This is a genomic window from Stenotrophomonas sp. YJH_SMC_58, assembly GCF_059369635.1.
In genome coordinates, this window is the sequence record NZ_JCAFSW010000003.1 from 170,341 (window position 1) to 393,958 (window position 223,618).

Genomic DNA, 223,618 nt, shown 5'->3' on the forward strand with positions numbered 1-223,618 from the left:
GGTACGCCAAAATAGCGCTTGGCATTCTTCGGGAAATTGAACTCGCTGCGCAGCTTCTTGCGGATCAGCGCCAGCATGGCGTCGTGCTCGGTGCGCGAGACATCGCGGATGCGCACCAGGGTCGGATCGGTGCGACCACCGGCAGCCCCCACGGTCAGCAGCGGCAGCTTGCGGCGGCGGCACCAGGCGATCGTCTCGACCTTCACCCGGAAGCTGTCGCAGGCATCGATCACCAGGTCGAAGCCACGGTCCAGCAACTCGGCCATGTTCGACACGGTCAGGAATGCCTGCACGGCATCGACCTCGATGTCCGGATTGATCGCACGGCAACGCTCGGCCATCGCCTCGGCCTTGTTGCGTCCGTAGTTGCCTTCCATCGCCGGCAGCTGCCGGTTGGTGTTGGACACGCAGATGTCATCGGCGTCGATCAGGGTCAGGTGGCCGACCGCCGAACGCGCCAGCGCTTCCACCACCCACGAGCCGACCCCGCCCATGCCCACCACCGCCACGCGGCTGCCCTGCAGGCGCTCGAGCGCACCTACGCCATACAGCCGTTCGATGCCGGCGAAGCGTTGTTTGACCTGTTCGTTCATGCGGCTATTTTAACGTGCAGGCGCCAGTGCCTACAGCGCGCCGGCATCGAACCCACCGTTGCACGCCCGGAGAGCCCGCCATGAACGCCAGCCCGCCCCGCCGCCCGTCCACTGCCCAGCGGTACCTGTTCGTGCTGTGCCTGGGCCTGCTGATCGGCCTGGTCGCCACGGTCATGGTCGGCCGCGCCCTGCAGGCCCGCCGCGACCCGTTCCCGGACAGCCTGATGCAGGTGATGCAGCGGCAATCGCAGCTGCTGCAGCAGGCCCAGCAGCAGAACCGCTGCAGCCTGGCCGACAGCGTGCCGCGGCTGCAGGCCCTGCGCCTTCTGTCCAACGACCTCGACCTGGCCTTTCCCGGGCTGAAGGACAACGGCCGGTTCCAGCAGCACGCCAGCCAGCTGCGCGGCAACCTCAACGCCGCATTGGCGGCTCCGCCCAGTGACTGCACCGCCCTGGCCAAGGTCGTGGAAACCGTGCAGGCCGACTGCCGCGCCTGCCACCAGGACTTCCGCTGACGCGCATTCATCCTGTAGCCGGGCAAGGCACGCCTGGTTGGCACCTTGTTCACGTTCGAAAGGAGAGGATTCGTCCACCCTGCTGCATGACGCAGTACCACCCAACACACCCGCCTTCACGGCCAGGAGACGCTCCATGAAGATCCAGCTCATTGCCGCCAGCGCCATCGCTACCCTCGCCCTGGCTGGCTGTGCCACCTCGCCCGGCTACGGTGGCGGTGGTTACAACAACGGCTACAACAATGGTGGCTACGGCAACAACGGCGGTTACAACCAGAGCCGTTGCGCTGACTGTGGCATCGTCACCCGCATCAACACCGTGCCGTCGGGCCGCACCGCGCCCAGCGCGACCGGCGCCATCCTCGGCGGCATCGTCGGTGCCGTGGCCGGCCATGAGATCTCCGATCACACCGGTGGCAGCCGTGGCAACAAGAACATCGCTGCGGCCGCAGGCGCGGTCGGTGGCGCGCTGGCCGGCAACCAGATCCAGAAGAACGTGACCAGTGATACCTACGACATCAGCGTACGCATGGACGATGGCCGCACCATCGTGGTCAACCAGCGCGACCTCGGCGGCATCCGCGAAAACACCTACGTGCGCGTGGTCAACGGCAAGGTCATCCTGCGCTGACCTGCGCCGGGCCGGCGGCAAAGAAAAAGGCCCGCTTGCGCGGGCCTTTTTCATGTGACGGCTTGCAGCGCGATCAGGTCGGCTGCACGGCGTCGGCCTGCAGGCCCTTCTGGCCCTGCACGACGGTGAAGGTGACCTTCTGGCCTTCCTTCAGGCTCTTGAAGCCCTGGGTCTGGATGGCACGGAAGTGCACGAACACGTCTTCGCCGTTTTCACGGCTGATGAAGCCGAAGCCCTTTGCATCGTTGAACCACTTGACGGTACCGGTCTCGCGATCAGACATCTCACTAACTCCCTGGTGACTCTCTCTTGTTGTTGGAAACGCCTGGTGGGCGGCTGACAAGCAAGGGGGAAGCGAGGTGCATCGATGCAGCGGATCGGGAAGATCTTGCTTCATCAGGCCACGATCCACGGTGACCTTGCCAAGCTCAGCGACTGCAACTTAACCCGCCCAAAACGAAAAAGCAACTGGCAAAATCTTTCACTGTCAACCCCAAAACGGCGACCATACGGGACAGCATGGGACTCTCATTCATCTTATATCTGCTAGCGGTCATTTTTGTCCTTGCCGGCATCGCCGGAATCATCCTGCCGGCCCTGCCCGGCATCCCGCTGGTGTTCATTGGACTGCTGCTGGCGGCCTGGGCGGACGGCTTCACCCACGTCGGCTGGCCGACCCTGGTCGCGCTGGGCGTACTGACCGTCCTCTCGCTGCTGGTGGACGTGCTGGCCACGGTGGTGGGTGCGCAGCGGGTCGGTGCCAGCCGCAAGGCGCTGTGGGGTACGTTCGTCGGCAGCATCGTCGGCCTGTTCTTCATGCCGATCGGCCTCTTTGCAGGCCCCCTGATCGGCGCCCTGGCCGGCGAGTACTGGCACACCCGCGAACTGGGGCGCTCGACCAAGGTAGGCCTGGCCACCTGGCTCGGTATCCTGCTCGGCCTGGCGCTGAAACTGGCCGTGGTGATCGCGATGCTCGGCCTGTTCGCCTTCGCCTGGTTCCTGTAACCCGCACTGCCTTCACGCCGCGCGCACGCGGTGCCCGTGCATAAACCGTGGGGGGCTGGCCGTGAACCGGTGCAGCCGCCACACTGTGCGATTCCCGTATTCACCTAAGGGCCTGCTGCAATGACCCTGTCTCCGCTGCTTCCCCGTCTCGCGCCGCTGGCGCTGGCCCTGGCCAGTGCGCCGCTGGCCGCGCAGGAGTTCGCGCCCAGCGCCGAAGCCTCGCCGGCCGCGTGCGCGGCGATTACCACCGATGCTGCCCGCCTGGCCTGTTATGACCGCCAGTTCGGCCGTACCCCGCAGGCCACTGCCGAGGCCGACGCTGCGGCCGAGGCGGCCGCGCAGGCCCGTCGCGAAGAACGCCACCAGACTGCACGCGTGAGCCAGGGCGAAGAGAAGCTGCGCGAGCGGGTCAGCGATCTGTTCCGTCCAGCAGCCCCTGACAGCGCACTGGCCAATGCTGGCCGCGGTTCGCTGCTGGACAGCCGCTGGGAACTGGCCGAGGACTCCAAGCTGGGCCCGTTCCAGCTGCGCGCCTACAAGCCGGTGTACCTGCTGCCGGCGTTCTGGACCAGCGATCGCAACACCACGCCGCATTCGCCGAACCCGGCCAACACGGTCACCACGCCGCAGGTGCTGGACAGTGCCGAGCTGAAGTTCCAGATCAGTTTCAAGACCAAGATCGCCGAGAACCTGTTCGGCGACAACGGCGACATCTGGGCCGGCTACACCCAGAGCTCGCGCTGGCAGGCCTACAACGGCGAGGATTCACGCCCGTTCCGCGAAACCAATTACGAGCCGGAAGTGATGATGGTGTTCCGCAACGGCTACTCGATCGGTGGCTGGCGCGGGCGCATGACCGGCATCGCGCTGAACCACCAATCCAACGGCCGCGCCGACCCGCTTTCGCGCAGCTGGAACCGGGTGATGCTCAACATCGGCCTGGACCGCGAGAACTGGGCGCTGGTGCTGCGCCCCTGGTACCGCATTCCCGAGACCCGCAGCGACGACAACAACCCGGACATCGAGGATTACATGGGCCGCGGTGATGCGACCCTGACCTGGAACCGCAACGGCCACGAAGTCTCGCTGATGGCGCGCCATTCGCTGCGCACCGGCAGCCGCTCGCACGGTGCCCTGCAGCTGGATTACGGCTTCCCGATCAGCAACCTGCTGCGCGGGCATGTGCAGGTGTTCGACGGTTACGGCGAAAGCCTGATCGACTACAACCACAAGGCCACCTACGTGGGCGTGGGCGTGTCGCTGCTGGAGTGGTTCTGATGCCCGTGACGATCTGGCACAACCCGGCCTGCAGCAACTCGCGCGGCGCATTGAAGCTGATACGTGATGCCGGCTTCGAGCCGGTGGTGGTCGACTACCTGGGCAGCCCGCCGGACGTGCCCACGCTGCGCCAGGTGCTGGCCGAATCAGGATTGAGCGCACGTGATCTGGTGCGCAGCAAGGAGGCGCAGTTCGCCGAACTGCGCCTGGAAGGTGCGGACGAGGCCACGCTGCTGGCCGCGATGGCCGAACACCCGCGACTGATCAACCGCCCCGTGGTGCGCACGGACAAGGGCACACGCCTGTGCCGTCCACCGGAAACAGTGCTGGAGATCCTGTAACCCGCCTCGCCGCCGCGTAGCGGAGCGTGTTGGTAGAGTCGACTGTCAGTCGACTTCCTCCCCACCCTTCATATGCATCCGCGGAAAAGCCCGCACTGCGTGCGATAGTCGACTGACAGTCGACTCTACCCCAGCGCCCTCTTCTACCCGGACGCCCTCCTCCCCGGCTGGCTTACAGCCAGTCGGTGATGCCTTCGCGGCGGTACACCTCGGCGAACGCCGGGCGCGCCTTCATCAACGTGGCGTGCGCCTTCAGTACCGGCCAGGTGTCGGTGGGCCTGGGCATGTTGCGCGACCAGCGCATCAGCATCACCAGCATGTAGTCGACCACGCAGGGCGTGGCGCCCAGCAGGCAGGGGCCATGTGCATGCAGGTGCGCGGCCGCATGCTGCCAGGCCGCTTCCAGGCGCTGCCGTGCCATCCCGCGGCTGGCCTCGATGTTCGCCTCGCCCGCCATTTCGTGTGGATAGAACCAGGCTCGATAGGCCGGCTGCAGCGTATTGGCACACCAGAACATCCAGCGGTAGGCATCGGCGCGCTGCGGCGTGCCCAGCGCGGGCAGCAGGTTGGCGTCCGGATGGCGATCAGCCAGGTACAACGCAATGGCCGCCGCTTCGGTCAGTACCAGGCCATCGATCAGCAGTGTCGGCACCACACCGGCCGGATTCAGCGCCAGGTACCCCGCCGACTTGTGCTCGCGCGCGTCGAAATCCAGCAGCACCAGTTCATGCTCGATGCCCAGCTCGATCAGCAGCCAGTGCACCACCAGCGCGGCGGTACTGGTCGAACCATACAGCGTGGTGCTCATGCAGAAGATCCTGTACAGGTGGATCAGCCGATTATGCGCCCGCGCGCACGATCGTTGCTCAGCCGCAGCTGCTCATGCAGGAATCCCGGCGTTCGCCACAGGACATCATCGGCGCGCGCATCGTACAGTCATGCGTCTTCAGTTCGCAGGCATGGCGCAGGTCGGGGTTGTCCACGTCCTTGCAGCGCTTGTCCGGCGCCGGCACCATCCGCTGCTCGCAATTGCTCTGGCGGCTGCCGAGAGAGTCATTCTGCGCCATGCAGCTGCGATAGCCGGCCTGGCACTGCACGCGGCACTGCGCCGATGCAGGGAAATCCGCGCCTTCGTACGACGCTGGGGTGTTGCAGCCGGCCAGCGCCAGCAGCATGCCTACCACGATGAATCGATGCAGGGCCATGGACACGTCCTGTGCGAGGGTGTGCCGACCGTAGCAGAGCAAGGGCTACAGGCGCGTTAATCCTCCCCCCGGATACAACAACGGCGCCACACGGGCGCCGTTGTCTGGACCGGAGCGTGCGGGGAGTTACTCCACCACCACCGGAATCTTGCCGATGCGGGCCTGCCATTCGCGCGGGCCGGTCTTGTGCACCGATTCACCGGTGGAGTCGACTGCCACGGTCACCGGCATGTCCTGCACGGTGAACTCGTAGATCGCCTCCATGCCCAGGTCAGCGAAACCAACCACCTTGGCGGCCTTGATCGCCTTGGACACCAGGTAGGCCGAGCCACCGACGGCCATCAGGTAGGCCGACTTGTGCTTCTTGATCGCCTCGATCGCGGCCGGGCCGCGCTCGGCTTTGCCGACCATGCCCAGCAGGCCGGTCTGTGCCAGCACCTGCTCGGTGAATTTGTCCATGCGGGTGGCGGTGGTCGGGCCGGCCGGGCCCACCACTTCGTCGCGCACCGGATCGACCGGGCCAACGTAGTAGATGAAGCGGCCCTTCAGATCAACCGGCAGTTCCTCGCCCTTGTTGAGCATGTCGACCATGCGCTTGTGCGCGGCATCGCGGCCGGTCAGCAGCTTGCCGTTGAGCAGCAGGGTCTGGCCCGGCTTCCAGCTGGCCACGTCTTCCGGCGTGATCGTGTCCAGGTCCACGCGGGTGCCCTTGGATGCGTCGTAGGTCAGCTTCGGCCAGTCTTCCAGCGACGGCGGGTCCAGCATCACCGGGCCGCTGCCATCGAGGGTGAAGTGCGCATGGCGGGTGGCCGCGCAGTTCGGGATCATCGCCACCGGCAGGTTGGCCGCGTGGGTCGGGTAGTCGTTGATCTTGATGTCGAGCACGGTGGTCAGGCCACCCAGGCCCTGCGCACCGATGCCCAGCGCGTTGACCTTCTCGTACAGCTCCAGGCGCAGCTCTTCGATGCGGTTGGACGCACCACGGGCCTGCAGCTCGGTGATGTCGATCGGCTCCATCAGCGCTTCCTTGGCCAGCAGCATCGCCTTCTCGGCGGTGCCACCGATGCCGATGCCGAGCATGCCCGGCGGGCACCAGCCGGCGCCCATGGTCGGCACGGTCTTCAGCACCCAGTCGACGATCGAGTCGGACGGGTTGAGCATGGCGAACTTGGTCTTCGCTTCCGAACCACCGCCCTTGGCGGCGACGATCACGTCGACCTTGTTGCCCGGCACCACCTTGACGTTGACCACGCCCGGGGTGTTGTCCTTGGTGTTGATGCGCTTGCCGGCCGGATCAGCCAGCACCGAAGCGCGCAGCTTGTTGTCCGGGTGCATGTAGGCACGGCGCACGCCTTCATTGGCCATGTCTTCCACGCCCATGGTGGCGTCGTCCCAGCGCACGTCCATGCCGATTTCCAGGAACACGGTGACGATGCCGGTGTCCTGGCAGATCGGACGGTGGCCTTCGGCGCACATCCGCGAATTGATCAGGATCTGGGCCATCGCTTCCTTCGCGGCCGGCGACTCCTCGCGCTCGTAAGCGGCGGCGAGGTTCTTGATGTAGTCGACCGGGTGGTAGTACGAGATGTACTGCAGCGCGTCGGCGATGGACTGGATGAGGTCTTCCTGCTTGATCGATGTCACGTCTTGCTCGCTTGCTCGAGGCTGGCGGGGGTAATCCGCCCATTTTACCCCCTCCCCCGGCCCCGGGGTGGTAGTGCCGGCCGCTGGCCGGCAAGATTCCCCCGACGCTCTGTCACGCCACGCGCCATTGCGGCGTCCTTGCCCACATGAACGCCGAAACCGCTTTCCAGACCCACCGCCCGCGCCTGATGGCCCTGGCCTACCGCCTGCTTGGCAGCCGCGCCGACGCCGAAGACGTGCTCCAGGATGCCTGGCTGCGCTGGTCCGGCGCCGACCCGGCGGCCGTCCGCGACCCCGAAGCCTGGCTGGTCACCACCACCACCCGGCTCGGCCTGGACCGGCTGCGCGCGGCCAAGCGCGAGCGCGTGCACTACGTCGGCCCATGGCTGGCCGAGCCGCTGGCGGTCACCCTGGAGCCCGACCCGGCGCCCGGCCCGGCGCAGCTGCATGCGCTGGCCGACGACGTCTCGGTCGCCTTCCTGACCCTGCTCGAACAGCTCGGCCCCGAGGAACGCGCCGCGTTCCTGCTGAAGGAGGCCTTTGACCACGACTACCGCGAAATCGCCGAGCTGATCGGCCACAGCGAAGCCAACTGCCGGCAACTGGTACACCGTGCCCGGCAGCGCCTGCACGCCGGACGGCCGCGCTTCAACGCCGATGCCAGCCAGCACCGGCAGCTGCTGGCGCGCTTCATGGACGCCTCGCAGCGCGGCGACAGCGAGGCGATCCAGGCCCTGCTGCACGCCAACGCGCTGCTGGTCTCCGACGGTGGCGGCGTGGTTACCGCCGCGATCCGCCCGCTGCGGGGCGCCGAGCGCATCGGCCGCCTGTTCTGGGCCATCGCCCGCCGCAGCGCGGCGCATCCGGCGCAGCTGGGCTATGTCAACGGCGAACCGGCGATCCTGCGCTTCCACGGCGAGCGCCTGCACTCGGTCACCACCATCGAAGTGGTCGACGGCCGCATCGCCAATGTCTACAGCGTGTTGAATCCGGAAAAGTTGCCGAAGGTTGTCACGCGCGGCGACGCTGCGGCGTCCTGGTAGTGAAAGGCGGCCATCGTGGCCGCCGTGGAGCCCCCGATGTCCAATCACACTTCTCCCCGCGTCCCCTACACCCGCCTGGCCGCCGAGGCCTTCAAGGGCCTGCTGGCCACCAGCCAGGCGGTGCATGACAGCTCGATCGATCCGACCCTGATGGAACTGGTGTTCCTGCGCGTGTCACAGCTCAACGGCTGCGGCTACTGCATGGACATGCACGGCACGGCGCTGCGCAAGGGTGGCATCGAGCCGCGCAAGCTGGACACGCTGCCGGCATGGCACGAGAGCCGCTTCTTCGACGAACGCGAGCGCGCGGTGCTGGGTTGGGCCGAGGCACTGACCCGGCTGACCGACGGCGCGCCGTCGCAGGCGGCGTTCGATGCATTGGCGCCGCACTTCGATGAGAAGGGCATCAGTGACCTGAGCATGGGAATTGCGGTGATCAACGCCTGGAACCGGCTGGGTGCGGGCCTGCTGCCGCCGCTGCCGGCCTGACCCACCCCGCCTTCGACAATTCACTGGAGCTGCTGGTAGGTGTCGACCTTGGTCGACACGGTAGATCCACGCTACGCGTGGATGCGGGAGAGTCAGATCCCTTCGCTTCGCGAAGGGATCTGACCCGCTGTGGGTCGCTGGGGTCAGAGCCCTTTGCCGCGCAAAGGGATCTGACCCCGGCGCCAGCCACACGCCTGCACTGACCCCCTCTGCACGTATCAGGCGCGCACAATACGCGCATGCCTGCCCCCCCCACCGCTGGCGCTGACGCCGCAAAGAAACCCAGCCTGCGCCAGCGCTTCAGGGCGATGCGCAACCTGCCGCCGTTCCTGCGCATGGTCTGGAAGACCAGTCCCGCGCTCACCCTGGCCAGCCTGGGGCTGCGCCTGATCCGCGCGCTGCTGCCGGTGGCGATGCTGTACGTCGGCAAGCTGATCATCGACAGCGCCCTGCACCTGAGCCAGCACGACGCGGGCTTCCCGCCGCTGGGCGAAGCGCTGTCCAGCGGCGTGCTGAATCCGCTGCTGGGCCTGCTGGCGCTGGAATTCGGCTTGGCCATCGCCTCGGACCTGCTCGGCCGGCTGGTCAGCTACGCCGATGCCCTGCTCTCCGAGCTGTTCGCCAACGTCACCAGCATCCGGCTGATGGAACACGCGGCGACGCTGGATCTGGAGGACTTCGAGGACCCGGACCTGCAGGACAAGCTGGACCGTGCGCGGCGCCAGACCATGGGCCGGATGAACCTGATGAGCCAGCTGTTCGGCCAGGTCCAGGACGCGATCACCGTGGCCAGCCTCGCTGTCGGCCTGCTGGTCTACGCGCCGTGGCTGATCCTGCTGCTGGCGCTGGCACTGGTGCCGGCCTTCATCGGCGAATCGCACTTCAACGCGGCCGGCTACAGCCTCAACTTCCAGTGGACGCCCGAGCGCCGCCAGCTCGACTACCTGCGCCAGCTCGGTGCCAGCGTGGAAACGGCCAAGGAAGTGAAGATCTACAACCTGCACCGCTTCCTGGTGGAACGCTACCGGCGGCTGTCGGTGGCGCTGTTCCAGGCCAACCGTGCACTGGCCCGGCGCCGCGCGTTCTGGGGCACGCTGCTGGCCGCGCTGGGCACGCTGGGGTATTACACCGCCTACGCCTACATTGCCTGGCGTACGGTACGCGGCGACTTTTCGATCGGCGACCTGACCTTCCTCGCCGGCAGCTTCCTGCGCCTGCGCCAGCTGCTGGAAGGCCTGCTGATCGGCTTCTCGCAGGTGGCCAGCCAGGCACTGTACCTGGACGACCTGTTCTCGTTCTTCCAGATCGAGCCGGAAATCCACTCGCGCGAAGGTGCGGTGCGCGTGCCGCAGCCGATCCAGCAGGGTTTCGTGTTCGAGAACGTCGGTTTCCGCTATCCCGATGCCGAACAGTGGGCGGTGCGCCACCTCGATTTCCAGCTGCAGGCCGGCGAAGTGCTGGCCCTGGTCGGCGAGAACGGCGCGGGCAAGACCACGCTGGTGAAACTGCTGGCACGGCTGTACGAGCCCGACGAAGGCCGCATCCTGCTCGACGGCCGCGACCTGCGCGACTACGACCTGGACGACCTGCGCGCAAACCTCGGGGTGATCTTCCAGGACTTCGTGCGCTACAACCTCAGCGCCGGCGAGAACATCGGCGTCGGCCAGGTCGAGGCGATGGACGACCAGGCACGCATCGCCGATGCCGCGCGACGAGGCATGGCCGAGGAAGTGATCGACGACCTGCCCGGCGGCTACGACCAGCTGATCGGGCGCCGCTTCAAGCAGGGCGTGGACCTGTCCGGTGGCCAGTGGCAGAAGATCGCCATTGCCCGCGCGTGGATGCGCAATGCGCAGGTGATGATCCTGGATGAGCCAACGGCAGCGCTGGACGCGCGCAGTGAGTTCGAAGTGTTCCAGCGGTTCAGGGAGCTGGCGGATAATCGTACGGCAGTGCTGATTTCCCACCGTTTCTCTTCGGTACGCATGGCCGATCGCATCCTGGTGCTGGCCGATGGCCGCATCGAGGCCAGCGGCACCCATGCGCAGCTGATGGCCCAGGGAGGACGGTACGCCGAGCTGTTCGAGCTGCAGGCGGCGGGTTACCGCTGAGAACGCCTCTCGTTCCGCCCAATGAGAACCCATCTCATTTGAGATAGAATCAACCCCGACGACTTCCGATAGATACGCCCATGTCCTCCGCTTTCGGCGCCGAAACGGTGCTTGAGGTCCGTCACTGGACCGATGCCTACTTCAGTTTCACCACTACCCGCGACAGCGGCTTCCGCTTCGAGAACGGCCAGTTCGTGATGATCGGCCTGGAAACCGAGGCACGGCCGCTGCTGCGCGCCTATTCCATCGCCAGCGCCAACTGGGAAGAGCACCTGGAGTTCTTCAGCATCAAGGTGCAGGACGGCCCGCTGACCTCGCGCCTGCAGCACATCAAGCCGGGCGACAAGGTGCTGGTCGGCAAGAAGCCCACCGGCACCCTGCTGATCAGCGACCTGCACCCGGGCAGGAACCTGTACCTGCTGGGCACGGGCACCGGCATGGCGCCGTGGCTGTCGGTCATCAAGGACCCGGAAACTTACGAGCGTTTCGAGAAGGTGATCCTCTGCCACGGCGTGCGCTACGAGAAGGATCTGGCCTACCGCGATTACTTCGAGAAGGAACTGCGTGAGCAGGAGTTCCTGGGCGAGATGATCGGCGACAAGCTGCTGTACTACCCGGCCGTCACCCGCGAGCCGTTCGCCAACCAGGGCCGCCTGACCCAGCTGATGGAAAGCGGCCAGATGCAGCGCACCCTCGGCCTGCCGGAGCTGAGCCCGGAAAACGACCGCGCGATGATCTGCGGCAGCCCGCAGATGCTGGCTGATCTGCGCAGCGTGCTCGATGCCCGCGGCTTCCAGGTCTCGCCGCGCATCGGCCAGCCGGGTCACTACGTGTTCGAGCGCGCGTTCGTCGAGAAATGATCTGCAACGGCAGTGCCGGCCGCTGGCCGGCTCTCCGTGCGCTCCGGGATTGCCGGCCAGCGGCCGGCACTACCCCCTTCACAGCAGCGCTTCAATCGCGCTGCGCAGCTGTTCCGGCCTGGTGGTTGGCGCAAAGCGCGCAGCCACCCGCCCCTGGCGATCGACCAGGAACTTGCTGAAATTCCACTTGATGCGGGCGCTACCCAGCAGGCCGCGCTTCTCGTGTGAAAGCCATGCCCACAACGGATCAGCCCCCTCGCCGTTGACCTCGATCTTCTCCGAAAGCGGGAAGCTGACCGGATAATCCAGCGAACAGAACTGGCGGATCTGCGCGGCGTCCCCCGGCTCCTGCGCGCCGAACTGGTTGCATGGGAAGCCGATCACCACCAGGCCACGCTCGCGATATTCCTTCCACAGCTGTTCCAGCCCGGTGTACTGCGGGGTGAAGCCACAGCGGCTGGCGACATTGACCAGCAACAGCGGGTGACCCCGGTACCCGGCGAGGGCCTGTGGCTGGCCGTCGAGGTCGCGGAAGCTGAAATCGTAGGCAGTGGTCATGGCGGTGAACCGTGGGCGGTGAATGCATGGTACCCGCGCCCGGCCGCGGCAACATGCCTTTTGACACAAGTGCGGGCGCCGCCGGCCGGGTTACCCTCGGGCCCTTGTTTGCCTTACCGGAGTTCCTGCCTTGACCACCCGCCTTGCCCTTGCCGTGGCCATGTCCCTCGGCCTTGCCCTGCCCGCCTTCTCGGCCGGCGCCGCCACCCCGGCCGCCAGCAGCACCGCCCAGCAGGCCAATCCGTTCTTCGCCGAAAGCCCGCTGCCGCTGCACTTCCCGCAGTTCGACAAGATCAAGGACAGCGACTTCGCCCCGGCCTTCGACGCCGGCATGGCGCAGCAGCTGAAGGAAGTGGAGGCCATCGCCAACAACAAGGCCAAGCCGACCTTCGACAACACCATCATCGCCCTGGAAAAGAGCGGTGATGTCCTCGACCGCGCGACCACCGTGTTCTTCAGCCTGGTCGGTGCCGACACCAACGACACCCGCAAGAAGCTGCAGGCCGACTACTCGGCGAAGTTCGCCGCGCACAGCGATGCGATCGCGCTGAACGGCAAGCTGTTCGCCCGCATCCAGGCGCTGTATGACACCCGCAGCCAGCTGGGCCTGGACGCCGAAGGCGTGCGCCTGGTCGAGAAGTACTACGACAACTACGTGCGCGCAGGCGCCAAGCTGTCCGACGCCGACAAGGCCAAGCTGAAGGAGATGAACGCCGAGCTGGCCAACCTGGGGACCAAGTTCAGCCAGAACGTGCAGTCGGAGGTGAACGCTTCGGCGATCACCGTCGACGACGTCAAGGAACTGGACGGCCTGTCCAAGGAGCAGATCGCCGCCGCCGCCGAAGCCGCCAAGGCCCGCGGCCAGGACGGCAAGTACGTGATCACCCTGCTCAACACCACCGGCCAGCCGCCGCTGACCAACCTGGCCAACCGCGCCCTGCGCCAGAAGATCTACGAAGCATCGGTGAGCCGCGGCAGCCGCGGCGGTGAGTTCGACAACACCGCGCTGGTCTCGCGCATCATGCAGCTGCGCGCCGACAAGGCCAAGCTGATGGGCTTCCCGAACTTCGCCGCCTACAACCTGACCAACCAGACCGCAAAGACCCCCGAAGCGGTCAACGCGATGCTGGGCAAGCTGGCCCCGGCCGCGGTGGCCAACGCCAAGCGTGAAGCCGCCGACCTGCAGGCGATGATCGACCAGGAACAGAAGGCCGCTGGCAAGCCGACGTTCAAGCTGGAACCGTGGGACTGGGCCTTCTACAGCGAGAAGGTGCGCCAGGCCAAGTACAACTTCGACGAGTCGCAGCTGAAGCCGTACTTCGAAATGAAGAACGTGCTGGAGAACGGCGTGTTCTACGCCGCGGGCCAGGAATTCGGCCTGACCTTCAAGCAGCGCACCGACCTGCCGGTCTACCACGATGACGTCACCGTCTACGACGTGTTCGACGCCGACGGCAGCCAGCTGGCGATCTTCATCTTCGACCCGTATGCACGCGCCTCCAAGCGCGGTGGCGCGTGGATGAACTCCTACGTCTCGCAGTCCAAGCTGACCGGCTTCAAGCCGGTGGTCGCCAATCACCTGAACATTCCGAAGCCGCCGGCCGGCCAGCCGACCCTGCTGACCTGGGACGAGGTGAACACCACGTTCCACGAGTTCGGCCACGCCCTGCACGGCATGTTCTCCAACGTGAAGTACCCGTACTTCTCGGGCACCTCGGTGCCGCGTGACTTCGTCGAGTTCCCCTCGCAGGTCAACGAGATGTGGGCCGACAACCCGGTCATCCTGAAGAACTACGCCAAGCACTACCAGAATGGTTCGGCGATGCCGCAGGCACTGCTGGACAAGGTGCTGGCGGCAGCCAAGTTCAACCAGGGCTTCGCTACCACCGAGTACCTGGGTGCGGCCATGCTGGACCAGCGCTGGCACCAGATCGGCGCCGACCAGGTGCCGGCCGCCAAGGACGTGATGGCCTTCGAGCGCGCCGCGCTGGAGAAGGACGGCATCTACTACGCGCCGGTGCCGCCGCGCTACAAGACCCCGTACTTCAGCCACATCATGGGCGGCTATTCGGCCGGTTACTACGCCTATATCTGGTCGGAAGTGCTCGACGCCAACACCCAGAAGTGGTTCAAGGACAACGGCGGCCTGAGCCGCAAGAACGGCGACCACTTCCGCGCCACCCTGCTGTCCAAGGGCGGCAGCGTCGACGCGATGCAGCTGTTCCGCGATTTCGCCGGCCACGAGCCGCAGATCGAACCGCTGCTGGAAAAGCGTGGCCTGACCGGCGCCGGCAACTGATCGCCCGCGCAGTAGCCTGAAACGAAAAACCGCCCGGGAAACCGGGCGGTTTTTTGTTGTGGTTGGGGTCAGAGCCCTTTTCTGAGAAAAGGGATCTGACCCCGGGGTTTCCGCCCCGCGCTGGCTTCAGCGCGGCGCCACGTACCCGCCCGGCACGCCTTCCGGCGACAGCACCAGCTGCCACAGCTGCGCGTGCCGGCAGCGGAAGGTGGCCATCGATCCGGCCAGGTAGAACCGCCACATGCGGCGGAAATGCTCGTCGTAGCGCGCGTCCAGCTGCGGCCACGCCGCTTCCACGTTGCGTCGCCAAGCCTGCAGGGTGAGGTCGTAGTCGGTGCCGAAGTTGTGCCAGTCCTCCAGCACGAAGCGCCCTTCGAACGCCTTGCTGATCTGCACCGCCGACGGCAGCATTGAATTGGGGAAGATGTAGCGCGCGATCCACGGATCGGTGCGATGCCGCGAGATGTTGGTGCCGATGGTGTGCAGCAGCAGCAACCCGCGCGAAGACAGGCAGCGCCTGGCCACCTCGAAGAAACTGGCGTAGTTCTTGTCGCCGACATGCTCGAACATGCCGATCGAGAAGATCGCATCGAACGGCTCATCCAATTCGCGATAGTCCTGCAAGCGGATCTCGATCGGCAGGCCGGCGCACAGTTCGCGTGCGAACCCGGCCTGTTCCTGCGAAATGGTCACGCCGACGCCGCTGACGCCGTAGCGCTCTGCTGCGAACTTCAGGGCTTCACCCCAGCCACATCCGATGTCCAGCACACGCTGCCCGGGGCGCAGCCCCAGCTTGCGGCAGACCAGGTCCAGCTTGGCCTCCTGCGCGGCATCGAGATCACCGGCATTGCGCCAGTAGCCGCAGCTGTACACCAGGCGTTGGCCGAGCATGGCCTGGTAGAGGTCGTTGCCAAGATCGTAGTGGCGGCGGCCCACTTCGTAGCTGCCCTGCCCGACCTGCAGGTTGAACAGGCGCGCCTTCAGCGCATCGGCCACTTCGCGCCAACCGTGCACCCGTTCATCCAGGTGTGCCTGCATCAGGTGGACGAGGAATTCATCGAGGACGTTGGCATCCCACCAACCGTCCATGTAGCTCTCGCCGAGGCCGAGCGAGCCGTGCGCCATGACCCGCGCGAAAAAGCGCGGGTCATGCACCTGGATGTCCTGTGGCTGGGTGCCGCCGATGCGGACCCCGGCTTCCTGCAGCAGGCCGGCGACCCGCTCCTGCAACCCTGTATCCACGCCACCTCCTCGACTGCGGTCAACCGCGTGCGAACAGCTCCACGTAGTCCTTGGCCACGTGCGGCAACAGCACCGCCGCCGGTACGTCGGCGGTCTGGGTGCCGTCCGAGTATGGACCCACCTGGTACGGCGGGAAAACAAAGCGCAGCGCGGTGATCTGCCCCTTGTCGTTGGTCAGCGGCTGGAACTGGCTGAAATTGTCGGCCTGGGGGCCGGTACCGTCGGCAATCATGCGCGATGCGTTACGCAGCGATTCCTGCAGCTGGGCCGGGTCCATGTCCTCGCCACTGAGGCGGGTGGCCACGCGTTCGCGCAGCTGGTCGGCGACGAAATCACTGATCGCCTTCCAGCCCTTGGCATCGGCCACCAGCTTGTCGGCACTGAGCATCTGCTGCTGCGCCGGCAGCCACACGAAACGCGCCACCAGCGGCTCGCCGTGGGCGCCACCGGTATAGCGGCTGCCATCGGCACTGACCACCACCAGCTGCGGCGTTTCCAGCAGCTTTTCGAAGCTCAACGACAGTTCGTAGGGCATGGTCGGCTTGTCATTGCCGAGCCCGTCCAGTGCCTGCTGCAGGTCGCTGCGTGCGCTGGTTGCGTAGTTCTGCAGCGCGCGCGCCAGGCCCGGGTAGCGATCGATGCCGGCCGGGTAGCTGATGCCCACCACTTCGCGCTCGTTGTTCTCGATCACGTCGCGCAGGTCCAGCGGCGCTTCCGGGGCCGGCGTTTCACCTGCGGCAGTGGCCTCGGCGGCGGGGGCCGCGTCGGTCGCCGGTGCCGGCTCGCTTTCACGCTGGCAACCGGCCAGCAACAGCACGCCCACCACGCCGGCCAGCACGCTGCCGTGCAATGGCCGGTTGTTTCCAATCTTCATCGGGATCCCCTGTTCATGTTTGTACATCATCGCCTGCCATGGCTGAAGCGTGGCCCGCTGGCATTCAGCCAGCGAGCAGGTCGTGGTACTCCTCGTGCCGCTGCAGGAAGGCCTCGGCGTAGGAACATGCCGGCACCACCTTGTACTTCTGCTCGCGGGCAAAGCGCAGTGCCACGCGGGTCAGCTCACCTGCGATGCCACGGCCGGCAATCGGCTCGGGTACCTCGGTGTGGGTGATGATCATGCGCCTGCGTTTGATCTGGTAATCGAGCACCGCCAGCTGTCCGCGCACACGGGCGGTGAAGCGATGGTTGGCCAGGTCGTGTTCGACCTCATAGGCCAGACCGGGGGGCGTGACCGAAGCCATGGAACTGTCTCCTGCGGCGACTGCGTGGATGGTGCGCAGCCGGGCGCCATGATCGCGTGAAGCCTGAACAGGGGCAAGTCCAATCCATTCACGTCAGTTTTCGACCCTCAAGCTGGAGCGAGGACGGCCGCTATCGCCTGTGGAGGGGTACGGCCATGCTGGCACGGCCCTTGCGACCGTTGATCATGCGCACCACCGCGGAGGCTCCGATGCACCCCAGCGATTCCCATTCCGACACCGACCGCGCCCTGCTGGAGGGCCTGCTGCAGCTGGCGGTGGAAGGGCAGACCGAAGATCAGGATTTCCAGCGCATCGGCGAAGAGGTATTCGCCCGCCTGCTGGACACCTACGGCCAGCAGACCCGCGCCTGATCAGGAGCGGGTCCCTGCCCCCCGGGGGCGGATCCAGTGGATCCGACCCCAGCCCCCTCAACCGCCGCCCAGGCGGAAGGTCGGGTTGGAGAGTTCGCGCAGGAAGTGGTTGAAGATGCTCGGCTGCATGGCCAGCATGAAGATCACACCGAACGCCGCGCCCGCCAGGTGGGCGCTGTGGTTGATGCGATCACCACCGCGCTTGTCCATCCAGATGCTGTAGCCCACGTAGAACGCGGCATAGACAATGGCCGGTGCCGGGATGAAGAACACCAGGATGATCGACCACGGCTTGATCAGGATGAAGGCGAACAACACCGCCGACACCGCACCGGACGCGCCCAGGCTGAGGTAGTTCGGGTTCTTCTGGTTCTTCAGGTAGCTGGGCAGGATCGAGACCAGCAGCGCACCGATGTAGAACGCCGGATAGGTCAGGTAGCTGCCGGTCAGCTGCACCATCACGCTCTCGATGAATCCCCCGAAGAAGAACAGGGTGATCATGTTGAAGATCAGGTGCGACCAGTCGGCGTGGATGAAGCCATAGGTCACCAGCCGGTCGTACTGGCGGTGACGGTCGATGGCCGGCGGCCACAGGATCAGGCGGTCGGCCAGCTTGCGGTTGTTGAACGCCATCCACGACAGGAGGGCGGTGATGGCGATCAACAGCAGATTGACGGGGGTCATGTCAGGCTCAGGCGCTACGGTAGTTGTCGACCATACGATAGCGTTTCGCGTACCAACCGAAGGCCAACGCCGCAACGAAGGCGAAACCGGCGAAGAAGAACATCAGGAATGCCGCCTCGCTCAGGCCCGTACTGGCGATCTTGTGGGTCACCGCATCGTTGCGCACAGCAGCGTTGGACAGCAGCACCCACAGGTTGCCGATGGTGGTGGTCAGGTTCCAGAAGCTCATCACCACGCCCTTCATCGCCTGCGGCGCCTGGCTGTAGGCGAACTCCAGGCCGGTGGCCGAGACCAGCACCTCACCGAAGGTCAGCAGCGCATACGGCACCATCTGCCAGAAGATCGACATGGCATTGCCACCGTCCATCACCACCTGGATGCCGCCGACCACGATCCAGGCCAGGCCACTGAAGGCGATGCCGGCGGTCATGCGGCGCAGCGCGGTCGGCTCGAAGCCGAAGCGGCGCAGGGCCGGGTACAGCACCAGGTTGTTGAACGGAATCAGGATCATCACCAGCAGCGGGTTCAGCGCCTGCATCTGCGAGGCGGTGAACCAGCTCGGCATCTGCATCTGCTGGCCCTGCAGGACCCAGGTCGAGGCCTTCTGGTCAAACAGCGAGAAGAACGGCGTGGTCAGCGCGAAGATCACCAGCACGCGCAGCACGGAGCGTACACCTTCCACGGCTTCGGTCGGGTGCAGGCCACGGGCGCGATCGAGCTGCATCCAGGTGCCACCGCCAATACCGGCCAGGATCGACACCAGCGCCAGGCACAGGCAGATGACGATGCCCAGCGAGCCAACCAGGCCGAACGAGGCCACTGCCAGGACCAGGCCGAGTACGGCGATCACCAGGCCCGGACGGCCCTGGCCGGCCACGCGCGTGGTCAGCGCGGTACGCACCACGTTGGCGAACGAATGCGGGTCCTTCGGCGGGAGCGGCACCAGCACGTAGCGCTTGCGGCCCAGCCAGAACACGAAGGTGGCGATGAACATCAGGATGCCCGGGATGCCGAACGCCCACTGCGGGCCCCAGTTCTTCAGCACCAGCGGGATCAGCAGCGAGGCGAACAGCGAGCCGAAGTTGATGATCCAGTAGAAGGCGTCGAAAACGATCTTGGCCAGGTGCTTGTTGCTCTGGTCGAACTGGTCGCCCATGAACGAGGCCACCAGCGGCTTGATGCCACCGGCACCCAGCGCGATCAGGCCCAGACCGAGGAAGAAGCCCTCGCGGCTGTTCTCGAACAGCGCCAGGCACAGATGGCCGGCACAGTAGACCAGGCTGAACCAGAGAATGGTGTGGTACTTGCCGAAGAACCTGTCGGCCAGCCAGCCTCCGAGCAGCGGGAAGAAATACACGCCGATCATGAAGCTGTGCATGATGTCCTTGGCTTCACCGGCACGGCCTTCCGCAGTGATTTCCTGCAGCAGCAGCGAGGTGATCAGGAACTGCACCAGGATGTTGCGCATCCCGTAGAAACTGAACCGCTCGCAGGCCTCATTGCCGATGATGTACGGGATCTGGCGCGGCATCTTTCCCTGGCCGGCGATGGGGGCAACTGCGTCGTGGCTCATCCTGTAAGGCAATCCTGCAAAGCGAAAGGCGCAAGGTTACCGGAAGCGGGGCTTGCGAAGCACGCTGCAGGGCTGCATGACAACGGTGCCAATCCATGGCAGGCAACGTCACTACATGCCGGAAGTCACGGCACCTGCACGACAAAAGCGTAAACTTATCGTTATGCGCCCCCTCGCCCACGCCCGTCTCCTGCTCAGCTGTCTCGTGCTGCTGCTGGCGTTGCAGGCACAGGCGCGGCCGCAGGCACCGGCCGCCGCCAGCGGTGAGGCCGAGCCCCGGCAGCTGACCGTGGCCGCGCTGGAACTGCCCAGCCGCGATGATGCGCAGTGGAAGCAGCGCCGCGAACAGGTGGCGCACCTGCTCACCGAGCTGCAGCCGGACGTGATCTCCGTACAGCAGGTGCTGCAGCAGCAGGGCCGCAATCCGGCCTGCTGGCTGGCCAGCCGGCTGCGCTACAGCTGCGACTTCGTTACCGCCGATCCGCCCAGCCAGCCGTTGCGGCACGGCAACGCGATGCTGACCCGGCTGCCGGTCAGCGAGGATGGCGTAACCCTGCTGCACCCACCCGGAACCTTCAGCGCCGCCGGCATGATGCGGCTGAAGCTGGGCCAGGCGCTGGTCAACATCTATGTGGCACGGCTGCGCCCGGACCCGGACGAGGCCACTGCCCGCCAGCACCAGACCAGCGACCTGATGACCTGGATAGGCGCCACCGCCGAGGGCATGCCCAGCCTGATCGCCGGTGATTTCTCGGCAACCACCGTCGAGCTCGTGCGCAGTACCCCGGGGTTCCAGCCGGCCCGGCGCAATCCGGGCGGCCGCCCCGAGCCGCCGGCAGCCAGCGGCGGTGGCGCCAGTGGTCATGGCCTGGACGTGCTGTTCCAGGTCAAGCACTTCGGCGGCATCCGCCAGCAGCCGATCCTGCTGCCGGCCGACGGTGACCTGCCGGGCCTGCGTCTGGGCGTAATGGCCACCCTGCGCCTGCAGGGCGATACGGCCACGGCCGAATAGGTAGTGCCGGCCACTGGCCTGCATTCCAGGGCTGCCGGCCAGCGGCCGGCACTACCAATGCGGAAAACAAAAAGGCCGGGGTCTCCCCCGGCCTTTTCATTTCATCTAGCCAACGAGATCAGGCAATCGCTTCCTGGTAACGGCGCTCGACTTCGTTCCAGTCGATGACGTTGAAGAACGCGCCGATGTATTCCGGGCGGCGGTTCTGGTACTTCAGGTAGTACGCGTGTTCCCACACGTCCAGGCCGAGGATGGGGGTGTTGCCTTCCATCAGCGGGCTGTCCTGGTTGCCGGTGCTCTCGACCACCACCTTCTTGTCCGGAGTCACGCTCAGCCAGGCCCAGCCGCTGCCGAAACGGGTCAGCGCTGCCTTGGTGAAGGCGTCCTTGAACTTGTCGAAGCCGCCCAGGTCCTTGTCGATGGCCTTGGCCACGTCGCCCACCGGGTTACCGCCCGCGTTCGGTGCCATCACGGTCCAGAACAGCGAGTGGTTGGCATGGCCGCCACCGTTGTTGCGCACCGGACCCTGCAGGTTCTCCGGCAGCGACTTGAGCTTCTTCACCAGTTCTTCGACCGGCAGGTCAGCGTACTCGGTGCCTTCCAGCGCCGCGTTGACGTTGTTGATGTAGGTCTGGTGATGCTTGGTGTGATGGATTTCCATCGTCGCCGCATCGATATGCGGTTCCAGCGCGTCGTAGGCGTAGGACAGCTTGGGCAGGGTATAGGCCATGATGCATCTCCTGATTGCGAGGGCACCCGACGGTGTCGGGCGTTGCGCGGTGAATGATGGGGACAGACCGCCAGATTACCAAGGGGGATGTAAAGGAAATTGCGTCCTGCCGGTGAGCACGACGGCAATTGTTACGCAGCGGTGACGCAGCGCCGTCCTCATGCACCGTGCAGCGCGCAGGCGCTACAGTGCGAGCACCACCCTCGCCCGTTTCCTTGCCCATGCGCAACCCCCGGCTGCTGATCACCGCCATCGCCCTGCTGCTGCTCGGCCTGGTCGTCAACCATTTCATGCAGCGCCCGCCGGCGCCGCAGTTCGCGCCGGACCTGCAGGGGGCGCCTGCCGCGCGCGCACCGGCCACGGCCACGCCCGGCAAGGGCAACGGTCTGCCCGCCTTCCTGCCCGCCGAAGCCCTGCAGACGATCGCGCTGATCCAGCGCGGCGGGCCGTTCCCGCACCGCCAGGATGGCAGCACCTTCGGCAACCGCGAACAGCAGCTGCCGCAGCGTCCGCGCGGTTACTACCGCGAATACACCGTGGACACCCCCGGCGCGCGCACCCGTGGCACGCGCCGCATCGTCACCGGCGGCGATCCGCCGGAGGCGTGGTACTACACCGACGACCACTACGCATCGTTCCGCAGCTTCACCGTACCAGCCCAGGGAGCGCAGTGATGAGCCACGATGATTTCGGCCTCGGCCTGCATGACATCAACAATGCCGGCGTCTACGCCATCGACAGCGACGACATCGACGCACTGGCCGCAGCGATGCGCGATGCCGGACTGAAGGTGATCCGCATCGATCTGGAAGGCGTGGCCGACAAGCGCACCCTGCTCGCCCGGCTGGCGGCGCAGCTGGATTTCCCGGCTGGCTTCGGCGGCAACTGGGATGCACTGTCGGACAACCTGCGTGATCTGCAATGGCTGCCGGCCGACGGTTACGCGCTGTTCCTGGCCGACGTGGATACGTTGCGCGCCTCCACACAGAAGGATTTCGACACGTTGCTGGACGTGATCGACGAAGCCAGCCGCGACTGGGTCGGCCGCGACGTGCCGTTCTGGGTGTTCCTGTCGCAGAGCGCGTAGGGCAATGCCCTGGTAGAGGCCGACCTTGGTCGGCATGCGCTGGTGCCTTGGTAGAGGCCGACCTTGGTCGGCGCTTCTGTGCCAATCAACGTCGGCACCTACCAAAGCGCGCGCCGGCCAGGGCGTGGCGCGCCCCTTGCCTACCGGCTCCCGTTATCTTCCTGCAGCTCTTTCTTGAACGGAACTTCCGGCGGCGGCCGTGCCACCGCCGGCTGGTCCTGCATGTTCGGATTGGTGAGGCCGCAGCCGCCACCCGCCTGCAGGATCGAGATCACGCAGGAGATCTTCGTACCGGTGCCCGGCAACGGAATCTCCATCGACTTGATGCCCTTGCGCACCCATTCGGCCAGCAGTGATTCCTGCGGCACCCAGTACTTGTCGAATGAGGTCGGCGTGTAGTCGTACGGCGGTCGCTTCAACCAGGTGCCAGACTGCGCGATGCGCTCCTTGCTCCAGCCATCGTTGGCGCCCCCGGGGGCACCACGTTCGGCGTGACCGCCACCTTCCTGCCCCGGCACGCGCACGCTGCCGTCGGCATTGAACAGGCCATTGCCCTTGCCGGCGGCACTGGCCTGGCTTGCGCCCCTGCTGGCGCCGTCGTGGTTGCGGCTCGACGCGCCCCAGTCGTCGCCCTTGGCAGGCGTAGCCCAGTTGCCCGGGTTGGAAGCCGGACGCGCGCCGGCCTGGGCCGGTGTCGTGCTGGAGGCGGATGGCCGTGGCGTGCTGCTGTTGGCCTGGGTTGCAGTGCTACTGGCCGCAGACGCCGGCGTTGCCGCTGGCGCGCTGCCACTGGACGTTGAAGGCGCCGCCGCGGGTGCCGACGCAACTTCGCGCTCGCGCACCTGCAGGTCACGGCCTGCCGGCGCACGCACGGTCGGCTCGCGCCCGGCCACAGCAGCCATCCGTACCTGCGGATCGACCACGGCCTGCACTTCGCGCTCGCGCACCTGCACATCGCGCTGCGGCACACGGACCTGTACATCGGCCGTGCGCAGCGGCTGCGATATCGCCGGTGCATCGACCGTACTGATTTCACGCTCCTGCACCGGGATGTCACGCAGCTGCGGCGTCCGCACCGCGATCTCCGGCGCACGCAGTGCGGCAGGGGCCGGCGGCGCCTGCAGCGGCTGCACGCTGCGCTCGCGCACCGTCGGTACCGTGTCGCGCGGCACGATGCTGATCTCCGTGCGCGGCACGCTGACAGGCGGCACCACGAAATCCGCACTGGCCTCGGCTACTTCGGTGGCCTGCACCGGAGACGGCGGCGGTGCCGCGACCGGCGCCGGCTCGGATTCGGCGGGCGGCGGTGGCACGCTGGCCACTGCAGCCGGAGCGGGTGCGGACGCAGCTGCCGACGCGGACGCCGGACGCGGCTCAGGCGCCGTTGCGGCCCATGCGTTCTGGCCAGCTGCAACCTGGCCCGGCGGTGCAGCGGCCGCCGCTTCCGCACCTGGCTGATCGCCACCGCCCTCCTGGGTAGCGCGACCGACGAACTCCACCTGCACGCGCTCGCCCTCGGCGCCTTGTTCTTCCGGCGCCGAGGTGCGGATCACTGCCACCCATAGCAGCAGCATGAAGAACAGCAGATGCAGCAGCGCACTGGCCAAGGCCGAGACCCAGCGCATCCAGCGCTGGTCGCGCGGCGCAGCATCCCAGTCCTGCCAGAACAGACGGCGCAACGCTTGCCAGGGTGACAACCGGGGCAACTGCCCGGGTGGCCCCGGCAGCGGACGCGGCAGCAGCACCGCGATCAACTCGCTGGCGTGCAGCGGCCGCGGCAACGGACCGAGCGAGCGCAGCCACAGCGCCCAGCCGTACGGCAGGCGCGTGGTTTTCTCCAGGACGGCCCTGGGCTGCTGGCGGGCCAGCAGCAGGTCGATGAACTGCTCGGCCCGGGTCAGAGGCACGCGTCAGCGATCAGGCGGCGTTGCCGCGAGGGATATACGGCGCGTGGCCACTGTCGTGGTCGGTCGCGTCGCGCACGGCGGTCACGCCCGGCACGCGGCCCATCAGGGTCTTTTCAATGCCCTGCTTGAGGGTCACGTCGGCCATGCCGCAGCCCTGGCAACCGCCACCGAAGCGCAGCAGCACCACGCCTTCGGCCGAAACTTCCTGCACGGCCACCTTGCCGCCATGAGAGGCCAGCTGCGGATTGATTTCGTTTTCCACCACCCAGTGCACGCGCTCGACCAGCGAGGCGGCATCGCCGGGCGCTTCGCCCTTGATGCGCGGCGCCTTGATGGTCAGCTGCTGGGTACCGGCACTGCCGGCGACGATGTCGATCTCGGCGCCATCGAGCCAACCGACGCTGCCGGCATCAACGTAGAGCGTGAAACCATCGCAGTCCACCGCCCACTCGTCGCCGAGCAGGTCGGTCGGTTCGGCGAACTCCAGCCGGGCGTCGGCGCGCGGGGTGCCGGGATCGACCGCGCTCAAGCGCACACCCATGCCGGGCACGCTCTCGCGTTCGATCAGCTTGCGGAAATGGGTCTGGGCAGTGTCGGAGATCTGGATCATCAGGCTATTCTAGCCAAGTAAGCGTCAGCCGCTCATTCGATTTATACACCGTCCGGCGCATTGTTCAGTCAACACGAGGTGGAGATTCCCATGGCCGACCTGATTCCACTGGCCCAGGCCCGTTGCGTGCCGCGCAAAGGCAGCGACCACAAGCTCGGCGAAGCCCGCCTGGCCGAACTGCTGCCGCAGATTCCCGGCTGGGAGCTGAGCGAGGGCGGACAGGCCCTGACGCGCACCTTCCGCTTCAAGGATTACTACGCCACCATGGCCTTCGTGAACGCGCTGGCCTGGATTGCCCACCGCGAGGACCACCATCCGGACCTGGGCGTGCACTACGACCGCGCTGTGGTGCGCTTTTCCACCCACGACGTGGGCGGCCTGAGCGAGAACGACTTCATCTGCGCTGCGAAGACTTCGGCCCTGACGGAGCAACTGCCATGAACGTACGCTTGCTGAGCCTGTCCCTGATTGCTGCGACCGGCCTGGCCGGCTGTGGCCCGTCGGAACCGCCGGCACCACCGCCGCCGCCGCCGACCGAAGTAGCCGCGGTGAAGACGCCGCCACCGCAGTACCCGCTTGAACTGGCCTGCATGGGCGTAGGCGGCACCAGCACCTTCAAGGTGACCATCGGCACCGACGGCAAGCCAAGCGAGGTCGCCCTGTTGACCGGCGCCGGCAACCCGCAGCTGGACGAACTGGCCAAAACGGCCGTTCAGGGCTGGCAGTTCAAGGCTGCCACCCGCAACGGCGCTGCCGTGCCGGCCACCATCCAGGTACCGGTCAGCTTTAACCCGCCGCAGCCGAAGCCCGATCAGTGCTTCGCCATCGAAGAACGCCTGCGCCGCGGCGGCTGATCGCGCGCGCCCCGACGAGGCCAGCCGACGCCCGCCTCGCCCTCCCCGCCCCGGGCTCATCCGGGGCGGCTGTCTGTTGACCAGGACCGCGTCGGTACATGCTGCAGATTCCCCCCGAAAATGTCTGGATCGCACTGGCGGTCACGCTCGCGGCCGGTCTGGCCACTGCCATCGGCAGCCTGCTGGTGCTGTTCTCGCGCCGCCCCAATCCGCGCCTGCTGGCGTTCGGCCTGGCCTTCGCCGGCGGCGCGATGGTCTACGTGTCGCTATCGGAAATCCTCAACAAGTCCATCGCATCGTTCGCCCTGGCCTATGGCGAGCGGACCGGCTTCACCTACGGCACCTTGGCCTTCCTGGCCGGCGTGATCGTGATCGTGCTGATCGATCACTTCATTCCCAATCCGCATGACAGCCTGGACAAACAGGACCCTGCATTCCGCGAAAACAGTCGCGAGTACCTGAAGCGGGTCGCGCTGCTGACCTCGGTGGCGATCACCGCGCACAATTTCCCGGAAGGCCTGGCGACCTTCTTCGCTACGCTGGAAAGCCCGTCGGTGGGCATGCCGCTGGCGTTCGCCATCGCCATCCACAACATTCCCGAGGGCATCGCGATCGCGGTGCCGGTGTACTTCGCCACCCAGAACAAGCTCTACGCGTTCAGTGCCAGCCTGCTGTCCGGCCTGGCTGAGCCGGTGGGCGCGGCGCTGGGCTACTGGCTGTTGTCAGGATCGCTGTCGCACGCCACGTTTGGCTGGGTGTTCGGACTGATCGCCGGCGTGATGGTGTTCCTGGCGCTGGACGAGCTGCTGCCGGCAGCCAAGCGCTATGCCAAGGGCCACGAGACGGTATATGGCCTGGTGGCCGGCATGGGCACCTTGGCGATCAGCCTGGTGCTGTTCAAGTGGTGAACGGCCCAGAAGGGCGCATCCACGCATGGCGTGGATCTACCCGAACAAGGTAGCGGCCGGGCATGCCCCGGCGCTACCCGGCCATTGTCAGCGGAGGCGATCCAGCGCCTCGACCAGCTCATCGGCCAGCGGCGCGTTCAGCACATACGGGCTCTTGCCGTCGTCCAGCGCGAACTCCAGCGAGGCCGCGTGCAGGAACAGACGCTTCAGCCCGATCTGCTCACGAAGCCGCTTGTTGACCGCCGGATCGCCGTATTTGTCGTCGCCGGCCACCGGATGACCCAGGTGCTGGGCATGCACGCGGATCTGGTGGGTACGGCCGGTCTCGATGCGCACCTCGCAATAGGAATGGCCGCCGCGGCGCTCCAGCACCCGAAAGTGGCTGATCGATTCCTTGCCGATCGCGTTGACCTGCACATGGCGCTCGCCGCCCTGGCGCAGGCCGACATGCAGCGGCGCATCGACCGTCATCACCCCGTCGGGCATGCGCCCGGCCAGCAGGGTCAGGTAGCGCTTGCGGATGCCGGCGCCGTGGTCTTCACGCAGCAGCGCCTGCAGTTCGCTCAGCGCCGAGCGCTTCTTGGCCACGATCAGCAGGCCCGAGGTGTCGCGATCCAGCCGGTGGACCAGCTCCAGGGTCTGCCCCGGGCGCAGCGCGCGCAGGGTCTCGATGGCGCCGAAGCTGATGCCGCTGCCGCCGTGGCTGGCCACGCCGGTGGGCTTGTTCAGGGCCAGCAGGCGCGCGTCCTCGAAGACGATGGCCTGCTCCAGCCGGCGCATGAATGCCTCCGGGGGACCCACCTTGTCTCCCTCTTCAGTGAGACGAACCGGCGGCACGCGCACTTCGTCGCCCGCCTCCAGCTTGCGCTCGGCCTTGGCGCGGCCACCGTTGACCCGCACCTGGCCACTGCGCACCAGCTTGTAGACCAGGCTGCGCGGGGCCCCCTTCAGCTGGCCGAGCAGGAAGTTGTCCAGGCGCTGGCCGGCGCGGTCGGCGGGAACGGTGATCATGCGCACGGAAGGCTTGTCGCCAGCGGGCTTGGTGGGGTCTTGGGCGGTCATCAGGCTGTTTATTCTGTTACACTCGGGGGGCGAGATAAGGGATTGATTTCGTTGGAAGTTACTCAGGGCCAGAAGCCCAGCTTCCGACGAATCCGGCACAGTGCGCGACCACCGCCCGCGGGGCGGCCATGTTAGCGGCTCACCGGCCTTCCCGGCCATCGCCGGATGCCTGACACGCAACCGTGCTGAACATGTCCCGCGTGGCGCTCCAGCCTGGCTGACAGCTGCCTGCGGCCCTGCAACACCCAAAAACCATAAGAGTGAAGCGCTCCCGCGGCCTGCCGTGGTGTCGTAGCGCTGGAAACCCAAGCCGCCCTCCCCGCGCTTGCGCGAATGGGCGGCGAGCCGTGTCCAGAGGCGAAACCCCATGGCGTTCCGCGCGGTAGCCGCTTGCGAGGAACGCAACAATGAAGCGAATGCTGATCAACGCCACGCAGGCTGAAGAGCTGCGTGTTGCCATCGTGGATGGCCAGTCGTTGTATGACATCGACATCGAACAGCCGTCGAAGGAACAGAAGAAGTCCAACATCTACAAGGGCCGGATCTTCCGCATCGAGCCCTCGCTGGAAGCGGCCTTCGTCGAGTACGGCGGTGGCCGCCATGGCTTCCTGCCGCTGAAGGAAATCTCCCGCGACTACTTCCAGGCCGGTGTCGACCACAACAAGGCCGGCATCCGCGAGCTGCTGAAGGAAGGCCAGGAGATCGTCGTCCAGGTCGACAAGGAAGAGCGTGGCAACAAGGGCGCCGCCCTGACCACGTTCATTTCGCTGGCCGGCCGCTACATGGTGCTGATGCCGAACTCGCCCAGCGCCGGCGGCGTGTCGCGCCGCATCGAAGGCGAAGACCGGGCCGCACTGAAGGACGCCCTGGACAAGCTGAACATCCCCGACGACATGGGCGTGATCATCCGTACCGCCGGCGTCGGCCGCGATGCGGAAGAGCTGCAGTGGGACCTGGACTACCTGCTCAATGTCTGGCGCGCCATTGCCGAAGCGGCACTGAGCAAGCCCGCCCCGTTCCTGATCTACCAGGAATCGCGCCTGATCGTGCGCGCCCTGCGTGACTACCTGCGCGCCGACATCGGCGAGATCCTGGTGGACACCGAGGAGATGTACGAGCACGCCCGCGAATTCATGCAGCAGGTGATGCCGCAGACCCTGCGCAAGCTCAAGCACTACAAGGACGACATTCCGCTGTTCAACCGCTTCCAGATCGAATCGCAGATCGAAGGCGCCTACGAGCGCAACGTGCGCCTGCCGTCGGGCGGCTCGATCGTGGTCGACCAGACTGAAGCGCTGACCGCGGTCGACGTGAACTCCTCGCGTGCCACCAAGGGCAGCGATATCGAGGACACCGCGTTCCAGACCAACCTGGAAGCGGCCGAGGAAGTGGCCCGCCAGCTGCGCCTGCGTGACCTGGGCGGCCTGGTGGTGATCGACTTCATCGACATGGCCTCCAACAAGCACCAGCGCGAAGTCGAGAACCGCCTCGCCAACGCGCTGAAGTACGACCGCGCGCGCGTGCAGGTCGGCCGCATCTCGCGCTTCGGCCTGCTGGAAATGAGCCGCCAGCGCCTGCGCCCGAGCCTGGGCGAGTCCAGCCAGATCGTCTGCCCGCGTTGTGACGGCCACGGCCGCATGCGCAGTGTCGAGTCGCTGTCGCTGTCGATCATCCGCGTGGCTGAAGAGCATGCGATGAAGGAGAACACCGGGCAGGTGCTGGTGCAGGCCCCGGTGGAGATCGCCAATTACCTGCTGAACGAGAAGCGCAGCGCCCTGCGCGAGATCGAACAGCGCCACGAGGCGCCGATCGTGATCGTCGCCGACGAGCAGCTGCACACCCCGCACTACACCGTGACCCGCCTGCGCGAGAACGAGCTGGGTGAAGAAAGCAGCAAGCCCAGCTACCAGCGCGGCACCCCGCGCAAGCTGCCGGTGCACGCGCTGACCAAGGGCCAGCTGAACATCCCGCCGCCGGCGGTGACCCAGGTCAAGCACACTTCCCCGGCCCCGGTGCGCGAGGAAGTGGAGCCGGCCGCGGCCGCTCCGGCCCCGGTCGCTGCAGCGCCTGTTGCGCCGGCACCGGCGGGCGGCGTGATCGGTTGGCTCAAGCGCGTGTTCGGTGGCGAACCGGCGCCCGCGCCGGCACCGGCCGCCCCGGCTGCACGCCAGCAGCAGGACGGCGGTCGCAAGGACCGCAACAAGGATCGCAACAAGGACCGCAAGGACCGTCGCGACGACAATCGTGGCAATGGCAACGCGCAGCAGCAGAAGGATGGCGGCAACCGCAAGGACCGCGGCGAGCAGCGCAAGGACGGCCGCAACGGCAACAATGGCAATGCGCAGCAGCAGCCGCAGCAGGGCAAGCAGAAGGAGCCGCAGCACAAGGATGGCCAGCAGCCGCCGCAGCAGCAGAACAAGCCGCGCAACGAGCAGCAGGGCCAGAACCAGCAGCAGCCGAAGCTGAAGCAGCCCAAGCAGCCGCGCCCGCAGCAGCAGGACGGTGACAAGCCGGCCGAGAAGCCGCAGCGCAATGCCGCCGAAGCACCTGCCGAAGCCGTGACCGCAGCTGCAGCCGTAGCCGCTACGGCCGTCGCCGCCAATGGGGTGAACGCGCAGGAAGCCACCGCCCCGGTCGCCCCGGTGGAAGCGGCCGCACCGGTCGACACCGCTGCCAATGCGGCCAGTGCGACCGACGTGGTTGCAGTTGCCGGTGAAGAGGCTGCAACCGACGCCAATGGCGAGCAGGCTGGCGAAGGCGCAACCCGCCGTCGCCGTGGCCGTCGTGGTGGCCGTCGTCGTCGCCGCGGTGGCGCCGAGAACGCCGCCGGCAGCGACGCCCTGGGTGATGACCAGGACGAGGGTGATGACGGTGATGACGCCGACAGCGCCGAGCCGAACATCGACAGCACTGCCGGCATTGCGCCGGTCGCGGCTGTGCAGCCCACGCGTTCGCAGCCGGAGTTCGACTTCGATGACGAAGTCGAACCCGCCGCTGTCGACGCCGAGAAGCCGGCCCGTGCTTCCGCCGCCGTTGTCGCCGCGCCGGTCGCGGTGGTGAGCAGCGCCGTGGTCGAAGCCGCCGCCCCGGTCGTGGCTGAAGTGCAGGCACCGGTCGAAGCTGCGAAGACCGAAGCGGTGTCCTCGCCGGTGCAGACCAGCATGCTCGATGCCATCGACGCAGCTACCCCGGCACAGCCGGTGGCCGTTGCCGCACCGGTCGCCGACGTCGCACCGGCGCTGGACGCTGCTGCGCCGGCCATCGAAGCAAAGCCGGTTGTGGCTGAAACGGCCGCGGTGGTTGAAGCCGCTCCGGTGATCGAAGCGAAGCCAGTCGCAGTCGAGGCCGCGCCGGTCGTGGAATCGAAGCCGCAGGTGGTTGAAGCAACCCCGGTGGTTGAAACCAAGCCGGTGGCCAGTGAGAGTGCCCCGGTGGTGGAGGCCGCCCCGGCCGTTGAAGCCACGCCGATCGTCGAGACTGCGCCGATCGTGGAACAGCCGGTCGCTCCGGTGGCGGTCGAAGCCGCACCGATCGAAGCCGCCGCCCCGAGCGCTGATGCGGTGGTGACGCCGTCGATCGATCCGGTCGCCGATGGCCATGCCGACGCTGCAGCCCAGGCTGCAGAAGCCAAGGCTGATGAAGAAGACGAAGAGGCCGCCAAGCGCACGCCGCCGGCGAACTGATCGCTCCTTGATAGCGTGAAAGCGAAACGGCGGGGATCAATGATCCCCGCCGTTTTTGTTTGCGCTTCGGGCCGAACCGTGCCAACCAAGGTTGGCACCCACCTGATGCACGCACAGCGCACTGGTAGAGGCCGACCTTGGTCGGCGCCGTGGGTCGGTCGCCAGCGGACACCTCCGTGCCAACCAAGGTTGGCACCCACCAGGGCACAACCCGCGCACGGCCACCGCTTTGGTAGAGGTCAACCTTGGTTGGCGCCGTTGATCGAGTGCACGCGGACACGCCCGTGCCAACCAAGGTTGGCACCTACCCAAGCGTGTCCCGTCAGGGTTTCGGCGCGAACTGCAGGCGGGTCCACACGCCGTAGTGGTCCGAGGCCCAGCGACCGCTGTCGTCGGGCTGGTCGAACAGGATCTTCGCCTCGCGCGCGACCATCTCGTCCTGCTGGAAGAAGATGTGGTCGATCCGCGACGGCGCCTGGTAATAGTGGCGGTTGAGCGTACTGACCCCGGACAGATCGGTGTTGACGTGCACGCTGCCGTAACTGTCGCCGTAGTGGCTGCGGAGCTCGCTCAGATCGCCGGCATCCACCAGTGCATTGAAGTCACCTGCGATCACCACCGGTGCGCCCGCCGACGTCGCGCTGATGAAGCGCAGCAGGTCCTCGACCTGGCTGCGACGGATGCGTTGTCCGCTCTCATCACTGCGCTCGTTCAGATGCGTGGCGTAGACGTTTACCGGCGTGCCATCGACGTCGATGCGCAGGTGGGCCACGGTGCGGTAGTCGTCCAGGGGCTGCAGCAGATGATCCCCCTGGGCAAGGATCGGCCGCCGGGTCAGAAGCGCATTGCCGTAGCGCTTGGGCGCGCCGACCGCATCGGTGGACACGAACACGTACTTGTAACCAAGTTGGCTGGCCAGCCATTGCGCCTGGTTTCGCACGTTGCGGCGTTGGATCACCTCCTGCAGGGCAACCGCATCCGGCTGCAGGCGCTTGAGTTCGGCCAGGATGGTGCGGCGCCGGCGTGGCCAGTCCTCGCGGTCATGATGCAGATTGAAGGTGACCATGCTCATGCCTGGCGCGGTGGCGACATCAGCCGCTGCCCCGGCGGCTGGATCGGCCGCCATCGCGGCGCCCGGCAGTGCCAATGCAGTGGCCAGCCCCAGGGCGCGCACGATCGTGCGCACTCTTGCCCCCTGCTGCTTCATCGTTACTGCCCCTTGCGCTCGGCGCGGCGCACCGCGCTCGGTACATCGATCTCGACCCGCGCCGGCAGCTGGTGCACGTGCAGTTCCTTGTTGACCCATTCGGCCGCTTCGCCATTGATGGTCGCCTCGCCCGGATCACCGGCGTACGGCCACGGCAACACCACGCCACCGAGCGGTGGCACCAGGCCCGGCTGCACCTCCAGCACCAGCTGCTTGTCGCTGCGCTGCAGGCGGTAGTTGAGCTGGCCCTGCGGCGTGCGCAGGCCCTGCACGGCGATGCCCTCGCCCTGCAGCCAGGCGCTCGGAATGCCGGCGGCCAGCACCAGCGCATCGTCCATGTCACGGCTGTACGCGAACATGTCCAAGGCCGAGCGCACGAAGTCCGAGGCTACCCAGGCGTGCGGCAGGTCACCGACGAAGAACGGCTTGCGCGGCGTGCGCGAGACCACCTCGGCCCACTGGTTCCAGGCCTGCGGCGCACGGTCCCTGAAGAAGAACTCGGTGGCCTGCCAGGCGCGGTCACGCCAGCCCAGGCGTACGAACGCCGCCACGTTGCGCCACTCGTACGGGGTGTAGTCCTTCCACTCACGCTTGCCGTCGCGGCGGGCCACGAACTCCTTCCAGTAGCGCTCGAAGGTCGCCTCCAGCGCCTGTTGGGGCAGTCGGCCCTGCTCGCCGCCCGGCGCCAGCGCGATGGTGGTCGAGGTCGCATCGAAATCGCCCAGCTCGGCCGAGCCCGGCAGGTAGTCGATGTCGTGCTGCTGCATCGCCGACAGCAGCGAGGCCTGCAGGTCATCACGGAACTGGTCACGCGATCCGGCGATCTGCATCGCCTCGACCTTGCCCAGTTGGGCCGCCAGCGATGCCGCGTCCTTGTAGCCGCGCAACGCCCAGAAATTATCCCAGTACGAATGCATCGGCTTGGCCGAATAGCCTTCGTGGCTGATCGAGGCCGGCATCATGCCGTAAAAGGCAGGATTGCGCGCGCGGTTCTCCTCGGTGCGCTCGCTGGCGCGCAGCTGCTCCATGTAGTTGTAGGCGCCCTGCACGTGCGGCCACATCAGCTCGGTGAACGTGCTGTCGCCGGTGTAGCGTCCATACTCGGCAATGCTGTAGATCAGTTCGCCATGGCTGTCGTTCTCCGGTACCGGGTCGCTGCCGCGCGCGTCGACGCAGCACGGCACCTTGCCGTTCTCGAACTGGTACGGCGCATACCAGTTGATGTAGTCACGCACGGCATCGCTGCGCCCCATGCGCAGCAGGCCCTCGGAAATCATCGCGCCATCGCGGATCCAGCTGCGCGCGTACGAGCGCGTGCCCGGCTGCAGGCGTGGGCCAACCCGCGAGATCAGCATGTGCGCGACGGCCGTGCGCAGGGTATCGACCAGTGCCTGGCCCGCAGCCGGCACCTGCAGCGAGACCACGCCCAGCTTCTGCCGCCATTGATCGGCCACCTGCGCCTGCGCCCTGGCCACGTCCAGCGCCTGCGGCGCCCAGCCACCGGTCTGCGGCAGCACCACCGCCACTTCGCGGCTCTGGCCGGGCTCGAGCTTGATCGTGTACATCAGCGCACCCGACGCCATGCCGGTGCTGTCCTTCACTGCGGTCGTGGCCGGGTACTTGCCGCTTTCCAGATGCATCGCATCAAGCTTGCCATCGAACGTACTGGCAAAGCGCGCATCCGGCACCTGCAGCGGATAGATGCGCGGCTCACCGTTGACCCGAACCAGCTGTTCGCCCACATCCAGTGCATCGATGCGGCTGAAACCACCGACGGTGTTGAGGAACTGGGTGGGCGGGTTGACCTGCCACGGACGGATTGCCAGCGCCAGGGTGTACTCGTGGGCGACCTTGTCTGGATTGCTCAGCCGGTAGCGGCCGATCAGCTGCGCGCGCTCGGGCGTGCCCTGCACGAAACTGGTCACCGAAAGCCCGGCCTTCTCATGCACCCAGTCGACGGTGGCGATCGGCAGGTAGTGATCCTGCAGCGACTGGGTGATGGCGACCTTCGACCAGTCCAGCAGCTTGCCGTCCAGGCGGATGAACGGCTCGATGCTGAAGCTGCCCTTGGCCGGCTCCAGCGCGCCATCTTCGCTGATCAGCGCCTGCTCCTGGCCACCATCGAGGCCGAGCAGGGTCCAGTACGGCTGTTCGCCCACATAGGCACGCGGCAACGAGCCACGCGGCAGATCGGCGGCCACCGAGGACAGGAAGGCATTGGGCGTGGCGGCGAACGCCAGCGGCTTGAGTGCGATGTCACGGATGCCATAGCGCCAGTTCGGGCCATCGCGCAGATCGAAACGCACGTAGCGCGCGTCGGTATCCGGCAGCGCCAGCCAATCGCGCCCCCCCGCACCGCCGGTCACCTCGCGCACAGTGCGCCAGTCCCGGCCATCCTCGGACGTCCGCACGGTGTAGCGATTGGCTTCCAGGTTCGGCAGCCAATCGATCACTACACCGCCGATCTCGCGGCTCTTGTGCAGGTCCAGGCTGATGGTCTGCTGCTTGACGCCACCGCTGATCCAGAACGTGTCGCTCTTGCCGTCGATCATACGGTCCTGCAGCGCGGTGGCCGTATCGGCAATCACCGATGGCACCAACGCCGAATCATCCTGCGGCGGCAGGCCCTGCAGGGTCAGCTTGTCGAAGCACACCGTGCCGCGGCCACCGACCTTGCTGTAGATCGTGAACTCGACGGCGGCGCTTCGTGCCATCTCCTTCTCGGGCGAGGGACCCCACGCCTTGTCGATCTGGCGGCGGCGGTACTCGACCGGCGTCCACGCCTTGGGGAAGCTGTAGCCGGGCCGGTTGACCCACCAGACGTTGTCGCCGCTGGCATCGATCAGCTTGAACTGCAGGTCGTTGCCCGGCGATTCGCCACGCAGCTGGAATCCGAAGCGGTAATTGACCGGGTATTCGATGTTCAGCGCGCGGCGGATGCCGACGTAGCCGGAGACATCGTGGAAGTCATAGTCCAGGCACAGCGCGCGGCCACCACCGGCGCCACTGACCGGGCGCAGCGAACCGCTGACCTGATCGGACAGCACCAGCGTCCAGGCTGCGATGTCGTCGAAGTCGTCCAGCACCTTCGGTGCCGGCAGCGCCGGAGGTGCGGCGATCGCCAGGGAAGTCCACAACAGGCCCAGTCCAACGGCGATCGCTCGCTTCATCCCTTGACGCTCCCCAGCAACAGACCTTGGATGTAGTACCGCTGCAGCACCAGGAACAGCGCCAGCACCGGGACCACGGTGACCACCGCGCCAGCCATCATCATTTCCACGTCCATGATGTGCTCGCGCGAGAGGGTGGCCAGCGCCACCGGCAAAGTGTAGTGCTCCTGGTCGGTCAGCACGATCAATGGCCACATGAAATCGTTCCATGCGCCCATGAAGGTGAAGATCGCCAGGGTCACCAGCACCGGCTTGAGCATCGGCAGCACAATCTGGAAGAAGATGCGCAGCTCCCCTGCCCCGTCGATGCGCGCCGCTTCCAGCAGTTCGTCCGGGATGGAACGCGCGTACTGGCGTACCAGGAAGATGCCGAACACGCTGGCCAGCGCTGGCACGATCACGCCACCGAAGCTGTTGACCAGGCCCAGCTGCTTCATCAGCAGGAACAGCGGCAGCATCGCCACCTGCGCCGGAATCACCAGCGCCGCCATCAGTACCTGGAACAGGCGCTCGCGGCCGACGAAGTTGAGCTTGGCGAACGCGTAGCCGGCCATGGTGTTGAGTAGCAGCGAACCGACCGTGATGCCGAGCGACACCAGCAGGCTGTTGGCGAAGTTGCCGCCCATGCCAGTGCGCGCGAACAGCTCATGGTAGTTGTGCGTGGTGATGCTGGAAGGCAGCAGCGGCGGCGGGAAATGGCTGGCCTCGCCCTGCGGCATGAACGAGACCGAGAGCATCCACAACAGCGGTGCCAGGCTGACCAGGGCCAGCACCAGCAACACACCATTGATCAACCACGGGTACCAGCGCGACTGGCCGATTTCACGACTCATACCAACTGCCTCTTGCGGCCGAAACGCAGCATCACGGTGGTCACCGCCAGGATGATCAGGAACAGCAGGAACGCCACGGCGGAGGCGCGTCCCAGGTTCCACCACTTGAAGCCTTCCTCGAACATGAAATACAGCACGCTGACGGTGCTCTGCAGTGGGTCGCCGCGGGTCATCACGTAGGGTTCGGCGAACAGCTGGAAGTAGCCGGACACAGTGATCACGCCGACCACCAGCAGCACCGGGCCGAGCATCGGCAGGGTGATGTGCAGGAACTGCTTCCAGCGCGAGGCACCGTCGATGCGCGCGGCCTCGTACAGGTCATGCGGGATCGCCTGCAGGCCGGCCAGGAAGATCACCATGTTGTAGCCGAAGTTCTTCCACACCGCGAACAGCATGATGGTCGGCATCGCCCAGTTGGGATCACCCAGCCAGTCGATCGGACTGATGCCCAGATGGCCCAGGCCGTAGTTCACCAGGCCGTAGCTGGTATGGAACAGGTAGCGCCAGATCACCGCCACCGCCACCAGCGTGGTCACCACCGGCGCGAACAGCGCGGTGCGGAACAACGCCTTGAAGCGTGCGGCCGGCGCATTCAGCAGCATTGCCGCGCCCAGCGACACGCCGATCGACAAGGGCACGCCGATCAACACGAAGTAAGTGGTATTCCACAGCGACTTCCAGAACATCGGTGTCTGCAGCAGATCGATGTAGTTGCCGAGGCCGACAAAGCGCAGGTTGCTGCTGTCAGCCAGGGCATACAGGTCGAAGTCGGTCACGCTCAGCGCCAGCGCCGAAGCCACCGGCAGGCCGAAGAACACGCCCAGCACGATCAGCGAGGGACCGGCGAAAATCCAGCCGGCGAGTGAAGTACGTTTCATTGCGCGCTCCCGGCGGCCACGGCACTGCTCGATTGCGGCGACGGAACGCGCTGCTGCAGGCGTTGTTGTTCATGCATCCAGCGGCGCTTTGCCAGCACCTTGTCCACGCGCTGGTCGAGTTCTTCGACGGCCTTGTCCTGCGGCAGGCCACCGCGCACCACCTTCTCGGTGACGATGCGCATTTCCTGCACGATGCGCTCCCATTCGAGCACCTTCGGCGTCGGCTTGACCCGCTCCAGCTGGTCACGGAACGCTGCGGCCAGCGGATCGTTGGCCAGCGACGGCGCACTCCACGTGCTGCGGCGCGGCGGCAGGTCGCCGATGATCGAATGGAAACGTGCCTGGATCTGCGGGCGCGACAGGAACTCGATCAGCTTCCACGACGCCTCCTTCTGCTGCGACTTGCGGAAGATCACCAGGCTGGTGCCACCGGCGATGCCCGCGCCCGGACCCTCCGGCCCCGGCAGCGCTGCGGTGCCCCACTGCCCTTCCAGTTCCTTCGGCTGCAGCTTCTTGAACTCGCGGATGTTCCATGGGCCGGAAATGTAGAAGACGTTGAAGCCGCGGAAGAACTCATCCCAGACGTTTGAGATCTGCGTCTCGGACATCTTCGGCGCCCAGCCCTGCTCGAACATGTTGGCGTAGAACGCCAGCGTGCGGCGGAAGCCGGGGCTGCTGAAGTTGCCGCGGGTGTCATCATCGCGCAGCAGCGGATCGGGCTGCTGCAGTGCCAGCGACAGCTGCTGCTCGAACTCGTTGATCGGCATCAGCACCGCATAGCGGTTCGGGCCCTGCATGCGCTTGATCGCTGCCATCTGCTCATCCCACTCCTGCCACGTGCGCGGCGGGTGGTCGTAGCCGGCCTTGGCCAGCAGGTCCTTGCGGTAGTAGATCAGGCGTGTATCGACATACCACGGCACGCCCACCAGCTCGCCGTGGATCACGTTGGTGTCCCAGATGCCCTGGAAATAATCATTCTCATCGACCACGGCAGAGCGATCGACGAACGGCTGCAACGGGGTCAGCGCATCGAGCTCGGCGAACTCCGGCACCCAGGTGTTGCCGAGCTGGCACACGTCCGGCAGGCCGTCGGCGGCGAACGCGGTCAGCAGCTTTTCGTGCGCAGCGGTCCACGGGATGTTCTGCACGTCCACCTTGATGCCCGGGTTCTCGGCTTCGAACTCATGGATCAGTTCGCTGACCACCTCGGCTTCCCGGCCCATTGCCCAGAAGCGCACAGTGGTGGTGCCCGGTTCGGTGCGGGCGCAGCCGGCCACGGCCAGTGCGGCCAGGGCTGGCAGTGTCCAGCGGCGCAGACGGTCGATCCAGTTCGGCATCGGGTTACTTGCCCTGGCCTGTGTTGCGGTTGGCATTGTTCTTCTGTTCCTGCGCGGCAGCCGCGCGTGATTCGGCGATACCCACCGCGCGTGCCGCCGCGGCCTTTTCGTCTTTCTGCAGTTCCAGCGGCTGGAACGAACCTTCCGGCGCCAGCCAGCCACCACTGAACCCCGCCCGCTCCAGGCCCTTGCGGATGTACGGGTTCTTCTTCATCACTTCCCAGACGAAATCATTGCGGTAGTTGGCGATCATGGTCAGGATCGGCCCCTGGTCGATGGCAATGTAGTCGCTGGCGACCCAGCCACGATCCGGCACCACGCGACCGGTCTTGATCGGGATGTCGTAGTTGAAGCTGGGATTGAACGAATCCAGGAAGCCGTAGCTGGAATAGATGTAATCGCCGTAGCGCTTGTGCATCTCCAGCGTGGCCGGGATCACCTGTTCCGGCGCGAACACCACCGACGCGATCGCGGCGGTCGGAGCGATGGTGCCGTCATCGAAGTTCTCGCGCAGGCCAGCGCCGCGCGAAGAGTAATGGCGGAACTGGCGCTGCTCGCCACGGTATTCCTGCGTGGTGTTCTGCGGGCCATCGCTGGCGGTCAGGCCCCAGACGTTCTCGCCGTAATCCTTCCACTGCATCGGGTTGGCGATGGCGTACTCACGCTGGGCAAGTGCGGCCGAGCGGCTGTTGAGGAAGTAGGTACTGCCGCGCTCGCGCATGTAGGCGTCCTGGATGTCGCGGAAGTCGATCCAGACGTGGCTGTACTGGTGGCCGAACAGCGGGCCGAAGGACAGGTATTCCTGGCCCTGGTAGACCCCCCAGTCGTTGTCATAGGTGCGCGTCCACACCGTCCACGCATCCGGGCTGACCGGGTGCGTCGGCGAACCCAGGGCAAGGATGTAGACCATCATCGCCTCGTTGTAGCCCATCCAGTCGTGGTCGATGAAACCGCTCTCGGGGAACCAGCCCATCGAGATCAGCGGCGCACGCTGCTGCAGCCAGGGCCAGTCGACCTTCTTGTACAACGTGTCGGCGATCTGGCGGATTTCCTTCTCGCGCGGATCGTCACCGTCGTAGTACGACTGCGCGAACAGCACCCCCATCATCAGCAGCGCGGTATCCACCGAGGACAGTTCGACCCAGCTGTCGTAGCGACGGCCTTCCTGCATGTCCAGGAAGTGGTAATAGAAGCCCTTGTAACCCGCCTTGCCGGTACGCTGCGGGCCCATCGGCACGTCGCGGAAGAATTTCAGGGTAGTCAGGGTGCGGTCGATCGCCTGGTTGCGGCTGACCCAGCCGTTCTCGATGCCGATCGGATACGCGGTCAGTGCGAAGCCGACCGAGGCGATGCTGGCGAACGGCCGCGACGGATAGCGGTCCGGGGTCAGGCCATTGATCTCGTTGGTGGTATCCCAGAAGAACTGGAAGGTGCGGCGCTCGATGTCATCGAACAGCGGCGGCAGCTCAGGTTTCATCGGCCGCGGCGGTGCATCGGCCTCGATCAGGATCACCGGCGGCCGCGGCTTGGCAGGCTCCTGCTGGGCCGGCTGGCAGGCGGCCATGGCCAGGCTCAACGCTGCGGCGGACAACAGATGACGTGCCTGCATGGCGCGATTTCTCCGGTGGTCTGATCGATGGGAAAGCATACCGTCCAATGATCTGAAATCGTTTACAAGGTGCGTTCTTAAAAAACCACGAAAAACGTGGTTTGACACCGCGATCATTGCCCATGCCGATGCCCCCTGACCGGCAGCGGCATGGGCAATGGACCGGCGCAGGGCCGGCCATTGCCGTTTTCACGCGACCGATGCCGCCGGCGGAGCGGCGGCATCGGGGTCATGCATCCATCCGGGCTTAGAAGCGGAAGCCCACTTCGGCCTTGACCTGGCGCGGCGTACCGACGATGTCGCCGGTCTCGTTGTAGCTCACCAGCAGCTTGCCGTCGCTCTTCACGTAGTTCAGGTTGGAGAAGTTGTCAAAGTTGAGCACGTTGATGATGTCGATACGCGCATACAACTCGGTATCGCCGGCCAGCTTGAAGGTCTTGGTCGCCTGCAGGTCAAGCGACCGGTAGCCGAAGATCTTGCCGCCGAGCAGGAAGCGGCCATTGCCCCCCGGGTAGCCGGCGGCCGGGGTCGGCAGGCAGTTCGGGTTGCCGGCCTGTGCCACGCAGGACCAGTCGTTGCCCGCCACCGGGGTGGCCAAGGTCAGCTTGCCACCGAAGGTGATGCCCCAGAAGCCATCGTAGGAGCCCGTGACCACCAGGCGGTGGCGCGGCGCGCCGTTGGACTTGATGTATGGGTATTCGCCGATGGTGCCGCGATCGAACGAGTAGTGCTCGTCAATGTTGCGGTTGTGGCGCGCAGTGGTCCAGGTATAGGCAATCGAGGTACCCCAGCCGCTTTCCTTGGTGTACGGCTTCTGCGCCGACAGCAGGATCTGGGTAGCGCGGGTCTTGATGCCCTGCTGGCCAATGATCAGGCTGCCGAAGCCCGGGATGTTGCAACCCCACGGTTGGCCGTAGGTTGGCTTTTCGGCACCACACAGCATCTGGTTGTCGAAGAAGTTGCCGTTGCGGAAGCGATTGCCCAAAGTGTAGGCGAAGCCATCATAGGTCAGCGTGCGCGAGATGGTGGCGTCGGTCAGCCACTCCCCGATCTGGTTGCTCATGCCCAGACTGAACTGGTCCGCGTAGGGCACCTTCAAGTTGTTGTTGAGCAGGTCCACTTCCAGGCCTTCGTTGCTGGTACTGCCCAGCAGGGCCTGCACGTTGCCAATGCCATTAAGCAGGTTCGGGTTCCAGTCGAAGCACGGGTTCTGCCCGTACAGGCAGGCTCCGCTGCGCGGGTCGCGGAAGTACACGGTCGGCTGCGGCAGGGCCAGCTTGGTGGTTTCCAACGCCAGGTAATCGAAAAGATCACGGTCGTAGGAACGACCGGCGCCACCATGGATCACATGCTGCTCGTCGGCATTGATGTCATACGAGAAGCCCAGCCGCGGCTGCCAGGCATCCTTGAATGCCTTGCGGTTGTGGCCGTTACTGATGTAGTCGTTGATGTTCAGGCCGCTCAACGCGAGCGTCTGCGCGTAGCTCTGCCCGGCCGGGCCATGCGGATCCTGCGCATTGAGCGCGCTGACCACTTCCGGCGGAGTCACGAAGTCCAGGTAGGTCGGGTTCTTCTCGTAGTCCCAACGCAGGCCCAGGTTCAACTGCAGGTGGTCGTTGACCTGCCAGTCGTCCTGAATGAACAAGCCGATCTGCGTGGTCTTCGAGCGCACTTCCGGCAACACGCCACTGACCCCAGTAATCGGCTTGGTGAATTGCGCCTTGTACGGCGTATCAATGCCGAATTCCGGGTTGCCCACGGTGTAGTAGAACTGCGGGTTGATCTGCTGCGCGTCGGAGGCGTACAGATTGATCTTCTTGTACTTGGCGCCCATCTTGATGGTGTGGTCGCCAGCCCACTCCAAGCCGTCCAGGGTCAGGTTGTCTTCGATCGACCAGCCCTTCTGGCCCTTCACCTGCGAGGCGAAGGCGCTGGCACCACCGATTTCCACAATGGTGCGTTCCTGCGGAGTGTTGCCGTCGATGTCACGGCCGTCCGGCGCGGTGTACACGTAGCCGTTGCCCAGAGTCAGCGGCAGCGGGTTGTTGAACGACTTCTCGTGGGTGACCATCAGCTCGTTGTAGAAGCGCTCACCGCTGTGATTCCAGCGCAGCGCGAAACGACGGTCTGTGTTGTCAGTGACCTTGCCATGTTCCTTGGAGGTCTGGTCACTGAACTGCTGCTGGTTCTCGTCACGATCCTGGACTGTGAACTCGATGCGGTCGTTGTCGGTCGGCTCGACGTCGATCTTGGCGAAGATCAGGTCCTGCTTGAACGGCTGGCTGGCCGGGCCCAGGCCGGCGGCGGCCGCCGCCGGCAGCTGCGAGGCAGCGCTGGTGACCGCGCCATTCGGGGCAATGGTCACTGGCAGATCGAAACGCTTGGCTTCGTAGGTCACGAAGAAGTGGGCCTTGTCCTTGATGATCGGGCCGCCCAGCGCGAAGCCGTATTCCTTCTCCGCCGATTCTTCCTTGCTCTTTCCCGGCTGGCGTTCGGCCGGGGTCATCGCACGCATATTGTCGTTGGTGTAACGATAGAAGGTCTCGCCCTTGAACTCGTTGGTACCCGACTTGGTCGCGGCGGTGATCGCGGCGCTGGACACCTGGCCGTACTCGGCCTTGTAGTTGCCGGTGATGACCTTGTACTCGCCGATGGCCAGCTGCGGGAACGGGTTACCGGCACTGCCGGACTGACCGGCCACGCCGCCGCCCTTGACGTAGCTCTTCTGGCCCACGCCGTCGATGTAGACGTTGGTGCCGTCAGCGTTGGTAGCGCCGCCGCGCAGCGAGGTGTTGCCCTTGGCGTCGCGGGTGAAGATCATGCCCGGCACTGCGTCGGCGAACTCCAGGAAGTTGCGCGAGACCTGCGGGGTGGTCTGGATCTGCTGCAGGCTGACGGTCTTGCCGACTTCGGACGTGCGCACTTCCTGCAGCAGGGTCGGCGCGACGACGTTGACAGTGTCCAGGTTGGTGGCTGCGGTCGTACCCGGGGTGCTGCTGGCAGCGCCGGCAAAGTTCAGGGTAGCGGTCGAGGCCACGGTGACGGTGACCTTCTGCGACTGGCCGTTGGCGACCACGTCATAGGTGCCCGGGTCCAGGCCCATCAGCGAGTAGCTTCCATCGGCACGGACGGTACCGCGACGGACGGTGCCGGTGGCCACGTTGGTGGCGGTCACCTCGGCGCCGGCCTGCGCGCCGGAAACCTGGCCGCGCAGGCTGGCATTGGCCGACTGCGCCATGACGTTCGGAGCAGCAGCCAGCATCAGGCAGCTGACCAGTGCGGTGCTCAGCAGCCGGCGTGCCGGCGTGCGGAAGGTGGTGTGCATCATCAACTCAATCTCCGGGTGGCGGTAACCGCTTGCGCGGTCCCTGCGATCAATCAAAAAAGAAGGAACGCCTCCGGCTTCAACGGCCGGATGGCGGAGTGGTGGAATCGCGAACTATCAAGCGGGGAACCAGGGTCTGCTTGTCCCCTGTCCCATCCGTGGAGGTGCCGTCCATCAACTGCATCAGGCGCGTCATGGCCCGATCGCCGAGTTCGGCGATGCTGACCTGCATGGTGGTCAGCGACGGGTGGACGAAACGCGCCAGTGGAATGTCATCGAAACCGGCCAGGGCGACGTCGGACGGAACGTGGACACCTGCCTGCGTGAACGCATACAGGCAACCCAGCGCCATCATGTCGTTGGCGGCGAACACGGCATCAGGCAGCGCTCCGGCTGCCAACAACTCCTGACCGGCGCGATGGCCGGAAGCTTCGTCGAAATCACCGGGCAGCTCGATGCCTTCGGCGTCACTGCCGAAAGCCGCCAACGCGTCACGGAAGCCACGCAGGCGCTCGCGCGCGTCGAAGTTGAGGTCCGGGCCAGAAATGAAAGCGATACGGCGGTGACCCGCGTCAAGCAGATGGCGGGTCATCGCCATCGCACCGGCATGGTCATCGATGCTCAGCACCGGGTGGTCCTGCCCGGGCAGATAGGTGTTGATCAACACCGTTGGCAATGACTGCGGCAGGTTGTCGGTCAGGAATCCCGGGCTCTCCGCATAGGGCGAGAGCACCAGCAGGCCGTCGACGCGGCCGCGCATGGCGCGCAGGGCAGCGCCCTGCTGCTCCTGGTCACCGTGGTAACTGGACACCAGCAGGTGCTGGCGGCGGTTGCGGGCGACGTTGTCGATGCCGCGCATCAGCTCGGAGAAGAATTCGCCGTACAGGTCAGGCAGTACCACGCCCACCGTATTGGTGCGACGGCTGCTGAGGCTGCGGGCGGCGGCGTGCGGGGTGTAACGCAGCCGTGCGGCCACCTCCAGCACAAGCTGGCGGACCGGTTCGGCGACATTTTCATGCCCGTTGAGCGCGCGGGAAACCGTGGCCACGGAGACCCGGGCTTCGCGAGCGACGTCTTTGATTGTGATAGCTGCCTTGTTCACGAAGCCGCCCTCCACGGCTTGGACCTACCAGCATTGGCGCGGAATGTAAGCGTTTCCATCTGGGCTTGTAAACAGTCCGTTAGGCGAATGTCCTGAAATGGACATGGAAATCTGTCTGTGGCGGGCCCGCAGACGGACCCGCCAGGACAGTGTGGGACAAGGGCTCAGCCCTGTTCTGACGGGGTCAATGCGCGAATGGACAGCGCGTGGATGTCGGTCTCCATCATCGCGCCCAGCGCGGCATAGACCGCGCGATGCCGGGCCAGTGGACCCAGTCCGGCGAAGCGTTCACTGACCACATGCACGTTGAAATGGCCGCGGCCATCGCGCGCACCGGCGTGGCCGGCATGACGATGACTGTCGTCTTCGATTTCCAGCACGCTGGGGGCCAGCGCGTGCTGCAGTGCGTCACGCATCCGCTCGATCCGCTCCGCGTTCACGGCAGGACCTTGCGGAACGGACGCACCTGTACATGGGTGTAGACGCCCGCGGCTACGTAAGGGTCGGCATCAGCCCAGGCCTGGGCCTGCACGAGCGACTCGAACTGCGCGATCACCACCGAACCACTGAAGCCGGCCGGGCCCGGGTCCTCGCTGTCTACTGCCGGGCACGGTCCGGCCAGCAGCAGGCGGCCTTCGTCGCGCAGCGCGTGCAGGCGCGCCAGGTGTTCCGGACGTGCCTGCAGTCGCTGTGCCAGCACGTCCTGGCCGTCATAGCCTTCAATCACATACCACACGGCATTTCCTCGCTTGCGTTGTCGGGTGCGCAGATTCTAGCCAATGCCGCCCTCGCCCCAGCCCGGCTGGACACTGGCGCGACAAAGGCTTACCCTAGACACCATTGCACGTGGCTGGATGCAGCAGCCCGTCGGTTTCTGCGGCCAATGCAGCCCCCGACGACCGTCCCGCTGCTTCGAACCGGACCACCTGGCCGGGCCACGTAGACGACCTCCCCGTAGTTCCGTCGCTGCCGTTTCCTGCGGCGCGTCCTGCTGTTTGATATGTGTGGAATCGCGCCGATCCCGGCGTGTCTGGTGCCGTGGGGCGCCGTGGCGTTGGCCCGGTGAACCCGCTGCCGCGACTGGTCCGATGCAATCCTGATGTCCATTAGATGACTTCCGAACTCGCGCTCGACGCGAACCCGCCAACCCGGCCGCCCGCCCCCCAGCAGCAGGAAATGCCGCTGGCCGTGGTGCATGGGCAACCGGTCCTGCAGATTCCGCAGGACCTGTACATCCCGCCGGACGCGCTGGAAGTCATCCTGGATGCCTTCGAAGGCCCGCTGGACCTGCTGTTGTACCTGATCCGCCGCCAGAACCTGGACGTACTGGACATTCCCGTGGCCGAGATCACCCGGCAGTACGTGGAATACATCACCGTGATGCGCGAGCTGCGCTTCGAGCTGGCCGCCGAGTACCTGGTCATGGCCGCGATCCTGGCCGAGGTGAAGTCGCGCATGCTGCTGCCGCGCCCGGTCAGCGAGGAAGGCGACGAGGCCGACCCGCGCGCCGAACTGGTGCGCCGCCTGCAGGAGTACGAACGCTTCAAGCAGGCCGCCGAGGACATCGACGCCCTGCCCCGCCAGGACCGCGACACCACGGTGGCACACGCCTTCATGCCCGAACGTGCTGCGGTGAAGCTGCCGCCGCCGGTGGACCTGAAGGAAATGCTGCTGGCCCTGCACGACGTGCTCAAGCGCGCCGAGCTGTTCAGTGGCCACGCCATCAAGCGCGAGGCGCTGAGCGTGCGGCAACGCATGGGCGAAGTGCTGGGCCGGCTTGAAGATGGCAAGTTCTACCGTTTTGAAGGGCTGTTCACCGCAGAAGAAGGCAAGCTGGGCGTGCTGGTCACGTTCCTGGCGGTGCTGGAACTGGCCAAGGAACAGCTGCTGGACATCGTCCAGGAAGAGCCGCTGGCGCCGATCTACGTGAAGTCCCTGGCCGCCGGCAACACCAATGCCCCGCTGCAGTTCAGCAGCGAGTTCGACGACAACGACGCCGCCAACGAGAACGAGTGAGCGCTGACTGCCGATGGACCAAACGCTGATCAACCGCATTGTCGAGGGTGCCCTGCTGGCCTCCAGCCAGCCGCTCACCCTGGCCCAGCTGAAAGACCTGTTCCCGGAAGAGGAGCCGGCACCGCCGGGCAGCATCGAACGTGCGCTTGAGCGCCTGCGCGAAGCCTGCGAAGGCCGTGGCGTGGAACTGGTCGAGGTCGCCTCCGGCTTCCGCTACCAGGTGACCGGCGAAGTGCATGGCTGGATCAGCCGGCTGTGGACCGAACGCAAGACCCGCTATACCCGTGCCACCCTGGAAACCCTGGCGCTGATCGCCTACCGGCAGCCGATCACTCGTGGCGAGATCGAGCAGGTGCGCGGCGTGGCGGTCAGCAGCAACATCATCCAGGCGCTGGAGGAACGCGAGTGGATCCGCGTGGTCGGCCACCGCGACGTGCCCGGCAAGCCTGCCCTGTTCGGCACCACCAAGGGCTTCCTGGACTACTTCGGCCTGAAGCGCCTGGACGAGTTGCCGCCGCTGTCGGAACTGAAGGACCTGGGCGAGCTGGAACCCCAGCTGGCCCTGGACCGCGACGCACCGGCCGCCGCCAGTGCCGAGGGTCCTGACATTTCAGCTGGCGCCGATGGCGCTGCTGCCAACGATGACGCCGGTCTGGCCGGCAGCGACACCCCCGATTCCGCCGACGCAGCGTCTGCGTCGGCTTCCGATGAGCAAGCACCTTCGCCCCTTGATGATGGGCACCCCGATTCCGCGCCGGGCGAGCGCGCGGTGCCCCTGAACGAACGCGAAGACAACGCCGTCGCGATGACGACCGTGGCTGTTGACCAAGCCGATTCCGAACCAGAGGCCGACCCCGAAACCGTCGGCCGGAGCAAAACTGATGAGTGACACCCCCCGTAACAAGCTCTCGCTCAAGCGCGAAGCCACCTCCGAACAGTTCAAGCTGGAAGAGCGCCTGCACAAGGTGCTGGCCCAGGCCGGCCTGGGTTCGCGCCGCGCGCTGGAACAGCGCATCGCCGAAGGCCTGGTCAAGGTCAACGGTGAAGTCGCGCAGACCGGCATGTCGGTCAAGAGCGGCGACAAGATCGAGCTGGATGGCCGCGGCTTCGTCGCCACCGCCCTGGCCGAACCGTCGCGCGTGCTGGTCTACAACAAGCCGGAAGGCGAAGTGACCACCCGCGAAGACCCCGAAGGCCGCCCGACCGTGTTCGAATCGCTGCCGCCGCTGAAGGGCGCGCGCTGGATCGCCATCGGCCGCCTGGACATCAACACCACCGGCCTGCTGCTGGCCACCACCGACGGTGAACTGGCCAACGCCATGATGCACCCGTCGTTCGAGGTCGAGCGCGAGTACGTGGTGCGCGTGCGTGCGCCGGAAGGCGAGGAAAAGGTCTCCGACGCCATCGTCGACCGCCTCAGCCGTGGCGTCGCGCTGGAGGACGGTCCGGCCAAGTTCGATGAGATCGAACGCATCGGCGGCACCGATTCGCACGACTGGTTCCGCGTCGTGGTGAAGGAAGGCCGCAACCGCGAAGTGCGCCGCCTGTGGGAATCGCAGGGTTGCCAGGTCAGCCGCCTGAAGCGCACCCGCTACGGCAAGGTTAGCCTGCCGCGCGAACTGGCCCGTGGCCATTCGGTGGAACTGGGTACCGCCCAGGTGGAAGCGCTGCGTGCGCAGCTGAAGCTGGAAGAAGGCGCACCGTCGGCTCTGACCCTGCAGCCGGTGATCGGCCAGCGCCGCGCCGCCAAGACCACCGTGCGCGTGCGCGAAGGTGGCCGCGGCAATGCCTACGTCAATGGCCACAACACCGCTGACGAAGGTCGCGAGCTGCGCCGTTTCGACAACGTCCGCGAAGACCGCGGCCGTGGCCGCGGCGGCAAGGGCGGCGGTTTCAAGGGTGGCCTGACGGTCAGCGGTGAAGCAGCAGCCAAGCAGTCGCAGAGGCCGTTCAAGCAGCGCACCCAGAAGAACGACCGTTCGCTGCCGGAAGGCAACCCGGCCGCGTTCCGCACCTGGTACGTGCCGGATGGCGTGAGCACGGGCCCGAGCGGCCATCGCAATGCCGGTCCGGGCGCGCGCGGCCCGGGTACCCGTGGTCCGGGCGCAGGCGGCCAGGGCCGTCCGTACGGCAAGCCGAAGGGTCCGGGCGCCGGTGGCGGACAGGGCCGTGGCGGTTTCGGCGGTGAAGGCCGTGGCGGCGCAGGCGGCCAGGGTCGTCCGGCCGGTGCCGGCAACCGCTCGCAGGGCCAGGGCAACAAGCACCCGTATGGCCATCCGGGCAATGCCCCGAGCTTCCCGTCCGACCACGCCACGCCGGGCTTCAACCCGTATGGCAGCCCCAAGCCGGCGCAGGGCGCCCGTCCGGGCGGTCGTGGGCCGGGTGGTGGCAACCGTGGTCCGGGCGGCAATCGCGGCCCCGGCGGTCCGGGTGGCAACCGTGGCCCAGGTGGCCCCGGCGGCAACCGCGGTCCGGGCGGCCCGCGCCGCAGCGGCCCGCGCGGCGGCTGATCACCAGCACGCCTGAAATGAAAAACCCCGGCGCAGGCCGGGGTTTTTCGTTGAAAAGGGGACGGAGGGGATTAAGTCGTTTTTGCCACGGCCTGTGTCAAAGGGGCGAGAGCGACTTAATCCCCTCCGTCCCCTTTTGCGTGGCGCTGGAACGCGGCGGGTGTGGTGCCGGTCATGCCGCGGAAGAAGGCGATGAACGGGCTCTCGGCGGAGAAGCCGGTGTCCTGCGCCACGTGCGCCACGCGTTGGCCAAGCAGCAGCAACTCCATGGCCCGCATCAGGCGCCATTGCTGGCGCCAGGCCTGGTAGCTCATGCCGGTATCACGCTGCATCAACCGGCCGACGGTACGCGCGCTCAGGCCCGTGCGCGCGGCCAGCTCCCCCAGTTCGGGCGGCAGCTGTTCGGCCACCGGGAGGCACCGTGCGATCCGCGGATCACGAGGCAGAGGCAGGTCCATCGGCGCCACCGGTGCAGCAGCGATTTCCAGCACGCACAACGCCAGTTGGTGGTGCGCGCGCGGCGACTGCCAGTCATGGTCGAACGGCGCCTGCGCGATCGGCTCCAGCAAGGCCTGCAGCAGCGGCCCCACGCCGATGATCGCAGGCTGCCGGGGCAGCTGGGCCGACAGCGCGGCGTCGAAGTACAACGAACGGTAGTCGACCGCCTGGCGCATCTGCGCGCGATGGAGCAGCCCGCCCGGAATCCACGCGGCACGCGCGGGCGGCAGCAGGCTGATGCGATCACCGTAGGTCAGGCGCGTGCAGCCCTGCCGGGTGTACAGCAGCTGCGCGCGTGCATGCTGGTGCCAACCCGAGTCGTGATCCGCCAGTGAGGCTGCAATCCCCAGCACCGGAGCACTCCAGGCATCGGCGTCGAAGTGCGCGTGCGGCTGCAACCAGGCCATGTCTGATTTCATACATTCGATGACAGGATAGACAGAGTGCGCCATTGCGGACGCGACCACAATGCGCGGCCCTGTTCCTGGAGCGCCCGCATGTCGCGCCGCCTGTTGTTGCTCACCATTGCACTGCTGATGTTCCCGCAGTTGGCACAGACCCTGTACAGCCCGGCCCTGGCCGATCTGGCCGAACGCTTCGCCCTGCCACCGAGTGCCGCCAGCCAGGCCATGAGCCTGTACCTGTTCGGCTTCGCTGCAGGCGTGCTGCTGTGGGGGCGCCTGGCCGATCGTATCGGTCGTCGCCCTGCCCTGCTATGCGGCCTGGCCGTGTTCGCACTGGCCGCCTGCGGCGGCCTGCTGGCCAGCACCTTCGGCCAGGTCCTGCTGGCGCAGGCACTGGCCGCACTGGGTGCGGCGGCAGCCTCGGTGGTAACCCAGACCGTACTACGCGACCACCTGCAGGGACCCGCGTTGGCGCAGGCGTTCTCCTGGATCGGCATGGCCCTGGCCCTGAGTCCGGCCATCGGCCTTGCACTGGGCACGCTGCTGGTCGCCGCCCATGGCTATGTCGGCGTACAGTCCGGCCTGCTGCTGATCGCTGCCCTGCTGGCAGTCGCATGCCTGACGGGCCTGCGCGAAAGCCGCCCTGCACAGATCCCGCACGCGCCCATGCTGCCGCTGCTGCGGGAACTGCTGCGCGATCGCTGGATCTGGTCACACGCGTTGCTGGTGATGGCCTTCAACGTGGCGATGTACAGCTGGTATGTGCTCGGCCCCTTCGTGTTTGCGCGCCTGCACTGGCCAGCCACCTGGTTCGGCGCCAGCGGCGCGGTGCTGGCACTGGGCTCGGCACTGGGCGCGTGGGGCAATGGCCGCCTGCTGCGTGCAGGCGTTGCCGCAACCACGCGCATCCGCATCTCCGCAGGACTGGTCCTGACGGGAGGCCTGCTGGCCGCGCTGCTGCATGATCACCCTGCCCTGATCGCGGCGATGGTGCCGGTGGTGACGGGCTTCGGCCTTGCCATTCCCAATGTGCTCGGCCAGGCCCTGCGCGGCTATCCACACTGTCTCGGCAGCGCAGGCGCGCTGTTCGGCCTGCTCTACTACCTGTTGATCGGTGCGGCGATGGCGCTGGTCGGTGCAGTGCAGATGCTGGCACCGACCGTTATCGCGTGTGGCCTGCTGGCGCTCTGGCTGAAGCGGGGTCGGTCAATTGACGGCGAAAGCCCGGGACGTGCAGCGCCTCGGTGAAGAAACCGCTCCTGCGGCCATGGGGACCCCGGGTCCCTGCCCCGGGGCCAGGATCAGCGGGCAACCGACTACTGGACGTTGATCACTTCGTCCATCGGCGCCAGGAAGTTGCCGGCATTGTTGCGCGACGCCGAGATCACGTAGGTTCCAGGCGTTGCGATGGTCGCGGTGCAATGTCGGATCGGCGTGGTGTTGCCACCGTCGAGATTGTCATTGGTACGGCACAGGAACTGGCCATTGGCATACACCGAGAAATTACTCGTTCCATCCACCTGGCCGCCCCCTGTGATGTAGATTTCCGAGGGCGAGCCCGCCACACGCGGCAAGGTCCCAATCTCGAACCGGGACGTCACGGGATGCGGCAACAGCCTTGGACAGGACACGACGATTCCGCTGTCGGACAGGCAGACTTCGGCGTGGGCGATGGCGGGCGCGGCGATGAGGGCCACGAGCAGCACGGACGTTCTGAGCTCCATTCAGCGTCTCCTATGATCCCAGCAGAATCGCTGGGATGTCCCTGTTATTCACTGCAGGGTTACTGCGGGATCAAGGAAACGTTAATCGCTGCGCGCACACAGCCCCCGGATCACGGCGGGATCCCTTCTGGGCGGGGACATTGCACGCCTGCGCTGGGGCTGCCACCCATCCCTTCCTGATGACTTCACGTCGATGCAGGATGCCCACCATCGCGCAGCACATTTCGTGCCTGTCCCAATGTTCACACCCCGGGTTAGGAATTGCTGCAAACACGAGGTGTTGTGCACCACGCCCGGAATTCACATCCGGTTGCTGGCTATCGTGCGCGCGCTCCCACACAAGGCAGATGCCCATGATCACCATCACCGCCGAACAGGCCCGCGCCAACGTCGATGCCGCCAAGCGCCCGATCGAACTGTTCTACCGCGATCTCGACAACGCTATCCAGATCGGCTCGGAAAATGGCCGCCGCTACATCGTGTTCGGCTTCAGCCAGGTGATGGCCAGCGAGCAGCTCGTCGAAGATGTGGTCGCACAGCTGCTGAAGAATGGTTTCGGTGTCGAACGGTTGTTGAGCGATTCCGAACAGCACTACATCCGCATCAGCTGGGGAACTGCCGCGCCGTCGCGCCTCAGCGCCGGCTGAGGGTGAACGCGGTGCCGTCCACGCCCAGATCCCAGCCCTTGCCGGTACCGGACAGGGCCAGCGAGATGTCGCCCTTGGTCATCACCTGCGCGTTGCTGGACTTCACCGCACCGGCATGCGCGCCCACCGAGGCGTAAGTACCCAGCAGCTCGTTGACGCTGACTGCGCCGGTGAAGCTGCCACGTCCGTTGGTGATCTTCGACTTGCCCACGGTCAGGCCGCCGCCCTTCATCTGGATGCGCACCGGCATGCTGGCGCCATTGCTGCAGGTGACCGTGCCATTGCCGGATGCAGTCTTGTAGATCAGCGACCAGCCAGAGAGGTTGTAGCGCAGCTCGCAGTCGAGGTTGCCAGCGGCGTGCGCGGCCGGGGCCAGCGATGCGGCAGACAGGGCAAGCAGCAGGGCGAAGGGCTTGTTCATGGCAGGACTTCCAGTTCGGTCGGACTGCCGGCGAATCTAGCAGCGCGCGCGTGCACGTTGGATGCAGGCGCACGCGCTGGTGCAGCAGTGTTCAGGCCGTCGCTCAGGCCTGTTCGTCCAGGTGGAAGGCATCGGCATCGAGCATCGCCGGGAAACGCGCGCGGTGTGCGGCCAGCGCCTCGGCCGAGATGGTGGTGGTGACCACCTGTTCGCGTTCGCGGATTTCCACCTGCGGCTGGCCCAGGAAATCCAGCACCGCGCTGTCGCCTGCGTAGTGCAGCTGGTTGCCATCGACGCCGACGCGGTTCACCGCCGCCACGAAGCACAGGTTCTCGATCGCCCGCGCACGCAGCAGGGTCTTCCACGCATAGGCGCGCGCCGACGGCCAGTTGGCGACGAAGATCTGCAGGTCGAAATCCAGCTGCTGCGGACGCTCCACGTTGTAGCGGTTGCGGCAGAACACCGGGAAACGCAGGTCGTAGCAGACCTGCGGATTGATCCGCCAGCCCTTCCATTCCACGCTCAGGCGGTCGCGACCGGCGGCATAGCGCTCGTGCTCGCCGCCGTAACGGAACAGGTGGCGCTTGTCGTAGTACTGCAGGTCGCCATCGGGCGTGGCGAGCAGCAGGCGGTTGTAGACGCCCTCGCCGTCGCGCAGCTGCACGCTGCCGATCACCGCCGCGTTCAAGGTCCTGGCCTGTTCGCGCACCCAGGCCACGGTCGGGCCGTCCATGCCTTCGGCCTGGGCAATGGCGTCGTTGGAGAAACCACTGGTGAAGGTCTCCGGCAGGATCACCAGGTCGGTGGTGCCGGCCAGCGGTGCCAGCAGCGCGCCGTAGTAGGCGCGGTTGCCGGCCGGATCGTGCCAGCGGGTGTCGCCCTGGACGAGGGAAATGCGCAGGTCCTGCATGTTCAAGCCTCGCTCAGAGCAGGCGCAGGCGTTCGATCGCCGCGTCCATCGTTGCTTCATTCTTGGCGAAGCACAGGCGCACCAGGCGCTGGCCGGCCGGCGGGTTTTCGTAGAACGGCGACAGCGGGATCGCGGTCACGCCCTTCTCGATGGTCAGCCACTTCACGAACTCATGGTCCGGCAGGTCGCTGATGGCCGAGTAGTCGACCAGCTGGAAGTAGCCGCCGGGGACCGGCAGCGCCTTCAGGCGGGTGCCGACCAGCTGCTCGCGGAAACGGTCGCGCTTGGCCTGGTAGAACGCGCCCAGCTCCAGGTGGTGTTCGGGTTCGTCGCGGATCATCGCGGCGAAGCCATACTGCGCCGGGCCGAAGCTGGTGAAGGTGTTGTACTGGTGCACCTTGCGGAACTCGGCGGTCAGTGCCGGCGGTGCGATCGCATAGCCGATCTTCCAGCCGGTGCAGTGATAGGTCTTGCCGAAGCTGGAGATGACGAACGCGCGCTCGCGCAGTTCCGGGTAGCGCAGCGCCGATTCATGGCGGCGGCCGTCGTAGATGATGTGTTCGTACACCTCATCGGAGATCAGATAGATCTGCGTGCCACGCAGCAGCTCGGCCAGTGCCTGCATGTCCTGCGCCGACAGCATCGCGCCGGACGGGTTGTGCGGGGTGTTGACGATCAGCATGCGGGTGCGCGGGGTGATCGCCGCACGCACGCGGTCCCAGTCGACCGCGAAGGTCTGCGGATCCAGCGACACATGCACGGCCTTGGCACCGGCCAGGTCGATCGCCGGTTCATAGCAGTCATACGCCGGGTCGAGCACGATCACTTCCTCGCCGGCACGCACCACGGCGTGGATGGCGTTGAAGATGGCCTCGGTACCGCCACTGGTGACGGTGATCTCGCTGTCCGCATCGACCTGCGCGCCGTAGCAGTCCAGCGCCTTCTGCGCGATGGCCTGGCGCAGCGGCGCCACGCCGGTCATCGGCGGGTACTGGTTCAGCCCGGCGGCCATCGCCCTGGCGGTCTCGTCGATCAGGCGCTGCGGCGCCGAAAAGTCCGGGAAACCCTGGCCCAGGTTGACTGCGCCGTGTTCGGCGGCGAGCTGGGACATCACGGTGAAGATCGTGGTACCGACCTTGGGCAGCTTGGTGTTCGGTTGCATCGGCCTGGGCTGTGGGGGAACAGGCCTGCGAGTTTACGCAATCCGCGCGTCGGTAGTGCCGGCCGCTGGCCAGCACCCCTGGGACGATCTGCGACGCCGGGTCGCATCTGCCGGCCAGCGGCCGGCACTACCATCGGCATTCACCGCTACAATTGCCATCGCACTCCGGCATGAAGACCCCTGCCCCTTGAACACCCCTGCATTGCTGGCCGCAAGCGGCCTGAGCTTCTCCCGCAATGACGAGCCGGTGTTCGGCCCGCTGGACTTCCATGTGGACGCCGGCGAAGCCCTGCTGGTGCAGGGCGGCAATGGCGCCGGCAAGACCACCCTGCTGCGCGTGCTGGCCGGCCTGGCCCGGCCCGGCGCCGGCCAGGTGCGGATCGATGGCAAGCCGGCGAGCAATGCCGAACGTGCACGCTACGTGGCCTACCTCAGCCATCTGCCGGCCCTGAAGCCAGACCTGGACACGCTGGAGAACCTGCACTTCCTGTGCGGCCTGCATGGACGGCGTGCGCGGCAGATGCCCGGCAACGCGCTGGCCATCGTGGGCCTGGCCGGTTATGAGGACACCCTCGTTCGGCATCTGTCCGCCGGGCAGAAGCGGCGGCTGGCACTGGCACGCATCTGGCTGTCGCCGGCGCCGCTGTGGCTGCTGGACGAACCCTATGCCAACCTCGACCTGGAGGGCATCACCCTGGTCAACCGGATGATCTCGGCGCACCTGCGTGCCGGCGGCGCTGCGCTGGTCACCACCCATGGCGCCTATGCCGCACCGCCGGTGCGTACCCGCCTGCTCGACCTCGGCGGTGCCGCATGATCGCGCCGGGTACCGAACCAGGCCTGTGGCAGACCGCAGGCGCCCTGCTCAAGCGCGACCTGCGCCTGCTCTGGCGCCGCCGCGGCGATGCGCTGCAACCACTGCTGTTCGCGGTGCTGGTAGTGGTGCTGTTCGCGCTGGCCCAAGGCCGCGAACCACAGCTGCTGGCCGCCACCGCCGGCGCGGTGCTGTGGCTGGCCGTGCTGCTGGCGGGACAGCTGTCGCTGGATTCACTGTTCCGTTCCGACGCCGAAGATGGCTCGCTGGAACAGTGGCTGCTGGCGCCGGTGCCGCTGGCCTGGCTGGTGCTGGTGCGCGTGCTCCTGCACTGGGCGACCACTGCGCTGCCGCTGATCGTGGTCAGCCCGCTGTTGGCCGAAATGCTGCATCTGCCGCATGACCAGCTGCCGATGTTGCTGGCATCGTTGCTGCTGGGAACGCCGTTGCTGAGCCTGATCGGTGGCGTGGTCGCCGCACTGACCGTTGGCATCCGACGCTCTGGTATTCTCGTGGCGCTGCTGTCGCTGCCGCTGTACGTGCCGGTGCTTGTGTTCGGCGCCGGCAGCCTGGCGGCAGCCGGACGCGGGCAGGATCCAGTCGGTGCGCTGCTGATGCTGGGCGCTGGCCTGCTGCTCGCGCTGGTGCTGGCTCCGCTGGCCACTGCCGCTGCAATACGTATTTCTCTAAGTTGACCGAGCTGAGAGCCAATCCACCCCTGCTGGATAGCCGCCACGCATGAATCCGATTGTCCGCTGGTTCCACCAACTCGGTTCGCCTCCCACGTTCGACCGTTTCGCTGCCCGCTGGTCGCGGGTGTTCTACCTCGCGGCGGTGCCGGTGCTGCTGGTCGGCATGTGGCAGGCGCTGCTGGTGGTGCCGCCGGAAGCCAAGCAGCTGGACAGCTTCCGCATCCTCTACATCCACGTGCCCAGTGCCTGGATGAGCCTGTTCGTGTTCGCGCTGATGGCGCTGTATGCCGCCATCGCGCTGATCTGGCGGATCAAGGTCTGCGAGATCCTGGCCATGGCCTGCGCGCCGATGGGCGCCGGCTTCACCCTGATCACCCTGCTGACCGGCAGCATCTGGGGCAAGGGCACCTGGGGCACCTGGTGGGACTGGGACCCGCGCATGACCAGCGAACTGGTACTGCTGTTCCTGTACCTGGGCGTGATCGGCCTGTACCACGCCATCGAGGACCGCCGCAGCGCCGCGCGCGCCGCTGGCCTGCTGGCCATTGTAGGTGTCAGCCTGCTGCCGGTGATCCGCTATTCGGTGGACTGGTGGGGTGGCCTGCACCAGCGCCAGTCGATCAACGTGTTCGGTGAATCGGCAATCAGCAGCGCGATGATCGCGCCGCTGTGGTGGATGGTGATCGGCACCAAGTTCTGGTTCGCCGGTTCGGTGCTGGCCAAGGCCCGCGCCGACAATCTCGACCGCGAGGCCGGCAAGGCCTGGGTCGGCGGCCGTGTCGATGCGGCGCGCGCCTCACGGGAGGCCCAGCCATGACCCACCTGCCCTATGTGATCGGCGCCTACGCCGTATTCGTGCTGGTACTCAGCGCCGATGCCCTCGGTTCGTGGCTGCGCCTGCGCGTGGCACGCCGGCTGGCGCTGGCCCGCCAGCAGCGGCAGCAGACCCGCGCCGGCAGGCCGGACGCAGCTGCGCCGCTGTCGACGGAGCTGGAACGATGACCCCGGTACAGCGTCGCCGCTTGGCATGGGTGCTGCTGGCCCTGCTCGCCTCCGGGCTGGCCACTGCGCTGGTGGCGATGGCACTGGAGCGCAACATCGCCTATCTGTACACGCCTTCGGAAGTGCTGCGCGGCGATGTCGATGCGCAGTCGCGCTTCCGCTTGGGCGGCATGGTGGTGAAGGGCTCCTTCAATCGGCCGGTCGGCTCGCTGGAAGCACGTTTCGAAGTGACCGACGGCGACGCGCAGCTGGCAGTGACCACCTCGCGGATCCTGCCAGACATGTTCGCCGAAGGCACGGCGGTGGTCGCCAGCGGCCGCCTGCAGGACGGCACCTTCGTCGCCGACGAAGTGCTGGCCAAGCACGATGAGAAGTACGTGCCGAAGGAAGTGGCCGACAAGATGGGCGATGCCCACCGCAAGCACGATGTGCCGGTGACGGCCCCCGAGGTGCGCTGAGTGCTGCCCGAACTGGGTCAGATCCTGCTGATGTGCGCATTGCTGGCCTCGCTGCTGCAGGCCGGCCTGCCGCTGGTCGGCGCACATCGCAACAACACGGCATGGATGGCGGTCGCACGGCCAGCCGCGTTCGCGCAGCTGCTGCTGCTCGCCGGCGCGTTCGCGGTGCTGACCGCCGCGTTCGTGCAGCAGGATTTCTCAGTGCGCTACGTGGCCGAGAACTCCAATTCGCTGCTTCCGATGATCTACCGCTATTCGGCGGTCTGGGGCGCGCATGAAGGCTCACTGCTGATGTGGGCGCTGGTGCTGGCATTGTGGACCGGCGCGGTGGCGCTGTTCTCCCGGCACCTGCCGGCACCGGTGCAGGCGCGCGTACTGGCGGTGATGGGCATCGTCAGCGTTGGCTTCCTCGCCTTCCTGATATTCACTTCCAACCCGTTCCTGCGCCTGAACCCGGCGCCGCTGGAAGGGCGCGATCTCAACCCACTGCTGCAGGACCCGGGGCTGATCATCCATCCACCGATGCTGTACATCGGTTACGTGGGTTTCGCCGTTCCGTTCGCATTCGCGGTGGCGGCCCTGCTGGAGGGGCGCATCGATGCGCGCTGGCTGCGCTGGACGCGGCCGTGGACCAACGTCGCCTGGGGCTTCCTGACCCTGGGCATCGCGCTGGGCAGCTGGTGGGCCTACTACGAGCTGGGCTGGGGCGGCTGGTGGTTCTGGGACCCGGTGGAGAATGCCAGCTTCATGCCCTGGCTGGTCGGTGCGGCATTGATCCATTCGCAGGCCGTCACCGAAAAGCGCGGCACGTTCGGCAGCTGGACCCTGCTGCTGGCGATCGCCGCCTTTGCGCTGTCGCTGCTCGGGACCTTCCTGGTGCGCTCCGGTGTGCTGACCAGCGTGCATTCGTTCGCCGCCGATCCCTCGCGCGGCCTGTTCATCCTGGTGTTCCTGTCGGTGCTGGTCGGCGGCAGCCTGCTGCTGTACGCGCTGCGCGCCAGCCAGCTGAGCGTGGACGCCGACGACCCGCGCCGTGGCTTCACCGCAACCTCGCGCGAGACCCTGCTGCTGGCCAACAACCTGCTGCTGGCCACGGCCTGCGCGATGGTGCTGCTCGGCACGCTGTATCCGTTGCTGGCCGATGCGCTGTCGCTGGGCAAGATCTCGGTCGGCCCGCCCTACTTCGGCAGCCTGTTCCTGCTGCTGATGGCGCCGATGATCCTGCTGCTGCCGTTCGGCCCGCTGGTGAAGTGGCAGCGCGACCAACCTTCGCGTGCATTCGCCCTGCTGGCGCCCTGGCTGGGGCTGGCGGTGCTGCTGGGCGCGCTGGCCTGGTGGCAGGCGCCGCAGAACGGCTGGAAGGCCGGTCTCGGTGTCGCCGCCGCGGCCTGGGTCGGATTCGGTACCGCACGCTTCGTCTGGCAGCGCCTGCGTGGCAATGGTCGCTTCACCGCCGAGATGCTCGGCATGATCGTCGCCCACGCCGGCATCGCCGTGTTCCTGGCCGGTGCGTTGCTGGTGGAAGCCCTGAACGTGCAGCGCGAAGTGGCGCTGGCACCTGGCCAGCAACTGGTGGTCGGCCGCTACGAAGTGCGCTTCGAGGGCGTGGACCATCGCGAAGGTCCCAATTTCATCGCCGACCGCGGTCACCTGCGGGTGTTCCGCAACGGCCGCGAACTGGCCCTGCTGCACCCGGAGAAGCGCCAGTACGCCAGCGGCGGCCAGGTGATGACCGAGGCCGGCATCGATGCACGCTTCGACGGCGATGTCTACGTGGCATTGGGCGAGCCGCTGGGCAACAATGCATGGGCGGTACGGGTGCACATCAAGCCGTTCGTGCGCTGGATCTGGCTGGGCGCGCTGTTGATGGCCCTGGGCGGATTCATCGCCGCCGCCGACCGCCGTTTCCGTCGTCCGTAGGAGTTTCCATGTCCGAGTCCCCCGCCCCGCGCCCCTCCCGCCCGCTGCCGCCGGTAGCCATCGTGATCGGCGTGCTGTTTTTCTTCGGCCTGCTCGGGCTGATGATCTACGGGGTTATGAAATCGGGTGATCCGCAGCGCGACGTGCTGCCCTCGGCGCTGATCGACAAGCCGGCGCCAGCGTTCGCGCTGCCGGTGCTGCACGACCCGGAAATGATCGTGCACAGCGACGAACTGCGTGGCGCGCCGTACCTGTTGAACGTGTGGGGCAGCTGGTGCGCGGCCTGCCGCGAGGAACACCCGGTGCTGACCCGTTTCGCCGAGAGCAAGCGCGTGCGCGTGATCGGCTACAACTGGAAGGACGAGCCGACCGATGCCCTGCACTGGCTGGAGCAGCTGGGCAACCCGTTCATGGTCGTGCTCAGTGATGTTGAAGGCCGCACCGCCATCGACTGGGGCGTGACCGCTGCACCGGAGACCTTCCTTGTCGACGGCAGCGGCATCGTGCGCTGGAAGTACAGCGGTGCGATGACCCAGCGCGTGGTCGACGAGAAGCTGATCCCGGCGCTGGAGAAGATCGAGAAGGCCCAGGGCAATGCCGGCAGCACGTTGCACACGGCGCCCTGAGCCCATGCGCTGGCTGCTGGCGCTGCTGCTCCTGATGCTGCCGCTGGCCGCGCTGGCACAGCAGCCGCTGCATGATCCGCAGCCGCTGCAGTTCCGCGATGGCGCCGAAGAACGCCGCTTCCACGACCTGGCTGCGCAGCTGCGCTGCGTGCAGTGCCAGAACCAGTCGCTGGCCGATTCCAACGCGCAGATCGCGCAGGACCTGCGCCGCGAGGTGCTGCAGCTGATGCAGCAGGGCCACGACGACGCGCAGATCAAGCAGTTCCTGGTCGCGCGCTACGGTGAGTTCGTGCTCTATCAGCCACCATTGCAGCCGGGCACCTGGCTGCTGTGGGGCGGTCCCCTGCTGATGCTCGGTGCGGGTGCTCTGGTGGTGCTGGGCATCGTCCGCCGCCGTGGCCGTACGGTCGGCGCCGCAGCGGCCGGCAAGGCCGATGAAGGAGACGGATGGTGAGCCATTGGCTGCCGATGCTGGCCGGTCTGGTTGCTGCGTTGATGGCAGCGCTGGTGCTGTGGCCGCTGCGCCACTCTGGCCGCCGCGGTTTCGTGGTCGGCGTGTTCGCACTGGGCGTGGCCGGTGCCTGCCTGTACCTGCTGGTCGGTGATCCGCGTGCAGCACAGGTGCAACCGACGCCTTCGGTAGCCACCCTGCGCGATGGCGTGCAGGCCCTGCAGGATGCACTGAAGCGTGACCCACAGCGGGCCGATGGCTGGGCGCTGCTGGGCCGGTCGCAAGCCGAACTGGGCAATGCCGCAGCCGCGGCGGACGCGTTCGCGCGGGCCGCCACTCTCGCCCCGGAAGACCCCGGCGTGCTGGTGGAAGCGGCGCAGGCACGTGCCCAGGCCGATGCCGGCAAGCAGTTCGATGACACGGCGATGGCCTGGCTGCAGCAGGCGCGTGCGCTGGCGCCCGATGCCGAGCGTGCCAGCTGGCTGCTGGGTATCGCCCTGCGCCAGCGCGGAAAGAATGCCGAGGCCGCAGATGTGTGGAGCGGCCTGCTGCCACGGCTTGAGCCCGGCGCCGCGCAGGCGCTGCAGGCGCAGATCGCCATCGCCCGTGAAGCCGCCGGTCAGCCGTCCGGTGCAGCCGTTGCGGCGCCACCGGCGCTGTTGCAGGTGCGCGTGCAGTTGCCTGCGTTGAAGGGCACCGAGTGGCCGGCCAGCACCCAGGTATTCGTGCTGGCCCGCGCCGCGGGTGGACCGCCGATGCCGGTGGCCGCACGCAAGCTGCCCTTGGCCGGATTCCCGGCCACGGTCGGGCTGGGTGACGCTGACAGCCCGATGCCAACCGCACCGCTGTCGGCCCATCGCGAAGTGGAAGTGCTGGCACGCATCTCGCGCACCGGCAGCGCCAACCGCAGCGAGGATGACCTGCAGAGCGTACCGGTGAAGGTGAGCCTGCCCCACGACGGTGTTGTGGAGCTGCGCTTCCCGTAACGCGCCGCGGTAGTGCCGGCCGCTGGCCGGCAACCTCATGAATCGTGATGCGCCTGCGAGGTTACCGGCCAGGGGCCGGCACTACCTGCATCGCCGATGGAAACCAGCGTGTCGCCAGCTCCACATGCGGCCCCGCTAGAATGCCTGCATGACCGAATTCATCCCGCCCGGCACCCGCTTCCACGCCCTGCCCTCGCCCTTCCCGTTCAAGCGCGGCGGCGCCCTGCACGGCGCGCGCGTGGCCTATGAGACCTGGGGAACACTGGCGGCCGACGCCAGCAACGCGATCCTGATCGTGACCGGCCTCTCGCCGGATGCACACGCGGCAGCCAACGACGCCAACCCGGCAGCGGGCTGGTGGGAAGGCATGGTCGGACCCGGCAAGGCGATCGATACCGACCGCTGGTTCGTGGTCTGCGTGAACTCGCTGGGCAGCTGCAAGGGCTCGACCGGTCCGGCCTCGCTCAACCCGGCCACCAGCCAACCGTATCGTCTCGACTTCCCCGAGCTGTCGATCGAAGACGGCGCGCGCGCCGCGATCGAAGTCGTGCGCGCCCTGGGCATCGAACAGCTTGCCTGCGTGGTCGGCAATTCGATGGGCGGCATGACCGCGTTGGCCGTGCTGATGCTGCACCCGGGCATTGCGCGCAGCCACGTCAACATTTCCGGCAGTGCGCAGGCGCTGCCGTTCTCCATCGCGATCCGCTCACTGCAGCGCGAGGCGATCCGCCTTGATCCACGCTGGAATGGCGGCCACTACGACGACGACGCATATCCCGAGTCCGGCATGCGCATGGCGCGCAAGCTGGGCGTGATCACCTACCGTTCGGCACTGGAATGGGATGGCCGCTTTGGCCGCGTGCGGCTGGATTCGGACCAGACCGACGACGATCCGTTCGGCCTCGAATTCCAGGTGGAAAGTTACCTGGAAGGCCACGCACGGCGCTTCGTGCGTTTCTTCGACCCCAACTGCTATCTGTACCTGAGCCGCTCGATGGACTGGTTCGACCTGGCCGAGTACGCCGATGGCGATGTGCTGGCTGGGCTGGCGAAGATCCGGGTGGAGAAGGCGCTGGCGATCGGCGCCAACACCGACATCCTGTTCCCGGTGCAGCAGCAGCAACAGGTCGCCGATGGCCTGCGTGCCGGAGGCGCCGACGCCCATTTCATCGGATTGGAGTCACCGCAGGGTCACGACGCCTTCCTGGTCGACTTCGATCGTTTCGGCCCCGCCGTGCGCGGCTTCCTCGACGCGCTGTAGTGGCTTGGCGGCGCAACCTGGCGCTCGCCGCGTTTGGCGCGTTGATCGCGCTGATGGTCAGCGGTGTGCTGCCGCTGTGGCTGGGTGGCTGGTGCATGCTGGCCAGCGCGGTGTCGTTCGCGCTGTACGGCCAGGACAAGCGCGCGGCGCAGCGAAAGCAATGGCGCATTCCCGAACGCACCCTGCAACTGCTGGCCTTTGCCGGTGGCTGGCCGGGCGCGCTGCTGGGCCAGGCGCTGTTCCGACACAAGCACCGCAAGGCCGCATTCCAGGGGGTGTTCTGGTTGTGCGTGCTGGCCAACGTGGCCTCGATCGCGGTGATGCTGCGCGAGTTCTCGCGGTAACCCTCGCAATCGGTAGTGCCGGCCGCTGGCCGGCAATTCCGTGTCCGTATCAAGCGCCATGAGGTTGCCGGCCAGCGGCCGGCACTACCGGTTCACGCTTCGCGTACCAGAGCCCCGTCGCGCAACCGGTACTGCGCATCAACCACGCCTTCGGGCAGGTCGTCGTGGGTGATCATCAACAGGCTGCGCCCGTCCAGCAAACCGGAAAGGTCCTGCAGCAGCGCGCGTGCGGTATCCACGTCGAGGCCTTCGGTCGGTTCGTCCAGCAACAGGATCGGCGCATTGCGCAGCAGTGCACGGGCCAACGCCAACCGCCGCGCCTGCCCGGCCGACATCGTCGCGCCGTTCTCGCCCACCCAGGCCTGCAGGCCGCCGTTGCGCTCGGCCCATTCGCCCAGGCGCACGCGGCGCAGCACCGCCCACAACGCGGCGTCGCTGGCATCGGGATCACCCAACCGCAGGTTCTCGGCCACGCTGCCGGCAAACACCGGCGCGTTCTGCGGCAGCCACGCCAGTTGCCGGTGCCAGTCGGCCTGGGCGAAATCACGCAGGTCGCGGCCACCGTAGGTCAGCCGTCCCTGCTGCGGATCCCACAACCGCAGCAGCAGGCTCGACAGCGTGGTCTTGCCGCTGCCGCTGTCTCCACGGATGGCGATGCGTTCGCCTGGCGCCAGGGTCAGCTGCAGGCCGGACAACACCGGCCGCGCGCCGCCTGGCCATTGGAAATGCACGTCATCCCAATGCACGCGCGCAGCCGGCGGCACCACCTGTGGCGCCTGCGGATCGTCCACCGTCGGCGGTTGCTCGACGATCGCCTGCAGGCGATCGGCGGCAATGCGCCCGGACTGCAGCGACTGCCAGGCCAGGCCCATGCCGGCCCACAGCTCGACCAGCGCCACGGTGAGGAACACCAAACCTGCGGCCATTTCCGGTGCGATGCGCTGCTGCTCGGCCGCGTGCAGGGCCAACGCCAGCATCGCCACCAGGCCCAGCCCCGCCACCAGGCCGTGCAGGGTCGAGGCCGCGATCAGGCGCCAGCGGCGGCGGCGGTCACGCGAGGCCAGCTGCTTGGCTGCCACGCGCACCTTCAGCTGCCACGCTGCATCGGCATGCAGCGCGGCCAGGTCACCCGCACCTTCCAGCCCTTCGAATGCGGCGGTACGCAATGCGGCACGATGCGCGGCACGGTCGGCCTCTTCGTCGTCATGGCCACGCACGCCCAGCCACGGCACGCCGAAGGCTATCAGCAGCGCCAGCACCGCCAGCAGCACCGCAGCCGACGGCAGGATCAGTGCTGCCGAAACGATCGCGACCAGCGACAATCCGCCCAACGCCACCAGCGGCCCGATCGCACGCACCAGCAGGCCGTCCACTTCACCAATGTCGCCGAGCAGGCGCGCCAGAAGGTCGCCGGTGCGCGTAGCCCCCAACCGTGCGGGTGCCAGCGGCAACGCGCGGCGGAAGAACCACACGCGCAGGTCCCGGGCGATGCGCAGCGTGGCGTCGTGGCCGACCAGCTTCTCGAAGTAGCGCGACACGATGCGCGCCATCGTCAGCCCGCGTATACCCGCGGACGGTGAGAAGAAGTTGAAGCCTTGGCCGAGGCCGGCCGCCCCAGCCAACGCGGCGGCGGTGAGGAAGCCACCGGACAGGCCAAGCAATGCGGTGCCGGCCAGCATGGTGGTCCACAGCAGCAGCACGGTCAGCAGCAGGCGCGGCCGATGGCGCAGGAACACCGCACGCAACGAATCAGGTGAACGGCTCATGCGCGCACCGCCTGTGCCGGTTCCACCAGGCGGCCTTCCGGCAGCAGCAGGCAACGATCGGCCCAGGCGATCACCGCCGGGCTGTGGGTGGCGACCACCACGCTGCGGCCACGTGCATATGCGGCCAGGCTGCGCAGCAATGCCGCTTCGGTATCGGCATCCAGGAACGCGGTGGGTTCGTCCAGCAGCAGCACCTGCGGATCACGCAGCAGCAGGCGGGCCAGGCCGATGCGACGCGCCTCACCACCGGACAGGCCGAAGCCACGTTCGCCGATCACCGTGTCCAGGCCCTGTGGCAGGCGCTGCGCGAACTGCAGCACCTGCGCGGCCTCGGCCACCGCACGAAGACGCGCATCGCTGGCACCCGGATCGGCCAGCCGCAGGTTGTCGGCAATGCTGCCGTGGAACAGGTAGGGGCGCTGGCTGGCATAGGCCACCTGCACACCGGGACGCAGCTGCAGCTTGCCGGCGCGCGGCGGCAGCCAGCCGGCCAGCGCTTCCAGCAGAGTGCTTTTACCGGAACCGCTGGGACCAACCAGGGCCAGGCGCTGGCCCGGCTCCAGCCGCAGGTCCAGATCCTGCAGCACATCCTGCGGCGCGCCCAGCGGGCGCAGCACCAGCCCTTGTGCCTGCAGCGGCGGCAAGGCGGCCTCGGCCGGCTCCACCGCCAGCGGTGCAACCTCGTTCTCGACCAGGCCCTGCTCATCGGGCAGCGACTGCAGCAGGCGCTCCACTTCGGCGGCGGCGGCCAGTGCATTGGCGCGATCATGGTAGTGCGCGGCCAGCCGTCGCAGCGGCGCATAGAATTCCGGTGCCAGCAGCAGGCAGAACAGCCCCGCACCCAGCGTCGGCACCGCTGCATGCAGCGACATCATGCCCAGATAGCTCAGGCCCAGGTACAGCGCCACCATCGCCACGCTCACCGAGGCGAAGAATTCCAGCACCGTGGACGACAGGAAGGCAATCCGCAGCACCTTCAGCGTGCGCACGCGCACGCCTTCAGCGGCGGCCTCGATACCCTCCAGCTCGGCGTCACCGCGGCCATACAGGCGCAGCAGGCCCAGGCCCTTGATGCGGTCGGCGAAATGGCCGCTCATGCGTGCCAGCTCATCCAGCTGCGCACGGCCGGCCGCTTCGGCGCCCCAGCCCACCAGCATCATGAAGAACGGCACCAGTGGCGCGGTGAACAGCAGGATCAGCGCCACCACCCAGTCCACCCAGGCCACCGCGGCCAGGATCAGCAGCGGCACCACCACCACTTCAGTGCGCACCGGCAGGAAGCCGCTGTAATAGCTCTCGATCGCATCACCGTGATGCAGCATCAGTTCGCCCAGTTCGCCGGTGCGGCGCTGCCGCAGCCACAGTGGGCCGTGGCCCAGCAGGCGTGCGAACACGCGTTCGCGCAATGCCAGGCGTGCGGCGTCGGCCACGTCACCGGCGGCGGCCTGGGTGGCGCTGCCCAGCAGGGTGCGCAGCACCAGGATCACCGCCAATCCCGCCAGCACCGGCAGGCCAGAGGCCAGCGGCACGCGCTCCACCAGCACCTGCTGCACCAGCCAGGCGATGGCGGCAGCCTGGCCGATCAACAGTGCGCCGGACAGGCTGATGCACAGCGCGGCCAGGCGCTGGCGGCCCCGGGCGGAGCGTGCCAGGTCGGCCAGCCAGGCCGTGCGCACACGCCGCTGGCGGGCGGTTTCAGCTTCCGGGGACAGGCCGTCAGGGGTCGTTTCGGCAGCGCTCAAGAGGTCTTCACGGGCAACGGGGGAGACACGGCATTGTAGGCGCAGGCAATAGCCCGCCCCTGCGGCCGGCGGTCGCAGTCTTCATCAGGTTGGCATACGATCAACCGGGGCACCTGTTCATACATTGATCTGGATCAAGGCTGTTTGAAGTAGTCGGTCACATCATTCACGTCGTAGACCACCCTTCCCGCCACCTGCAACGGCACTATCCAACGAGGTAGCCAGGCCATGATTGATCAGACAGTCGTAGAACTGTCGCGGCTGCAATTCGCGCTGACCGCGATGTACCACTTCCTATTCGTACCGCTCACCCTCGGCCTGTCCTTCATGGTGGCCATCATGGAGAGCGTGTATGTGATGACCGGCAAGGAGATCTGGCGCAGGATGACCCTGTTCTGGGGCGTCCTGTTCGGCATCAACTTCGCCATGGGCGTTGCCACCGGCATCGTCATGGAATTCCAGTTCGGCATGAACTGGTCCTACTACAGCCACTACGTGGGTGACATCTTCGGTGCGCCACTGGCCATCGAAGGCCTGATGGCGTTCTTCCTGGAAGCGACCTTCGTCGGCCTGTTCTTCTTCGGCTGGAACCGCCTGAGCAAGGTCAAGCACCTGATGGTGACCTGGCTGATGGCGCTGGGGACCAACCTGTCGGCGATCTGGATCCTGGTGGCCAATGGCTGGATGCAGAACCCGACCGGTGCGGTGTTCAACCCGGAAACCATGCGCATGGAAGTGGTCGACTTCATGGCGGTGGTGTTCAACCCGGTGGCGCAGGCCAAGTTCGTGCACACCGTCAGCGCCGGCTACGTGACCGGTGCGGTGTTCGTGATGGCGATCAGCGCGCTGTTCCTGCTGCGCAACAAGCACAAGGACCTGGCCCGTCGTTCGTTTGCGGTGGCCGCGGCGTTCGGCCTGCTGTCATCGCTGTCGGTGGTCGTGCTGGGTGACGAGAGCGGTTACGCCGCCAGCGAACACCAGAAGATGAAGCTGGCCGCGATCGAAGCGATGTGGGAGACCGAGCGTGCGCCGGCCGACTTCACCGCCTTCGGCATCCCGAACCAGGAGACTCACCAGAACGACTACGCGGTGAAGATCCCCTACCTGATGGGCCTGATCGCCACCCGCTCGTTGAACCAGCCGATTCCCGGCATCCTGGAACTGGTCGAGCGCGCCGAACACCGCGTGCGTGGCGGCCAGCTGGCCTACGGTGCATTGGAACGCCTGCGCGCCAACAAGAACGACGTTGAAGCGCGCGAGATGTTCGACCGTCACTGGCAGGACCTGGGCCACGGCCTGCTGCTCAAGCGCTATCGCGATGACATCCTCAACGCCACCCCGCAGGAAATCTCGCAGGCGGCGATGGATACGGTGCCGCGCGTGATGCCGTTGTTCTGGACCTTCCGCGTGATGGCCGGCCTCGGCTTCTACCTCATCGCTTTCTTCGCCCTGGCCTTCTACTACTCCTGCCGCAACAATTTCCAGGACAAGCGCTGGTTCCTCAAGCTGGCCCTGTGGACGCTGCCGGCACCGTGGATCGCGATCGAGTGCGGCTGGTTCGTGGCCGAGTATGGTCGCCAGCCGTGGGCGGTCGATGGCGTGCTGCCGACCTTCTATGCAGCATCGGGGCTGGCCCTGCATGAAATCGTGCTGACCCTGGCCGGCTTCACTGCCATCTACACCGCGCTGATCGTGGTCGAGATCAAGCTGATGCTCAAGGCGATCCGCAAGGGTCCGGACGAGGTGCTGCCGTCACTGCAGTCGCCCCAGCCGCATGCTTCCCACAATGCCTCGGCGCCGGCCGCCGGCCAGGCCTGAGGCAGGAGAACCAAGATGGATTTCATTCTTCTGGACTACACCACGCTGCGCGTGATCTGGTGGCTGCTGCTCGGCATCCTGCTGATCGGTTTCGCCGTGATGGATGGTTTCGACCTGGGCGTGGGCACCCTGCTGCCCTTCGTCGCCCGCAACGACGCCGAGCGCCGGCTGGTGATCAATACCATCGGTCCGGTATGGGAAGGCAACCAGGTGTGGCTGATCCTGGGCGGCGGCGCGATCTTCGCCGCATGGCCGCCGCTCTACGCGGTCAGCTTCTCCGGGTTCTACCTGGCGATGTTCGTGATCCTGTTCGCGCTGATCCTGCGACCGGTCGGCTTCAAGTTCCGCAGCAAGATGCCCAGCGAGCGCTGGCGCAACACCTGGGACTGGGCGCTGTTCATCGGTGGCTTCATCCCGGCGCTGATCATGGGCGTGGCGGTGGGCAACGTGGTGCTGGGCGTGCCGTTCCACTTCGATGACAGCATGCGCATCTTCTACACCGGCTCGTTCTTCGGCCTGCTGATGCCCTTCGCGCTGCTGGCCGGCCTGCTCAGCGTGTCGATGCTGGTCGCCCACGGTGCCGCCATGCTGGTGCTGAAGACCGACGGCCCGGTGGCCGAACGTGCGGCCCGTTTCGGCAGCATCGCCGCGATCATCGCCTTCGTGCTGTTCGCGGTGGGCGGTGCCTGGGTGGCCTTCGGCCTGCCGGGTTACCAGATCACCTCGCAGGTGGTCACCGACGGCGCCACCAATCCGCTGCTGAAGACCGCCGAACTCGGCGCCGCCGGTGGCTGGATGCGCAACTACAGCGCCATGCCGGCCACGATCCTGGCGCCGCTGCTGGGCCTGGCCGGCCTGCTGGCCAGTGCGGTACTGCTGCGGGCCCGTCGCGGCGGCTCGGCCTTCATCGCCTCGGGGGCCGCCATCGCCGGCATCATCCTGACCGTCGGCTTTGCGATCTTCCCGTTCCTGCTGCCGTCCTCGAGCCAGCCCACCTCCAGCCTGACCGTGTGGGACGCCTCGTCCAGCCACCTGACCCTGTGGATCATGCTGCTGGCCACGGCGGTGTTCCTGCCGATCATCCTCGCCTACACCACCTGGGTGTACCGCGTGCTGAAGGGCAAGACCACCACCGAAGAGATGGGCAACAACCCGAACGCGTACTGATTGCTTGCACGTGTGCCGACCAACGGTCGGCACCTACCCGGAATGAAGGAGACTGATCATGTGGTATTTCGCCTGGATTCTCGGTGCCGGCCTCGCCTCGACGGTGGCCATCCTCAACGGCATGTGGTTCGAAGCCCGCGAGCAGAACCGCATCGAGAAGGAAAATCGTCGCTGAGCTGTAAAAAAGCCTTGCCGCCTTGGCCTTCACACGGTATCTTAGGCGGCTCCTTCGGGGTGTAGCTCAGTCTGGTAGAGCGCTACGTTCGGGACGTAGAGGTCGCAGGTTCGAATCCTGTCTCCCCGACCACTCACGTGGTCGCATTGAAGCCTGGTGAAGTCGTCCAGGCTTTTTTGTTCCCTGAAGTGGCACTGCTTCGGCAGTGTGAAGAAAACAGCATTCCCCCCCTTGCCGCCATCGGGGTGAATCGCTAGAATAGGCGGCTCCCTTCGGGGTGTAGCTCAGTCTGGTAGAGCGCTACGTTCGGGACGTAGAGGTCGCAGGTTCGAATCCTGTCTCCCCGACCACTTCGGTGGTCACCAAGAAGCCTGGAAGACATCACTGTCCTCCGGGTTTTTTTGTATCAGGCACCTGGCCGCCCGCATGACGGGACCTTGCCGGAGCCCGCACGTACAATGGCCGCGCTGCCGGCCCGCCAGCAGCCCTCCCCCACCTGCCGCTTCGGCGTAGACCGATGCCGGCGCTGCATGCCACTGCCCCGGCGTGCGACACCTGCAAGGACCACCGATGAGTTCCTCCACTTCCGATTCGCCGTCGCTGCTGCACGGCCGCGTCCTCGCATTCGCCGCGATCCTGCTGGCAGCGATCAACCTGCGCACCGCGGTCACCTCGATCACCCCGCTGCTGGACGTGCTCGGCCAGCAGTTCGGTTTCGGTACCACCATGACCGGCGTGCTGGGCATGCTGCCGACCGCGTCGTTCGCACTGTTCGGCGTGGCCACGCCGGCGCTGGCGCGGCGCCTGGGCCTGGAGCGCACCACGCTGCTGGCGATGGTGATGGCGATGGCCGGCCTGCTGCTGCGTTCCAGCGCCGGCAACGTCGGCACGCTGCTGTTGGGTTCGGTGGTGGCACTGGCCGGCATGGGCATCGGCAACGTGGTGGTGCCGCCGCTGGTGAAGCGCTATTTCGCCAACAAGGTCGGCACCATGAGCACGCTCTACATCAGCGTGCTGCAGCTGGGCACAATGCTGCCGGCGCTGCTGGCGGTGCCGGTGGCCAACGCCGCAGGCTGGCGCGTGTCGCTGGGCATGTGGGCACTGCTGGCACTGGCCGCAGCATTGCCGTGGCTGGTTCTGGCCAGGCGCGCACCGAAGCCGCAGGCAGATGCCACCGACCCGGCCGCACAGCCGCATGGGAAAGTCTGGCGCACCTCACTGGGCTGGAGCATGACGCTGATGTTCGGCATGACTTCGCTGATGACCTATTCGATGTTCACCTGGCTGCCACGCATCGTGGTCGAGGCCGGCGGCACACCGGCCTTTGGTGGCGTGATGGTGGCGGTGTTCTCGGCGCTCGGGCTGCTGCCGTCGCTGGTCATTCCGTCCATGGCAGTTCGCATGCAGAACCCGTTCCCGCTGGTGCTGATCGGTTTCTTCTCGTTCGTGATCGCCTTCACCGGCCTGCTGCTGGCACCGATGAAGGCCCCCCTGCTGTGGGCGTGCCTGCTCGGCGTCGGTCCATCCACCTTCCCGCTGGCGCTGACCCTGATCAACCTGCGCACGCGCACCCCCACCGGCTCGGCGGCACTGTCCGGCTTCATGCAGGGCGTGGGTTACAGCTTCAGCTGCCTGGGGCCGTTCCTGGTCGGCTGGCTGCATACGGTCAGCAACGGCTGGACGCTCCCGTTCAGCTTCCTGTTCGGCTGCGCCACCCTGATGCTGTGCGCCTCCTGGGTGGCCTGCAAGCCGCGCAAGCTGGAAGACCTCTGGTAAGCCGCGCAGGGCCTCGCAACCCGCCCTACCTACCGCTCGTCAGCCCGTCTGCGCATTTTGACACCGGGCTGACAATTCCGGGCGGATAGTGCCCACGAATGCCCATCCTTGCCGCGTGCCGGCATCGGGCATGGGGGCGGCAGCGCCGCCCAGGCCGCCATTCGGTGTGCGGGGGACTCTCGTTTCAGACAAGACATTGCAGGTCGCTGTCCGGGTTTGTATCCGTCCTTGCTGGACGGGAATGCACGAAGGGAGTGACGCGGGCCACGGCCACGCCAAAAGCTGGCATGTGATGTGCGTCACATTTCTCAGGTTGTCTGGTTCGGAAGCCAAGGGGGTCCCCAATGGTTGTCCACCGCCGGCTGGCGCTCTGCGTCGGCCTTGCCTGTACCGCCCTGGCCTGGGCCAGCAGCGCTGCCCCGTCTGACCGCGAGGCGGCCCTGGCCGAGATCGGCCGTTACCGCGACCAGGCCCGCTGGCTGGATGCCCTCGGCGCGATCGAGCGCGCCAGCCAAGAGCAACCCAACGACGACCTGCTGTTCAAGCTGCGCGTACTGACCCTGGGCGACATCGGCAACGCCTGGCGCGCCTGGGAGCTGTACCAGCAGCGCCCGCAGCTGTTCGACGCTGCACAGAAGCAGCGCATCGAAGGCGACTACCTGGCCAAGCTGGTGGTGTGGAGCCTGGCCTACAGCAGCAGCGAAGACAGCCGCCTGGAAGAAGCCGAATCGACCCTGGCGCGCATGCAGCGCTACCTGGGCAGCGAAGGCACCCCGCCCGCGCAGGCGCCGCTTCGCGTCCGCATGGACCGGCTGATCCTGCTCAACCGGCTGGGCCGCCATGCGCAGGTGCGCGAGGAAGCCCGCGCACTGCAGGCCGAAGGCCATGCCCTGCCCGACTATGTGCTGCCTGCGGTCGGCGATTCGCTGATGGGCACCCTGCATCCGGAAGAAGCCATACCGGTGCTGCAGGCGGCAGTGGCCGGCGACCCGACACGCGATGCCTCGCATTCGGAACTGGCCTATGCCTACCTGGAGAGCGAGCAGCAGGAAAAGGCGATCGACCTGCTGCAGGCCTGGCGTGACAAGGAGCCGGCGTGGCGCTGGAGCAACGGCAAGTCACCGTACGCGAACTGGTCACGTTACGAGGCCGACCTGAATCTGGCGATGGTACGCGCCTACAGCGGCGACCTGCGCACCGCACAGCACGACCTGGAGTCGATGGTCGACATCGCACCGGGCAACGGCGGCCTGCAGAGCGCGCTGGGCAGCGTGTACATGATGCGCGGATGGCCACGCATGGCACTGCAGCGCCAGCAGATGGCACATGCGCTGGACCCCCGCGACATCGAGCCGCGGCTGGGCATGGAGGAGGCCTACGTCGCCCTGCAGCGCGATGACCTGGCAAGGCCACTGCACGACGATCTTGTCGCACGCTACCCGACCCAACCCGCCGTCGAACGCATGGACCAGGCCTGGCGGGCGCATCGCGGTTGGCAGCTGAAGGCATGGACCGACATTGGTCGCAGCTCCGGCGGTGGCGGCACCTCGCCGCTGGGCAACAACGACCGTCACTACGGGGTCGAAGTGCAGACACCGGTACTCGACGACCGCTGGCGGTTGTTCGCCTTCGCCGACAGGCGCTCGGTCGACTTCCAGGACCAGCGCATCGACCCGCTGTGGCTGGGCGCGGGCGTACGCTACCGCTTTGGCCAGCTGGATGCGGAAGCGGCGGTACTGCGCGCCAACGACCACATTGGCGATACCGGCCTGCGCATCGGCGTGGGTTGGCAGTTCAACGATTACTGGCATGCCGGGCTGGTGGCCGCACGCAATGACCCGGAAGCCTCGATGCAGGCGCGCGTGGCGGGCATCAGCGCTGACAGCGTGAGCGCGCAGGTCGACTACCGGCGCAGCGAGCTGACCCACTGGATGTTCGGCGCCAGCCGCTTCCGCTACGACGACGGCAACCACCGCGAGCTGTTCAGCACCAGCATCGAACAGCGCCTGCTGACCCGCCCGCGCTGGTTGATCGACGGCCTGGCCAGTGCCTACACCAGCCGAGGCAGCCGCGACGACGCGCCCTACTTCAACCCGAAGCGCGACCGCATGGTCGAGATCGGGCTGCGCATCGACCAGCAGCTGTGGCGGCACTACGAGCGCCACTTCCGGCACCGCCTGACGGTCTCGCTGGGTGACTACTGGCAGGACGGCTTCGGCAGCGCTCTGGTCCCTTCGGTGTCCTACATGCACGAATGGCAGCTGGGCCAGGGCCGCGTGTTCGAGTACGGCGTGCGCTGGTCGCGGCCGGTCTACGACGGCCACCGCGAGCGTCATATCGGCTTCGAAGCCGCACTGCGCTGGGGAGAGTGACATGGCCCGCATCCTGCGACTGATCGTGCTCCTGCTGCTGGCCGCCACGCCGCCGGCGTTCGCGCAGCAGGCCCTGCATCTCGATGCCACTGACAACGGCCTGCTGATCCTCAGCTACCACGACATCCGCGACCGGGTCGCGGCCAAGGGCGACGCCGATACCTACGCGGTGAGCACGCAGAACTTCGCTGCGCACCTGGATTGGCTGGGGGCACACGGCTACCACCCGGTGTCGCTGTCGCAGGTGATCGACGCCTCCCAGGGACGCGCCACGCTGCCACCGAAACCGGTACTGCTGACCTTCGATGATGGCCTGCGCAGCGTCTACGACAAGGCGTTCCCGCTGCTGCAGGCGTACCGCTACCCGGCGCTGGTGGCAGTGATCACCGATTACGTGGACATGGCACCCGGGCGCACGATCGACTATGGCTACCGGCCGTTCGGCCACGATGACTTCGTTACCTGGGCGCAGCTGAAGCAGATGCACGACAGCGGCCTGATCGAAGTGGCCAGCCATACCGACGACCTGCACCACGGAGTGCTTGCCAATCCGCAGGGCAATTCGACGCCAGCGGTGGTCACCCGCATCTACCGGCCGGCCACGCGCAGCTACGAGAGCGAGGCGCAGTACGAGCAGCGCCTGCGCGCAGATCTCGGCCGCAGCGTGCAGCGCATCCAGCAGCACCTGGGCGTGCGCCCGCGCGCCATCGTCTGGCCGTACGCCGCCTACAACCAGTTGAGCAACGACATCGCCGAACAGCTGGGCATGCCGGTGTCCTTCGATCTGGAAGGCCGCAGCACGCCAGTGGCCAGCGACCTGCATGGGCTGGCGCGCTTCCTGGTCAGCGACAACCCGACCGTGGAGGGCCTTGCCTACGAGCTGCGGCGCGACGTTGCGCTCGACGGCATCCGCGCGTTGCAGGTCGACCTGGATGATGTGTACGACCCGGACCCGGCGCAGCAGGGGCGCAACCTCGATGCGCTGATCGAGCGGGTCAAGCGCATCTCGCCCACCCACGTCTACCTGCAGGCGTTCGCCGATCCGGACGGCAACAACACCGCCGATGCACTGTACTTCCCCAACCGGCACATGCCGATGCGCGCGGACCTGTTCAGCCGGGTCGCCTGGCAGCTGAAGTCGCGCGCGGGGGTGAAGGTCTACGCATGGCTGCCGGTGCTCGGCTTCGAGCTGCCCGACCCCGTGCAGCGCAAGGCACTGGCGATCCACAACGGCGATGCCGACGGCATGTACCGGCTGGACTTCACCAATCCGAAGGCACGCCAGATCATGCTCGACATCTACGAGGATCTGGCCGTCAACTCGTACTTCGAAGGCCTGCTCTTCCATGATGATGGCTACCTGCGCGACACAGAACTGCCGACGCTGGCGGCCGGCGACGATGGCAGCGCTCGCACCCGGGCGCTGATCGACTTCACCCTGGCCCTGCGCGACAGTGCGCAGCGTTGGCGGCCGAAGCTGGCCACGGTGCGCAACCTGTACGCGGAGCCGGTACTGCGTCCGCAGAGCGAAGCCTGGTTCGCGCAGCGCCTGGACCTGTTCAACAAGGCCTACGACCAGACCGCACTGATGGCGATGCCGTGGATGGAAGGCAGCAGGCATCCGGAACGCTGGCTCGACCAGCTGCTGGCCGCGGTGCGTGCGCACGATCCCCAGTTGCAGCACACCCTGTTCGAACTGCAGACCGTCGATTGGCGCAGCGGGCAACCGATTCCCGCCGAGCGGCTGCGCGCACAGATCCGCCAGCTGCAGGCGCAGGGCGTGCACCACTTCGCCTGGTACCCGGACGACTTCATCGCCGGCCAGCCTTCCACCCATGATGCCCGCGCGGCGATGTCCGCCGGCAACTTCCCGTACCCGGAGAAGTGACATGGACATGCACCCGCTGCTGCAGGTCCTGTTCCAGTTCGCCTTCTACTACCCGATGGTGATGGCGTTCTTCTGGATGTCGGGCGGCCTGTATTACTACTTCCGGCGCGAACGCCATTCGCGCCCACGCAACGACCCGCCGCTGATGGTCGATCCACCGTTCGCGAGCCTGTTGATTCCCTGCCACAACGAGTCCGCGAACCTCGACGACACACTCGGCGCGGCGCTGGCACAGCGCTATCCGGCCGACTACGAGGTGATCGCCATCGACGATGGCAGCAGTGATGACACCGGCGCCCGGCTCGACGTGCTGGCGGCGAAGCATCCGCGGCTGCGCGTGCTGCACCTGGACCGCAACCTCGGCAAGGCCAACGCGCTGCGCATGGGTGCGCTGGCGGCCCGCTCGGAGTACCTGGTGTGCATCGATGGCGATGCCATGCTGGAGGAACACGCCCTGCACTGGATGGTCTGGCACCTGGTCAGCGGCAACCGCGTCGGTGCGGTCACCGGCAACCCGCGCATCCGCAACCGTTCCACCCTGCTTGGACGCCTGCAGGTGGCCGAATTCTCCTCGATCATCGGCATGATCAAGCGCGCGCAGCGCGTGTACGGGCGCATCTTCACCATCTCCGGAGTGATCGCCGGCTTTCGCCGCACCGCCCTGCACCAGGTCGGCTGGTGGTCGGACGACATGGTGACCGAAGACATCGACATCAGCTGGCGCCTGCAGCGTGCGCATTGGGACATCCGCTACGAACCCAACGCGCTGTGCTTCATCCTGATGCCGGAAACGCTGAAGGGTCTGTGGCGGCAACGGCTGCGCTGGGCGCAGGGTGGCGTGGAAGTGATGCTGCGGCATGCGCGTTCACTGCTGCACTGGAAGGAACGGCGCATGTGGGGCGTACTGCTGGAGTACGTGCTGAGCGTGATCTGGGCCTACACCATGTTGTTCATCGTGGTGCTGTGGGTGCTGGGCAAGCTCATCGACATGCCGCCGCAGCTGTACATCGCCAGCCTGCTGCCGCAATGGCATGGCGTGATCCTGGCCCTGGTCTGCCTGATGCAGTTCGCCAGCAGCCTGATCATCGACCGTCGTTACGAAACACAGATTGGACGCAACTACTTCTGGGTCATCTGGTACCCGATGGCGTACTGGCTGATCAGTCTTTCCACCACCCTGGTGGCGTTGCCGAAGACCCTGCTGCGCCGTCGCAGCAAGCGCGCCACCTGGACCAGTCCCGATCGGGGGATCCGATGAACGCACAACGCCCGTCCAACCGCTTCGACTCGCGGATGATCCGCAAGCCGCATCGCCAACCACGCTTCCAGCGCACCGCCTGGGGCTTCGTCACCCTCGCGTTCTGGGGGTTCTACTTCTACCTGTGGGCACCGTTGGTGACCCTGTTCTCGTGGCTGATCGGCGGCCAGCTGGCCTGGCAGCAGCTGTACCAACGGCAAAGCCAGTTCGACCCCTATGTGCTGGTGGCACTGCCGCTGATGCTGCTGTGTGCCAGCGTGCTGCTGATCGGCTGGGCCGAGTACAACCGCGCGCGCTTCCGTGGCCACGAGCGACGCCTGCCGCGACCGCTGGCCAGCCTCAATGAAGTCGCGGCCGATCTGGGTGCCAGCACCGGCCTTGCCGAGCGCCTGCTGGGCTGCAAGGCCGCCACGCTGCACATGGACGATCACGCGCGGCCGATCGGTATCCGCCGCGAGGTGGTGTGACGCCCCGGTAGTCGCCGACCCGGGTCGGCGCTTGGGCCTGGTGGGCGCCGACCTTGGTCGGCACCGGGGTCTAACGCGAAGAGCATCCGCGCATCGCGTGGATCTACTTGCGCGTCTGCCCTTCACCGCGCACGACAAATCGTTCGACGGTGAGTGCTTCCAGGCCCATTGGGCCGTACGCATGCAGGCGCGTGGTGGAAATGCCGATCTCGCTGCCCAGGCCCAGCTGGCCACCGTCGGAGAAGCGCGACGAGGCATTGACCATCACCACCGCCGAGCGCAGCGCAGTGACGAAGCGCTCGGCATGGCCGGCGTCTTCGGTGGCGATCACTTCGGTATGGTCGGAGGTATAGGCACGGATGTGCGCGATGGCCGCCTCGAGGTCATCAACCACGCGCACGGCCAGCACCAGGTCGAGGAACTCGGCAGCGTAGTCGTCTTCGCTGGCGGCGGTGCTGCCCGGCAGCAGCGGCTGCGCGTTCGTGTCGGCGCGCAGCTCCACGCCACGCTCACCGAGCGCCTGCGCCACGCGCGGCAGGAAGGCTTCGGCCACATCACGATGCACCAGCAGGGTTTCCAGCGAGTTGCAGGCCGACGGACGGCTGCACTTGCCGTCCACCAGAAGGTCGATGGCTTTGCCGAGGTCGGCGCTGGCATCCACGAACAGGTGGCAGACACCCTTGTAGTGCTTGATCACCGGCACCCGCGCATGCTCGGCAACGAAGCGGATCAGGCCTTCGCCGCCGCGCGGAATCGCCAGATCGATCAGTTCATGCAGCTGCAGCAGCTCCAGCATTGCTTCGCGGCGCAGGTCGGTCAGCACGGTCACTGCCGCCGCCGGTACACCATTGGCCTGCAGGGCGCCGGCCAGCGCCTGGGCGATGGCGGTGTTGGAGTGGATCGCTTCGGAACCACCGCGCAGGATCACGCCATTGCCCGCCTTCAGGCACAGCGCGGCCGCTTCGGCGGTCACGTTCGGGCGCGCCTCGTAGATCATCGCGATCACGCCCAGCGGCACGCGCACCTTCTGCACGCGGATGCCGTTTGGACGCACATCGTCGCGGGTGATCTGGCCGACGGGATCGGGCAGCGCGGCGATCTCTCGCACGGCTTCGGCCATCGCGAACAGGCGTGCCGGGTCCAGCGCCAGGCGGTCGAGCATGGCACTGCCAATGCCTTTCTCGCGCGCAGCGGCAAGGTCGCGCGCATTACCGGCCAGGATCAGCCCGGCATTCACTTCCAGTGCCTGGGCCATTGCCAGCAGCAGCGTGCGGCGCGCCGCACTGTCGAGGCCGGCAACGATCTGGGCCGCGTCACGGCAGGCACGCGCCTGCGCTTCGATTTCACTCATCGGGGAGTCCTTCAAACCGGTCATGGCAGCACCAGATCGTCGCGATGGACGACGCTGCCACCGTAGTTGTAGCCCAGCACGGCCTCGATGTCGCGCGAATGGCGGCCGGCGATCCGGCGCACATCATCGGCCGCGTACTGGCTGACGCCGCGCGCCACGCAGACGCGGCCCTGTGGCGCGTTCCAGCACACCTGCACCATGTCGCCACGGCGGAACATGCCCTCCGCGCCGGTGATGCCGCCGGGAAGCAGCGAGGCGCCCTTCTCGCGCATCGCCTGCGCCGCGCCGGCATCGATCACGATCGCACCCTCGACCAGCGGCGCGTGCCGCAGCCAGTGCTTGCGGGCCGCCTCACGGCTGCGCGCGGCGTAGATACGGGTACCGAACAGGCGGTCCTGGGCCAGCGCGCGCACCACGTCACCGCTGCGGCCATTGAACAGATAGGTTTCGATGCCGAGACGACCCGCCTTCGCCGCCGCTTCCAGCTTGGTCCGCATGCCGCCGGTACCGGCGCCCGAGCCGGCGCCGCCGGCCATCGCCAGCACCTCGTCACTCAGTTCCGGCACCTCATGCAGCGGCCGCGCATCGGCCACGGCGCGCGGGTCGGCGCTGTACAGGCCATCGATATCGGTGGCGATGAACAGCGCATCGGCATCGACCAGTGCCGCCACCGTCGCCGCCAGGTTGTCGTTGTCGCCAAGCTTGAGCTCGTCCACCGACACGGTGTCGTTCTCGTTGACCACCGGCAACGCGCCCAGCCGCAGCAGTTCGTTGAGCGTGGCGCGTGCGTTGAGGTAGCGGCGGCGGTTGCGCAGGTCGTCATGGGTCAGCAGCACCTGCGCCACCGGGCGCTCGAAGAAGCGCTGCCAGAGCCCGATCAGCTGGGCCTGGCCGAGCGCAGCCAGCGCCTGCCGCGCCGCCATCGCCGCGCCAGGCTCATCGGCCCGCGGCAGGATCGCGCGCCCGGCAGCGACCGCGCCGGAAGACACGATCACCACCTCGCGCCCGGCCAGGACATTGGCCGAGACGAACTGGGCCAGGCCCAGCGCGTGGCGTGGTGACAGGCCGCCGCCATCGGCTGCCAGCAGGCTGCTGCCGACCTTCAGCACCGCACGCCGCCATGGCGGCAGCGCTTGTTCGGGGAACGGCGAGGCGACGTTGGCAGCGTGCTGGATCATCGGTCAGTGTCTCAGCGGGTGTTCCATTCGTGCACGGTCAGCTCGGAGGCCTGCATCGTCACCAGCGGATCGGTGGCGACGATGGCCTGCGCCTGCGCCAGGCTGTCCACGTTGCACAGCACATAGGCGCCACCACTGCCGTCGGCGAAACCACCGGTCAGCTGCAGCTTGCCCTGCGCCTGCAACGCATCGAGGAAATCGCGGTGCGGCTGCACTGCTGCATCGTTGAAGTCCGGCCGGCGCATCGCCATCACCAGGTAGACAGTGCCCGCCATCAGGACAGCGCCTGCCAGCGCGCGCGCAGTTCGTCCAGGCGCAGGTCGGCGGCCGAACCCGGCGACACGCGCGCGGCGAGGCTGCCTTCCGGGGTACGCCCCTGCCCTGCACTGTCGGCACCGGCCGCAGCGGCCTTGTAGGCCTCACGGAACGGCACGCCGGCCACGGCCGCTTCCACCGCCACGTCGGTGGCATACATGCCCGAATCGATGGCCGCACGCAGCTTGTCGTCACGCCATTCCAGATTGGCCAGCAGCGCCGGCAGCAGCTCCAGCGCGGCCAGGCCACGGCCGAAGCCGTGGAAGATGGCACCCTTGGACGACTGCAGGTCGCGGTGGTAGCCCGACGGCAGCGACAGCAGCTGCTCGATCTCGGTGCGCGCTGCGGCGACGCTGGCGTGGGTCGCACGCATCAGCTCGATCACGTCCGGGTTGCGCTTGTTGGGCATGATCGAACTGCCGGTGGTGTACTGCGCCGGCAGCGCGACGAAGCCGAACTCGGCGCTGGTGAACAGCGACAGGTCCCAGGCGATGCGGCGCAGGTCCAGCGTGGCACCGCCGAGCGCTTCCAGCGCGGCCAGCTCGAACTTGCCGCGCGACAGCTGTGCGTAGATCGGCGAGATCTGCATGCGCGCGAAACCGAGCGCGGCCGTGGTGTGTTCGCGGTCCAGCGGCAGGTTCACGCCGTAGCCGGCAGCCGTGCCCAGCGGATTGGCATCGACCAGCGCATGGGTGTCACGCGCGCGGATGGCATTGTCGATGAAGGCCTCGGCCCAGCCCGCCCACCACATGCCGGCCGAGGACACTACGGCGCGCTGGATGTGGGTGTAGCCGGGAATCGGCAGGTCCTTCTCGGCCTGTGCGCGGTCCAGCGCGACCTTGGCCACTTCGGCGCTGAGCTGTGCCACGCGCTGCAGCTTCTCCTTCAGCCAGAGGCGGGTGGCGACCAGGATCTGGTCGTTGCGGCTGCGGCCGGTGTGGATCTTGCGGCCGGCATCGCCGAGGCGTTCGGTCAGGCGCGCTTCGATCGCCGAGTGGCCATCCTCATACTGGGTATCGAGCACGAAGCGGCCTTCGCGGAAGTCCTGCGCCAGCACCTCCAGTTCGCGCAGCAGGCCGTCCAGCTCGTCGGCACTGAGGATGCCGATGTGCTGCAGGCCCTGCGCGTGCGCGGCGCTGGCGGCGATGTCGTGCAGGAAGAACTCGCGGTCGAGGATCACGTCGTCGCCGGCGAGGAAGGTCTGGATCTGGGCGTCGACAGCGACGCCGGGCTTCTGCCAAAGAAGGTCTGCCATGGGGGCTCCGGAAGGCGTGTTCAGTGCGGGATGGACATCAGTTCGTCGATGCCCAGCGCGAGGTTGAGGTTCTGCATGGCCTGGGTGGCCGCGCCCTTGAGCAGGTTGTCCAGGGTCGCCACCACGACGACCCGCTTGCCGCCCGGGGCCAGGGTGAAGCCACCGACCTGGGCACCGTGTCGGCCGGCGATGCGGCTGACCCACGGCGCTTCATCCACCACGTCGATCAGGGGTTCGCCGGCATAGGCCTGCTGGAAGCGCTCGGCGATCTGTTCGCGGGTCTGCACGCGGTTCAGCCACAGGTTGGCGGTAAGCGTGATGCCCCGGAAATGCGGCGCGACATGTGGCATGAATTCAACAGCCACACCCAGCTGCACCGACACCTCGCGCTCGTGCACGTGGTTGGTCAGCGCGTAGGGCATCAGGTTGTCGGCCAGCAGTTCGACGTTGTTCTTGTCCGACGGCGTGGTACCGGCGCCGGAGTAGCCGGAGACACCGAAGCACTGCGGCGGACCGGCCAGCAGGTCCAGCAGCGGATGCACCGCCAGCTGCATCGCCGTGGCATAGCAGCCTGGGTTGCTGATGTGCTTCTGGCCGTTGTAGCGGCCGCGGGTCAGCTCTGGCAGGCCGTAGTACCAGCTGTTGTCGAAGCGATAGTCGGCCGAGAGATCGACGATGACGGTGTCCGGCTTCGCCGCTTCCAGCGCAGCCACGAACGGTGCGGCCAGGCCATTGGGCAGGGCCAGGATCACTGCGTCCACACCCTTGGCCGCCACCGCGTCGGCGTCCAGGTTCTCGTACTGCAGATCGCCCTGGAATTCCGGGTGATGGTCGGACAGGCGCTGCCCGGCGCGCTCGCGCGAGGAGACGAAAGCCAGTTCCAGCCGCGGATGGGCGGCCACCAGCTTGATCAGCTCGGCGCCGGTATGGCCGCGGGCACCGACGATGCCAAGGGTAAAGGTCGAATCGTTCATGCGTGGCTGTCCAGGCGGTACTGCAGGTGGCGCCTCACGCCCTGCCATTCCGCGTCGATGATGGAGAAGATGACGGTGTCGCGCGGCGTGCCGTCGGCATGCCGCTTGTGGTTGCGCAGCACGCCATCCTGCTTGGCGCCGAGGCGGGCGATGGCAGTGCGCGAGGTGGCGTTGAACCAGCTGGTTTCCAGCACCACGCTGATGCAGCCCAGCGTTTCGAAGGCGTGCTGCAGCAGCAACAGCTTGGCTTCGGTGTTGGCACCGGTACGCTGCACGCGCGGCGCATACCAGGTGTAGCCGAGGCTGAGTTTCGGCACACCGGCATCCATGTCATAGAAACGGGTACTGCCAACGATTCCGCCAGCCGCATCACGGATCACGAACGGCAGCACCTTGCCTTCGCTCTGCGCCTGCAGCGCGGCCCGCACATAGGTCTCGGCCTGTTCCGGCGACGGCACCTGGGTGTACCAGAGCTGGTCCAGGCCGCTGCCTTCAAGCGCATCGCGCAGGCCGGGCACGTGTTCCATCTGCAGCGGCTGCAGGGTTACGTGCTGGCCGCGCAGGGTGGGAACCGTGTTCCAGGCATCGAGGTTGCTCATTGCTCAGCCCTGCAGGCTCGGGGTGCGCTGCGCGCAATGATCGACATAGGTCTTGATCCGGTCTATGCCATCGGCACCGAACCAGAATACCTTCCAGTGGTCCTGCTTGTAGCAGCCGTCGGATTCGGCGTAGTAGAAGTGATTGATCGGGTTGCCATGGCGCGAGCGCCAGAACAGCTGCGGCGTCTCTTCCAGCATCACGTTCCAGACCGCACGGCCCAGGCCCTCGCCCTGCGCGTCGTCGAGCACGGCGAACTTGTCCAGGTACACGCCCTCTGCCTCGTCGGTGAGGATGACCGCGGTGCGGTAGTTCTCGCTGACGTAGGCACGCAACAGCTTGGTCTTCTCGAAATAGTCCGGCACCAGCGCGCGGCCGAAGCTGGATTCGATCAGGCCCTTCAGGCGCGGCAGGTCCAGTTCGTTCCAGGCGGTGGCGCGCAGCACCTTTTCACCCTTGCGCACCAGCGTGCCCGAACCCTTGTGGGTGAACAGTTCCTTGGCCAGGTCGGCCGGGCGCGTGATCGACACCGACGATTCCAGCGGCAGGCGGTCGAGCAGATCCTTGATCTGTTCGATCTTCACCTTCATGCCGCCGTGGATCCACGGCTGCGCGATCAGGTGGTCGTACTCGGTGGACAGGTTGATCGAATCGATCACGTTGCCCACCTCGTCCAGCAGGCCGCCCGTGCCGGTCAGGAAGATGATCTTGTACGGCTGCAGTTCCTGTACCAGCTCGTTGGCGGCGAAGTCGGCGTTGACGTTGAGGATCTGGCCGCCGGCGGTCTCGCCCAGGCTGGTGATGACCGGGATCGAGCCGGCGCGCAGGCTGGCCTCGATCGGTGCCAGGTTGACCTTCTTCACCTCGCCGACCAGGCCGTAGGTATCCACATCCAGGTACTCGGCTTCGAACACGCCGCCGGTGATCGAGGTGGCGCGCGCGCCGTTCTGCTGCAGCGCCTCGACCAGCCGCAGGTTGGACTGCTGGAACACCCGGCGCACGATTGCCAGCGCTTCCGGCGAGGTCACGCGCAGGCCGTTCACGGTCTGCTTCTCGATGCCGGCGGCCGACAGTTCGGCATCCAGCTGCGGGCCGGCGCCGTGCAGCACGATCGGGGTCAGCCCGACTTCCTGCAGGAACGACAGCGAAGAGGTCAGCGCGTCGAGGTCGTCGCGCAGCACCGCGCCGCCGACCTTGACCACGGCGAAGCGCTTGGCATCCAGCTGCGAGAAGCGCTTGAGGTACTGGCTGATCTCCTTCGCGCTGGCCATGCTGGAAAGCAGGCGCACGATGGTCTGGCGGGTCTGGCGATGGGGCTGGAGGGCAGGAGACATTTCGGTTTCGTCGGAAAGGGAAGAATCAGGCGCCGGCGGCGATGATGCGATGCACGGCGTCGGTGTAGCGCTGCAACTGCTCCAGCGTCACGAACTCATCGGCGGTGTGGGCCTGGGCGATGTCACCCGGGCCGAACACCAGCGTGGTGTAACCGCCGGCCGAGAACAGCGAGGCCTCGGTCCAGAAGTCCACCGCGTTGCCGATCGGCAGTTCCAGCGCATCGGCCACGTCACGTGCCAGCAGGCGGCGGTTCTCGGCTTCGGCGATGTCGCCGGCCGGCAGGCTGGGGCCACGGAAGGTTTCGGTGAATACCGCCGCTTCCGGCTCGGCGAAACCGGCGAAGGTGGCCAGCAACGCGTCGATGTTCATCGACGGCAGCGGCCGGAAGCCGAAGCGCACTTCGGCAGCGGGCGCGATCATGTTGGCCTTGATCCCGCCTTCGACGCGGCCGATGTTGAAGCGCAGGCCCGTCAGCCCACCGAAGCGCGCCGAAGCCAGCGATTCCACATGGTCCAGCGCGCGGTTGCCCCAGCGCATCGCCTGGTGCAGCGCGCTGGCAGCCGCATCCTGCTTGCCCGAGGCGTGCCCTGCACGACCGGCGAACTGCATCAGCACCGAGCTGATGCCGCGATGCGCCAGCACCGCTTCGCTCATGGTCGGCTCGGCCACCAGCACCGCTTCGTACGGAATGCCGCGGGCCAGGAACGCGGCGATGCAGCGCGGATCGTTGGCTTCTTCATCGCTGGAGAACAGGAACGCGGCATCACCATCGCTGGCATTGGCCGCAGCCACCAGTGCAGCGGCCGCGCCCTTGATGTCACACACGCCCAGGCCGATCACCCGGTCGTCCAGGCGCCGCATCACATGCGGGTCGGCACTCCAGTGCGGCGAGTGCGGCACCGTATCCAGGTGCACGTTGAACAGGTACTTCGGCGTACCACGCACGGCGTACAGGCTGACCGCGCCCGCGCCATGGTCGATCACCTCGACGTTGAAGCCGGGCAGGTTCGCGCGCAGGTAATCGAAGATGCCACCGGTGGTGATCGCACGCGGCGGGTTGCGGGTGTCGAAAGACACCAGGGCCTGCAGGTGATCGAGCGTCTGTTCAAGCATGTGTCTGAATATCCGTAGGGTTCGAAATCGGTAGTGCCGGCCGCTGGCCGGCTCCGCAATGATCCAGCCGTGCCACGAGCCGGCCAGCGGCCGGCACTACCCTCCATCGACGTTGCGAGGCGCCGGCCAGCGGCCGGCACCCCGTCACAGGTCAACCACGATTGACCTGCGCATAGACAGTGGAGCTCATGCCGAACAGCTTGATGAAGCCCTCCGCCTCTTCCACGCCCCAGTCGGCCGACTGCGCGTAGGTGGCACCCTTGGTGTTGAGCAGGTGCGGCGACTTCACCGCCACTGCATCGACGCGGCCACCGCGGGTTTCCAGCACCACTTCACCGTTCACCTTGGCCTGCGAGGACTTCAGGAAGGCTTCGATGTCGGTCTTCAGCGGATCGTGGTAGAAGCCTTCGTACACCAGCTCCACCCACTTGCGCGCCACGTCCGGCTTGAAGCGGTTCTGCTGCTTGGTCAGCACCGCATCTTCCAGCGCGCGGTGTGCGGCCAGCAGCGAAACCAGGCCCGGGGCCTCGAACACGATGCGGCCCTTCAGGCCGATCACGGTGTCGCCGGTGTACACGCCGCGACCGACGCCGTACGGGGCGAACAGCTTGTTGAGCTGGGCCAGGATCTGGTCGCCCGGCAGCGCCTTGCCGTTCAGTTCAACGGCTTCGCCTTCAACGAACTTCAGGGTGACGGTCAGCGCCTGCTCCGGCCACTCGCTGCGCGGTGCGCACCAGCCACGGGCGCCCTCGCCCGGGGCTTCCCAACGGTCGATCTCGCCGCCGGACATGGTCAGGCCCAGCAGGTTCTCGTTGATGGTGTAGGCCTGCTGCTTGGCGCGCACGCCGAAGCCGCGCTCTTCCAGGTACTTCTGCTCGTAGGCGCGGGTCTGGGTGTGTTCCTTCTGGATCTCGCGGATCGGCGCGATGATCTGGTAGTCACCCAGCGCCTTCACGGCCAGGTCGAAGCGGACCTGGTCGTTGCCCATGCCGGTGCAGCCGTGGGCGATGATGTTGGTGCCCAGTTCGGCGGCACGCTTCAGCGCGGCATCGACGATCAGGTAGCGGTCCGAGACCAGCAGCGGGTACTGGCCCTGGTAGCCTTCGCCGGCCCACACGAACGGCTTGACGAAGCCTTCCCAGATGGCCGGGCCACCGTTGACGGTGACGTGGCTGGCCACGCCCAGTTCGGCGGCGCGCTTTTCGATGAAATCGCGCTCTTCATCATCCACGCCGCCGGTGTCGGCGAACACGGTGTGCACGTTGTAGCCGCGCTCCTGCAGGTACGGCACGCAGAAGCTGGTATCCAGGCCGCCGGAGAAGGCGAGAACGACGTCTTTGTTGCTCATGGGAGTCAGGTCCACTTGGGGGATGGGAATTCGGTAGAGCCGACCGTTGGTCGGCTGGAATGATGGGTGCGCCGCTGCGGGAGCAGCCGACCAACGGTCGGCTCTACCCCTTGTTCGATCTAGCGCCCGGCAACGGCCGCCATGATCGCCTTCTGCACGTGCAGGCGGTTCTCGGCTTCGTTGATGGCGATGCACTGCGGCGAATCCATCACCGCGTCGGTGGCCTTCACGTTCCGGCGCAGCGGCAGGCAGTGGCTGAACACACCGTTGTTGGTCAGTGCCATCTTCCGCTCGTCCACGATGAAGTGCTTGAACTGGTCGCGGATCGGCTTCTCCGGCTCCCAGTTGCCGAAGAACGGCAGCGCGCCCCAGCTCTTGGCGTAGACCACGTCGGCGCCGGCGTAGGCGCTGTCGATGTCATGGCTGATCTTCAGCGAACCGCCGCTCTCGGCCACGTTCTGCTCGGCCCAGCCCATGTAGCGATCGTCGAGGATGTAGTCGGCGGTCGGGCACAGCAGGGTCACGTCCATGCCCATGCGGGTGGCGATGGTCAGTGCCGAGTTGGCCACGGCGGTGTTCAGCGGCTTGGGGTGGTAGGTCCAGGTCAGCACATACTTCTTGCCACGCAGATCCTGGGTGCCGAAGTGCTCCTGCAGGGCCATGACGTGGGCCAGCTCCTGGCACGGGTGGGTGATGGTCTCCATGTTGATGACCGGCACCGGCGAATACTTGGCGAAGCTGTTGAGGACGATGTCCTGGCGGTCGTAGGCCCAGTCGATGAACTTGGGGAACGCACGCACGGCGATGATGTCGCAGTAACGGCCCAGCACCTTGGCCACTTCCGCAATGTGTTCTTCGGTATCGCCGTCCATCACCGTGCCGAGGTTGAACTCGATCGGCCACGCATCCTTGCCCGGTTGCAGCACCACCGCGTGGGCGCCGAGCTGGAACGCGCCCAGTTCAAAGCTGGTGCGGGTGCGCATGGAGGGGTTGAAGAACACCAGCGCGATCGACTTGCCCTTGAGCTGGTCGCCGAGCTTGTTGCGCTTGAACAGCGCGGCCTGGGTCAGCAGCGCGTCAAGATCGCTGCGGCTCCAGTCCTGGGTGTTCAGGAAGTGCTTGGGGGACATCATCTTTCCTTGCGTGGCGGCGCCGGGTTCGACGCGGTGGAAGGGAAAAGCAGGAAGCAAAGGTGGATCGAAAAGGTTGCAGTTGCAGCTTTCAGCACATGCATTTTTTAAGCGCGGAAACGAAAAAACCCAGCCGGCGGGCTGGGTTTTTTTCGGACGAACAGCAGAAAGCTCCGGTTACCCAGCGAGGATGTGGGGTTCCGGTCGACGCGCACGCGAGGTCATGCCCGACGCCTGTCGGGCTGCGCTGCTGTCGTGCTGGAAGTCGGTGAGCTTCATGGCCGCCAATCTTTGCATGCGGCCGGGGCCGACGCAAGGGGCCGGGGTCGCAGAATCAGGGATTACCGGCGGCGCCCTGCTCGGGGCCGACCCAAGGGGTGATCGAAACCCGGATCTTCAGCCGGTTGCCGGGGTCTTCCGGCAGGCGCGACCGGTACTTGGTGCCCTTGTAGACGTAATCCACGTCATAGGCGATCGGCCGGCGGAATTCACGCCCGACCGGCACGATGCGGCAGTCGCGGGTCAGCATCGGGCCGTTGTTGGCCGGTGCCGGGGCGGGCGTCTCGGCGGCGGTCTCCTCGGAGACCTCTTCATCGCTGCGCTTGAACATCGAGCGCACCGAGTCCCAGAAGCGGCTGATCCGGCCCTTGTCCTCGACCGGCTCTTCACCGGTGACGTTGACCGGGGCCAGGGTGCGGGTCGAGATCGGCTCGCAATGCTCCTCGGTGCGGGTCGCGCGCAGGGTCTGGAACACCGGCTCGACGTTCAGCACCTGCGCATAGTCGAACTTCACGTTCTCGACGATCACCACCCGGTTGCGCGGCTCGGCTTCCTGCGCCTGGGCCACGGCGGCCGTCGCCGACAGGCAGGCCAGGGTCAGCAACGCGGTGGATTTCAGTGGCGACGGGAGCAAGGACACGGCAATAGTGTAGGCAGTGACGAGCGCAAGGGGCTGAACATTACCCGTCCACGCCGCTCCTGCCCACCCCACCTTGGGGGGAGCCGGCGTCCACCGGTGGCAATCGGCGCCCCAAAGCGGGCCGACACGTTCTAAAATCACGGGCTTGTCCCCCAGCCACAGCCCCATGACCCTGCGCCTGCACAACAACCTGACTCGCCAGCTCGAACCGTTCACCCCGCTCGATCCGGCCTGTCCGACCCTGTATGTGTGCGGCCCCACGGTCTACAACTACGTGCACATCGGCAACGCCCGTGGCCCGGTGGTGTTCGGGGTGCTGGCCGATCTGCTGCGGCGGCGTTTCGGTGGCCTGCGCTACGCGCGCAACATCACCGACGTGGACGACAAGATCAACACCGCTGCACGCGAGCAGGGGGTGCCGATCAGCACCATCACCGACAGGTTCGCCGCCGCCTACCGTGAAGACATGGCCGCGCTGGGCGTGGTGCCGCCGGACATCGAGCCGGAAGTGACTGCGCACATGCCGCAGATCATCACCATGATCGAGCAGCTGATCGCCAATGGTCATGCCTATGCCGCCGAAGGCCACGTGCTGTTCGCGGTGGCCAGCTTCGACGGCTACGGCAAGCTCTCGCGACGCGATCCGGAAGAGATGCTGGCCGGCGCCCGCGTCGATGTCGCCCCCTACAAGCGTGATCCGGGCGATTTCGTGCTGTGGAAGCCGTCCAGCGACGACCTGCCCGGCTGGGAATCGCCCTGGGGCCGCGGCCGCCCCGGCTGGCACATCGAATGCTCGGCGATGGCGGCCGCCCATCTGGGCGAGACCATCGACATCCATGCCGGCGGTGTCGACCTGCAGTTCCCGCACCACGAGAACGAGATCGCGCAGAGCGAATGCGCGCATGGCGGCAGGATCTTTGCCCGCTACTGGCTGCACAACGGCATGCTCAACTTCGGCGGCGCCAAGATGAGCAAGTCGCTGGGCAACATCGAGCGCGTACACGACCTGGTGCGCCAGCATCCGCCGGAAGCGCTGCGTCTGGCCCTGCTGTCGGCCCATTACCGGCAGCCGCTGGACTGGTCCGATGGCCTGATCGAGCAGTCGGTGCGCACCCTGGACCGCCTGTACGGCACGCTGCGCGAGCTGGCGTCGATCGAAGCCAGCGCGGTGATCCCGGCCAGCGTCGAGGCGACCCTGGATGACGACCTGAACACCCCGCAGGCGCTGGCCGAAGTGGCCCGCATCGCCGCCGATGCACGCCGCGCCACCGACCCGGCCGAACAGGCACGGCTGAAGGGCGAGCTGCTCGGCGCCGGCCTGGCGCTGGGCCTGCTGCAGGCCGATCCGGCGCAGTGGTTCGGTACCGCTGCGGGCGATGACGGCGACGATGCCCGCATCCAGGGCCTGATCGACGAGCGTGCTGCGGCCAAGAAGGCGCGTGATTTCGCCCGTTCCGATGCCATCCGCGACCAGCTGGCCGCCGAAGGCATCGTGCTGGAAGACACCCCGCAGGGCGTGCGCTGGTCGCGCAAGCGCGGCTGACCTGCCCTGCCCCGTGGCCGGCCCGCCGGCCACGCCCCCACTGTAGAGACTGTTGTGACCGACTCCCCGTTCCCGCTTGAACCTACCGCCGCCGAGGCCCAGACCGCCATCGCCGAGGAATTCGGCTTCTTCGGCGACTGGTCCGAGCGCTACCAGTACCTGATCGACCTCGGCCGCAAGCTGCCCGCCTTCCCGGACGAATGGAAGACCGAAGAGCACCGCCTGCTCGGCTGCCAGTCGATGGTCTGGATCGTGCCGGAAGGCAACGCGCAGTCGCTGCGCTTCCATGCCATCAGTGATTCGGCCATCGTTTCCGGCCTGATCTTCCTGGCCCTGCGCGTGTACTCCGGGCGCTCGGCACAGGAAATCCTGGACACCGAGCCCAGCTACATCCAGGACATCGGCCTGGCCCGTCACCTCTCCCCCACCCGCAGCAACGGCGTGGCGGCGATGCTGGCCTTCATCCGCGAGACCGCGCAGGCCCAGCTGCAGCGCGACCCGTCGTGAGCGAGCCTGCCACAGCCGAAGACACCGCGCTGGGCCTGCTGTCCCGGCCCGGTTTCGCCAAGCTGCTGGCCTACCGCATCTTCGCGATGCTGTCTTACCAGGTGGTGGCGGTCACCGTCGGCTGGCACATCTACGAAGTCACCCGCAATCCGTTCTCGCTGGGCCTGGTCGGCCTGGCCGAGGTGCTGCCGTTCTTCTGCGTGGCGCCGTTCGCCGGCTATCTGGTCGACCACCTGCCGCGCCGTCGGCTGGGCATGGTCGCCTGTTCCGGGCTGATCGCCACGGCGCTGGTGCTGACCAGCGTTGCGACGGGTTGGCTGCCGTTCGAGGGCGTGTGGCCGATCTATGCGGCCATCGCCCTGACCGGCATGGTCCGCGCCTTCCTGTCGCCAATCTACAACGCACTGTTCGCCCGCGTGCTGGCCCGTGACCAGTTCGCGCGTGGCGCTGGCCTCGGCGCCGTGGTGTTCCAGGCCGGCATGGTGGCCGGCCCGGCGCTGGGCGGCGTGCTGGTCGGCTTCGGCGGCAAGGGCCTGTCCTACGCGGTGGCTACGGCCTTTGCGCTGGTGGCGATGGCCTGCCTGGCCACGCTGAAAGTGGAGGAGCCGGTGCACACCGGTCCGGCCGCGCCGATCTTCAAGAGCATCGCCGAAGGCGCGCGATTCGTGGTCGGCAACCGGATCATGGTCGGCGCGATGGCGCTGGACATGTTCTCGGTGCTGCTGGGCGGCGTGGTGGCGATGCTGCCGGCCTTCCTGCACGAAATCCTGCACCACGGTCCGGAGGGCCTCGGCATCCTGCGCGCGATGCCGGCGCTCGGTTCGGTGTTCGTGGGCCTGTGGCTGGCCCGCCACCCGCTGCACCGCAATGCCGGCCGCGTGTTGCTGTTCGCGGTGGCGGGGTTCGGCCTGTGCGTGATCGGCTTCGGCCTGTCGCAGCACTTCTGGCTGTCGGCGCTGATCCTGCTGTTCTATGGGGCCTTCGATGGCGTCTCGGTGGTGATCCGCTCGACCATCCTGCAGTTGGCCACGCCGGAAGAAATGCGCGGACGGGTGTCGTCGATCAACGGCATCTTCATCAGTTCGTCCAACGAGCTGGGCGCGTTCTATGCCGGCACGATGGCCCGTCTGCTGGGGCTGGTGCCTGCAGTGGTGCTGGGTGGGTTTGCGGTGCTGAGCGTGGCCGGGATCACCGCGTGGAAGAACCCGACGCTGCGGAAACTGAATTTGCGTGATCTGCAGTAGCGTCGGCTCGTCGTTTCCGCGACAGCCGCTTTACGTGCGCCGACGCATTGGTAGCGCCGGGCCATGCCCGGCGGCCCTTTTCCGCGACCGCGGCGGGGTGTTACTTTCTTTTCGCGAAAAGAAAGTAACCAAAGAAACGCTCCGCCATCCGCGAGCCGGCGCTGCGCGCCGGTGCCCCGTGCTCCTCGGTGAATCAGGGGACGGCGCCGAACTCGCTGCGCTCAAACAGCGGCGCCTCTTCGCCCCTGATTCCCCTGCGGTGCTCGGCTCGCTACAAGGCGGACTCAACAGCCGCGAGCGCACGCATGACCGCTCTTGGTAGAGTCAAGCCATGCTTGGCTGCTTTTGCTTTCTGCTTTTGCTTTTCCTCTTCCTTGCCCTCCAGCTTCGGCCTGAGCCGAACGTGGGCTCGGCCCTACATCGGCCGCGCACGCAGGAAACCGTTGAGAGCCTGCGGGTGGGTCCGGGCAGGACCGTCCGCGGCATGGATGCCGCGGCCGAGCTTACAGGGATGTACTTGCAGCGTGTCCTGCCCGGACCCACCCGCAGGCTCCCTCTGATACGCGGAAGGCGCCGTTCTACCCAGTCAACCACCCCAACAAAAAACCCGGCCGAAGCCGGGTTTTCTGCATGACCATACAACGAGCGGGAATCAGTCGCCCTGCTGCTTCTGCAGGTGCTCCCAACGCTCCTGGGCGTCGATGGTGCGTTCGGCGGTGAGGCGCGCTTCCAGGCGTTCCAGGCCGATTTCCTCGCCGGTGTCGACGCAGTAACCGTAGTCGCCCGCTTCCAGGCGCTTCAGGGTGCTGTCGATCTTGCCGATCAGCTTGCGATAGCGGTCGCGGGTACGCAGTTCCAGCGAGTTCTCGGTCTCGCGGGTCGCACGCTCGGCTTCGTCGCCGATGTCACGCACTTCCTCGCGCAGGTTCTCGATGGTCTGCTTGGACTCTTCCACCAGGTCCGCGCGCCAGTTCTGCAGGCGCTGGCGGAAGTATTCCTGCTGCAGCGGGCTCATGTATTCCTCTTCCGAGGACGGCTTGTAGCCAGCCGGCAGGATCGGGCGGCCGGTGGCCTCGTCGGTCTTGTACTCGACCACCTTGTACTTGCTGCGCGGGGCCGGTGCCGCCGAGCGGGCGGCGACGGCCACGGCAACCTTGCCGACAGGGCGCGACACGGTCTTCGGGGCGGAATCGGATTTCACGGCGGTTTTGGCAGGCGATTTCGAAACGGGCACGGGATTCTTGGATTGCGGGGCCTTCGAGGCGGCAGGAGCGGCGGCCGGGGCCGGCTTGGAGGCCGGTTGGGCTGCTGCCACTGCCACGGTCTTGGCCGGGACAGGCTTGGCCGGAGCCGGCTTGGCAGCAGGCTTCGGTGCGGACTTCACTACTGGGGCCGGGGTCGGCTTTACGGCCGGCGCGGCAACATTCTTGGCAACCTTCTTTACAGCGGCAGGTGTGGCGACCGGCTTGGCCGCAGCGACCTTCTTTGCTGCGGGCTTGGCAACCGGCTTGACCGCAGCCTTCTTCACCACCGCCTTCGGCGCCGGCTTGGTTGCTGCCTTCTTCGCCACTGGCTTGGCGGCAGCCTTCTTCACCGGCGCAGCCTTGCTGGCGGCCTTCTTCACCACCGGCGCCTTCTTGCTGGCAGCGGCAGGCTTGGCCTTGGCGGGCGCAGCAGCCTTCTTCGCCACCGGCTTGGTTGCCTTGACCGGCGTTTTCTTTGCGGTGGCCTTCCTGGCCGCCGGTTGCGAGGACGCTGCCTTGGTCGCCGGCTTGCTGGCCGGTTTCCTGGCAACGGGCTTTGCCGCCAACTTCTTCACAACAGGCTTGGCGGTTTTCTTGGCGGCCGTTGCGGCCTTCTTTGCAGTTTTTTTAGCAGCCACGAAACGCTCTTCCTTGGATTCCCCGGGGCCCGGGAAAGCGGGCCTTTATAGCCTACCCGACCCGCAGCAGCAACCTCGGCACCCTGCTCCATTCAGTCCTGGAGTCAAGGCGCCCTTGGAGGCAGTCCGACGAACACGGACCGCCTTGCGCGGTACGGAACCTGGCCAGCACCCGCAGGTGCTGGTACCGGTCGCAGGCCATCGGCGACATGCGACCAACGGCCCATCCTGCACAAATGCGGCCTTCATGCCAACTGGCATAAGATGACTGGGTGATCTCGCGCCTGCTCATTGCCCTGCTGCGCTTCTACAAGCGCTTCATCAGCCCCTTGCTGGGGCCACGCTGCCGTTTCGTGCCGAGCTGTTCTGAATACGCGATGCAAGCCATCTCGCGGCACGGCCCGCTGCGCGGCAGCTGGCTGGCAGCACGCCGGCTCGGTCGCTGCCACCCGTTCCATCCCGGCGGCTTCGACCCCGTGCCCGAGTCTCCCAACGCCCCCTCTTGCCGTTGCACAGGAAAACACTGACATGTCCTCCACCCTCATCACCAACGCCCGGATGGTCAACGAAGGCCGCACCTTCGACGGCGACCTGCGCATCGAGAACGGCCGCATCGCGCAGATCGGCAGCGGGCTGGCGCCGCGCGACGGCGAGCAGGTGGTGGATGCGGCCGGACGCTGGCTGCTGCCCGGCATGATCGATGACCAGGTGCACTTCCGCGAACCGGGCCTGACCCACAAGGGCGACATCGCCAGCGAATCGGCCGCGGCCGTGGCCGGTGGCCTGACCAGCTTCATGGACATGCCCAACACCAACCCGCCGACGCTGGATTCGACCATCCTCGAAGCCAAGTACGAGCTCGCGCGCGGCCGCGCCTGGGCCAACTATGGCTTCTACCACGGCGCCAGCAATGACAACCTCGACGCGATCCGTGCGCTGGACCCGAAGAAGGCCCCGGGCGTGAAGGTGTTCATGGGTGCTTCGACCGGCAACATGCTGGTGGACAACCCGGAAACGCTGGATGCGATCTTCCGCGAATGCCCGACCCCGATCATCACGCACTGCGAAGACACGCCGATGATCGATGCCAACCTGAAGGCCTTCCAGGAAAAGTACGGCGATGCGCTGACCCCTGACATGCATCCGGACATCCGTTCGCGCGAGGCCTGCATCAAGTCGACCCGCCTGGCGATGTCGCTGGCGCGCAAGCACGGCACCCGCCTGCATGTGCTGCACATCTCCACCGCCGATGAGCTGGCGCTGTTCGAGAAGGGCCCGCTGATCCGCGCCGACGGCAGCCGCAAGCAGATCACTGCCGAGACCTGCGTGCACTTCCTGCACTTCGCGCGCCCGGATTACGCGACCAAGGGCAACCTGATCAAGTGCAACCCGGCGATCAAGGAAGTGTCCGACCGCGAGGCGATCACCGCTGCGCTGGCCGACGACGTGCTGGACGTGCTGGCCACCGACCACGCGCCGCACACCTGGGAAGAGAAGCAGAAGCCGTACGCGCAGGCACCGTCGGGCCTGCCGCTGGTGCAGTACGCGCTGGTGGCCGCGCTGGAGCGCGTGCACGAAGGCAAGCTGACCCGCGAGCAGGTGGTGCAGAAATTCGCACACGCGCCGGCACAGTTGTTCGACGTGGAAGAGCGCGGCTTCCTGCGCGAAGGCTACTTCGCCGATCTGGTGCTGGTGGAAGACGTGCCGTTCACCGTCAAGCGCGAGGACGTGCTGTCCAAGTGCGGCTGGTCGCCGTTCGAAGGCACGACCTTCCGTTCGCGCGTGGCCTCCACCTGGGTCAATGGTCAGCTGGTGTGGGACGGCAGCAAACTGGTGGGCGAGCCCGCCGGCCAGCGCATGACCTACGACCGCTGATGCGCGCGGCTCTATTTACCGGGGCGCTGCTGCTGGCGGCGCCCCTGCTCAGCGTACCGTCGGCTCACGCGCAGGATGCCATCGGCAGCCTGATCGACAGCCGCGTGGTGTTCCCGGCCAGCGCGTCGCAGGGCGCACTGGTGATCGGCAAGGTACCCGCCGGCAGCCGCGTGCAGTACGCCGGCCGCCAACTGCGGGTGAGCGGCTATGGCAGCGTGGTGTTCGGCATCGGCCGCGACGAGAAGGGTCCGCTGCGCGTGCAGGTGCAACGCCCTGATGGTGGCAGCGAGACCGCGACCATTGCGGTGACCCCGCGCGACTGGCCCACCGAGCGGGTCAACGGCGTGCCGCCGAAGACGGTGAACCCGCCGCCGGCGATTGCCGAGCGGATCAAGCGCGAACAGGCGCAGGTGACCGCGGCACGTGCCCGCGATGACGACCGCACCGACTTCACCCAGACCTTCATCTGGCCGGTGCAGGGCCGTATCAGTGGCCGCTTCGGCAATGCGCGCGTCTACAACGGGCAGCCCGGTGCCGGTCATTCCGGCATGGACATCGCGGTACCGACCGGCACGCCGGTGAAGGCACCGGCCGCCGGCATCGTCACCTTCGCCGGGCCGGACCTGTACCTGACCGGCGGTACGCTGCTGCTCGACCACGGTTTCGGGGTCAGCTCCAACTTCCTGCACCTGTCGCGCATCGACGTAAAAGTTGGCGACCGTGTGGAACAAGGCCAGGTGATCGCCGCGGTCGGCGCCACCGGCCGCGCCACCGGCCCGCACCTGCACTGGGGCATGAACTGGTTCGATACCCGTATCGATCCGCTACTGGTACTGGAACGCAAGTAACGCGCGCAATGCGCTTTGGTGGGTGCCAACCTTGGTCGGCACAACCTCACAGAGCGTGCGGACCAAGGTCCGCACCCACCAGAAGCAGTCAACAGCGCCGATCGATCAACCGCGCGCGGCCCACCACACGCGCAACAAGGTGCGCACCGGGGTCGCTTCAATCGGCTTGCCTGCGGCCTGCGCGGCAACGCGGGCGCGCGCCAGGCTGGACCACACACGGCGCGGGCGCGGGCCGGGCACGCGGCTGCCCCAACCCTTCAACAGATGCTGCGCCCAGCGCTGTGCAGCCGTGCTGGCATCACCGTCCAGCAGGCTGCGCGGTACACCGGCCACGCCGGCATCCTGCAGGCGCTGGGCCAGGGTCTGCAGCTGCACCGCACGGCCGGCACCGGTGCGCGGCTTGTCCGCGAACAAGGCCGCCTCGACCGCGGCCACGGCTTCAGCGTAGTTGGCCAGCGCACGCTCGGCACTGGCGGCGTCCAGCGCGACGGTGCGTGCTTCAACCAGATCCGGCAGCGCCTCGGCCAACTGCACCCACGGCGCACGCACCGGCTCCAGCAGACGGCCCAGTGGATGGCGCGAACGATGCCCGGCCCAGCTGCGCAGCTCCTCGCCCCACCATGCCAGCTTGGCATCGGCCGGCAGCGGATCGCCGCCGGTATTGAGCATGTCGTCGAACTCCTGCAGCAGCGCAAACCACGCCACGGCAAGCTCGCGTTGCGATTCGGCCACGAACGGGGCGGCCACCGACCATTCCGGCCAACGGCTGCGCCACTTGTCGAGGAAACTGTCCAGCGCGGTACTGCTCACTACGTGATTCCTTACGGCTGGGCCGGGGCTGCCGACCGGGTCGGCCAGAGACTGGCCAGTTGCAGAAGTTCGGCGTTCTCGACCAGCACGTCGGCCTGCCAGGCCAGCGGGTCGTCGCTGTGCAGGCGGTAGCCCCACAGCGCCGCCACCGACGGCATGGCGGCAGCGCGTGCGGCGATGATGTCGCGCTCGTCGTCACCCACGTACACGCAGTCTTCGGCGGCAATGCCAATGGCCTGCGCAGCGTGCAGCAGCGGCAGCGGGTGCGGCTTGCGTTCGGCCAGGCTGTCACCGCCGACCAGCACCGCGCAGCGCTGCTGCCAGCCGTGCTGCGGCAGGATCAGGCGCGCCAGGTACTCGGGTTTGTTGGTGACGATGCCCCACACCGTACCGGCCTCATCCAGCGCGGCGAGCATGCCGGCCACGCCGTCGAACAGCACTGCGTGCTGGCCGATCAACGCTTCATAGCGCTGCAGGAATTCCGGGATCAGTGCATCGCGCGCAGCGGCATCCAGGTCCGGGAACGCGGCCGAGACCATCGCCCGCGAGCCCTTCGACACCACCGGGCGCAGTGCGGCCGGATCGATGGGTGCACGACCACGTTCGGCCAGCATCGCGTTGCAGGTGGCGACGAAGTCCGGCGCGCTGTCCAGCAACGTGCCGTCCAGGTCGAACAGCACCGCACGCGGGAAGCGGGCGGAGGTCATGCCGGCTTGACCGCGTAGGCCAGGTAGTTGATGTCGGTGCGGCTGCTCAGGCGGGCGTGGTTGCGCCACGGCTCGTAGGCCATGCCGCTGACGTCCACCAGCTGCATGTCGGCCTCGCGCAACCAGCGCGCCAGCTCGGCCGGCTTGATGAATTCCTGGTAGTGGTGCGTGCCCTTGGGCAGCAGCCGCGCCACGTACTCGGCACCGACAATCGCCACCGCGAACGCGGCAGCGGTGCGGTTGATGGTCGACAGGAACAGATGGCCGCCGGGCTTCAGCAGGCGCTTGCAGGCCTCGATGATCGCGCCCGGGTCTGGCACGTGCTCCAGCATTTCCATGCAGGTCACCACATCGAAGCTGCCCGGCTGCTCGGCGGCCAGGTCCTCGGCGGCCTGCACCCGGTAATCGACCTTGGCGCCGCTTTCCAGCGCATGCAGGCGCGCGACCTTGACCAGCTCCGGGGCCAGGTCGATGGCGGTGACGTCGGCGCCGGCCTGGGCCAGCGCTTCGCTCAACAGGCCGCCACCGCAACCGATGTCGAGTACGCGTGCGCCGCGCAGCGGCACGCGGTCGGCCACGTATTTCAGGCGCACCGGGTTCAGCGCATGCAGCGGCTTCTGCGGGCCGTCAGCGTCCCACCAGCGGTTGGCCAGCGCGGCGAACTTGTCCAGCTCGGCCTGATCGAAATTGGAGGAAGCGTGGGGGGCAGTCATGAGGGAGTCCTTGCGGCGCCGGGGTTCAGGCGCGGATATGACGGATGCGCTCGCGCCACTGGCGCGCGTTGGCGATGATGCCCGGCAGGTCCATGCCGACCAGCTCGCGCTGCACCAGCTTCGGCTTGCCGGCGATCCAGACGTCGCTGACCTGCTGACGGCCGGTGGCGTACACCAGCTGCGACAGCACGTTGTGCAGCGGCTGGGTTTCCAGTGCGGACAGGTCGACGCAGACCAGGTCCGCCTGCTTGCCAACTTCGATCGAACCGATGCGCTCGCCGAAGCCCAGCGCGCGGGCACCGCCCAGGGTGGACGCGCGCAGCGTGGTCGCCGCGTCCAGCGCGGTGGCGTCATCGGCCACGGCCTTGGCCAGGATCGCCGCGGTGCGGTTCTCGCTGAACATGTCCAGGTCGTTGTTGCTGGCGCAGCCGTCGGTGCCGATCGCCAGGTTCACGCCGGCGCGCTGCAGGGCGCAGGCCGGGCAGAAACCGGAGGCGAGCTTCAGGTTCGATTCCGGGCAATGCACCACGCTGACGCCACGCTCGGCGCACAGGTGGATTTCCGCATCGGTCAGCTGGGTCATGTGCACCGCGATCAGGCGGTCGTTGACCAGGCCGAGGCGATCCAGCCGCGCCAGCGGGCGCTGGCCGTGCAGCTTGATCGAATCGTTGATCTCCTGCGCGGTCTCGTGGGTGTGCAGGTGCACCTGCATGTCGAGCTGGTCGGACAGCATCCGCACCCGCTCGAAGTTGGCATCGTTGACCGTATACGGCGCATGCGGCGCGAACGCGGTGCCGATCAGCGGATCGGTGCGCCACTGGTCATGCAGTTCACCGGCCTTGGCGAAGTACTCGTCGTCGGTCTTGGCCCAGGCGGTGGGGAAATCGATGATGACCGCGCCGACCAGCGCGCGGAAACCATGCTTCTTGTAGACGGCGGCCTGCACATCGCCGAAGAAGTAGTTCTCGTTGGCGCAGGTGGTGCCGCCGCGCAGCATCTCGGCGATGGCCAGGGTGGTGCCGTCGGCGACGAATTCGGGGCCGATCACCGCCGCTTCCACCGGCCAGATATGCTGCTGCAGCCAAGTCATCAGCGGCAGGTCGTCGGCGACGCCGCGCAGCAGGGTCATCGGGTTGTGCGTGTGCGCATTGACCAGGCCCGGCATCAGCGCCGCCTCGGGGCGGCTGACCACCTGGGTGGCGCGGAACCGTGCGCGCGCCTCGGCACGCGGCAGGATGGCCACGATCTCGCTGCCACGCACGGCAACGGCATGGTCTTCCAGCACCACCGCATGCGGCTCGATCGGAACGACGTAACCGGCTTCGATGAGCAGGTCGCAGGCTTCGGGGAGGTGCGGGCTATCGCTCATGCGGGCTCACTGGCTGGGGGGCGGCGAGATACTTCTGGGGACACGCCCCTGAGTCAGGGGCTGCCGCGAAGCGGCGGGGTCTGGAGACCCGTGAAGCGGGGCCCATGATCTGCCGAAGCAGATCATGGGAGCGCCAGCGCGAATGCGATGGCGCGTATCCGGCCAGCGGCCGGCACTACCGTAATCCGGCTGCGCCGGATTACTTGACGCGTGCGGAGTATTCGCCCGAACGGGTGTCGACGCGGATCACTTCGTCCTGGTTCACGAACAGCGGCACGCGGACCACGGCGCCGGTTTCCAGGGTGGCCGGCTTGCCGCCGCCGCCCGAGGTGTCGCCACGGACGCCCGGATCGGTTTCGGTGATCTTCAGCTCGACGAAGTTCGGCGGCTGCACGAAGATCGGCTCACCGTTCCACAGGGTGACCACGCAGGACTCCTCGCCCTTCAGCCACTTCTCGGCGCCGCCCATGCCGGCCTTGGTGGCCTGGACCTGCTCGAAGGATTCCGGGTCCATGAAGTGCCAGTACTCGCCGTCGCTGTACATGAAGTTCATGTCGGTATCGACGACGTCGGCTGCATCCAGCGAGTCGGTCGACTTCATGGTCACTTCCTGGGTACGGCCGTCCTTGATCAGGCGGTACTTCACGCGGGTGAAGGCCTGGCCCTTGCCCGGCTTGACGTATTCGGTGTCGATGATGACGGCCGGTTGGTTGTTGACCAGGATCTTCATCCCGTTCTTGACGTCGTTCATGCCGTAGCTGGCCATGCGTAAACTCCTGAGTGGCAAAAACGCCGCGGGTGCGGCGAGCCGTTAGAATGGAAAGCCCACCGGATGCCGGTGGGCGACTGTTTTTCTGCCCCCATGATAACCGCAGGCCCCCTCTCCATGCAGCTTTCCGCCTTCCCCCGGCCCCAGTCGCCAGGCGCGCCCGCGCGTTGGCAGCAGCTCTGGCGCCAGGCACTGCGCGACCCGCAGGCGCTGCTGGCCCGGCTGGAGCTGGACCCGGCGGCACTGGGCGTCTCCGAAGCGGCCATGGCCCAGTTCGCGCTGCGCGTGCCGGAGGGGTTCGTGGCCCGCATGCGCAAGGGCGATCCGGCCGATCCGCTGCTGCGGCAGGTGCTGCCGATCGACGAGGAAATGCGCCCGGCGCCCGGGTTCAGCTTCGATGCGGTGGGTGATGGTGCGGCCAAGAAGGCCACCGGCGTCATCCAGAAATACCGTGGCCGCGCCCTGCTGGTGGCGACGGGCAGCTGTGCGATCAACTGCCGCTACTGCTTCCGCCGCCACTTCGACTATGGCGCGGAGAACGCCGCCAAGGGTGGCTGGCAGGAGGCCGTAGCCGCCATCGCCGCCGACCCGGACATCGACGAGGTGATCCTGTCCGGCGGTGACCCGCTGTCGCTGGCCACGCACAAGCTGGTCGAGCTGACCGACGCCCTGCGCGCGATCCCGCATATCCGCCGCCTGCGCATCCACAGCCGCCTGCCGATCGTGCTGCCCGAGCGCGTGGACGATGAACTGGTCTCCTGGCTGGGCAGCCTGCCGTGGCCGCTGGCGGTCGTGGTCCACGCCAACCATGCCAATGAATTCGATGCCAGCGTGGACACGGCGATGGCCCGCCTGCGCGGCATCGGCGCCCAGCTGTTGAACCAGGCGGTGCTGCTGCGCGGGGTCAACGACAGCGTGCAGGCCCTGCAGGACCTGAGCGAGCGCAGCTTCGCCGCCGGCGTGCTGCCCTACTACCTGCACCAGCTGGACCGGGTCGAGGGCGTGGCCCACTTCGAAGTGGACGACACCCAGGCCAAGGCATTGATTGCCGGGTTGACCGCGCGCCTGTCCGGCTATCTGGTCCCGAAGCTGGTGCGCGAACTGCCCGGCGACCCGAGCAAGCGCCCGGTGTAATTCCGTAGCGGGGTCAGATCCCTTTTCCTGCGGAAAAGGGATCTGACCCCGCTACAACGTCAATCGGTCAAACGCCCGATTCGATCATCCGCACCACTTCGGTGGCGGTGACCGGGTGGCTCAGCCAGTAGCCCTGCCCCAGATCGCAGCCGCGCTGCGCCAGCAGTTCGAACTGCGCCTGCTGCTCGATGCCCTCGGCCACCACCGTGATGCCCAGCGCGTGGGCCATGGCGATGATCGCCGTGGTCAATGCGAGGTCGTCGGGATCACGCTGCATGTCGGCCACGAAGCTCTTGTCGATCTTCACGCCGTCCACCGGCACCTGGCGCAGATGACTGAGCCCAGAGAAGCCGGTCCCGAAATCATCCAGCCAGACCTTCACGCCGGTGCGGTGCAGCTTGTCCAGCAGCTGCGCCGCGACCATCTCGTCACCGATCACCGCGGTCTCGGTCAGCTCCAGATGCAGGCGCGACGCAGGCAGCCCGGACTCATGCAGGCATTGCGCGACCAGCGCCGGCAGTTCGCCGCCGCGCAGCTGCCGCGGTGACACGTTGACCGATACGAACAGGTCGTCGCCTGCCACGCCACGTGGCCATTGCGAGGCCTCCATGCAGGCCGCACGCAGTACTTTCGGCCCGATGATCTCGATCAGGCCGCTCTGCTCGGCCACCTCGATGAACACCGATGGCGGAATCGTGCCCAGGGTCGGATGCTGCCAGCGCAGCAGCACTTCGACGCCGACCATGCGGCGGTCGCGCATGCGGAAGATCGGCTGGTAGGCCAGGCGCAGTTCGCCGCGCTCCCAGGCCCCGCGCAGCTCCTGTTCCATATGCACGCGACGTTCGACCGCGTGGTCCATCGCCCGGCTGTAGTAGCGATAGCAGTTCTTGCCGGCCATCTTCGCCTGGTACATGGCGATGTCGCCGTTTTTCAACAGGGTGGTCGCATCGGCCGCATCGTCGGGGAACAGGGTCACGCCGATCGAGGTGCCCAGGAACAGCTCCCTGCCCTGCACCACCAGCGGCCTGCCCAGCTCGCGCACCAGCACTTCGGCCAGCAGCCGCGCGTTGGCGGCCACATCACCGTCGCCCACCAGGATCACGAACTCGTCACCGCCGAAGCGGGCCAGCAGGGCCTCGTCGCCGCCTGCCTCCGCAACGGCGCGGCCGATGCGCTGTGCGAACTGCAGCAACGCCTCGTCACCGGCCTCATGGCCAAGCGTGTCGTTGACCCGCTTGAAATCGTCGATGTCGGCGAACAGCAGGCCCAACCGGTGATTGGCGGCACGCGCCGCCATCAGCCGATGGTCCAGCGCTTCGCGGAATGCCAGCCGGTTGGTCAGCCCGGTCAGCGCATCGGTATAGGCCATGCGCCGCACTTCACGGTCATGGCGGGCGATCGCATCGCGCATGCGGGCGAAGCCGCGCACCAGCTCACCCACTTCGTCGTCACGGGTGTTCTCGGCCAGGGGCGTCTGGTAGTCACCGGCCTCGATGCGGCGCGCGGCCGCGGCCAGATCGCGGATCGGCGCGACCAGCGTGCGCTGCACGTACAGGATCACCACCACGCCGATCACCACCAGCAACCCCAGCATCAGCAGCAACCAACCCAGGTGGCGGCTGCCGACCAGTTGCAGGCGCTCGCCAAGGGTGGCGTTGGCCGCCTGTTCGCGTTGCTGCACTTCGTCCAGCGCCATGCCGACGCGGACGCCGCCGATGCGCTGGTTGCCGACCATGATCGGCATCGTGTTGTCCAGCACCTTCGGCGATTCCTGCACCAGCAAGGCCTGCGCCGCCGCAGCCTTGGGCGCCAGGGGATCGGCCATCGGCTGGCCGAATCCCGGGACCTCGACCGAGCCGTCGTGCACCAGCCGGCCGCGCTCGTCGAACACCAGTACATAGCGCACCACCGGCTGTCGCGCCGTGCTGCGCACCAGCACGCCGACCTGGTCCAGGTCGCGGTAATACAGCGGGTTGGCCAGCGCATCGGACAACTCGCGTGCCATCGCCTCGCCGCGGCTGCGCACGCTGCGGTCGAACAATTCATGGATGACGCCACCGCTGAGGGTGCGCACCTCGCTCTGCATCGCCGTCTGGCGCCCCAGCAGCACCGCCAGGATGGCGACCACCACGACCATCGCTCCGCCCATCGCCAGCAGGAACCGGGCCTGCATCCCCGAGCCGAGCCACTTCATTCCACTTCCATCCGCACGCGCGTCAATCCTTGTTTCAATTCATCCAACCGCTGCTGCGCATGCGCATCGACACGGTGGAAACCGGAAGTGCCAAAAAACCGATGCAACGCACCCTGTGCCTGCGGGTCGCTGGCGGCCTGCAGCAGGACTTCCTGCAGGCGGTCGCGCACCCGCGCATCGAGGTCGGCGCGGACCATCTCCACCGCACGCGGGTAGGGTTCGGTGCGCAGCAGTTCGCGGAAATCGCGCCGGAATGCAGCCGGCACCCGCCGCTCGTCGTTCCAGTCCACGCTGCTCACCGCCCCCACATCCGCCATCCCCTTGTGCACGTACGTCGCGATGTTCAACTCGCTGCGCGCGAACACATACCCCACGCTGTCACGCCCTGGCACGTCCCAGACCCCGGCCAGGATCTGCGGCGACAGGCCATGGTTCAGCAGAGTCATCACCGGCACCAGGTAGGCGCTGGTGGATGCCGTGTTCTGCAGGGCCAGGCGATGGCCGCGCAGATCCTGCACCCGCTGGATGGGACTGTCGCTGCGCACGAAGAACACCGTCTGGTATTCGCGCACCCCATTGCGCTCGGTCAACAGCAGCGGCCGCGCGCCACTGCGCTGGCCCAGTGCCACCGCCGTACCGGAGGTTTCCGTGACCCAGTCGACCCGTCCCCGCCGCAGATAGCTGGCCATCTGCTGCGGGTCGCGGGCCATCAGTACCCGCCCCTCCTGGATGCCAACGTCATGCATGCGCGCCACCACGTAGTCCAGCAGGGGTTGCAGCTGCTCGTAGTGAGCCTGGGGGTCATCGCTGATCCGGCCCAGCACCAGCACCGGATCCGGTGCTGCATGCACGGCTCCGGCCAGCAGGACCATGGCCAGGCTCAGCAGTCCCCCCTGCATTGCCTTTCGCAGACCCGACACAGACGTCATCCCCCCCTGGGTATCCAGACAGACTACCCGAAAAAATGAGAACGTCGTCAGCTGTCCTTGCTGCCGGCCTGGGCCAGACGCGCCATGCGCTGGGTGTCGGCGAGGATGCCGCGCAACAGGCGCACTTCCTGCTCGCTCGGCTCGCTGCGCAGGAACAGGCGGCGCAGCTTGCGCATCGCCGATTCGGGCGCGCGGCCCTTGTGGAAATCGATCTCGTCCAGAGTGTCGCCGAGCTGGGCGAAGAAGCTCTCCATCTGCTCATGGCTGGCGGCCTGTTCGCGGAAGCCCGGCTCGGCGTCGGCGGCCGGCTGCGCGCCCAGCAGCTGCATGCGCGTTTCGTACGCCAGCACCTGCACGGCGGCGGCCAGGTTGAGCGAGCTGAACTCCGGGTCTGACGGGATGTGCACTGCGGCGTGGCAGAGCTGCAGCTCCTCGTTGGTCAGGCCGGTGCGCTCGCGGCCGAATACCAGTGCGACCTCGGCACCTTCGCCCGCCTTGGCCACCGCACGGGCGGCAGCGTCGGCCGGCAGGTATTCCTCCAGCTGGACGCGGCGGGCACGGGCCGTGCAACCCAGTACCAGGCGGCAGTCAGCCACGGCCTCGGCCAGGGTGGCCACCACCGGAGCGTCCCCCAGCACGTCTTCGGCACCGGCCGAGCGGCGGAAGGCCTCCTCGTCCAGCGGCTTTTCGGGGGCGACCAGCACCAGGCGGGCCAGGCCCATGGTCTTCAGGGCGCGGGCGGCAGCCCCCATGTTGCCGGGGTGCTGGGTACCGACCAGGACAAATCGGAGGCGGGTGGCGGCGGGAAACTGGGACATGAACAGGGAAAAGGTCGAGCTGGACGATGACCAATGGTAAACTGTGCGGCCGGCCACTGCGCCGGACCCGCTCTTTTCCCCCGCCAGTCCATCTCTTCTGCCTTTCCGGGAGCCCACGCCATGCAGAAACCCGCCGTCACCGTCATGGTCAAGGCCGCCCGCCTCGCCGGCAACGTCCTGTTGCGCAACATCAACAAGCTCGAGGCACTGAACGTGGTGCAGAAGGGCCGGATGGACTACGCCAGCGAAGTGGATGCGGACGCGGAAAAGGTCATCGTCAAGGAACTCAAGCGCGCCTACCCGGATTACGGCATCTTCGGTGAAGAAGGTGGCGTGCAGGGCGAGCGCCGCCAGATGTGGGTCATCGACCCGCTGGATGGCACCAGCAACTACCTGCGCGGCGTGCCGCACTACTGCGTGTCGATCGCCCTGGTCGAGAACGGCGAGCCGACCGATGCCGTCATCTTCGATCCGCTGCGCAATGAACTGTTCACCGCCAGCCGTGGCGCCGGCGCCGTGCTGAACGACCGCCGCATCCGCGTGGCCGACCGCAAGGATCTGGAAGGCACGATGATCCACACCGGCTTCGCCCCGCGCGAACGCAGCCGCGCCAGCGCGCAGCTGAAGTCGGTCGACACCCTGCTGGTCCAGGCTGAGGACATCCGCCGCACCGGTTCGGCTGCGCTGGACCTGGCCTACGTGGCCTGCGGCCGCGCCGACGCCTATTTCGAAGCCGGCGTGAAGGCGTGGGACATCGCTGCCGGGCTGCTGCTGGTCCGCGAGGCGGGTGGCAAGGTCTGCGACTTCAAGGGCGCGACCCTGGGCCGGATGGACAACCGTGGCCCGGAGACCCACCAGATCGTTGCCGGCAACCTGAAGGTGGCCGAGTCGCTGCAGAAGGTGCTGGTGAACACTGGCTACGCGGCGGAGTTCGACGCGAAGTTCTGAGGTTTCGCGTAATGCGGTTCATGGAGACGGCGCCTGCGAGGGTGCCGTTTTCGTTTGTGCGCACGGAGAGTCATTTCCGCGACCGCGGAGGGGTGTCACTTTCTTTGCGCGCAAAGAAAGTGACACCTCCCCGCAGTCGCGGAAACGATCCCCCGGGCACGATCCGGCATCAGCAATGCACCGCGCAAACAAAAACGCCCGGCGCGGGGCCAGGCGTTCCTGCACTACCGTAGAAGTACGGAGACTTACGCCACCGTCGACGCCCGCAGCGCGGCGATGCGCTCTTCCAGCGGCGGATGGCTCATGAACAGCTTCTTCGCCGTCGAACCGGCAATACCGAAGGCGGCAATCTGGGTCGGCAGCGTGCTCTGGCCGTGGTTCAGCTGCAGCCGCTCCAACGCGGCGATCATCTTCTGGCGGCCGGCCAGCGAGGCACCGCCGGCGTCGGCGCGGAACTCGCGGTGGCGCGAGAACCACATCGAGATCATGGTGGCGAACAGGCCGAACACCATCTCCAGCACGAACACGATGATGTAATAGGCGAAGCCACGGCCGCCGCCTTCGCGGTTGCCCGACAGCGCGCTGTCGATGATGCCGCCGACCACGCGGGCCAGCACGATCACGAAGGTGTTCAGCACGCCCTGCAGCAGCGCCATGGTGATCATGTCACCGTTGGCGACGTGGGCGATCTCGTGGCCCAGCACCGCTTCGGCCTCGTCTTCGCTCATGTTGTGCAGCAGGCCGGTGGACACCGCCACCAGCGCGTTGTTGCGGTTGGCACCAGTGGCGAAGGCGTTGATCTCCGGGCCTTCGTACACCGCTACTTCGGGCATGCCGATACCGGCCGCCTTGGCCTGGCGCTCGACGGTGGCCAGCAGCCAGCGCTCGGTCTGGTTGCGCGGCTCAGTGATCACCACCGCACCGGTGGAGCGCTTGGCCATCCACTTGGAGAGCAGCAGCGAGATGAAGGAGCCACCGAAGCCGAAGATCGCGGCCATGACCAGCAGGCCGCTCATCTGGCTTGGATTGACCCCGAGCAACGACATCACGATGCTGGCGAGAATCAGGACCGCGAAGTTGGTCGCCAGGAACAGGGCAATGCGGGTAAACATGGGAAAATCCGGCTCGGAAGGGGTCGATACCGGTCAATTTGCGGTGTGGTCAGCTTGAATTCAAGCGCCAACCTGACCGACGATTCAGCCAGCATGACCTCCCCCATTCCCTGCGGTCGTTTCGCGCCCTCGCCGACCGGCCTGCTCCATCCCGGATCCCTGCTCGCCGCCTTCGGCAGCTGGCTGCTCGCGCGACATAACGGCGGCTTGTGGCGGCTGCGCATCGAAGACGTCGATCCACCACGCACCGTGCCCGGCGCCGCCGAGTCACAGCTGCGGGCGCTGGCCGCGTTCGGCCTGGTCCACGATGGCCCGATCCTCTGGCAGAGCACCCGCGGCGAGGCCTACCAGGCCGCGCTGGACGTGCTGCTGGCCAGCGACCTGGCCTTTGTCTGCCACTGCAGCCGCAGCGACCTGGCCGCCAACGGCGGCATCCACCATCGTTGCGTCGCCCGGCAACCTCGACCGGACCCTGCCGTCCGCTTCCGCGTGCCACCGGGCAGCATCGTGTACTTCGACGATGGCCTGCGCGGCCCGCAGCAGCAGGACGTGCACGCCGAGGTCGGCGACTTCGTGCTGCGCCGCGCCGATGGCTGCTGGGCCTACCAGTTGGCGGTGGTGGTCGATGACGCCGCACAAGGAGTGACCGAAGTGGTGCGCGGCGCCGACCTGCTCGACTCCACCGCGCGGCAGATCCTGCTGCAGCAGGCATTGGGGCTGGCGGTGCCGCGCTACTGGCACCTGCCGCTGCTGCTGGATGCGCCGGGCCACAAACTGTCCAAGTCGCTGGCGGCGCTGCCGGTGGACAGTTCGCACCCGCTGCCCGTGCTGCGCCAGCTCTGGAAGCTGCTCGGCCAGGCACCCGGGGCGCTGGAACCTGCGCACGACCTGGATACGCTGCTGGCCACCGCTCGGCAGGCCTTCGACCCGGCACGACTGCCGCGGACCGACATCCTGTTGCCAGCCGGCGCACTTTCCGCGCCGATGTTGCAGAATCCCCCTTCCCCCACCCGACACCCGGACAACACTCCATGACATCTCGCGTCGCACTGGTCACCGGCGGAACCGGCGGCATCGGCACCGCCATCTGCCAACGCCTGGCCGACCAGGGCCACCGGGTCGCCACCAACTACCGCGACGAGGCCAAGGCCCGCGCCTGGCAGCAGGCAATGACCGAACGCGGCTACAGCGTGTCGATCTTCCCGGGCGATGTCTCCGATCCAGGCAGCGCCGAAGCGCTGGTGCGCGCCGTCGAGGCCGAGCTGGGCCCGGTCGAGATCCTGGTCAACAACGCGGGCATCACCCGCGACACCACGTTCCATCGCATGCGCGCGGACCAGTGGCACGATGTGATCAACACCAACCTCAATTCGGTGTTCAACGTCACCCGCCCGGTCATCGAGGGCATGCGCCGCCGCGGCTGGGGCCGGGTCATCCAGATCAGCTCGATCAACGGCCTGAGGGGCCAGTACGGCCAGGCCAACTACGCGGCGGCCAAGGCCGGCATGCACGGCTTCACCATCTCGCTGGCGCGCGAGAACGCCGGCTTCGGCATTACCGTCAACACCATTTCGCCCGGCTACGTCGCGACCGACATGGTGATGGCGGTGCCGGAGGAAGTGCGCGCCAAGATCGTCGCCGACATTCCCACCGGGCGCCTCGGCAAGCCGGAGGAAATCGCTTACGGGGTGTCCTTCCTGGTGGCGGAGGAAGCCTCGTGGATCACCGGCAGCAACCTGGACATCAATGGCGGCCACCATATGGGTTGGTAAGCCGCGCCGGCGGCCTCGGCGGCGCACACCCGCCGCCCCTGCCGATGGTCATGCTGCGCAGCACGCAAACCCTTGTTGCGCAACATGATCCCCTGTGAAAGCCAAGCCTGGCGGGGGCTGAGGCGGTTGCAACGGCTGCTGCACTGCGCCATGCTTCGCATCTACTGTGACGAGTGACCGCTTCAATGGCTGCGACCCGCATCATCAAGAAGTATCCGAACCGCCGTCTCTACGACACCGAGATCTCCAGCTACATCACCATCGAGGACGTGCGCCAGCTGATCCTGGACGGTGAAGACTTCGAAGTCCGTGACGCCAAGAGCGGCGACGACCTCACCCGTTCGGTCCTGCTGCAGATCATCGCCGACCAGGAACAGGACGGCGAACCGATGCTGTCCACCCAGCTGCTGAGCCAGCTGATCCGCTTCTACGGCGATTCCCTGCAGGGCTTCATGGGCAACTACCTGGAGCGCAGCATGCAGGTCTTCCTCGACCAGCAGCAGCAGTTCCGCCAGCAGATGGGCAACCTGCTGGGCCAGACCCCGTGGGCGATGATGAACCAGCTGACCGAGCGCAACCTGGAGCTGTGGCAGGAATTCCAGCGCAGCATGGGCACCGGTTTCGGTGGTCCGCGACCGGGTGGCACCGGTACCGGCACCGGCAACAAGCCCAACGAACCCGGTACCGGCACCGGCGGCAAGACCCGCCGCTGAGCCGATGTACCGGCGGATACGAAAACGGCGCGCCCAATGGCGCGCCGCTTTGTTTTGTGCCCCGGGGGAGCATCAACGTTTCGCTTTGCACCCCGTGCATACGCGTTCGACCTTGTAGCCCTTCGCCTTCAGCTTCTCGACCACGCCGTCACCGCCCAGAAGGTGCAGCGTACCGACCACCACCAGCGTGCCACCCTGCCCGGCCTGCAGGTACGGCAGCAGCTTCGGTACCCACGCATCGTTGCGCCCGGTGTTGATGCGCTGGTAAAGCTGCGGGTACTGCTGGCGCATTTCCGCGGCCATCTTCGTCCACAACACGCGCTCATCGCCTCGCCGCCAGGCATCATGCAGCTGGCGCGCCTGCTCATCGCCCTTGCCCGCCTGATCCAGCGCCTCGGACAGCATCTGTCGCTGCTCCTGCACGGTCATGCCGTCGAGCATGCCGATCTGGGTATCGATGTCTTCCAACCCAGCGGTCCTGCGGCCGGTCTTCTGCGCGCGCTCCATGAAATGACGGTCCAGGCCCAGCGCCGGGTCCAGGCCCATCTTCTGCATCTGCCCGACCGAAATGCTCAGGCCGACGAACCAGGGCTTCATGCCCTGCATCTGTGCCAACGGAAGCTTGTTCTCGGATGCGAACGCCTGCAGCTTCTGCCAGGTGGCCGCGTCGAGATCGCGCTTGAGCTCGCTGCCATCGGTGCGCACTGCAGCCTGCACCATGCGGCTGGCCAGCTGCGGCGACTGCATGTCCTCCGGCGACAGTTCGAACACGACCCGCTGCGAGGCCTCGAAGGCCTGCTCGACATCGGGCGACAGCGGGTAGTCCTGCGGTTTCAACAGGTGGAATGATCCAAGCAGGTATACGCGTGAATCACCCGGGCCGGTCACCTTCCACAGCAGCGGCACCGGCGGCTTGGCCGCCGCCGTGGCAGCGGCGTCGGTGGCCGGTGCATTGCGCGCCGGTGCCAGCGGTGCGATTGCAAACGCTGCCATCAGCAGCGTTGCACGGAACAGTCCCTTCAACGGCATCTCAGCCCTCTCCTTCAGACAGGTGGTAGGCCTTCTCGCCCGCTTCCATGCGCACGTCCAGCCGGTTTTCCGGCGGCGCCAGCGGGCACGTGGCATACGCGGTGAATGCACACGGCGGGTTGTAGGCATGATTGAAATCGATGCGTAGCGTGCCGTCGGCTGCCGGCGCATCGGTATCCAGATAGCGCCCGGCCGGATAACTGCCGCGGCCACTGGTGCGGTCGGCAAAGATCAGGAACAGCGGCTGCCCGGTGGCTCCGATCGCCTCCAGCCGCCATGTGCGGCCGTCGCGTTCGAATTCGACCGCACCCGCATTGGGCATCTCGGTGGTCAGGCCGGTGATGTCGACAATGGGAAGGGTCTTGCCCGCCGGATGCGGGATGAAGCGTGCCTGCACCTGCCAGTCCGGGCCACCCGGCCAGTACTCCAGCCCGGCGAAATCACGGCGCGCCGGCGCATCGGCATGCTTGACCCGCAGCGCATCGCGCGGACCGCGCCGGATGATGCTGAGCTGGCCCTTGCCACCGTCGAAGGCCAACAGGGTTGGCTGCGGATCCTTGTCGGTGTCGATGCGGATACGGCCGCGCACCGGCTGGCCATCATGGCTGACATCCACACCGGCTTCGGGCGTGAACCACCACTGGCTGCCCTCGCGACGCAGCAGGCCCAGCTTGTCCGGGCCAACCGTCAGGCGGATGCCGTTGGTGGCACCACTGCCGACGAAGTGTGATTTGTTCTGCAGCCAGTGCAGGCCGACCAGGGCCGTCCAGCCATCGGGCCGGGTCAGGTCCTGGTAGCGGGCCACCCGCCATTGCTGCTGCGCGGCCGCATAGGCCGGATCTTCGGTAACCTTCGGCGCCGGCGGTGTTGCCGGACTGCACGCGGCCAACAGCAAGGCGGCCAGCAGGCCGCCCATTCCCCGATAACGCATCGATGCTCCCCTCAACGTCCGCGCAGGAACCAGCGGTCGATCTCCGCCAGCGAAAAACGGGCCCAGGTCGGCCGGCCGTGGTTGCACTGGCCAGACCGTTCGGTGATTTCCATGTCGCGCAGCAGCGCGTTCATTTCCGGCACGGTCAGGCGCCGGTTGGCACGCACCGCACCGTGACAGGCCATGGTCGACAGCAGTTCGTCACGTGCGCTGGCCACGCGGCGGCTCTGGCCGTGCTCGCGCAGGTCGGTCAGCACATCGCGCAGCAGCCCCTCCGGTTCGGCATGCGCCAACAGCGCTGGAATACTGCGCACGTGCAGCGATCCGGGACCGGCACGGGTCACCTCGAAGCCGAGCGCCGCCAACGTTTCGGCTTCACTTTCGGCGGTGTCGGCTTCGCGCTCGCCCACGGCGAGTGTGATCGGCACCAGCAGCGGCTGCGACTGCAGGCCGATACCATCGTGCGCGTTCTTCAGGCGCTCGTAGCCGATGCGCTCGTGCGCGGCATGCATGTCGACCACGATCAGGCCTTCTGCGTTCTCGGCCAGGATGTAGATGCCGTGCAGCTGCGCGATCGCGTAGCCCAGCGGCGGTACGCCGGCGTCGGCACTGGTCACCGGCAGTCCGTTCTCGGTCGGCATCGGCGGCAGCGCAGCACCGCGTTCGGCACCGGCCGGTGCGGCATACAGCGCGGCATAGGCCGCCGGTGCATCGGCCACCTGCAGTCCAAGGGGCTGCTGCGGGCGCCAGCCGGAAAAACCACCACCACCGCCACCCGAGCCGGCACCGGGCGTAGGTCCACGCGCCAGCCCGAAACCCGATGCGCCCGCGCTCGATGCCATCGGTGCAGCAGCGGCGTCCACCGGATGCACCGGACCCGCACCGATCTCCTGCGCCGACATGCCGGCGCGGGTATCAGCCAGCGCGTCCTTCAGCGTGCGGTAGACGAAATCGTGCACCAGCCGCGAATCACGGAAGCGAACCTCGTGCTTGGCCGGGTGCACGTTGACGTCAACGCGGGTCGGGTCGAGCTCGAGGAACAGCACATAGGCTGGCTGGCGGCCGTGGTACAGCACATCGCCGTAGGCCATCTTCACCGCATGGGCGACGCTGCGGTCGCGCACCGAACGGCCGTTGACGTACAGGTACTGCTGGTCGGCGCTGGCGCGCGAATAATGCGGCTGCGCGATCCAGCCGTGCAGGCGCAGGCCGGCACCACTGTGGTCGACGCGCACGGCCTGGTTGGCGAAATCCTCGCCCAGCGTTTCGGCCAGGCGCGCATCGGAATACAGATCGCCCGGCTTGTAGCGGCGCGAGGCCTTGCCGTTGTGCGACACGCGCAGTTCGACATCCGGTCGCGCAAGCGCCAGCGAACGCAACCACTCTTCGATATGGCCCAGTTCGGTACGCTCGGCGCGCAGGAACTTGCGCCGCGCCGGTACGTTGTAGAACAGCTCGCGCACTTCCACGGTGGTGCCCGGTGCATGCGCACGTGGCGTCACTTCGCCGATCTTGCCGCCTTCGATCTGCAGTGCCGAACCGTGTTCGTCATGCGCGCGACGCGAGGACAGGGTAAAGCGGCTGACCGAGGCGATCGACGGCAGCGCTTCGCCACGGAACCCGAGCGTGGCCACCGATTCGAGGTCGTCCAGATCGGCGATCTTGCTGGTGGCGTGGCGCGAGACCGCCAGCGGCAGCTGTTCCGGCGCGATGCCACTGCCATTGTCGCGGATGCGGATCAGGCGGACACCCCCCTCTTCAAGATCGATATCAACGCGGCTGGCACCGGCATCGATCGCGTTCTCGACCAGCTCCTTGACCACCGACGCAGGACGTTCGACCACTTCGCCGGCGGCGATCTGGTTGATCAGGATTTCCGGCAACGGCCGGATCGGGCGCGGTCCGGGCGCGCTCATGGGAGAGGATGGGCAGCAGACTTCATGGGTTGATGATAGCGGAGGCTGCGCATGTAGAGTCGACTGTCAGTCGACTGCCCTCCGCCGGGCGGCGAAAACCCCGCGCTGCGCGCGTAGTCGACTGACAGTCGACTCTACAGAAAGCAGTAACCTGCCTTCGGCAGGTTATTTGCTGCCGCCGGCCATGGTCCCGGCAGCGTCGATCTCGGCCTGGGCACGGGCTGCGTACAGCGTGCCCGGCGGTGGCTGGCGGCTGAAGAAGGTGTGCACGCCATCGAGCACGGCGCCGGCGATCTTGCGCTGGTAGGCCGGGTCGATCAGACGGCGCTCTTCGTCCGGGTTGGAGATGAACGCGGTTTCCACCAGCATCGCCGGCATGTCCGAGGTGCGCAGCACGGCGAAGTTCGCACGTTCGATGTTCGGCTTGTGGTTGTTGCCGATCCGCTTCAGGCCGCCCAGCACGTGGCCGGCGGCATCTTCAGACGCCTTCATGTAACCGCTCTGGGCAAGGTCCAGCAGCACGTTGGCAAGCGTGCCTTCGGTCTGCTGCAGGCGCACGCCACCCACCAGGTCGGCCGCGTTTTCCTTGTCCGCCAGCCAGCGGGCGCGCTGCGAAGAGGCGCCCTTGGTCGACAGCACGTATACCGACGAACCAGTGGCCGAACGGTTTTCGGCCGCGTCGGCATGGATCGAAATGAAGATGTCGGCCTTGTTTGCACGTGCCTTCTGCGCACGCATCGGCAGCGGGATGAACACGTCGCTGTCGCGGGTCAGATAGGCCTTCAGGCCCGGCGTCGCATTGACCTGGCGGGCCAGCTCACGCGCCACCGCCAGGGTGACATCCTTTTCGCGCTTGCCGGTCGGGCCGATCGCGCCGGGATCCTGGCCACCGTGGCCGGGATCGATGGCGACCACCAGATGACGCATGCCGGCCTGCATGCGGATGCGCGAGGCATCGCTGGGCATGGCCGGGCGCGGCGGTTCCACCGGCGTCGGCGCCGGTGCAGGCACGGTAGCCGGCGGCGTGGTCACCACGGCGGCGGTGCGCTGGCCGGCCAGGATCGCGGCCGGCGAGGAAGAAGGTGAGCTGCTGGCCACGGTACCGGCCGCCGCAACCTGGGCCGGCGCGGTGGACGGCGCCGGGGTCGGCGTGGCCGGTGCGGCGGCAGTGGCACTGGCCTGCTGCCGCACCTGCGCGGTCAGCAGCGCGGTCGCACGTGCGGCATCGGAACGCGACTGTGCGCTTTCAGCCGGGGTCGGCCCGGGCGTGGCCACCGGTGCCTGCGGCTGCACCGCCGGTGTCGCTGCCGGACGGCTGGCGGCCATGGCCGGGCCATCGCCCGGCCATTCGATCACCAGCTTGGATTCATTGCCCTCCCGCTGCATCTGCGGGCGGAACGGCGCCACCGATTCAGCGAGGTCGAAAACGACACGGAAGGTGCCCGGCACCGGCTGTCCGGTACGCACCGCCGTGACCACGCCCTGCGCAGCCGGCATCTTCAGGTTGCGTATGGCGCTGGAGTCAGGGAAGTCGACCACCAGACGGTTCGGACTGGCCAGAGAAAGCGTCTTGTAGCCGCCACTGCCGACCAGCGAGATCTCGGCACGGGTGCCGGTGGCGCCGGTATTCAGCAGGACCTGGCGGACTTCACCCGCCCACGCACTGACGCTCGCCAGACCCAGTCCGACGGCGGCACAGATAGCGATGAGACGGTTCCCCGGGCGCATGGCTCAGGATTCAATCATCGCGCTGAACGGAATGCAACACCTTTTTCCTTAATAATCCGTAACCTGCCGGTCTTTGTTCTCGTCAGCCGACAGAAATGGCCTGCAAGTCGCCCCCTTGGGGAAGCCGCTTCAGCCACTCATGTCCGACGTCGCTGGCTCCGGTGAGACGGACGCGGCGCCCCTGCCCCTCGATCTCCAACGCCACCACCAGGTCGGTCGGCGGCAGCGCGCCAGCGCCGCGTTCCGGCCATTCCACCAGCCACAACACCGCGCTGCCCTCGTCCAGGCCCAGGAAATCGAGTTCGCCGGCCTGGCCGATCCGGTACAGGTCCAGGTGCCAGGCTTCGCCGCCACTGGCCAGCGGATAACGCTCGACCAGGGTATAGGTCGGGCTGCGGATCGCGCCCTGCACGCTCAGTGCGCGCAGCAGTGCCCGGGCCGTTGTGGACTTGCCAGCGCCGAGGTCGCCGCGCAGTTCGATCAGCGCCTGGGGCGGTCGGGTCGCCGCCAGCCACTGCCCGAGCAGTTCGGTGGCATCGCTGTCGGCAAGGAAGAATTCAGTCATGAAGAGCGTTCCGGGTTGGCCAGTTGCCGCAGCGGCACCAGCAGATCAGTGGGAAGCATGCCGCGCGAGCCGTCGGCGGCCGCAGCGTCGCCGGCGAGCGCGTGCAGCAGTGCGCCAGCGGCGGCAGCGTCGAAGGCGGCCAGGCCCTGCGCGCGCAGGCTGGCAATGATGCCGGTGAGCAGGTCGCCCATGCCCCCCACGGCCATGCCGGGGTTGCCTGCAGCAATCAGCCGTGGCACCTGCCCGGGCGCCGTCACGATGCTGCCCGCGCCCTTCAGCACCACCACGGCGTGGAAGCGCTCGGCCAACGCCTGCGCACAGCGGTAGCGATCGGCCTGGATGTCAGCGGTACTGCAGTCGAGCAGACGCGCGGCCTCGCCCGGATGTGGCGTAAGGATCGCCTCCGGCAGCGCGCGCGGATCCTGCGCCAGCAGATTCAGCGCATCGGCATCAACCACCAGCGGTTTGTCGCTGTCCAGCACCTGCGCAAACATTGCGCGTGCCCATTCGTCCTGGCCCAGGCCGGGGCCGATCGCCACCACCCTGGCCTTGTCCAGCAGCGCCGGCAGCACATCGCCATCTTCGAGCGCATGGGTCATCGCCTCGGGAAGCCGAGCCAGCAACGGGCCGACGTGATCGCGCCGGGTGGCCAGGCTCAACAGTCCCGCGCCGGCACGCAGTGCCGCTTCGGCCGCCATCGCGATGGCCCCACCGCTGCCATGGTTGCCGCCGACGCACAGCACGTGCCCGGATTCGCCCTTGTGGGTATTGGTACGACGCGGCGGCAGCAGTGCCGGCAAGCGAGCCTGGGTCCAGTGCTCTGCGGCGGGTGACACGCCCTGCCATGCGGCCGTGGGTAGCTGCAGCGGCGCCAACACCTTCCGCCCGCAATGATCCAGCGCATCGCCGGTATACAGCCCGCGATGCGGCACGATGAACTGCAGGGTCAAAGCAGCCTTCACCGCCTCGCCCGGTACGGCGCCCCGGTCGGCATCGACGCCACTGGGGACGTCCAGCGCCAGAACCGGTGCCGTCTGCGCGTTGAGGGCGGTGATCAGCGCCTGCGCCACACCTTCCGGCGCACGGTCGAAGCCCAGACCGAACAGGGCATCAACCCAGATATCGGCCTCGGGCGGCGCGCCGTCGAAATCGGTGATGGTGCCGCCGTCGGACGTGAATTCCGATGCTGCACGCTGTGCCAGCGACGTCGCCGGTGGCTTGCCCGGCAAGGCGATCACCGTCACCGCGCGCCCGGCCTTCCGTGCATGGCGGGCCAGCACCAGGCCGTCGCCACCGTTGTTGCCTGCTCCGACCACCACGCCGATCCGCTGCGCCTGCGGCCAATGCTGCAGCAGGCACTGCCAGGCGGCCTGGCCGGCCTGCGCCATCAGGCCCCAACCACCCTCGGCGGCCAGCGCCGAGGCCTGCGCATCAAGCACACGCGCGGCAGCGGAATCGAAAAGATCGGCAAGGTTGGCCATGCGGGGATTTTATACTGGTGCACATGTCCCCCGCCCCCGTCCCTGTCGATCCGGCCCAGGCCGTGCAGCGCATCCGCGAACTGGCGCGTGCGCATGGCTTCCAGCGCTGCGGTATCGCCGGCATCGAGCTGGGCGAGGATGAGGCGCACCTGGCCGACTGGCTGGGCCAGGGCCTGTACGGCACGATGGACTGGATGGCGCGCCACGGCACCCTGCGCGCGCGCCCGGCCGAGCTGCTGCCCGGCACCGTACGGGTGATCTCGGTGGGCATGGACTACAGCCACAAGGACGACACCGAAGCCTGGGCAACCCTGGCCGACCCGGGCCGCGCCTACGTGGCCCGTTACGCCTTGGGCCGCGACTACCACAAGCTGATGCGCAACCGCCTGCAGAAGCTGGCCACGCAGATCAACGATGAAGTGGCACCGCTGGGCTACCGCGTGTTCGTCGATTCGGCGCCCGTGCTGGAACGCGCACTGGCGCGCAATGCCGGCCTGGGCTGGATCGGCAAGCACACCTGCCTGATCGACCGCCATGGCGGCTCCTGGTTCTTCATCGGCGAGATCTACATCGATATCCCGCTGCCGATCGATGCACCGGCCACGGCACACTGCGGCACCTGCACGCGCTGCATCGATGTCTGCCCGACCCAGGCCATCACCGGCCCGCAGCGGCTGGACGCGCGGCGCTGTATTTCCTACCTGACCATCGAGCACGACGGTGCCATCCCCGAAGACATGCGGCCGTTGATCGGCAACCGCATCTACGGCTGTGACGACTGCCAGCTGGTCTGCCCCTGGAACAAGTTCGCCAAGCGTACCGACGAAGCCGATTTCCGCGCGCGCAACAACCTCGACACTGCCCGTCTGGACCAGCTGTTTGCCTGGGACGAAGCTGAATTCCTGCGCCGTACCGAAGGCAGCCCGATCCGGCGCAGCGGCCATGAACGCTGGCTGCGCAACATCGCCGTGGCACTGGGCAATGCACCGTCCTCGGCCGAAGCGTTGGCCGCGTTGCATACCCGCGTCGATGATCCCTCGCCGCTGGTGCGTGAACACGTGCAGTGGGCGCTGGGCCAGCACACGGTGCGCTGACGTGCGATCCTGAGCCCCCGTTCCGCCCGCAGCACGCCGTTCCCATGCAGCCACGCAACAACGACATCCTCACCCCCAGCCAGCTCAACACCCTGGCCCGCGACCTGCTGGAAGGCAGCTTCCCGGCGATCTGGGTCGAGGCCGAACTGGGCAGCGTGGCGCGTCCTGCCTCCGGGCACCTGTATTTCACCCTGAAGGACGCGCGTGCGCAGCTGCGCGCGGCGATGTTCCGGATGAAGGCGCAGTACCTGAAGTTCGTGCCGCGCGAAGGCATCCGCGTGCTGGTGCGCGGCAAGGTGACCCTGTACGACGCCCGTGGCGAGTACCAGATGGTGCTGGACCACATGGAGGAGGCCGGCGAAGGCGCGCTGCGCCGCGCGTTCGAAGAGCTGAAGGCACGCCTGGAGGCCGAAGGCCTGTTCGACCCGGCACGCAAACGGCCGCTGCCGGCGCACGTGCAGCGCCTGGCGGTGATCACATCACCCACCGGCGCGGCCGTGCGCGACGTGCTGAGCGTACTCGGCCGCCGCTTCCCGCTGCTGGAAGTGGACCTGCTGCCGACCCTGGTGCAGGGCAGCAGCGCCGCTGCACAGATCACCCGCCTGCTGCAGGCCGCCGATGCCAGTGGCCGCTACGACGTGATCCTGCTGACACGTGGCGGCGGCTCACTGGAAGACCTGTGGGCCTTCAACGATGAAGCACTGGCCCGCGCGATCGCCGCCAGCCGCACCCCGGTAGTGTCGGCGGTGGGCCATGAAACCGACTTCAGCCTCAGCGATTTTGCCGCCGACCTGCGCGCACCAACGCCGTCGGTGGCAGCCGAGCTGCTGGTACCGGACCAGCGCGAACTGGCCCTGCGTCTGCGCCGTACGGCCGCGCGCATGGTGCAGCTGCAACGGCATGCGATGCAGCAGGCGATGCAGCGTGCCGACCGCGCCCTGCTGCGCCTGAACGCACAGAGCCCGCAGGCGCGGCTGGACCTGTTGCGCCGTCGCCAGCTCGATCTGGGCCGGCGCCTGCATGCGGTCTTCAACCAGCAGCAGGAGCGCCGTGCCGCACGCCTGCGCCATGCGGCCGCGGTACTGCGCGGGCACCATCCGCAACGTCAGCTCGACGCGATGCAGCGCCGCCTCGCCGCCCTGCGCGGGCGGCCGCAGGCAGCGATGCAGCGCCTGCTGGAGCGCGATGCACTGCGACTGCGCGGACTGGCGCGTTCACTGGAAGCGGTGAGCCCGTTGGCCACCGTGGCCCGTGGCTACAGCATCCTGACCCGCACTGACGATGGCACGCTGGTACGAAAGGTCGACCAGGTGCAGCCCGGTGACGCGCTGCAGGCCCGCGTTGGCGACGGCGTGATCGACGTGCAGGTCAAGTAAAGGGGTGTTCGGCAGGGCTGCGCCCTGCACCTGCAGAGGCTTCAAGCAACGGCCGAAGCAACAGCCAAAGCGGCTCTGGATTGCTGATGGTTTGGCGGGGCGGTGTGGCTGCGCAGGACACGCCGTAAACCCATCTTTGGGGGCTCGATGGCGCCATCCATGGCGCCAACGGTCCTGCACAGCCACACCGCCCCACCCTCGACAGTTTCCCGATGACGGTCGGTAGATCCACGCCATGCGTGGATGAATCTCTGTCAGATATCGAATCAATTCGGGGTCAGATCCGTTTTCCGTAGGAAAACGGATCTGACCCCACGCCATTCCGACAGATCGCGAGAATCTGTCGAAGGCGGGGTGGGTCCGGTTGAGGGGGCGTGAGCCGCATGGATGCGGCGACCGAGCTTACATGGACGTACTTGCAGCGTCCCCCTCAACCGGACCCACCCCGCCATCCCACGGAATGCACGCTGTTGCTGTTGCTGTTGCTTCGGCAGGTGCAGGGCTGCAAGCCCTGCCGCCCCCCCCCCCCCTACTTTGCCTGCTCGCAGAACTTCTGCCGGTACTCGAGCGCCTTTGGCATCAGCGCCTGCAGGTTCTGGATGCGGGTGCCCGGGTTCGGGTGGGTGGAGGCAAACTCCGGTGGCGACTGGCCGCCGCTGGCCTGGCCCATGCGCTGCCACAGCGGCACCGCCTCGCGGGGATCGAAGCACGCCGCTGCGGCCAGCATCAGTCCCACTTCATCCGCCTGTGTCTCGTGGCTGCGCGCATACGGCAGCAGGTAGCCATAGCCCATCGCCGACATCATCATCTGTTGCTGCTGCGCATCCATGCCGCTGGCGGCGCCGGCCACCTGCCCGATCTGGGTCAGCTTCTGCTGGGCCATGCGCTGTGCACCATGGCGCAGCAGCGCATGGGCGATCTCATGCCCCATCACCACCGCCATCGCATCGCGGGTGCGTGCTACCGGCACCAACCCGGTGTAGACCGCCATCTTGCCGCCCGGCAGGCAGAACGCATTGGCCTGGTCGGACGGGATCACATTCACTTCCCACTGGAAATCCCGCGCGAAATGCGCCGGCTGCACGCCGTGCTCCTGGGCCAGCGCGGTCTCCACCACATCGACCTTGGCAATCAGGCGCTGGGCGATATCGCGCACATCGCGCGCGATCGGTGCATTGGGGTCCATCGGCCGTTCCTGCGACAGGATCTGCTGGTAGGCCTGCAGCCCCAGCGCGGTTTCCTGGCGCGCGTCCAGGCTGCTGTCGATCATCACCTTCTCGCCGGTGTACGGATCGACCGTGCGGTTGGAGAACCAGTAGAACAGCGCATAGGCGGCGGCCAGCAGCAGCACCCACCAGCGGATGTTGCCGAACAGGCCACGCCGCTGTGGGCCTTGCGACGAGCGGGAGAAGGGATCGTTGCGCATCAGGGGACTTCCTGCTGGCCCCGCCGGCTGGCGGGCACGGCGCAATCTTAGTGCGCCGCTGCCCGCAGCGGGTGAAGCCGGGTGCCGCTCAGATGCCGCGCACCAGGCGGAAGCCGATGCGGGCGTTGGTGGTATCCGAATCCTGGGACTGCCGCCAGGCCGCGCGGGTCTGCTCGGGGGCATTGGCCCAGTTGCCACCGCGGATCACCCGCGACCGGCAGCCCGGGTTGAACCAGGCGACGCCATCGGACGGTGCGCGGCGGTAGCTGGCATGCCAGCAATCGGCCACCCATTCGCTGAGGTTGCCGCCCATATCGTGCAGACCGAAGGCATTGGCCTGGAAGCTGGCCACCGGCGCCGGCCCCCACCAGCCATCGCCGTACCCGATAAACGCGTTGTGCCAGTGCCGTCCCGAAGGCGAAACGTCCTTGCTGCCGGTGAAGTTGCCGCTGCCTGGCGGCGGCACGCCGGCATCGCCCCACGGATAGCGGCCACTGCTGCCAGCGCGCAGCGCGTACTCGAACTCGGCTTCGCTGGGCAGCCGGTAGCTGCGGCCGGTCTGCTCGGACAGCCACGCCGCATAATTCTCGGCATCACGCACACTGACGTGCATCACCGGCGAGTTGCCCAGCGCGCGACCGCCGTCGTAGTCGGAACGCCAGTCCACGCCGCTGCGGCGGATGAAATTGCCGCTGCGTTCGTCGTAGACCACCGAATGGCCACGCCGGGTCGCGCGCGGGCGCGCATTGGAGGCTTTCACGTAGCGCTCGAAATCGCTGACGGTGATCTCGGTGATCGCCATGGCAAAGCCGCGATCGAAGCGCACGTAGTGCGACGGACGCTCGGCATCACTCGCGCCCGGCTCGGCGTCGCCTGCACCCATCTGGAAGCCACCGTGGGGCACCACCACCATCTGCGGTCCGCGCCCGCCATCGCGCATCGCATCACTGAACACCTGTCCCGGCCGGAAGCTCCCGTAATGGGTGGCCAGGTCGATGCGCTCGCGAAGCTGGCCCACCACTGCATCACCCGGCAGAGCGATGCGAAGCGCCTCGGCCAGCTTCTCGCGCGCCGGCTTCAGGCCTTGTGGCGTGGCAAGGTCACGCAGTCCGTCATCACGCAGCTGCAGCAGCGTGGCGGCGCGGATCTGCTCGATGCGTTCGAAGGCGTCGGCGATCGTCGGCGACGAATCGCGCACTTTGCTGGCTTCGGCCAGCCAGGTACCCGCACTGGCGAAATCGCGCGCCCGAGCAGCCTGTTCGGCACGGCGGATCAACCCGCTCTCGGCTGCGGCCAGGCCCTGCCGTGCGCGGCTGTTGTCTTCATCCAGCGCCAGCGCCTCACGGAAGTTGCCGATGGCACCGTCGCCATCCTCACCGATACGGTCCGAGCGCAGGTCCTCCTCGCCAGCACGGTTGTAGGCCACCACCCGTTGCGCCAGCTCCACCCGCGCCTGCAGCGCACGCACCCGCTCGTCCTTCGGCGACAGGGTCAGCAACACCAGTGCCTGGCGGCTGGCCTCGGCCAGCGCCTCGCGCTGCTTCAGCGGCCGCACCAGCAGCGCATCGGCCAGCTGCTGCAGTCGCTGGCGGGCACGCTGCAGGCCCAGCCGGGCCTGGCGGTCATCCGGGTCTTCTTCCTGCACCGCCAGCCACAGCGGAATGGCGGCATCCGCATCTTCATAGAGCCGGCCTTCAGCGAACGCCTGCTCGGCGGCGTGCCGCAACTGGGCCAGGCTGCGGCCCTGGCGGTCCACCCGTGGCGGCGTCCACTGCTGTACGTCCTCGGCGGCATCTTCACCGGCGATGGTCACGCTGCCCTGCCCGGCCTGCGAACTGGCATTGGCGCCGGTGTCGGCGCCCTCGGCCGCGCGCGCCTCTTCGCTGGCGGCCCGTTCCGCCGGCGCGGACGGCGACGGCGTGCAGCCGGCCAGGGCCACGGCCAGGGCGGTGCACAGCACGGGCGACAACGGAAAACGCAAGCAGAGCCTCCTTCGGCACAGACGCGGACCGACGTTAGGCTATTCTCCCCTGCCTGAGCAAACCCGAGTAGTAGGCCCTGACCCGTGGCAACCTGGATCACCACCCCCGCCGAGCTGGATGCGTACTTCCAGCAGCGCCCGACGCGCATCGGCCTGGACACCGAATTCATCCGTGAACGCACCTTCTGGCCGCAGCTGGCCCTGGTGCAGATGGCGGTCGGGCAGGACATCCTGCTCATCGACCCGCTGATTCCCGGCATGACCGAGGCGCTTGCGCATTGGCTGGCCGATGAATCCATCACCAAGGTAATGCACAGCGCCAGCGAAGACCTGGTTGCCTTCAAGTGGGCCTGCGGCGTGCTGCCGCGACCGCTGTTCGACACCCAGATCGGGGCGTCGCTGGCCGGCATCGGCGGCGGCATGGGCTACCAGAAGCTGGTGGCGGAGATCACCGGAGTGGCGCTGGCCAAGGGCGAGACCCGCTCGGACTGGATGCGCCGCCCGCTGTCCGAGTCGCAGCTGCAGTACGCCGCCGACGATGTCGAGCACCTGTTCGCACTGCACGACGCCATTGATGCCAGGCTGCAGGCGCTGGGCCGCCAGCAGTGGTTGCACGACGATGGCGAGCGCCTGCTGGCCAGCGTCGCCAACGATGAAGATCGCTGGCCGCACCTGGCGATGCGCTCGGCACAGTTCCTTGATGCCGCCGCACAGCACCGCCTGTTGCGCCTGCTGCGCTGGCGTGATGTGCAGGCACGCAGCAGCGACCGCCCGCGAAGCTGGATCCTGGACAACGAACTGGCCGCCACTCTGGCGCGCACGCCTCCGGCCGACGAGGCAGCGCTGGGCAAGCTGTTCGAGCAGTTCCCAAAGGCACCGCGCAAGCTGGCCGGCGCCGTGTGGCAGGCGCTGTCCACGCCGCTGGCCGACGAAGCCGACGCGCCGCTGGCGCTGCCGGCCAACGACAGCAACAAGCAGGCGCTGAAGAAGCTGCAGGATGCCGTGGCCGAACGCAGCCGCGAGCTGGGACTGCCAGATGGCATCCTTGCCTCGCGCAAGCACCTGGAAAGCTATCTGGAACGTCGCCAATGGCCCGCCGCACTGGCCGGCTGGCGCCAGCAGGAACTGGAGTCGCGCCTGCAGGCGCTGCTGCCGGGGAACTAGCAACCCGCATCGGCCGCCTCACGGGGCGGCCCTGCCAATGCTCGACAAGGACATTGCTGCGTGCCTGCATGGCCCTCTTCCTGCATGTCACGATGGATGATCGGCTCGCTGCTGCTGGCCAGCAGCACCCCTGCATGGATCACAGCAGCCAGCTCAACGCCTACGCGGCACTGACGGGCGGGCTGGACCTGGCCCGTTCGGTTCACTACCTCGCGCTTTCGGCACGCCTGATCGAACCGGCCCCCGCTGCCAGCGAGCAGGACAAGTTCGAACCCTGGCTGCATCCGCACGCCCTGATGCTCGGCTATTTCCCGGAATCGAGGCGTAGAGACAGGGCCAGGGCACACTCGCCTACCGGCCCGAGCTGCTGCTTGCCTTTCCGCTGCACATGGACGATCCGCAACGCGAACGCCTGTACCGGGTGACGGGATTCACCTTCAAGCCTCCTGCTGAATGCCATCGACACGGCAGCCGCATGTCCTGCTTGCCGCCGCTAACGACCGCGCTTCTAATGTCCAGCCTCGTACTCGCTGGATTGCAGCAATGACAAACGGATTTGCAAAAGACGGGCTTTCCCCCGAAGACCTTGCCTGGCGCGTGCAGGCGCGCACTGCGCTGCAGGAACGGCGCTATGCCGAACTCGATGCGTTGCTTGCTCCACATGAGCTGGCCTGGCTGCAGGGAGAGAATGCGCTGCCCGGCATCCGCTGGCGGCTGCGCAACCTGCACGACGCCACGCTGACGCTGGAAGCCCGCCTGCAACAGGCCCAGCAGTGGGCCTCGGCCGCCCCCGGCAGCTACTACGCCTGGCTTTGCCTGGGCGCCTGCTGGCAGGACGCTGCCGGCGAACTGCGCAGCGCCGACGTGGCCGCACTGGTCGAAGACAGCCAGTGGCTGGCGGCGCAGCTGGCCCGCGACCATGCCGTGCACGCCTACCTGCAGGCGATGCCGCTGTCGCCACGACCTGCGTTGGCGCTGGATGGCATCAAGCGCATCACCAGCTACCTGCGCGAACCGAACTGGCTGCGTGCGCTGCAGGCCGGGGAACCCGCCGCATCCGATGACGCCACGCTGGCCGAGCACTACCCTCAAGCCTGGCCAAAGGCATTGCAGCTGCTGTCGCGCTTCGGCACGCCGTTGCAGACGCTGCCGGATACGCTGCCCCCGTTGCTGCGCGAGCGCAGCCAGGACGATTTCGACGCACCACTGGCGTACTGGATGCGCCTGGTGCTGGAGCAGCGCCCGGACGATCTGGCCACGCAGGAAGACACCCTGTACTTCCTGTACCCGCGCTGGGGCGGCAGCCATGAGGCGATGGAGAACTTCATCGAGGGCAGCTGGTGCCGTGGCCTGGAACTGGCGCAGAGCAACGCGCTGCGGTGGCACAAGGAGCAGGACTGGATGGGCGATCTGCCCCACCGCGAGGATGCCGACGCCGTGGCCGCGCACGAGCGCGCCTACACGCAGATCCTCGACTGGCACCTGGACCGCCACCTGCGCGCGCAGGTGCTGGCCCAGCGCGCCGGGCTGCGCTACCGTCTTGGCCGCGTTGAAGACAGCGAAGGCGTCGTGCAGTGGGATCCGGACCACATGCAGGCGGTGCTTGAAGATCTGCAGCAGGCATGGACATTGGACCGCGATGTGGTCCTGCATGAGGGGCTCGGCAACCTGGAGGCCTGCGCCTGGTTCGCCAATGTCGACGGCGCCGGAGCACTGTTCGCACAGGTGGTGGACTATGCCGCGCGCGAAGGCGATTCGGCGATCGGCCTGCTGTGGGCCGCCACCGCCATCGAGCATGGCCTGCTCGGCCAGGCCAGCGACCCGACACGCGCCAGTGTCCTGCTGCAGCGCGCGTTGAAGCTTGCGCAGCAGGACGACACCTCGGCGGTGACGTTCGCCGCCAATCTGTTCTGTGATGTTTCGCAAGCCGCAGGCCTGTCGCTGCTGCAGCGCATGGCGGACGATGGCGACGCCGGCGCGATGTCGGCACTGTGCGACCTGTACAAGGGCCGCCTCGGCGGCCGCGACCAACCGCAGTTCGCCGATGCGGAAAAGGCCGCCTTCTGGCAGGAGCGTGCGGTGGAAGGCGGCGACCTGATCGCCACCTACAACCTGGCCGTGCGCCTCGTCGCCGCAGGCGGCGCGGAGAATGAAGCGCGTGCGCGCGAGCTGTACCTGCGCTGCCTGGATGAGGCCGAGGCCGGCGAGCGCGTGTGGGGCCCAACCTGCCGCAACCTGGCCTGCCTGGCATTCGATGGCCGGAACGACGCGCACAAGCGCGAAGCGGTCGAACGCGCCTTGATTCCGCTGTGGTGGCGCGGCGACGACGACGACAAGCTGTGGGCTGCCAGCTATCTGGCCGACATCTACCACTTCGGTAGCGGCGTCCCGGCCAATGCATTCCTCGCCCTGACCTGGCTGCAGCGTGCCAGCGAGATCGATTCGGAGTATGTGGACGTGGTACGCATGGCACCGCTGATCAACGGCGAAGGCCGCTGGTTCGGTGCCAGCCGCGCACGCAAGCAGCAGGAACAGGACCGGCAGCAGGTGGACAGCGCCACCTGGGCCCTGACCTTCGGCCAGCGCAGCCAGGACAGCAACCTCACTGCGGTCTGAAGCAACGAAAAGGGCGGCCCGGTAATCCGGGCCGCCCTTCTCATTCCAGCAGCGCGATGGCGGGATGCCCCGCCACCGCGACAGCGCATTACCAGTTCATGTTCAGCGAGACACCGACGGTACGCGGTTCGTTGTAGACCGCGGCCATGTAGTTCTCGATCACACCCTTGAGGTTCTTCTCATTGGTGATGTTGCGCGCGAACAGCGCCACTTCGTAGGCACCGTAGTTGCCCGAGTAGCCGATCTTCAGGCCACCCTCGAAATCGCCCTTGGAGTTGAACTCCTTGCTGTCGTACAGCACGAAGCTGGTGTAACCCTGCTTGTTCCAGTCGGTGGATACGAACATGGTGCCCGCGTCGCTGACCGGGAAGTCGTAGCGGGCGGCCAGGTTGACGTTGTACTTCGGCGCGTTCGGCAGCGGGTTGCCGTCGATCTGGGCGAAGGTGTTGGCACCGACCTTGATGGTCGGGTCATTCACCGTGCACACCACCTGGCCGTTGAGGCCGCAGACCTGCGCATACACGCGCTTGTCCTTGATCTCGCTGTGCAGCAGGCTGACGCCGGCGCTCAGGGTCAGGTTCGGGATCGGGCGCAGCTCCATGTCGGCTTCAAAGCCGTAAGCCTTGGCCTTGTCGGCGTTGAACAGCACGCCGTTGCCGTCCGAATCGTTGCCGTTGAGCTGGATGTCGTTGACGGTGTAGGTGAACGCGGTGGCGTTCAGGCGCAGGCGGTTGTCCCACAGGCTGCTCTTCACGCCCGCTTCCCAGGACAGGATGGTCTCGGAATCGGCGGTGGTGAAATCGGCGTTGAACACCGCCGAACGCCCCTGGATGGTCGGGCCACGGAAGCCACGCGCGACCTTGGCGTAGACGCTCACGTCCGGCGTGATCTGATACATCGCGCTCAGATCCCAGCTCGGGGTGGTGTCGGACATCCTGACGTCGGTGCGGCCCTTGTAGGTGACCACGCCAGCGGCAGTGTCAGCGGTCTTCAGCAGGCGGGTGTGCTTCTCGTCCTTGGTCTGGCGCAGGCCGGCGGTGACGGTGAACTTGTCGGTGAAGGCGTAGCTGATCTGGCCGAAACCGGCCCACGAGGTGTTCTTGTTGCGCAGGCGCACCCAGTTGTTCGGGTTGCGGGCCGCGCCCTGCAGGAACCACGCGCGCTGGTAGAAGTCGGTGGTGTCGCTGCCGTTGAAGTAGAACGCACCGGCCTGCCACTGCAGGGCGCTGTCATCATGGCTGGCCAGGCGGAATTCCTGGGTCCACTGGTCCAGGTCACGGATGCGGCCCATCGACTGGCCGTAACCGTTCGGCACGCCGTTCACCGGGAAGTTCACCGCGGCGCCGCCGTCGGTGTCGCCGCGGCTGTAGCCGGAGGTGGTTTCGTAGGCGGTGATCGAGGTGAAGTCGATCGCGCCGAAGTCATAACGCGCCTTCACCGAACCGCCGTAGGTCTTGTAGGCCTGCGGGTTGTTGTCGGCTTCGTCGTAGGCGACCTTGTCGCGCGGCACGTCGGTCTTGTTCGAGCCCTTGGTCAGCGCACCGCGCAGGAACAGGGTCGAGGTGCCCTCGTAATCACGGGCGTGGGCCGAGGCCAGGATCGAGAACTGGTCGCTCGGGGTCAGCAGCAGCTGCGCGCGTACGTTGCGGTCATCGAAGCCGCCCATGGCGTTCTTCTTCGGGCTGACCGTGCCGTCGGCGCTCGGGCCGCGGTAGGTGTTGTCGACGTAGTCGTCGCGGTGCTGGTACAGGGCCGACACGCGGAACGAGGCGATGTCGTTGATCGGGCCGCCGAAGCCGCCGTCGATCGACACGCTGTTATAGGTCGCATAGCTGGCACTGACGCGGCCGGTGTAATCCTGGGTCGGCTTCAGGGTGTCGAACTTGACGATGCCGGCGGTGGTGTTGCGGCCGAACAGCGAACCCTGCGGGCCGCGCAGCACTTCCACCTGGTCCACGTCATAGACCGGGTTGGACTTCAGCACCACGTGCTCCAGCACCACGTCGTCCTGGATGATCGACACCGGCTGCGAGGCACCCAGGTAGAAGTCGATGTTGCCCAGGCCGCGGATGTAGAAGCGCGGGAAGATGCGGCCGGTGGTGGTTTCCGCATACAGGCTCGGCACGCGGCCGGACAGCGCCAGCAGGGTGTCATCGCCGCCGGCGGTGAAGTCGCGCATGCGCTCGCCCTGCACCACGCCCACCGAGACCGGCACTTCCTGCAGGTTCTGCTCGCGGTGTTCGGCGGTCACGGTGATGGTGTCCAGCCCGGTTGGGGTCGGCGCGCTGTCCTGCGCGGCGGCACCGAAGCTGCCGACCAGGGCCAGGCCGGCACAGGCCAGAGCCAGCGGGTGGCGGCGGAAGGAAACAAGGGAAGACGACAGACCCGACAGGCGGCGGGAATCGGAATGGGAGGGCATGAAATGCTCTGAGGAGGCGTCCGTGCGGCCTGCGCGGGCCGGGCGGCAAAAAGGAGGAGAACTGCGCAAGCCGCCATTATCCCCCAAATTGTTACGATTTCGTTGCGCGGCGCCCAAACCCGGCGAAACAAGCGGTTTCGGCACAGTCACCCGCTGATGTGCCTCGCGTCTCGACACGAAATTCCTTTGATCGGCTTGGCAAGCGGCAGGCGCTTGGCTAGACTGAAGCCCTGCCGTGGGGCCATAGCTCAGCTGGGAGAGCGCGTCGTTCGCAATGACGAGGTCAGGAGTTCGATCCTCCTTGGCTCCACCACTATTCAGAAGAACCCGTAGATCTTCGTGATCTGCGGGTTTTTCTTTTCAGCGCCGGCAACTCAGGCCGGCTCCTGGTCGCCGTCCTTGCGCTGCGGGCCGCGTGAGTGCGCATCGCGCACCTGTTGGTCGCGCTGCCCGGGCCGCTGCTTGGCCACATCGTCCTGTTTCCTGTCCTGGCGGCTTTCCTGGACGCCCTGCTTCGGGTCCTGATCCTTGTCTCGCTCGTTCATCGAAAACTCCCTCGTCGGCGGCAGGCCAACGCTGTGCACCACGCTAGAGGCTGGCGGGTAATCCACAGGTCAGTCCTGCGCCAACGTCATGTGCAGGCACTGGCTTGCCGCCATTGCCCCCGCGCAGCCAGAATCCGAGGGCCAACGCCCACCGGTACGCCATGCCCTCTTCTGCCCAGCACGCAGCACACGCCGTGCCGATGATCATTGATGCGACCGACGGCAGCATCCAGCTCGGCAATCTGCCGACTCTGATCGGCCCCACCCTGTCACGGGATGAGGCACGTGTCGCCTTCGTCACGCTGATGCATGGCGAGCGCGATGTCGGCACCGGCTACGTCTGGCTCAGCCTGCACCAGCTCAGCCTGGGCGGTGCGCCCGCTGGCATCAGCCTGTGCTTTCACGGGCAACAGCTCGACATGGTGACGATGGGCGTCGATCTACCCGGTGCAACGTTGGAAGACGGCTGGCCGACCCAGGCCGCGATCGATGCCGAAGTCACCTTCATGCGCCGCACGCTGGGTGCGGCGCTGGGTCGCAAGCTGGCCGGCGGCCACGCCCGGTTCGACTGGGGCGAAGCCTGGGCCCGTTTCGATCCGAAGGGCTTCATGGCCAGCAGCGGTATCCGCTACGCGCCACGCTCCTGACCCCGCTCAGGTCCGTGTGATCGACACTCCACCCTCCACGCGCATCGCGGTTCCGGTAACGAAACTGCTTTCATCGCTGGCCAGGAACAGCGCCGCGTTGGCGATCTCCTCCGGCTCGGCCATGCGCTTCAGTGCGTGCAGCGAGCGCACGAAGTCGCGCGCATCGCCGGTCGGTGCCGCCTGCCGGCCCATCTCGGTATCGGTGCCACCGGGCAACAGCACGTTGCTGCGCACGCCGCGCGCACCGTATTCGGCGGCGATAACCTGGCTCAGGCCGATCACCCCGGCCTTGCTCGACGCATAGGCCGCCATGCCGGGGAAGCCCACGGTGTGGCCGACAAAAGTGCCAACGAACACCAGCGAGCCGCCGCCGCGCGCCAACAGTGCCGGCAACTGCGCGCGTGCCGCATGGAAGGCCGCATCCAGATTGGTCGCCATCACCTCGCGCCAGGCGTCCACCGGGAACTCCGCCGCCGGCACGCCCGGGCCGAGCATGCCGGCATTGTTGAGGGCAATGTCCAGGCCGCCGAAGGACTGCTGGGCCAGATCGACCAGCGCTTGTGCCGTGCCCGGGTCAGCCACGTCAGCGGCATGCGCCACGGCTTCGCCACCGGCGGCGCGAATCTGCTCGGCCAGCGCCTGCAGCGGCTCCGGCCGCCGAGCGTTGAGCACCAGCTTCGCCCCTTCGGCGGCGAAGCGCAGCGCGCTGGCGCGGCCGATGCCGGCGCTGGCTCCGGTGATGAGGGCGATCTTGTTGTTCAGGCGCATGGTGGCAGTACCGGTTGTGAAGTGGCCGCCACGATGCCGCGCATCTCCCCTGCCGACACTCCGTTTCCGGGCCTGGCCCGTCGGTGCAGGAAACGGAGTTTCCGCAGCACCGGCACGTGCCAGAATCCGGCCATGGACAGTACCGCCACCACCGCCTTCGATGCCCGCGTCGAACGGGTCTGCCGCCACCTTCAGGCGAGCCTCGACGAGCCTTCGCTGCAGGAGCTGGCCGACATCGCCGGCTGCAGCCCGACCCGCCTGCATCGTCTGTTCAAGCAGGCCACCGGGCTGACCCCCAAGCAGTACGCCGCCGCGCTGCGCGCCGACCGCCTGCGCACCGGACTGGAACAACAGGAGCGCATCACCGATGCCTTCCACGATGCCGGCTTCGGTTCCAGTGGGCGCTTCTACGAGAACGCACCGAAGTTGCTGGGCATGACACCCAAGCAATGGCGCGCAGGTGGTCGCGGCGAAGTCATCCACTTCGCGCTTGCCGAAAGCTCACTGGGCAGCGTGCTCGTGGCCAGCAGTGCCACCGGCGTGGTTGCGATCCTGCTCGGCGACGATCCGGAGACGCTGCTGCAGTCATTGCAGCAACGCTTCCGCCAGGCCGAACTGGTCGGTGCCGACCAGGGCTATGAGCAACTGGTGGCACAGGTGGTAGGCCTGGTCGAGGATCCTTCGCGAGGCGCCACGCTGCCGCTGGATATCCGCGGCACCGCGTTCCAGCAACGGGTGTGGCAGGCACTGCAGCAGATTCCGCGCGGGCAGACCGCGTCGTATGCGGATGTCGCCGCGCGCATCGGCGCCCCGCGCTCGAGCCGTGCGGTGGCCCGCGCATGCGCGAGCAACCCGCTGGCGGTGGCAGTCCCCTGCCACCGCGTGGTGCGCCGCGATGGGGACCTGTCCGGCTATGCGTGGGGCGTAGCGCGCAAGCGCGAACTGCTGCGCCGGGAAAAGGCCTCGACTGCCTGAAATCGGTGCCCACCTTGGTCGGCACGCTTAGCTTCCGGTAGCTGCCGACCTTGGTCGGCACGCCGCCAAGCCCTCAATCCAGCTTCACCACCAGCTTGCCAAAGTTGCGCCCCTGCAGCAGCCCGAAGAACGCCTCCGGCGCATTCTCCAGCCCTTCCACCACATCCTCGCGGTACTGGATGCGACCTTCGCGCAGCCACTGCCGCATCTCGCGTTCGAAGTCCGGCCACAGGTGGTTGAAGTCGTGCACGATGAAACCACGCACGGTCAGGCGCTGGCGCAGGATCTGGCTGAACAGTGCGGGCAACCGGTCCGGGCCGGGCTGCTCGATGCCCCGCTCGTTGTAGGTGGCGATGGTGCCGCACACTGGAATGCGAGCGAAGTCGTTGAGCAGCGGCAGCACTGCATCCAGCACATGGCCACCGACATTTTCGAAGTACACGTCGATGCCGGCGGGCACTGCCGCACGCAGTTGATCGGCAAAATCAGCCGCGCGATGATCCAGCGCCACGTCCACGCCCAGCGTCTGCAGGTAGGCACGCTTGGCTTCGCCACCGGCGATGGCGACCACGCGCGCGCCCTGCAGCTTGGCCAGCTGGGCGACGGTCGCGCCCACCGGCCCGGTCGCGGCAGCCACCACCAGCGACTCACCCGGCTTCAAACGGGCGATTTCGTGCATGCTGGAATAGGCGGTGAAGCCGGGCATGCCATATACCCCCAGCGCGGTACTCAGCGGCAGGCCGGCCGGATCCAGCCGACGCCCCAGCGCCTTGGCCGGCAGCACTGCGTGGGTCTGCCAGCCACCCGGCGCCAGCAGCAGATCTCCGACCGCCACACCTTCGGCGTTGGATCGCAGCACTTCGGCCACGGTCTGGCCCTCCATCACCGCGCCCACCGCCACCGGCGCGGCATACGAGGGGCCCTCGTCCATGCGTCCACGCATGTACGGGTCCAGCGACAGGTAGCGGTTGCGCAGCAGCACTTCGCCATCCCCCAATGCCGGCAGCGCAGCCTGTTCCAGGCGGAAGTTGGCCGCGCCTGGTGCGCCCTGCGGACGCGAGGCCAGCACGATACGGGAGGTGGAGGTAGCGAGGGAATCGGACATGGTGACCGGCTCTGCTGTTGCCAGCATCAGGAAAGGAATGCCGACACTACGCCGCAACGATTGCCGGCGACGGCCATGAAAACAGCGTTCCATGGACCGGCGCGGCGCGGGTCCGGCGCAGCCCTTGCCCTTGCAGCTTTGGCGATCGCGGCGATCTGCTGATTTCCACCGCAGACGATGATCGACTGACCACGCCCCCGCCCCACAACGGAGGATCAAGCACTTGCGAGCCCACAGACGGCAATGTGAAGAAATCTTGGCAAAACGCTTGCCGAAGGCAGCCGACCTCCGTAATATACGCGTCCTTGGCAGCGACCTCGCTGCAACGAAACATGTGGCCGAGTAGCTCAGTTGGTAGAGCAGGGGATTGAAAATCCCCGTGTCGGCGGTTCGATTCCGTCTTCGGCCACCACTTTCGAAGGCCTGCAGAAATGCGGGTCTTTTTTTTCCGGAAACCGGGTTTGATCACGGTTGCCACACAATTTGGCCGAGTAGCTCAGTTGGTAGAGCAGGGGATTGAAAATCCCCGTGTCGGCGGTTCGATTCCGTCTTCGGCCACCATCTTCAGAGACCTGCAGAAATGCAGGTCTTTTTTTTGCGTGCGGCCTGCCATCCACGCATGGCGTGGATCTACCTGGCGCTGGCCCCTTCCATGGCCTCGATCCATGCCGGGCCACCGCCGTCTGGTTGACGAAACATTTACACCGGTACCCGCCGCGGCACCTACGCTGCAGATTCCTGCCGGAGCCTGCCGATGCAATTGCGCCCCACCCTGCTCGCCTGCCTGCTGCTGGCCGCCGCCCCGGTGATCGCCGCCGAACCGGTGCGTGCAGTCGACACGCTGGACATCGACCGCTATGCAGGCCAATGGCACGAGATCGCTCACCTGCCGGTGTCATTCCAGAAGCAGTGCGTCGGCGAGATCACCGCCAACTACGGGCTGCGCCGCGATGGCCGCATCAGTGTCACCAATGCCTGCCGCAACGCCGACGGAGAACGCGTAATCGCCGAAGGCGTTGCACGCCCGGTGGCTGGCCATCCCGGCCAACTGCAGGTGCGCTTCGTTCCGGACTGGCTGAGCTGGGTGCCACTGGTCTGGGCCGACTACTGGGTGCTGGCGCTGGACCCGGACTACCAGTGGGCCCTGGTTGGTGAACCGGACCGGAAATACCTGTGGATCCTCTCGCGCCTGCCGGAAATGGACCGCGCCCGGTTCGAGCAGTTGAAGGAAAAAGCCGAAGCCATGGGCTACGACCTGCGCCCGCTGCGCCTGATGGCCCCGCTTCGCGATACGCCCGCCGATTGAGCCGCAGTTCAATCCGTACGCGCACCGTGCGCCCGAAGATCCAGCGCTGCGCACGCCCCGCCGCCATCTTCACGCGCTACCCTCTGCGACGGCTCGCCACAGGCGATCCAAACGACCATACGCCGTAGTATGCTTATTCCAACGCACCGCCTCCAGAGGACCTGCGCCCATGCTCCACCGTTTCCGTATCGCCTTGATCGTCCTGTGCACCCTCGCCCTTGCCGCCTGTGGCAACGGCATCGTCAAGCGTGTTTCGGAACCGGCGGCCAGCCTGCAGCAGCTGACCGTGCGCGCCGACGGCAACTGGACCGTGGCGCTGCGCCTGCAGAACTTCAGCTCGATGCCGATGACTTTCGATGATGTGTCGCTGGCGCTGAGCGTCGGCGATGCCGAGGCCGGCACCCTGCAGGCCAAGCCCGGTATCTCCATCGGCGGCACCTCCGCGGATGTCATCAATGTCGACCTGGTGCCCAGTTCGGCCGCACGCCTGGTGGTGGCCGATGCACTGGCCGGCAACCGCACCCTGGCCTATGGCCTGAAGGGAACGGTCGCGGCCACGCCGCAGGAAAAGAAGCAGCGCAGCTTCGATATCAGCAGCCGCAGCACCCTCAACCAGGCCCCGGGCCTGCCGGGCGTGCTGCGCTGATTTCCACCTTCCGTCGCGGCGCCTGGCGCCGCTCTCCCCTGCCCTGATCAAATCGAGACGTACCGATGAGCAGCTACACCGCCCCGCTTTCCGACCTCCGTTTCGCCCTGCACGACGTGCTCAAGGTCGAACCCCTGTTCGCCCGCCTGGGCTTCACCGACGCCACCGCCGACGTGGTCGATGCCGTGCTGGAAGAAGCTGGCCGTTTCAGCGCCACCGTGCTGGCCCCGCTCAACAGCGTTGGCGATGAGATCGGCTGCGTGCTCGACCAGGCCACCGGTGAAGTGACCACCCCGCCCGGCTTCAAGCAGGCCTACGACCAGTTCGTCGATGGCGGCTGGACCGGCCTGACCGCCTCGCCGGAACTGGGTGGCCAGGGCCTGCCGCACACCCTTGGCGTGCCGCTCAACGAAATGATCAACGCCGCCAACCTGGCGTGGGGCAACTTCCCGCTGCTCTCGCACGGCGCCATCGAAGCGCTGAAGCAGCACGGCGAGGCCTGGCAGCACGAGGCCTTCCTCAAGCCGCTGATCGAGGGCCGCTGGACCGGCACCATGTGCCTGACCGAGCCGCACTGCGGTACCGACCTGGGCCTGCTGAAGACCAAGGCCGAGCCGAACGCCGATGGCAGCTACTCGATCACCGGCACCAAGATCTTCATCACCGCCGGCGAGCACGACCTGACCGAAAACATCGTGCACCTGGTGCTGGCCAAGCTGCCCGACGCCCCTCCGGGCGCCAAGGGCATCTCGCTGTTCGTCACGCCCAAGTTCAAGGTCGACCGCGAGGGCACTGTCGGCGAGCGCAACGCACTGCGCTGCGGCTCGATCGAGCACAAGATGGGCATCAAGGGTTCGGTCACCTGCGTGATGAACTTCGACGGTGCGCAGGGTTACCTGGTCGGCCAGCCGCACAAGGGCCTGCAGGCCATGTTCACCATGATGAACACCGCGCGCCTGGGCGTCGGCCTGCAGGGCATCGGTCTTTCCGAGCGCGCTTACCAGAACGCACTGAAGTACAGCCGTGAACGCCTGCAGTCGCGCGCCGTGAGCGGTGCGAAATTCCCGGACAAGCCGGCCGACCCGATCCTGGTGCACCCGGATGTGCGCCGCATGCTGCTGACGGTGAAGTCGCTGGTCGAGGGCAGCCGCCTGCTGGCCCTGCACGCCGCCACCCTGATCGACGTTGCCCATCACGCCGAGGACGCCGCCGAGCGCGAGCGCGCCGATACCCTGGTGAGCTTCCTGACCCCGATCTCCAAGGCCTGCCAGACCGAATGGGGCATCGAGAACACCTACAACGCCCTGCAGTGCTTCGGTGGCCACGGCTATATCCGCGAACACGGCATGGAGCAGCTGGCCCGCGATGCGCGCATCACCACGCTGTATGAAGGCACCACCGGCATCCAGGCGCTGGACCTGATCGGCCGCAAGACCGCCTCCAGCCAGGGCGCCGGCCTGAAGCTGATGCTGGCCGAGATCGAAGCCTTCGCCAAGGAGCATGAAGGCAACGAATCGCTGGCCGAGTTCATCGGCCCGCTGCGCGCCAAGGCCGCCGAATGGGGCAAGCTGACCCTGGACGTGCTGCAGCGCGCGGCCGGCAATCCAGACGAACTGGGTGCGGCCAGCTACGACTACCTGTTCTATTCGGGCTACGTGGTACTGGCCTACTGGTGGGCCCGCAGCGTGGCCGCCGCCGACGCCAGCGCGCACGGCGCCGCCTTCGCCCAGGGCAAGCGCGAAACCGCTCGCTTCTACTTCGCCCGCGTGCTACCGCGCACGCTCAGCCACGCCGCCGCGATCCAGTCCGGCGCCGCCCCGCTGATGACGATGGACGACGAGCGCTTCGGCGCCTGAGCCGGCTGCCGCCCGGCACCCGCGGTAGCGCCGGCCGCTGGCCGGCAACCGCAATAGCAACAGCTGGATCCCGGTGGATGGCGGGGCGGTGTGGGCTGGCAGGACACGCCGTAAACCCCGCTCCGCGATCCGGCCCAGCCGCTGGCGACTGTGCGTTCGGGCGCTTGCGAAGCAGTGCTTCGCAAGCAAAGCGCCCTCACCCCTGGGGGCTCGATGGCGCCTTGCTCGTGTGCGCTGTCCTGCGCACACGGCAAGACCGGGGTTGGGGCGTCCTGCCCAACCCGCCCGAGGCATGCCTCGGGCCCATGGCGCCAACGGTCCTGCCAACCCACACCGCCCCGCCTCTGACAGTTCCCCGCGATCTGCGTAGATCCACGCCACGCGTGGATGAGAACCCCCTAAATCCCTCTGGAGAAGAGCCCCCTTTTGTTAAAGGGGGCGCGCCGACAGCGCGCGGGGATTAGGAAGAATGCGCGCGCAACCCAGCGCGCCAACGGCGGGCTGGGTTGCTAAAGGGGGCGCACCGACAGGTGCGGGGGGATAGGAGGAATGCGCGGACCTGAATCGTTGCGATTTGCGTATCGCCGACAGGCGATACACAAATCGTCAACATTCAGGTATAAGCTGTTCTCCCGATGGAGACAGACACTACACGCTTGGGTCTGATCGAAGCCGGAGCTCCGTTTTCTGCTCCGGGCGCCGAAGCATCGCCCAACGCCACGACGCTGCATCGCCCCGGTTCGGTCCGGCTGCTCTCGCTTGATGCCCACGGACGCGTACTGGACTGGATCACCTGGCAGGATGCGGCGTGCCTCTACGCCCGCGAAGCGGTGGCCTGGACGCTGGGCGATCCCTGCCTGCACATCCACGGCGGCACCAATCGCTTCAGCGGCCTGCAGAGCGGCATGGACCTGCACCCGATCATCGCCGCGCGCGGCCATGCCCGCTCCCGCGCGATCGACCCCACGCCGAACCTGACCAACCCGGCCCTGTTCGCCCGCGACGCCCACCTGTGCATGTACTGCGGCCAGCAGTTCAACCGCCCCACGCTCACCCGCGACCACGTCGTGCCACTGTCCAAGGGCGGCCTGGACTGCTGGGAAAACGTGGTCACCGCCTGTTTCCACTGCAACTCGCGCAAGAGCGACCGCACCCCGCAGCAGGCCGGAATGCCGCTGCTGGCCGTGCCCTACCGGCCCAGCTGGATCGAGCACCTGATCCTGTCCAACCGCAACATCCTGGCCGACCAGATGGCCTTCCTGAAGGCGCAATTGCCCAAGCGGTCGAAACTGAGCACCTGAACGCCTGAAAATGCAACCCTCACCGTCCTGTCACGGACGGCGGCGTTTGCTTGCCCCACCCCCGTTTGAGGGCGAAAATGGGCATTCAGAAAAAGTGCGAACATGATGATCGACTCTGCCCGCTATCCCCGCCTCGCGCGCATCCAGACGCCGGATGACCTGCGCACGTTCGACGAATCCGAACTGAGGGCGGTTGCCGACGAACTGCGCGCCTACCTCATCGAATCGGTGGGCAAGAGCGGTGGCCACTTCGCCGCCGGCCTGGGCGTGATCGAACTCACCGTGGCCCTGCACTACCTGTACCAGACTCCGGTCGACCAGCTGGTCTGGGACGTCGGTCACCAGACCTACCCGCACAAGATCCTGACCGGGCGCCGCGACCAGATCCACACCGTCAAGCAGAAGGACGGCGTCGCGCCATTCCCGAAACGCGAGGAGAGCGAATACGACACCTTTGGCGTCGGCCACTCCTCCACCTCGATCTCGGCGGCACTCGGCATGGCCATTGCCCGCCAGTCCGAAGGCGACGACCGCAAGATCGTGGCGGTGATCGGTGACGGTGCGATGACCGCCGGCATGGCCTTCGAAGCGCTGATGCACGCCGGCGGCATGGACCCGGAACCGAACCTGCTGGTGATCCTCAACGACAACAACATGTCGATCTCCGAGGCGGTCGGCGGCCTGACCAAGATGCTCGGCCGTGCCACCGGCAGCCGCACGCTCAATGCGCTGCGCGAAGGCGGCAAGAAGATCCTCGGTGACAAGAAGAACAACCCGGCGCGTTTCGTGAAGCGCTGGGAAGAACACTGGAAGGGCATGTTCGTGCCGTCCACGATGTTCGAGGAGATGGGCTTCCACTACACCGGCCCGATCGACGGCCACGACATGCCCGCCCTGCTGTCCACGCTGAAGACGCTGCGCGCCTCCAAGGGCCCGAAGCTGCTGCACGTGATGACCACCAAGGGCAAGGGCTACGAGCCGGCCGAAGGCGACCAGATCGGTTACCACGCCGTGGGCCCGTTCGATCCGGACAAGGGCCTGGTGGCCAAGGCCGGTGCCAAGAAGCCGACCTATACCGATGTGTTCAGCGACTGGCTGTGCGATGCCGCCGCCGCCGAGCCCCGCCTGTACGGCATCACCCCGGCGATGCGCGAAGGCTCCGGCCTGGTGCGTTTCAGCAAGGAATACCCGCAGCGCTATTTCGACGTGGCGATTGCCGAACAGCATGCGGTCACCCTCGCCGCCGGCATGGCCACCCAGGGTGGCAAGCCGGTGGTGGCGATCTACTCGACCTTCCTGCAGCGCGCGTACGACCAGCTGGTACATGACGTGGCGATCCAGGACCTGGACGTGCTGTTCGCGATCGACCGCGCCGGCGTGGTCGGCCCGGACGGTGCGACCCATGCCGGCAACCTCGACCTGAGCTTCCTGCGCTGCGTGCCCAACCTGGTGGTGATGGCACCGTCCAACGAAGCCGAGTGCCGGCAGATGCTCAGCACCGGCCTGCAGCACCCGGGCCCGGCCGCCGTGCGCTACCCGCGCGGCACCGGCACCGGCGTTGCAGCCGGCAGCGACCTGTCCACCCTGCCGATCGGCAAGGGCGAACTGCGCCTGCAGGGCAGCCGCATTGCCCTGCTCGCCTTCGGCAGCACCGTGGCCGCCGCCGAACAGGTTGGCCGCGAACTGGGCCTGAGCGTGGTCAACATGCGTTTCATCAAGCCGCTGGACCGCGAGCTGGTGCTGGCTGTCGCCGCCCAGCACGAGGGCCTGGTGACGATCGAAGACAACGTGGTGGCCGGTGGCGCCGGTTCAGGCGTCGGCGAGCTGCTCAATGCCGAAGGCGTGCTGCGCCCGATCCTGCACCTGGGCCTGCCCGACAGCTACCAGCACCATGCCAGCCGCGAGGACCTGCTGGCCGAAGCAGGCATCGACGCCGCGGGCATCCGTGCGGCCGTGCTCAAGCGTTGGCCGCAGCTGGCCACAGGTACCCCGCCGCTGAGCGCGGCGGGCTGAGGCCGATTGCCACCCAGTGGATCCGCGCATGGCGTGGATCTACCTTGCGTCTGCATCCACGCATGGCGTGGGTCGACCCCGGTTCCGCGGTAGATCCACGCCATGCGTGGATAGCGGGGCCCGGAAACAGGATCTGGCCTGACACCCCCGCCCTCAGCCGTAGCTGACCGCTTCAACGAAGGCGCCGCTGGCTTCCACGCGCACCGCGGCGCGCTGCCCGGTATCGACAAAGTGCAGGCGCGCCAGGGTTTCAGCGAAGTCGAAGGCGCGGGCACCGTCGCGGAAATCGATCGGCTCCGGCCGGTCCGGATGCAGCACGCGCCATTGGCGCTGTTCGCATTGCAGGCGGATCAACATGCGGCTCACTCCTTGAGGCAGCGTATCGACGGTAGCGGGACATTCCTGCCGATCACGGCAGGCATCGTCGCAACAGATCAGGGACACACAGAGATGCCCTGATCGCAGAAGATACGACAGTTCAAAATGTGAGCTGTATCAGATTTTTCTGATTTTAGAGGGGCACGCTCAGTTCACCTGGAACTGTGCCCGGCAGCCGTCGCTGACCCAGATGCCACGACGATCCCAGCCCCAGGTCTGGCCCTCGATGCAGGCACTGCGCGAATCCTGGCGAACCAGGCGCACGCCGCGGCGGATGCGGGCGTCGCAGTACTCCTGGCGGTGCCCATTGGAATGACAGGTGATCACCTCACCGCCGCCCCAACCGTTGCCGTTGCCCCAGCCACCCCCATTGCCCCAGCCACCCCCATTGCCCCAGCCACCGCCACGACGGTACTCGCCGACGAACTCGGCGCGGCAGCCCTGGGTCACCCAGACGCCATAGCGCGACTGGCCCCAGGTCTCACCTTCCACGCACGGCGAGCCGGACAACTGGCGGATCATCCGCGCGCGGCCCTCCAGACGGCACTCGTTGCTACGGTTCTTGATCGACTCGCAGCGCACGATGCCGCTGCCTTCGCGGCCACCGTAGCGGTCATCGTCATAGCCGTAGCCATAGCTCTGCGCCTGGGCGCCACCCGCCGCCGCCAGCATCGGCAGCAGGGTGCAGGCCAGGGTACGCCAGGTGAGTGCCTTGCCCATCGAGATCTCCAGATGAATACGATGGCGCAAGCATCCGGGATTCCCGGCACGGCGCACAGGGGGGCGCGTGACGCCGGTTTTTCCCCATTCAAACAACGCAACCGTAGCTGACTGCACGCAACGACCGGCGTCAGTCTCCTACGTGCAGGGCATCCACCGCGCTGCCGAGCGCCTCGACCCGCACCGTGCTGCGCTGGCCGGTGCGACGGTGGTGCTCGAGGGCCCGCGCCGCGGCGACATCGAAAGCCTCGGCGCCCCGCGCATATCGGGTTGCGTCATGCACCTGCGGATCCAGCACGGACCAGTGCCGGGCGTTGCGTTGAACGGTAATGACCATGAGGGGCTCCTGTGGATGGAAGGATGCGACGGCAGGCGGACGGTCCACGTGCCGGTACACCTTCAGGCTAGCGATCACCTCAGGGGTGGCCCATCAGATTTGTACGAAAATGCCACGCCCTCTGGTCAGCCCTTGCCTGCCCTCACATCCCTGAGTCCGTTTAGCCTGTTCATTCCGTGATTCTTGTCACGGAGTCAGCCGGGCTTCACACTACCGTCATCAACAGGGGCCCCTTCCACATGCGCACCTTCTTCTCGCAGCAGCGTTGGACGCTGCTGAAGTTCTATTTCGTGGCCAGCTACCTCGTGCTGATCGAGGAACTGATCCGCGCCGCCATGCACTGAGCGCTTGCTGCAGGGCTATTTGCGACAGACACTGTCGCTTTAGGCACGGAGCCCGCCCGATGAAAGCGCTTCTTCTGATTCCAGCCCTGCTGGTGCTGTCCGCCTGTGCCAACCAGCATCAGGCCGCTGCGCGTGCCGATACGGCGGCCACTTCGCCCGCCACGCCGAAGGTCGGTGGCGACCGCGATGCCCACGGTTGCATCGGTTCGGCCGGCTACCAGTGGTGCGAGCACAGCCAGCGTTGCGAACGTCCGTGGGAACTGGCGCAGGCACAGGGCCTGGCCAACACTGCCGAAGCCATCGATGCCTACTGCGCGAAGCCGGCCAGCCCGGCGCGCAAGTGAGTCGCGCCACCCATGGCTGAGCTGAGTCCGCTCCCCACCCTGGCCCCAGGCCGCTACCGCCACTTCAAGGGCGGCGAGTACGAAGTGCTCGACATCGTCCGCAGCAGCGAGACCCTGCAGCCGATGGTGCTGTACCGCGCGCTGTATGGCGAAGGTGGCCTGTGGGTACGCCCGTACGCCATGTTCGTCGAGCAGGTGCCCGGCGAGCACGGACCGCAACCGCGTTTCGCCCGCGTCGACGCATGAGGGTTCCGCTGCCGGCCATGGCCGGCAGCGCGCGGTAACGCGGCGGGCCTGCGTTACAATCGTACCGTCCAGTCGGTTTCTTCCCGCCATGTCCGCATCCCCCTCCCGTTCGCGCCGCAAGGCGCCCGACAGCGTGCGCCAGTCACTGCTGCAGGCCACCATTGAAGTGATCGGCCGTAACGGCCTGGCCGCGCTGACCGTGCAGGACGTCGCGCAGGCCGCCGGTGTCAGCAAGGGTGCGTTGTTCCATCATTTCAGCAGCAAGCAGGTGCTGGTGGATGAAGCCATCGGAGCGCTGATTGGAGAATTCGAAGCGCGCGTGCGCGCCCTGCTGCAGGAAAACCCCGAAGGCCATGGCCGTTTCAGCCGCGCCTATGTGCAGGCCAACTTCGAGCATCTGCTGCAGCAGGAGCAGGACAACGACATCGGCCTGACCTTGGGCAACCTGATGGAACCGGGCCTGCTTGCGCACTGGCGCAACTGGAAGCGCGCGATGCTGGCCGAGTTCCCTGGCGAAGCCGGCGACCCGCGGCTGTACGCGGCGCGCTGCGCTGCCGATGGCTACTGGGCCACGGCCTACGGGCGTCCGCTGGACGAGGAAGAACGTGCCAATGCATTGGCCATGGCCGAACAGGCCCTGAAACTGTGCGACCTGCAGTGAGCTGGAGCGCTCGATGAATCCCTACCTCTACCTTGCCGCCGCCATCGTGCTGGAAGTGATTGCCACGTCACTGCTGAAGGCATCCGACGGCATGAGCCGGCTGGCGCCGACACTGGGCGCACTGGTCGGCTACGGGCTGTGCTTCTACCTGCTGTCGATGACCATGAAGTCGATCCCGACCGGCATCGCCTACGCAATCTGGTCCGGCGTCGGCATCGTGCTGATCTCACTGATCGGGCTGGTGGTGTTCAAGCAGCGCCTGGATGCACAGGCGTTGATCTGCATCGGCCTGATCTGCGCCGGCGTACTGGTGATCAACCTGTTCTCGCGCAGCAGTGCGCACTGAGCACACTGCTGCGCGATCAACGCTAGCTGACCTTCTTCGCTACGGTCATGCCGAGCAGGAACAGCACCACGGCGATGATGATGCCGGCCCAGAACAGGAACTTGGCGATACCGACCGCGGCACCGGCAATGCCACCGAAGCCGAGCACGCCTGCGATCACACCGATGACGGCGAAGATGATGGCCCACTTGATCATGTCAAACCTTTCCCCGCGGGGACTGCGTACTGGATGGTCAGGCTAGGCCGTGGCCGATGCGGCAATCGTGAACAGGCCGCGTGCGCGGCGTGAATCAGCGCGGACGGAAGCGCAGCAGCGCGACGGCAAACGCCAGGAACACGCTGCCCACCAGGCGCTCGAACCAGCGTCGCGCAAACGGCTTGGCCAACCAGCGGCGAAGGCCATGGCCACCGGCCGCATACATCACGTACCAGAACAGTTCGCACGCGGCGAAGGTGGCCACCAGCACGCTGTACTGCAGCGCCTGGCCGCGTGATGGGTCGACGAACTGCGGCAGGAACGCCGCCGCGAACAGCAGCAGCTTGGGATTGCTCAGGCCCACCAGAAGGCCACCACGGAACACCTTCCACGCGCCCAGCGAGGCCGCAACCGGCGGCGTAGCATCGACCGTCACCGGCGGTGCCGGCCGGCAACTGTCACGCCATGCCTTCAGGCCCAGCCAGGCCAGATAGGCCACGCCCAGATAACGCAGCACCTCGAACAGCATCGGCGAGGAATGCAGCAGCGCACTCAGGCCTGCTGCGGAGGCCACCAGCACCAGCAGCATCGCCAGCAGGCAGCCGGCCATCGCCGGCACACTGCCACGGAACCCCAGCCCGACGCTGCGGCCGAGGATATGCAGCATGTTCGGCCCCGGCGTACCACACAGAACGAACACCGTGGCGAGGAACCACCACCAGGTATGCAGGGCCATAGCGCACATCCACTTCAGAAGATCCAACCAGCATAGAGTGCGCCGGGCCTGCCGCGGCACACACAGCGCAGCATGGATGTGGTGGTTACAGAGGCAGGCTCAGGCCGCGAGTGCGTCGCGCCGTACCAGTACCTGGTCGATCAATCCCCATTCGCATGCCTGCTCGGCACTCATGAAACGATCGCGATCCAGGGTCTGCTCGACCTCCACGACACTGCGTCCGCAATGCTGCGCATACAGCCGGGTGATGCGCTGCTTGGTGCGCTGCATTTCCTCGGCGTGGATGAAGATGTCCGAAGCCTGGCCCTGCACCCCGCCCAGCGGCTGGTGCACATGCAGGCTGGCATTGGCCAACGCCGCACGGTGTCCCGGCTCGCCGGCCATCAGCAGAAAAGAACCCATCGACCGCGCAGTGCCCATGCACAGCGTATGCACCGGGGCCGAGATGTACTGCATGGTGTCGTACATCGCCAGGCCGCTGGAGATCACCCCACCCGGCGAGTTGATGTACAGATGGATCGGCTTCTCCGGGTTTTCCGATTCCAGGAACAGCAGCTGCGCGCAGACCAGCGCCGACACAGTGTCATCGACTTCGCCGTTGAGAAAGATGATGCGCTCACGCAGGAGCCGCGAGTAGATGTCATAGGAGCGCTCACCGCGCTCGCTGCGCTCCACCACCATTGGTACCAGCTGCATTCTGTCCCGCATGTGCCTGCTCCCTGTAGCGTTCGACCCTGGCGCCCGTTCAAGCCGCGCGCATCACCGTGCGATGCTCATCGTTGGCGGCCAACGGCAGCAGCGCGCGCAGGTCGCTGAGCCGATGCACAATGGTCAGCACCGTCCCCCCACCGTCATCCGCGCGCAGCCGGAAACACACCAGGCTGTGCAGATGCGGGGGCTGCGCATCTCGCAGGTGGAACCCCAGCTCCCGCCCCTCCTCGCACAAGCAGGGCTGCGAATCGGCAAGATCGGCCGCAGGCAACCAACGCTCACGCAGCGCCGGGTCGAACAGTGCGCGCCAGACCTGTTCCGGTGGCGCTGGCAGCCACTGCTCCATCACCAACGCAGGAGCCGCTTCGTTCAGAACATCGTCCATCAGTCCATCTCCTTCAGCAGATCCTGCAAGGCATCCATACGCGCGGGCCAGTAGGCCCGGTAGCGCTGCAGCCAGTTGCCGATGTTGGCCAGTCCGCGCGGATCGACCTCGTAGTGGACGAAGCGCCCTTGGCGCTGTTCGCTCACCAGCCCAGCATCGCGCAGCACCGCCAGGTGCTGGGACATCGCAGACTGGCTGATCGCCATGCCCTCGCGCAGCGCGCTGGCATGCTGCCCCCCCTGGGCCAGCTTTTCGAAGATATGGCGCCGGGTGGGGTCGGCCAGCGCCTTGAACAGGGCGTTTTCGATCATGATCAACACATTAGCAAACACTAATGTGTAGTGCAACTCACCCGCTGCCTGTGCTGCAATAGCAACTCCTGGCATGGAGCTGTGCATGAAGACTCTCGGCCTGATCGGCGGCATGAGCTGGGAAAGCTCGGCCCAGTACTACCGGCTCATCAACGAGGAGGTACGGCGGCGGCTCGGCGATGCGCACTCGGCACAGCTGCTGCTGTGGTCGGTGGATTTCGCCGGCATCAAGCAGCTGCAGCACGAGGGCGACTGGGACACCCTGGGTGACCACATGGTCGATGGCGCGCGGCGCCTGCAGGCGGGCGGCGCCGACCTGCTGCTGATCTGCACCAATACCATGCACAAGCTGACCGATCGCATCGAGGCGGCCTGCCCACTGCCGCTGCTGCATATCGCCGACCCCACCGCCCAGGCCATCGTGCAGGCAGGCGCACGCAAGGTGGGCCTGCTCGGCACCGCCTTCACCATGGAACAGGACTTCTACCGCGGCCGGCTGCAGGATCGCTTCGGACTGGAGGTGCTGGTACCCGAAGCCGATGATCGTCGCAGCGTGCACGACATCATCTACCAGGAGTTGATCGCTGGTGTGGTCAGCGAGCACTCACGGCAGGTCTATGCCGGCGTGATCGCGCGACTGGTGGCGCGCGGTGCCGAAGCAATCATTCTTGGCTGCACCGAGATCATGCTGCTGGTACGTTCGGAGGACAGTGCAGTGCCGCTGTTCGATACCACCGCCCTGCATGCGCGGGCCGCCGTGGACACGGCCCTGGCTTGAATCAATGCGCGCAGGAGCACGGAATCAGTCCGCGCCCTGCACCTCCAGCGCGGTGATCAGCCACTCGACCACCGCCGGTGAATCGCACAGGAAGAAGATGGCGTCACCGGAGCGTGCTTCGGTAAGCAGCCGATAGATCGTGATCGCCACCGCCGACTGGTTGGCGATGAACACTTCCGGGCTGCGCGGCCCTTCACTATGCCCGGCAACAGCATGCAATGCCTTGCGCGCAGCCACAGTGGCAGCCGGGTCCGCGCTGCGGGTCAGTTCTGGCCCGCGCAGCCCCCAGGCAACGAACACATGCTTGCCCTTGAACGTAGTGTCCAGGACCCGCACCTCGGCGCCACCTGCGTCGGCCGAGCGATGAATGACGGTACTGCTGATCAACGCAACCCCCTGTGGTCGTCGTGGTCCGCGCATCCTCCTCCACAGGCCGCCCGCACACCAGTGACGGCAGCCACAGGCTGCGCCGACAGGCGTGGAAGACATGTAAGAAGGTGTAAACCGATGCGATCGGATGTGCAGCGATGATACGGGATGTAAGCCTCTGCATGGGCTGGTGCGCACTACTAAATCCCTCCTGAGCCGCTTCCGGAACGATGCGTTCCGACGGCCCCGTGCTGGGTCATTCTTGCCGCCCGAATCCCCGCCCGAGGCTCCCCCATGACCCTTCGCCCGCTGCTGCCGATCACCGGCGCCGCCCTTGCCCTGCTGCTGGCCGCCACCGCCGTGGCCGCCCAGGACTACGACACTGATCACATTCCAGCGCTGCGCTGCGAATCCCAGTTCAACAAGACCGAGCAATGCCCCATCGAGGGACCGATGCGCCTGGCCAGGCAGCTGTCGGTGACCCGTTGCGTGGAAGACCAGAACTGGGGCCAGAGCCGGCGCATGCTGTGGGTGACCGACGGCTGCCGCGCCGAGTTCGTTGCCGACGAACACGGCCGCTGGCCGGGACGTGGCCGCAGCCGTGATCGCGACAACGAGGGCGAACGCCTGGTCTGCGAGTCCTACGAGAACAAGGACAAGGAGTGCCGGATTCGCGTGCGCCATGAGGTACGGCTGGTCAGGCAGAAATCGGTGACAGCCTGCATCGAGGACCGCAACTGGGGCTGGGACCGCCGTGGGGTGTGGGTCAGCGACGGCTGCCGCGCCGAGTTCCGGGTGTATTGACTGCCGGCCGCGCGCTGGCTGCATCGAGCAGGCGTGCGTGCCAGGCGGCGTCGATAGACTATGGCCTGCACGGCAGGGAGCACGACATGGAACGATGGTATCTGGCGACGCTGCTGGCGTTGATCCTGCATCAGATCGACGCTGCATTCTGGCAGGAATGGGCCATGTTCCATGTCCCCGGTGGCATCCAGGGCTTCCTGTTGTTCAACCTGTTCGCAGTCGGCGCCGTGCTTTGGGGTTATCGCCAGATCGTGCTGGGCACATCCACGGCGCGCAGCTATGCACTGGCTTGCGGGGGGCTCGGCATTGGCACGGCACTGATCCATCTGGCCTTTGCCCTGTTCGGTCGCAGTGAATTCCACCTGCCGCTGTCGATTGCCGTCCTGCTCGCCGGCTTTGTGTCGGGTGGCGGCCTGTTGCTGAAGCTGCGCCCGCGATGAACCGGACGTCCTCTTCTCCGCACCTGCGCGACGGCATTCCGCAGGACGCAGATGCCTTGATCGCGCTCGACAGCGTGACAGCCACTGATCCACGGCGGATCATGCAGATTGCCGACTGGCTGGCGCACGGCGTCGTGCAGGTCGCCGAGCAGGGCGGCAAGATCGTCGGCTACCTGGTCATCCATCACCACTTCTTTGGCGAAGCCTTCATTGAAATGTTGAGGGTGGCGCGCGAACAGCGCAGCCAGGGTATCGGCGCCATCCTGCTGCGGCACGCGATCACGTGGCGCGGTGGCGGCAAGCTGTTCACCTCGACCAATGCCTCCAACACGGGCATGCAACGCCTGCTCGCCGCCGCCGGCTTCGTGGGCAGCGGCATCGTGCATGGCCTGGATGAAGGCGATCCGGAACTCATCTACCGCTTCGCGGAAGACTGATCAGCATCTGCAGAACGCACAAAAAAGCCCGCGCATTGCTGCGCAGGCTCCTTGATTCATCACAGTGGTCGGGACGGCCGGATTCGAACCGACGACCCTCTGCCCCCCAGGCAGATGCGCTACCAGGCTGCGCTACGCCCCGACTGATGCTGCGATGTGCCCGCCAGTGCGGCGGGCCGTGAAGTATAGCGGATTACGATGGAAATGGGATCAGCGGCGCAACAACTGCAGCACTTCTTCCAGCTCCATGCGCACCTGCTTGATGATCTGGTTGCTCAGCGCCGATTCCTCGCGGGCATCGGGGCCATCCAGGCGCAGGCGTGCACCACCGATGGTGTAGCCCTGTTCGTACAGCAGGCTGCGGATCTGCCGCACCATCAGCACGTCATGGCGCTGGTAGTAGCGGCGATTGCCTCGGCGCTTGGCCGGCTCAAGGCTGGGAAACTCGGTTTCCCAGTAGCGCAGGACGTGCGGCTTGACGTCGCACAGCTCGCTGACCTCACCAATGGTGAAGTAGCGCTTGGCCGGGATCGGCGGTAGTTCGCGGTTACTGCCCGGATCCAGCATAAGCCTCCACCCTCTCCTTGAGCTTCTGGCCCGGACGGAAGGTGACCACCGTACGGGCGGAAATCGGAATTTCCTCGCCGGTCTTGGGGTTGCGACCCGGGCGCTGGTTCTTGCGCCGCAGATCGAAATTACCGAAGCCCGACAGCTTCACCTGACGTCCCTGTTCCAATGCTTCACGCAGCACATCGAAAAACGCGTCGACGAATTCCTTGGCTTCACGCTTGTTCAGACCGACTTCGTCGAACAGCTTTTCCGCCATCTCCGCCTTGGTCAATGCCATTGCCTGCTACCCCCGAGTGCTGCCCGCTCAGCCGCGGATCCGGGCGTGGTGTTCACGCTCGATGGCAGTGACCGCCTCGGCCACCACCGCATCCACGTCGCGGTCCGTCAGAGTGCGCGACTTGTCCTGCAAAATCAAGCCCATAGCGAGACTCTTGAAGCCCGGCTCGACGCCCTGGCCAACATAGCGGTCGAACAGGTTCAGGTCGCGCAGCAGCGGGCCGGCGGCCTGGCGGACGGTCGCCGCCAGGTCGGCCCAGGCCACCTGCTCAGGCACCAGGAACGCCAGGTCGCGGCGCACCGCCGGGAAGCGCGACAGCTCGCCGGCACGCGGCAGGCGACGGGCGGTCAGCGGCTCCAGGTCCAGCTCGAAGGCGTACACGTCGGCTTCGATCTCCATCGCCCGCGCCAGGCGCGGATGGATCTGGCCGATCCAGCCGATGGCCACGCCATCGCGGAACACCTCGGCCGAACGCGCCGGGTGGCCGTAGGCGCGGGCCGACGGACGGAACTCCAGCTGCGCGCCACTGGCAGCCGCCAGCGATTCCAGGTCGCCCTTCAGGTCATGGAAATCGACCTTGCGGGTCGGCAGGCCCCACTGCACCGCCTGCGCCTCACCGCAGACCGCAGCGGCCACGCGCGGCGTTTCCAGCGGCGCCGGTTGGCCGTCTCCGCTCTGCTGGGCAAACACACGGCCGATCTCGAACAGGCGCACGCGGCCCAGCTGGCGCGCGGCATTGCGGCCAAGCGTGGCGACCAGGCCCGGCAGCAGCGACGGACGCATCACCGCCAGTTCCGCCGACAGCGGGTTGGCCAGCGGCACCAGACCGTCGCGCAGCTGCCACTGGGTCAGCAGCGCGTCGTCGACGAAGGCGAAGTTGACGGTTTCCTGCTGGTCACGGGCGATCAGCTGGCGGCGCACGCTCAGTGCGTCCAGCTGGGTCTCGCTCGGCATCGCCACGCGCGAGGCACCGCCCGGCAGCGTGGTCGGGATCTGCTCGTAACCGTGGATGCGGGCCAGCTCTTCGATCAGGTCTTCTTCGATGGCGATGTCGAAGCGGCGGCTCGGCGCCGTGACCTGCCAGCCCTCGGCGGTGGCAACCACGTCCATGCCAAGCGCGCGCAGGATGCGCTCGACTTCGGCATCGTCGATGCTGATGCCGAGCACGCGGGTGATGCGGGCGCGGCGCAGCACGATGGTCGCCGGCTGCGGCAGATCGGCTTCACGCACGGCCTCGGTGACCGGTGCCGGGGTACCGCCGGCCAGGTCCAGCACCAGGCGGGTGGCGTACTCGATCGCGGTGCGCGGCAGCGCCGGATCGACGCCGCGCTCGAAGCGATGGCCAGCATCGGTGTGCAGGCCCAGCTTGCGGCCACGGCCCATGATCGCGGCCGGCGCGAAGTGCGCGGCTTCCAGGAACACGGCGGTGGTCGCGTCGGTGACGCGGGTGTCGAAGCCGCCCATCAGGCCGGCCAGGCCGACCGCACGGTCAGCATCGGTGACCACCAGGAAGCTGTCGTCCAGCGCAGCATCGCGGCCGTCCAGCAGCTTCAGCGTCTCGCCCGCGCGCGAACGGCGCACGGCGATGCTGCCCTGCAGGGTGCCCAGGTCGTACGCGTGCATCGGCTGGCCCAGCTCCAGCATCACGTACTGGGTGATGTCGACCAGCAGCGAGACCGGACGCACGCCGCTGCGGCGCAGGCGCTCGGCCATCCACAGCGGGGTCCTGGCGGCAGCATTGACGCCTTCGATGACACGGCCCAGGTAACGCGGCGCTTCGGCGCCGGCGTCGAGCTGGATGCTCAACTCACGGCTGCCGACTGCCGGAATGGCGTCGGCAGCGAAGTCCAACACTTCACTGCGGGTGGCCGCAGCGACGTCGTAGGCGATGCCGCGCAGGCTGAAGCAGTCGGCGCGGTTCGGGGTCAGCTTGATCTCGATGCTGGCGTCCGGCAGGCCCAGGTACTCGACCAGGGTCTGGCCGATCGGGGCATCGTCCGGCAGTTCCAGCAGGCCGGACGCATCGCTGTCCAGGCCCAGCTCCTTGGCCGAGCACAGCATGCCGTTGGACTCGACGCCACGCAGCTTGGCCGGTTTGATCTTCAGCTCGCCGATCTGCGCACCAACCATCGCCAGCGGCGCGACCAGGCCCGGGCGTGCGTTCGGTGCGCCACACACGATCTGCAGCAGTTCGCCCTGCCCGGCATCGACCCTGCACACCTGCAGGCGGTCGGCTTCCGGATGGCGCACGGCTTCAACGATGCGTGCCACGACCACGTGATCGAGGCCTTCGCCAAGCGCGGTTACTTCTTCCACTTCCAGGCCGATGGCGGTCAGCACCGCGCTCAGCTCATCGCGCGAGGCGGAGGTCGGGACGTGGCTGCGCAGCCAGTTTTCGGAGAATTTCATGGTGTCACCCTGGTGGGAGGCGTGCCTCCCGTTGCGGTTTTTGGGGTCGCCCAGCGCATGCGCAAGCAGGCGTCCATCCAGAAAGCAGCCGAGCAGGGCTCGGCTCTACACGGTTGCGGCTTACGCGAACTGCTTCAGGAACCGCACATCGTTCTCGAAGAACGCGCGCAGGTCGTTGACGCCGTAGCGCAGCATCGCGAAACGCTCCACGCCCATGCCGAAGGCGAAGCCGGTGTAGCGCTCCGGATCGATGCCGACATTGCGCAGCACGTTCGGATGGACCATGCCGCAGCCGAGCACTTCCAGCCAGCGGGTGCTGCCATCGGGCTGCTGCCAGGCGATGTCCACTTCCGCGCCCGGTTCAACGAACGGGAAATAGCTGGGACGGAAACGCATCTCGAAGTCGCGCTCGAAGAACGCGCGCACGAACTCGGCCAACGTGCCCTTCAGGTCGGCGAAGGTCGAATGCTCGTCCACCAGCAGGCCTTCCACCTGGTGGAACATCGGCGAGTGGGTCTGGTCGCTGTCGCTGCGGTAGACCTTGCCGGCGGCGATCATGCGCAGCGGCGGCGCGTGGTCGCCCATGTAGCGCACCTGCACACCGGAGGTATGCGTACGCAGGAGGCGGCCGTCGCCGAAGTAGAAGGTGTCATGCATGGCGCGCGCCGGGTGGTGCGGCGGGAAGTTCAGCGCCTCGAAGTTGTGCCAGTCGTCCTCGATCTCCGGCCCCTCCGACAGCTCGTAGCCCAGCCGGCCGAAGATGCCGGTGATGCGCTCCAGGGTGCGGGTGATCGGGTGCAGGCCGGCACGGTCGCCATTGCGGCCCGGCAGGGTGATGTCGATGGCTTCGGCGGCCAGGCGCGCATCCAGTGCCGCGTCTTCCAGCAGCGCCTTGCGCTCGCCCAGCGCGCGGGTCAGCACGTCGCGGGCTTGGTTGATCGCTTCACCGGCGGCCTTGCGCTCGTCGGCCGGCAGGGCACCGAGCTGCTTGAGCTGCGAGGTGATGCTGCCGCTCTTGCCAAGCAGGGCCACGCGCAGCTGCTCCAGCACGTCGGGGCTCTGTGCGGCGGCCACATCGGCCAGCGCCTGGGTGGTGAGGGATTGGATGTCGCTCATGGGGGGCTGGAACTCCAGTCGATCTGCCATCGCGATGCGCGAAGGGCCGACCCCTGTCGCCACCGCCGTCCCCGCGCTGCCGTCGTGGCCTCGCCGGGACCCAAAAAAGAATGGGGAAGGACTTGCGCCCTTCCCCATGCATTGCCTTGACCTGACACCGTCCGAGTGAACGGTTACGGCATCGGGAAGGACTTATGCCGCCAGCGCGCCCTTGGCCTTTTCGGCCAGCGCAGCAAAACCGGCTGCGTCGTGCACGGCGATGTCAGCCAGGACCTTGCGATCCAGGGTGATGCCGGCCTTCAGCAGACCGTTCATGAAGCGGCTGTAGCTCAGGCCGTTGATGCGGGCAGCCGCATTGATACGGGTGATCCACAGCGAACGGAAGTTGCGCTTCTTCTGCTTACGGCCGATGTAGGCGTACTGCTGTGCCTTGATGACCGCCTGCTTGGCGACGCGGAAGACCTTGCGGCGGGCGTTGTAATAGCCCTTGGCGAGATCCAGGATTTTCTTGTGGCGGCGACGCGCCTGTACGCCACGCTTAACTCGTGCCATTTTTCAGTTCCTCAGAGGTAAGGGAGCATGCGGTCCAGACGGCCTGCGTCTTCTGCACGGACATGGCCCGTCTGACGCAGATTACGCTTACGCTTGGTCGCTTTCTTCGTGAGGATGTGGCTACGGTTGGCGTGGCCGCACTTGTACTTGCCCGAGGCGGTCTTGCGGAAACGCTTGGCCGCTGCCCGGTTGGTCTTGATCTTGGGCATTGCAATGTCCTTGATGGGATATGACCCTGGTTTCTGACTGATCTGGCGGCGGGCTGGGCCGCTCTTTCCGTCCTGCCATGATCGGCGTACGACCCGTCCTGGGTGGGTCGAGCCGGGCATGATACAGGCAAAACCGCCCTGCCACCAGCCCCTGCAACCCTTTACCGGCGATTCACCGGCGTCCTGCAAAAGCAAAGGGACGCCAGCGGCGTCCCCTTACCTGAACCCTTCAGCCAGGCGCCCCGGAAGGCGGCCCGTCAGGCCTCAGGTCTTCTTCTTCGGCGCGATCATCATGACCATCTGACGCCCTTCCAGGCGCGGACGGGATTCAATGACGATGTCCTCGCCCAGATCGGTCTCGATCCGGTTGGCCATTTCGCGGCCCAGTTCCTGGTGGCTCATTTCACGGCCACGGAAACGGATGTTGACCTTGATCTTGTCACCATCTTCGAGGAACCCGCGCATCTTGCGCAGCTTGATCTGGTAGTCGCCCTCGTCCGTGACCGGACGGAACTTCACTTCCTTGATCTCGACCTGCTTGGTCTTCTTCTTGGCCTCGCTGGCCTTCTTCTGCGCTTCGAACTTGAACTTGCCGAAGTCCATGATCTTGCAGACCGGCGGATCGGCCTGCGGCTGGATCTCGACCAGGTCCAGGCCTTCATCTTCGGCCATGGACAGCGCTTCGTCGCGCGACAACACGCCGATCATTTCTCCGTCACTGCCGATCACGCGGACGCGCGGCACACGGATTTCCTGATTCTTGCGGTTCTGTTTGTTGTCAGGGGTGCTGATATTACGTTCTCCCAAGGGTATCGAACCGGTCCGGGTGCCTGTGCGCCCGGACCGGACCTTTGCTTACGCGCCCTCGGCGTGGAGCCGCTCGATGAAGGCCTGCAGGCTCATGCTGCCCAGGTCTTCGCCAGAACGCGTACGCACCGCCACAGCCCCATTTTCCTTCTCGCGGTCACCGATGACCAGCAGGTAGGGCACGCGCTGCAACGTATGCTCGCGGATTTTATAGCCGATCTTCTCGTTACGCAAATCCGAGCTGACGCGGAAGCCTTGCTCCGCAAGGGTTTTGGTCACGCCCGAGACGTAGTCGGCCTGGGCGTCGGTGATGTTGGCCACCACCACCTGGGTCGGCGCCAGCCAGGCCGGGAACTGACCGGCATGGTGCTCGATCAGGATGCCCAGGAAGCGCTCCATCGAGCCGACGATGGCGCGGTGCAGCATGACCGGGTGCTTCTTCTGGCTGTTCTCGTCCACGTACTCGGCGCCCAGGCGGCCCGGCATCATGAAGTCCACCTGCATGGTGCCCAGCTGCCAGGTACGGCCGATGGCATCCTTCAGGTGGTACTCGATCTTCGGGCCGTAGAAGGCGCCCTCGCCCGGCAGCTCCTGCCATTCCACGCCACAGGCGGTCAGCGCCGAGCGCAGCGCGCCTTCGGCCTTGTCCCAGGTGGCGTCGTCACCCAAGCGCGATTCCGGGCGCAGCGCGATCTTGATCTGGATCTCGTCGAAACCGAAGTGCTGGTAGACCGCCAGCGCCTGCTGGTGGAAGGCAGTCACTTCCGACTCGATCTGGTTTTCCGTGCAGAACACGTGGCCGTCGTCCTGGGTGAAGCCACGCACGCGCAGGATGCCGTGCAGCGCGCCGGACGGCTCGTTGCGATGGCAGGAACCGAACTCACCATAGCGGATCGGCAGGTCGCGGTAGCTGTGCAGGCCCTGGTTGAACACCTGGATGTGGCCCGGGCAGTTCATCGGCTTGACCGCGTATGTGCGCTTCTCCGATTCGGTGAAGAACATGTTGTCCTGGTAGTTGTCCCAGTGACCGGACTTCTTCCACAGGCTCACGTCCAGGATCTGCGGGCAGCGCACTTCGCCATAGCCGCTGTTGCGGTAGACCTTGCGCATGTACTGCTCGACCACCTGCCACAGCGCCCAGCCCTTCGGGTGCCAGAACACCAGGCCCGGTGCTTCTTCCTGCAGGTGGAACAGGTCCTGCTGCTTGCCGATGCGGCGGTGGTCGCGCATCTCGGCTTCTTCGATGCGCTTGATGTACGCCTCGAGCTGCTTCTTGTCGGCCCAGGCGGTGCCGTAGATGCGCTGCAGCTGCTCGTTCTGCGCGTCGCCGCGCCAATAGGCGCCGGAGATGCGGGTCAGCTTGAAGGCTTTCAGGAAGCGCGTGTTCGGCACGTGCGGGCCACGGCACATGTCCACGTATTCCTGGTGGTAGTACATGCCCATCGCCTGGATGTCGTCGGACATGTCCTCGATCAGGCGCAGCTTGTAGTCCTCGCCACGGGCCTTGAAGATCTCGATCACTTCGGCGCGCGGGGTCATCTTCTTGATGACGTCGTAGTCCTGGGCGATCAGCTCGCCCATGCGCTTCTCGATCGCGGCCATGTCGTCCGGGGTGAACGGGCGCTCGGAGTAGATGTCGTAATAGAAGCCTTCGGCGATCACCGGGCCGATCACCATCTTCACGTCCGGGTAGAGCTGCTTGACGGCGTGGCCGACCAGGTGGGCGCAGGAGTGGCGGATGATTTCCACGCCCTCCTCGTCCTTGGCGGTGATGATGCGCAGGCTGGCATCGTGGTCGATGACGTCGCTGGCATCGACCAGCACGCCATCCACGGCACCGGCGATGGTGGCCTTGGCCAGGCCGGCGCCGATCGACTGGGCGACCTCCATGACGCTGACGGGGTTTTCAAACTCGCGGCGGCTGCCGTCGGGAAGAGTAATGTTGATCATCGCAGTGGCTTCGTGCGGGGCCCGCTGGGCGGGCTGGAAAGCGTTCCGGGGCGGCGCCCGGGCAATAAAAAAGCGCCGCGAGGGCGCCTGGAACACAGGGCCTTCGGGGGCAGGTCAACAGTGGGCGGTGGTAGTGCTCATGTCGCACGCTCGGCCGGCGCTGGGCGCGGGCCACCTTGTTCCAGTCAGGAGTCTGCGACGATCTTAAACCAGCGCACCGGAAAGCCCAAGGGCTGCCGTGCGGTCCGCTGAATGGCCGGCGCTGGCGGCGTGAAAACGCAATGATTACCATGTCCGCGCAGCCCGCCCCGTGCCAGCCTGCCCGCTTTCCCCCAGGACCCCGTGATGCGCCACCCGCTCCGACCGGCTTCCGCCGGCCCCGCCCGTGCCCCGCGTTCGCCGGCCCGCTGCCGCGCCGGCCGCCCGCAATGATCACCGTCGGCCTTTCCACGCTCGGCTTCTGCAGCCTGGGCATGCTGGCAGCGATGTTCTCGGCGCTGGCCTTCTATGCCGCTTCGCCGCATTGTCGCTGGCCGCGCCTGCGCCGCGCCGGCCGCCTGGGCCGCCAGATCGGCCTGGTCGCCGCTGCCGCCGCGCTGTGGCTGTGGATGGCCGAGCTCGGCTTTGCCGCCGGCCTGGTGGCGATGTTGTGCACCTGGATGCTGGCCGCGATGCTGTTGCCGGCGCTGGCCGCCTGGCACCGTCCCGGCACGGAGTCGCCCTGATGTGGCCGCGCGCCTTCGCTGGCGTCGTGGCCGGCTTCTTCCTGGCCGCGGCCGCGACCGGCCTGCTGGCATGGGTACCGCCCGGCCCCTGGCAGCGGGCGCTGGTGCCGACCCTGATCGCTTTCATCCCGCTGTGGATGCTGGCCGCCCTGTGGGCGTTCAGTTTCCGCAGCGCGCTGCGCGCCTGGCTGGTGCTGGGTGGCAGCGCCGCCGCCGGCTTCGCCATGCTCGGGCTGCTGCGCCTGACCGGCGCGGTGCAATGAGACCTCTCCCATGAAGTTCAGTTCGCAGACCCTGCGCACGTTCACCACCCTGCATACCTGGGTCGGCCTGGTGGCGGGCTTCGGCCTGTTCGTGGCCTTCTACGCAGGTGCGCTGACCCTGTTCCATCACGACCTGCCACTGTGGCAGACCCCGGGAGCCGCCACCGCACTGCCCGCCGGGCTGGACGATGCGCAGTACCTGCTGGAAGACGTGCTGGCTGCGCATCCGGAGGCACGCCGCCACGTCGGCATGACCTTCCCCGGCGCCGAACACCCGCAGCCGCTTGCATACTGGCAGGCCGATGACGGCAGCTGGCGCTATGCCTGGCCCGGCCAGATCGCCGGCAGCCCCACACCACCGCAGACCGGACTGGCCGAACTGGTCAACGAGCTCCATTACAGCCTCGGCCTGCCCGTGGCCGGGATCTACGTGATGGGCATTGTCAGCCTGCTGTACGGCATGGCACTGCTCAGCGGCCTGGTGATCCATCTGCCGAAGCTGCTCGGCGACCTGTTCGCGCTGCGTCCGGGCCGCAACCTGAAGCAGCTGTGGCAGGACGCGCACAACGTGATCGGCGTGCTCAGCCTGCCTTTCCACCTGATGTTCGCGGTCACTGGTGCCCTGCTCTGCCTGGTGTTCGTGCAGATGGCCCTGCTCAACCCGTTGATCTACGACGGCAAGGCGCTGCAGGCGGTGCCGACGGCGATGGACACCGCGCCCGTGCGCGATGCCAGTGGCATTCCGGCACCGCCGGGCAGCCTGCGCGTGCTGCATGCGCGCGCGCTTGAAGTCGCCCGCGCACAGGGCGTGGCCAACTTCGAGCCGGCCTACCTGAAGCTGGCCAATGCCGGCGATGCCAATGCCACCATCGAGATCACCGGCGAATCCACCGGCACGCTCGGCACGCTTGGCGCGGTGGCGCTGGACGTGGCCACCGGCGACGTTCTGGCCTCGCAGCTGCCGGGCCAGCGCGACGCCAACCACGCCACGCTCAGCGCCGCCTACGCGCTGCACTTCGGCGAATTCGGCAACGGCGTGGTGGTCTGGCTGTACTTCCTGCTCGGCCTTGGCGGTGCGTTCCTGTTCTATTCGGGCAACCTGCTGTGGATCGAGTCGCGGCGCAAGCGTCGCCAGCCGCAGCAGCCGCGCGCCGGGGTGAACATGGCGCGGGCGACGGTCGGCGTGTGCATCGGCCTGTGCGTGGCGATCTCGGTCGCGTTCGTCACCGCGCTGGTGCTGGAGCGGCTGGCGCCGACGGCGGTCGATCGCGGCATCCGCTGGGCCTGCTTCGGCAGTTGGGCGGCCTGTGCGCTGTGGGCCGCGCTGCGACGCCCGGCGCAGGCCGCACGCGAGTTGCTGTGGGCGGCGGCGATCAGTACCGCGCTGGTACCGGTGCTGCACGGCGCACTCAATGGTGACTGGCTCTGGCGCGCCGCCGCGCGTGGCCACTGGCCGCTGTTCTGGGTCGACGCCATCGCGCTGGCCATGGCCTTCGGCTTCGCCCGCCTGGCAGTGGCCAGCCAGCGCCGCGCCCGCAACGGCGATCCCAACAGCGTCTGGGCCAACTGAGCCTTCGCCGGGCATGCCCCGGCGCTAACTACCATTGCGCGCAACGCCCCCTGTAGCGTCGAGCTTGCTCGACAGCTGTTGATTTCGCGCCAAGCACCGTCGAGCAAGCTCGACGCTACCCAAGCAGGATCATGCCTCGCCGGGGTAACGACTCACTTCGATCAGGTTGCCATCCGGGTCGCGGAAATACACCGATTCGATCGGCCCCAGCGCGCCGGTGCGTGCAACCGGCCCCTCCTCCACTGCAACGGACTGCGCCTGCAGGTGGGACAGCACATCGACTGTCGCCATGCGCGTGACCAGGCACAGGTCGGCACTGCCCGGCGTGGGCCGCAGCGCATGCGGCTGCAGTGGAGCACTGGCCGCATGCAGATTGATCTTCTGCTGGCCGAACTGCAACGCGGTACGACCCGCGCCGAAGCGCACGACCTGCATGCCGAGCACGCGCTGGTAGAAATCACAGCTGCGGTCGATGTCGGCGACGGTGAGGACCAGGTGGTCCAGGCGTTCAAGATGGATCATGCCCGCAGCGTAACGCTGCGGGCGTGGCGATGCTGTGCGGGGTTGGGCCAGTGGCATTGCGGCATTGCGCCGGGCATCGCCTGATGCAGCTCAATCGCCGATGCGCGCCTTCTGCCAGGGGCCCAGCATGGCGTTGAGCAGGCTGGCCTGTTCGTCGTCGCCGGTCAGCTCCCACATGAACACCCCGGCCAGGCCCTGCTCACGGGCGAACTGCGCACGCAGGCCGATCGAGCGCGGGTCTTCATAGCTGATGAAGATCTTCTGCCCGGCGCTGTACAGCCACGGGCTCTGCGCCTGCGGCTGCCAGTGTTTCGTCCAACCCGGCTGATCGAGATAGCGCGCCTTGATCACCCGCCAGTCGCCGGCATCGGCCGGCGCACTGTAGGACTGGTACAGCCCATCCGCTGCATCGCCGGTGACCTTGAAGCCGCGCCCGTAGAAGGGTACGCCCAGCACCAGCTTCTCGGCCGGCACGCCGTGCTCGCGGTAGTACTGCACCGCGCCGGCCACGTTGTTCCAGCGCCGCAGCTCCGGGGCCAGCGGATCGGCCGGCACTTCATGCAGCGGCGCATTGAAGGTCGACACCGCCGAGAAACCGGTGCCCATGTCGTAGCTCATCAGGTTGATGAAATCGAACACCTTGGCCAACGCCGGCAGGTCGTAGCTCGCTGCTGGATCGTAGGGGCCATCGGTCTGCAGGCGACCGGCGGCCAGCGCGGCGGTCAGCAGCATCGGCTGTCGCTCCTTGCACTCGTGCGCGTCGAGTGCCACGCGGAACGCCTGCGCGAGCCGGGTCAGGTTGGCACGATCCTGCGGGCGGTGCGCCAGCTCGTTCGGTCCGCCACTGACCGGGAACTCCCAGTCGATGTCCACGCCATCGAAGCTGCCGGCATGGCGGTCGAAAAACAGCGCCATGCACGAGTCGACCAGGCGCTTGCGGCTGGCCTCGGTCAGCGCTGCATCGGAGAATCCACCTGCGCCCCATCCACCAATTGAGATCAGCGTGCGCAGATGCGGGTGCGCCTTCTTCAGCTTGGCCAGCGCAGCAAAATTCTTCGGCGCTTCGGCGCCGACCGTGCAGCGGCCGTCCTTGATGGTGGAGAACGCGTAGAACAGGTGGGTGAGGCGCTCGGCCGGAATGCTCGACACCGGGTAGCGCTCGGCCGAGCCGCCGGGGTAGTAGGCACCGAAGATCGGCGGCTGTGCGGGCGCGGCATGCAAGGCAATGGGCAGGGCGCCGGCAATCAGCACGGCAAGGACGGCCACGGTCTGGCGGAACATGGGATCTCCCGGTTCGAAGGCGCAGCCACGTTAGCAAACGGATGGAGCTGCGGGATGGTTGTCGCGGCATGTCGTCCAGTGGACAGGTGCGATCCGCGCAACCGCGACAGAACGATGGCTGCGTAGCGCCTCTCGTGCACCGCGGCAGGACATTCAACGACCTGGGTGCGCGGTTCTTCATAACAGCGAGGCAAAGAAAAAGCGGGCCGAAGCCCGCTTTTTCAATTCAGCGATTCCAGAAGCGTGTCAACCAAGGTTGACACCTACCGTAATTGACCGGAGGTCGATTACTCGGCGCTGGCGGCGCCGCCTTCTTCCACGGCCTTCATCGACAGGCGGATACGGCCCTGCTTGTCGACTTCCAGCACCTTGACCTTGACCACATCGCCTTCCTTCAGCACGTCGCCGACCTTCTCGACGCGATCGCTGGAGATCTGCGACACGTGGACCAGACCGTCCTTGCCCGGCAGGATGGTGACGAACGCACCGAAGTCCATGATCTTGGCGACCTTGCCTTCATAGATGCGGCCCGGTTCGACGTCCGAGGTGATCTGCTCGATGCGGGCCTTGGCGGCCTGCGCAGCGATGGCGTTGACCGAAGCGATGACGATGGTGCCGTCGTCCTGGATGTCGATCTGGGTGCCGGTTTCCTTGGTGATGGCCTGGATGGTCGAACCACCCTTGCCGATCACTTCGCGGATCTTGTCCGGGTGGATCTTGATGGTCAGCAGGCGCGGCGCGTAGTCCGACAGCTCTTCACGCGGAGCGGTCAGGCCGTGGGCCATTTCGCCCAGGATGTGCAGACGGCCAGCCTTGGCCTGCTGCAGGGCCTGCTTCATGATCTCTTCGGTGATGCCTTCGATCTTGATGTCCATCTGCAGGGCGGAAATGCCCTCAGCGGTACCGGCGACCTTGAAGTCCATGTCGCCCAGGTGATCTTCGTCACCCAGGATGTCGGACAGGACGACGAAGCGCTCGCCTTCCTTGACCAGACCCATGGCGATACCGGCCACCGGAGCCTTCACCGGCACGCCGGCGTCCATCAGGGCCAGCGACGAGCCGCAGACCGAGGCCATCGACGAGGAACCGTTCGACTCGGTGATTTCCGAGACGACGCGGATGGTGTACGGGAAGGCTTCCAGCGACGGCATGACAGCCAGCACGCCGCGCTTGGCCAGGCGACCGTGGCCGATTTCGCGGCGCTTCGGGCCCATCATGCGACCGCACTCACCCACCGAGAACGGGGGGAAGTTGTAGTGGAACAGGAAGTTTTCCTTGTACTCACCGGCAACGGCGTCGATGACCTGGCCGTCACGGGCGGTGCCCAGGGTGATGGTCACGATGGCCTGGGTTTCGCCACGGGTGAACAGCGAGGAACCGTGGGTACGCGGCAGCACACCGGTCTTCACGGCGATCGGGCGAACGGTGTCCAGCGCACGGCCGTCGATACGGACCTTGGTGTCCAGCACCGAGTCACGCATGGTGCGGTATTCCAGCTCGCCGAATTCCTTCGACAGCTCGGCCGGGTTCCAGCCTTCGGCGGCCACGCGGCCAGCCAGGGTTTCGAACACGTCCTTCTTGATTGCCGAGATGGCGTCGCGGCGCTGCAGCTTGTCACGCACCTGGAAGGCTTCGCCCAGGCGCGGGCCGATGGCTTCCTTCAGGGCGGAGATCAGCGCGTCGTTCTTGGCCGGGGCTTCCCAGGTCGACGGCTTGGTGCCGGCTTCGACGGTCAGCTCGTTGATCGCGTTGATGACCTTCTGCATTTCGCGGTGACCGAAGGTCACGGCGCCCAGCATCACTTCTTCGGACAGCAGCGCGGCTTCGGATTCAACCATCAGCACGGCGTTGGAGGTACCGGCGACGACCAGTTCCAGCTGCGAGTCAGCCAGTTCGCTGACGGTCGGGTTCAGGATGTACTCGCCGTTCTTGTAACCGACCTTGGCAGCGCCGATCGGACCCATGAACGGGGTGCCGGCCAGGGCCAGGGCAGCGGAGGCACCGATCAGGGCCGGGATGTCGCCGTCCACGTCCGGGTTCAACGACATGACCGTGGCGATGATCTGCACTTCGTTCTTGTAGTCTTCCGGGAACAGCGGACGAATCGGACGGTCGATCAGACGCGAGATCAGGGTTTCCTTCTCGGTCGCACGGCCTTCACGCTTGAAGAAACCACCCGGGATACGGCCGCCGGCGTAGAACTTTTCCTGATAATCGACGGTCAGCGGGAAGAAGTCCTGGCCTTCGCGCGCGCTCTTGGCGGCGACGGCGGTGACCAGCAGTACGGTGTCGTCCATCTTGACGATGACGGCGCCGCTGGCCTGACGGGCGACTTCGCCGGTCTCAAGCGTGACGGTGTGCTTGCCGTACTGGAAGGTTTTGGTGATTTTTGCCACGGAGGGTGTCCTTGGGGATGCTGTCTGCGAATTTGGACCGTCGGCGACCCTTGCCGCCAGCGGGTGGCCGGATCGTTCCGGCCTGAATCGGGGATTGCGGTACTACAAAACAAAACCGCGGCGCATCGCTGCGCCGCGGGGGATTCGTTGCTTAGCGACGCAGGCCAAGCTTCTCGATCAGGGCCTTGTAGCGCTCGACGTCCTTCTTCTTCAGGTAGTCGAGCAGGCTGCGACGGCGGTTGACCATCTGCAGCAGGCCGCGGCGGCTGTGGTGGTCCTTCTTGTGGGTCTTGAAGTGGCCGGTCAGCAGTTCGATGCGGGCGGTCAGCAGCGCAACCTGGACTTCCGGGGAGCCGGTGTCAGCCGAGCTGCGCTTGTTGTCTTCAATGACCTTCTGGGTGTCGATCGACATTTCTTTTTCTCTGTGATGCGTGGCCGGCAGGAACGCGCTTCGCGCACCGCCAGGCTCGCCGTGGACTACGAGGATGAAACCTGCGCCAGGCAGGCTGCCGGAAAACGGCCGCGAAATTGTAACGGTCGGGGGCTTCCGGGACAAGGACCGGGGCTGAACCGCCCGGGCCCGTCAGAGGTTGAAACGACGCTGCGGGGCCAGCAGGCCGCTTTCGTCGACCTGGCCCAGGCCCTGGACAGCGTCGTCCGGACCAAACACCGCCACCAGGCCACGCGGCCAGGACAGATCGCGCTGGCGCTGGCCGACGCAGAAGCGGTGGGCCTGGTCGGCATCCAGGTCGACCCGCGGGTACTCGGCCAGGCCGGCCGCCAGCGGCAGCAGCAGCGCGTCCATGCCCGCCTCGTCACCCGCCTCGACCATCGCCCGCAGCTGGTCCAGGGTGACCATTACCGGCTCACGGAACGGCTCGACCCAGAGCCGGCGCAGTGCGCTGATGTGGGCACCACAGCCCAGCGTCTCGCCCAGGTCGCGGGCCAGGCTGCGGATGTAGGTGCCGGAGCCGCAGGTCACGCGCAGCCGCAACCGTTCCGGCTGCTGCTCCAGCACCTCGATGGCATGTACCTGCACCTCGCGTTCGGGCGCTTCGATGACATCGCCGCGGCGGGCCTTCACATACAGCGGCTCACCGCCCTGCTTCAGCGCCGAATAGATCGGGGCACGCTGGCGGATGTTGCCGGTCAGCCCCGCCAGTGCGGCCTGCAGCGCTTCGGCACTGATGGCCGGCACCGGGCGCTGCAGCAGCACCTGGCCTTCGGCATCGTCAGTATCGGTGGTCTGGCCCAGCACGATCTCGGCGTCGTAGGCCTTGGCCGAGCCGAGCAGCAGGCCGGCGATCTTGGTTGCCTCGCCGAAGCACAGCGGCAGCAGGCCGGTGGCCAGCGGGTCAAGGCTGCCGGTGTGCCCCCCTTTCTCGGCGCGGAACAGGCGGCGGGCTACCTGCAGGGCGGCGTTGGAACTCATGCCGGTCGACTTGTCGAGCAGCAGGATGCCATCCAGGCGGCGGAACTGAATTCGGGTCATGGCAGAATTTTGTAGGGTCGAGCCATGCTCGACTGCCGCAGCGCGGTCTGCATCAGACATCGCGCAGCCGGAATGCAACAACGCCGGGCATGCCCGGCGCCACGCGGTTATTCTTCGTCGCTCTCGCGACGCTTCTCCGCGGCCAGCGTATCGGGCAGGTCGCGCAGGATGTTGTCGATGTGCTCACCACGGTCGACCGAGTCGTCGTAGTGGAAATGCAGCTCCGGCACGTGGCGCAGCTTCATCGCGCGTGCCAGGTCCATGCGCAGGCGGTAGCCCAGCTCCTTCAGGCCGGCCACGGCTTCGGCCGAACGTTCCGGCATCAGCGCGGTGACGAACACCTTGGCATGGGCCATGTCGCGGGTGATTTCCACGTCGGACACGCTCACCGAGGGCAACCCATGCTCGCGCACGGCGTTGTGCACCAGGGTGCCGAGTTCACGGCGCAACTGGGCGGAGACACGGTCGGTTCGATGGAAAGTCTTGGGCACGCGGTCGGGCTCTCGATTTGAATGTGACCCGACCAAGGTCGGGTCCTACCAGGAGGAGCGGCCCGACCAAGGTCGGGCCCCACCAGGGGGCGGACCGACCCGTGAGGGGCGGTCCAGTGCAGCATTACAGGGTGCGCGGCACTTCGATACGCTCGAAGCACTCGATCTGGTCACCCGGCTTGACGTCGTTGTAAGCCTTCACCGCGATACCGCACTCGGTACCGTTGCGGACTTCCTCGACGTTCTCCTTGAAGCGACGCAGCGATTCCAGCTCGCCCTCGAAGATCACCACGCTGTCGCGCAGCACGCGGATCGGCTTGTTGCGCCTGACCACGCCCTCGATGACCATCGAGCCGGCAACGGCGCCCAGCTTGGAGCTGCGGAACACGTCGCGGACCTCGGCGATACCGATGATCTCTTCGCGGATCTCCACGCCCAGCAGACCGGAGGCCACCTGCTTCACCTGATCGATCACGTCATAGATGATCGAGAAGTAGCGCAGGTCCACGCCGTTGGATTCGATGATGCGACGGGCCGAAGCATCCGCACGCACGTTGAAGCCGATGACGGTGGCCTTCGAAGCGGCCGCCGAGTTGGCGTCCGATTCGGTGATGCCGCCCACGCCGGAGTGGATCACGTTGATGCGGATGTCTTCGTTGGACAGCGCCACCAGCGCCTGGCTGAGGGCCTGCACCGAACCCTGCACGTCGGCCTTGATGACCAGGTTGAGGACCTGCTGGCCCTCGCCCTTGCCCAGGGTCGCCATGATGTCTTCCATGCGGCTGCCGGCGGTGGCGACCAGGCGCGATTCACGGCGCTTGGTCTCACGCTGCTGGGCAACGTCCTTGGCCAGGCGCTCGTCCTCGACCACCACGAAGTCGTCACCGGCTTCCGGCACGCCGGACAGGCCCAGGACCTGCACCGGGATGGACGGGCCGGCGAATTCCGGCTGCTTGCCGGTTTCATCGAACAGTGCACGCACGCGGCCGTACTGGATGCCGCACACCAGGTAGTCGCCCTTCTTCAGGCGGCCCTGCTGCACCAGCACCGTAGCGACCGGGCCGCGGCCCTTGTCCAGCGACGATTCGATCACCACGCCCGAGGCGCGGCCTTCGTCGACGGCCTTCAGTTCCAGCAGTTCGGCCTGGATCGAGATGGCGTCCAGCAGATCGTCGATGCCCAGGCCGGTCTTGGCCGAGATCTCCACCATCTGGGTGTCACCACCGAAATCTTCGGCCACGACCTGCTCGGACAGCAGTTCGTTCTTGACCCGCATCGGGTCGGCGTCGGACTTGTCGATCTTGTTGATCGCCACGATCAGCGGCACACCCGCCGAACGGGCGTGCTGGATCGCTTCCTTGGTCTGCGGCATGACGCCGTCATCGGCGGCCACGACCAGCACCACGATATCGGTCAGCTTGGCGCCGCGGGCACGCATCGAGGTGAAGGCAGCATGGCCCGGGGTATCCAGGAAGCTGATCACGCCCTTCGGCGTATCCACGTGGTAGGCACCGATGTGCTGGGTGATGCCGCCGGCTTCGCCGGTGGCGACCTTGGTGCGGCGGATGTAATCCAGCAGCGAGGTCTTGCCGTGATCGACGTGGCCCATGATGGTGACCACCGGTGGACGCTGGGTGGCTTCGCCCTGGTTTTCACCGGTCGAGGCCAGCAGTGCGTCCTCGGCGTCGTTGTCGTTGGCACGGATCGCCTTGTGGCCGAGTTCTTCGGTCACCAGCGCGGCGGTGTCGTGGTCGATGGACTGGGTGATGGTGGCCATCACGCCCATCTTGAACAGCGCCTTGACCACCTCGCCGCCCTTCAGCGCGAGCTTCTGCGCCAGGTCGGCCACGGTGATCGTGTCGCCGATCGCCACTTCACGCACCACCGGCGCGGTCGGACGCTCGAAGGCGTGCGGGCCGGCATTGTTGCCACCGCGCGACATGTCGCGACGGCCACCGGCCTGGTTACGGCCACCCGGCCGACCACGGGTGTTGCTGTTGTTGCTGTTGCCACGACGCGCACGGTCGGCAGCCGACAGGTGCATTTGGCCGGCGAAACGGTCGCCCGGGCCACGCTCGTTGCGCGACGCGCTGCGGTTGTTGCGGTCGTCGTTGCGCGGCGGCGGCGGCGCACTGCGCGGCGCAGCCGGAGCGGCGGCCGGCGTGCGCGGCGGACGCGGCGCGGTTTCATCGATCGGAGCGCGCTTGGGCTTGGTGGCCGCCAGTGCCTCGGCAGCCTTGGCGGCGGCCGCAGCTTCCTCGGCAGCCTTCTTCTCGGCCTCTGCGCGTTCCTTGGCCGCAATCTCTTCCTCACGGGCACGGACGATGGCTTCGTCGCGCAGACGATCCTTCTCGGCCAGGGCCTGCTGTTCGGCGAGGTTGCGGGCGCGCGACTCTTCCAGCTTGCGCAGGATGTCGGCGCGCTCTTCGTCCGGCGTCATGGCGCGCGCACCATCCTTGACGTAGGTGCGCTTCTGGCGCACCTCGACATTCACGGTCGTCTTGCTGCGACCGGAATTGACCGTCACTTCCTGCTGCTTCCGGCGGTTGAGCGTGATCTTCTTTGCAGACTGATCGCTCTCTTCCGGGGCCTGCTCGGGCTTGCCGTGCGAACGACGAAGGAAGCCCAGGAGCTTCACCTTCTCGGAGCTGGTCACGACCTGGTCGGGACCGCTGAACTTCATGCCGGCACCGGCCAGCTGTTCCAGCAGTTTTTCGACCGGCGTGTTGACCAGTTCGGCAAGCTTGCGGATGGTGGTTTGCTGCGACATTCGGATCCTATGATCTTGTGGGCGCCCCCCCGCATCTGGAGGTGGCGCGGATTCTACGCCCTGAGCGGCTCAGGGCCCTGTTCATTGCCGGCTCATTCGCCGCGTTCCAGTCGGGCGATCTCTTCGGCACGGGCGGCCAGGATCAGCGCAGCGGCGCGCGCCTGATCCAGTCCTTCGATGCCGAAGTCCATGACCTCGTCGGCGGCCAGGTCGGACAGGTCCTCGCTGGTACGCACGCCGTGGCCGGCCAGCGCATATGCGGTGGCTTCGTCCATGCCCTTCAGGGACAGCAGGTCCTGCGCCGGCTGGCCGTCTTCAAGGCCTTCTTCGACTGCCAGGGCCTCATTGAGCAGCGCATCGCGGGCACGAGCGCGCAGCTCTTCGACGATGTCTTCGTCGAAACCTTCCACGGCCAGCAGTTCGCCGACCGGGACATATGCGATTTCCTCGACGGTGCCGAAGCCTTCGCTGACCAGGATGCCGGCGATTTCCTCGTCCACTTCCAGCTTGTCCATGAACAGCTGGCGGGCCGAAGCCTGCTCGGCCTCCGACTTGGCGGTGACCTGGTCCTGGGTCATCACGTTGAGCTGCCAGCCGGTCAGGCGGCTGGCCAGGCGCACGTTCTGGCCGCCCTTGCCGATCGCCTGGGCCAGGCGATCTTCGGCAACGGCCAGGTCCATCGAGTGCTTGTCTTCATCGACGATGATCGACTGCACTTCGGCCGGCGCCATCGCGTTGATGACGAAGTTGGCGGGGTTGTCGTTCCACAGCACGATGTCCACTCGCTCGCCATTGAGCTCGTTGGACACGGCCTGCACGCGCGAACCGCGCATGCCGATGCAGGCACCGATCGGATCGGTGCGCTGGTCGTGGGCGAGCACGGCGATCTTGGCGCGGTCGCCCGGATCACGTGCGCAGGCCTTGATTTCCACCAGGCCCTGGCCGACTTCCGGCACTTCCAGCTTGAACAACTCGATCATGAATTCCGGGGCGGCGCGGCTGATGAACAGCTGCGGGCCACGGGGTTCCGAACGGACTTCGGCCAGGTAGCCGCGCACGCGGTCACCGGCGCGCAGCACGTCGCGCGGAATGCCCTTGTCCTTCGGAATGAAGCCTTCGGCATTGCCACCGAGGTCGACATAGATGTTGCCGCGCTCGGCGCGCTTGACCACACCGGTGATCAGTTCGCCGACGCGATCCTTCCACGCATCCACGACCTGCTGGCGCTCGGCTTCGCGCACACGCTGGACGATGACCTGCTTGGCGGCCTGGGCGGCGATGCGGCCGAAGTCCGGGTTCTCGATCTGCTCTTCGATGTAGTCGCCGACGTCCACGCCTTCGGCCTCGTCGACGGCGTCCATCAGGCGGATCTGGCGGTCCGGCGATTCCATGACCACGTCGTCGGCCACCACTTCCCAGCGGCGGAAGGTTTCGTAGCTGCCATCCTTGTGGTCGATGACCACGCGGGTCAGCACTTCCTCGTCGGGATAGCGCTTCTTCGCTGCCGAGGCCAGGGCGGCCTCGATGGCATCGAAGATCACTTCACGCGGCACGCCCTTCTCGTTGGCGACCGCGTCGACTACCAGCAACAGTTCCTTGCTCATTGGCTCACTCCGCGCGCGGCTTCTTTGCCGCCGGCTCGTTGGAAGAAGAATTCGTGTTCGGCTTCGGACGCTTCGGCGCCGGACCGGTCGGCTTGCTCGGGGCCAGCCCCAGCGCCACCCAGTCGGGCATGATCCGTGCCTTGTCGATGTTGTCGGCCGACACCACCACTTCGGTCTTGTCGACGATGAAGGTGATGGTGCCTGCGGCCTCGTCGGTCGCTTCGATACGGCCCTGCAGGCGACGACGGTTGTCCTGCGGCAGCTTCAGCGTGACCTTGGCCGATTCACCCTGGTGGCGAGCGAACTGCTCCAGGTTGAACAGCGGGCGATCCACGCCCGGCGAGGACACTTCCAGCGTGTAATTGCCGCTGATCGGGTCTTCGACGTCCAGCTGCGCCGACACTTCGCGGCTGACCCGCTCGCAGTCGTCGACATTGATGATGCGCTCGGGCTGTTCAGCCAGCGGCACGTCGATGTAAAGGCGCAGGGTCGCACCGCCGGGGGCCGGCAGATACTCAACGCCCAGCAGCTCCAGGCCCAGCGACACAACGGTCGGGGCGAGCAGATTCGCGATGTCGGTTGCCTTGTCGCTCACAGCCTGCCTTGATCTCTTGGTTGGGTGCCGGCCTTGGCCGGCGTGAAAACATGACGCCCCGGAAACGACAAAGGGCCCGCTGGGCCCCTTTTCCGGAAAGACTCCGGTGACTGGATTCCGGTTGCAACCTGCAGTGCCTGCCGGTTGCGGCCCTCCTTCCGGGTCCGGACTCCCGCCGGGAGGCCGCCTTCAGGGGTACTGCTAGGCCGCTGATGATAGCGGCTGCACCGCGCTGGTGCAAGGTGCGGGCCCGGGGTCAGATCCCTTTCCCGCGGAAAAGGGAGCTGACCCCGATCACGCAGAAACGACGCAGCCACCCAAAGAAAAACGCCTTCGAAGCAGGACTTCGAAGGCGATCTCTTTACTTGGTAGCGGGGGCAGGATTTGAACCTGCGACCTTCGGGTTATGAGCCCGACGAGCTGCCAGACTGCTCCACCCCGCATCAGAAGCGGAATTATGAGCGTTGGCTCCAAAAAATGCAAGCTTTCCCTCATTCATCAAACCGGTTGGCGCCGATCTGAAGTTGGTAGCGGGGGCAGGATTTGAACCTGCGACCTTCGGGTTATGAGCCCGACGAGCTGCCAGACTGCTCCACCCCGCACCGGTAGTGTTTGAACTGCTGCCCTGCTCTCTTTCGAGGAGGGCGACCGCAACGATGTTCTGGCTGAACCGCTGCAGTGACAACTCAGGCTGCGCATATTACACGAATCGCGCAGCTTTGTGTCAACTTTTATGCAAGATGCGCAAATGCCTGCTGGCACCAGACCATGATCGGGTTCCAGGCCAGGCCCAGCGCCAGCAGCGCCAGCGCGTTCACGCCCAGCACCAGGCCCAGCACGCGGTCGTTGCTGCGCGGCATGGCCTCGCCCACCGGCTCATCGAAGTACATGACCTTGATGACGCGCAGGTAGTAGAAGCAGCCGACCACGGCACACAGCACGCCGAGGATGGCCAGCCACAGCAGGCCCCCGTTGACGGCCGCGCCCAGCACCGCCAGCTTGGTCCAGAAGCCCAGGAACGGCGGAATGCCGGCCAGCGACGCCATGATGCACAGCACCAGGCCGGCCATCCACGGGTTGCGGGCATTGAGGCCCTTGAAGTCCTCGATGTTCTCGGCTTCGAAACCGGCACGCGACAGCGCGATGATCGCGCCGAAGGCGGCGGTGGACATGATGGCGTAGGCCAGTGCGTAGAACAGCGCGGCGGCATAGCCCTGCGCGCCACCACCGGCGATACCCATCAGCAGGAAGCCGATGTGCGAGACGGTGGAGAACGCCAGCATGCGCTTGAGGTTGCTCTGCGCGATGGCCATCAGGTTGCCGATGACCAGCGAGACCGCGGCCAGGCCGGCGATCAGCAGCTGCAGTTCAGTCGACAGCGGACCCACGCCCATTTCCAGCAGGCGGTAGGCCATGCCGAAGGCGGCCAGCTTCGGCGCCGAGCTGATGAACAGTGCGATCGGTGCCGGGGCACCCTGGTACACGTCCGGCAGCCACATGTGGAACGGTGCGGCGCCCAGCTTGAAGGCGACGCCGGCGATCATGAACACCGCACCGGTGATCAGCAGCACGCGCTCTTCCGAGTGCGGGATGGCGTCACGGATGACGTCCAGGTGCAGGCTGCCGGTGGCGCCGTAGATCAGAGACATGCCGTACAGCAGCAGGCCCGAGGCCAGCGAACCCAGCACGATGTACTTCATCGCTGCTTCCGAGGCCAGACCGTTCTCACGGTTGCTGGCAACCAGTGCGTAGGAGCACAGCGCCAGCAGCTCCAGGCCCAGGTAGACCATCAGCAGGCTGCCGGCCGAGACCAGGATCATCATGCCGGCGGTGCCGAACAGGATCAGCACCGGGATCTCGCCCTGGAACAGGTTGCGGTCACGCAGGTAGCGCCAGCCGTAGACCAGGGTCAGGCCGCTGAGCAGCACGATCCCGGTCTTCATCACGTCCGCGGCAGTATCGCGCACGAACATGCCATGGAAGACCTCGCCCTGCCCGCCCACGCCGGTGGCCAGCATGAACAGCACCACGGCCAGCGCAGCGAGCGAGAACAGGTGGGTGACGATCTTGTTCCGGTTGCTGACGAACAGGTCGAGGATCATCAGGGCGAAGGCGCTGCCGATCAGCACCAGCTCGGGAGCGAGCGGTGGCAGGTCAGCGGCGGTCAATGGCAGCAGCGGCGAGGTGGTCATCATCAAATCCTGGAATTACAGCAGCTTGCTGGATGCGATCTGCATCGCCAGCTTCGCGATCGAGGGCTCCATCAGGTCGGTCAGCGGCTTGGGGTAGATGCCCAGGGCCAGCACGCCGATGGCGAACACGCCCAGCACCAGCCATTCGCGGCCGTTGATGTCCTTCAGTTCGGCCACGTGGCTGTTGGCCACTTCGCCGAAGAAGATGCGCTTGTACAGCCACAGGGTGTAGGCGGCGCCGATGATCAGGGTGGTGGCCGCGCCCAGTGCGATCCACGGATTACGCTGGAAGGCCGACAGGATGACCATGAACTCGCCGACGAAACCGCTGGTGCCCGGCAGGCCCGCATTGGCCATGAAGAACAGCATGGCGAAGGTGGCGAACCACGGCATCACGTTGACCACGCCGCCGTAATCGGCGATGCGGCGGCTGTGCATGCGGTCGTACAGCACGCCGACACAGGAGAACATCGCACCGGACACGAAGCCGTGCGAGATCATCTGCACCATGGCGCCCTGCAGGCCCAGGCGGGCAGCATCGGCGTTGCCGGCTTCACGCACCAGCCACAGGGCGATGAAGGTGCCCAGGGTGACGAAGCCCATGTGCGCGATCGACGAATAGGCGATCAGCTTCTTCATGTCGTCCTGCACCAGGGCGACCAGGCCGACGTAGATCACCGCGATCAGCGACAGCGCGATCACCAGCCAGGCCCATTCCTGCGACGCGTCCGGGACGATCGGCAGGTTGAAGCGCAGGAAGCCGTAGCCACCGATCTTCAGGGCGATGGCGGCCAGGATCACCGAACCGGCGGTCGGCGCTTCCACGTGGGCGTCCGGCAGCCAGGTGTGGACCGGGAACATCGGCACCTTGACCGCGAAGGCGATCAGGAAGGCAAAGAAGATCCAGGTCTGTTCCTTGGCCGACAGCGGCAGCGCGTACAGGTCGGCCAGCTGGAAGCTGCCGCCCTTCATGTACAGGTAGATCAGCGCCACCAGCATCAGCACCGAGCCGAGGAAGGTGTACAGGAAGAACTTCAGTGCTGCGTAGATGCGGCGCGGGCCACCCCAGACACCGATGATCAGGAACATCGGGATCAGCATGGCTTCGAAGAACACGTAGAACAGCATCGCGTCCGTCGCGGCGAAGATGCCGACGGTGACGCCTTCCAGGATCAGGAAGGCCGCCACGTACTGGTTGACGCGCTTGTCGATGGCGCTCCAGGCGCCGATCAGGGCAAGCACGCTGACCAGGGTGGTCAGCAGGATCAGCGCCACGGCAATGCCGTCCACGCCCAGGTTGTAGCCGATCTTGTACGCCGGGATCCAGGCATGGGTCTCGACGAACTGCAGGCCGTCGATGCCCGCGTTGTAGCCGCCCAGCAGCGAGAGGCTTGCAACGAAGGTGAGCACCGCGACGCCCAGCGACGCCCAGCGGGCAGTCTGTGCATCACGGATCGCAAGGATCAGGGCGCCACCGATGATCGGCAGCCAGATGAGGACACTGAGTAGAGGCCAGTTCGACACGTCTTCTTATTCCGTACAGGTCATCAACGCAGGTAATGCATCAGCACGCCCAGCAGGGCAATCAGGCCGATGATCATCGCGAAGGCGTAGTGATAGAGGAAACCGGATTGGGTACGACGCAGCACGCCGGCTGCAACGTCCACAACACGTGCCGAAAGATTGACCACGCCGTCGACGATGTTGCTGTCGATCCAGCGCGAGACCTTGCCCAGCTTGACGCTGCCACCGGCAAAGCCATCGATCCACAGCTTGTCGAAGCCGTACTTGTTTTCCAGCACCGAGACGATCGGGGCGAAGGTCTTGCGCGCCTTGCCCGAGAGGTCCGGCTTCCACAGGTAGAACAGCGCAGCCAGCAGGAAGCCCGCCAGGGTCAGCCAGAACGGCGGCAGCATCATGCCGTGCAGCGCGAACGCCACCGGGCCATGGAACTCTTCACCCAGGAACGCGACGGTGTTCTTGGCCGGATCGTAGAAGTCGACGATGCCGGTGAAGAACGTCTGTGCCTGGCCCTTGATCGCCTCGTGCGCATGGTGGCCGGCCCAGTCGGTGCCGTGCAGCATCGGACCGATGCTGAAGAAACCAATGGCGATCGACGGGATGGCCAGCAGGATCAGCGGCAGGGTCACCACCCACGGGGTTTCATGCGGTTCATGCGGACCGTGGCCGTGGTCGTCATGGGCATCGCCATGGTGGGCATCGGCGGCGTGGTGATCGTCATGGCCGTGGCCATGATCGTCGTGCGCGTCGCGGAAACGCTCCTTGCCGTGGAAGGTCATGAACAGCAGACGGAAGCTGTAGAAGCTGGTCACCAGCACGCCACCCAGCACGGCCCAGTAGCCATAGGTGGCCACCCAGCTGTTCTGCATGTGGGCGTGGATCTCGGCCGCCTCGATGATGGTGTCCTTCGAGTAGAAGCCGGAGAAGAACGGCGTACCAACCAGGGCCAGCGTACCGATCCACATGGTGATGAAGGTGATCGGCATGTACTTGCGCAGGCCGCCCATCTTGCGCATGTCCTGCTCGTGGTGCATCGCGATGATGACCGAGCCGGCGCCCAGGAACAGCAGGGCCTTGAAGAAGGCGTGGGTCATCAGGTGGAACACGGCGGCCGAGTAGGCCGACACGCCCAGGGCGACGGTCATGTAGCCCAGCTGCGACAGCGTGGAGTACGCGACGACGCGCTTGATGTCGTTCTGCACGATGCCGATCAGGCCGGTGAAGAACGCGGTGGTGGCACCGATGAACAGCACGAAGTTCAGCGCCGTCTGCGACAGCTCGAACAGCGGCGACATGCGGGTGACCATGAAGATACCGGCGGTCACCATCGTCGCGGCGTGGATCAGTGCCGAGATCGGGGTCGGGCCTTCCATCGAGTCCGGCAGCCACACGTGCAGCGGGACCTGGGCCGACTTGCCCATGGCGCCGATGAACAGGCAGATGCAGATGACGGTGGCGATCGACCAGATCACCGGCTCGTTCAGCAGCTGCATGCCCAGGATCGTGCCGTCCCAGATCTGCAGCTGGGCGCGCGGGTCAGCCAGCATGCCGGCCTGCGAGAACACCTGCGAGTAGTCCAGGGTGCCGAACACCCACAGCACGCCAGCGATGCCCAGCAGGAAGCCGAAGTCACCGACGCGGTTGACCAGGAACGCCTTCATGTTGGCGAAGATCGCGGTCGGGCGCTTGAACCAGAAGCCGATCAGCAGGTACGACACCAGGCCCACCGCTTCCCAGCCGAAGAACAGCTGCAGGAAGTTGTTGCTCATCACCAGGGTGAGCATCGAGAAGGTGAACAGCGAGATGTAGCTGAAGAACCGCTGGTAGCCCGGATCGTCCTGCATGTAGCCGATCGTGTAGATGTGGACCAGCAGCGACACGAAGGTCACCACCACCATCATCATCGCGGTCAGCTTGTCGACCATGAAGCCGACGTGGGCCGAGTACTGGCCGACTTCGAAGAACGTGTAGATGTTCTGGTTGAACGGCTGTGCGCCACCCCACAGCAGCTGGTAGAGCGTGTACATCGACAGGCCGCAGGCCACCGCGACGCCGAGGATGGTGATGGCCTGCGCGCCGAAGCGCTTGACCTGGCGACCGAACAGGCCGGCGATGATGCTGCCGAACAGCGGCGCAAGCACCACTGCGATCAACAGACTCTTGGAGAGAGTGATTTCCATCTGTGGATCAGCCCTTCAACGAATCGACTTCGCCGACATTGATCGTGCGGCGGGTACGGAACAGGGTCACCAGGATCGCCAGGCCGATGGCGGCTTCCGCGGCGGCGACGGTCAGGATGAAGAACACGAACAGCTGGCCGGACGGGTCGCCCAGCTGGCGCGAGAAGCCGACGAAGTTGATGTTCACCGACAGCAGCATCAGTTCGATCGACATCAGCAGGACGATGACGTTCTTCCGGTTGAGGAAGATGCCGGCCAGGCTGATGGCGAACAGCACCGCGCCAAGCGCAAGGATGTGGCCAAGGGTAATCACGGCAGGGTCTCCTCGCCGGTGGCCGGCTTGCTGTTGCTGTGCACGACCGGTGCTTCGGCACCCATCTTGACCATGCGCAGGCGCTGGCCGGCCTTGACCATGGTCTGCTCGCCCGGGTTCTGGCTCTTGACGCCGGTACGACGGCGCAGGGTCAGCATGACGGCGGCAACCACGGCCACGGTCAGGATGACGGCGGCGAACTCGAACGGCAGCAGGTACTCGGTGAACAGCGTGCGTGCCAGCCAGGTGATGTTGGAACTGTCGGCGGCGACCGCAGCGGCGTTGTCGGCCGGGAACGGCGTAACCGAGCGTGCCTTGACGCCGATCAGGATCAGCATCTGCGCCAGCATCGCCACCGCGACGATGAGGCCGACCGGCAGGTAGCGCACCCAGCCCTCACGCAGCTTGCTGGGGTCGATGTCCAGCATCATCACCACGAACAGGAACAGCACCATCACCGCGCCGACGTAGACCAGCACCAGGGCCACGCCGAGGAACTCGGCCCCCACCAGCAGCCACACGCAGGCAATGGAGAAGAAGGTCAGCACCAGGCAGAGCACGGCGTGAACCGGGTTGCGCACGCTGATCACCGCACCGGCCGAAACCGTTGCCGCGATGGCGAACACCCAGAAAGCGATATTTACCCAATCCATCTCTCGACCTCAGCGGTAAGCGGCATCGGCGGCACGACGCTCGGCGATCTCGGACTCGAGACGGTCGCCAAGGGCCAGCAGCTGCGGCTTGGTAACGATGTTTTCGCCACGGTTCTCGAAGTGGTACTCGAGGATGTGGGTTTCGACGATCGAGTCCACCGGGCAGCTTTCTTCGCAGAAGCCGCAGAAGATGCACTTGAACAGGTCGATGTCGTAGCGGGTGGTGCGGCGGGTGCCGTCCTCGCGCTTGGCCGAGTCGATGGTGATGGCCAGGGCCGGGCACACCGCTTCACACAGCTTGCAGGCAATGCAGCGCTCTTCGCCGTTGGGATAACGGCGCAGGGCGTGCAGGCCACGGAAGCGCGGCGACTGCGGGAACTTCTCCATCGGGTACATCATCGTGTACTTCGGCTTGAAGCTGTACTTCAGCGTCAGCCAGAGGCCGGCCAGCAGTTCGAGCAGCAGCAGGCTCTTGAAGTAATGGGTAATCCTGTTCATCACTTAGACGCCCTTTTGAATCACGCCGAAGAACACCATGACGGCGGTAACCGCGATCCACAGAATGGCCAGCGGGATGAAGACCTTCCAGCCCAGGCGCATGATCTGGTCATAGCGGAAGCGCGGGAAGCTGGCACGGAACCAGATGTAGGCACTGGCGAAGAAGAACACCTTGACGAACAGCCACGGTGCACCGCCCTTCCAGATCCAGTCGACCAGCGGCGAGACATTGCCGAAATCGACCCAGCCCTGGACCGGGCTCAGCCAGCCGCCGAGGAAGAAGATCGAGATCAGGAAGCTGATCAGGATCATGTTCGCGTATTCGGCCAGGAAGAACAGGGCGAACGCGCCGCCGGAGTACTCGACCATGTGGCCGGCGACGATTTCCGATTCGCCTTCCACCACGTCGAACGGCGCGCGGTTGGTTTCAGCCACGCCCGACACCCAGTAGATGACGAACAGCGGGAACAAAGGCAGCAGGAACCAGTCGAAGAAGCCGGAACTGCCGGCCTGCGCCATCACGATGTTGCTCAGGTTCAGGCTGCCCGAGGCGATCATCACGCCAACCAGGGCAAAGCCCATGGCGATTTCGTAGCTGATCATCTGTGCCGAGGCGCGCATCGCACCCAGGAACGCGTACTTCGAGTTGGACGCCCAGCCGGCCAGGATGATGCCGTAGATGCCCAGCGAGGTCATCGCCAGCAGGTACAGCAGGCCGGCGTTCGCGTTGGACAGCACGATCTGCGAATCGAAGGGGACCACCGACCAGGCCGCGAAGGCGGGGGCCAGGGTGATCAGCGGGGCCAGCAGGTAGATCGCCTTGTTGGCGCTGCTCGGCTGGACCACTTCCTTGAACAGCAGCTTGAAGACGTCGGCGAAGGCCTGGAAGATGCCCATGCCCACATACATCGGGCCGTGGCGGACGTGCATCCAGCCGATCAGCTTGCGTTCCCAGACCACGTAGAAGGCCACCGAGATGATCACCGGAACGGCGATCACCAGGATCTTCAGGATGATCCAGATCAGCGCGCCGATGTCACCGAGGCCAAGCAGCCACTGGTGCAGCGGGTCGACCGCGTTCAACAGCAATTCGTTCATGCAGCCACCACCGATACGCGAGCGGCACCCAGCGGCGCGGTCGCGCCGTGGCCCGATTCAATCCAGACCGAACCCGCAGCGACGCGGGCGTCGACCACCACCGGCAGGGTAGCCTTGCCGGCGTCGGTGCCGACCTTGGCCATCTGCCCTTCCTGCAGCTGCAGGCGAGCGGCATCTTCTGCGTTCAGCACGATGCGCGGGGCGTTGTTGAGCGGATGCGACTGCAGTGCCGGCGCGCGACGGACCACCGCATCGGTGCGGTAGATCGCGGCAGTGGAAGCCACTTCCAGGCCTTCACCGGCAACTGCCGGCTGCGCCGAAGCAGCGACGGTGACCGACACGGGGGCCAGGCTGGCACGCAGACCGGCCAGGTCGGTGAAGTCGAAACCGGCCAGCGCCATGTCGCCGCCCAGTGCGCGCAGCACGCGCCAGCCTTCGCGGGCCTCGCCCGGCAGCTTGCCGCCGGCACGGGCCGACTGCTCGCGACCATCGAGGTTGGTCAGGGTGGCGTCGATTTCCGGCAGCGCACCGATCGGCAGGATCACGTCGGCAACGTCGCGGGTCGAGGCGCAGGCGAACTGGCTGAAGGCCACCACCTGCGCACCCGCCAGCGCCTTGCGGGCTGCCGGGGCGTCGGCGAAGTCCAGGCCCGGCTCAAGGCCGTACACCACGTAGGCCTGGCGCGGCTGCGCCAGCATCGCGGCGACGTCCTTGCCGGCCGGCAGCACCCCGGCGCGGGTCAGGCCAACGGCGTTGGCGCCCTGCGGGATGCGGCACAGCTTGGCACCGGTGGCGGCGGCGAAGTCACGCGCGGCAGCGCGGATCGCGGCAGCCTGCGGGTGGTTCTCGGCGATGCCACCGACGATCAGCACGGTGTTGTTGCCGCCCTGCACCGCCGAACGCAGCTCGGCGTTGGCCAGCGCGTCGACGAACTTCGACGGTGCAACGATCTGCTTGCCGGCAATACTGAAGGCGAAGTCGAAGTCGACCGGATTGACGACGTGGATCTTCGCGCCCTTGGTGGTCTGCGCCTTGCGCAGGCGGGCGTGCAGCAGCGGCAGTTCGTGGCGGATGTTGCTGCCCAGAACGACGATGCGATCGGCACCTTCGATTTCGGCCAGCGGCAGGCCGAACACTTCGGCGGTTGCAGCGTCGGAGAAATCACGGTTGTTGATGCGGTGGTCGATATTGCTCGAGCCCAGGCCCTTGGCCAGGCGGGCCAGCAGCGCGCCTTCCTCGTTCGAGGTGGACGGATGCACCAGCACGCCCAGGTTGTCGCCCTGGTTGGCCTTGAGGATCTCGGCGGCCGCGGCCAGGCCTTCGGCCCAGCTCACTTCCTTCCACTCGCCATTGACCTTGCGCAGCGGCTTGACCGCACGGTCTTCGCTGTACAGGCCCTGGTGCGAGTAGCGGTCACGGTCGGACAGCCAGCACTCGTTCACCGCTTCGTTGTCGCGCGGCACGGTGCGCAGCACTTCGCCGCGACGCACGTGCAGGAACAGGTTCGAACCCATCGCGTCGTGGTAGCCCAGCGATTCGCGCGCGGTCAGTTCCCACGGGCGGGCGCGGAACTGGAACACCTTGTTGGTCAGTGCGCCGACCGGGCAGACGTCGACGACATTGCCGGACAGTTCGGTGGTCAGCGGCTTGCCGTCGAAGGTACCGATCTGCAGGTTCTCACCGCGGTACATGCCACCCAGTTCGTAGGTACCGGCGACGTCGGCGGTGAAGCGGACGCAGCGGGTGCACTGGATGCAGCGGGTCATCTCGGTGGCGACCAGCGGGCCCATGTCCTCGTCCGGGACCACGCGCTTGCGCTCGTTGAAGCGGCTGACCGAACGGCCATAGCCCAGCGAGACGTCCTGCAGTTCGCACTCGCCGCCTTGGTCGCAGATCGGGCAGTCCAGCGGGTGGTTGATGAGCAGGAACTCCATCACCGAGCGCTGGAACTTCAGTGCCTTCTCGCTGCGGGTGGCGACCTTCATGCCATCCATCACCGGAGTGGCGCAGGCCGGCGCCGGCTTCGGCGACTTTTCCACGTCCACCAGGCACATGCGGCAGTTGGCGGCGATCGGCAGCTTCTCGTGGTAGCAGAAGCGCGGAATCGAAATGCCGGCCTTGTCGGCCGCCTGGATGATCATCGAACCCTTGGGCACGACCAGGGACTTGCCATCGATTTCGATGGTCACGTGATCCGGTGGCACGTTCGGGTTTACGGGTTGCGCGCTCATGCGGCGGCTGCCTCCACCTTCTTGCCGTCAACCATCGAATGACCGTTGACGATGTAGTACTCGAATTCGTCCCAGAACTGGCGCAGGAAGCCCTGGATGGGCCATGCAGCCGCTTCACCGAACGCACAGATGGTGTGGCCTTCGATCTGGCCGGCCACCGCCTTCAGCTGGTGCAGGTCTTCCATCGTGGCCTTGCCGGCGACGATGCGCTCCAGCACGCGGTGCATCCAGCCGGTGCCCTCGCGGCACGGGGTGCACTGGCCACAGGATTCCTTGTGGAAGAACTGGCTGATACGGCAGGCGAACTTGACGCAGCAGACGCTGTCGTCCAGCACCACGATCGCACCCGAACCCAGGCCGGAGCCCAGCGCGCGGATGGTGTCGTAGTCCATCGGCAGGTCCTTCAGCTCGGCCGCGGTCAGCACCGGCATCGACACGCCGCCCGGGATCGCGCCCTTCAGCGTGCGGCCCGGACGCAGGCCACCGGCCATTTCCAGCAGGTCGTGGAATTTGGTGCCGAGCGGCACTTCGAAGTTGCCGCCATTCTGCACGCAGCCGGACACCGAGAAGCACTTAGGACCGCCGTTGGCGGTCAGGCTCAGGCCCTTGAACCACTCCGGACCGTTGCGGATGATCGCCGGCACCGAACCATAGGTTTCGGTGTTGTTGATCGTCGACGGCTTGCCATACAGGCCGAAATTGGCCGGGAACGGCGGCTTGTAGCGCGGCTGGCCCTTCTTGCCCTCCAGCGATTCCATCAGCGCGGTTTCTTCGCCGCAGATGTACGCGCCGGCGCCCAGCGCGCCGTAGATGTCGATGTCCACGCCACTGCCGAGGATGTTCTTGCCCAGCCAGCCGTTCGCATAGGCGTCGGCCAGGGCCTGCTCGAAGTGCTCGAACGGCTCGTGGTGGAACTCACCGCGCAGGTAGTTGTAACCCACGGTCGAACCGGTGGCGTAGCAGGCGATCGCCATGCCTTCCACCACCGAATGCGGGTTGTAGCGCAGGATGTCGCGGTCCTTGCAGGTGCCCGGCTCGGATTCGTCCGAGTTGCAGAGGATGTACTTCTGCATGTTGCCCTTGGGCATGAAGGACCACTTCAGGCCGGTCGGGAAGCCTGCGCCACCGCGGCCGCGCAGGCCCGAGGCCTTGACCATCTCGATGACCTGCTCCGGCGGGATCTTCTCTTCGAGGATCTTGCGCAGGGCGGCGTAGCCACCGGTCTTCAGGTAGCTTTCGTAGGACCACGGGGTGTCGTAATGCAGGGTGGTGTAGACCACCTGGTGCGGCAGCGGCGCGGGACCGACCGGACCCTTGGATTCGTGGTGATGTGCCATGCCCTTACTCCAGCCCGTCCAGCAGCTCGTCGACCTTTTCCAGGGTCAGACGCTCATGGTAGTGACCGTTGATGACCATCATCGGCGCGCCACCGCAGCCGGCCAGGCACTCTTCCTCGCGCTTGAGGTAGACGCGGCCGTCCGGGGTCGATTCACCGTGCTTGATGCCCAGCTTCTTCTCGCAATGGCGGACGATGTCCTCGGCGCCATTGAGCCAGCAGCTGATGTTGGTGCAGATGGCCACGTTGTTGCGGCCCACCTTCTCGGTCTCGAACATCGAGTAGAAGCTGGCGACCTCGTAGGCCCACACCGGCGGCAGGTCGAGGTACTTGGCCACGCCGGCGATCAGCTCGTCGGTCAGCCAGCCCTGGTTCTGCTCCTGGGCCGCATGCAGGCCCTGCAGCACGGCAGAGCGCTTGCGGTCCGGCGGGAACTTGGACAGCCAGTGATCGATGTGAGCGCGGGTCTTGTCGCTCAGCACCACCATCGGGTCGACGTCGCGCGCCGCCTCGAAATTACCTGTCGCCTTCATCGGCCGACCTCAGCGAAATGCATAACGTGAAATTCCAGAAACTGCGGCGCCGGCTTGCGCCGGCTGCCTGCAGCGGGCGTTGGCGTGGCGGACGGCATTACCGGTCAACCTCGCCGAACACCAGGTCGTAGGTACCGATCATCGCCACCACGTCGGCCAGCATGTGGCCGCGCACGACCGAATCGATCGAGGACAGGTGGGCGAAGCCCGGCGCACGCAGGTGCACGCGGAACGGCTTGTTGGCGCCATCGGAGACCAGGTAGCAGCCGAACTCGCCCTTCGGGGCTTCCACCGCCGAGTAGGTCTCGCCGGCCGGCACGCAGTAGCCTTCGCTGAACAGCTTGAAGTGGTGGATCAGCGCTTCCATGTCGTCCTTCATGTCCTCGCGCCTGGGCGGAGCGACCTTGAAGTTCTTGACCATGACCGGGCCGGGATTGGCCTTCAGCCATGCCACGCATTGCTTGATGATGCGGTTGGACTCGCGCATTTCGGCAACGCGGACCAGGTAGCGGTCGTAGCAGTCGCCTTCCTTGCCCAGCGGGATGTCGAAATCGACGGCATCGTACTTGGCGTACGGGCGCTTCTTGCGCAGGTCCCAGGCGACGCCCGAGCCACGCAGCATCACGCCGGTCATGCCCCACTGGTGCGCCAGTTCCGGCGTCACCACGCCGATGCCGACGGTACGCTGCTTCCAGATACGGTTGTCGGTCAGCAGGGTTTCGTATTCGTCGATGCGCTTGGGGAACTCGACGGTGAAGTTCTCCAGGAAGTCCAGCAGCGAGCCCTCGCGCGAAGCATTGAGCTGCTTCAGCGCCTTGCCCTTGTGCCAGCGCGACTCCTTGTACTTTGGCATGTGGTCCGGCAGGTCGCGGTAGACACCGCCCGGACGGTAGTACGCCGCGTGCATGCGTGCGCCGGAGACTGCTTCATAGCAGTCCATCAGCTCTTCGCGCTCGCGGAAGGCGTACAGCATCACCGCCATCGCACCCAGGTCGAGCGCGTTGGAGCCCAGCCACATCAGGTGGTTGAGGATGCGGGTGATCTCGTCGTACATGGTGCGGATGTACTGCGCACGCTCCGGCGCCTCGATGCCCATCAGGGTCTCGATCGCGCGCACGTAGGCGTGCTCGTTGCACATCATCGACACGTAATCCAGGCGATCCATGTAACCGATCGACTGGTTGAACGGCTTGGACTCGGCCAGCTTTTCGGTACCACGGTGCAGCAGACCCACGTGCGGGTCGGCGCGCATGATGGTTTCGCCGTCCATTTCCAGGATCAGGCGCAACACACCGTGAGCGGCCGGATGCTGCGGGCCGAAGTTCATGGTGTAGTTGCGGATTTCCTGCCGGCTTTCAGCGGCGTTGCTGGCGAATGCTTCGCCGGCCTGGTGTACGTGGCTCACTTCACTGCCTCCTGCGCGCGCTCACCTTCTGCGGTCTGCAGACGGGCGTCGTCGCGGATCACGCGCGGCACGCCGACACGCGGCTCCACCGAGGTGACCGGTTCGTAGATCACGCGCTTCTTTTCTTCGTCGTAGCGGACTTCGACATTGCCGATCAGCGGGAAGTCCTTGCGGAACGGATGGCCGACGAAACCGTAGTCGGTCAGGATCCGGCGCAGGTCCGGGTGGCCTTCGAAGATCACGCCGTACAGGTCGAACGCTTCGCGCTCGAACCAGTTCAGGCCCGGCCAGATGCCGGTCAGCGAGGACACCACCGGCAGTGCTTCGTCAGGGGCGAAGCAGCGCAGGTGCATCATCAGGTTGTGCTGGTATGAGCGCAGCTGGGCGACCACGGCGAAACGCTGGGTCGGCATGTGCTGCGGGCGGGCACCGTCGGCACCGTTCTCCTCGGTGGGGAACTCACCCCACGCGAAACGGCCCTGGGCCTTGCCTTCGACGCCACGGCTGAAGCCCTGCGAGGACACGTCGGCGGTGTCCCATTCGTCGGAGCCATAACCCAGGTAATCGACGCCGCAGAGATCCACGGCCTGCTCGAAACCAAACTCGTCACGCAGCGCCAGGGCGGTGGCGTGCCACTCGGCGGCAGGCACTTCCAGCGTCACTTCGCCGCGGGGTTCGACCACGATGACCTTCGCACCAGCGAAACGTGCGGAGAGTCGGTCGATGAAGGATGCTTGCTCTGCCATGGGGGCTTGGCGCGCTCTTGTCAGGTGAAGGGGTCAGCGGGCGATGGTCTGTGTACGCCAGATCTTCTTCTGCAGCTGCAGGATCCCGTACACCAGCGCCTCGGCGGTCGGCGGGCAACCCGGGACGTAGACGTCCACCGGCACCACGCGATCACAGCCGCGCACGACAGAATAGGAGTAGTGGTAATAGCCGCCACCATTGGCGCAGCTACCCATCGAGATGACCCACTTCGGGTCCGGCATCTGGTCGTAGACCTTGCGCAGCGCCGGGGCCATCTTGTTGACCAGGGTACCGGCCACGATCATCACGTCGGACTGGCGCGGCGACGGGCGGAACACCACGCCGTAGCGGTCAAGGTCCAGGCGCGCGGCGCCGGCGTGCATCATCTCGACCGCGCAGCAGGCCAGACCGAAGGTCATCGGCCACATCGAGCCGGTGCGCGCCCAGTTCAGCAGTGCATCGACGCTGGTGGTGACGAAGCCCTTTTCCAGCAGCGGGTTGTCGCCTTCCGGCCGCAGGATGTCATCAACCCGGCCTTCCGGCGTGGGGTTGTTCATGAGGCCATCGAGAGTCTGAATCACTCCCATTCCAGCGCTCCCTTCTTCCAGACGTAAATGAAACCGAGGAACAGCATGCCGACGAACAGACCCATGGTGACGAGCGAACGCGCGCCCAGCTCCATGAAGACCTGGGTCCACGGCACGATGAAGATGATTTCCAGGTCGAAGACGATGAACTGGATCGCGATCAGGTAGTAGCGCACGTCGAACTTCATGCGCGCGTCTTCGAAGGCCTCGAAGCCGCACTCGTACGGCGACAGCTTTTCCAGATCGGGGCGGCGGGGACCGAGGAATCGACCAACCAGCATCAGCGTAATGCCGATACCGGTGGCAACGATCAGAAACAGCAGAGACGGCAAATATTCGGCCAGCACAGCGATTCTCTCTTGCCTCTGCCGCTGCGCCTGCAGGCGCTTTGGCATGGGGGAGTGGACGGGAATCTACCTGGCGCCTTGCGCGCCAGGTGAACCCGCTTTACTTACAAATGGTGCCCAAGAGGGGACTCGAACCCCTACGACCTAAGTCGCTACCACCTCAAGGTAGTGCGTCTACCAATTCCGCCACCTGGGCAAACGATCACATCAGACTATCTTCCCGATGCGCCGCGTATTGTAACCGGCTTCAGTGTTTCTGGGAGCCTTCCGAAGGCTTTTCTTCACCAGAAACCGAAGATTCCGCCTGAGCCGGCACATTCGCGGCCGGAACCGGGGCGGCCGGGACCGCATCAGCCTTCGGAACGGCCGGCAATTCGCCTGCCGGAGCCGCCGGAGCGACCGCCGCCGGAGCGGACATCAAGCCCAGATCCTGGTCGGCCGCCGGACGACTGCCATGACCGGCATACCAGGCCATGAAGAGGCTGATGCCGAAGAACACGACGGCCAGCCACTTGGTCGACTTGGACAGGAAGTTCGAGGCGCCACGCGCACCGAACACCGTACCCGAGGCGCCGGCACCAAAGCCCGAACCCGCCGCCGCACCCGAGCCACGCTGCATCAGGATCAGCGCGATCATGGCCACAGCGACCAGCACGTAGACGACATTGAGGATCAACATCAGCATTGGAAACCGCCCTCGGACAATACTTCTAGGATTAGTTCGCGGCCGCCGCCCTTGCGATGGCCAGGAAGTCCGCGGCCACCAGGGAGGCGCCGCCGACCAGCCCACCATCGACATCCGGCTGCGCGAACAGTTCCCCGGCATTGTCGGGCTTCACGCTACCGCCGTAAACAATGGGCAGTGAATCAGCGATTCTAGCATCGATACGCGCGACTTGGCCACGGATGAACGCGTGCACCTGCTGTGCCTGCTCCTTGGTGGCGGTACGGCCGGTACCGATGGCCCAGACCGGCTCATAGGCGACCACGGCCCGGGCGAAACCGGCCGCGCCGACCAGCTCCAGCACCGGTGCCAGCTGGCTGGCGATGACCGCTTCGGTCTGCCCGGCCTCGCGCTGTTCCAGGGTCTCGCCCACGCACAGCACCGGCACCAGGCCGGCGTGCTGGGCGGCGGCGAACTTGCGCGCGACCAGCTCGCTGCTCTCGTGGTGGTACTGGCGGCGCTCGGAATGGCCGACCAGGCCATAGCGGGCCCCGACCTCGACCAGCATGGCCGCGCAGACCTCGCCGGTGTAGGCGCCCTTCTCGTTGCTGCTCACGTCCTGCGCGCCAAAGGCCAGGCCGGTCTCGCCGAAGTCCTCGACCAGCTCCCCCAGGTACGGCAGCGGCGGCAGGATCACCACGTCCACCCCCTCCAGCGGCAGCCCGGCAGCCACCTGCCCCAGCAGTTCATTGGCGAATTGACGGCTGCCATGCAGCTTCCAGTTTCCGGCGACGATCTTGCGGCGCATGAGCGGGTGGCTCCTGTATGAAGTCAGCCGGTCATGATACCTGCTGCGGCAAAAATCCGTTTCCTTGTAAGCGGTTACATGGATTTTCAGCCAACGGCGCAGCCCCTCGTGACGGGGGGCGGGTTCGGTCGCGTATCACCGGTTGGATTGGTGAGCTTGGCCGGGCGGGTGGGGATGCCGGGGGTCGCCGTAAACCCGTCCCTGAGGGCTTGGCCGCGGCATCCATGCCGCGGACACCCCCGCCATCCCCACCCGCCCGGCCTCTGACACAGTCCGGCGGTTCCGCCCGCCACGGAAAGAAAAAAGAAGAGCAAGAGCAAAGGCAAAAGCTGCATTCCGGGTTGCTGCTGGCTGGACCAACCCCTACCCCACTTCGAACAGAGATATCTCATCCACGCATGGCGTGGATCTACCGCGTCGACCAAGGTCGACACCCACCGGGAATCGCGATTTACCCACCGTCACCGGGAAACTGTCGAAGGCGGGGAGGTGTGGGTTGGCAGGACCGTTGGCGCCATGGATGGCGCCATCGAGCCCCCAGGGGTGAGGGCGCTTTGCTTGCGAAGCACTGCTTCGCAAGCGCCCGAACGCACAGCCGCCAGCGGCTGGGCCGGTCTGGGGGTTCACGGCGTGTCCTGCCAACCCACACCGCCCCGCCCAACACGCAGAAACCCAGAGCCGCTTTGGCTTTGGACTTGCCGGCCAGCGGCCGGCACTACCGCGGGTGCAGGGTGCAACCCTGCAAAGACAAAGGCCGCCTTTCGGCGGCCTCACTTTTCTTTACTTCAGCTTGATCTCGCGCAGGCGCTCCTCGAGGAAGCCGTGGGCGGTGATCGGCTCCGGGTACCGGCTCGGATTCTCCGGGGTGATGCACGAGGGCAGCACGTCGATCAGGAAATCCGGGTTCGGGTGCAGGAAGAACGGCACCGAGTAACGCGGCTGGCGGGCCAGCTCGCCCGGGGGGTTGACCACGCGATGGATCGTCGACGGGTACACATGGTTGGTCAGGCGCTGCAGCATGTCGCCGATGTTGACCACGATGGTGTCCGCGTCCGAGGTGAACGGCACCCACTCGCCCTCATGCGACTGCACCTCCAGGCCCGCGGCGCTGGCGCCGACCAGCAGGGTGATGAAGTTGATGTCGCCATGCGCGCCGGCACGCACGTTCGGGATGTCGTCGGTGGTGATCGGCGGGTAGTGGATCGGGCGCAGGATCGAGTTGCCGAAGTTGGTCTTGTCGGCGAAGAAGTCTTCCGGCAGGCCGATGTGCAGGGCCAGCGCGGACAGCACGCGCGAACCCAGGTTGTCCAGCGCCTGGTACAGGCCGTAGCCGCGCTCACGGAAGCCCTCGACCTCGGTCGGCCACAGGTTCGGTGCCATCACGTCGCGGTACTTGGAGTCGTCGGCGATTTCACGACCGATGTGCCAGAACTCCTTCAGGTCGAAGTGCTTGGAGCCCTTCGCGGTTTCCACGCCGAACGGGGTATAGCCGCGGGCGCCGCCGCTGCCGGCCACGTGGTACTTGCGCTTGACCTCTTCCGGCAGGGCGAAGAAGGCCTTGAAGGCATCGTAGGCCGCGTCGATGTCGGCCTGCGGAATGCCGTGGTTGCGGATGCCCGCGAATCCCCATTGGCGGTAGGCCGCGCCCAGCTCGGCCACGAAGGCCTCGCGGTCGCTGTCGAAACGGGTGATGTCGAGGGTGGGGATCTGGCTCACAGCAATTCCTGGCTTGTCATTGGGTCTGGGGGGCCTGCGCATTCATGGCCCGCCTGAACATTGTGACAGATCACCCGGCGGACGCTACTCGATCCTCGGAAACAAATCGATACAATGCGCGACCTGCGCATAATTTAACGAATCCATCACGTTGGCAGCGCAAGCCCCGACCGCGCCTCCCCGACCCGACGCACCATGCCCGACGCCCCAGCCGCCATCGCCCTTCCCTCTGCGGGCCCTGCCCTTCGCTGGCGCCGGCTTGCGTGGTGGTCCCTGTTCGTCCTGGGCAATGCGCTGCTGGCGACGATGATCACCCTCGGCAACGTGCCGCTGTACGACAACCCGGGCGGCCACCAGGGCCTGGCCTATCTCGCGATTGCCCTGCCCGGGCACCTGCTCGCCTTCGGCGCGCTGGCCGGCGCGCTGCCACTGCTGCTGGGCCTGTGGCCGCGCAGCGCGCGCACGCTGAGCATCAGTGCGGTACTGCTGCAGGGCTTGTGGTTGTGCCTGCTGCTGGTCGACGCCAAGGTGTTCACTCTGTACCGCTTCCACCTCAATGCCATGGTCCTGAACATGGTGTTCGGCGGCGCCCTGCAGGACCAGGTTGCGTTGTCGTGGAAGACCTGGGTGCAGGTCGGCCTGCTGGTGGCGGCCATTTTCACCGCCGAGGGCATCCTGGCCTGGGCGTGCTGGAAGCTGCTGCCGGCCGCGCCCCGCCGGCGCAGGGTGCTGCAGGCCTGGGCGGTGGTCGCCCTGCTGATGGCGAGCGGCCAGGTGGCCACCGCCTACTACGACGCACGCGGCGACCGTGACGTGATTGCCCAGTGGAACTACCTGCCCTGGGCCCAGCCGATCACCGCCAAGAGCTTCATGCGCAGGCTGGGCGTGGTCAGTGAACAGCAGGTCGGCCTGCCCGATCCTCGCCATGCGCAGCTGCTGTATCCGCTGCAGCCACTGCGCTGCCAGAGCCCACAGCGGCCCAATGTACTGATGGTCGTGCTGGAATCGCTGCGCCACGATGCGCTTACTCCGCAGATCATGCCGAACACCTCGGCACTGGCGGCCTCCGCTCGTGTCTACGACCGCCATTTCAGCACGGGCAACGCCACCCGCTATGGCCTGTTCGGCCTGCTCTACGGCCTGCCGGGCGGCTACTGGCAAAGCATGCTTGACGAACAGCGCGGCTCACAGCTGTTCAAGGTGCTGGGCCAGCAGGGGTACGACCTGCATCTGTACGGCAGCGCGCCGATGTACAGCCCGGAATTCGACCGCACTGCATTTGCGGACGTCCGCGACCAGCTGCACCAGGGCCCGCCCGGTCTGGGTTCGGAAGGCCGTGACAGCAGCATCGTGGCCTCGCTTCAGAAGGACATCCGTGCAAGCCAGGCAGCGCACACGCCGTGGTTCGGCTTCGTCTTCCTCGATTCCACCCATGCGCCCTACCACATGCCCGCAGGCTACCCGCCGCTGGCGACCCCGATGGCGCAGGAAATCGACTTCCTCAGGTTCGGTCCGGACCACGACCCGGCCCCGGAACTGAACCGTTACCGGACCGCCGTGCATTACGCCGACAGCCTCGTCGGCACCCTGCTGGACGATCTGCGCGCGCAGGGCCTGGATCAGAACACCATCGTCCTGGTCACCGGCGACCACGCCGAGGAGTTCAACGACCTGAAGCTGAACTACTGGGGCCACAACGGCAACTTCTCCGACTACCAGCTGCAGGTACCGTTCGTGCTGCACTGGCCCGGCCAGCCCAGAGGCCATGAGACACGCACCAGTTCACATGAGGACTGGGTGCCGACGTTGATGCGCCACGCCCTGGGCTGCGAGAACGCACTGAGCGACTTCAGCACCGGCCAGGATCTGCTGGCCGAACCCGCAGGCGAGCGCGCACTGGTGGTGGAAAGCTGGTCACAACGCGCCGTCCGCCATGGCGATGCCATCTACGTGTTCGACAAGTTCGGCAACGCCACCGCGCTCGACCGGCACTACCGCCCGCTGCCGCGCCAGGCACCGGATGCCGGCGCCGTCCGTACCGCATGGGAAGCGCTGACCCGCTTCCGCAACCGCTGACCACAGAGGATGGATTCCATGAAACGCTCGCTGCGGATCCTGCATACCGAAGCTGCCCGGGGAATGGGCGGCCAGGAGATCTACATCTTCCGCCACATGCAGGTGATGCGTGCGCGTGGGCACCAGGTGTCGCTGCTGTGCCAGCCCGATGCCCGCCTGGCCCAGCTCGCGCGCGACGATGGCTTCACCGTGCATACCCTGCGCATGGGCGGCCTGGCACGGCTGCTGCGCGGCATCTGGTCGGTGTCACGCCTGGTACGCCGCGAACGCTACGACGTGGTCAACACCACCAGCCGCCGCGACGCACTGATCGCCGCGGCCGGCGCACGCCTGGGCGGCACGCCACTGGTGGTGCGCTCGCGCCACCTGATGAGTCCGGTCAATTCGTTGCTGACCTATACCGGTCTTCCGCACCGGATCATCACCGTCAGCGATTTCGTCAAGCGGCTGCTGGTCGACCGCGGCATTGCCGCCGAGCACATCGGCATCGTGCCCCCCATGGCGACGCCACCGCGCTGGGGCATGACCGAGCAGGGCGATCCCTGGGAGAACCTGCAGGCCACCCGCGCACAGGTCCGCGCCGAACTCGGTTTCGCCGAGCGCGACATCGTGGTCGGCTGCGTGGCCGTGCTGCGCGGGCCCAAGGGCCATGCCGAGCTGCTGCGCGCCATGGCGCCACTATGCAAGACCAATCCCGACCTGCACCTGGCCGTGGTCGGCGACGGCGAGCCGGTCATGGGCCGCCTGCAGGCCCTGCGCAGCGAACTCGGGCTGGAGCGCCAGGTGCACCTGCTCGGCTTCCGCAGCGACGCACACCGGCTGATGGCCGGTTTCGACATCTTCGCCCTGGCCACCCACAAGGAAGCCTCGGGGACCGTGTTCCTCGAGGCGGCGCAGGCGGCACTGCCGATCGTCTCGCATCGCGTTGGCGGCGTGCCTGAAATGCTGGTGGAAGGCAGCAATGCCATCCTCACCCGGCTGGGTGATGACGCCGCCCTCACTGGTGCGTTGCGGCTGCTGGTGGATGATCAGGAACGTCGCCGGCAGATGGGCCGCGCCGGTTGGGACTGGATCCGCAGCGCCAAGCAGTTCAGCGCGGCAGGCCACGGAGAGGCCACTGAAAACTACTACCTCCAATGGTTGAAGGAGCTGGGTCATGGCTAACGCCAGAACCGTACCGGTGCTGATGCACCACCATGTCAGCAACTCGCCGGGAATGATCACCGTATCCCCGGAGAACTTCGAGAGCCAGATCGCCTGGCTCGCACGGACCGGCTGGACCTCGCTGACGCTGGACCAGTACGCCGGCTTTCTCGCCGGGAAGCCGGTGCCGCGCAAATCGATCGTGATCACGTTCGACGACGGCTACCTGGACAACTGGGTCTACGCCCATCCGATCCTGCAGAAATACGGCATGCATGCGGTGGTGTTCGTGGTCACCGGCTGGATGCACGAAGGTCCGATCCGCCCGCATGCAGGCATCGAAGGCGCCGAGCTGCCGGCCACGCCGGAACATCGCGCCTGCGAGGACCTGATCTACAAGCAGGGCCGCAGCGACGAAGTGATGATGCGCTGGAGCGAAGCGCGTGCGGCAATCGAAGCCGGCACGTTCGAGGTCCACTGCCATACCCACAGCCACACCCGTTGGCTCAAGCGCGATGACCTGGACCGTGCGCAGCGCCGCGAAGGCATCAGCGGCGACCTGGCCATGGCGAAGCAGACGCTGCTGGAGAAGCTCGGCGAAGTCTCCGATACGCTGTGCTGGCCCTATGGTGACTTCGACGATGACTACATCGAAGTGGCACGCGAACAGGGCTTCCGCTACCTGCACACCACCCATCCCTTCGGCCGCAACGTGATTGGCGGCGATCCGGAGCGGATCTATCGCTTCGCGATCCGCAACCGGCCGGCCAGCTGGCTGCGCAAGCGCATCGCATGGAGCTACAACCCGTTGATCGCGCCGATCTTCAACGGCTTCAAGGCGCGGCAGAAGAAGATGGTGCCTGGCCCGTAGGAGGCCACGTTCATCTTGATCGCGGCAACACCCGGTTTTCGAATGGACTCCAAGGAACAGTGAAGGCAATGAACGTACTGGTGACCGGCGGTGCTGGCTACATCGGCTCGCATGCATGCGTGGAGCTGCAGCAGCAGGGGCACGGCGTGGTCATCGTGGACTCGCTGTGCAACAGCGACGCCAGCGTGGTCGAGCGCATCGGACGGATCACCGGCACGGCACCGGTGTTCGTGCAGGCTGACATCCGGGACCGGCCGCGCATGGCCGCCTTGATGCAGGAGCACGCGATCGATGCCGTATTGCACTTCGCAGCGCTCAAGTCCGTGGGCGAGTCCCAGAAGATTCCACTGCAGTACTTCGACAGCAACATCAGCGGTTCGATTGCCCTGCTCGGTGCCATGCAGGATGCAGGCGTGCAGTTGCTGGTCTTCAGCTCTTCGGCAACGGTGTACGGCAACCAGGACCACTGCCCGGTGGCCGAGACCGCTTCAACCTGTGCGATGACGCCCTATGGGCGCACCAAGCTGGTGGTCGAGCAGCTGCTTGCCGACCTGGCAGCAACGGGCCAGGACCTGCATATCGCGACGCTGCGCTACTTCAACCCGGTCGGCGCCCACGCCAGCGCGCTGATCGGCGAGCTTCCGCATGGCACGCCGAGCAACCTGATGCCCTACATCGCGCAGGTCGCCGCCGGGCTGCTGCCGGAGGTCCAGGTCTTCGGGGACGACTATCCGACCCATGATGGTACCGGCGTGCGCGACTACATCCATGTGCAGGACGTCGCCAGCGCCCACGTGCTGGCCCTGCAGTTCCTTCGCGACCAGCGGCGCAGCATCACCCTCAACCTTGGCACCGGCCAGGGCCACAGCGTGCTGGAACTGATCCAGGCCTTCGAACTCACCACCGGCGTGCGGGTTCCGTTCCGCATCGTACCGCGGCGCGATGGCGACATCGCGGTCAGCTTCGCCGATGCCTCGCTGGCGCTGCGCGAGCTGGGCTGGAAGGCGCGTCACGATCTCACCGACATGTGCCGGGACACCTGGAAGTGGCAGCGGGCGATGTCACGCGCCGCACAAGGTGCAATGCCAGAGCACCTGCCCGCGCGCTGATGCGGGCAGGACCCAGCGGTCGGAAACGCCCGTACACGACGCGTCACAAGGTGCGCAGCCGCAGCTGAACGCGATCGCGGGTCGCGCACGGTTGAGTCCCCCTCCCAGAAAAAAACATGGCCGCATACGCGGCCATGTCGGGTGCAACACGCGGGATTGCCACGCTGCTCAGGCAGCGGCTTCGCGCACCGCAGCGGACAAGCGATCGAGAGTCTCCTGCATCAGCGTGGCGTCATCGGCTTCGACGGTAACCCGCACCACCGGCTCGGTACCCGACGGGCGCAGGAACGCGCGACCGCGGCCGGCCACCGACTGCTGCGCGGCCGCCAGCGCGGCCTGCACACTGGCGGCCTGCACCGTGGCCTTGGCCGAGACATTGCCCAACCGCACGTTGACCGTTTTCTGCGGCACCCGCTCCAAACCCTTCAGCGCCTGGCGCAGGGTCTGGCCGCCGTTGCGCAGTGCCACCAGTACCTGCAGGGCACTGACAATACCGTCGCCGGTGGTCGCCCGGTCCAGGCACAGCAGGTGGCCTGAGGCCTCACCGCCAAGCACGCCCCCGCCTTCGACCAGCGCCTGGTGCACGTATCGATCACCAACGTTGCTGCGCACGAACGGGATCTGCAGATCGGCGAAAGCTCTCTCCACGCCGTAGTTGCTCATCAGCGTGCCGACCACCGGGCCGTGCAGGCGGCCTTCGTCCTTCCAGGCGCGGGCCAGGATGTACAGCAGGTCATCGCCGTCGACCGGGTTGCCCTGGTCGTCGGCCATCAGCACTCGGTCGCCATCACCATCGAAGGCGATGCCGAGATCGGCGCGGGTCTCGCGGACTTTGGCCGCCAGGTTGTCGATATGGGTGGAACCCACACCGGCGTTGATGTTGACGCCGTTGGGCTCGGCACCGATGCCGATCACCTCGGCGCCAAGTTCGCGGAACAGCAGCGGTGCGATCTGGTAGGTGGCACCGTGCGCGCAATCCAGCACCAGGCGCACGCCACGCAGGTCGAACGCGCGCGGCACGCTGGCCTTGCAGAACTCGATGTAGCGGCCGACCGCTTCGCGCGCGCGCGAAGCCTTGCCCAGCTTCTCCGATTCGGCGGTGGTGAACGGAACGTCCAGCGCCGCTTCCAGGGCCAGTTCGGTGGCGTCGTCGAGCTTCTCGCCCTGGGCGGAGAAGAACTTGATGCCGTTGTCGTAATGCGGGTTGTGCGAAGCGCTGATGACGATGCCGGCGTCCACGCCCAGCGTGCGGGTCAGGAACGCCACCGCCGGGGTCGGCATCGGCCCCAGCAGCTGTACGTCGGCGCCGGCAGCGACCAGGCCGGCCTCCAGCGCCGCTTCGAACATGTAGCCGGAAATGCGGGTGTCCTTGCCGATCACCACGATCGGCCGGCGCCCGTCCTGGCCGCGCTGGGCGACCAGGACACGGCCCAGGGCGTTGCCCAGGCGCAGCACGAAATCGGCCGAGATCACGCCTTGGCCGACCCGCCCACGGATGCCGTCAGTACCGAAGTACTTGCGGCCTCCCATCAAGCCATCTCCGGGGCCGGCTGACGGCCCAGCATTGCCAGCAGATCGGACAGGCGGTCGCGCATCTCGCGGCGGTCACAGATCTGGTCAATGGCACCATGTTCCAGCAGGAACTCCGAACGCTGGAAGCCTTCCGGCAGCTTCTCGCGCACGGTCTGCTCGATCACGCGCGGACCCGCAAAGCCGATCAGCGCCTGCGGCTCGGCGATGTTGATGTCGCCCAGCATCGCGAACGAGGCCGACACGCCACCGGTGGTCGGGTGGGTCAGCACCGAGATGTACGGCAGGCCCGCTTCACGCAGCTTGCCCAGTGCGGCCGAGGTCTTGGCCATCTGCATCAGCGAGAACAGGCCTTCCTGCATGCGCGCGCCGCCACTCTGCGAGAAGCACACGTAGGGGGCACCGATCTCGACTGCGGTTTCGGCGGCCAGCGCGAAACGCTCACCCACCACCGAGCCCATCGAGCCGCCCATGAAGGCGAAGTCGAACGACGAGGCCACCAGTGCACGGCCCTTGAGCAGACCGCGCATGGCGATCAGCGCGTCGTACTCACCCGTGTTCTTCTGCGCGATCTTGATGCGCTCGCTGTACTTCTTCTGGTCCTTGAACTTGAGCAGGTCGGTCGGCCCCAGGCGCGCACCGATCTCGGTAGTGCTGTCGGCGTCGAACAGGGCGGCCAGGCGCGCGCGCGCGCGAATCGCCATGTGGTGGCCGCACTTCGGGCAGACCTCCAGGTTCTCTTCCAGTTCCGGACGGTACAACGCGCTGCCGCAGTTGCTGCACTTTTCCCACAGGCCCTCGGGGACACTGCGCTTCTTGCTGGGGGTGTTGTCGGTGCGGATGCCGGACGGCATCAACTTGCTGAGCCAACTCATGCGGGAGGACACTTCCGTTCAGGGCGGCCCGAGGGCCGCAAAGGCGGACAGTCTAGCTCCGCTTTCCCTGCCCGTGCACCCCCTTGCCGGCCACGGAGCCGCCGGAAAAAACCATGCTGGGACGTACGTTTAGGTGCTGGGTCATGCCGGCCGCTGGCCGGCAGCCCCCTACGTGCAGACCCATGGGTAGTGCCGGCCGCTGGCCGGCAGCACTGCATGTGGCCGTCAGGCAGATGCCGGCCAGCGGCCGGCACGACCGTTACGCGTCCAGCGCCTGCCGCAGCGGGGCCAGGAAGTCTCCAGCACGCTGCGCGGCCTCTTCAGCCGAGCCCGCTTCGGCCAGCGCCGCCACCAATGCACTGCCGACCACCACGCCATCGGCCTGGCGCGCCATCGCCGCCGCACTGGCGGCGTCCTTGATGCCGAAGCCAGCAACCACCGGCACTGAAGCGCGCGCGCGCAGGGCCTGCAGGCGGGCACTGGCGGCATCGCTGTCCAGGCGTTCGGACGCGCCGGTGACACCGGCAAAGCTGACGTAGTAGAGGTAGCCACGGGCCAGCGCCAGCAGCTTGTCGGCCCGCGCTTCGCTGGTGGTCGGCGACGCCAGCAGGACCAGTGCCAGGCCGGCTGCATCGAAGGCCTGCTGCGCTTCACCCGCTTCTTCCGGCGGCAGGTCGACCAGCAGTACGCCGTCCACGCCTGCGTCGACGGCGGCCTTGGCGAAGGCCGCGTAGCCATGGATCTCCACCGGGTTGAGGTAGCCCATCAGCACCACCGGGGTCTGCGCGTCGCGCTCGCGGAACTGCGCCACGGCCTGCAGGACGTAGCGGCTGCCAGCCCCCCGTGCCAGCGCGCGCTCGGAGCTGCGCTGGATGGTCGGGCCATCGGCCATGGGATCGGAGAACGGCACGCCCAGCTCGATCACATCGGCACCGGCCTCAACCAGCGCGTGCATGACCGGCACGGTGGCCTCCAGCGAGGGATCACCGGCAGTGATGAAGGGAATCAGCGCCTTGCGCTGCTGCTCGCGCAGGCGCTGGAAACAGGCATCGAGTCGGGATACAGGCATCTCAGGCACATCCTTCAATCAGTTCAATCGCATCGCTGGTTCCCCAGTACATCCGGGTGACCTTCCCTTCAAACAGTTCCAGGCGGATGCCCAGGTCCGAACCCGGGTCCTGCCAGGTGAGGTACTCGCCCTGGTCACCGTCGTAGGCATGCGGGCTGGATACCGGCGGCTTCGGGAACTGCGCCATGGCCTGGGCACGGGTCATGCCGATGCGCAGGCCGAATGGACCGGGCTGTTCAACCGGCAGCTCCGGGTCGTCGCCCGGCTTCAGATCAAATCGGACCACGCGGTCGTCGTCGGTCATCATCGACACGCCCGGCGGCAACCCCCTGCCGTCGTAGTACTCGCAGTCGCCTTCGAAGAACTCTTTCGCGCCCTGTGCCTTCCAGGGCCCCAGTGACTTCAGGTCCCCCATGTGCTGGCCAACCAGCACTTCGCCGGCATGGTCCAGTGCAACCGAGGCGACGGCGGGAGCGTTGTCGCCGTTGCTCTCTTCCGCAGACGGCGGATCGACGATCGGCGTACGCGCCATCGGGTCGAGGTCATCGTTGGCGGCCGGCTGCTGTGCGGGCTGCGCGGTGGCTTTGGCGGCCGGCGCAAGCACTGGCGGTTCCGGCGGCTGGCACGCGGCCAGGCCCAGCACCAGCAGAAGCACCCCGCTGTTCCGCAGCCGCGCGCTCACAGCACCAGCCCTTCGCGCGCAGCGATGGTGTGCACGTCCTTGTCGCCACGGCCGGACAGATTGCACAGCACGATCTGGTCACGCGGTCGCTCACGCGCCAGCTTGATCGCCTGCGCCAGCGCATGGCTGGATTCCAGTGCCGGCAGGATGCCCTCGGTATGCGCCAGCAGGTGGAAGGCCTGCAGCGCTTCCTCGTTGGTGATGCCCAGATAGCGTGCGCGACCGGTATCGGCCAGGAACGCGTGCTCCGGGCCGACGCCCGGATAGTCCAGGCCGGCTGATACCGAGTGGGTCTCGATGATCTGGCCGTCGTCGTCACACAGCACATAGGTGCGGTTGCCGTGCAGCACACCGGGGCGACCGGCAGCGATCGAAGCGGCGTGGCGGCCGGTGTTGATGCCGTCACCGGCGGCTTCGGCGCCGACGATCTCGACCTGGCGGTCGTTGAGGAAGGCATGGAACAGGCCGATCGCATTGCTGCCGCCGCCCACGCAGGCGGTGATCGCATCCGGCAGGCGGCCGTATTCGGCCAGCATCTGCTCACGCGCTTCGCGGCCGACGATGGCATTGAAGTCACGGACCATGCGCGGATACGGATCCGGGCCGGCCACGGTGCCGATGATGTAGAAGGTGTCCTGCACGTTGGTCACCCAGTCGCGCATGGCTTCGTTGAGTGCGTCCTTCAGGGTGGCCGAGCCGGAAGTGACCGGCACCACCGTCGCGCCCAGCAGCTTCATGCGGTAAACATTGATCTTCTGCCGCTCGATGTCGGTGGCGCCCATGTACACCACGCATTCCAGGCCCAGCCGCGCGGCAACCGTGGCACTGGCCACGCCATGCTGGCCGGCACCGGTCTCGGCAATGATGCGCTTCTTGCCCATCCGCGCGGCCAGCAAGGCCTGGCCGATGGTGTTGTTGATCTTGTGCGCGCCGGTGTGGTTCAGGTCCTCGCGCTTGAGCAGGATCTGCGCGCCACCGACGTGATCGCTCAGGCGCTGGGCGTGATAGATCGGGCTCGGCCGGCCCACGTAGTGCGCCAGGTCGCGGTCATAGGCCAGCTGGAATGCGGGATCCTGGCGCGCCTGGTCATAGGCCTGGGCCAGTTCCTGCAGCGGGCCGACCAGGGTTTCGGCAACGAAACTGCCGCCATAGCGGCCGAAGTGGCCCTGGGCATCCGGGAAGGCGTGATAGTCGGCAATGGGGGAGGCAGACATGGATACGACCGGTGGTTCAGACAGGTGGATACTCTAGCGCACGGGTCATGACCGGAAAATGGATATTATCTGGCGCATATCGTCAGGAAATCTCACATGAGCCGTTCCCTGCTGCCTCCCCTCAATGCGCTGCGCGCGTTCGAAGCGACGGCCCGCCTTGGCGGCGTTGGGCGCGCCGCGCAGGACCTGCACGTCACCCACGGCGCGGTCAGCCGGCAGTTGAAGCTGCTGGAGGATCACCTTGGCCTGGCGTTGTTCCAGCGGGCCGGCCGTGGCCTGCGCCTGACCGCTGCGGGCACGCGGCTGCAGGCAGCATGCAGCGAGGCCTTCAGCGGCATCGAAGACTGCGTGCGCGAACTGCGGCGGCCGGCAGCAGCCCCGGCGCTGGTACTGGGCTGCAGTGGCAGCGTGCTGGCGCGATGGATGATTCCACGACTGCCAGCATTGCAGGCTGCCCTGCCCGGCGTGCGCCTGCAGTGGTCGGCACTGGATGGCAGTTTCACCGAAGCGCAGGCGGCGCTGGACGCCGTGCTGCTGCTGGCGCAGGGCCCGTGGCCACGAGGTTGGCAGGTACGCGAGCTGGCGCCGGAACGGGTCGGCGTGGTGGTGGCGCCATCGCATCCGGCCGCGCAGCGCCTGCGGCATGCACCGCCGTCGGCGCTGTTGCAGGAGACGCTGCTGCACACCAGCTCACGGCCGCAGGCATGGCCGGCATGGGCACAGGCGCACGATCTGGACGTGTCGAAGCTGCAGCTGGGCACCGCCTTCGAGCACCTGTACTACCTGCTGGAAGCCGCGGTAGCCGGGCTGGGCCCGGCGATCGCACCGGAGCCGCTGGTGGCCGAAGACCTGGCCGCAGGCCGGCTGGTCGCACCGTGGGGATTTACCGCCACCGGCGGCTTCTGGGTGCTGGCGCGGCCGGATGGCCAGGCCGACGCACGCGTCGACGCCCTGGCGGGCTGGGTCGCTGGCCAGCTCAGGTAACGTGACGCCGCAGCCTCCCGGTCCTACTCCAGCACGGTGCAGTCGGCGCGGCGCACTTCCTCGACGAAGGTGCGCATCCTGTAGCCGTCCTTGATGCCCGGCTCCAGTTCGATGCCGCTGGACACGTCCACGCCCCAGGGAAGCGTGGCAAGCACAGCGTCGTAGACGTTTTCCGGGTTCAGGCCACCGGCCAGCAGGAACGGCCGGTGCAGGCCGGTCGGGATACGGCCCCAGTCGAAGGCCACGCCGGTACCGCCACCGCCACCCGGCGCATGGCTGTCGAACAGGAACCCCGCCGCGCTGGGGTAACGTAGCTGCAACGTCCGCGCATTGACCTCTTCCCGGCCCCCCATGGCAATCGCCTTCAGGTAGGGCATGTTGAAGCTGCGGCAGAAGCTCTCGTCTTCCTCGCCGTGGAACTGCAGCAGGGTTGGCCGCACCGTGCGCAGCACCTCGCGCACCTCTTCCTTGCTGTTGTTGCGGAACAGGGCCACCACATCGACCATCGGCGCGATCGCCTGGCGCATCGCGCGTGCTTCGGCTGGAGCAACCCGGCGGCTGCTCTCGCGGGCAAAGATGAAACCCACTGCGTCCACGCCCAGCTCACCGGCCAGGCGGACATCGCCGGCACGGGTCATGCCACAGAACTTGATGCGCGTGCGGTAGTAGGAGCGGCTCATAGCGTGACCTCGGCGGGCAGATGCCAGTTGTCGGGGTACAGGGGCCCAAGGAACACCAGGCCCTGCGGCGGTGCGGTGGGACCGGCTACGGTGCGATCGCGCCCGGCCAGCAGTTCGGCGATCCATTCCACCGGTTTTTCACCGCTGCCCACCAGGATCAACGATCCGACGATATTGCGGACCATGTGATGAAGGAATGCATTGCCCTGCACGGCCACTTCAATCACTTCGCCCTGGCGGCTGACCTGCAGTGATTGCAGCTCACGCCGCGCGTGCAGCGCCTGGCACTGCACGGAGCGGAACGCGCTGAAGTCATTTTCGCCGATCAGGGCCTGGCCGGCGGCGTGCATCAGCGTCTCGTCCAGCGCCCGGCGCTCCCAGCTGAGGGTCTGCCGGTCCAGCGCAGGCCTCACCTCGCGATTGAGCAGGCGGTAGCGGTAGCGGCGCGCGCGTGCCGAGAAGCGGGCGTGGAAATCGTCGGCCACCGGCACGCACCAGCGCACCGCGATCGAGCGCGGCAGGCGGGTGGTGGTGCCCAGCATCCAGGCGCGCGGGTCGCGCACCACGTCGGTATCGAAATGGACGACCTGGCACTGGCCATGCACGCCGGCATCGGTGCGGCCGGCGCAGACCACCTGCAGCGGCGTATCGGCCACCGACGACAGGGCCTGCTCAAGGCTGGCCTGCACGCTGGGACCGCCCTCGCCCAGGTTCTGCCAGCCCCTGAAATCGCTGCCGTCGTATTCGACGCCAAGCGCGTAACGCATGTGCTACCTCGATATTGCGTATGGGGCGGCGCTCAGGCCGGATCGCGTTCGGACCAGACCGCCAGTTCGTTGCCACCGGGCTCGACGAACTGGAAGCGGCTGCCACCGGGGAAGGAAAACACCGGGCGCACGATCTCGCCGCCGGCGTCGCGCACGGCGGCCTCGACCGGTGCCAGTGCGTCGGCATACAGCACCAGCAGCGGTGCGCCGCTGTCGCTGGCCCGCTGCGGCTGGCCGCGGAAGAAGCCGCCCTGCAGGCGGCCATCGTCGAACGCCGTATAGTCGCTGCCGTAATCGACGAACGACCAGCCGAACACCTTCTCGAAGAAGGCGCGGCTTGCGGCCGGGTCGCTGGAAGCGAATTCAACGTAGTCGATGCGACGCTCGCGGCTCATGGCAGGATCCTTGTCGGCAGGTTCGGTCACGGCAGGCGGGCCAGCAGTTCGCGGGCCTGGGCCTGGCTGTGCAGGTCACCGCCTTCGGCGACTTCCAGCAACAGGGTGCGCGCAGTCTGCGCGTCGCCCAGATCGAGGTAGGCAATGGCCAGTTCCAGGCGCTCCTGGCCGGCACGCGGCGACCAGCCCGCGTCGCCGGCGGGCGCGGCCGCGCTCGGCGCGATATCGTCGGAATAAGAAGCGTCGACGCTGCCATGGTCGATGCTGTCGATGGCCTCGGGATGTACGGTATCCGCCGGAGCCTCGTTCTCATGCGCGTCAGCCGGCAGATCGAACACTCCGCGGAACTGCGGCTGCTGTTCGGCATGCAGTGCGTAGTCCGGCACCGCCACTTCGGCCGGCGCCTGCGGTACAACGCGTTCGTCCTGCAGCGGCTCGGCGACGACAACCTCGTCGCCGGTGGTTGCGGAATCGTCCCAGCGCGGCAGATCGGTCACCGCTTCGGGCAATGCCACCGCGTCCTCATCGCGCAGTGTCTCGGCCTGCCATTCGGCCCGCACCGCGTGCTCGGCGACGGGTTCGGCGACCACCACGTCGTGTACTTCGGTTTCGGTCGCCCAGGCAGGCATCGCCGGTTCCTGGCGACCATTGTCGGCAACAGCCGGCGACCACGAGGACTGCTCGGCCAGCGTATCCAGCGCCGCACCTGCCGGCACCGCAGCGGCCAGGCCGGCGGCATCGTCTTCCTCACGCAGCGGCGGCAGCGGCGACGGCTTGCGACGACGCAGCAGCCAGGCCGCGCCCGCCGCCAACAGCAGCACCGGCAGCACCAGCCAGTACCACGGCGTTGCCGCATCACGGGAACCCGGCGCCTGTGCCAGGCGCTGCTGCGCGGCAGCCAGGTCGTTGTCCTTCATCGCGATCAACGACTGCTGCTGCTCCTTCAGCTTCTCCAGATCAGCCACGCGCTGCTTCAGTTCACCGATCTCGGCATCGCGGGTGGCGATGTCCTCACGCGCCTGTCGCAGTTGTTCGTTGCCCAGCATGTCACCCTCGCTGCCGGCAGCGGTGCCGGTGGTTGTGCCCGCGTGCGCGGCGTCGGACGCCAGCGCCGGAGCGATCTCAAGTCGTGCCCCGTTGGCGGCAGCCGGGGAAGAAGCGTTCGCGGTTGCCGCCTTGGCGGCCGGCGCGACCGCACCCGCCGGTTGCGGCACGGTGCGCGCCTGCCGCCATTGCGCGGCGTGCTCGCGCACCAGCGCGGCGGCCTCGGCGGCATCGACAGCGGCAAGCGCATCGCTGCCCGGCATGCGCAGCACCGCGCCCTGCTTGAGCAGATTGACGTTGCCACGGATGAAGGCTTCGGGATTGGCGCGCAGCAGGGCGATCATCGCGCGGTCGCGGCTGACCTGGTTGCCACGCGCCACCGCGCTGGCGATCTGCGACAGGGTCTGACCGCGCTGCACGGTGACGCTGCCATCGACCGCCGGTGCAGCGACCGGCGCGGAGGCCGCACGCGGGCGTGCCGGTGCAGGCGCCACCGCAGGTGGCGGCGTAGTGGGCGCCTCTGCCGCTGGCACCGTTGCCGAAGCCGGTGCAGGTTCGCGCACGATGGTATTGGAGAGCGTGCCTGCCGGCGCGACGATCTCCGGCTCGGCCACGGCCAGCGCGCTGGACGGCGCGTCGACCAGCGCGGAGTACTCGCGCACCAGGCGGCCCTGGCCCCAGTCAGCTTCGATCAGGAAGCTCAGCGATGGCGTCTCCACCGGGGCCTGCGAGGTGACGCGCACCACCGCCCTGCCCTGCGCATTGCGGGTCAGCTCGAACTGCAGCTCGCTGACCAGCCCGGTCGGCCGTTGCAGGCCGACGCGTTCGAAGGTGACCGGCGAGGCCAGCGCCACGCGCAGGTTTTCCAGTTCGGACGGGTCCGCCGACACCACCGGGATTTCGGCCAGCAATGGCTGCCCCGACTTGGACAGGACACGGATGTCTCCCAGGCCCAATGCGAGTGCCGAACTGCTGGCCAGGGCCAGCAGCGCGGTGGAAAGATAGAGGAGCGGGCGCTTTGCGCCCCTGGCCCGTTTATTCATGGGCGACACTATAAAGCGTGCGGACCGGGGTCCGCACCCACCGGAAAGACCCTTGAGGTAGTGCCGGCCGCTGGCCGGCGTGCACTCCGGCACAAGGATCACGGCAATGCCGGCCAGCGGCCGGCACTACCGGTGAGGCAACCGCTGTAATCAGCGCTGCTCGGCGGCGACCAGCTCGGCCAGCTGCACGGCATTCAACGCCGCGCCCTTGCGCACGTTGTCCGACACGATCCACAGGTTCAGGCCGCGCGGGTGCGAGAGGTCCTCGCGGATGCGGCCGACGTACACCGCGTCGGTGCCCGAGGCGTGGGTGACCGGGGTTGGGTAACCACCGGCTTCGTGACGATCCACCACTTCGATGCCCGGCGACTGCTCCAGCAGCGCGCGCGCTTCGGCGACGGTGACCTTGTCGCGGGTCTCGATCGCCACCGACTCGGAGTGGCCGTAGAACACCGGCACGCGCACCGCAGTCGGGTTCACCAGGATGCTGTCGTCGCCGAGGATCTTGCGGGTTTCCCAGATCAGCTTCATTTCTTCCTTGGTGAAGCCATTGTCCTGGAAGTCGTCGATGTGCGGGATCAGGTTGAAGGCGATCTGCACCGGGAAGCGCTGCGGATCGATTTCCTGGAAGCTCAGCAGTTGGCCGGTCTGCTTGCCCAGTTCCTCGGTAGCCGAACGGCCGCCGCCGGACACCGATTGGTAGGTGGAGACGTTGATGCGCTCGATGCCGTACTTGCGGTGCAGCGGCGCCAGTGCCACCAGCATCTGCATGGTCGAGCAGTTCGGGTTGGCGATGATGCCACGCGGACGGTTGGCGACCTGCTCCGGGTTGACCTCGGACACCACCAGCGGCACGTCATCGTCGTAACGGAAGGCCGAAGAGTTGTCGATCACCACCGCACCGGCAGCGGCGAACTTCGGTGCGTATTCCTTGGACACGCTGCCACCGGCCGAGAACAGCGCGATCTCGACACCGCTCGGATCAAAGGTGGCCAGGTCCTGCACCTTGACCTTCTGGCCGTTGAATTCGATCTCGCCGCCGGCCGAACGCTCGGAAGCCAGGACGCTCAGGGTACCGACCGGGAAACCACGCTCGGCCAGGATCGACAACATGGTCTCGCCGACCGCACCGGTGGCACCGACGACGGCGACGTGGAAACTGCGCTGTGCATTGCTCATGGGGGAACTCTCACGAAAACGGGAATGGGGAAGAAACACGCACGACAGCTGGGTTCGGGGAACCTCCTCAAGCGGGGCGCGCGGAGGTTCCCTATCGTTTCCCGGTTTTTTTGCCCAGCGTCACGCGCGCGGCCATCGCCGCATCAGCGTTGATCGCGCTCGGCATGCGCGACGGGCCGCCGTCCAGGCCGAGCCCGGCAACCAGATTATCCACGGCCAGCTGTACCATCGCCGTGCGCGTGGCCAGCGAGGCGCTGCCGATGTGCGGCGTGAGCACGACATTGCGCAGCGCCAGCAGTTCGGGGCGCACCGCCGGCTCACCCTCGTAGACATCCAGGCCGGCAGCGGCCAGACGGCCTCGGGCAAGCGCGTCGGCCAACGCCAGTTCGTCGACAATGCCGCCGCGGGCGATGTTCACCAGGGTGGCTGACGGCTTCATCTTCGCCAGCGCCGCCGCATCGATGATGTGATGCGAGGCCGGGGTGTAGGGCAGCACCGTGACCAGGTGGTCGGACTCCGCCAGCAGCGTGTCCAGGTCCACGTAGGTCGCGCCAAGCGCCGCCTCGGTATCGGCCGGCAACCGCGAACGGTTGTGGTACAGCACCTTCATGCCGAACCCGTGTGCACCGCGGCGTGCGATGCTCTGGCCGATGCGGCCCATGCCGAGGATGCCCAGCGTGCTGCCATGGACATCCGCGCCCAGCATGGTCTGGAACGACCACTGCTGCCACTGGCCTTCGCGCAGCCAGCGCTCGGACTCGGTGATCCGGCGTGCAGTGGCCATCAGCAACGCGAAGCCGAGATCGGCGGTGGTCTCGGTCAGGACGTCCGGCGTGTTACTGGCGAGGATGCCGGCCGCACTGAGCGCGTCGACATCCAGATTGTTGTAGCCGACGCCGACATTGGCGATCACCTGCAGCTGCGCGGCGCCGGCCACCTGGGCCGCACCGATGCGCTCGTTGAGGGTGATGATCGCGCCGTCGGCGCGGGCCAGCTGTTCGGCGATCTGCGCGGGCGTCCAAGCGGTAACGGTGTCGGTGCTGCGCAGCTGTACGCGATCGCGCAACGGCGCGATGGCCGCCTCGATCAGCGGCTGGCTCACCCACACCGTCGGCCGCGTGTCAGCCATCGATCTGCCCGGGAATGCGCGGGGTGATCGTGCCGACATCGCCACACTGCGCGCGATGGCGCAGCGCCTGGTCCATCAGCACCATCGCCACCATCGCCTCGGCGATCGGCGTGGCGCGGATGCCGACGCAAGGATCGTGGCGTCCGGTGGTGACCACCTCGACCACGTTCCCGGCCGTATCCAGCGACGGGCCCGGCAGGCGCAGGCTGGAAGTCGGCTTCAGGGCGATCGACGCAACTACCGGCTGGCCGGTGGAGATGCCACCGAGGATGCCGCCGGCATGGTTGCTGGCGAAGCCCTGCGGCGTCAGCAGGTCGCGGTGCTCGGTACCCTTCTGCGCGGCACTGGCAAAACCATCGCCGATCTCAACGCCCTTCACTGCGTTGATGCTCATCAGGGCAGCGGCCAGTTCACCATCGAGCTTGCCGTAGATCGGCTCGCCCCAGCCCGGCGGCACGTTGTCGGCGACCACGTCCACGCGCGCACCGACCGAGTCACCGGACTTGCGCAGCGCATCCATGTACGCCTCCAGCTCGGGCACCTGCTCGGCGTGCGGCCAGAAGAACGGATTGTCTTCCACCGCCGACCAGTCGAAACCGGCCGGGGTGACGTCGCCCAGTTGTGACAGGTAGCCACGCACGGTCACGCCGAAGCGCTCGGCCAGCCACTTCTTGGCGACCACGCCGGCGGCAACGCGCATGGTGGTCTCGCGTGCCGAGGAACGGCCGCCACCACGCGGGTCACGGATGCCGTACTTGTGCCAGTAGCTGTAGTCGGCATGACCCGGCCGGAACTGCTGGCCGATGTTGGCGTAGTCCTTGCTGCGCTGGTCGGTGTTGCGGATCAGCAGCGCGATCGGGGTGCCGGTGGTCAGGCCCTCGTACACGCCGGACAGGATCTCGACCTCATCGGCCTCGCGACGCGCCGAGGTGTGGCGGCTCTTGCCGGTGGCGCGACGCTGCAGGTCGTGGGCGAATTCGGCCGCGTCCAGCGCCAGCCCCGGAGGGCAGCCATCGATCACGCAGCCGATGGCCGGCCCGTGCGACTCGCCGAACGTGGTGACGGTGAACAGCTTGCCGAACGAATTGGAGCTCACGGGCGCTGCGCCGCCAGTTCGGTGATGCGCGCGCTGTGGGCGATCAGCTCGCGGCACTCGACCGCGAAGATGCCCATCTGGCCGACCTTGAACTCGATCCAGGCGAAGTCGACTTCCGGCAGCAGCTTGATCAGGTGCTGCTCGGATTCGCCCACTTCGCAGATCAGCAGGCCGTCCTCGCTCAGGTGCAGCGGGGCGTCGCGCAGGATCTTCAGCACCAGGTCCAGGCCGTCGTCGCCGGCACGCAGGCCCATTTCCGGCTCGTAGGAGTACTCCTGCGGCAGGGCATCGGTCTCGTCGTTGGTGACGTACGGCGGATTGGTGACGATCAGGTCGTAGTGGCGACCGGTCAGGCCGTTGAACAGGTCCGACTTGAGCAGGGTGACGTTGTGCGCCTGCAGGCGCTCCTTGTTTTCTTCGGCCAGCGACAGTGCATCGTCGCTCAGGTCGACGCCGTCCACTTCCCAGTTCGGGTAGTAGTGACCCATGGCAATGGCGATGCAGCCCGAGCCGGTGCACAGGTCCAGCGCACGGCTGACATCGCGGCCGGCCAGCCACGGCTCGAAGCCGCATTCGATCAGTTCGGCGATCGGCGAGCGCGGCACCAGGGCGCGCTTGTCGCTCTTGAAGCTCAGGCCGGCGAACCAGGCCTCACCGGTCAGGTAGGCAGCCGGGATGCGTTCGTCGATGCGACGCTCGAACAGCTCCAGCACGCGCAGCTTCTCGGCCTGCAGCAGGCGCGCCTGGCCATAGGCCGGGCCGAGGTCATGCGGCAGGTGCAGGCTGTGCAGCACCAGCTGGGTGGCCTCGTCCAGCGCATTGTCGTAGCTGTGCCCGAAGGTCAGTCCGGCTTCGTTGAAACGGCTGGTGCCGTAGCGGATCAGATCGATGATCGTGTGGAGTTCGGCGGCCGTTTCAGCGGTCATGGCGGTACTGCGGGCAAAGTGGCCCCCGATTATAGGGGCTGGCGCCCGTGGCGGCATCCGTTGCGGCGGAAACGATTCGGGCCACAGCCGGTATGATGGGGCCCACTTCGCGCGGGAGCCCCCATGTTCAATCGCAACGCCGGCATCATCCTGCTGATCGCCCTGGCGGCGGGTCTCGGCCTGCTGGCCGCCCAGCAGCTGTTCGCGCCGAAGCCGCCGGCCAATGCCCCGGCCACCGAAGCGATCACGCTGTACCCGCAGCCGCGCGAACTGCCCGACTTCAACCTGGCCCAGTCCGACGGCACCCGCCTGATCCCGGGCGAACTGAAGGGCCACTGGACCCTGGTGTTCCTGGGCTTCACCTTCTGCCCGGACGTCTGCCCGACCACCCTGGCCGAGCTGGCCGGCGCACAGAACCAGTGGGAAGCCCTGCCCGACAGCCTGCGCCCACGCGTGTTGTTCATCTCGGTCGACCCCGACCGCGACAGCGCCACCCGCCTCGGCGAGTACGTGCACGGTTTTCACAAGGACACCCTGGCCGCCACCGCTGACGTTCCCTCGCTGGAGCGCTTCGCCACCTCGTTGGGCTTCGTGTTCCAGAAGGTGCCGGGCAAGCATTTCGACGAGAACCCCGAGGATTACACCGTCGAGCATTCGGCCAGCCTGGCCGTGCTCGACCCGCAGGGCCGCCTTGCCGGCCTGGTACGCCCCCCGTTCAACGCGCCGGCCATTGCCCGCGACCTGCAGAAGCTGACCGAGAAAACCGCCCCATGAGCCTCACCACCGCCCTGACGTACGCCCTGCCACACCGCCTGCTGTCCTCGATGGCGCGTTCGCTGGCGTACTCGGACGATCCGCGCGTATCGCGCTGGCTGATCGACACGGTCACCCGCAAGTTCAACGTCAACCTGGACGAAGCGGCCAACCCGGACCCGCGCAGCTATGCGACCTTCAACCAGTTCTTCACCCGTGCGCTGAAGCCGGGTGCGCGCGTGGCTGACGCCGATCCGCGCAGCCTGGTGATGCCGGCCGACGGCCGCATCAGCCAGCTGGGGAAGATCGAGGCCGGCCGCATCTTCCAGGCCAAGGGCCAGTCGTTCACCGCTGCCGAACTGCTGGGCAGTGACGAGGACGCCAAGCCATACAACGATGGGCTCTACGCCACGGTGTACCTGTCGCCGCGCGATTACCACCGCGTGCACATGCCGTGGACCGGCACCCTGCGTGAGACCGTGCACGTGCCGGGGCGCCTGTTCAGCGTTGGTCCGGCGGCAGTGAACGGCGTACCGCGCCTGTTCGCCCGCAACGAGCGCCTGGTCTGCCACTTCGACACCAGCTTCGGCCCGATGGTCAGCGTGATGGTCGGTGCGCTGCTGGTGTCCGGGGTGGAAACCGTGTGGAGCGGCGAGGAGATTCCGCACTATGGCGACCGCATCACCCGCAAGGACTACCGCGGCCAGGGCATCAGGCTGGAGCGCTTTACCGAGATGGCGCGCTTCAACTACGGCTCCACCGTGATCGTGCTGCTGCCGCCGGGCGTGGCTGACTTCGCCCCGCAGTTGGGCGCTGAAAGCCCGGTGCAGCTGGGCCAGGCGCTGGCGAAGCTGCGCTGAGGCTTCGGTAGTGCCGGGCGCTGGCCGGCATCTCCGCTGATCCAACGCGTCGAGCATTGCCGGCCAGCGGCCGGCACTACCGGTACGCGCGTTACTGCAGGGACGGGGCCGGACCGACGTCCATGCCGTCGTAGTCTTCCACGCCCTTCTCCGCGGCCAGCGCTGCGAATTCCTGGTTGCGGCGGTCAAGCGAGGCTTCGTCGTGGATCTCCACGCGCTCCACATGCAGCACGTGGAACGGCGCGTCGCCCTCTTCCGGATCCTGTTCGAACAATTCCACGAAGGTGTAACCCTGCGCCTGCAGGTGCTGCGCCAGTGCCTGCAACGGCTCGGCAGTGGAGTGCACGAAGAAGTACCCCCACAGCAACGGGCCGGTGATGTCCCAGTCGGTGTTTTCGCGGAGGTTGGCGAACAGGTTGCGGGTGTCTTCGAGGTCCATGCGGATTCCAGGGTCGGGGGATTACTTGTCGCAGCCCTGCAGCTTCAGCGTCTGGCCGTGGCGCAGGCTGTAGGCCGGGGCCTTCAGGCCATTGGCGCGGGCCAGGGTGGGCACGTCGCACTGGAACTTGGCCGCGATGGCGCCCAGGGTTTCACCCCGGCCCACCTTGTGGCTGCGCACCGGCTTCGGGCGCGCCGCCGGGCGCGGCGTGGCCACCGAAGCGACCGGCGTGGTCGGCACGCTGGTGGACGCGGCCGCATCGGCCACCGGCACCACGCCGCCCACGGCCACGCTTCCGGTGTAGCTGGTCGCGGCCGGGCGCTTGATTGCTGCGTTCAGATCGGCGGTGATCAGCGTCCGGGCCAGGTCGGCACGCGGGCCACTGACGCAGTTGCGCTGGTACAGGCCGGCGATGCGGGTGGTGGCATTGATCAGCGTGCCGGCCGGGATCCAGCCATCGGCCTCATAGCGCGGGTTGAGGTTGCGCAGCGCGCGCATGTAGCCATCGCGGGTGCCGTGGCTGCCCAGGCAGATGGTCAGTTCGTAGATGGTGGTCGACCTGGCCAGGCGCAGCGTGGCCGGCTGCGCGCTGATCTTCGGGAACTCCACGCCGTATTGCTGCGGGTGCAGGAAGATCCAGGCCGCGGCGATCACCATCGGCACGTAGTCCTTGGTCTCGCCGGGGAACTGGTTGTAGACGCTGTCGGTCCAGAAGCTCTGCCCGGCGCTCTGCTTGAACACGCGCGCGGCGCGGCCTTCGCCACCATTGTAGGCGGCCACCGACATTTCCACGTTGTTGTTCAGTTCGCGCAGGCGTTCGTTGAGGTAGCTGGCGCTGGCCTCGGCCGCACTGCGTGCATCGAAGCGGGTGTCAAAGCCGGTGCCATCCGGGCCGAGGCCGAAGCGGCGGCCGGTGGCCGGCATGAACTGCATCAACCCGGCGGCGCCAGCGCGCGATGAAGCATGCACGCGGCCATTGGACTCCTTGGCCATGATGCCGAACAGCAGCGCTTCAGGCAGGCCACGCTTCTCCCACTCCGGCCACATCACCGCACGCAGGTTCTGGTAGTTCTCGTAGCTGGTCAGCAACGCCGGGCGCATGTCGGTCAGCCAGCGGCGGATGCCGGCCTGCACCGCCGGGTTGTATTCGACCATGCTGTCGAAGGCGTGCCGCTTGTCGTTCAGCAGCGCGGCAGCGCGCGCGGCCTCCGGTACGTCGGCGGTAAGCGGGCCGATGTGGTCGGGGTCGGCTTCCAGGCGATCACCGCCCTCGTCGGCCACGTCATCGCTGGCGGCCGCGTCGGCGTCGTGCTTGAGCAGGCGCTTGTAGCTGGCCAGCAGGGTGCCCATCTGGCAGCCCTTCTGCTTCACGCAGTCGTTGAGGACATCTTCCATGTCCTCCAGCGCGGCGTCGGCTTCGTTGCTGCCCTTGGGGTCGGCATTGGCGACCAGCAGCAGCGCATCGCTGTAACGCTTCTCGGCGACGGTCATGCGCTGCTGCAGCGCATCCACCTTCACCTTGTCCCGGGCCGAAACCCGCTGCGCATGGGCGTCGGGCGCCAGGGAAACCAGGCCGGCCAGGGCCAGCAGCGGCCAACCGCGGGAAATCAGGACAGGAACGGGCATTGATGGCACTGTGTGCGAAACAGGCAGGCAGAGTAGCGGCGCCGCCAAGGTCCGGGCAAGCCGACCTTCGGACCGTCACCGCCGGCGGTTAACATTGGCTATTCACCACAAGGGCTGGACCATGGATCCGATTCTGCTCGGCAAAGGCATCACCGACGATGTGGCCGTCACCCTGCTGCCGAAACTCGGCAACCGCCACGGCCTGGTGGCCGGCGCCACCGGTACCGGCAAGACCGTGACCCTGATGACCCTGGCCGAGGGCTTCTCGCGGCTGGGCGTGCCGGTGTTCCTGGCCGATGTGAAGGGCGATGTGTCCGGCCTGGCGGTGCCCGGCACCGGCGCCGAGAACCTCCTCAAGCGCGCCGCCGAGATCGGCGTGGCCGACTACGCACCGGCCGCCAGCCCGACCATTTTCTGGGACCTGTACGGCAAGCTGGGTCACCCGGTGCGCACCACGGTCAGCGAGATGGGCCCGACCCTGCTGGCGCGCATCCTCGAGTTGAACGACACCCAGTCCGGCGTGCTCGACATCGTGTTCAAGCTGGCCGACGACCGTGGCCTGCTGCTGCTGGACATGGACGACCTGCGCGCGCTGCTCGGCCTGGTGGCCGAGGAGCGCAAGGACATCTCCACCGAGTACGGCCTGGTCAGCGCGCAGTCCATCGCTGCGATCCAGCGGTCGGTGCTGCGCCTGGCGCAGGATGGCGGCGAGAACTTCTTCGGTGAGCCGGCCCTGGAACTGGCCGACATCATGCGGGTCAATCACGACGGCCGCGGCATGATCGGCATCCTTGCCGCCGACCAGCTGGTGCTCAAGCCGAAGCTGTATTCCACCTTCCTGTTGTGGCTGCTGTCGGAGCTGTTCGAGCAGCTGCCGGAGGTGGGCGACCTGGACAAGCCGAAGCTGGTCTTCATCTTCGACGAAGCGCACCTGCTGTTCGACGATGCACCGCCGTCGCTGGTGCAGCGCATCGAGCAGGTGGTGCGCCTGATCCGCTCCAAGGGCGTGGGCGTGTACTTCTGCTCGCAGTTCCCTGATGACGTGCCGGGCAACATCCTCGGCCAGCTCGGCAACCGCGTGCAGCATGCGCTGCGTGCATTCACCCCGCGCGACCAGAAGGCAGTGAAGACTGCTGCCGAGACCTTCGTGCCGAACCCGAAGCTGGACGTGGCCAAGGTGCTCAGCCAGCTCGGTACCGGCGAAGCGCTGGTGTCCACGCTGCAGGACAAGGGTGTGCCGATGCCGGTGCAGCAGACGATGATCGCGCCGCCGCGCTGCCGGATGGGGCCGATCACCGAGGCCGAGCGTGCCCAGGTGCGTGCCGGCAGCCCGGTCGGCAGCCGCTACGACACCGCGATCAACCGTGAATCGGCCGCCGAACTGCTGGCCCAGCGTGCGCAGAAGACTGTCGAACAGGCGCAGGCACCGGCCGCGCGTAGTCGCGAGCAGGACGAAGCGCAGGAAGGCGGTTTCGGCCAGGCGATCAAGGATGCGATCTTCGGCACCAAGCGCCGCCAGGGCATGATCGAGACCATGGCCAAGCAGACCACGCGCACCGTCGGCACAAAGCTGGGCAACCAGATCGTGCGTGGCATCCTGGGTGGCATCTTCGGCGGCAAGCGCTGATCTGCAACTACTGGGGTCGGATCCCTTTCCTGCAAAAGGATCCGACCCCATCGTTCCCCTGAAAAGAAGTCGCACCACATGTCGCGTTGGCGTCCCCCTGCAGAAAAGAGTACCGCCCTGATCACCGCCTCCGGCCACGCCCGGCTGAAGGCCGAACTGGATGACCTATGGCGTGTGCGCCGCCCCGAGGTGGTGAAGGCACTGGCCGCGGCCGCTGCGGAAGGCGACCGTTCGGAAAACGCCGAGTACACCTATCGCAAGAAGCAGCTGGGCGAGATCGACCGTCGTGTGCGCTACCTGACCAAGCGGTTGGAATCGCTACGCGTGGTCGATACCACGCCGACCGATCCGCTGGCGGTGTTCTTTGGCGCATGGGTGGAACTGGAGAACGTGGACAGCGGTGAGACCAGCCGCTATCGCATTGTCGGGCCGGATGAGACCGATGCTGGGCTGGGTTGGATCAGCATCGATTCCCCCCTGGCGCGTGCGCTGCTGAAGAAGCGGCTGGATGATGAATTTTCGGTGGAACTGCCCGGCGGCCAGTTCACCTTCGCGGTGATCAGCGTGGAATACGAACCGCTGTAGCGTCGACTGTCAGTCGACTACCGCGCCAAGCGCGGCACAAACCTCCGCAGCCGGACGGTAAACGCACCGCGCTCCTCATCGCGGTTGATGACTCGCCGAAGCCTTCTGTCGGGCGTTCACGACCTCGGAACGAAGAGCAGTCGACTGACAGTCGACTCTACATAGATCCGTGCAACGGCGGCGGGTACTGGCGGCCGGCCCGCAGCGGGCGGAAGTACGCGGCATCTGCATAGAAGGCGGCATCCTGTCCCTGGTGCCAGCCCGGGATTCCCGCCAGCGGCAGCGGACGCAACTGCAGGGGATCGGTCACTGCCCTGCCCTCGGCGATGGCCGCGGTCACTGCGTCAACGCAGGCATCATCGACTTCGCCGTGCACCACCACGCACTTGCCGACCAGCAATCGCCCCGGCAGCAGTGCCTGCTCCATCAGCGCATGCCCGAACACCACAGCGATGGCGATGTCACCGCTCTGCCAGCATGACGGCTCGAACAATGCAGGCCAGTCATGCCGGTCCCACGCGCGCAGCACCGCCTCATCGCGCGCGCGCACGATGACGCCGGTTTCATCGAACTGGGTCAGCGCCGCCTGTGCGCGATTGCGCTGGCCGGGCGGCATGGCATCGATATGCCGGCATTGCTGCGCGTTCAATGCACGCTTCAGCTGCGGATGGGAGGCCCATACCAGCGCGTTGAACAGGTCGTGCCAGTTGCCGGCACGGGTGGCGATATGCCCCTGCGCGATGCGCGCTTCGTAATGCAGGCCGTCGGCCAGCAGCGCGGCGTCCTGTTCGACCAAGCGCTTGCCGGGCAGCGCGAGCCGCGCATCAAGTGCAGCGATGGACGGCCATGCCGCACCGTCCAGCAGATCACGGAAGTCCTGCAAGCCGGCAAACAGCGGGTGCGCGAACACCCGTGGATCGACCGCCGCACGCGGCGGCGGCATGAAGCGGCGGGCGCCGCTGCCGTCACCGGCGGCGGTCGTCGCTGCGGTCACAGCATCTTCAGGTCGAATGCCGGGCGGGTAGCGGTCGCCAGCGCGTCACCATACAGGTCGTGCTCGTCGCTCTCGGTGATTTCCACGTCGACGAATTCGCCCACGCGCAGCGGCACCTGATCGGCGTTCTGGATGTGCACCAGACCGTCGATCTCAGGCGCATCGGCCCTGGAACGGGCCACCGCGATGTCACCTTCGATGGCATCGACCAGGCACTGCTGCACGGTGCCGATCTTGGCTTCCAGGCGCGCGGCGGAAATCTGCGCCTGCTTCTCCATGAAACGTGCCAGGCGTTCCTGCTTCACTTCTTCCGGCACGGCATCGGGCAGGTCGTTGGCGGTGGCCCCCTCGACCGGCGAATAGGCGAACGCGCCGACACGGTCCAGCTGCGCTTCGTCCAGGAACGACAGCAGTTCTTCGAACTCGGCCTCGGTTTCGCCCGGGAAGCCGACAATGAAGGTCGAACGCACGGTGATGTCCGGGGCAATCCGGCGCCAGTTCTGCACGCGCTCCAGGGTCTTCTCGACCGCGCCGGGGCGCTTCATCAGGCGCAGGATGCGTGGGCTGGCGTGCTGGAACGGAATGTCCAGGTACGGCAGGATGCGGTTCTCGGCCATCAGCGGCACTACCTCGTCCACGTGCGGGTACGGGTAGACGTAATGCATGCGCACCCATGCATCGAGTTCGGACAGGCCTTCGCACAATGCCTTCAGTCGGGTCTGGTAGGCCTTGTTGCGCCACATCTTCTCGGCGTACTTCACGTCCACGCCGTAGGCCGAGGTGTCCTGCGACACCACCAGCAGCTCGCGCACACCGCCACGCACCAAGCGCTCGGCCTCACGCAGCACCTCATCGACCGGGCGCGAGACCAGCTTGCCGCGCATGGACGGAATGATGCAGAAGCTGCACTTGTGGTTGCAGCCTTCGGAAATCTTCAAGTAGGCGTAGTGGCGGGGGGTCAACTTGATGCCGTAGTCGGGCACCAGGTCCACGAACGGATCGTGCTTGGGCGGCAGCGCTTCGTGCACCGCCTCCATCACGCTCTGGTAGTCCTGCGGACCGGACACCGCCAGCACGTTCGGGTACGCCTCGCGGATCTGCTCCGGGCGCTTGCCCAGGCAGCCGGTGACGATGACCTTGCCGTTCTGGTTCATCGCCTCGCCAATCGCGTCCAGCGACTCGGTCACCGCCGAATCGATGAAGCCGCAGGTGTTGACCACCACCACGTCGGCCGAATCGTAGGACGGGACGATGTCGTAGCCTTCCGAGCGGAGCTGGGTAAGGATGCGCTCGGAATCGACAAGGGCCTTCGGGCAGCCAAGGCTGACGAAGCCGACTTTGGGGTTCAGCTGGGACATGGAATCGCGGGACTCTGGGGGCCTGGGCCCCTGCCGGCATGGCAGGGGTTCCTGGGGGCCGGGGCCTGAAAGGGCGCCAGTATACCGGGGTTGGCGACCTCGCTCTGAACGGCCAGCCGCCCGATCGCGCACAGCCGCTGACACCGCGCTAACCGGCGCAGCACCGACAATGCAGTCCTGTCCCTGCAACGAGAGTAGATGACGATGGCCGAGTGGATCACCCTGGATACGCACCACGGCGCGGTACGGGCCTGGCAGGCACTCCCCGAGGGCACCGCGCGCGGCGGGCTGGTGGTGGTGCAGGAAATCTTCGGCGCCAACCCGCACATCCGCAGCGTGGCCGAGCGCTTCGCCGCCGAGGGCTATGCGGTGCTGGCACCGTCGTTCTTCGACCTGGTCGATGGACCCGAGGCCGATCCGGATGCCCTGCCCTACGACGCCGACGGCGTGAAGCAGGGGCTGGAACGGGTAGCCGCGCTGGGCATGGAACGGGCGCTGGAAGTGGTCCGCGCGGCAGCCACCCGGCTGGCCCCCTACGGCAAGGTCGGCACCGTCGGCTACTGCTGGGGCGGTACGGTGGCGATGCTGTCCGCAGTGCGCCTGGGCCTGCCTTCTGTCAGCTACTACGGTGCGCGCAACGTCCAGTTCCTCGATGAGACGCCGAAGGCGCCGGTGATCTTCCACTTCGGCGCCCAGGACAGGAGCATCCCGCCGGAGGCCGTCCAGGCCCACCGCGAAAAGCTGCCGCAGATGGCCACCTTCGTCTATCCGGCCGACCACGCCTTCAACCGGGAGGTCGGACATGCGTATGATCCAGACAGCGCCGCCCTGGCGCTGCAACGCACCCTGGACTTCTTCTCGGAGCATCTTGGATGAGCGAATTCGAACTCGATTCACGCCTGGCCACCGATAGCGTGCTGGTGGCCGAAGGACCGTTGTCGCAAGTGCGGCTGATGAACGACGAACGATTCCCGTGGCTGGTACTGGTACCGCGCCTGGCCGGGGTCACCGAGTGGATCGAGCTGGACGGCGAGCAGCAGGACAAGCTGCGCACCGAGCTCAATCGCGCCTGCAAGGCCCTGAAGGGCGCCGACGGGGTGGAGAAGATCAACATCGGCGCGTTGGGCAACATCGTGCGCCAGCTGCACTTCCACGTGATCGGCCGCCATGACGGTGATCCGGCCTGGCCGGGCCCGGTCTGGGGCAGCGGTCCTGCGCACCGCTACGAAGCGGCCGCACTGGACCAGCATGTCGCCTACTGGAAGGAACGGCTAGGATATCCGGCCCACACCTGAGCCTTCGCCGACCCGATGCGATTCAACCTCGTTGCCGCCATCCTGCTGATCCTGATCGGCCTGTTCATGCTCGCCAGCAACCTCGGCTGGACGCACCTGAACCTGTCCAAGCTGCTGCTGACCTGGTGGCCGGTGGCGCTGGTGGGTGTCGGGATCGCGATGCTGTTCGGGCGCGGAAAATAACGAAGGCGGCGCATTGCGCCGCCTTCGTTCATGCAGAGCCGAGCCATGCTCGGCTGCCCCGCCTTGAAGCCGAGCATGGCTCGGCTCCACAAACCGCCTGCAATCTTCAGGTCCGCGGCAGGGTCACACCGGTCTGGCCCTGGTACTTGCCGCCACGATCGCGGTACGACGTCTCGCAGATGTCATCGGCCGCGGCCTGGAAGAACAGCATCTGTGCAACGCCTTCGTTGGCGTAGATGCGCGCCGGCAGCGGCGTGGTGTTGCTGAACTCCAGGGTGACGTGGCCTTCCCATTCCGGCTCAAGCGGCGTCACGTTGACGATGATGCCGCAGCGCGCGTAGGTGCTCTTGCCCAGGCACACCACCAGGGTGTCGCGGGGGATGCGGAAGTACTCCACGGTGCGCGCCAACGCGAAGCTGTTCGGCGGGATGATGCATTCATCGCCGACGATATCCACGAAGCTGCCCGGGTCGAAATGCTTGGGATCGACGATGGTCGAGTTGATGTTGGTGAACACCTTGAACTCGCGCGAGCAGCGCACGTCGTAGCCGTAGCTGGAGGTGCCGTAGCTGACGATGCGCTCGCCGTTGGCCTGCTTGACCTGCCCTGCCTCGAACGGCTCGATCATGCCGTGCTGCTCGGACATGCGGCGGATCCAACGGTCACTCTTGATGCTCATGCTTTGTCCTGGGGGTACGAGGGGGCGCGAGGATTCTAGCAGGGGGCCGGGCGTCGCCGGCGCCCCTCCCCCCGCCGAGGTGCTACAGCAGCGACGACAGGATCGGGATCGACGCCCGCGGGCGCTTGCCCACTTCCTCGATCAGGCGCTGCGCGGCATGGCGGTAGGCCTGGGCCGGGACCGAATCCGGCTGGGCCACGGTGATCGGGGTACCGGCATCGCCCTGCTCGCGGATGCCGATCTGCAGCGGCAGCGAACCGAGCAACGGCACGCCGTACTGCGCGGCCATGCGCTCGCCACCGCCCTCGCCGAACAGATGCTCGACATGCCCGCAGTTGCTGCAGGTATGCACCGCCATGTTCTCGACGATGCCCAGTACCGGCACCTCGACCTTCTCGAACATCTTCAGCGCCTTCTTCGCATCCAACGTGGCGATGTCCTGCGGCGTGGTGACGATCACTGCACCGGCCAGCGGAATCTTCTGGGTCAGGGTCAGCTGGATGTCGCCGGTGCCCGGCGGCAGGTCGATCAGCAGAAAATCCAGGTCATCCCACAGCGTGTCGTTGAACAGCTGGGTCATTGCCGAGGTGGCCATCGGACCGCGCCAGATCATCGGCGTGTCCTCTTCGATCAGGTAGCCGATCGACATGGTGTCCACGCCGAACGCGCGAAGCGGTTCGATGCTCTTGTTGTCGGGGCTTTCCGGCCGCCCGGACAAGCCCAGCATGGCGGGCACGCTGGGGCCGTAGATGTCCGCGTCCAGCACGCCAACACGTGCGCCCAGCTGCTGCAGCGCGACGGCCAGATTGACCGCGGTGGTCGACTTGCCCACGCCGCCCTTGCCGGAGCCGACCGCGATGACATTGCGGATGCGGGCATGTGGCGTCAGTCCCTTCTGGACCTGGCTGGCATGGGGGCGGCGGGGGGAACTGTTCACAACGGGCACCAGCTGTATCAGGGGGAATAACCCAACATCATACAAGCTGGACGTAGCCTGACTGAAATTCAGGATTGCTACAGATTCGTGCACAGATTGTTAAGTTCATGTTACGTTCCTGAAGCACTGTTTTGGGCTGCGGAGCTGGTTTCCAGCGCGCACGATGGCGCATGCGCAGTGCCGATTTTTGTTTTTTGCTCTTTATTGGAACTACATGAAATACGTAAGCAACACCGCACGTCGCAACACGCTCGCCGTCGCCCTGATTTCCGCTCTGATGGCCGCCGCCCCGGCAATGGCCCAGGACAAGGCGACCAACCTGGACAAGATCACCGTCACCGGTTCGCTGATCCCGCAGACCCAGGTTGAAACCCAGACCCCGGTGATGTCCATCACCGCCGAAGACATCCAGACCCGCGGCTTCAGCAGCGTTGCTGAAGTTCTGCAGCAGTCCTCGCTGACCACCGGCGGCCTGCAGGGTGGCCAGACCTCGGGTTCGTTCACCCAGGGCGCTGAAGCAGCCGGCATGTTCGGCCTGAACCCGGGTTACACCAAGTACCTGATCAACGGCCGCCCGATGCTCTCGTATCCGGCGCTGTACAACGGTAGCGACACCTTCAACAACATCAGCGGCATTCCGATCGACATCGTCGAGCGCATCGAAGTGCTGCCGGGTGGCCAGTCCTCGCTGTACGGCTCGGACGCGATCGCCGGTGTGGTCAACATCATCCTGAAGGAGCGCATGGACGGCGGTACGATGACCGTCCGTGGCGGCACCTACACCGAAGGCGGCGGCAGCAACATCCGCTTCAGCGCAGCCAAGGGCTTCAACGCGTTCGACGACCGCTTCCACGCCCTGGTCAACGTGCAGATCGAGAACGGCAGCCCGATCTGGGGCTACCAGCGTGACATCACCAAGCAGAACAACCCGGTCGGC

Annotated in this window: 216 protein-coding genes and 9 tRNA genes (2 of these 225 running past the window's edge); 94 read left to right on the forward strand and 131 right to left on the reverse strand. The window is 66.7% G+C overall.

All coding sequences use genetic code 11. The annotated features are described in order from the left end of the window. Positions 1-593: the 5' portion of a tRNA threonylcarbamoyladenosine dehydratase gene (locus tag AC5P68_RS05415; protein WP_033835434.1), read on the reverse strand. 235 nt of this gene lie to the left of the window's left edge; 593 of the gene's 828 nt are visible here — the first part of the coding sequence; its start codon is at positions 591-593; its stop codon lies off the left edge, out of view. 80 nt (positions 594-673) lie between these two features. On the opposite strand from AC5P68_RS05415, the gene AC5P68_RS05420 reads away from it, so the two are divergent. Together AC5P68_RS05420 and AC5P68_RS05425 are read left to right on the forward strand one after the other, a co-directional pair. After that, a complete protein-coding gene (locus AC5P68_RS05420; protein WP_005413950.1) occupies positions 674-1,108 on the forward strand; it encodes a cytochrome c in 435 nt (144 codons plus the stop codon). A 136-nt stretch (positions 1,109-1,244) separates the two neighbouring features. Further along, on the forward strand, positions 1,245-1,739 hold the full coding sequence (locus tag AC5P68_RS05425; RefSeq protein ID WP_049402264.1) for a glycine zipper 2TM domain-containing protein: 495 nt from the start codon (positions 1,245-1,247) through the stop codon (positions 1,737-1,739). Positions 1,740-1,812: 73 nt separating this feature from the next. Here the strand turns inward: AC5P68_RS05425 and AC5P68_RS05430 are convergent, their stop codons facing one another. Next, a complete protein-coding gene (locus tag AC5P68_RS05430; RefSeq protein WP_005410290.1) occupies positions 1,813-2,022 on the reverse strand; it encodes a cold-shock protein in 210 nt (69 codons plus the stop codon). A 236-nt stretch (positions 2,023-2,258) separates the two neighbouring features. Between AC5P68_RS05430 and AC5P68_RS05435 the strand changes: the two genes are divergently transcribed. The 3 genes from AC5P68_RS05435 to arsC all read left to right on the forward strand — a co-directional run bounded on the left by AC5P68_RS05435 (position 2,259) and on the right by arsC (position 4,363). After that, entirely contained in the window at positions 2,259-2,744 is a 486-nt protein-coding gene (locus tag AC5P68_RS05435) for a DUF456 domain-containing protein (protein WP_049402265.1), read from the forward strand. 120 nt (positions 2,745-2,864) lie between these two features. Further along, the gene (locus tag AC5P68_RS05440; protein WP_414497962.1) at positions 2,865-4,022 is read left to right on the forward strand and encodes a phospholipase A; all 1,158 of its coding nucleotides are present in this window, start codon (positions 2,865-2,867) and stop codon (positions 4,020-4,022) included. Further along, the gene (arsC, locus tag AC5P68_RS05445; RefSeq protein ID WP_049402266.1) at positions 4,022-4,363 is read left to right on the forward strand and encodes an arsenate reductase (glutaredoxin); all 342 of its coding nucleotides are present in this window, start codon (positions 4,022-4,024) and stop codon (positions 4,361-4,363) included. Before AC5P68_RS05440 ends, arsC begins: the two co-directional genes overlap by 1 nt. A 172-nt stretch (positions 4,364-4,535) precedes the next feature. On the opposite strand, the gene AC5P68_RS05450 is transcribed toward arsC, so the two are convergent. The 3 genes from AC5P68_RS05450 to AC5P68_RS05460 form a co-directional block, all read right to left on the reverse strand. Further along, positions 4,536-5,171, reverse strand: a complete 636-nt coding sequence (locus tag AC5P68_RS05450; RefSeq protein WP_231522888.1) for a glutathione S-transferase family protein — start codon at positions 5,169-5,171, stop codon at positions 4,536-4,538. Positions 5,172-5,229: 58 nt separating this feature from the next. Next, positions 5,230-5,568 carry a hypothetical protein gene (locus AC5P68_RS05455; RefSeq protein WP_005410295.1) on the reverse strand — a complete coding sequence of 113 codons (339 nt, stop codon included), beginning with the start codon at positions 5,566-5,568 and terminating at the stop codon, positions 5,230-5,232. A gap of 126 nt (positions 5,569-5,694) precedes the next feature. Then, positions 5,695-7,212 (reverse strand): fumarate hydratase, encoded by a 1,518-nt coding sequence (locus AC5P68_RS05460; RefSeq protein WP_033832916.1) that lies wholly within the window; start codon positions 7,210-7,212, stop codon positions 5,695-5,697. Positions 7,213-7,358: 146 nt separating this feature from the next. On the opposite strand from AC5P68_RS05460, the gene AC5P68_RS05465 reads away from it, so the two are divergent. The 4 genes from AC5P68_RS05465 (at position 7,359) to AC5P68_RS05480 (ending at position 11,715) form a co-directional block, all read left to right on the forward strand. Beyond that, complete coding sequence (locus tag AC5P68_RS05465; protein WP_033832917.1) at positions 7,359-8,255, forward strand: RNA polymerase sigma-70 factor; 897 nt, start codon at positions 7,359-7,361, stop codon at positions 8,253-8,255. A 36-nt stretch (positions 8,256-8,291) separates the two neighbouring features. After that, positions 8,292-8,744, forward strand: coding sequence for a carboxymuconolactone decarboxylase family protein (locus tag AC5P68_RS05470; protein ID WP_033832918.1), 453 nt, complete (start codon positions 8,292-8,294; stop codon positions 8,742-8,744). A gap of 239 nt (positions 8,745-8,983) precedes the next feature. After that, a complete protein-coding gene (locus tag AC5P68_RS05475) occupies positions 8,984-10,855 on the forward strand; it encodes an ABC transporter ATP-binding protein (protein ID WP_049402269.1) in 1,872 nt (623 codons plus the stop codon). A gap of 80 nt (positions 10,856-10,935) precedes the next feature. Further along, a complete protein-coding gene (locus AC5P68_RS05480) occupies positions 10,936-11,715 on the forward strand; it encodes a ferredoxin--NADP reductase (protein ID WP_414497961.1) in 780 nt (259 codons plus the stop codon). A 78-nt stretch (positions 11,716-11,793) separates the two neighbouring features. On the opposite strand, the gene AC5P68_RS05485 is transcribed toward AC5P68_RS05480, so the two are convergent. Next, positions 11,794-12,273, reverse strand: a complete 480-nt coding sequence (locus AC5P68_RS05485; protein WP_033832919.1) for a glutathione peroxidase — start codon at positions 12,271-12,273, stop codon at positions 11,794-11,796. Positions 12,274-12,403: 130 nt separating this feature from the next. Between AC5P68_RS05485 and AC5P68_RS05490 the strand changes: the two genes are divergently transcribed. Next, a complete protein-coding gene (locus AC5P68_RS05490; protein WP_033832920.1) occupies positions 12,404-14,572 on the forward strand; it encodes a M3 family metallopeptidase in 2,169 nt (722 codons plus the stop codon). A gap of 126 nt (positions 14,573-14,698) precedes the next feature. On the opposite strand, the gene cfa is transcribed toward AC5P68_RS05490, so the two are convergent. From cfa to AC5P68_RS05505, 3 genes are read right to left on the reverse strand one after another with little or no spacing between them, the layout of a single operon-like run. Further along, positions 14,699-15,814 (reverse strand): cyclopropane fatty acyl phospholipid synthase, encoded by a 1,116-nt coding sequence (cfa, locus tag AC5P68_RS05495; RefSeq protein WP_005413964.1) that lies wholly within the window; start codon positions 15,812-15,814, stop codon positions 14,699-14,701. 19 nt (positions 15,815-15,833) lie between these two features. Next, positions 15,834-16,715 (reverse strand): DUF3298 and DUF4163 domain-containing protein, encoded by an 882-nt coding sequence (locus AC5P68_RS05500; RefSeq protein WP_049402270.1) that lies wholly within the window; start codon positions 16,713-16,715, stop codon positions 15,834-15,836. A 37-nt stretch (positions 16,716-16,752) separates the two neighbouring features. Next, positions 16,753-17,055 (reverse strand): GNAT family N-acetyltransferase, encoded by a 303-nt coding sequence (locus tag AC5P68_RS05505; RefSeq protein ID WP_231522884.1) that lies wholly within the window; start codon positions 17,053-17,055, stop codon positions 16,753-16,755. Between the two features lie 209 nt (positions 17,056-17,264). On the opposite strand from AC5P68_RS05505, the gene AC5P68_RS05510 reads away from it, so the two are divergent. Further along, positions 17,265-17,426, forward strand: a complete 162-nt coding sequence (locus tag AC5P68_RS05510) for a hypothetical protein (protein WP_005413966.1) — start codon at positions 17,265-17,267, stop codon at positions 17,424-17,426. A 57-nt stretch (positions 17,427-17,483) separates the two neighbouring features. Here AC5P68_RS05510 and AC5P68_RS05515 read toward each other — a convergent pair whose 3' ends face one another. Together AC5P68_RS05515 and AC5P68_RS05520 are read right to left on the reverse strand one after the other, a co-directional pair. After that, positions 17,484-18,110 (reverse strand): rhomboid family intramembrane serine protease, encoded by a 627-nt coding sequence (locus AC5P68_RS05515; protein ID WP_111173137.1) that lies wholly within the window; start codon positions 18,108-18,110, stop codon positions 17,484-17,486. Positions 18,111-18,117: 7 nt separating this feature from the next. Further along, positions 18,118-19,683 carry a POT-type proton-dependent oligopeptide transporter gene (locus AC5P68_RS05520; RefSeq protein WP_414497960.1) on the reverse strand — a complete coding sequence of 522 codons (1,566 nt, stop codon included), beginning with the start codon at positions 19,681-19,683 and terminating at the stop codon, positions 18,118-18,120. A 163-nt stretch (positions 19,684-19,846) separates the two neighbouring features. On the opposite strand from AC5P68_RS05520, the gene AC5P68_RS05525 reads away from it, so the two are divergent. Then, positions 19,847-20,695, forward strand: a complete 849-nt coding sequence (locus AC5P68_RS05525) for an endonuclease/exonuclease/phosphatase family protein (protein ID WP_032965923.1) — start codon at positions 19,847-19,849, stop codon at positions 20,693-20,695. Between the two features lie 118 nt (positions 20,696-20,813). On the opposite strand, the gene AC5P68_RS05530 is transcribed toward AC5P68_RS05525, so the two are convergent. Next, positions 20,814-21,425 (reverse strand): superoxide dismutase, encoded by a 612-nt coding sequence (locus tag AC5P68_RS05530; protein WP_005410310.1) that lies wholly within the window; start codon positions 21,423-21,425, stop codon positions 20,814-20,816. A gap of 221 nt (positions 21,426-21,646) precedes the next feature. Here AC5P68_RS05530 and AC5P68_RS05535 point away from each other — a divergent pair, with 221 nt between their 5' ends. Together AC5P68_RS05535 and AC5P68_RS05540 are read left to right on the forward strand one after the other, a co-directional pair. Continuing rightward, entirely contained in the window at positions 21,647-22,099 is a 453-nt protein-coding gene (locus AC5P68_RS05535; protein ID WP_033832926.1) for a guanyl-specific ribonuclease, read from the forward strand. Then, a complete protein-coding gene (locus AC5P68_RS05540; RefSeq protein ID WP_049402271.1) occupies positions 22,099-22,512 on the forward strand; it encodes a barstar family protein in 414 nt (137 codons plus the stop codon). The genes AC5P68_RS05535 and AC5P68_RS05540 overlap by 1 nt, the downstream gene beginning before the upstream one ends. A gap of 140 nt (positions 22,513-22,652) precedes the next feature. Here the strand turns inward: AC5P68_RS05540 and AC5P68_RS05545 are convergent, their stop codons facing one another. Continuing rightward, positions 22,653-24,419 (reverse strand): hypothetical protein, encoded by a 1,767-nt coding sequence (locus AC5P68_RS05545; RefSeq protein WP_414497959.1) that lies wholly within the window; start codon positions 24,417-24,419, stop codon positions 22,653-22,655. A 10-nt stretch (positions 24,420-24,429) separates the two neighbouring features. Continuing rightward, positions 24,430-25,029: an NfuA family Fe-S biogenesis protein gene (locus AC5P68_RS05550; RefSeq protein ID WP_414497958.1), complete on the reverse strand. Its 600-nt coding sequence runs from the start codon at positions 25,027-25,029 to the stop codon at positions 24,430-24,432. A gap of 90 nt (positions 25,030-25,119) precedes the next feature. On the opposite strand from AC5P68_RS05550, the gene AC5P68_RS05555 reads away from it, so the two are divergent. From AC5P68_RS05555 to zupT, 3 genes are all read left to right on the forward strand, one after another. Next, complete coding sequence (locus AC5P68_RS05555) at positions 25,120-25,470, forward strand: 4a-hydroxytetrahydrobiopterin dehydratase (protein WP_005410315.1); 351 nt, start codon at positions 25,120-25,122, stop codon at positions 25,468-25,470. Next, the gene (locus AC5P68_RS05560) at positions 25,467-25,883 is read left to right on the forward strand and encodes an energy transducer TonB (protein WP_005410316.1); all 417 of its coding nucleotides are present in this window, start codon (positions 25,467-25,469) and stop codon (positions 25,881-25,883) included. The genes AC5P68_RS05555 and AC5P68_RS05560 overlap by 4 nt, the downstream gene beginning before the upstream one ends. 98 nt (positions 25,884-25,981) lie before the next feature. Then, positions 25,982-26,791 carry a zinc transporter ZupT gene (gene zupT, locus AC5P68_RS05565; RefSeq protein WP_033832930.1) on the forward strand — a complete coding sequence of 270 codons (810 nt, stop codon included), beginning with the start codon at positions 25,982-25,984 and terminating at the stop codon, positions 26,789-26,791. A gap of 87 nt (positions 26,792-26,878) precedes the next feature. Here zupT and AC5P68_RS05570 read toward each other — a convergent pair whose 3' ends face one another. Beyond that, on the reverse strand, positions 26,879-27,853 hold the full coding sequence (locus AC5P68_RS05570; RefSeq protein WP_012480803.1) for an RluA family pseudouridine synthase: 975 nt from the start codon (positions 27,851-27,853) through the stop codon (positions 26,879-26,881). Between the two features lie 407 nt (positions 27,854-28,260). Between AC5P68_RS05570 and rne the strand changes: the two genes are divergently transcribed. After that, on the forward strand, positions 28,261-31,536 hold the full coding sequence (gene rne, locus AC5P68_RS05575) for a ribonuclease E (protein ID WP_414497957.1): 3,276 nt from the start codon (positions 28,261-28,263) through the stop codon (positions 31,534-31,536). A 322-nt stretch (positions 31,537-31,858) separates the two neighbouring features. On the opposite strand, the gene AC5P68_RS05580 is transcribed toward rne, so the two are convergent. From AC5P68_RS05580 to AC5P68_RS05625, 10 genes are all read right to left on the reverse strand, one after another. Next, positions 31,859-32,743 carry an endonuclease/exonuclease/phosphatase family protein gene (locus AC5P68_RS05580; protein WP_288469666.1) on the reverse strand — a complete coding sequence of 295 codons (885 nt, stop codon included), beginning with the start codon at positions 32,741-32,743 and terminating at the stop codon, positions 31,859-31,861. A gap of 2 nt (positions 32,744-32,745) precedes the next feature. After that, the gene (locus AC5P68_RS05585) at positions 32,746-35,913 is read right to left on the reverse strand and encodes a discoidin domain-containing protein (RefSeq protein ID WP_266192486.1); all 3,168 of its coding nucleotides are present in this window, start codon (positions 35,911-35,913) and stop codon (positions 32,746-32,748) included. Further along, positions 35,910-36,746, reverse strand: a complete 837-nt coding sequence (locus AC5P68_RS05590; protein ID WP_266192485.1) for a carbohydrate ABC transporter permease — start codon at positions 36,744-36,746, stop codon at positions 35,910-35,912. Before AC5P68_RS05590 ends, AC5P68_RS05585 begins: the two co-directional genes overlap by 4 nt. Further along, the gene (locus tag AC5P68_RS05595) at positions 36,743-37,624 is read right to left on the reverse strand and encodes a carbohydrate ABC transporter permease (RefSeq protein WP_005410323.1); all 882 of its coding nucleotides are present in this window, start codon (positions 37,622-37,624) and stop codon (positions 36,743-36,745) included. The genes AC5P68_RS05590 and AC5P68_RS05595 overlap by 4 nt, the downstream gene beginning before the upstream one ends. Next, positions 37,621-38,961, reverse strand: coding sequence for a sugar ABC transporter substrate-binding protein (locus tag AC5P68_RS05600; RefSeq protein ID WP_033832934.1), 1,341 nt, complete (start codon positions 38,959-38,961; stop codon positions 37,621-37,623). Before AC5P68_RS05600 ends, AC5P68_RS05595 begins: the two co-directional genes overlap by 4 nt. Before the next feature lie 4 nt (positions 38,962-38,965). Continuing rightward, positions 38,966-40,525: a glucoamylase family protein gene (locus AC5P68_RS05605; RefSeq protein WP_395760191.1), complete on the reverse strand. Its 1,560-nt coding sequence runs from the start codon at positions 40,523-40,525 to the stop codon at positions 38,966-38,968. A 292-nt stretch (positions 40,526-40,817) separates the two neighbouring features. Next, entirely contained in the window at positions 40,818-43,898 is a 3,081-nt protein-coding gene (locus AC5P68_RS05610) for a TonB-dependent receptor (protein ID WP_024956628.1), read from the reverse strand. A gap of 76 nt (positions 43,899-43,974) precedes the next feature. Beyond that, positions 43,975-45,012, reverse strand: coding sequence for a LacI family DNA-binding transcriptional regulator (locus tag AC5P68_RS05615; protein ID WP_012480808.1), 1,038 nt, complete (start codon positions 45,010-45,012; stop codon positions 43,975-43,977). Between the two features lie 149 nt (positions 45,013-45,161). Further along, on the reverse strand, positions 45,162-45,413 hold the full coding sequence (locus AC5P68_RS05620; protein WP_111202829.1) for a BolA family protein: 252 nt from the start codon (positions 45,411-45,413) through the stop codon (positions 45,162-45,164). 20 nt (positions 45,414-45,433) lie between these two features. Then, entirely contained in the window at positions 45,434-45,733 is a 300-nt protein-coding gene (locus tag AC5P68_RS05625; RefSeq protein WP_005410329.1) for a YciI family protein, read from the reverse strand. Positions 45,734-46,107: 374 nt separating this feature from the next. Between AC5P68_RS05625 and AC5P68_RS05630 the strand changes: the two genes are divergently transcribed. From AC5P68_RS05630 to AC5P68_RS05640, 3 genes are read left to right on the forward strand one after another with little or no spacing between them, the layout of a single operon-like run. Next, positions 46,108-47,013, forward strand: a complete 906-nt coding sequence (locus tag AC5P68_RS05630; RefSeq protein WP_005410330.1) for a segregation and condensation protein A — start codon at positions 46,108-46,110, stop codon at positions 47,011-47,013. A gap of 13 nt (positions 47,014-47,026) precedes the next feature. After that, a complete protein-coding gene (gene scpB, locus AC5P68_RS05635) occupies positions 47,027-47,902 on the forward strand; it encodes an SMC-Scp complex subunit ScpB (protein ID WP_005410331.1) in 876 nt (291 codons plus the stop codon). Then, the gene (locus AC5P68_RS05640) at positions 47,895-49,523 is read left to right on the forward strand and encodes a pseudouridine synthase (protein WP_049402656.1); all 1,629 of its coding nucleotides are present in this window, start codon (positions 47,895-47,897) and stop codon (positions 49,521-49,523) included. The genes scpB and AC5P68_RS05640 overlap by 8 nt, the downstream gene beginning before the upstream one ends. Positions 49,524-49,639: 116 nt before the next feature. Here AC5P68_RS05640 and AC5P68_RS05645 read toward each other — a convergent pair whose 3' ends face one another. Then, a complete protein-coding gene (locus tag AC5P68_RS05645) occupies positions 49,640-50,428 on the reverse strand; it encodes an AraC family transcriptional regulator (protein WP_049402655.1) in 789 nt (262 codons plus the stop codon). A 90-nt stretch (positions 50,429-50,518) separates the two neighbouring features. Between AC5P68_RS05645 and AC5P68_RS05650 the strand changes: the two genes are divergently transcribed. Then, positions 50,519-51,673 carry an MFS transporter gene (locus tag AC5P68_RS05650; RefSeq protein ID WP_049402654.1) on the forward strand — a complete coding sequence of 385 codons (1,155 nt, stop codon included), beginning with the start codon at positions 50,519-50,521 and terminating at the stop codon, positions 51,671-51,673. A 68-nt stretch (positions 51,674-51,741) separates the two neighbouring features. Here AC5P68_RS05650 and AC5P68_RS05655 read toward each other — a convergent pair whose 3' ends face one another. Beyond that, on the reverse strand, positions 51,742-52,149 hold the full coding sequence (locus AC5P68_RS05655; RefSeq protein ID WP_033832942.1) for a hypothetical protein: 408 nt from the start codon (positions 52,147-52,149) through the stop codon (positions 51,742-51,744). 353 nt (positions 52,150-52,502) lie between these two features. Between AC5P68_RS05655 and AC5P68_RS05660 the strand changes: the two genes are divergently transcribed. Then, entirely contained in the window at positions 52,503-52,796 is a 294-nt protein-coding gene (locus AC5P68_RS05660) for a hypothetical protein (protein WP_005413984.1), read from the forward strand. On the opposite strand, the gene AC5P68_RS05665 is transcribed toward AC5P68_RS05660, so the two are convergent. The 3 genes from AC5P68_RS05665 to AC5P68_RS05675 form a co-directional block, all read right to left on the reverse strand. Further along, entirely contained in the window at positions 52,783-53,217 is a 435-nt protein-coding gene (locus AC5P68_RS05665) for a hypothetical protein (RefSeq protein WP_005410336.1), read from the reverse strand. The two genes, AC5P68_RS05660 and AC5P68_RS05665, sit on opposite strands and share 14 nt — an antisense overlap. 103 nt (positions 53,218-53,320) lie before the next feature. Beyond that, on the reverse strand, positions 53,321-54,127 hold the full coding sequence (locus AC5P68_RS05670; protein ID WP_414498081.1) for an amidohydrolase: 807 nt from the start codon (positions 54,125-54,127) through the stop codon (positions 53,321-53,323). Positions 54,128-54,140: 13 nt separating this feature from the next. Beyond that, positions 54,141-55,289, reverse strand: a complete 1,149-nt coding sequence (locus AC5P68_RS05675; protein ID WP_414498082.1) for a pyridoxal phosphate-dependent aminotransferase — start codon at positions 55,287-55,289, stop codon at positions 54,141-54,143. A gap of 247 nt (positions 55,290-55,536) precedes the next feature. Between AC5P68_RS05675 and ccmA the strand changes: the two genes are divergently transcribed. The 11 genes from ccmA to AC5P68_RS05730 all read left to right on the forward strand — a co-directional run bounded on the left by ccmA (position 55,537) and on the right by AC5P68_RS05730 (position 63,843). Beyond that, a complete protein-coding gene (gene ccmA / locus AC5P68_RS05680) occupies positions 55,537-56,106 on the forward strand; it encodes a heme ABC exporter ATP-binding protein CcmA (RefSeq protein WP_414498087.1) in 570 nt (189 codons plus the stop codon). Further along, entirely contained in the window at positions 56,103-56,798 is a 696-nt protein-coding gene (ccmB, locus tag AC5P68_RS05685) for a heme exporter protein CcmB (RefSeq protein ID WP_005410340.1), read from the forward strand. The genes ccmA and ccmB overlap by 4 nt, the downstream gene beginning before the upstream one ends. A 43-nt stretch (positions 56,799-56,841) precedes the next feature. Beyond that, positions 56,842-57,612 (forward strand): heme ABC transporter permease CcmC, encoded by a 771-nt coding sequence (gene ccmC / locus AC5P68_RS05690; RefSeq protein WP_033832945.1) that lies wholly within the window; start codon positions 56,842-56,844, stop codon positions 57,610-57,612. After that, positions 57,609-57,797 (forward strand): heme exporter protein CcmD, encoded by a 189-nt coding sequence (locus tag AC5P68_RS05695; RefSeq protein WP_414498083.1) that lies wholly within the window; start codon positions 57,609-57,611, stop codon positions 57,795-57,797. The genes ccmC and AC5P68_RS05695 overlap by 4 nt, the downstream gene beginning before the upstream one ends. Continuing rightward, positions 57,794-58,255 carry a cytochrome c maturation protein CcmE gene (ccmE, locus tag AC5P68_RS05700; protein ID WP_005410343.1) on the forward strand — a complete coding sequence of 154 codons (462 nt, stop codon included), beginning with the start codon at positions 57,794-57,796 and terminating at the stop codon, positions 58,253-58,255. Before AC5P68_RS05695 ends, ccmE begins: the two co-directional genes overlap by 4 nt. Further along, positions 58,256-60,175, forward strand: coding sequence for a heme lyase CcmF/NrfE family subunit (locus AC5P68_RS05705; protein ID WP_414498084.1), 1,920 nt, complete (start codon positions 58,256-58,258; stop codon positions 60,173-60,175). 8 nt (positions 60,176-60,183) lie between these two features. Beyond that, positions 60,184-60,801 carry a DsbE family thiol:disulfide interchange protein gene (locus AC5P68_RS05710; RefSeq protein ID WP_005410345.1) on the forward strand — a complete coding sequence of 206 codons (618 nt, stop codon included), beginning with the start codon at positions 60,184-60,186 and terminating at the stop codon, positions 60,799-60,801. Between the two features lie 4 nt (positions 60,802-60,805). Further along, positions 60,806-61,255, forward strand: a complete 450-nt coding sequence (locus AC5P68_RS05715; protein WP_005413991.1) for a cytochrome c-type biogenesis protein — start codon at positions 60,806-60,808, stop codon at positions 61,253-61,255. Continuing rightward, on the forward strand, positions 61,249-62,238 hold the full coding sequence (locus tag AC5P68_RS05720) for a tetratricopeptide repeat protein (RefSeq protein ID WP_231522874.1): 990 nt from the start codon (positions 61,249-61,251) through the stop codon (positions 62,236-62,238). The genes AC5P68_RS05715 and AC5P68_RS05720 overlap by 7 nt, the downstream gene beginning before the upstream one ends. 148 nt (positions 62,239-62,386) lie before the next feature. Then, positions 62,387-63,499, forward strand: a complete 1,113-nt coding sequence (gene metX, locus AC5P68_RS05725) for a homoserine O-acetyltransferase MetX (RefSeq protein WP_111173144.1) — start codon at positions 62,387-62,389, stop codon at positions 63,497-63,499. Then, complete coding sequence (locus AC5P68_RS05730; protein ID WP_049402647.1) at positions 63,499-63,843, forward strand: DUF1294 domain-containing protein; 345 nt, start codon at positions 63,499-63,501, stop codon at positions 63,841-63,843. The genes metX and AC5P68_RS05730 overlap by 1 nt, the downstream gene beginning before the upstream one ends. 92 nt (positions 63,844-63,935) lie before the next feature. On the opposite strand, the gene cydC is transcribed toward AC5P68_RS05730, so the two are convergent. Both cydC and cydD read right to left on the reverse strand, forming a co-directional pair. Further along, on the reverse strand, positions 63,936-65,609 hold the full coding sequence (cydC, locus tag AC5P68_RS05735; protein WP_049432744.1) for a thiol reductant ABC exporter subunit CydC: 1,674 nt from the start codon (positions 65,607-65,609) through the stop codon (positions 63,936-63,938). Next, on the reverse strand, positions 65,606-67,351 hold the full coding sequence (cydD, locus tag AC5P68_RS05740; RefSeq protein ID WP_033832951.1) for a thiol reductant ABC exporter subunit CydD: 1,746 nt from the start codon (positions 67,349-67,351) through the stop codon (positions 65,606-65,608). The genes cydC and cydD overlap by 4 nt, the downstream gene beginning before the upstream one ends. A 228-nt stretch (positions 67,352-67,579) precedes the next feature. Here cydD and AC5P68_RS05745 point away from each other — a divergent pair, with 228 nt between their 5' ends. The 10 genes from AC5P68_RS05745 to pgaD all read left to right on the forward strand — a co-directional run bounded on the left by AC5P68_RS05745 (position 67,580) and on the right by pgaD (position 78,272). Beyond that, complete coding sequence (locus tag AC5P68_RS05745) at positions 67,580-69,169, forward strand: cytochrome ubiquinol oxidase subunit I (protein WP_005410352.1); 1,590 nt, start codon at positions 67,580-67,582, stop codon at positions 69,167-69,169. 15 nt (positions 69,170-69,184) lie between these two features. After that, entirely contained in the window at positions 69,185-70,336 is a 1,152-nt protein-coding gene (gene cydB, locus AC5P68_RS05750; protein WP_033832953.1) for a cytochrome d ubiquinol oxidase subunit II, read from the forward strand. A 58-nt stretch (positions 70,337-70,394) separates the two neighbouring features. Next, positions 70,395-70,511: a cytochrome bd-I oxidase subunit CydX gene (gene cydX, locus AC5P68_RS05755; protein WP_005410354.1), complete on the forward strand. Its 117-nt coding sequence runs from the start codon at positions 70,395-70,397 to the stop codon at positions 70,509-70,511. 55 nt (positions 70,512-70,566) lie between these two features. Continuing rightward, positions 70,567-70,643 (forward strand) — tRNA-Pro (locus AC5P68_RS05760). Positions 70,644-70,784: 141 nt separating this feature from the next. Then, a tRNA-Pro gene (locus AC5P68_RS05765) sits at positions 70,785-70,861 on the forward strand. A gap of 220 nt (positions 70,862-71,081) precedes the next feature. Further along, positions 71,082-72,287 carry a CynX/NimT family MFS transporter gene (locus AC5P68_RS05770; protein ID WP_033832954.1) on the forward strand — a complete coding sequence of 402 codons (1,206 nt, stop codon included), beginning with the start codon at positions 71,082-71,084 and terminating at the stop codon, positions 72,285-72,287. Between the two features lie 344 nt (positions 72,288-72,631). Further along, positions 72,632-74,659 (forward strand): poly-beta-1,6 N-acetyl-D-glucosamine export porin PgaA, encoded by a 2,028-nt coding sequence (pgaA, locus tag AC5P68_RS05775; protein WP_033832955.1) that lies wholly within the window; start codon positions 72,632-72,634, stop codon positions 74,657-74,659. Between the two features lies 1 nt (position 74,660). After that, the gene (gene pgaB / locus AC5P68_RS05780) at positions 74,661-76,547 is read left to right on the forward strand and encodes a poly-beta-1,6-N-acetyl-D-glucosamine N-deacetylase PgaB (RefSeq protein WP_005413999.1); all 1,887 of its coding nucleotides are present in this window, start codon (positions 74,661-74,663) and stop codon (positions 76,545-76,547) included. 1 nt (position 76,548) lies between these two features. Beyond that, a complete protein-coding gene (gene pgaC / locus AC5P68_RS05785; protein ID WP_005414000.1) occupies positions 76,549-77,805 on the forward strand; it encodes a poly-beta-1,6-N-acetyl-D-glucosamine synthase in 1,257 nt (418 codons plus the stop codon). Beyond that, on the forward strand, positions 77,802-78,272 hold the full coding sequence (gene pgaD / locus AC5P68_RS05790; RefSeq protein ID WP_012480823.1) for a poly-beta-1,6-N-acetyl-D-glucosamine biosynthesis protein PgaD: 471 nt from the start codon (positions 77,802-77,804) through the stop codon (positions 78,270-78,272). The genes pgaC and pgaD overlap by 4 nt, the downstream gene beginning before the upstream one ends. Before the next feature lie 103 nt (positions 78,273-78,375). Here the strand turns inward: pgaD and AC5P68_RS05795 are convergent, their stop codons facing one another. From AC5P68_RS05795 to AC5P68_RS05845, 11 genes are all read right to left on the reverse strand, one after another. Beyond that, positions 78,376-79,647 (reverse strand): glutamate-5-semialdehyde dehydrogenase, encoded by a 1,272-nt coding sequence (locus tag AC5P68_RS05795; RefSeq protein WP_033832958.1) that lies wholly within the window; start codon positions 79,645-79,647, stop codon positions 78,376-78,378. Further along, positions 79,644-80,801, reverse strand: coding sequence for a glutamate 5-kinase (gene proB / locus AC5P68_RS05800; protein ID WP_049404653.1), 1,158 nt, complete (start codon positions 80,799-80,801; stop codon positions 79,644-79,646). Before proB ends, AC5P68_RS05795 begins: the two co-directional genes overlap by 4 nt. 11 nt (positions 80,802-80,812) lie before the next feature. Next, positions 80,813-81,076, reverse strand: a complete 264-nt coding sequence (locus AC5P68_RS05805; RefSeq protein ID WP_005414003.1) for a YciI family protein — start codon at positions 81,074-81,076, stop codon at positions 80,813-80,815. Then, on the reverse strand, positions 81,076-82,371 hold the full coding sequence (gene argH / locus AC5P68_RS05810) for an argininosuccinate lyase (RefSeq protein WP_005414004.1): 1,296 nt from the start codon (positions 82,369-82,371) through the stop codon (positions 81,076-81,078). The genes AC5P68_RS05805 and argH overlap by 1 nt, the downstream gene beginning before the upstream one ends. A 20-nt stretch (positions 82,372-82,391) precedes the next feature. After that, positions 82,392-83,345 (reverse strand): N-acetyl-gamma-glutamyl-phosphate reductase, encoded by a 954-nt coding sequence (gene argC, locus AC5P68_RS05815; protein ID WP_111108401.1) that lies wholly within the window; start codon positions 83,343-83,345, stop codon positions 82,392-82,394. Next, a complete protein-coding gene (locus tag AC5P68_RS05820; RefSeq protein ID WP_049453465.1) occupies positions 83,342-83,944 on the reverse strand; it encodes a GNAT family N-acetyltransferase in 603 nt (200 codons plus the stop codon). The genes argC and AC5P68_RS05820 overlap by 4 nt, the downstream gene beginning before the upstream one ends. A 3-nt stretch (positions 83,945-83,947) precedes the next feature. Continuing rightward, on the reverse strand, positions 83,948-85,276 hold the full coding sequence (locus AC5P68_RS05825) for an acetylglutamate kinase (protein WP_033834678.1): 1,329 nt from the start codon (positions 85,274-85,276) through the stop codon (positions 83,948-83,950). A 25-nt stretch (positions 85,277-85,301) separates the two neighbouring features. Next, entirely contained in the window at positions 85,302-86,390 is a 1,089-nt protein-coding gene (locus AC5P68_RS05830; protein WP_414498085.1) for an acetylornithine deacetylase, read from the reverse strand. Positions 86,391-86,541: 151 nt separating this feature from the next. Further along, positions 86,542-87,738, reverse strand: a complete 1,197-nt coding sequence (locus AC5P68_RS05835) for an argininosuccinate synthase (RefSeq protein ID WP_005414009.1) — start codon at positions 87,736-87,738, stop codon at positions 86,542-86,544. 119 nt (positions 87,739-87,857) lie between these two features. Then, positions 87,858-88,868: an N-acetylornithine carbamoyltransferase gene (locus tag AC5P68_RS05840; RefSeq protein ID WP_005410369.1), complete on the reverse strand. Its 1,011-nt coding sequence runs from the start codon at positions 88,866-88,868 to the stop codon at positions 87,858-87,860. Between the two features lie 334 nt (positions 88,869-89,202). Continuing rightward, a complete protein-coding gene (locus AC5P68_RS05845) occupies positions 89,203-89,766 on the reverse strand; it encodes a glycine zipper 2TM domain-containing protein (protein ID WP_024958440.1) in 564 nt (187 codons plus the stop codon). Between the two features lie 187 nt (positions 89,767-89,953). Here AC5P68_RS05845 and cysS point away from each other — a divergent pair, with 187 nt between their 5' ends. Genes cysS through AC5P68_RS05860 form a run of 3 tightly spaced genes read left to right on the forward strand, consistent with a single transcriptional unit; the run spans position 89,954 to position 93,081 of the window. Continuing rightward, complete coding sequence (gene cysS, locus AC5P68_RS05850; RefSeq protein WP_005410371.1) at positions 89,954-91,330, forward strand: cysteine--tRNA ligase; 1,377 nt, start codon at positions 89,954-89,956, stop codon at positions 91,328-91,330. 54 nt (positions 91,331-91,384) lie between these two features. Then, positions 91,385-91,837, forward strand: a complete 453-nt coding sequence (locus tag AC5P68_RS05855) for a SufE family protein (protein ID WP_005410372.1) — start codon at positions 91,385-91,387, stop codon at positions 91,835-91,837. Further along, positions 91,834-93,081 carry an MFS transporter gene (locus tag AC5P68_RS05860; RefSeq protein WP_049404644.1) on the forward strand — a complete coding sequence of 416 codons (1,248 nt, stop codon included), beginning with the start codon at positions 91,834-91,836 and terminating at the stop codon, positions 93,079-93,081. Before AC5P68_RS05855 ends, AC5P68_RS05860 begins: the two co-directional genes overlap by 4 nt. Before the next feature lie 652 nt (positions 93,082-93,733). Here AC5P68_RS05860 and dksA read toward each other — a convergent pair. Continuing rightward, positions 93,734-94,963 carry an RNA polymerase-binding protein DksA gene (gene dksA / locus AC5P68_RS05865; RefSeq protein WP_005414015.1) on the reverse strand — a complete coding sequence of 410 codons (1,230 nt, stop codon included), beginning with the start codon at positions 94,961-94,963 and terminating at the stop codon, positions 93,734-93,736. A 272-nt stretch (positions 94,964-95,235) separates the two neighbouring features. Between dksA and yidD the strand changes: the two genes are divergently transcribed. Genes yidD through AC5P68_RS05880 form a run of 3 tightly spaced genes read left to right on the forward strand, consistent with a single transcriptional unit; the run spans position 95,236 to position 97,686 of the window. Next, complete coding sequence (gene yidD, locus AC5P68_RS05870) at positions 95,236-95,490, forward strand: membrane protein insertion efficiency factor YidD (RefSeq protein ID WP_080240779.1); 255 nt, start codon at positions 95,236-95,238, stop codon at positions 95,488-95,490. A 1-nt stretch (position 95,491) separates the two neighbouring features. Beyond that, positions 95,492-96,838, forward strand: a complete 1,347-nt coding sequence (locus AC5P68_RS05875) for a dihydroorotase (RefSeq protein ID WP_012480835.1) — start codon at positions 95,492-95,494, stop codon at positions 96,836-96,838. Continuing rightward, positions 96,838-97,686 (forward strand): M23 family metallopeptidase, encoded by an 849-nt coding sequence (locus AC5P68_RS05880; RefSeq protein WP_005414018.1) that lies wholly within the window; start codon positions 96,838-96,840, stop codon positions 97,684-97,686. The genes AC5P68_RS05875 and AC5P68_RS05880 overlap by 1 nt, the downstream gene beginning before the upstream one ends. Before the next feature lie 105 nt (positions 97,687-97,791). Here the strand turns inward: AC5P68_RS05880 and AC5P68_RS05885 are convergent, their stop codons facing one another. The 5 genes from AC5P68_RS05885 to efp form a co-directional block, all read right to left on the reverse strand. Continuing rightward, entirely contained in the window at positions 97,792-98,496 is a 705-nt protein-coding gene (locus tag AC5P68_RS05885) for a squalene/phytoene synthase family protein (RefSeq protein ID WP_033834682.1), read from the reverse strand. A gap of 11 nt (positions 98,497-98,507) precedes the next feature. After that, positions 98,508-99,203 (reverse strand): phosphoglycolate phosphatase, encoded by a 696-nt coding sequence (locus AC5P68_RS05890; RefSeq protein ID WP_414498159.1) that lies wholly within the window; start codon positions 99,201-99,203, stop codon positions 98,508-98,510. Continuing rightward, a complete protein-coding gene (gene ubiG, locus AC5P68_RS05895) occupies positions 99,200-99,916 on the reverse strand; it encodes a bifunctional 2-polyprenyl-6-hydroxyphenol methylase/3-demethylubiquinol 3-O-methyltransferase UbiG (RefSeq protein WP_005410379.1) in 717 nt (238 codons plus the stop codon). Before ubiG ends, AC5P68_RS05890 begins: the two co-directional genes overlap by 4 nt. Positions 99,917-99,941: 25 nt before the next feature. After that, the gene (locus AC5P68_RS05900; protein WP_005410380.1) at positions 99,942-101,285 is read right to left on the reverse strand and encodes a TRZ/ATZ family hydrolase; all 1,344 of its coding nucleotides are present in this window, start codon (positions 101,283-101,285) and stop codon (positions 99,942-99,944) included. A gap of 199 nt (positions 101,286-101,484) precedes the next feature. Further along, positions 101,485-102,051, reverse strand: coding sequence for an elongation factor P (gene efp / locus AC5P68_RS05905; RefSeq protein WP_005410381.1), 567 nt, complete (start codon positions 102,049-102,051; stop codon positions 101,485-101,487). Between the two features lie 120 nt (positions 102,052-102,171). Here efp and epmB point away from each other — a divergent pair, with 120 nt between their 5' ends. Then, entirely contained in the window at positions 102,172-103,188 is a 1,017-nt protein-coding gene (gene epmB / locus AC5P68_RS05910) for an EF-P beta-lysylation protein EpmB (protein ID WP_049430190.1), read from the forward strand. Positions 103,189-103,255: 67 nt separating this feature from the next. Here the strand turns inward: epmB and AC5P68_RS05915 are convergent, their stop codons facing one another. From AC5P68_RS05915 to AC5P68_RS05925, 3 genes are read right to left on the reverse strand one after another with little or no spacing between them, the layout of a single operon-like run. Then, on the reverse strand, positions 103,256-105,382 hold the full coding sequence (locus tag AC5P68_RS05915) for a putative bifunctional diguanylate cyclase/phosphodiesterase (protein ID WP_049430192.1): 2,127 nt from the start codon (positions 105,380-105,382) through the stop codon (positions 103,256-103,258). Then, entirely contained in the window at positions 105,379-106,311 is a 933-nt protein-coding gene (locus AC5P68_RS05920) for a phosphate/phosphite/phosphonate ABC transporter substrate-binding protein (protein ID WP_049404638.1), read from the reverse strand. The genes AC5P68_RS05915 and AC5P68_RS05920 overlap by 4 nt, the downstream gene beginning before the upstream one ends. 47 nt (positions 106,312-106,358) lie before the next feature. Continuing rightward, entirely contained in the window at positions 106,359-107,129 is a 771-nt protein-coding gene (locus tag AC5P68_RS05925; RefSeq protein ID WP_005414025.1) for an RNA methyltransferase, read from the reverse strand. Between the two features lie 120 nt (positions 107,130-107,249). Here AC5P68_RS05925 and AC5P68_RS05930 point away from each other — a divergent pair, with 120 nt between their 5' ends. Then, positions 107,250-108,077, forward strand: a complete 828-nt coding sequence (locus tag AC5P68_RS05930; RefSeq protein ID WP_005410386.1) for an inositol monophosphatase family protein — start codon at positions 107,250-107,252, stop codon at positions 108,075-108,077. A 245-nt stretch (positions 108,078-108,322) separates the two neighbouring features. Here the strand turns inward: AC5P68_RS05930 and htpX are convergent, their stop codons facing one another. Next, the gene (gene htpX, locus AC5P68_RS05935) at positions 108,323-109,189 is read right to left on the reverse strand and encodes a protease HtpX (protein WP_005410387.1); all 867 of its coding nucleotides are present in this window, start codon (positions 109,187-109,189) and stop codon (positions 108,323-108,325) included. A gap of 93 nt (positions 109,190-109,282) precedes the next feature. Here htpX and gluQRS point away from each other — a divergent pair, with 93 nt between their 5' ends. The 3 genes from gluQRS to phaR all read left to right on the forward strand — a co-directional run bounded on the left by gluQRS (position 109,283) and on the right by phaR (position 111,674). Further along, a complete protein-coding gene (gene gluQRS, locus AC5P68_RS05940; RefSeq protein ID WP_049404636.1) occupies positions 109,283-110,224 on the forward strand; it encodes a tRNA glutamyl-Q(34) synthetase GluQRS in 942 nt (313 codons plus the stop codon). Beyond that, the gene (phbB, locus tag AC5P68_RS05945; RefSeq protein WP_414497982.1) at positions 110,221-110,961 is read left to right on the forward strand and encodes an acetoacetyl-CoA reductase; all 741 of its coding nucleotides are present in this window, start codon (positions 110,221-110,223) and stop codon (positions 110,959-110,961) included. The genes gluQRS and phbB overlap by 4 nt, the downstream gene beginning before the upstream one ends. 185 nt (positions 110,962-111,146) lie before the next feature. Then, positions 111,147-111,674 (forward strand): polyhydroxyalkanoate synthesis repressor PhaR, encoded by a 528-nt coding sequence (gene phaR, locus AC5P68_RS05950; protein ID WP_005410391.1) that lies wholly within the window; start codon positions 111,147-111,149, stop codon positions 111,672-111,674. 72 nt (positions 111,675-111,746) lie between these two features. On the opposite strand, the gene AC5P68_RS05955 is transcribed toward phaR, so the two are convergent. From AC5P68_RS05955 to AC5P68_RS05980, 6 genes are all read right to left on the reverse strand, one after another. Continuing rightward, positions 111,747-112,703, reverse strand: a complete 957-nt coding sequence (locus AC5P68_RS05955; protein WP_024958298.1) for a TraB/GumN family protein — start codon at positions 112,701-112,703, stop codon at positions 111,747-111,749. A 1-nt stretch (position 112,704) separates the two neighbouring features. Beyond that, complete coding sequence (locus AC5P68_RS05960; protein ID WP_288469384.1) at positions 112,705-113,634, reverse strand: DUF1684 domain-containing protein; 930 nt, start codon at positions 113,632-113,634, stop codon at positions 112,705-112,707. An 11-nt stretch (positions 113,635-113,645) separates the two neighbouring features. Beyond that, positions 113,646-115,550, reverse strand: a complete 1,905-nt coding sequence (gene mutL / locus AC5P68_RS05965; protein ID WP_049404634.1) for a DNA mismatch repair endonuclease MutL — start codon at positions 115,548-115,550, stop codon at positions 113,646-113,648. Between the two features lie 165 nt (positions 115,551-115,715). Further along, complete coding sequence (locus AC5P68_RS05970) at positions 115,716-117,278, reverse strand: N-acetylmuramoyl-L-alanine amidase (protein ID WP_033834690.1); 1,563 nt, start codon at positions 117,276-117,278, stop codon at positions 115,716-115,718. An 82-nt stretch (positions 117,279-117,360) separates the two neighbouring features. Beyond that, the gene (gene tsaE, locus AC5P68_RS05975) at positions 117,361-117,843 is read right to left on the reverse strand and encodes a tRNA (adenosine(37)-N6)-threonylcarbamoyltransferase complex ATPase subunit type 1 TsaE (RefSeq protein ID WP_164133277.1); all 483 of its coding nucleotides are present in this window, start codon (positions 117,841-117,843) and stop codon (positions 117,361-117,363) included. After that, positions 117,840-119,324, reverse strand: coding sequence for an NAD(P)H-hydrate dehydratase (locus tag AC5P68_RS05980; protein ID WP_231522360.1), 1,485 nt, complete (start codon positions 119,322-119,324; stop codon positions 117,840-117,842). The genes tsaE and AC5P68_RS05980 overlap by 4 nt, the downstream gene beginning before the upstream one ends. Before the next feature lie 23 nt (positions 119,325-119,347). On the opposite strand from AC5P68_RS05980, the gene queG reads away from it, so the two are divergent. Further along, entirely contained in the window at positions 119,348-120,418 is a 1,071-nt protein-coding gene (gene queG / locus AC5P68_RS05985; protein WP_032966929.1) for a tRNA epoxyqueuosine(34) reductase QueG, read from the forward strand. A gap of 44 nt (positions 120,419-120,462) precedes the next feature. Next, on the forward strand, positions 120,463-121,794 hold the full coding sequence (xseA, locus tag AC5P68_RS05990) for an exodeoxyribonuclease VII large subunit (RefSeq protein ID WP_164133278.1): 1,332 nt from the start codon (positions 120,463-120,465) through the stop codon (positions 121,792-121,794). Between the two features lie 529 nt (positions 121,795-122,323). On the opposite strand, the gene AC5P68_RS05995 is transcribed toward xseA, so the two are convergent. After that, complete coding sequence (locus AC5P68_RS05995) at positions 122,324-123,220, reverse strand: M48 family metallopeptidase (protein ID WP_005410400.1); 897 nt, start codon at positions 123,218-123,220, stop codon at positions 122,324-122,326. Positions 123,221-123,308: 88 nt separating this feature from the next. Next, on the reverse strand, positions 123,309-125,201 hold the full coding sequence (locus AC5P68_RS06000) for a formylglycine-generating enzyme family protein (protein WP_414497981.1): 1,893 nt from the start codon (positions 125,199-125,201) through the stop codon (positions 123,309-123,311). An 84-nt stretch (positions 125,202-125,285) separates the two neighbouring features. Between AC5P68_RS06000 and rnd the strand changes: the two genes are divergently transcribed. The 3 genes from rnd (at position 125,286) to AC5P68_RS06015 (ending at position 128,981) form a co-directional block, all read left to right on the forward strand. Beyond that, positions 125,286-126,365, forward strand: coding sequence for a ribonuclease D (rnd, locus tag AC5P68_RS06005; RefSeq protein WP_005414035.1), 1,080 nt, complete (start codon positions 125,286-125,288; stop codon positions 126,363-126,365). Between the two features lie 68 nt (positions 126,366-126,433). After that, positions 126,434-126,790, forward strand: a complete 357-nt coding sequence (locus AC5P68_RS06010) for a hypothetical protein (RefSeq protein WP_053091541.1) — start codon at positions 126,434-126,436, stop codon at positions 126,788-126,790. Positions 126,791-126,908: 118 nt separating this feature from the next. Then, entirely contained in the window at positions 126,909-128,981 is a 2,073-nt protein-coding gene (locus AC5P68_RS06015) for a DUF4034 domain-containing protein (protein ID WP_414497980.1), read from the forward strand. 88 nt (positions 128,982-129,069) lie between these two features. Here the strand turns inward: AC5P68_RS06015 and AC5P68_RS06020 are convergent, their stop codons facing one another. Next, entirely contained in the window at positions 129,070-131,400 is a 2,331-nt protein-coding gene (locus tag AC5P68_RS06020) for a TonB-dependent receptor (protein ID WP_414497979.1), read from the reverse strand. Between the two features lie 237 nt (positions 131,401-131,637). Between AC5P68_RS06020 and AC5P68_RS06025 the strand changes: the two genes are divergently transcribed. Continuing rightward, positions 131,638-131,713 (forward strand) — tRNA-Ala (locus AC5P68_RS06025). Positions 131,714-131,774: 61 nt separating this feature from the next. Here the strand turns inward: AC5P68_RS06025 and AC5P68_RS06030 are convergent. Further along, positions 131,775-131,945, reverse strand: coding sequence for a hypothetical protein (locus AC5P68_RS06030; RefSeq protein WP_005410406.1), 171 nt, complete (start codon positions 131,943-131,945; stop codon positions 131,775-131,777). A gap of 161 nt (positions 131,946-132,106) precedes the next feature. On the opposite strand from AC5P68_RS06030, the gene AC5P68_RS06035 reads away from it, so the two are divergent. After that, positions 132,107-132,592, forward strand: coding sequence for a hypothetical protein (locus AC5P68_RS06035; RefSeq protein WP_043035605.1), 486 nt, complete (start codon positions 132,107-132,109; stop codon positions 132,590-132,592). Positions 132,593-132,598: 6 nt separating this feature from the next. Here AC5P68_RS06035 and AC5P68_RS06040 read toward each other — a convergent pair whose 3' ends face one another. After that, on the reverse strand, positions 132,599-133,360 hold the full coding sequence (locus AC5P68_RS06040) for an SDR family oxidoreductase (RefSeq protein WP_043035603.1): 762 nt from the start codon (positions 133,358-133,360) through the stop codon (positions 132,599-132,601). A gap of 132 nt (positions 133,361-133,492) precedes the next feature. Here AC5P68_RS06040 and AC5P68_RS06045 point away from each other — a divergent pair, with 132 nt between their 5' ends. Next, complete coding sequence (locus AC5P68_RS06045; protein WP_005410409.1) at positions 133,493-134,335, forward strand: bifunctional transcriptional activator/DNA repair enzyme AdaA; 843 nt, start codon at positions 133,493-133,495, stop codon at positions 134,333-134,335. A 73-nt stretch (positions 134,336-134,408) separates the two neighbouring features. On the opposite strand, the gene curA is transcribed toward AC5P68_RS06045, so the two are convergent. Beyond that, positions 134,409-135,440 (reverse strand): NADPH-dependent curcumin/dihydrocurcumin reductase, encoded by a 1,032-nt coding sequence (gene curA, locus AC5P68_RS06050; RefSeq protein ID WP_322534844.1) that lies wholly within the window; start codon positions 135,438-135,440, stop codon positions 134,409-134,411. A 336-nt stretch (positions 135,441-135,776) separates the two neighbouring features. Between curA and AC5P68_RS06055 the strand changes: the two genes are divergently transcribed. The 7 genes from AC5P68_RS06055 (at position 135,777) to dxs (ending at position 142,562) form a co-directional block, all read left to right on the forward strand. Next, positions 135,777-135,852, forward strand: a tRNA-Phe gene (locus tag AC5P68_RS06055). Between the two features lie 73 nt (positions 135,853-135,925). Next, positions 135,926-136,001 (forward strand) — tRNA-Phe (locus tag AC5P68_RS06060). A 193-nt stretch (positions 136,002-136,194) separates the two neighbouring features. After that, a complete protein-coding gene (locus AC5P68_RS06065; protein WP_033833224.1) occupies positions 136,195-136,746 on the forward strand; it encodes a lipocalin family protein in 552 nt (183 codons plus the stop codon). A 169-nt stretch (positions 136,747-136,915) separates the two neighbouring features. Further along, complete coding sequence (locus AC5P68_RS06070; protein WP_033833225.1) at positions 136,916-137,392, forward strand: LEA/WHy family protein; 477 nt, start codon at positions 136,916-136,918, stop codon at positions 137,390-137,392. Positions 137,393-137,457: 65 nt separating this feature from the next. Continuing rightward, positions 137,458-139,248 (forward strand): acyl-CoA dehydrogenase C-terminal domain-containing protein, encoded by a 1,791-nt coding sequence (locus tag AC5P68_RS06075; protein WP_414497978.1) that lies wholly within the window; start codon positions 137,458-137,460, stop codon positions 139,246-139,248. 635 nt (positions 139,249-139,883) lie between these two features. After that, on the forward strand, positions 139,884-140,549 hold the full coding sequence (locus AC5P68_RS06080; RefSeq protein ID WP_005410414.1) for an HNH endonuclease: 666 nt from the start codon (positions 139,884-139,886) through the stop codon (positions 140,547-140,549). A gap of 105 nt (positions 140,550-140,654) precedes the next feature. Continuing rightward, the gene (dxs, locus tag AC5P68_RS06085; RefSeq protein ID WP_033833240.1) at positions 140,655-142,562 is read left to right on the forward strand and encodes a 1-deoxy-D-xylulose-5-phosphate synthase; all 1,908 of its coding nucleotides are present in this window, start codon (positions 140,655-140,657) and stop codon (positions 142,560-142,562) included. Positions 142,563-142,715: 153 nt separating this feature from the next. Here the strand turns inward: dxs and AC5P68_RS06090 are convergent, their stop codons facing one another. From AC5P68_RS06090 to AC5P68_RS06100, 3 genes are all read right to left on the reverse strand, one after another. Next, entirely contained in the window at positions 142,716-142,919 is a 204-nt protein-coding gene (locus AC5P68_RS06090; protein ID WP_005410416.1) for a hypothetical protein, read from the reverse strand. Positions 142,920-143,087: 168 nt separating this feature from the next. After that, on the reverse strand, positions 143,088-143,660 hold the full coding sequence (locus AC5P68_RS06095) for a DUF3011 domain-containing protein (protein ID WP_033833228.1): 573 nt from the start codon (positions 143,658-143,660) through the stop codon (positions 143,088-143,090). A 130-nt stretch (positions 143,661-143,790) separates the two neighbouring features. Continuing rightward, positions 143,791-143,997 carry a hypothetical protein gene (locus AC5P68_RS06100; RefSeq protein WP_005410418.1) on the reverse strand — a complete coding sequence of 69 codons (207 nt, stop codon included), beginning with the start codon at positions 143,995-143,997 and terminating at the stop codon, positions 143,791-143,793. A 403-nt stretch (positions 143,998-144,400) separates the two neighbouring features. On the opposite strand from AC5P68_RS06100, the gene AC5P68_RS06105 reads away from it, so the two are divergent. From AC5P68_RS06105 to AC5P68_RS06120, 4 genes are all read left to right on the forward strand, one after another. Then, positions 144,401-144,685: a hypothetical protein gene (locus AC5P68_RS06105; protein ID WP_005410420.1), complete on the forward strand. Its 285-nt coding sequence runs from the start codon at positions 144,401-144,403 to the stop codon at positions 144,683-144,685. 12 nt (positions 144,686-144,697) lie between these two features. Continuing rightward, entirely contained in the window at positions 144,698-144,931 is a 234-nt protein-coding gene (locus tag AC5P68_RS06110) for a DUF1653 domain-containing protein (protein WP_005410421.1), read from the forward strand. A gap of 88 nt (positions 144,932-145,019) precedes the next feature. Continuing rightward, a complete protein-coding gene (locus tag AC5P68_RS06115) occupies positions 145,020-145,592 on the forward strand; it encodes a TetR/AcrR family transcriptional regulator (protein ID WP_033833229.1) in 573 nt (190 codons plus the stop codon). 13 nt (positions 145,593-145,605) lie between these two features. Beyond that, complete coding sequence (locus tag AC5P68_RS06120; RefSeq protein WP_414497977.1) at positions 145,606-145,938, forward strand: SMR family transporter; 333 nt, start codon at positions 145,606-145,608, stop codon at positions 145,936-145,938. A gap of 22 nt (positions 145,939-145,960) precedes the next feature. Here AC5P68_RS06120 and AC5P68_RS06125 read toward each other — a convergent pair whose 3' ends face one another. From AC5P68_RS06125 to AC5P68_RS06145, 5 genes are all read right to left on the reverse strand, one after another. Further along, the gene (locus tag AC5P68_RS06125) at positions 145,961-146,134 is read right to left on the reverse strand and encodes a DUF1328 domain-containing protein (protein ID WP_005410424.1); all 174 of its coding nucleotides are present in this window, start codon (positions 146,132-146,134) and stop codon (positions 145,961-145,963) included. Between the two features lie 94 nt (positions 146,135-146,228). Then, positions 146,229-146,870, reverse strand: a complete 642-nt coding sequence (locus AC5P68_RS06130) for a LysE family translocator (protein WP_049402321.1) — start codon at positions 146,868-146,870, stop codon at positions 146,229-146,231. Positions 146,871-146,969: 99 nt separating this feature from the next. Further along, a complete protein-coding gene (locus tag AC5P68_RS06135) occupies positions 146,970-147,578 on the reverse strand; it encodes an ATP-dependent Clp protease proteolytic subunit (RefSeq protein ID WP_033833232.1) in 609 nt (202 codons plus the stop codon). A 37-nt stretch (positions 147,579-147,615) separates the two neighbouring features. Beyond that, positions 147,616-147,966 (reverse strand): SRPBCC family protein, encoded by a 351-nt coding sequence (locus AC5P68_RS06140; RefSeq protein WP_033833233.1) that lies wholly within the window; start codon positions 147,964-147,966, stop codon positions 147,616-147,618. After that, complete coding sequence (locus AC5P68_RS06145; protein ID WP_049402320.1) at positions 147,966-148,277, reverse strand: ArsR/SmtB family transcription factor; 312 nt, start codon at positions 148,275-148,277, stop codon at positions 147,966-147,968. The genes AC5P68_RS06140 and AC5P68_RS06145 overlap by 1 nt, the downstream gene beginning before the upstream one ends. Before the next feature lie 85 nt (positions 148,278-148,362). Here AC5P68_RS06145 and AC5P68_RS06150 point away from each other — a divergent pair, with 85 nt between their 5' ends. Beyond that, positions 148,363-149,055 (forward strand): aspartate/glutamate racemase family protein, encoded by a 693-nt coding sequence (locus tag AC5P68_RS06150; RefSeq protein WP_049402319.1) that lies wholly within the window; start codon positions 148,363-148,365, stop codon positions 149,053-149,055. A 24-nt stretch (positions 149,056-149,079) separates the two neighbouring features. Here AC5P68_RS06150 and AC5P68_RS06155 read toward each other — a convergent pair whose 3' ends face one another. Continuing rightward, a complete protein-coding gene (locus AC5P68_RS06155) occupies positions 149,080-149,475 on the reverse strand; it encodes a hypothetical protein (protein ID WP_033833235.1) in 396 nt (131 codons plus the stop codon). 243 nt (positions 149,476-149,718) lie between these two features. On the opposite strand from AC5P68_RS06155, the gene AC5P68_RS06160 reads away from it, so the two are divergent. The 3 genes from AC5P68_RS06160 to AC5P68_RS06170 are packed head-to-tail and all read left to right on the forward strand — an operon-like array spanning position 149,719 to position 151,105. Further along, entirely contained in the window at positions 149,719-150,228 is a 510-nt protein-coding gene (locus tag AC5P68_RS06160) for a DUF3011 domain-containing protein (protein WP_005410428.1), read from the forward strand. Then, a complete protein-coding gene (locus tag AC5P68_RS06165) occupies positions 150,225-150,668 on the forward strand; it encodes a DUF6713 family protein (protein WP_229295562.1) in 444 nt (147 codons plus the stop codon). Before AC5P68_RS06160 ends, AC5P68_RS06165 begins: the two co-directional genes overlap by 4 nt. Beyond that, the gene (locus AC5P68_RS06170; protein WP_049402316.1) at positions 150,665-151,105 is read left to right on the forward strand and encodes a GNAT family N-acetyltransferase; all 441 of its coding nucleotides are present in this window, start codon (positions 150,665-150,667) and stop codon (positions 151,103-151,105) included. The genes AC5P68_RS06165 and AC5P68_RS06170 overlap by 4 nt, the downstream gene beginning before the upstream one ends. Before the next feature lie 65 nt (positions 151,106-151,170). Here AC5P68_RS06170 and AC5P68_RS06175 read toward each other — a convergent pair. The 9 genes from AC5P68_RS06175 to thrS form a co-directional block, all read right to left on the reverse strand. Next, a tRNA-Pro gene (locus AC5P68_RS06175) sits at positions 151,171-151,247 on the reverse strand. 68 nt (positions 151,248-151,315) lie between these two features. Further along, entirely contained in the window at positions 151,316-151,672 is a 357-nt protein-coding gene (locus AC5P68_RS06180; RefSeq protein ID WP_005410431.1) for a MerR family transcriptional regulator, read from the reverse strand. Then, the gene (locus AC5P68_RS06185; protein ID WP_005410432.1) at positions 151,653-151,952 is read right to left on the reverse strand and encodes an integration host factor subunit alpha; all 300 of its coding nucleotides are present in this window, start codon (positions 151,950-151,952) and stop codon (positions 151,653-151,655) included. Before AC5P68_RS06185 ends, AC5P68_RS06180 begins: the two co-directional genes overlap by 20 nt. A gap of 27 nt (positions 151,953-151,979) precedes the next feature. Further along, complete coding sequence (gene pheT / locus AC5P68_RS06190; RefSeq protein WP_005410433.1) at positions 151,980-154,361, reverse strand: phenylalanine--tRNA ligase subunit beta; 2,382 nt, start codon at positions 154,359-154,361, stop codon at positions 151,980-151,982. Positions 154,362-154,481: 120 nt separating this feature from the next. Then, positions 154,482-155,477 (reverse strand): phenylalanine--tRNA ligase subunit alpha, encoded by a 996-nt coding sequence (locus tag AC5P68_RS06195; RefSeq protein ID WP_005410434.1) that lies wholly within the window; start codon positions 155,475-155,477, stop codon positions 154,482-154,484. 192 nt (positions 155,478-155,669) lie between these two features. Then, positions 155,670-156,029, reverse strand: a complete 360-nt coding sequence (gene rplT, locus AC5P68_RS06200) for a 50S ribosomal protein L20 (protein ID WP_005410435.1) — start codon at positions 156,027-156,029, stop codon at positions 155,670-155,672. Positions 156,030-156,040: 11 nt separating this feature from the next. Next, positions 156,041-156,238 carry a 50S ribosomal protein L35 gene (rpmI, locus tag AC5P68_RS06205; RefSeq protein ID WP_005410436.1) on the reverse strand — a complete coding sequence of 66 codons (198 nt, stop codon included), beginning with the start codon at positions 156,236-156,238 and terminating at the stop codon, positions 156,041-156,043. Between the two features lie 264 nt (positions 156,239-156,502). Further along, entirely contained in the window at positions 156,503-157,045 is a 543-nt protein-coding gene (gene infC / locus AC5P68_RS06210; protein WP_005410437.1) for a translation initiation factor IF-3, read from the reverse strand. Between the two features lie 48 nt (positions 157,046-157,093). Beyond that, entirely contained in the window at positions 157,094-158,995 is a 1,902-nt protein-coding gene (thrS, locus tag AC5P68_RS06215; protein ID WP_005410438.1) for a threonine--tRNA ligase, read from the reverse strand. A gap of 428 nt (positions 158,996-159,423) precedes the next feature. Here thrS and AC5P68_RS06220 point away from each other — a divergent pair, with 428 nt between their 5' ends. Genes AC5P68_RS06220 through AC5P68_RS06230 form a run of 3 tightly spaced genes read left to right on the forward strand, consistent with a single transcriptional unit; the run spans position 159,424 to position 161,553 of the window. Continuing rightward, positions 159,424-159,720, forward strand: a complete 297-nt coding sequence (locus AC5P68_RS06220; RefSeq protein ID WP_005410439.1) for a hypothetical protein — start codon at positions 159,424-159,426, stop codon at positions 159,718-159,720. Beyond that, a complete protein-coding gene (locus AC5P68_RS06225; RefSeq protein ID WP_033835141.1) occupies positions 159,720-159,983 on the forward strand; it encodes a hypothetical protein in 264 nt (87 codons plus the stop codon). The genes AC5P68_RS06220 and AC5P68_RS06225 overlap by 1 nt, the downstream gene beginning before the upstream one ends. A gap of 10 nt (positions 159,984-159,993) precedes the next feature. Next, positions 159,994-161,553 (forward strand): PepSY-associated TM helix domain-containing protein, encoded by a 1,560-nt coding sequence (locus tag AC5P68_RS06230; RefSeq protein ID WP_414497975.1) that lies wholly within the window; start codon positions 159,994-159,996, stop codon positions 161,551-161,553. Positions 161,554-161,682: 129 nt separating this feature from the next. On the opposite strand, the gene AC5P68_RS06235 is transcribed toward AC5P68_RS06230, so the two are convergent. From AC5P68_RS06235 to AC5P68_RS06375, 29 genes are all read right to left on the reverse strand, one after another. Further along, complete coding sequence (locus tag AC5P68_RS06235) at positions 161,683-162,075, reverse strand: VOC family protein (protein WP_005410442.1); 393 nt, start codon at positions 162,073-162,075, stop codon at positions 161,683-161,685. A gap of 90 nt (positions 162,076-162,165) precedes the next feature. Further along, on the reverse strand, positions 162,166-163,356 hold the full coding sequence (locus AC5P68_RS06240; RefSeq protein WP_164227411.1) for a glycoside hydrolase family 18 protein: 1,191 nt from the start codon (positions 163,354-163,356) through the stop codon (positions 162,166-162,168). 287 nt (positions 163,357-163,643) lie between these two features. Beyond that, positions 163,644-165,752, reverse strand: a complete 2,109-nt coding sequence (pnp, locus tag AC5P68_RS06245) for a polyribonucleotide nucleotidyltransferase (RefSeq protein WP_033835143.1) — start codon at positions 165,750-165,752, stop codon at positions 163,644-163,646. Positions 165,753-165,903: 151 nt separating this feature from the next. Beyond that, on the reverse strand, positions 165,904-166,164 hold the full coding sequence (rpsO, locus tag AC5P68_RS06250; RefSeq protein WP_005410445.1) for a 30S ribosomal protein S15: 261 nt from the start codon (positions 166,162-166,164) through the stop codon (positions 165,904-165,906). A 171-nt stretch (positions 166,165-166,335) separates the two neighbouring features. Further along, complete coding sequence (gene truB, locus AC5P68_RS06255; RefSeq protein WP_033835144.1) at positions 166,336-167,244, reverse strand: tRNA pseudouridine(55) synthase TruB; 909 nt, start codon at positions 167,242-167,244, stop codon at positions 166,336-166,338. A gap of 107 nt (positions 167,245-167,351) precedes the next feature. Continuing rightward, complete coding sequence (rbfA, locus tag AC5P68_RS06260) at positions 167,352-167,735, reverse strand: 30S ribosome-binding factor RbfA (RefSeq protein ID WP_005410447.1); 384 nt, start codon at positions 167,733-167,735, stop codon at positions 167,352-167,354. 124 nt (positions 167,736-167,859) lie between these two features. Continuing rightward, positions 167,860-170,505: a translation initiation factor IF-2 gene (gene infB, locus AC5P68_RS06265; RefSeq protein WP_049402312.1), complete on the reverse strand. Its 2,646-nt coding sequence runs from the start codon at positions 170,503-170,505 to the stop codon at positions 167,860-167,862. A gap of 92 nt (positions 170,506-170,597) precedes the next feature. Beyond that, entirely contained in the window at positions 170,598-172,109 is a 1,512-nt protein-coding gene (gene nusA, locus AC5P68_RS06270; protein ID WP_005410449.1) for a transcription termination factor NusA, read from the reverse strand. Between the two features lie 4 nt (positions 172,110-172,113). Beyond that, positions 172,114-172,704, reverse strand: a complete 591-nt coding sequence (rimP, locus tag AC5P68_RS06275; protein WP_005410450.1) for a ribosome maturation factor RimP — start codon at positions 172,702-172,704, stop codon at positions 172,114-172,116. 366 nt (positions 172,705-173,070) lie between these two features. Further along, a tRNA-Met gene (locus tag AC5P68_RS06280) sits at positions 173,071-173,147 on the reverse strand. An 82-nt stretch (positions 173,148-173,229) separates the two neighbouring features. Beyond that, positions 173,230-173,306 (reverse strand) — tRNA-Met (locus AC5P68_RS06285). Positions 173,307-173,435: 129 nt separating this feature from the next. Continuing rightward, a complete protein-coding gene (nuoN, locus tag AC5P68_RS06290) occupies positions 173,436-174,896 on the reverse strand; it encodes an NADH-quinone oxidoreductase subunit NuoN (RefSeq protein WP_005410451.1) in 1,461 nt (486 codons plus the stop codon). 15 nt (positions 174,897-174,911) lie between these two features. Beyond that, the gene (locus tag AC5P68_RS06295) at positions 174,912-176,420 is read right to left on the reverse strand and encodes an NADH-quinone oxidoreductase subunit M (RefSeq protein WP_033835600.1); all 1,509 of its coding nucleotides are present in this window, start codon (positions 176,418-176,420) and stop codon (positions 174,912-174,914) included. 23 nt (positions 176,421-176,443) lie between these two features. Further along, the gene (nuoL, locus tag AC5P68_RS06300; protein ID WP_049403610.1) at positions 176,444-178,597 is read right to left on the reverse strand and encodes an NADH-quinone oxidoreductase subunit L; all 2,154 of its coding nucleotides are present in this window, start codon (positions 178,595-178,597) and stop codon (positions 176,444-176,446) included. Positions 178,598-178,604: 7 nt separating this feature from the next. Beyond that, positions 178,605-178,910, reverse strand: coding sequence for an NADH-quinone oxidoreductase subunit NuoK (nuoK, locus tag AC5P68_RS06305; RefSeq protein ID WP_005417921.1), 306 nt, complete (start codon positions 178,908-178,910; stop codon positions 178,605-178,607). Beyond that, positions 178,907-179,563 (reverse strand): NADH-quinone oxidoreductase subunit J, encoded by a 657-nt coding sequence (locus tag AC5P68_RS06310; protein ID WP_231522364.1) that lies wholly within the window; start codon positions 179,561-179,563, stop codon positions 178,907-178,909. The genes nuoK and AC5P68_RS06310 overlap by 4 nt, the downstream gene beginning before the upstream one ends. A 9-nt stretch (positions 179,564-179,572) precedes the next feature. After that, positions 179,573-180,061 (reverse strand): NADH-quinone oxidoreductase subunit NuoI, encoded by a 489-nt coding sequence (gene nuoI / locus AC5P68_RS06315; protein ID WP_005417924.1) that lies wholly within the window; start codon positions 180,059-180,061, stop codon positions 179,573-179,575. A gap of 3 nt (positions 180,062-180,064) precedes the next feature. Further along, positions 180,065-181,159 (reverse strand): NADH-quinone oxidoreductase subunit NuoH, encoded by a 1,095-nt coding sequence (gene nuoH, locus AC5P68_RS06320; RefSeq protein WP_021202065.1) that lies wholly within the window; start codon positions 181,157-181,159, stop codon positions 180,065-180,067. Further along, complete coding sequence (gene nuoG, locus AC5P68_RS06325; protein WP_184014147.1) at positions 181,156-183,390, reverse strand: NADH-quinone oxidoreductase subunit NuoG; 2,235 nt, start codon at positions 183,388-183,390, stop codon at positions 181,156-181,158. Before nuoG ends, nuoH begins: the two co-directional genes overlap by 4 nt. Beyond that, on the reverse strand, positions 183,387-184,727 hold the full coding sequence (gene nuoF / locus AC5P68_RS06330) for an NADH-quinone oxidoreductase subunit NuoF (RefSeq protein WP_010486436.1): 1,341 nt from the start codon (positions 184,725-184,727) through the stop codon (positions 183,387-183,389). Before nuoF ends, nuoG begins: the two co-directional genes overlap by 4 nt. 4 nt (positions 184,728-184,731) lie before the next feature. Continuing rightward, a complete protein-coding gene (gene nuoE / locus AC5P68_RS06335) occupies positions 184,732-185,259 on the reverse strand; it encodes an NADH-quinone oxidoreductase subunit NuoE (protein ID WP_005410460.1) in 528 nt (175 codons plus the stop codon). 97 nt (positions 185,260-185,356) lie between these two features. Next, positions 185,357-186,664, reverse strand: a complete 1,308-nt coding sequence (locus AC5P68_RS06340; RefSeq protein ID WP_033835604.1) for an NADH-quinone oxidoreductase subunit D — start codon at positions 186,662-186,664, stop codon at positions 185,357-185,359. Further along, the gene (locus AC5P68_RS06345) at positions 186,661-187,410 is read right to left on the reverse strand and encodes an NADH-quinone oxidoreductase subunit C (RefSeq protein ID WP_005410462.1); all 750 of its coding nucleotides are present in this window, start codon (positions 187,408-187,410) and stop codon (positions 186,661-186,663) included. The genes AC5P68_RS06340 and AC5P68_RS06345 overlap by 4 nt, the downstream gene beginning before the upstream one ends. Positions 187,411-187,443: 33 nt before the next feature. Beyond that, positions 187,444-187,998: a NuoB/complex I 20 kDa subunit family protein gene (locus AC5P68_RS06350; protein ID WP_005410463.1), complete on the reverse strand. Its 555-nt coding sequence runs from the start codon at positions 187,996-187,998 to the stop codon at positions 187,444-187,446. Then, complete coding sequence (locus tag AC5P68_RS06355) at positions 187,989-188,345, reverse strand: NADH-quinone oxidoreductase subunit A (protein WP_005414075.1); 357 nt, start codon at positions 188,343-188,345, stop codon at positions 187,989-187,991. The genes AC5P68_RS06350 and AC5P68_RS06355 overlap by 10 nt, the downstream gene beginning before the upstream one ends. A gap of 111 nt (positions 188,346-188,456) precedes the next feature. Beyond that, positions 188,457-188,541: transfer RNA gene (locus AC5P68_RS06360), tRNA-Leu, on the reverse strand. A 51-nt stretch (positions 188,542-188,592) separates the two neighbouring features. Continuing rightward, positions 188,593-189,030: a preprotein translocase subunit SecG gene (secG, locus tag AC5P68_RS06365; protein ID WP_005410465.1), complete on the reverse strand. Its 438-nt coding sequence runs from the start codon at positions 189,028-189,030 to the stop codon at positions 188,593-188,595. A gap of 31 nt (positions 189,031-189,061) precedes the next feature. Beyond that, entirely contained in the window at positions 189,062-189,817 is a 756-nt protein-coding gene (gene tpiA / locus AC5P68_RS06370) for a triose-phosphate isomerase (RefSeq protein WP_033835605.1), read from the reverse strand. A gap of 780 nt (positions 189,818-190,597) precedes the next feature. Then, positions 190,598-191,575, reverse strand: coding sequence for an isopenicillin N synthase family dioxygenase (locus AC5P68_RS06375; RefSeq protein ID WP_005410467.1), 978 nt, complete (start codon positions 191,573-191,575; stop codon positions 190,598-190,600). 153 nt (positions 191,576-191,728) lie between these two features. Here AC5P68_RS06375 and AC5P68_RS06380 point away from each other — a divergent pair, with 153 nt between their 5' ends. From AC5P68_RS06380 to galE, 4 genes are all read left to right on the forward strand, one after another. Continuing rightward, a complete protein-coding gene (locus tag AC5P68_RS06380; RefSeq protein ID WP_231522367.1) occupies positions 191,729-193,609 on the forward strand; it encodes a DUF3413 domain-containing protein in 1,881 nt (626 codons plus the stop codon). An 18-nt stretch (positions 193,610-193,627) separates the two neighbouring features. After that, complete coding sequence (locus tag AC5P68_RS06385) at positions 193,628-194,773, forward strand: glycosyltransferase family 4 protein (RefSeq protein WP_049403604.1); 1,146 nt, start codon at positions 193,628-193,630, stop codon at positions 194,771-194,773. Further along, positions 194,766-195,623: a polysaccharide deacetylase family protein gene (locus AC5P68_RS06390; protein WP_005410470.1), complete on the forward strand. Its 858-nt coding sequence runs from the start codon at positions 194,766-194,768 to the stop codon at positions 195,621-195,623. The genes AC5P68_RS06385 and AC5P68_RS06390 overlap by 8 nt, the downstream gene beginning before the upstream one ends. A gap of 68 nt (positions 195,624-195,691) precedes the next feature. After that, positions 195,692-196,732 carry a UDP-glucose 4-epimerase GalE gene (galE, locus tag AC5P68_RS06395; RefSeq protein WP_033834842.1) on the forward strand — a complete coding sequence of 347 codons (1,041 nt, stop codon included), beginning with the start codon at positions 195,692-195,694 and terminating at the stop codon, positions 196,730-196,732. A gap of 168 nt (positions 196,733-196,900) precedes the next feature. On the opposite strand, the gene glmM is transcribed toward galE, so the two are convergent. From glmM to trpB, 5 genes are all read right to left on the reverse strand, one after another. Then, the gene (glmM, locus tag AC5P68_RS06400) at positions 196,901-198,262 is read right to left on the reverse strand and encodes a phosphoglucosamine mutase (RefSeq protein WP_049403603.1); all 1,362 of its coding nucleotides are present in this window, start codon (positions 198,260-198,262) and stop codon (positions 196,901-196,903) included. Further along, positions 198,262-199,137 carry an acetyl-CoA carboxylase, carboxyltransferase subunit beta gene (gene accD, locus AC5P68_RS06405; RefSeq protein ID WP_033834844.1) on the reverse strand — a complete coding sequence of 292 codons (876 nt, stop codon included), beginning with the start codon at positions 199,135-199,137 and terminating at the stop codon, positions 198,262-198,264. The genes glmM and accD overlap by 1 nt, the downstream gene beginning before the upstream one ends. Before the next feature lie 259 nt (positions 199,138-199,396). Then, entirely contained in the window at positions 199,397-200,206 is an 810-nt protein-coding gene (trpA, locus tag AC5P68_RS06410) for a tryptophan synthase subunit alpha (RefSeq protein WP_049403602.1), read from the reverse strand. Position 200,207: 1 nt separating this feature from the next. Next, a complete protein-coding gene (locus tag AC5P68_RS06415; protein WP_033834846.1) occupies positions 200,208-200,888 on the reverse strand; it encodes a hypothetical protein in 681 nt (226 codons plus the stop codon). Further along, on the reverse strand, positions 200,885-202,102 hold the full coding sequence (gene trpB / locus AC5P68_RS06420) for a tryptophan synthase subunit beta (RefSeq protein WP_495216863.1): 1,218 nt from the start codon (positions 202,100-202,102) through the stop codon (positions 200,885-200,887). The genes AC5P68_RS06415 and trpB overlap by 4 nt, the downstream gene beginning before the upstream one ends. A 96-nt stretch (positions 202,103-202,198) precedes the next feature. On the opposite strand from trpB, the gene AC5P68_RS06425 reads away from it, so the two are divergent. Then, complete coding sequence (locus AC5P68_RS06425) at positions 202,199-203,086, forward strand: LysR family transcriptional regulator (protein WP_033834847.1); 888 nt, start codon at positions 202,199-202,201, stop codon at positions 203,084-203,086. 23 nt (positions 203,087-203,109) lie between these two features. Here the strand turns inward: AC5P68_RS06425 and AC5P68_RS06430 are convergent, their stop codons facing one another. From AC5P68_RS06430 to prmB, 8 genes are all read right to left on the reverse strand, one after another. After that, a complete protein-coding gene (locus AC5P68_RS06430; RefSeq protein WP_005410480.1) occupies positions 203,110-203,766 on the reverse strand; it encodes a phosphoribosylanthranilate isomerase in 657 nt (218 codons plus the stop codon). Further along, a complete protein-coding gene (gene truA, locus AC5P68_RS06435; protein ID WP_012480891.1) occupies positions 203,763-204,533 on the reverse strand; it encodes a tRNA pseudouridine(38-40) synthase TruA in 771 nt (256 codons plus the stop codon). The genes AC5P68_RS06430 and truA overlap by 4 nt, the downstream gene beginning before the upstream one ends. 32 nt (positions 204,534-204,565) lie before the next feature. Then, a complete protein-coding gene (locus AC5P68_RS06440) occupies positions 204,566-204,928 on the reverse strand; it encodes a VOC family protein (RefSeq protein ID WP_005410482.1) in 363 nt (120 codons plus the stop codon). 26 nt (positions 204,929-204,954) lie between these two features. After that, positions 204,955-207,015, reverse strand: coding sequence for a FimV/HubP family polar landmark protein (locus AC5P68_RS06445; protein ID WP_049403601.1), 2,061 nt, complete (start codon positions 207,013-207,015; stop codon positions 204,955-204,957). Positions 207,016-207,165: 150 nt separating this feature from the next. Next, entirely contained in the window at positions 207,166-208,194 is a 1,029-nt protein-coding gene (locus tag AC5P68_RS06450; RefSeq protein WP_005410484.1) for an aspartate-semialdehyde dehydrogenase, read from the reverse strand. A 91-nt stretch (positions 208,195-208,285) separates the two neighbouring features. Next, a complete protein-coding gene (locus AC5P68_RS06455) occupies positions 208,286-209,323 on the reverse strand; it encodes a 2-hydroxyacid dehydrogenase (protein ID WP_033834533.1) in 1,038 nt (345 codons plus the stop codon). After that, a complete protein-coding gene (aroC, locus tag AC5P68_RS06460; RefSeq protein ID WP_033834534.1) occupies positions 209,316-210,419 on the reverse strand; it encodes a chorismate synthase in 1,104 nt (367 codons plus the stop codon). The genes AC5P68_RS06455 and aroC overlap by 8 nt, the downstream gene beginning before the upstream one ends. After that, positions 210,416-211,345: a 50S ribosomal protein L3 N(5)-glutamine methyltransferase gene (gene prmB, locus AC5P68_RS06465; protein ID WP_231522369.1), complete on the reverse strand. Its 930-nt coding sequence runs from the start codon at positions 211,343-211,345 to the stop codon at positions 210,416-210,418. Before prmB ends, aroC begins: the two co-directional genes overlap by 4 nt. A 123-nt stretch (positions 211,346-211,468) precedes the next feature. Here prmB and AC5P68_RS06470 point away from each other — a divergent pair, with 123 nt between their 5' ends. After that, positions 211,469-212,119 carry an SCO family protein gene (locus AC5P68_RS06470; protein WP_005410488.1) on the forward strand — a complete coding sequence of 217 codons (651 nt, stop codon included), beginning with the start codon at positions 211,469-211,471 and terminating at the stop codon, positions 212,117-212,119. Continuing rightward, complete coding sequence (asd, locus tag AC5P68_RS06475; protein WP_033834535.1) at positions 212,116-212,958, forward strand: archaetidylserine decarboxylase; 843 nt, start codon at positions 212,116-212,118, stop codon at positions 212,956-212,958. The genes AC5P68_RS06470 and asd overlap by 4 nt, the downstream gene beginning before the upstream one ends. Positions 212,959-213,049: 91 nt before the next feature. Here the strand turns inward: asd and AC5P68_RS06480 are convergent, their stop codons facing one another. Together AC5P68_RS06480 and AC5P68_RS06485 are read right to left on the reverse strand one after the other, a co-directional pair. Next, positions 213,050-213,397: a ribonuclease E inhibitor RraB gene (locus tag AC5P68_RS06480; protein WP_005410490.1), complete on the reverse strand. Its 348-nt coding sequence runs from the start codon at positions 213,395-213,397 to the stop codon at positions 213,050-213,052. A 21-nt stretch (positions 213,398-213,418) separates the two neighbouring features. Beyond that, positions 213,419-215,023 carry a transglycosylase SLT domain-containing protein gene (locus AC5P68_RS06485; RefSeq protein WP_049403600.1) on the reverse strand — a complete coding sequence of 535 codons (1,605 nt, stop codon included), beginning with the start codon at positions 215,021-215,023 and terminating at the stop codon, positions 213,419-213,421. Between the two features lie 121 nt (positions 215,024-215,144). Between AC5P68_RS06485 and AC5P68_RS06490 the strand changes: the two genes are divergently transcribed. Further along, positions 215,145-216,650 carry a helicase HerA-like domain-containing protein gene (locus AC5P68_RS06490; protein WP_005410492.1) on the forward strand — a complete coding sequence of 502 codons (1,506 nt, stop codon included), beginning with the start codon at positions 215,145-215,147 and terminating at the stop codon, positions 216,648-216,650. 78 nt (positions 216,651-216,728) lie between these two features. After that, positions 216,729-217,235 carry a transcription elongation factor GreB gene (gene greB / locus AC5P68_RS06495; protein ID WP_012480898.1) on the forward strand — a complete coding sequence of 169 codons (507 nt, stop codon included), beginning with the start codon at positions 216,729-216,731 and terminating at the stop codon, positions 217,233-217,235. Between the two features lie 157 nt (positions 217,236-217,392). On the opposite strand, the gene AC5P68_RS06500 is transcribed toward greB, so the two are convergent. Together AC5P68_RS06500 and rimO are read right to left on the reverse strand one after the other, a co-directional pair. After that, entirely contained in the window at positions 217,393-218,229 is an 837-nt protein-coding gene (locus AC5P68_RS06500; protein WP_049403598.1) for a DUF3025 domain-containing protein, read from the reverse strand. Continuing rightward, the gene (rimO, locus tag AC5P68_RS06505; RefSeq protein WP_033834538.1) at positions 218,226-219,587 is read right to left on the reverse strand and encodes a 30S ribosomal protein S12 methylthiotransferase RimO; all 1,362 of its coding nucleotides are present in this window, start codon (positions 219,585-219,587) and stop codon (positions 218,226-218,228) included. The genes AC5P68_RS06500 and rimO overlap by 4 nt, the downstream gene beginning before the upstream one ends. A gap of 204 nt (positions 219,588-219,791) precedes the next feature. Between rimO and AC5P68_RS06510 the strand changes: the two genes are divergently transcribed. Genes AC5P68_RS06510 through AC5P68_RS06520 form a run of 3 tightly spaced genes read left to right on the forward strand, consistent with a single transcriptional unit; the run spans position 219,792 to position 221,065 of the window. Beyond that, positions 219,792-220,463, forward strand: coding sequence for a dienelactone hydrolase family protein (locus AC5P68_RS06510; RefSeq protein WP_033834542.1), 672 nt, complete (start codon positions 219,792-219,794; stop codon positions 220,461-220,463). Beyond that, positions 220,460-220,882 carry an HIT domain-containing protein gene (locus AC5P68_RS06515; protein ID WP_005410497.1) on the forward strand — a complete coding sequence of 141 codons (423 nt, stop codon included), beginning with the start codon at positions 220,460-220,462 and terminating at the stop codon, positions 220,880-220,882. Before AC5P68_RS06510 ends, AC5P68_RS06515 begins: the two co-directional genes overlap by 4 nt. 15 nt (positions 220,883-220,897) lie before the next feature. Then, the gene (locus AC5P68_RS06520) at positions 220,898-221,065 is read left to right on the forward strand and encodes a LiaI-LiaF-like domain-containing protein (RefSeq protein WP_005410498.1); all 168 of its coding nucleotides are present in this window, start codon (positions 220,898-220,900) and stop codon (positions 221,063-221,065) included. 106 nt (positions 221,066-221,171) lie between these two features. Here the strand turns inward: AC5P68_RS06520 and dcd are convergent, their stop codons facing one another. Together dcd and apbC are read right to left on the reverse strand one after the other, a co-directional pair. Beyond that, complete coding sequence (dcd, locus tag AC5P68_RS06525; protein WP_010483020.1) at positions 221,172-221,744, reverse strand: dCTP deaminase; 573 nt, start codon at positions 221,742-221,744, stop codon at positions 221,172-221,174. Between the two features lie 82 nt (positions 221,745-221,826). After that, positions 221,827-222,681, reverse strand: coding sequence for an iron-sulfur cluster carrier protein ApbC (gene apbC, locus AC5P68_RS06530; protein ID WP_033834539.1), 855 nt, complete (start codon positions 222,679-222,681; stop codon positions 221,827-221,829). Between the two features lie 214 nt (positions 222,682-222,895). Between apbC and AC5P68_RS06535 the strand changes: the two genes are divergently transcribed. Next, a protein-coding gene (locus AC5P68_RS06535; protein ID WP_288416475.1) for a TonB-dependent receptor plug domain-containing protein crosses the window boundary here: on the forward strand, positions 222,896-223,618 show its 5' end (the start). The gene runs 2,085 nt beyond the window's last position; the window shows 723 of its 2,808 coding nt (coding positions 1-723); it begins with the start codon at positions 222,896-222,898; its stop codon lies off the right edge, out of view.

What these genes read in the sequence shown, in the direction of transcription:
- AC5P68_RS05420 (WP_005413950.1), top strand. Translation starts at nt 674, where the DNA reads ATGAACGCCAGCCCGCCCCGCCGCCCGTCCACTGCCCAGCGGTACCTG.
- AC5P68_RS05425 (WP_049402264.1), top strand. Translation starts at nt 1,245, where the DNA reads ATGAAGATCCAGCTCATTGCCGCCAGCGCCATCGCTACCCTCGCCCTG.
- AC5P68_RS05430 (WP_005410290.1), bottom strand. Translation starts at nt 2,022, where the DNA reads ATGTCTGATCGCGAGACCGGTACCGTCAAGTGGTTCAACGATGCAAAG.
- AC5P68_RS05435 (WP_049402265.1), top strand. Translation starts at nt 2,259, where the DNA reads ATGGGACTCTCATTCATCTTATATCTGCTAGCGGTCATTTTTGTCCTT.
- AC5P68_RS05440 (WP_414497962.1), top strand. Translation starts at nt 2,865, where the DNA reads ATGACCCTGTCTCCGCTGCTTCCCCGTCTCGCGCCGCTGGCGCTGGCC.
- arsC (WP_049402266.1), top strand. Translation starts at nt 4,022, where the DNA reads ATGCCCGTGACGATCTGGCACAACCCGGCCTGCAGCAACTCGCGCGGC.
- AC5P68_RS05450 (WP_231522888.1), bottom strand. Translation starts at nt 5,171, where the DNA reads ATGAGCACCACGCTGTATGGTTCGACCAGTACCGCCGCGCTGGTGGTG.
- AC5P68_RS05455 (WP_005410295.1), bottom strand. Translation starts at nt 5,568, where the DNA reads ATGGCCCTGCATCGATTCATCGTGGTAGGCATGCTGCTGGCGCTGGCC.
- AC5P68_RS05465 (WP_033832917.1), top strand. Translation starts at nt 7,359, where the DNA reads ATGAACGCCGAAACCGCTTTCCAGACCCACCGCCCGCGCCTGATGGCC.
- AC5P68_RS05470 (WP_033832918.1), top strand. Translation starts at nt 8,292, where the DNA reads ATGTCCAATCACACTTCTCCCCGCGTCCCCTACACCCGCCTGGCCGCC.
- AC5P68_RS05475 (WP_049402269.1), top strand. Translation starts at nt 8,984, where the DNA reads ATGCCTGCCCCCCCCACCGCTGGCGCTGACGCCGCAAAGAAACCCAGC.
- AC5P68_RS05480 (WP_414497961.1), top strand. Translation starts at nt 10,936, where the DNA reads ATGTCCTCCGCTTTCGGCGCCGAAACGGTGCTTGAGGTCCGTCACTGG.
- AC5P68_RS05485 (WP_033832919.1), bottom strand. Translation starts at nt 12,273, where the DNA reads ATGACCACTGCCTACGATTTCAGCTTCCGCGACCTCGACGGCCAGCCA.
- AC5P68_RS05500 (WP_049402270.1), bottom strand. Translation starts at nt 16,715, where the DNA reads ATGTACAAACATGAACAGGGGATCCCGATGAAGATTGGAAACAACCGG.
- AC5P68_RS05505 (WP_231522884.1), bottom strand. Translation starts at nt 17,055, where the DNA reads ATGGCTTCGGTCACGCCCCCCGGTCTGGCCTATGAGGTCGAACACGAC.
- AC5P68_RS05510 (WP_005413966.1), top strand. Translation starts at nt 17,265, where the DNA reads ATGCACCCCAGCGATTCCCATTCCGACACCGACCGCGCCCTGCTGGAG.
- AC5P68_RS05515 (WP_111173137.1), bottom strand. Translation starts at nt 18,110, where the DNA reads ATGACCCCCGTCAATCTGCTGTTGATCGCCATCACCGCCCTCCTGTCG.
- AC5P68_RS05520 (WP_414497960.1), bottom strand. Translation starts at nt 19,683, where the DNA reads ATGAGCCACGACGCAGTTGCCCCCATCGCCGGCCAGGGAAAGATGCCG.
- AC5P68_RS05525 (WP_032965923.1), top strand. Translation starts at nt 19,847, where the DNA reads ATGCGCCCCCTCGCCCACGCCCGTCTCCTGCTCAGCTGTCTCGTGCTG.
- AC5P68_RS05530 (WP_005410310.1), bottom strand. Translation starts at nt 21,425, where the DNA reads ATGGCCTATACCCTGCCCAAGCTGTCCTACGCCTACGACGCGCTGGAA.
- AC5P68_RS05535 (WP_033832926.1), top strand. Translation starts at nt 21,647, where the DNA reads ATGCGCAACCCCCGGCTGCTGATCACCGCCATCGCCCTGCTGCTGCTC.
- AC5P68_RS05540 (WP_049402271.1), top strand. Translation starts at nt 22,099, where the DNA reads ATGAGCCACGATGATTTCGGCCTCGGCCTGCATGACATCAACAATGCC.
- AC5P68_RS05550 (WP_414497958.1), bottom strand. Translation starts at nt 25,029, where the DNA reads ATGATCCAGATCTCCGACACTGCCCAGACCCATTTCCGCAAGCTGATC.
- AC5P68_RS05555 (WP_005410315.1), top strand. Translation starts at nt 25,120, where the DNA reads ATGGCCGACCTGATTCCACTGGCCCAGGCCCGTTGCGTGCCGCGCAAA.
- AC5P68_RS05560 (WP_005410316.1), top strand. Translation starts at nt 25,467, where the DNA reads ATGAACGTACGCTTGCTGAGCCTGTCCCTGATTGCTGCGACCGGCCTG.
- zupT (WP_033832930.1), top strand. Translation starts at nt 25,982, where the DNA reads ATGCTGCAGATTCCCCCCGAAAATGTCTGGATCGCACTGGCGGTCACG.
- AC5P68_RS05570 (WP_012480803.1), bottom strand. Translation starts at nt 27,853, where the DNA reads ATGACCGCCCAAGACCCCACCAAGCCCGCTGGCGACAAGCCTTCCGTG.
- rne (WP_414497957.1), top strand. Translation starts at nt 28,261, where the DNA reads ATGAAGCGAATGCTGATCAACGCCACGCAGGCTGAAGAGCTGCGTGTT.
- AC5P68_RS05580 (WP_288469666.1), bottom strand. Translation starts at nt 32,743, where the DNA reads ATGAAGCAGCAGGGGGCAAGAGTGCGCACGATCGTGCGCGCCCTGGGG.
- AC5P68_RS05585 (WP_266192486.1), bottom strand. Translation starts at nt 35,913, where the DNA reads ATGAAGCGAGCGATCGCCGTTGGACTGGGCCTGTTGTGGACTTCCCTG.
- AC5P68_RS05590 (WP_266192485.1), bottom strand. Translation starts at nt 36,746, where the DNA reads ATGAGTCGTGAAATCGGCCAGTCGCGCTGGTACCCGTGGTTGATCAAT.
- AC5P68_RS05595 (WP_005410323.1), bottom strand. Translation starts at nt 37,624, where the DNA reads ATGAAACGTACTTCACTCGCCGGCTGGATTTTCGCCGGTCCCTCGCTG.
- AC5P68_RS05600 (WP_033832934.1), bottom strand. Translation starts at nt 38,961, where the DNA reads ATGCCGAACTGGATCGACCGTCTGCGCCGCTGGACACTGCCAGCCCTG.
- AC5P68_RS05605 (WP_395760191.1), bottom strand. Translation starts at nt 40,525, where the DNA reads ATGGCCGCCTGCCAGCCGGCCCAGCAGGAGCCTGCCAAGCCGCGGCCG.
- AC5P68_RS05610 (WP_024956628.1), bottom strand. Translation starts at nt 43,898, where the DNA reads ATGATGCACACCACCTTCCGCACGCCGGCACGCCGGCTGCTGAGCACC.
- AC5P68_RS05620 (WP_111202829.1), bottom strand. Translation starts at nt 45,413, where the DNA reads ATGCGTGACGCACTGCAGCACGCGCTGGCCCCCAGCGTGCTGGAAATC.
- AC5P68_RS05630 (WP_005410330.1), top strand. Translation starts at nt 46,108, where the DNA reads ATGACTTCCGAACTCGCGCTCGACGCGAACCCGCCAACCCGGCCGCCC.
- scpB (WP_005410331.1), top strand. Translation starts at nt 47,027, where the DNA reads ATGGACCAAACGCTGATCAACCGCATTGTCGAGGGTGCCCTGCTGGCC.
- AC5P68_RS05640 (WP_049402656.1), top strand. Translation starts at nt 47,895, where the DNA reads ATGAGTGACACCCCCCGTAACAAGCTCTCGCTCAAGCGCGAAGCCACC.
- AC5P68_RS05645 (WP_049402655.1), bottom strand. Translation starts at nt 50,428, where the DNA reads ATGGCCTGGTTGCAGCCGCACGCGCACTTCGACGCCGATGCCTGGAGT.
- AC5P68_RS05650 (WP_049402654.1), top strand. Translation starts at nt 50,519, where the DNA reads ATGTCGCGCCGCCTGTTGTTGCTCACCATTGCACTGCTGATGTTCCCG.
- AC5P68_RS05655 (WP_033832942.1), bottom strand. Translation starts at nt 52,149, where the DNA reads ATGGAGCTCAGAACGTCCGTGCTGCTCGTGGCCCTCATCGCCGCGCCC.
- AC5P68_RS05660 (WP_005413984.1), top strand. Translation starts at nt 52,503, where the DNA reads ATGATCACCATCACCGCCGAACAGGCCCGCGCCAACGTCGATGCCGCC.
- AC5P68_RS05665 (WP_005410336.1), bottom strand. Translation starts at nt 53,217, where the DNA reads ATGAACAAGCCCTTCGCCCTGCTGCTTGCCCTGTCTGCCGCATCGCTG.
- AC5P68_RS05670 (WP_414498081.1), bottom strand. Translation starts at nt 54,127, where the DNA reads ATGCAGGACCTGCGCATTTCCCTCGTCCAGGGCGACACCCGCTGGCAC.
- AC5P68_RS05675 (WP_414498082.1), bottom strand. Translation starts at nt 55,289, where the DNA reads ATGCAACCGAACACCAAGCTGCCCAAGGTCGGTACCACGATCTTCACC.
- ccmB (WP_005410340.1), top strand. Translation starts at nt 56,103, where the DNA reads ATGATCGCGCCGGGTACCGAACCAGGCCTGTGGCAGACCGCAGGCGCC.
- ccmC (WP_033832945.1), top strand. Translation starts at nt 56,842, where the DNA reads ATGAATCCGATTGTCCGCTGGTTCCACCAACTCGGTTCGCCTCCCACG.
- AC5P68_RS05695 (WP_414498083.1), top strand. Translation starts at nt 57,609, where the DNA reads ATGACCCACCTGCCCTATGTGATCGGCGCCTACGCCGTATTCGTGCTG.
- ccmE (WP_005410343.1), top strand. Translation starts at nt 57,794, where the DNA reads ATGACCCCGGTACAGCGTCGCCGCTTGGCATGGGTGCTGCTGGCCCTG.
- AC5P68_RS05710 (WP_005410345.1), top strand. Translation starts at nt 60,184, where the DNA reads ATGTCCGAGTCCCCCGCCCCGCGCCCCTCCCGCCCGCTGCCGCCGGTA.
- AC5P68_RS05715 (WP_005413991.1), top strand. Translation starts at nt 60,806, where the DNA reads ATGCGCTGGCTGCTGGCGCTGCTGCTCCTGATGCTGCCGCTGGCCGCG.
- AC5P68_RS05720 (WP_231522874.1), top strand. Translation starts at nt 61,249, where the DNA reads ATGGTGAGCCATTGGCTGCCGATGCTGGCCGGTCTGGTTGCTGCGTTG.
- metX (WP_111173144.1), top strand. Translation starts at nt 62,387, where the DNA reads ATGACCGAATTCATCCCGCCCGGCACCCGCTTCCACGCCCTGCCCTCG.
- cydC (WP_049432744.1), bottom strand. Translation starts at nt 65,609, where the DNA reads ATGAGCCGTTCACCTGATTCGTTGCGTGCGGTGTTCCTGCGCCATCGG.
- AC5P68_RS05745 (WP_005410352.1), top strand. Translation starts at nt 67,580, where the DNA reads ATGATTGATCAGACAGTCGTAGAACTGTCGCGGCTGCAATTCGCGCTG.
- cydB (WP_033832953.1), top strand. Translation starts at nt 69,185, where the DNA reads ATGGATTTCATTCTTCTGGACTACACCACGCTGCGCGTGATCTGGTGG.
- cydX (WP_005410354.1), top strand. Translation starts at nt 70,395, where the DNA reads ATGTGGTATTTCGCCTGGATTCTCGGTGCCGGCCTCGCCTCGACGGTG.
- AC5P68_RS05770 (WP_033832954.1), top strand. Translation starts at nt 71,082, where the DNA reads ATGAGTTCCTCCACTTCCGATTCGCCGTCGCTGCTGCACGGCCGCGTC.
- pgaA (WP_033832955.1), top strand. Translation starts at nt 72,632, where the DNA reads ATGGTTGTCCACCGCCGGCTGGCGCTCTGCGTCGGCCTTGCCTGTACC.
- pgaB (WP_005413999.1), top strand. Translation starts at nt 74,661, where the DNA reads ATGGCCCGCATCCTGCGACTGATCGTGCTCCTGCTGCTGGCCGCCACG.
- pgaC (WP_005414000.1), top strand. Translation starts at nt 76,549, where the DNA reads ATGGACATGCACCCGCTGCTGCAGGTCCTGTTCCAGTTCGCCTTCTAC.
- pgaD (WP_012480823.1), top strand. Translation starts at nt 77,802, where the DNA reads ATGAACGCACAACGCCCGTCCAACCGCTTCGACTCGCGGATGATCCGC.
- AC5P68_RS05795 (WP_033832958.1), bottom strand. Translation starts at nt 79,647, where the DNA reads ATGACCGGTTTGAAGGACTCCCCGATGAGTGAAATCGAAGCGCAGGCG.
- proB (WP_049404653.1), bottom strand. Translation starts at nt 80,801, where the DNA reads ATGATCCAGCACGCTGCCAACGTCGCCTCGCCGTTCCCCGAACAAGCG.
- AC5P68_RS05805 (WP_005414003.1), bottom strand. Translation starts at nt 81,076, where the DNA reads ATGGCGGGCACTGTCTACCTGGTGATGGCGATGCGCCGGCCGGACTTC.
- argH (WP_005414004.1), bottom strand. Translation starts at nt 82,371, where the DNA reads ATGGCAGACCTTCTTTGGCAGAAGCCCGGCGTCGCTGTCGACGCCCAG.
- argC (WP_111108401.1), bottom strand. Translation starts at nt 83,345, where the DNA reads ATGAACGATTCGACCTTTACCCTTGGCATCGTCGGTGCCCGCGGCCAT.
- AC5P68_RS05820 (WP_049453465.1), bottom strand. Translation starts at nt 83,944, where the DNA reads ATGAGCAACCTCGATGCCTGGAACACGGTTCCCACCCTGCGCGGCCAG.
- AC5P68_RS05825 (WP_033834678.1), bottom strand. Translation starts at nt 85,276, where the DNA reads ATGTCTCCTGCCCTCCAGCCCCATCGCCAGACCCGCCAGACCATCGTG.
- AC5P68_RS05830 (WP_414498085.1), bottom strand. Translation starts at nt 86,390, where the DNA reads ATGCTTGAACAGACGCTCGATCACCTGCAGGCCCTGGTGTCTTTCGAC.
- AC5P68_RS05835 (WP_005414009.1), bottom strand. Translation starts at nt 87,738, where the DNA reads ATGAGCAACAAAGACGTCGTTCTCGCCTTCTCCGGCGGCCTGGATACC.
- AC5P68_RS05840 (WP_005410369.1), bottom strand. Translation starts at nt 88,868, where the DNA reads ATGTCCCCCAAGCACTTCCTGAACACCCAGGACTGGAGCCGCAGCGAT.
- cysS (WP_005410371.1), top strand. Translation starts at nt 89,954, where the DNA reads ATGACCCTGCGCCTGCACAACAACCTGACTCGCCAGCTCGAACCGTTC.
- AC5P68_RS05875 (WP_012480835.1), top strand. Translation starts at nt 95,492, where the DNA reads ATGTCCTCCACCCTCATCACCAACGCCCGGATGGTCAACGAAGGCCGC.
- AC5P68_RS05880 (WP_005414018.1), top strand. Translation starts at nt 96,838, where the DNA reads ATGCGCGCGGCTCTATTTACCGGGGCGCTGCTGCTGGCGGCGCCCCTG.
- AC5P68_RS05890 (WP_414498159.1), bottom strand. Translation starts at nt 99,203, where the DNA reads ATGACCTCCGCCCGCTTCCCGCGTGCGGTGCTGTTCGACCTGGACGGC.
- ubiG (WP_005410379.1), bottom strand. Translation starts at nt 99,916, where the DNA reads ATGACTGCCCCCCACGCTTCCTCCAATTTCGATCAGGCCGAGCTGGAC.
- AC5P68_RS05900 (WP_005410380.1), bottom strand. Translation starts at nt 101,285, where the DNA reads ATGAGCGATAGCCCGCACCTCCCCGAAGCCTGCGACCTGCTCATCGAA.
- efp (WP_005410381.1), bottom strand. Translation starts at nt 102,051, where the DNA reads ATGGCCAGCTACGGCATGAACGACGTCAAGAACGGGATGAAGATCCTG.
- epmB (WP_049430190.1), top strand. Translation starts at nt 102,172, where the DNA reads ATGCAGCTTTCCGCCTTCCCCCGGCCCCAGTCGCCAGGCGCGCCCGCG.
- AC5P68_RS05915 (WP_049430192.1), bottom strand. Translation starts at nt 105,382, where the DNA reads ATGAAGTGGCTCGGCTCGGGGATGCAGGCCCGGTTCCTGCTGGCGATG.
- AC5P68_RS05920 (WP_049404638.1), bottom strand. Translation starts at nt 106,311, where the DNA reads ATGACGTCTGTGTCGGGTCTGCGAAAGGCAATGCAGGGGGGACTGCTG.
- AC5P68_RS05925 (WP_005414025.1), bottom strand. Translation starts at nt 107,129, where the DNA reads ATGTCCCAGTTTCCCGCCGCCACCCGCCTCCGATTTGTCCTGGTCGGT.
- AC5P68_RS05930 (WP_005410386.1), top strand. Translation starts at nt 107,250, where the DNA reads ATGCAGAAACCCGCCGTCACCGTCATGGTCAAGGCCGCCCGCCTCGCC.
- htpX (WP_005410387.1), bottom strand. Translation starts at nt 109,189, where the DNA reads ATGTTTACCCGCATTGCCCTGTTCCTGGCGACCAACTTCGCGGTCCTG.
- gluQRS (WP_049404636.1), top strand. Translation starts at nt 109,283, where the DNA reads ATGACCTCCCCCATTCCCTGCGGTCGTTTCGCGCCCTCGCCGACCGGC.
- phbB (WP_414497982.1), top strand. Translation starts at nt 110,221, where the DNA reads ATGACATCTCGCGTCGCACTGGTCACCGGCGGAACCGGCGGCATCGGC.
- phaR (WP_005410391.1), top strand. Translation starts at nt 111,147, where the DNA reads ATGGCTGCGACCCGCATCATCAAGAAGTATCCGAACCGCCGTCTCTAC.
- AC5P68_RS05955 (WP_024958298.1), bottom strand. Translation starts at nt 112,703, where the DNA reads ATGCCGTTGAAGGGACTGTTCCGTGCAACGCTGCTGATGGCAGCGTTT.
- AC5P68_RS05960 (WP_288469384.1), bottom strand. Translation starts at nt 113,634, where the DNA reads ATGCGTTATCGGGGAATGGGCGGCCTGCTGGCCGCCTTGCTGTTGGCC.
- mutL (WP_049404634.1), bottom strand. Translation starts at nt 115,550, where the DNA reads ATGAGCGCGCCCGGACCGCGCCCGATCCGGCCGTTGCCGGAAATCCTG.
- AC5P68_RS05970 (WP_033834690.1), bottom strand. Translation starts at nt 117,278, where the DNA reads ATGCGCCCGGGGAACCGTCTCATCGCTATCTGTGCCGCCGTCGGACTG.
- tsaE (WP_164133277.1), bottom strand. Translation starts at nt 117,843, where the DNA reads ATGACTGAATTCTTCCTTGCCGACAGCGATGCCACCGAACTGCTCGGG.
- AC5P68_RS05980 (WP_231522360.1), bottom strand. Translation starts at nt 119,324, where the DNA reads ATGGCCAACCTTGCCGATCTTTTCGATTCCGCTGCCGCGCGTGTGCTT.
- queG (WP_032966929.1), top strand. Translation starts at nt 119,348, where the DNA reads ATGTCCCCCGCCCCCGTCCCTGTCGATCCGGCCCAGGCCGTGCAGCGC.
- xseA (WP_164133278.1), top strand. Translation starts at nt 120,463, where the DNA reads ATGCAGCCACGCAACAACGACATCCTCACCCCCAGCCAGCTCAACACC.
- AC5P68_RS05995 (WP_005410400.1), bottom strand. Translation starts at nt 123,220, where the DNA reads ATGCGCAACGATCCCTTCTCCCGCTCGTCGCAAGGCCCACAGCGGCGT.
- AC5P68_RS06010 (WP_053091541.1), top strand. Translation starts at nt 126,434, where the DNA reads ATGGCCCTCTTCCTGCATGTCACGATGGATGATCGGCTCGCTGCTGCT.
- AC5P68_RS06015 (WP_414497980.1), top strand. Translation starts at nt 126,909, where the DNA reads ATGACAAACGGATTTGCAAAAGACGGGCTTTCCCCCGAAGACCTTGCC.
- AC5P68_RS06020 (WP_414497979.1), bottom strand. Translation starts at nt 131,400, where the DNA reads ATGCCCTCCCATTCCGATTCCCGCCGCCTGTCGGGTCTGTCGTCTTCC.
- AC5P68_RS06030 (WP_005410406.1), bottom strand. Translation starts at nt 131,945, where the DNA reads ATGAACGAGCGAGACAAGGATCAGGACCCGAAGCAGGGCGTCCAGGAA.
- AC5P68_RS06035 (WP_043035605.1), top strand. Translation starts at nt 132,107, where the DNA reads ATGCCCTCTTCTGCCCAGCACGCAGCACACGCCGTGCCGATGATCATT.
- AC5P68_RS06040 (WP_043035603.1), bottom strand. Translation starts at nt 133,360, where the DNA reads ATGCGCCTGAACAACAAGATCGCCCTCATCACCGGAGCCAGCGCCGGC.
- AC5P68_RS06045 (WP_005410409.1), top strand. Translation starts at nt 133,493, where the DNA reads ATGGACAGTACCGCCACCACCGCCTTCGATGCCCGCGTCGAACGGGTC.
- curA (WP_322534844.1), bottom strand. Translation starts at nt 135,440, where the DNA reads ATGTCCGATTCCCTCGCTACCTCCACCTCCCGTATCGTGCTGGCCTCG.
- AC5P68_RS06065 (WP_033833224.1), top strand. Translation starts at nt 136,195, where the DNA reads ATGCAATTGCGCCCCACCCTGCTCGCCTGCCTGCTGCTGGCCGCCGCC.
- AC5P68_RS06070 (WP_033833225.1), top strand. Translation starts at nt 136,916, where the DNA reads ATGCTCCACCGTTTCCGTATCGCCTTGATCGTCCTGTGCACCCTCGCC.
- AC5P68_RS06075 (WP_414497978.1), top strand. Translation starts at nt 137,458, where the DNA reads ATGAGCAGCTACACCGCCCCGCTTTCCGACCTCCGTTTCGCCCTGCAC.
- AC5P68_RS06080 (WP_005410414.1), top strand. Translation starts at nt 139,884, where the DNA reads ATGGAGACAGACACTACACGCTTGGGTCTGATCGAAGCCGGAGCTCCG.
- dxs (WP_033833240.1), top strand. Translation starts at nt 140,655, where the DNA reads ATGATCGACTCTGCCCGCTATCCCCGCCTCGCGCGCATCCAGACGCCG.
- AC5P68_RS06090 (WP_005410416.1), bottom strand. Translation starts at nt 142,919, where the DNA reads ATGTTGATCCGCCTGCAATGCGAACAGCGCCAATGGCGCGTGCTGCAT.
- AC5P68_RS06095 (WP_033833228.1), bottom strand. Translation starts at nt 143,660, where the DNA reads ATGGGCAAGGCACTCACCTGGCGTACCCTGGCCTGCACCCTGCTGCCG.
- AC5P68_RS06100 (WP_005410418.1), bottom strand. Translation starts at nt 143,997, where the DNA reads ATGGTCATTACCGTTCAACGCAACGCCCGGCACTGGTCCGTGCTGGAT.
- AC5P68_RS06105 (WP_005410420.1), top strand. Translation starts at nt 144,401, where the DNA reads ATGAAAGCGCTTCTTCTGATTCCAGCCCTGCTGGTGCTGTCCGCCTGT.
- AC5P68_RS06110 (WP_005410421.1), top strand. Translation starts at nt 144,698, where the DNA reads ATGGCTGAGCTGAGTCCGCTCCCCACCCTGGCCCCAGGCCGCTACCGC.
- AC5P68_RS06115 (WP_033833229.1), top strand. Translation starts at nt 145,020, where the DNA reads ATGTCCGCATCCCCCTCCCGTTCGCGCCGCAAGGCGCCCGACAGCGTG.
- AC5P68_RS06120 (WP_414497977.1), top strand. Translation starts at nt 145,606, where the DNA reads ATGAATCCCTACCTCTACCTTGCCGCCGCCATCGTGCTGGAAGTGATT.
- AC5P68_RS06125 (WP_005410424.1), bottom strand. Translation starts at nt 146,134, where the DNA reads ATGATCAAGTGGGCCATCATCTTCGCCGTCATCGGTGTGATCGCAGGC.
- AC5P68_RS06130 (WP_049402321.1), bottom strand. Translation starts at nt 146,870, where the DNA reads ATGGCCCTGCATACCTGGTGGTGGTTCCTCGCCACGGTGTTCGTTCTG.
- AC5P68_RS06135 (WP_033833232.1), bottom strand. Translation starts at nt 147,578, where the DNA reads ATGCGGGACAGAATGCAGCTGGTACCAATGGTGGTGGAGCGCAGCGAG.
- AC5P68_RS06140 (WP_033833233.1), bottom strand. Translation starts at nt 147,966, where the DNA reads ATGGACGATGTTCTGAACGAAGCGGCTCCTGCGTTGGTGATGGAGCAG.
- AC5P68_RS06145 (WP_049402320.1), bottom strand. Translation starts at nt 148,277, where the DNA reads ATGATCGAAAACGCCCTGTTCAAGGCGCTGGCCGACCCCACCCGGCGC.
- AC5P68_RS06150 (WP_049402319.1), top strand. Translation starts at nt 148,363, where the DNA reads ATGAAGACTCTCGGCCTGATCGGCGGCATGAGCTGGGAAAGCTCGGCC.
- AC5P68_RS06155 (WP_033833235.1), bottom strand. Translation starts at nt 149,475, where the DNA reads ATGCGCGGACCACGACGACCACAGGGGGTTGCGTTGATCAGCAGTACC.
- AC5P68_RS06160 (WP_005410428.1), top strand. Translation starts at nt 149,719, where the DNA reads ATGACCCTTCGCCCGCTGCTGCCGATCACCGGCGCCGCCCTTGCCCTG.
- AC5P68_RS06170 (WP_049402316.1), top strand. Translation starts at nt 150,665, where the DNA reads ATGAACCGGACGTCCTCTTCTCCGCACCTGCGCGACGGCATTCCGCAG.
- AC5P68_RS06180 (WP_005410431.1), bottom strand. Translation starts at nt 151,672, where the DNA reads ATGCTGGATCCGGGCAGTAACCGCGAACTACCGCCGATCCCGGCCAAG.
- AC5P68_RS06185 (WP_005410432.1), bottom strand. Translation starts at nt 151,952, where the DNA reads ATGGCATTGACCAAGGCGGAGATGGCGGAAAAGCTGTTCGACGAAGTC.
- pheT (WP_005410433.1), bottom strand. Translation starts at nt 154,361, where the DNA reads ATGAAATTCTCCGAAAACTGGCTGCGCAGCCACGTCCCGACCTCCGCC.
- AC5P68_RS06195 (WP_005410434.1), bottom strand. Translation starts at nt 155,477, where the DNA reads ATGAGCGACATCCAATCCCTCACCACCCAGGCGCTGGCCGATGTGGCC.
- rplT (WP_005410435.1), bottom strand. Translation starts at nt 156,029, where the DNA reads ATGGCACGAGTTAAGCGTGGCGTACAGGCGCGTCGCCGCCACAAGAAA.
- rpmI (WP_005410436.1), bottom strand. Translation starts at nt 156,238, where the DNA reads ATGCCCAAGATCAAGACCAACCGGGCAGCGGCCAAGCGTTTCCGCAAG.
- thrS (WP_005410438.1), bottom strand. Translation starts at nt 158,995, where the DNA reads ATGATCAACATTACTCTTCCCGACGGCAGCCGCCGCGAGTTTGAAAAC.
- AC5P68_RS06220 (WP_005410439.1), top strand. Translation starts at nt 159,424, where the DNA reads ATGATCACCGTCGGCCTTTCCACGCTCGGCTTCTGCAGCCTGGGCATG.
- AC5P68_RS06225 (WP_033835141.1), top strand. Translation starts at nt 159,720, where the DNA reads ATGTGGCCGCGCGCCTTCGCTGGCGTCGTGGCCGGCTTCTTCCTGGCC.
- AC5P68_RS06230 (WP_414497975.1), top strand. Translation starts at nt 159,994, where the DNA reads ATGAAGTTCAGTTCGCAGACCCTGCGCACGTTCACCACCCTGCATACC.
- AC5P68_RS06235 (WP_005410442.1), bottom strand. Translation starts at nt 162,075, where the DNA reads ATGATCCATCTTGAACGCCTGGACCACCTGGTCCTCACCGTCGCCGAC.
- AC5P68_RS06240 (WP_164227411.1), bottom strand. Translation starts at nt 163,356, where the DNA reads ATGTTCCGCCAGACCGTGGCCGTCCTTGCCGTGCTGATTGCCGGCGCC.
- rpsO (WP_005410445.1), bottom strand. Translation starts at nt 166,164, where the DNA reads ATGTCGATCGACACCCAGAAGGTCATTGAAGACAACAAGCGCAGCTCG.
- truB (WP_033835144.1), bottom strand. Translation starts at nt 167,244, where the DNA reads ATGACCCGAATTCAGTTCCGCCGCCTGGATGGCATCCTGCTGCTCGAC.
- infB (WP_049402312.1), bottom strand. Translation starts at nt 170,505, where the DNA reads ATGTCGCAGCAAACCACCATCCGCAAGCTTGCCGAACTGGTCAACACG.
- nusA (WP_005410449.1), bottom strand. Translation starts at nt 172,109, where the DNA reads ATGAGCAAGGAACTGTTGCTGGTAGTCGACGCGGTCGCCAACGAGAAG.
- nuoN (WP_005410451.1), bottom strand. Translation starts at nt 174,896, where the DNA reads ATGACCACCTCGCCGCTGCTGCCATTGACCGCCGCTGACCTGCCACCG.
- nuoL (WP_049403610.1), bottom strand. Translation starts at nt 178,597, where the DNA reads ATGGAAATCACTCTCTCCAAGAGTCTGTTGATCGCAGTGGTGCTTGCG.
- AC5P68_RS06310 (WP_231522364.1), bottom strand. Translation starts at nt 179,563, where the DNA reads ATGGATTGGGTAAATATCGCTTTCTGGGTGTTCGCCATCGCGGCAACG.
- nuoI (WP_005417924.1), bottom strand. Translation starts at nt 180,061, where the DNA reads ATGAACAGGATTACCCATTACTTCAAGAGCCTGCTGCTGCTCGAACTG.
- nuoH (WP_021202065.1), bottom strand. Translation starts at nt 181,159, where the DNA reads ATGAACGAATTGCTGTTGAACGCGGTCGACCCGCTGCACCAGTGGCTG.
- nuoG (WP_184014147.1), bottom strand. Translation starts at nt 183,390, where the DNA reads ATGAGCGCGCAACCCGTAAACCCGAACGTGCCACCGGATCACGTGACC.
- nuoF (WP_010486436.1), bottom strand. Translation starts at nt 184,727, where the DNA reads ATGGCACATCACCACGAATCCAAGGGTCCGGTCGGTCCCGCGCCGCTG.
- nuoE (WP_005410460.1), bottom strand. Translation starts at nt 185,259, where the DNA reads ATGAAGGCGACAGGTAATTTCGAGGCGGCGCGCGACGTCGACCCGATG.
- AC5P68_RS06345 (WP_005410462.1), bottom strand. Translation starts at nt 187,410, where the DNA reads ATGGCAGAGCAAGCATCCTTCATCGACCGACTCTCCGCACGTTTCGCT.
- AC5P68_RS06350 (WP_005410463.1), bottom strand. Translation starts at nt 187,998, where the DNA reads ATGGGAGTGATTCAGACTCTCGATGGCCTCATGAACAACCCCACGCCG.
- secG (WP_005410465.1), bottom strand. Translation starts at nt 189,030, where the DNA reads ATGCTGATGTTGATCCTCAATGTCGTCTACGTGCTGGTCGCTGTGGCC.
- tpiA (WP_033835605.1), bottom strand. Translation starts at nt 189,817, where the DNA reads ATGCGCCGCAAGATCGTCGCCGGAAACTGGAAGCTGCATGGCAGCCGT.
- AC5P68_RS06375 (WP_005410467.1), bottom strand. Translation starts at nt 191,575, where the DNA reads ATGCGCAGGCCCCCCAGACCCAATGACAAGCCAGGAATTGCTGTGAGC.
- AC5P68_RS06380 (WP_231522367.1), top strand. Translation starts at nt 191,729, where the DNA reads ATGCCCGACGCCCCAGCCGCCATCGCCCTTCCCTCTGCGGGCCCTGCC.
- AC5P68_RS06385 (WP_049403604.1), top strand. Translation starts at nt 193,628, where the DNA reads ATGAAACGCTCGCTGCGGATCCTGCATACCGAAGCTGCCCGGGGAATG.
- AC5P68_RS06390 (WP_005410470.1), top strand. Translation starts at nt 194,766, where the DNA reads ATGGCTAACGCCAGAACCGTACCGGTGCTGATGCACCACCATGTCAGC.
- galE (WP_033834842.1), top strand. Translation starts at nt 195,692, where the DNA reads ATGAACGTACTGGTGACCGGCGGTGCTGGCTACATCGGCTCGCATGCA.
- glmM (WP_049403603.1), bottom strand. Translation starts at nt 198,262, where the DNA reads ATGGGAGGCCGCAAGTACTTCGGTACTGACGGCATCCGTGGGCGGGTC.
- accD (WP_033834844.1), bottom strand. Translation starts at nt 199,137, where the DNA reads ATGAGTTGGCTCAGCAAGTTGATGCCGTCCGGCATCCGCACCGACAAC.
- trpA (WP_049403602.1), bottom strand. Translation starts at nt 200,206, where the DNA reads ATGCCTGTATCCCGACTCGATGCCTGTTTCCAGCGCCTGCGCGAGCAG.
- trpB (WP_495216863.1), bottom strand. Translation starts at nt 202,102, where the DNA reads ATGTCTGCCTCCCCCATTGCCGACTATCACGCCTTCCCGGATGCCCAG.
- AC5P68_RS06425 (WP_033834847.1), top strand. Translation starts at nt 202,199, where the DNA reads ATGAGCCGTTCCCTGCTGCCTCCCCTCAATGCGCTGCGCGCGTTCGAA.
- AC5P68_RS06430 (WP_005410480.1), bottom strand. Translation starts at nt 203,766, where the DNA reads ATGAGCCGCTCCTACTACCGCACGCGCATCAAGTTCTGTGGCATGACC.
- truA (WP_012480891.1), bottom strand. Translation starts at nt 204,533, where the DNA reads ATGCGTTACGCGCTTGGCGTCGAATACGACGGCAGCGATTTCAGGGGC.
- AC5P68_RS06440 (WP_005410482.1), bottom strand. Translation starts at nt 204,928, where the DNA reads ATGAGCCGCGAGCGTCGCATCGACTACGTTGAATTCGCTTCCAGCGAC.
- AC5P68_RS06445 (WP_049403601.1), bottom strand. Translation starts at nt 207,015, where the DNA reads ATGAATAAACGGGCCAGGGGCGCAAAGCGCCCGCTCCTCTATCTTTCC.
- AC5P68_RS06450 (WP_005410484.1), bottom strand. Translation starts at nt 208,194, where the DNA reads ATGAGCAATGCACAGCGCAGTTTCCACGTCGCCGTCGTCGGTGCCACC.
- AC5P68_RS06455 (WP_033834533.1), bottom strand. Translation starts at nt 209,323, where the DNA reads ATGGCTGACACGCGGCCGACGGTGTGGGTGAGCCAGCCGCTGATCGAG.
- prmB (WP_231522369.1), bottom strand. Translation starts at nt 211,345, where the DNA reads ATGACCGCTGAAACGGCCGCCGAACTCCACACGATCATCGATCTGATC.
- AC5P68_RS06470 (WP_005410488.1), top strand. Translation starts at nt 211,469, where the DNA reads ATGTTCAATCGCAACGCCGGCATCATCCTGCTGATCGCCCTGGCGGCG.
- asd (WP_033834535.1), top strand. Translation starts at nt 212,116, where the DNA reads ATGAGCCTCACCACCGCCCTGACGTACGCCCTGCCACACCGCCTGCTG.
- AC5P68_RS06480 (WP_005410490.1), bottom strand. Translation starts at nt 213,397, where the DNA reads ATGGACCTCGAAGACACCCGCAACCTGTTCGCCAACCTCCGCGAAAAC.
- AC5P68_RS06485 (WP_049403600.1), bottom strand. Translation starts at nt 215,023, where the DNA reads ATGCCCGTTCCTGTCCTGATTTCCCGCGGTTGGCCGCTGCTGGCCCTG.
- AC5P68_RS06490 (WP_005410492.1), top strand. Translation starts at nt 215,145, where the DNA reads ATGGATCCGATTCTGCTCGGCAAAGGCATCACCGACGATGTGGCCGTC.
- greB (WP_012480898.1), top strand. Translation starts at nt 216,729, where the DNA reads ATGTCGCGTTGGCGTCCCCCTGCAGAAAAGAGTACCGCCCTGATCACC.
- rimO (WP_033834538.1), bottom strand. Translation starts at nt 219,587, where the DNA reads ATGTCCCAGCTGAACCCCAAAGTCGGCTTCGTCAGCCTTGGCTGCCCG.
- AC5P68_RS06510 (WP_033834542.1), top strand. Translation starts at nt 219,792, where the DNA reads ATGGCCGAGTGGATCACCCTGGATACGCACCACGGCGCGGTACGGGCC.
- AC5P68_RS06515 (WP_005410497.1), top strand. Translation starts at nt 220,460, where the DNA reads ATGAGCGAATTCGAACTCGATTCACGCCTGGCCACCGATAGCGTGCTG.
- AC5P68_RS06520 (WP_005410498.1), top strand. Translation starts at nt 220,898, where the DNA reads ATGCGATTCAACCTCGTTGCCGCCATCCTGCTGATCCTGATCGGCCTG.
- dcd (WP_010483020.1), bottom strand. Translation starts at nt 221,744, where the DNA reads ATGAGCATCAAGAGTGACCGTTGGATCCGCCGCATGTCCGAGCAGCAC.